At 66.2% G+C, this 230,686-nt stretch carries 206 protein-coding genes, 3 tRNA genes, 1 pseudogene and 3 riboswitches (2 of these 213 only partly in view); of the genes and pseudogenes, 100 read left to right on the top strand and 110 right to left on the bottom strand.

Translation table 11 applies throughout. The annotated features are described in order from the left end of the window. The 5 genes from gcvPB to SOM18_RS05630 form a co-directional block, all read right to left on the bottom strand. Positions 1-625, bottom strand: the beginning of a protein-coding gene (gene gcvPB, locus SOM18_RS05650; RefSeq protein WP_192008437.1) for an aminomethyl-transferring glycine dehydrogenase subunit GcvPB. It extends 956 nt beyond the left edge of the window; 625 of the gene's 1,581 nt are visible here — the first part of the coding sequence; the start codon lies at positions 623-625; the stop codon falls past the left edge of the window. Further along, a complete protein-coding gene (gcvPA, locus tag SOM18_RS05645; RefSeq protein WP_320481439.1) occupies positions 622-1,980 on the bottom strand; it encodes an aminomethyl-transferring glycine dehydrogenase subunit GcvPA in 1,359 nt (452 codons plus the stop codon). The genes gcvPB and gcvPA overlap by 4 nt, the downstream gene beginning before the upstream one ends. A 121-nt stretch (positions 1,981-2,101) precedes the next feature. Continuing rightward, positions 2,102-2,473 (bottom strand): glycine cleavage system protein GcvH, encoded by a 372-nt coding sequence (gcvH, locus tag SOM18_RS05640; RefSeq protein ID WP_031441599.1) that lies wholly within the window; start codon positions 2,471-2,473, stop codon positions 2,102-2,104. A 1-nt stretch (position 2,474) separates the two neighbouring features. Next, the gene (gene gcvT / locus SOM18_RS05635) at positions 2,475-3,722 is read right to left on the bottom strand and encodes a glycine cleavage system aminomethyltransferase GcvT (RefSeq protein WP_082446741.1); all 1,248 of its coding nucleotides are present in this window, start codon (positions 3,720-3,722) and stop codon (positions 2,475-2,477) included. 46 nt (positions 3,723-3,768) lie between these two features. Continuing rightward, a riboswitch (glycine riboswitch) is annotated at positions 3,769-3,872 on the bottom strand. Between the two features lies 1 nt (position 3,873). After that, a riboswitch (glycine riboswitch) is annotated at positions 3,874-3,992 on the bottom strand. Between the two features lie 205 nt (positions 3,993-4,197). Further along, on the bottom strand, positions 4,198-4,836 hold the full coding sequence (locus tag SOM18_RS05630) for a hypothetical protein (RefSeq protein WP_235188438.1): 639 nt from the start codon (positions 4,834-4,836) through the stop codon (positions 4,198-4,200). A gap of 176 nt (positions 4,837-5,012) precedes the next feature. Here SOM18_RS05630 and ispH point away from each other — a divergent pair, with 176 nt between their 5' ends. The 3 genes from ispH to rnhA are packed head-to-tail and all read left to right on the top strand — an operon-like array spanning position 5,013 to position 7,391. Beyond that, the gene (ispH, locus tag SOM18_RS05625; RefSeq protein ID WP_031441596.1) at positions 5,013-5,966 is read left to right on the top strand and encodes a 4-hydroxy-3-methylbut-2-enyl diphosphate reductase; all 954 of its coding nucleotides are present in this window, start codon (positions 5,013-5,015) and stop codon (positions 5,964-5,966) included. A 1-nt stretch (position 5,967) separates the two neighbouring features. Further along, positions 5,968-6,918, top strand: a complete 951-nt coding sequence (gene thrB / locus SOM18_RS05620; RefSeq protein ID WP_031441595.1) for a homoserine kinase — start codon at positions 5,968-5,970, stop codon at positions 6,916-6,918. After that, on the top strand, positions 6,915-7,391 hold the full coding sequence (rnhA, locus tag SOM18_RS05615; RefSeq protein ID WP_042467595.1) for a ribonuclease HI: 477 nt from the start codon (positions 6,915-6,917) through the stop codon (positions 7,389-7,391). Before thrB ends, rnhA begins: the two co-directional genes overlap by 4 nt. A gap of 17 nt (positions 7,392-7,408) precedes the next feature. On the opposite strand, the gene SOM18_RS05610 is transcribed toward rnhA, so the two are convergent. Together SOM18_RS05610 and SOM18_RS05605 are read right to left on the bottom strand one after the other, a co-directional pair. Next, positions 7,409-8,491, bottom strand: coding sequence for an NAD(P)/FAD-dependent oxidoreductase (locus tag SOM18_RS05610; RefSeq protein WP_031441594.1), 1,083 nt, complete (start codon positions 8,489-8,491; stop codon positions 7,409-7,411). Beyond that, complete coding sequence (locus tag SOM18_RS05605) at positions 8,488-9,504, bottom strand: alpha/beta fold hydrolase (protein WP_081874391.1); 1,017 nt, start codon at positions 9,502-9,504, stop codon at positions 8,488-8,490. Before SOM18_RS05605 ends, SOM18_RS05610 begins: the two co-directional genes overlap by 4 nt. Before the next feature lie 48 nt (positions 9,505-9,552). Here SOM18_RS05605 and SOM18_RS05600 point away from each other — a divergent pair, with 48 nt between their 5' ends. The 8 genes from SOM18_RS05600 to SOM18_RS05565 are packed head-to-tail and all read left to right on the top strand — an operon-like array spanning position 9,553 to position 17,175. Next, complete coding sequence (locus SOM18_RS05600) at positions 9,553-10,047, top strand: A24 family peptidase (protein WP_031395063.1); 495 nt, start codon at positions 9,553-9,555, stop codon at positions 10,045-10,047. Between the two features lie 49 nt (positions 10,048-10,096). Continuing rightward, on the top strand, positions 10,097-11,152 hold the full coding sequence (cpaB, locus tag SOM18_RS05595; RefSeq protein WP_031441592.1) for a Flp pilus assembly protein CpaB: 1,056 nt from the start codon (positions 10,097-10,099) through the stop codon (positions 11,150-11,152). A gap of 1 nt (position 11,153) precedes the next feature. After that, positions 11,154-12,728, top strand: coding sequence for a type II and III secretion system protein family protein (locus tag SOM18_RS05590; RefSeq protein ID WP_031441591.1), 1,575 nt, complete (start codon positions 11,154-11,156; stop codon positions 12,726-12,728). Between the two features lie 35 nt (positions 12,729-12,763). Then, positions 12,764-13,399, top strand: a complete 636-nt coding sequence (locus SOM18_RS05585; protein ID WP_031441590.1) for a CpaD family pilus assembly protein — start codon at positions 12,764-12,766, stop codon at positions 13,397-13,399. Further along, positions 13,399-14,691 carry an AAA family ATPase gene (locus SOM18_RS05580; RefSeq protein ID WP_031441589.1) on the top strand — a complete coding sequence of 431 codons (1,293 nt, stop codon included), beginning with the start codon at positions 13,399-13,401 and terminating at the stop codon, positions 14,689-14,691. The genes SOM18_RS05585 and SOM18_RS05580 overlap by 1 nt, the downstream gene beginning before the upstream one ends. Before the next feature lie 53 nt (positions 14,692-14,744). Further along, entirely contained in the window at positions 14,745-15,716 is a 972-nt protein-coding gene (locus SOM18_RS05575) for a type II secretion system F family protein (protein WP_031441588.1), read from the top strand. A gap of 7 nt (positions 15,717-15,723) precedes the next feature. Beyond that, on the top strand, positions 15,724-16,719 hold the full coding sequence (locus tag SOM18_RS05570) for a type II secretion system F family protein (RefSeq protein ID WP_192070668.1): 996 nt from the start codon (positions 15,724-15,726) through the stop codon (positions 16,717-16,719). Positions 16,720-16,773: 54 nt separating this feature from the next. Then, positions 16,774-17,175: a hypothetical protein gene (locus SOM18_RS05565; RefSeq protein ID WP_042467591.1), complete on the top strand. Its 402-nt coding sequence runs from the start codon at positions 16,774-16,776 to the stop codon at positions 17,173-17,175. Positions 17,176-17,396: 221 nt separating this feature from the next. On the opposite strand, the gene ppdK is transcribed toward SOM18_RS05565, so the two are convergent. From ppdK to SOM18_RS05550, 3 genes are all read right to left on the bottom strand, one after another. Then, positions 17,397-20,060: a pyruvate, phosphate dikinase gene (ppdK, locus tag SOM18_RS05560; RefSeq protein WP_031441587.1), complete on the bottom strand. Its 2,664-nt coding sequence runs from the start codon at positions 20,058-20,060 to the stop codon at positions 17,397-17,399. 63 nt (positions 20,061-20,123) lie between these two features. Beyond that, positions 20,124-22,340 carry a glycine--tRNA ligase subunit beta gene (gene glyS / locus SOM18_RS05555; protein ID WP_031441586.1) on the bottom strand — a complete coding sequence of 739 codons (2,217 nt, stop codon included), beginning with the start codon at positions 22,338-22,340 and terminating at the stop codon, positions 20,124-20,126. Positions 22,341-22,464: 124 nt separating this feature from the next. Continuing rightward, positions 22,465-23,304, bottom strand: coding sequence for a glycine--tRNA ligase subunit alpha (locus tag SOM18_RS05550; RefSeq protein WP_031441585.1), 840 nt, complete (start codon positions 23,302-23,304; stop codon positions 22,465-22,467). Between the two features lie 203 nt (positions 23,305-23,507). Here SOM18_RS05550 and SOM18_RS05545 point away from each other — a divergent pair, with 203 nt between their 5' ends. The 4 genes from SOM18_RS05545 to SOM18_RS05530 all read left to right on the top strand — a co-directional run bounded on the left by SOM18_RS05545 (position 23,508) and on the right by SOM18_RS05530 (position 26,724). Then, entirely contained in the window at positions 23,508-24,374 is an 867-nt protein-coding gene (locus SOM18_RS05545) for a TraB/GumN family protein (protein ID WP_042467609.1), read from the top strand. Between the two features lie 253 nt (positions 24,375-24,627). Further along, positions 24,628-25,326, top strand: a complete 699-nt coding sequence (locus SOM18_RS05540) for a 50S ribosomal protein L25/general stress protein Ctc (protein ID WP_037529604.1) — start codon at positions 24,628-24,630, stop codon at positions 25,324-25,326. Between the two features lie 226 nt (positions 25,327-25,552). Continuing rightward, a complete protein-coding gene (pth, locus tag SOM18_RS05535) occupies positions 25,553-26,122 on the top strand; it encodes an aminoacyl-tRNA hydrolase (protein ID WP_031441582.1) in 570 nt (189 codons plus the stop codon). Then, positions 26,119-26,724 carry a TIGR02466 family protein gene (locus SOM18_RS05530; protein WP_031441581.1) on the top strand — a complete coding sequence of 202 codons (606 nt, stop codon included), beginning with the start codon at positions 26,119-26,121 and terminating at the stop codon, positions 26,722-26,724. The genes pth and SOM18_RS05530 overlap by 4 nt, the downstream gene beginning before the upstream one ends. A 239-nt stretch (positions 26,725-26,963) precedes the next feature. Here the strand turns inward: SOM18_RS05530 and SOM18_RS05525 are convergent, their stop codons facing one another. Then, positions 26,964-28,028, bottom strand: coding sequence for an NAD(P)-dependent alcohol dehydrogenase (locus tag SOM18_RS05525; protein ID WP_031441580.1), 1,065 nt, complete (start codon positions 28,026-28,028; stop codon positions 26,964-26,966). A gap of 317 nt (positions 28,029-28,345) precedes the next feature. Between SOM18_RS05525 and ychF the strand changes: the two genes are divergently transcribed. The 3 genes from ychF to SOM18_RS05510 all read left to right on the top strand — a co-directional run bounded on the left by ychF (position 28,346) and on the right by SOM18_RS05510 (position 31,302). Beyond that, positions 28,346-29,443 carry a redox-regulated ATPase YchF gene (gene ychF, locus SOM18_RS05520; protein ID WP_031441579.1) on the top strand — a complete coding sequence of 366 codons (1,098 nt, stop codon included), beginning with the start codon at positions 28,346-28,348 and terminating at the stop codon, positions 29,441-29,443. Positions 29,444-29,515: 72 nt separating this feature from the next. Next, a complete protein-coding gene (locus tag SOM18_RS05515) occupies positions 29,516-30,826 on the top strand; it encodes an ectonucleotide pyrophosphatase/phosphodiesterase (RefSeq protein WP_031441578.1) in 1,311 nt (436 codons plus the stop codon). A 14-nt stretch (positions 30,827-30,840) separates the two neighbouring features. Beyond that, the gene (locus SOM18_RS05510; RefSeq protein WP_031441577.1) at positions 30,841-31,302 is read left to right on the top strand and encodes a MaoC family dehydratase; all 462 of its coding nucleotides are present in this window, start codon (positions 30,841-30,843) and stop codon (positions 31,300-31,302) included. A 4-nt stretch (positions 31,303-31,306) separates the two neighbouring features. On the opposite strand, the gene SOM18_RS05505 is transcribed toward SOM18_RS05510, so the two are convergent. From SOM18_RS05505 to petA, 4 genes are all read right to left on the bottom strand, one after another. Continuing rightward, positions 31,307-31,951 (bottom strand): hypothetical protein, encoded by a 645-nt coding sequence (locus SOM18_RS05505; protein WP_052380991.1) that lies wholly within the window; start codon positions 31,949-31,951, stop codon positions 31,307-31,309. A gap of 250 nt (positions 31,952-32,201) precedes the next feature. Then, on the bottom strand, positions 32,202-33,044 hold the full coding sequence (locus SOM18_RS05500) for a cytochrome c1 (protein WP_031441575.1): 843 nt from the start codon (positions 33,042-33,044) through the stop codon (positions 32,202-32,204). A gap of 21 nt (positions 33,045-33,065) precedes the next feature. Continuing rightward, positions 33,066-34,364, bottom strand: a complete 1,299-nt coding sequence (locus tag SOM18_RS05495; RefSeq protein WP_031393565.1) for a cytochrome b — start codon at positions 34,362-34,364, stop codon at positions 33,066-33,068. A 10-nt stretch (positions 34,365-34,374) separates the two neighbouring features. Beyond that, positions 34,375-34,941, bottom strand: coding sequence for a ubiquinol-cytochrome c reductase iron-sulfur subunit (petA, locus tag SOM18_RS05490; protein WP_320481519.1), 567 nt, complete (start codon positions 34,939-34,941; stop codon positions 34,375-34,377). A gap of 195 nt (positions 34,942-35,136) precedes the next feature. Here petA and SOM18_RS05485 point away from each other — a divergent pair, with 195 nt between their 5' ends. The 3 genes from SOM18_RS05485 (at position 35,137) to SOM18_RS05475 (ending at position 37,101) form a co-directional block, all read left to right on the top strand. Next, a complete protein-coding gene (locus SOM18_RS05485; RefSeq protein WP_166746152.1) occupies positions 35,137-35,586 on the top strand; it encodes a tRNA (cytidine(34)-2'-O)-methyltransferase in 450 nt (149 codons plus the stop codon). A gap of 68 nt (positions 35,587-35,654) precedes the next feature. Then, positions 35,655-36,497, top strand: a complete 843-nt coding sequence (gene hemF, locus SOM18_RS05480; protein ID WP_031441572.1) for an oxygen-dependent coproporphyrinogen oxidase — start codon at positions 35,655-35,657, stop codon at positions 36,495-36,497. A gap of 10 nt (positions 36,498-36,507) precedes the next feature. After that, positions 36,508-37,101, top strand: coding sequence for a GNAT family N-acetyltransferase (locus tag SOM18_RS05475; protein ID WP_037529613.1), 594 nt, complete (start codon positions 36,508-36,510; stop codon positions 37,099-37,101). A gap of 33 nt (positions 37,102-37,134) precedes the next feature. Here SOM18_RS05475 and SOM18_RS05470 read toward each other — a convergent pair whose 3' ends face one another. Beyond that, complete coding sequence (locus tag SOM18_RS05470) at positions 37,135-37,875, bottom strand: hypothetical protein (protein WP_037529614.1); 741 nt, start codon at positions 37,873-37,875, stop codon at positions 37,135-37,137. Further along, positions 37,872-38,705, bottom strand: a complete 834-nt coding sequence (locus SOM18_RS05465) for a hypothetical protein (protein ID WP_037529616.1) — start codon at positions 38,703-38,705, stop codon at positions 37,872-37,874. The genes SOM18_RS05470 and SOM18_RS05465 overlap by 4 nt, the downstream gene beginning before the upstream one ends. 208 nt (positions 38,706-38,913) lie before the next feature. Here SOM18_RS05465 and lipB point away from each other — a divergent pair, with 208 nt between their 5' ends. The 3 genes from lipB (at position 38,914) to SOM18_RS05450 (ending at position 40,912) form a co-directional block, all read left to right on the top strand. After that, the gene (gene lipB / locus SOM18_RS05460; protein WP_320481518.1) at positions 38,914-39,585 is read left to right on the top strand and encodes a lipoyl(octanoyl) transferase LipB; all 672 of its coding nucleotides are present in this window, start codon (positions 38,914-38,916) and stop codon (positions 39,583-39,585) included. Positions 39,586-39,676: 91 nt separating this feature from the next. Next, a complete protein-coding gene (locus SOM18_RS05455) occupies positions 39,677-39,925 on the top strand; it encodes a hypothetical protein (RefSeq protein ID WP_031396007.1) in 249 nt (82 codons plus the stop codon). A gap of 279 nt (positions 39,926-40,204) precedes the next feature. After that, positions 40,205-40,912 carry a hypothetical protein gene (locus SOM18_RS05450; RefSeq protein WP_320481437.1) on the top strand — a complete coding sequence of 236 codons (708 nt, stop codon included), beginning with the start codon at positions 40,205-40,207 and terminating at the stop codon, positions 40,910-40,912. A gap of 55 nt (positions 40,913-40,967) precedes the next feature. On the opposite strand, the gene queE is transcribed toward SOM18_RS05450, so the two are convergent. From queE to SOM18_RS05425, 5 genes are all read right to left on the bottom strand, one after another. Beyond that, positions 40,968-41,600, bottom strand: coding sequence for a 7-carboxy-7-deazaguanine synthase (gene queE / locus SOM18_RS05445; protein WP_320481436.1), 633 nt, complete (start codon positions 41,598-41,600; stop codon positions 40,968-40,970). A 1-nt stretch (position 41,601) separates the two neighbouring features. Then, a complete protein-coding gene (gene queC, locus SOM18_RS05440; protein WP_056406059.1) occupies positions 41,602-42,306 on the bottom strand; it encodes a 7-cyano-7-deazaguanine synthase QueC in 705 nt (234 codons plus the stop codon). Between the two features lie 196 nt (positions 42,307-42,502). Further along, complete coding sequence (locus SOM18_RS05435; protein WP_320481435.1) at positions 42,503-43,408, bottom strand: Hsp33 family molecular chaperone HslO; 906 nt, start codon at positions 43,406-43,408, stop codon at positions 42,503-42,505. A 164-nt stretch (positions 43,409-43,572) separates the two neighbouring features. Then, a complete protein-coding gene (gene argF / locus SOM18_RS05430) occupies positions 43,573-44,496 on the bottom strand; it encodes an ornithine carbamoyltransferase (RefSeq protein WP_031441562.1) in 924 nt (307 codons plus the stop codon). Positions 44,497-44,664: 168 nt separating this feature from the next. After that, positions 44,665-45,855 (bottom strand): aspartate aminotransferase family protein, encoded by a 1,191-nt coding sequence (locus SOM18_RS05425; protein WP_031441561.1) that lies wholly within the window; start codon positions 45,853-45,855, stop codon positions 44,665-44,667. A gap of 247 nt (positions 45,856-46,102) precedes the next feature. Here SOM18_RS05425 and SOM18_RS05420 point away from each other — a divergent pair, with 247 nt between their 5' ends. Then, positions 46,103-46,900: a hypothetical protein gene (locus tag SOM18_RS05420; protein ID WP_056406055.1), complete on the top strand. Its 798-nt coding sequence runs from the start codon at positions 46,103-46,105 to the stop codon at positions 46,898-46,900. A gap of 52 nt (positions 46,901-46,952) precedes the next feature. Here the strand turns inward: SOM18_RS05420 and parE are convergent, their stop codons facing one another. Then, positions 46,953-48,956, bottom strand: coding sequence for a DNA topoisomerase IV subunit B (gene parE / locus SOM18_RS05415; RefSeq protein ID WP_042467583.1), 2,004 nt, complete (start codon positions 48,954-48,956; stop codon positions 46,953-46,955). Between the two features lie 151 nt (positions 48,957-49,107). On the opposite strand from parE, the gene SOM18_RS05410 reads away from it, so the two are divergent. Then, positions 49,108-49,959, top strand: a complete 852-nt coding sequence (locus SOM18_RS05410; RefSeq protein WP_320481434.1) for an outer membrane protein — start codon at positions 49,108-49,110, stop codon at positions 49,957-49,959. Between the two features lie 556 nt (positions 49,960-50,515). Here the strand turns inward: SOM18_RS05410 and SOM18_RS05405 are convergent. Next, entirely contained in the window at positions 50,516-51,298 is a 783-nt protein-coding gene (locus SOM18_RS05405) for a GcrA family cell cycle regulator (RefSeq protein ID WP_320481433.1), read from the bottom strand. An 86-nt stretch (positions 51,299-51,384) separates the two neighbouring features. Here SOM18_RS05405 and SOM18_RS05400 point away from each other — a divergent pair, with 86 nt between their 5' ends. Continuing rightward, positions 51,385-52,239 (top strand): ABC transporter permease, encoded by an 855-nt coding sequence (locus SOM18_RS05400; RefSeq protein ID WP_031441650.1) that lies wholly within the window; start codon positions 51,385-51,387, stop codon positions 52,237-52,239. 4 nt (positions 52,240-52,243) lie between these two features. Further along, the gene (locus tag SOM18_RS05395) at positions 52,244-53,923 is read left to right on the top strand and encodes a formate--tetrahydrofolate ligase (protein WP_031441649.1); all 1,680 of its coding nucleotides are present in this window, start codon (positions 52,244-52,246) and stop codon (positions 53,921-53,923) included. Positions 53,924-53,954: 31 nt separating this feature from the next. Here SOM18_RS05395 and SOM18_RS05390 read toward each other — a convergent pair whose 3' ends face one another. Then, positions 53,955-55,349, bottom strand: a complete 1,395-nt coding sequence (locus SOM18_RS05390) for a phospholipase D-like domain-containing protein (protein WP_159512761.1) — start codon at positions 55,347-55,349, stop codon at positions 53,955-53,957. A 147-nt stretch (positions 55,350-55,496) separates the two neighbouring features. On the opposite strand from SOM18_RS05390, the gene dinB reads away from it, so the two are divergent. Then, on the top strand, positions 55,497-56,585 hold the full coding sequence (gene dinB, locus SOM18_RS05385) for a DNA polymerase IV (protein WP_031441648.1): 1,089 nt from the start codon (positions 55,497-55,499) through the stop codon (positions 56,583-56,585). A 27-nt stretch (positions 56,586-56,612) separates the two neighbouring features. Here dinB and SOM18_RS05380 read toward each other — a convergent pair whose 3' ends face one another. Both SOM18_RS05380 and SOM18_RS05375 read right to left on the bottom strand, forming a co-directional pair. Continuing rightward, positions 56,613-58,448, bottom strand: coding sequence for a putative bifunctional diguanylate cyclase/phosphodiesterase (locus SOM18_RS05380; RefSeq protein WP_320481432.1), 1,836 nt, complete (start codon positions 58,446-58,448; stop codon positions 56,613-56,615). A gap of 88 nt (positions 58,449-58,536) precedes the next feature. Next, on the bottom strand, positions 58,537-59,463 hold the full coding sequence (locus SOM18_RS05375; RefSeq protein ID WP_320481431.1) for an ROK family protein: 927 nt from the start codon (positions 59,461-59,463) through the stop codon (positions 58,537-58,539). Positions 59,464-59,610: 147 nt separating this feature from the next. Between SOM18_RS05375 and SOM18_RS05370 the strand changes: the two genes are divergently transcribed. Further along, entirely contained in the window at positions 59,611-61,404 is a 1,794-nt protein-coding gene (locus tag SOM18_RS05370) for a putative bifunctional diguanylate cyclase/phosphodiesterase (RefSeq protein ID WP_042467625.1), read from the top strand. 12 nt (positions 61,405-61,416) lie between these two features. On the opposite strand, the gene glmS is transcribed toward SOM18_RS05370, so the two are convergent. Both glmS and glmU read right to left on the bottom strand, forming a co-directional pair. Then, complete coding sequence (gene glmS / locus SOM18_RS05365) at positions 61,417-63,240, bottom strand: glutamine--fructose-6-phosphate transaminase (isomerizing) (protein ID WP_031441645.1); 1,824 nt, start codon at positions 63,238-63,240, stop codon at positions 61,417-61,419. 96 nt (positions 63,241-63,336) lie between these two features. Further along, positions 63,337-64,707, bottom strand: a complete 1,371-nt coding sequence (gene glmU, locus SOM18_RS05360; protein WP_031441644.1) for a bifunctional UDP-N-acetylglucosamine diphosphorylase/glucosamine-1-phosphate N-acetyltransferase GlmU — start codon at positions 64,705-64,707, stop codon at positions 63,337-63,339. Between the two features lie 62 nt (positions 64,708-64,769). Here glmU and SOM18_RS05355 point away from each other — a divergent pair, with 62 nt between their 5' ends. Next, positions 64,770-65,489 (top strand): HAD hydrolase-like protein, encoded by a 720-nt coding sequence (locus SOM18_RS05355; protein ID WP_031441643.1) that lies wholly within the window; start codon positions 64,770-64,772, stop codon positions 65,487-65,489. Next, entirely contained in the window at positions 65,486-65,869 is a 384-nt protein-coding gene (locus SOM18_RS05350; protein ID WP_042467624.1) for a hypothetical protein, read from the top strand. The genes SOM18_RS05355 and SOM18_RS05350 overlap by 4 nt, the downstream gene beginning before the upstream one ends. 16 nt (positions 65,870-65,885) lie before the next feature. On the opposite strand, the gene SOM18_RS05345 is transcribed toward SOM18_RS05350, so the two are convergent. From SOM18_RS05345 to SOM18_RS05330, 4 genes are all read right to left on the bottom strand, one after another. After that, the gene (locus tag SOM18_RS05345) at positions 65,886-66,812 is read right to left on the bottom strand and encodes a nucleotidyltransferase family protein (protein WP_320481517.1); all 927 of its coding nucleotides are present in this window, start codon (positions 66,810-66,812) and stop codon (positions 65,886-65,888) included. Between the two features lie 71 nt (positions 66,813-66,883). Continuing rightward, positions 66,884-67,744: an HprK-related kinase A gene (locus SOM18_RS05340; RefSeq protein ID WP_192008473.1), complete on the bottom strand. Its 861-nt coding sequence runs from the start codon at positions 67,742-67,744 to the stop codon at positions 66,884-66,886. Continuing rightward, positions 67,741-68,028: an HPr-rel-A system PqqD family peptide chaperone gene (locus tag SOM18_RS05335; RefSeq protein WP_031441640.1), complete on the bottom strand. Its 288-nt coding sequence runs from the start codon at positions 68,026-68,028 to the stop codon at positions 67,741-67,743. The genes SOM18_RS05340 and SOM18_RS05335 overlap by 4 nt, the downstream gene beginning before the upstream one ends. A 4-nt stretch (positions 68,029-68,032) precedes the next feature. Next, positions 68,033-68,443, bottom strand: coding sequence for a hypothetical protein (locus SOM18_RS05330; protein ID WP_031441639.1), 411 nt, complete (start codon positions 68,441-68,443; stop codon positions 68,033-68,035). A 142-nt stretch (positions 68,444-68,585) separates the two neighbouring features. On the opposite strand from SOM18_RS05330, the gene SOM18_RS05325 reads away from it, so the two are divergent. The 9 genes from SOM18_RS05325 to SOM18_RS05285 all read left to right on the top strand — a co-directional run bounded on the left by SOM18_RS05325 (position 68,586) and on the right by SOM18_RS05285 (position 77,375). Beyond that, positions 68,586-69,818, top strand: a complete 1,233-nt coding sequence (locus tag SOM18_RS05325; protein ID WP_056406039.1) for an ATP-binding protein — start codon at positions 68,586-68,588, stop codon at positions 69,816-69,818. Between the two features lie 61 nt (positions 69,819-69,879). Beyond that, positions 69,880-70,947, top strand: a complete 1,068-nt coding sequence (locus tag SOM18_RS05320; RefSeq protein WP_031441637.1) for a substrate-binding domain-containing protein — start codon at positions 69,880-69,882, stop codon at positions 70,945-70,947. Positions 70,948-70,996: 49 nt separating this feature from the next. Further along, positions 70,997-72,373 carry a phosphate ABC transporter permease subunit PstC gene (gene pstC, locus SOM18_RS05315; protein ID WP_031441636.1) on the top strand — a complete coding sequence of 459 codons (1,377 nt, stop codon included), beginning with the start codon at positions 70,997-70,999 and terminating at the stop codon, positions 72,371-72,373. Between the two features lie 88 nt (positions 72,374-72,461). Then, the gene (gene pstA / locus SOM18_RS05310) at positions 72,462-73,676 is read left to right on the top strand and encodes a phosphate ABC transporter permease PstA (RefSeq protein ID WP_031395856.1); all 1,215 of its coding nucleotides are present in this window, start codon (positions 72,462-72,464) and stop codon (positions 73,674-73,676) included. Continuing rightward, the gene (gene pstB, locus SOM18_RS05305) at positions 73,676-74,437 is read left to right on the top strand and encodes a phosphate ABC transporter ATP-binding protein PstB (protein WP_031395855.1); all 762 of its coding nucleotides are present in this window, start codon (positions 73,676-73,678) and stop codon (positions 74,435-74,437) included. Before pstA ends, pstB begins: the two co-directional genes overlap by 1 nt. Positions 74,438-74,451: 14 nt before the next feature. Beyond that, positions 74,452-75,135 (top strand): phosphate signaling complex protein PhoU, encoded by a 684-nt coding sequence (phoU, locus tag SOM18_RS05300; RefSeq protein ID WP_031395854.1) that lies wholly within the window; start codon positions 74,452-74,454, stop codon positions 75,133-75,135. 5 nt (positions 75,136-75,140) lie between these two features. Then, positions 75,141-75,833, top strand: coding sequence for a phosphate regulon transcriptional regulator PhoB (gene phoB, locus SOM18_RS05295; RefSeq protein ID WP_031395853.1), 693 nt, complete (start codon positions 75,141-75,143; stop codon positions 75,831-75,833). A 156-nt stretch (positions 75,834-75,989) separates the two neighbouring features. Continuing rightward, complete coding sequence (locus SOM18_RS05290; protein ID WP_031395852.1) at positions 75,990-76,358, top strand: hypothetical protein; 369 nt, start codon at positions 75,990-75,992, stop codon at positions 76,356-76,358. Positions 76,359-76,460: 102 nt separating this feature from the next. Further along, the gene (locus SOM18_RS05285) at positions 76,461-77,375 is read left to right on the top strand and encodes an SDR family NAD(P)-dependent oxidoreductase (protein WP_056406035.1); all 915 of its coding nucleotides are present in this window, start codon (positions 76,461-76,463) and stop codon (positions 77,373-77,375) included. Between the two features lie 17 nt (positions 77,376-77,392). Here the strand turns inward: SOM18_RS05285 and SOM18_RS05280 are convergent, their stop codons facing one another. Beyond that, the gene (locus SOM18_RS05280) at positions 77,393-77,737 is read right to left on the bottom strand and encodes a DUF2794 domain-containing protein (protein ID WP_031395850.1); all 345 of its coding nucleotides are present in this window, start codon (positions 77,735-77,737) and stop codon (positions 77,393-77,395) included. A gap of 9 nt (positions 77,738-77,746) precedes the next feature. Continuing rightward, a complete protein-coding gene (gene epsC, locus SOM18_RS05275) occupies positions 77,747-78,478 on the bottom strand; it encodes a serine O-acetyltransferase EpsC (RefSeq protein ID WP_320481430.1) in 732 nt (243 codons plus the stop codon). Between the two features lie 151 nt (positions 78,479-78,629). On the opposite strand from epsC, the gene SOM18_RS05270 reads away from it, so the two are divergent. The 3 genes from SOM18_RS05270 to SOM18_RS05260 all read left to right on the top strand — a co-directional run bounded on the left by SOM18_RS05270 (position 78,630) and on the right by SOM18_RS05260 (position 81,096). Next, on the top strand, positions 78,630-79,547 hold the full coding sequence (locus SOM18_RS05270; RefSeq protein WP_031395848.1) for a LysR substrate-binding domain-containing protein: 918 nt from the start codon (positions 78,630-78,632) through the stop codon (positions 79,545-79,547). Positions 79,548-79,633: 86 nt separating this feature from the next. Further along, positions 79,634-80,281: a fasciclin domain-containing protein gene (locus SOM18_RS05265; RefSeq protein ID WP_320481429.1), complete on the top strand. Its 648-nt coding sequence runs from the start codon at positions 79,634-79,636 to the stop codon at positions 80,279-80,281. A gap of 146 nt (positions 80,282-80,427) precedes the next feature. Next, the gene (locus tag SOM18_RS05260) at positions 80,428-81,096 is read left to right on the top strand and encodes a fasciclin domain-containing protein (protein WP_320481428.1); all 669 of its coding nucleotides are present in this window, start codon (positions 80,428-80,430) and stop codon (positions 81,094-81,096) included. A gap of 6 nt (positions 81,097-81,102) precedes the next feature. On the opposite strand, the gene SOM18_RS05255 is transcribed toward SOM18_RS05260, so the two are convergent. From SOM18_RS05255 to pgsA, 3 genes are read right to left on the bottom strand one after another with little or no spacing between them, the layout of a single operon-like run. Next, positions 81,103-81,552 (bottom strand): molybdenum cofactor biosynthesis protein MoaE, encoded by a 450-nt coding sequence (locus tag SOM18_RS05255; RefSeq protein WP_320481427.1) that lies wholly within the window; start codon positions 81,550-81,552, stop codon positions 81,103-81,105. Further along, on the bottom strand, positions 81,549-81,806 hold the full coding sequence (moaD, locus tag SOM18_RS05250) for a molybdopterin converting factor subunit 1 (protein WP_031395844.1): 258 nt from the start codon (positions 81,804-81,806) through the stop codon (positions 81,549-81,551). The genes SOM18_RS05255 and moaD overlap by 4 nt, the downstream gene beginning before the upstream one ends. 4 nt (positions 81,807-81,810) lie before the next feature. Next, on the bottom strand, positions 81,811-82,362 hold the full coding sequence (gene pgsA / locus SOM18_RS05245) for a CDP-diacylglycerol--glycerol-3-phosphate 3-phosphatidyltransferase (protein WP_031395843.1): 552 nt from the start codon (positions 82,360-82,362) through the stop codon (positions 81,811-81,813). A 223-nt stretch (positions 82,363-82,585) separates the two neighbouring features. Here pgsA and SOM18_RS05240 point away from each other — a divergent pair, with 223 nt between their 5' ends. Beyond that, the gene (locus tag SOM18_RS05240) at positions 82,586-83,917 is read left to right on the top strand and encodes an MFS transporter (RefSeq protein ID WP_042467616.1); all 1,332 of its coding nucleotides are present in this window, start codon (positions 82,586-82,588) and stop codon (positions 83,915-83,917) included. Here SOM18_RS05240 and SOM18_RS05235 read toward each other — a convergent pair. After that, a complete protein-coding gene (locus SOM18_RS05235; protein WP_168427553.1) occupies positions 83,907-84,074 on the bottom strand; it encodes a hypothetical protein in 168 nt (55 codons plus the stop codon). The genes SOM18_RS05240 and SOM18_RS05235 overlap by 11 nt on opposite strands. A 96-nt stretch (positions 84,075-84,170) precedes the next feature. On the opposite strand from SOM18_RS05235, the gene SOM18_RS05230 reads away from it, so the two are divergent. Both SOM18_RS05230 and SOM18_RS05225 read left to right on the top strand, forming a co-directional pair. After that, positions 84,171-84,842, top strand: a complete 672-nt coding sequence (locus SOM18_RS05230) for a peptidylprolyl isomerase (protein ID WP_320481426.1) — start codon at positions 84,171-84,173, stop codon at positions 84,840-84,842. Positions 84,843-84,982: 140 nt separating this feature from the next. Next, positions 84,983-86,197 (top strand): methyl-accepting chemotaxis protein, encoded by a 1,215-nt coding sequence (locus SOM18_RS05225; protein WP_052380993.1) that lies wholly within the window; start codon positions 84,983-84,985, stop codon positions 86,195-86,197. Between the two features lie 88 nt (positions 86,198-86,285). Here the strand turns inward: SOM18_RS05225 and SOM18_RS05220 are convergent. Next, positions 86,286-86,361: transfer RNA gene (locus SOM18_RS05220), tRNA-Ala, on the bottom strand. Positions 86,362-86,443: 82 nt separating this feature from the next. Next, positions 86,444-86,770, bottom strand: a complete 327-nt coding sequence (locus tag SOM18_RS05215) for a TIGR02300 family protein (protein ID WP_031395784.1) — start codon at positions 86,768-86,770, stop codon at positions 86,444-86,446. A gap of 98 nt (positions 86,771-86,868) precedes the next feature. On the opposite strand from SOM18_RS05215, the gene aroA reads away from it, so the two are divergent. Together aroA and cmk are read left to right on the top strand one after the other, a co-directional pair. Next, complete coding sequence (gene aroA / locus SOM18_RS05210; protein ID WP_031441627.1) at positions 86,869-88,215, top strand: 3-phosphoshikimate 1-carboxyvinyltransferase; 1,347 nt, start codon at positions 86,869-86,871, stop codon at positions 88,213-88,215. Position 88,216: 1 nt separating this feature from the next. Further along, on the top strand, positions 88,217-88,849 hold the full coding sequence (gene cmk / locus SOM18_RS05205) for a (d)CMP kinase (protein WP_031441626.1): 633 nt from the start codon (positions 88,217-88,219) through the stop codon (positions 88,847-88,849). A gap of 239 nt (positions 88,850-89,088) precedes the next feature. Here the strand turns inward: cmk and SOM18_RS05200 are convergent, their stop codons facing one another. Continuing rightward, positions 89,089-89,346, bottom strand: a complete 258-nt coding sequence (locus SOM18_RS05200; RefSeq protein WP_031441625.1) for a SemiSWEET family transporter — start codon at positions 89,344-89,346, stop codon at positions 89,089-89,091. Positions 89,347-89,621: 275 nt separating this feature from the next. Between SOM18_RS05200 and rpsA the strand changes: the two genes are divergently transcribed. The 5 genes from rpsA (at position 89,622) to SOM18_RS05175 (ending at position 93,783) form a co-directional block, all read left to right on the top strand. Then, positions 89,622-91,340 (top strand): 30S ribosomal protein S1, encoded by a 1,719-nt coding sequence (gene rpsA, locus SOM18_RS05195; protein WP_031393081.1) that lies wholly within the window; start codon positions 89,622-89,624, stop codon positions 91,338-91,340. 128 nt (positions 91,341-91,468) lie between these two features. Next, entirely contained in the window at positions 91,469-91,750 is a 282-nt protein-coding gene (locus tag SOM18_RS05190; protein ID WP_031393082.1) for an integration host factor subunit beta, read from the top strand. A gap of 64 nt (positions 91,751-91,814) precedes the next feature. Beyond that, a tRNA-Leu gene (locus SOM18_RS05185) sits at positions 91,815-91,898 on the top strand. Positions 91,899-91,993: 95 nt separating this feature from the next. Continuing rightward, entirely contained in the window at positions 91,994-93,352 is a 1,359-nt protein-coding gene (locus SOM18_RS05180) for an ABC transporter substrate-binding protein (RefSeq protein WP_320481425.1), read from the top strand. Between the two features lie 5 nt (positions 93,353-93,357). Then, the gene (locus SOM18_RS05175; protein WP_031395950.1) at positions 93,358-93,783 is read left to right on the top strand and encodes a DUF4112 domain-containing protein; all 426 of its coding nucleotides are present in this window, start codon (positions 93,358-93,360) and stop codon (positions 93,781-93,783) included. Positions 93,784-93,790: 7 nt separating this feature from the next. On the opposite strand, the gene SOM18_RS05170 is transcribed toward SOM18_RS05175, so the two are convergent. The 11 genes from SOM18_RS05170 to SOM18_RS05120 form a co-directional block, all read right to left on the bottom strand. Continuing rightward, a complete protein-coding gene (locus SOM18_RS05170) occupies positions 93,791-94,510 on the bottom strand; it encodes a ribonuclease T2 family protein (protein ID WP_031441623.1) in 720 nt (239 codons plus the stop codon). A gap of 5 nt (positions 94,511-94,515) precedes the next feature. Further along, complete coding sequence (locus SOM18_RS05165) at positions 94,516-94,938, bottom strand: hypothetical protein (protein ID WP_152555538.1); 423 nt, start codon at positions 94,936-94,938, stop codon at positions 94,516-94,518. Positions 94,939-95,018: 80 nt separating this feature from the next. After that, the gene (nadC, locus tag SOM18_RS05160) at positions 95,019-95,864 is read right to left on the bottom strand and encodes a carboxylating nicotinate-nucleotide diphosphorylase (RefSeq protein ID WP_031441621.1); all 846 of its coding nucleotides are present in this window, start codon (positions 95,862-95,864) and stop codon (positions 95,019-95,021) included. After that, a complete protein-coding gene (gene nadA, locus SOM18_RS05155) occupies positions 95,861-96,865 on the bottom strand; it encodes a quinolinate synthase NadA (RefSeq protein WP_031441620.1) in 1,005 nt (334 codons plus the stop codon). Before nadA ends, nadC begins: the two co-directional genes overlap by 4 nt. 14 nt (positions 96,866-96,879) lie before the next feature. Further along, positions 96,880-97,620 (bottom strand): DUF4230 domain-containing protein, encoded by a 741-nt coding sequence (locus tag SOM18_RS05150; protein WP_320481424.1) that lies wholly within the window; start codon positions 97,618-97,620, stop codon positions 96,880-96,882. After that, positions 97,605-98,456, bottom strand: a complete 852-nt coding sequence (locus SOM18_RS05145; protein ID WP_031441618.1) for an MBL fold metallo-hydrolase — start codon at positions 98,454-98,456, stop codon at positions 97,605-97,607. Before SOM18_RS05145 ends, SOM18_RS05150 begins: the two co-directional genes overlap by 16 nt. A 148-nt stretch (positions 98,457-98,604) precedes the next feature. Then, positions 98,605-100,236: a M56 family metallopeptidase gene (locus SOM18_RS05140; protein ID WP_320481423.1), complete on the bottom strand. Its 1,632-nt coding sequence runs from the start codon at positions 100,234-100,236 to the stop codon at positions 98,605-98,607. Continuing rightward, the gene (locus SOM18_RS05135; protein ID WP_031441616.1) at positions 100,233-100,601 is read right to left on the bottom strand and encodes a BlaI/MecI/CopY family transcriptional regulator; all 369 of its coding nucleotides are present in this window, start codon (positions 100,599-100,601) and stop codon (positions 100,233-100,235) included. Before SOM18_RS05135 ends, SOM18_RS05140 begins: the two co-directional genes overlap by 4 nt. Positions 100,602-100,952: 351 nt before the next feature. Further along, positions 100,953-101,279: a Grx4 family monothiol glutaredoxin gene (grxD, locus tag SOM18_RS05130; RefSeq protein ID WP_031395260.1), complete on the bottom strand. Its 327-nt coding sequence runs from the start codon at positions 101,277-101,279 to the stop codon at positions 100,953-100,955. A 10-nt stretch (positions 101,280-101,289) separates the two neighbouring features. Beyond that, positions 101,290-101,520 (bottom strand): BolA family protein, encoded by a 231-nt coding sequence (locus tag SOM18_RS05125; RefSeq protein ID WP_031395261.1) that lies wholly within the window; start codon positions 101,518-101,520, stop codon positions 101,290-101,292. A gap of 4 nt (positions 101,521-101,524) precedes the next feature. After that, complete coding sequence (locus tag SOM18_RS05120) at positions 101,525-101,848, bottom strand: DUF1476 domain-containing protein (RefSeq protein ID WP_031395262.1); 324 nt, start codon at positions 101,846-101,848, stop codon at positions 101,525-101,527. A gap of 150 nt (positions 101,849-101,998) precedes the next feature. On the opposite strand from SOM18_RS05120, the gene SOM18_RS05115 reads away from it, so the two are divergent. Continuing rightward, complete coding sequence (locus SOM18_RS05115; RefSeq protein WP_031395263.1) at positions 101,999-102,196, top strand: hypothetical protein; 198 nt, start codon at positions 101,999-102,001, stop codon at positions 102,194-102,196. Positions 102,197-102,220: 24 nt separating this feature from the next. Here the strand turns inward: SOM18_RS05115 and SOM18_RS05110 are convergent, their stop codons facing one another. The 9 genes from SOM18_RS05110 to SOM18_RS05070 all read right to left on the bottom strand — a co-directional run bounded on the left by SOM18_RS05110 (position 102,221) and on the right by SOM18_RS05070 (position 111,626). Further along, positions 102,221-103,219, bottom strand: coding sequence for an NADPH:quinone oxidoreductase family protein (locus tag SOM18_RS05110; protein WP_031441615.1), 999 nt, complete (start codon positions 103,217-103,219; stop codon positions 102,221-102,223). Continuing rightward, a complete protein-coding gene (leuD, locus tag SOM18_RS05105) occupies positions 103,182-103,811 on the bottom strand; it encodes a 3-isopropylmalate dehydratase small subunit (protein ID WP_320481422.1) in 630 nt (209 codons plus the stop codon). The genes SOM18_RS05110 and leuD overlap by 38 nt, the downstream gene beginning before the upstream one ends. Next, complete coding sequence (locus SOM18_RS05100) at positions 103,808-103,933, bottom strand: hypothetical protein (protein WP_261362615.1); 126 nt, start codon at positions 103,931-103,933, stop codon at positions 103,808-103,810. The genes leuD and SOM18_RS05100 overlap by 4 nt, the downstream gene beginning before the upstream one ends. Next, on the bottom strand, positions 103,930-105,369 hold the full coding sequence (gene leuC / locus SOM18_RS05095) for a 3-isopropylmalate dehydratase large subunit (protein ID WP_031441613.1): 1,440 nt from the start codon (positions 105,367-105,369) through the stop codon (positions 103,930-103,932). The genes SOM18_RS05100 and leuC overlap by 4 nt, the downstream gene beginning before the upstream one ends. A 125-nt stretch (positions 105,370-105,494) precedes the next feature. After that, positions 105,495-106,427 carry an NAD(P)/FAD-dependent oxidoreductase gene (locus tag SOM18_RS05090; protein WP_031441612.1) on the bottom strand — a complete coding sequence of 311 codons (933 nt, stop codon included), beginning with the start codon at positions 106,425-106,427 and terminating at the stop codon, positions 105,495-105,497. Positions 106,428-106,525: 98 nt separating this feature from the next. After that, positions 106,526-108,838, bottom strand: a complete 2,313-nt coding sequence (locus tag SOM18_RS05085) for a glycoside hydrolase family 127 protein (protein ID WP_031441611.1) — start codon at positions 108,836-108,838, stop codon at positions 106,526-106,528. A 141-nt stretch (positions 108,839-108,979) separates the two neighbouring features. After that, entirely contained in the window at positions 108,980-109,189 is a 210-nt protein-coding gene (locus SOM18_RS05080; protein WP_166746187.1) for a hypothetical protein, read from the bottom strand. 93 nt (positions 109,190-109,282) lie between these two features. Continuing rightward, positions 109,283-109,855 (bottom strand): ankyrin repeat domain-containing protein, encoded by a 573-nt coding sequence (locus SOM18_RS05075; protein WP_081874398.1) that lies wholly within the window; start codon positions 109,853-109,855, stop codon positions 109,283-109,285. A 70-nt stretch (positions 109,856-109,925) separates the two neighbouring features. After that, positions 109,926-111,626 carry a catalase gene (locus SOM18_RS05070; RefSeq protein WP_320481421.1) on the bottom strand — a complete coding sequence of 567 codons (1,701 nt, stop codon included), beginning with the start codon at positions 111,624-111,626 and terminating at the stop codon, positions 109,926-109,928. 220 nt (positions 111,627-111,846) lie between these two features. Next, a riboswitch (cobalamin riboswitch) is annotated at positions 111,847-112,085 on the top strand. 168 nt (positions 112,086-112,253) lie between these two features. Here SOM18_RS05070 and SOM18_RS05065 point away from each other — a divergent pair. Together SOM18_RS05065 and SOM18_RS05060 are read left to right on the top strand one after the other, a co-directional pair. Then, on the top strand, positions 112,254-114,425 hold the full coding sequence (locus tag SOM18_RS05065; protein WP_320481420.1) for a TonB-dependent receptor: 2,172 nt from the start codon (positions 112,254-112,256) through the stop codon (positions 114,423-114,425). A gap of 127 nt (positions 114,426-114,552) precedes the next feature. Continuing rightward, positions 114,553-115,686, top strand: a complete 1,134-nt coding sequence (locus tag SOM18_RS05060) for a hypothetical protein (RefSeq protein ID WP_037527408.1) — start codon at positions 114,553-114,555, stop codon at positions 115,684-115,686. 113 nt (positions 115,687-115,799) lie between these two features. Here SOM18_RS05060 and SOM18_RS05055 read toward each other — a convergent pair whose 3' ends face one another. Continuing rightward, positions 115,800-116,084, bottom strand: coding sequence for a hypothetical protein (locus tag SOM18_RS05055; protein ID WP_037527406.1), 285 nt, complete (start codon positions 116,082-116,084; stop codon positions 115,800-115,802). A gap of 230 nt (positions 116,085-116,314) precedes the next feature. Between SOM18_RS05055 and SOM18_RS05050 the strand changes: the two genes are divergently transcribed. The 5 genes from SOM18_RS05050 (at position 116,315) to SOM18_RS05030 (ending at position 121,599) form a co-directional block, all read left to right on the top strand. Continuing rightward, on the top strand, positions 116,315-117,868 hold the full coding sequence (locus SOM18_RS05050; protein ID WP_128082007.1) for an ATP-binding protein: 1,554 nt from the start codon (positions 116,315-116,317) through the stop codon (positions 117,866-117,868). Then, on the top strand, positions 117,865-118,461 hold the full coding sequence (locus SOM18_RS05045; protein ID WP_031393582.1) for a response regulator transcription factor: 597 nt from the start codon (positions 117,865-117,867) through the stop codon (positions 118,459-118,461). The genes SOM18_RS05050 and SOM18_RS05045 overlap by 4 nt, the downstream gene beginning before the upstream one ends. Positions 118,462-118,484: 23 nt before the next feature. After that, positions 118,485-118,856 (top strand): hypothetical protein, encoded by a 372-nt coding sequence (locus tag SOM18_RS05040; protein WP_320481419.1) that lies wholly within the window; start codon positions 118,485-118,487, stop codon positions 118,854-118,856. A gap of 58 nt (positions 118,857-118,914) precedes the next feature. Beyond that, a complete protein-coding gene (locus SOM18_RS05035; RefSeq protein WP_320481418.1) occupies positions 118,915-120,321 on the top strand; it encodes a DUF2779 domain-containing protein in 1,407 nt (468 codons plus the stop codon). A 135-nt stretch (positions 120,322-120,456) separates the two neighbouring features. Next, positions 120,457-121,599, top strand: coding sequence for an endo-1,4-beta-xylanase (locus tag SOM18_RS05030; RefSeq protein WP_031439867.1), 1,143 nt, complete (start codon positions 120,457-120,459; stop codon positions 121,597-121,599). Positions 121,600-121,701: 102 nt separating this feature from the next. On the opposite strand, the gene SOM18_RS05025 is transcribed toward SOM18_RS05030, so the two are convergent. After that, entirely contained in the window at positions 121,702-125,091 is a 3,390-nt protein-coding gene (locus SOM18_RS05025) for a TonB-dependent receptor (protein WP_052380858.1), read from the bottom strand. 157 nt (positions 125,092-125,248) lie between these two features. On the opposite strand from SOM18_RS05025, the gene SOM18_RS05020 reads away from it, so the two are divergent. The 5 genes from SOM18_RS05020 to SOM18_RS05000 are packed head-to-tail and all read left to right on the top strand — an operon-like array spanning position 125,249 to position 132,930. Further along, entirely contained in the window at positions 125,249-126,775 is a 1,527-nt protein-coding gene (locus tag SOM18_RS05020) for a tryptophan halogenase family protein (RefSeq protein WP_414712101.1), read from the top strand. Then, positions 126,772-128,175: a tryptophan 7-halogenase gene (locus SOM18_RS05015; RefSeq protein WP_081874180.1), complete on the top strand. Its 1,404-nt coding sequence runs from the start codon at positions 126,772-126,774 to the stop codon at positions 128,173-128,175. The genes SOM18_RS05020 and SOM18_RS05015 overlap by 4 nt, the downstream gene beginning before the upstream one ends. Further along, positions 128,172-129,689, top strand: coding sequence for a tryptophan halogenase family protein (locus SOM18_RS05010; RefSeq protein ID WP_031439863.1), 1,518 nt, complete (start codon positions 128,172-128,174; stop codon positions 129,687-129,689). The genes SOM18_RS05015 and SOM18_RS05010 overlap by 4 nt, the downstream gene beginning before the upstream one ends. Then, positions 129,686-131,188: a tryptophan halogenase family protein gene (locus SOM18_RS05005; RefSeq protein ID WP_320481416.1), complete on the top strand. Its 1,503-nt coding sequence runs from the start codon at positions 129,686-129,688 to the stop codon at positions 131,186-131,188. The genes SOM18_RS05010 and SOM18_RS05005 overlap by 4 nt, the downstream gene beginning before the upstream one ends. Beyond that, positions 131,188-132,930 carry a glycoside hydrolase family 9 protein gene (locus SOM18_RS05000; protein WP_031440367.1) on the top strand — a complete coding sequence of 581 codons (1,743 nt, stop codon included), beginning with the start codon at positions 131,188-131,190 and terminating at the stop codon, positions 132,928-132,930. Before SOM18_RS05005 ends, SOM18_RS05000 begins: the two co-directional genes overlap by 1 nt. A 3-nt stretch (positions 132,931-132,933) precedes the next feature. On the opposite strand, the gene SOM18_RS04995 is transcribed toward SOM18_RS05000, so the two are convergent. Continuing rightward, the gene (locus SOM18_RS04995; protein ID WP_031440366.1) at positions 132,934-133,974 is read right to left on the bottom strand and encodes a cupin-like domain-containing protein; all 1,041 of its coding nucleotides are present in this window, start codon (positions 133,972-133,974) and stop codon (positions 132,934-132,936) included. A 72-nt stretch (positions 133,975-134,046) separates the two neighbouring features. Beyond that, a complete protein-coding gene (locus SOM18_RS04990) occupies positions 134,047-135,138 on the bottom strand; it encodes an SGNH/GDSL hydrolase family protein (RefSeq protein WP_320481415.1) in 1,092 nt (363 codons plus the stop codon). 253 nt (positions 135,139-135,391) lie between these two features. On the opposite strand from SOM18_RS04990, the gene SOM18_RS04985 reads away from it, so the two are divergent. After that, positions 135,392-136,366: a glutathione S-transferase family protein gene (locus SOM18_RS04985; protein WP_320481414.1), complete on the top strand. Its 975-nt coding sequence runs from the start codon at positions 135,392-135,394 to the stop codon at positions 136,364-136,366. A gap of 60 nt (positions 136,367-136,426) precedes the next feature. Here the strand turns inward: SOM18_RS04985 and SOM18_RS04980 are convergent. After that, positions 136,427-136,573 (bottom strand): annotated as a pseudogene (locus tag SOM18_RS04980) (formate/nitrite transporter family protein); the annotation flags it as partial. A gap of 673 nt (positions 136,574-137,246) precedes the next feature. Here SOM18_RS04980 and SOM18_RS04975 point away from each other — a divergent pair. Beyond that, a complete protein-coding gene (locus SOM18_RS04975; protein WP_037533196.1) occupies positions 137,247-140,135 on the top strand; it encodes a PAS domain S-box protein in 2,889 nt (962 codons plus the stop codon). 198 nt (positions 140,136-140,333) lie between these two features. Here SOM18_RS04975 and SOM18_RS04970 read toward each other — a convergent pair whose 3' ends face one another. The 4 genes from SOM18_RS04970 to SOM18_RS04955 all read right to left on the bottom strand — a co-directional run bounded on the left by SOM18_RS04970 (position 140,334) and on the right by SOM18_RS04955 (position 145,828). Then, on the bottom strand, positions 140,334-142,943 hold the full coding sequence (locus tag SOM18_RS04970; protein ID WP_037533218.1) for an HWE histidine kinase domain-containing protein: 2,610 nt from the start codon (positions 142,941-142,943) through the stop codon (positions 140,334-140,336). Beyond that, positions 142,940-143,398, bottom strand: a complete 459-nt coding sequence (locus SOM18_RS04965) for a hypothetical protein (RefSeq protein WP_128082370.1) — start codon at positions 143,396-143,398, stop codon at positions 142,940-142,942. Before SOM18_RS04965 ends, SOM18_RS04970 begins: the two co-directional genes overlap by 4 nt. A gap of 576 nt (positions 143,399-143,974) precedes the next feature. Further along, positions 143,975-144,709, bottom strand: coding sequence for a metallophosphoesterase family protein (locus tag SOM18_RS04960; protein ID WP_031438928.1), 735 nt, complete (start codon positions 144,707-144,709; stop codon positions 143,975-143,977). Positions 144,710-144,997: 288 nt separating this feature from the next. After that, positions 144,998-145,828: a 23S rRNA (adenine(2030)-N(6))-methyltransferase RlmJ gene (locus SOM18_RS04955; protein WP_031438927.1), complete on the bottom strand. Its 831-nt coding sequence runs from the start codon at positions 145,826-145,828 to the stop codon at positions 144,998-145,000. Positions 145,829-146,111: 283 nt separating this feature from the next. On the opposite strand from SOM18_RS04955, the gene SOM18_RS04950 reads away from it, so the two are divergent. Both SOM18_RS04950 and SOM18_RS04945 read left to right on the top strand, forming a co-directional pair. Continuing rightward, the gene (locus SOM18_RS04950) at positions 146,112-146,294 is read left to right on the top strand and encodes a hypothetical protein (RefSeq protein WP_152555332.1); all 183 of its coding nucleotides are present in this window, start codon (positions 146,112-146,114) and stop codon (positions 146,292-146,294) included. Positions 146,295-146,366: 72 nt separating this feature from the next. Continuing rightward, complete coding sequence (locus SOM18_RS04945) at positions 146,367-146,918, top strand: hypothetical protein (RefSeq protein WP_031438925.1); 552 nt, start codon at positions 146,367-146,369, stop codon at positions 146,916-146,918. A 166-nt stretch (positions 146,919-147,084) separates the two neighbouring features. Here the strand turns inward: SOM18_RS04945 and SOM18_RS04940 are convergent, their stop codons facing one another. Then, positions 147,085-148,182, bottom strand: a complete 1,098-nt coding sequence (locus SOM18_RS04940; RefSeq protein WP_081874037.1) for an alkaline phosphatase — start codon at positions 148,180-148,182, stop codon at positions 147,085-147,087. A gap of 550 nt (positions 148,183-148,732) precedes the next feature. On the opposite strand from SOM18_RS04940, the gene katG reads away from it, so the two are divergent. The 3 genes from katG to SOM18_RS04925 all read left to right on the top strand — a co-directional run bounded on the left by katG (position 148,733) and on the right by SOM18_RS04925 (position 152,457). Continuing rightward, positions 148,733-150,958, top strand: coding sequence for a catalase/peroxidase HPI (gene katG / locus SOM18_RS04935; RefSeq protein WP_031438923.1), 2,226 nt, complete (start codon positions 148,733-148,735; stop codon positions 150,956-150,958). 393 nt (positions 150,959-151,351) lie between these two features. Further along, the gene (locus SOM18_RS04930) at positions 151,352-152,005 is read left to right on the top strand and encodes a TetR/AcrR family transcriptional regulator (protein ID WP_414712105.1); all 654 of its coding nucleotides are present in this window, start codon (positions 151,352-151,354) and stop codon (positions 152,003-152,005) included. After that, a complete protein-coding gene (locus SOM18_RS04925) occupies positions 152,002-152,457 on the top strand; it encodes an SRPBCC domain-containing protein (protein ID WP_031438921.1) in 456 nt (151 codons plus the stop codon). The genes SOM18_RS04930 and SOM18_RS04925 overlap by 4 nt, the downstream gene beginning before the upstream one ends. A gap of 91 nt (positions 152,458-152,548) precedes the next feature. Here SOM18_RS04925 and SOM18_RS04920 read toward each other — a convergent pair whose 3' ends face one another. Continuing rightward, on the bottom strand, positions 152,549-153,220 hold the full coding sequence (locus tag SOM18_RS04920) for a hypothetical protein (protein ID WP_031438920.1): 672 nt from the start codon (positions 153,218-153,220) through the stop codon (positions 152,549-152,551). 311 nt (positions 153,221-153,531) lie between these two features. Here SOM18_RS04920 and SOM18_RS04915 point away from each other — a divergent pair, with 311 nt between their 5' ends. The 3 genes from SOM18_RS04915 (at position 153,532) to SOM18_RS04905 (ending at position 157,078) form a co-directional block, all read left to right on the top strand. Next, the gene (locus SOM18_RS04915) at positions 153,532-154,368 is read left to right on the top strand and encodes a hypothetical protein (RefSeq protein ID WP_042466244.1); all 837 of its coding nucleotides are present in this window, start codon (positions 153,532-153,534) and stop codon (positions 154,366-154,368) included. Positions 154,369-154,529: 161 nt separating this feature from the next. Continuing rightward, the gene (locus tag SOM18_RS04910) at positions 154,530-155,645 is read left to right on the top strand and encodes a sialidase family protein (RefSeq protein WP_235188226.1); all 1,116 of its coding nucleotides are present in this window, start codon (positions 154,530-154,532) and stop codon (positions 155,643-155,645) included. A 188-nt stretch (positions 155,646-155,833) separates the two neighbouring features. Further along, positions 155,834-157,078 (top strand): DUF2254 domain-containing protein, encoded by a 1,245-nt coding sequence (locus SOM18_RS04905; RefSeq protein ID WP_320481412.1) that lies wholly within the window; start codon positions 155,834-155,836, stop codon positions 157,076-157,078. 66 nt (positions 157,079-157,144) lie between these two features. Here SOM18_RS04905 and SOM18_RS04900 read toward each other — a convergent pair whose 3' ends face one another. From SOM18_RS04900 to SOM18_RS04835, 14 genes are all read right to left on the bottom strand, one after another. Then, entirely contained in the window at positions 157,145-158,017 is an 873-nt protein-coding gene (locus SOM18_RS04900; RefSeq protein ID WP_320481411.1) for a Brp/Blh family beta-carotene 15,15'-dioxygenase, read from the bottom strand. After that, complete coding sequence (locus SOM18_RS04895) at positions 158,014-158,781, bottom strand: bacteriorhodopsin (RefSeq protein ID WP_249403432.1); 768 nt, start codon at positions 158,779-158,781, stop codon at positions 158,014-158,016. The genes SOM18_RS04900 and SOM18_RS04895 overlap by 4 nt, the downstream gene beginning before the upstream one ends. 63 nt (positions 158,782-158,844) lie before the next feature. Further along, positions 158,845-160,206: a sensor histidine kinase gene (locus tag SOM18_RS04890; protein ID WP_042466239.1), complete on the bottom strand. Its 1,362-nt coding sequence runs from the start codon at positions 160,204-160,206 to the stop codon at positions 158,845-158,847. Between the two features lie 2 nt (positions 160,207-160,208). Further along, positions 160,209-160,886, bottom strand: coding sequence for a response regulator transcription factor (locus SOM18_RS04885; protein ID WP_031438913.1), 678 nt, complete (start codon positions 160,884-160,886; stop codon positions 160,209-160,211). A 66-nt stretch (positions 160,887-160,952) separates the two neighbouring features. Then, complete coding sequence (locus SOM18_RS04880) at positions 160,953-162,134, bottom strand: trypsin-like peptidase domain-containing protein (protein ID WP_052380786.1); 1,182 nt, start codon at positions 162,132-162,134, stop codon at positions 160,953-160,955. 162 nt (positions 162,135-162,296) lie between these two features. Continuing rightward, positions 162,297-163,760 carry a DUF389 domain-containing protein gene (locus SOM18_RS04875; protein ID WP_052380785.1) on the bottom strand — a complete coding sequence of 488 codons (1,464 nt, stop codon included), beginning with the start codon at positions 163,758-163,760 and terminating at the stop codon, positions 162,297-162,299. A gap of 35 nt (positions 163,761-163,795) precedes the next feature. Then, positions 163,796-165,130, bottom strand: a complete 1,335-nt coding sequence (locus SOM18_RS04870; RefSeq protein ID WP_031438910.1) for a chloride channel protein — start codon at positions 165,128-165,130, stop codon at positions 163,796-163,798. A 781-nt stretch (positions 165,131-165,911) separates the two neighbouring features. Beyond that, positions 165,912-166,685 carry a PP2C family protein-serine/threonine phosphatase gene (locus tag SOM18_RS04865; protein ID WP_320481410.1) on the bottom strand — a complete coding sequence of 258 codons (774 nt, stop codon included), beginning with the start codon at positions 166,683-166,685 and terminating at the stop codon, positions 165,912-165,914. Further along, positions 166,682-167,686, bottom strand: coding sequence for a type VI secretion system-associated FHA domain protein (locus SOM18_RS04860; protein WP_249403426.1), 1,005 nt, complete (start codon positions 167,684-167,686; stop codon positions 166,682-166,684). Before SOM18_RS04860 ends, SOM18_RS04865 begins: the two co-directional genes overlap by 4 nt. A gap of 17 nt (positions 167,687-167,703) precedes the next feature. Continuing rightward, the gene (locus SOM18_RS04855; RefSeq protein WP_320481409.1) at positions 167,704-169,380 is read right to left on the bottom strand and encodes a serine/threonine-protein kinase; all 1,677 of its coding nucleotides are present in this window, start codon (positions 169,378-169,380) and stop codon (positions 167,704-167,706) included. Beyond that, a complete protein-coding gene (locus tag SOM18_RS04850; protein ID WP_192191395.1) occupies positions 169,380-170,120 on the bottom strand; it encodes a LysM peptidoglycan-binding domain-containing protein in 741 nt (246 codons plus the stop codon). The genes SOM18_RS04855 and SOM18_RS04850 overlap by 1 nt, the downstream gene beginning before the upstream one ends. Beyond that, complete coding sequence (locus SOM18_RS04845; protein WP_235188272.1) at positions 170,117-171,382, bottom strand: putative bifunctional diguanylate cyclase/phosphodiesterase; 1,266 nt, start codon at positions 171,380-171,382, stop codon at positions 170,117-170,119. Before SOM18_RS04845 ends, SOM18_RS04850 begins: the two co-directional genes overlap by 4 nt. A gap of 703 nt (positions 171,383-172,085) precedes the next feature. Next, complete coding sequence (locus SOM18_RS04840) at positions 172,086-173,357, bottom strand: spinster family MFS transporter (protein WP_192191394.1); 1,272 nt, start codon at positions 173,355-173,357, stop codon at positions 172,086-172,088. A gap of 51 nt (positions 173,358-173,408) precedes the next feature. Continuing rightward, a complete protein-coding gene (locus tag SOM18_RS04835; RefSeq protein ID WP_320481408.1) occupies positions 173,409-175,757 on the bottom strand; it encodes a TonB-dependent receptor in 2,349 nt (782 codons plus the stop codon). 144 nt (positions 175,758-175,901) lie between these two features. Here SOM18_RS04835 and SOM18_RS04830 point away from each other — a divergent pair, with 144 nt between their 5' ends. Together SOM18_RS04830 and SOM18_RS04825 are read left to right on the top strand one after the other, a co-directional pair. Further along, a complete protein-coding gene (locus tag SOM18_RS04830; protein WP_031439370.1) occupies positions 175,902-176,570 on the top strand; it encodes a TetR/AcrR family transcriptional regulator in 669 nt (222 codons plus the stop codon). Between the two features lie 291 nt (positions 176,571-176,861). Beyond that, the gene (locus tag SOM18_RS04825; protein WP_320481407.1) at positions 176,862-177,260 is read left to right on the top strand and encodes a VOC family protein; all 399 of its coding nucleotides are present in this window, start codon (positions 176,862-176,864) and stop codon (positions 177,258-177,260) included. 288 nt (positions 177,261-177,548) lie between these two features. Here the strand turns inward: SOM18_RS04825 and SOM18_RS04820 are convergent, their stop codons facing one another. Beyond that, positions 177,549-179,846 (bottom strand): sensor histidine kinase, encoded by a 2,298-nt coding sequence (locus SOM18_RS04820; RefSeq protein ID WP_031439371.1) that lies wholly within the window; start codon positions 179,844-179,846, stop codon positions 177,549-177,551. Beyond that, a complete protein-coding gene (locus tag SOM18_RS04815) occupies positions 179,846-180,217 on the bottom strand; it encodes a response regulator (RefSeq protein WP_051916249.1) in 372 nt (123 codons plus the stop codon). The genes SOM18_RS04820 and SOM18_RS04815 overlap by 1 nt, the downstream gene beginning before the upstream one ends. 684 nt (positions 180,218-180,901) lie before the next feature. On the opposite strand from SOM18_RS04815, the gene SOM18_RS04810 reads away from it, so the two are divergent. The 7 genes from SOM18_RS04810 (at position 180,902) to SOM18_RS04780 (ending at position 190,034) form a co-directional block, all read left to right on the top strand. Next, positions 180,902-183,493, top strand: a complete 2,592-nt coding sequence (locus SOM18_RS04810) for an ATP-binding protein (RefSeq protein WP_320481406.1) — start codon at positions 180,902-180,904, stop codon at positions 183,491-183,493. After that, a complete protein-coding gene (locus SOM18_RS04805) occupies positions 183,490-183,879 on the top strand; it encodes a hypothetical protein (RefSeq protein ID WP_320481405.1) in 390 nt (129 codons plus the stop codon). The genes SOM18_RS04810 and SOM18_RS04805 overlap by 4 nt, the downstream gene beginning before the upstream one ends. 377 nt (positions 183,880-184,256) lie before the next feature. Beyond that, positions 184,257-185,378: a GGDEF domain-containing protein gene (locus SOM18_RS04800; protein ID WP_320481404.1), complete on the top strand. Its 1,122-nt coding sequence runs from the start codon at positions 184,257-184,259 to the stop codon at positions 185,376-185,378. A 656-nt stretch (positions 185,379-186,034) separates the two neighbouring features. Beyond that, complete coding sequence (locus tag SOM18_RS04795; protein ID WP_052380819.1) at positions 186,035-186,481, top strand: Csu type fimbrial protein; 447 nt, start codon at positions 186,035-186,037, stop codon at positions 186,479-186,481. 47 nt (positions 186,482-186,528) lie between these two features. Further along, entirely contained in the window at positions 186,529-187,221 is a 693-nt protein-coding gene (locus SOM18_RS04790) for a fimbrial biogenesis chaperone (RefSeq protein WP_052380820.1), read from the top strand. 18 nt (positions 187,222-187,239) lie between these two features. Further along, the gene (locus tag SOM18_RS04785) at positions 187,240-189,582 is read left to right on the top strand and encodes a fimbria/pilus outer membrane usher protein (protein WP_081874101.1); all 2,343 of its coding nucleotides are present in this window, start codon (positions 187,240-187,242) and stop codon (positions 189,580-189,582) included. Continuing rightward, positions 189,579-190,034, top strand: coding sequence for a Csu type fimbrial protein (locus tag SOM18_RS04780; protein ID WP_052380822.1), 456 nt, complete (start codon positions 189,579-189,581; stop codon positions 190,032-190,034). The genes SOM18_RS04785 and SOM18_RS04780 overlap by 4 nt, the downstream gene beginning before the upstream one ends. A gap of 326 nt (positions 190,035-190,360) precedes the next feature. Here the strand turns inward: SOM18_RS04780 and SOM18_RS04775 are convergent. Then, positions 190,361-190,451 (bottom strand) — tRNA-Ser (locus SOM18_RS04775). An 88-nt stretch (positions 190,452-190,539) separates the two neighbouring features. Here SOM18_RS04775 and SOM18_RS04770 point away from each other — a divergent pair. After that, entirely contained in the window at positions 190,540-191,400 is an 861-nt protein-coding gene (locus tag SOM18_RS04770) for a peptidylprolyl isomerase (RefSeq protein WP_320481403.1), read from the top strand. Here SOM18_RS04770 and mmsB read toward each other — a convergent pair. The 4 genes from mmsB to SOM18_RS04750 form a co-directional block, all read right to left on the bottom strand. Next, positions 191,397-192,278 (bottom strand): 3-hydroxyisobutyrate dehydrogenase, encoded by an 882-nt coding sequence (gene mmsB, locus SOM18_RS04765; protein ID WP_320481402.1) that lies wholly within the window; start codon positions 192,276-192,278, stop codon positions 191,397-191,399. The genes SOM18_RS04770 and mmsB overlap by 4 nt on opposite strands. Positions 192,279-192,473: 195 nt before the next feature. Then, positions 192,474-193,250 carry an enoyl-CoA hydratase gene (locus SOM18_RS04760; RefSeq protein ID WP_031439861.1) on the bottom strand — a complete coding sequence of 259 codons (777 nt, stop codon included), beginning with the start codon at positions 193,248-193,250 and terminating at the stop codon, positions 192,474-192,476. 104 nt (positions 193,251-193,354) lie between these two features. Continuing rightward, entirely contained in the window at positions 193,355-194,395 is a 1,041-nt protein-coding gene (locus tag SOM18_RS04755) for an enoyl-CoA hydratase/isomerase family protein (protein WP_031439860.1), read from the bottom strand. 141 nt (positions 194,396-194,536) lie between these two features. Further along, positions 194,537-195,682 carry an acyl-CoA dehydrogenase family protein gene (locus SOM18_RS04750; RefSeq protein WP_031439859.1) on the bottom strand — a complete coding sequence of 382 codons (1,146 nt, stop codon included), beginning with the start codon at positions 195,680-195,682 and terminating at the stop codon, positions 194,537-194,539. A 113-nt stretch (positions 195,683-195,795) separates the two neighbouring features. On the opposite strand from SOM18_RS04750, the gene SOM18_RS04745 reads away from it, so the two are divergent. Further along, on the top strand, positions 195,796-196,113 hold the full coding sequence (locus SOM18_RS04745; RefSeq protein ID WP_031439858.1) for a GIY-YIG nuclease family protein: 318 nt from the start codon (positions 195,796-195,798) through the stop codon (positions 196,111-196,113). Between the two features lie 94 nt (positions 196,114-196,207). On the opposite strand, the gene SOM18_RS04740 is transcribed toward SOM18_RS04745, so the two are convergent. Beyond that, a complete protein-coding gene (locus SOM18_RS04740) occupies positions 196,208-197,725 on the bottom strand; it encodes a CoA-acylating methylmalonate-semialdehyde dehydrogenase (RefSeq protein ID WP_031439857.1) in 1,518 nt (505 codons plus the stop codon). A 94-nt stretch (positions 197,726-197,819) separates the two neighbouring features. On the opposite strand from SOM18_RS04740, the gene SOM18_RS04735 reads away from it, so the two are divergent. Then, positions 197,820-198,704 (top strand): LysR family transcriptional regulator, encoded by an 885-nt coding sequence (locus tag SOM18_RS04735; RefSeq protein ID WP_031394236.1) that lies wholly within the window; start codon positions 197,820-197,822, stop codon positions 198,702-198,704. On the opposite strand, the gene SOM18_RS04730 is transcribed toward SOM18_RS04735, so the two are convergent. Continuing rightward, positions 198,701-199,087, bottom strand: coding sequence for a potassium channel family protein (locus tag SOM18_RS04730; RefSeq protein ID WP_042466673.1), 387 nt, complete (start codon positions 199,085-199,087; stop codon positions 198,701-198,703). The genes SOM18_RS04735 and SOM18_RS04730 overlap by 4 nt on opposite strands. Before the next feature lie 143 nt (positions 199,088-199,230). Between SOM18_RS04730 and SOM18_RS04725 the strand changes: the two genes are divergently transcribed. Then, a complete protein-coding gene (locus tag SOM18_RS04725; RefSeq protein WP_031439855.1) occupies positions 199,231-201,174 on the top strand; it encodes a CocE/NonD family hydrolase in 1,944 nt (647 codons plus the stop codon). A gap of 122 nt (positions 201,175-201,296) precedes the next feature. Here SOM18_RS04725 and SOM18_RS04720 read toward each other — a convergent pair whose 3' ends face one another. The 10 genes from SOM18_RS04720 to SOM18_RS04675 form a co-directional block, all read right to left on the bottom strand. Then, entirely contained in the window at positions 201,297-202,151 is an 855-nt protein-coding gene (locus tag SOM18_RS04720; protein ID WP_320481401.1) for a pirin family protein, read from the bottom strand. Position 202,152: 1 nt separating this feature from the next. Continuing rightward, entirely contained in the window at positions 202,153-202,719 is a 567-nt protein-coding gene (locus SOM18_RS04715; RefSeq protein WP_031441534.1) for an NADPH-dependent FMN reductase, read from the bottom strand. Positions 202,720-202,852: 133 nt separating this feature from the next. Then, on the bottom strand, positions 202,853-203,890 hold the full coding sequence (locus SOM18_RS04710) for a spore photoproduct lyase family protein (RefSeq protein ID WP_320481400.1): 1,038 nt from the start codon (positions 203,888-203,890) through the stop codon (positions 202,853-202,855). A 66-nt stretch (positions 203,891-203,956) separates the two neighbouring features. Beyond that, positions 203,957-204,505 carry a response regulator transcription factor gene (locus SOM18_RS04705; RefSeq protein WP_197975339.1) on the bottom strand — a complete coding sequence of 183 codons (549 nt, stop codon included), beginning with the start codon at positions 204,503-204,505 and terminating at the stop codon, positions 203,957-203,959. Next, positions 204,502-205,812: an ATP-binding protein gene (locus SOM18_RS04700; protein WP_042467562.1), complete on the bottom strand. Its 1,311-nt coding sequence runs from the start codon at positions 205,810-205,812 to the stop codon at positions 204,502-204,504. The genes SOM18_RS04705 and SOM18_RS04700 overlap by 4 nt, the downstream gene beginning before the upstream one ends. Positions 205,813-205,887: 75 nt before the next feature. Further along, the gene (locus SOM18_RS04695) at positions 205,888-206,604 is read right to left on the bottom strand and encodes an SURF1 family protein (protein WP_031441531.1); all 717 of its coding nucleotides are present in this window, start codon (positions 206,602-206,604) and stop codon (positions 205,888-205,890) included. Beyond that, positions 206,604-207,005: a cytochrome o ubiquinol oxidase subunit IV gene (gene cyoD / locus SOM18_RS04690; protein ID WP_031395868.1), complete on the bottom strand. Its 402-nt coding sequence runs from the start codon at positions 207,003-207,005 to the stop codon at positions 206,604-206,606. Before cyoD ends, SOM18_RS04695 begins: the two co-directional genes overlap by 1 nt. Continuing rightward, the gene (cyoC, locus tag SOM18_RS04685) at positions 207,002-207,646 is read right to left on the bottom strand and encodes a cytochrome o ubiquinol oxidase subunit III (protein WP_042467557.1); all 645 of its coding nucleotides are present in this window, start codon (positions 207,644-207,646) and stop codon (positions 207,002-207,004) included. The genes cyoD and cyoC overlap by 4 nt, the downstream gene beginning before the upstream one ends. A 4-nt stretch (positions 207,647-207,650) precedes the next feature. After that, positions 207,651-209,651 (bottom strand): cytochrome o ubiquinol oxidase subunit I, encoded by a 2,001-nt coding sequence (cyoB, locus tag SOM18_RS04680; protein WP_031395866.1) that lies wholly within the window; start codon positions 209,649-209,651, stop codon positions 207,651-207,653. A 10-nt stretch (positions 209,652-209,661) separates the two neighbouring features. Then, positions 209,662-210,873, bottom strand: a complete 1,212-nt coding sequence (locus SOM18_RS04675; protein WP_042467556.1) for a ubiquinol oxidase subunit II — start codon at positions 210,871-210,873, stop codon at positions 209,662-209,664. Between the two features lie 220 nt (positions 210,874-211,093). Here SOM18_RS04675 and SOM18_RS04670 point away from each other — a divergent pair, with 220 nt between their 5' ends. Together SOM18_RS04670 and SOM18_RS04665 are read left to right on the top strand one after the other, a co-directional pair. After that, positions 211,094-212,422, top strand: a complete 1,329-nt coding sequence (locus SOM18_RS04670) for an MFS transporter (RefSeq protein ID WP_031395864.1) — start codon at positions 211,094-211,096, stop codon at positions 212,420-212,422. Positions 212,423-212,739: 317 nt separating this feature from the next. After that, positions 212,740-213,120 carry a hypothetical protein gene (locus SOM18_RS04665; protein ID WP_031395863.1) on the top strand — a complete coding sequence of 127 codons (381 nt, stop codon included), beginning with the start codon at positions 212,740-212,742 and terminating at the stop codon, positions 213,118-213,120. A gap of 17 nt (positions 213,121-213,137) precedes the next feature. Here SOM18_RS04665 and glpK read toward each other — a convergent pair whose 3' ends face one another. Beyond that, the gene (gene glpK, locus SOM18_RS04660) at positions 213,138-214,631 is read right to left on the bottom strand and encodes a glycerol kinase GlpK (protein ID WP_031441528.1); all 1,494 of its coding nucleotides are present in this window, start codon (positions 214,629-214,631) and stop codon (positions 213,138-213,140) included. 92 nt (positions 214,632-214,723) lie between these two features. On the opposite strand from glpK, the gene SOM18_RS04655 reads away from it, so the two are divergent. Then, positions 214,724-216,304 (top strand): glycerol-3-phosphate dehydrogenase, encoded by a 1,581-nt coding sequence (locus SOM18_RS04655; protein WP_320481399.1) that lies wholly within the window; start codon positions 214,724-214,726, stop codon positions 216,302-216,304. On the opposite strand, the gene SOM18_RS04650 is transcribed toward SOM18_RS04655, so the two are convergent. Then, entirely contained in the window at positions 216,280-217,104 is an 825-nt protein-coding gene (locus tag SOM18_RS04650; RefSeq protein ID WP_031441526.1) for a phosphoheptose isomerase, read from the bottom strand. The two genes, SOM18_RS04655 and SOM18_RS04650, sit on opposite strands and share 25 nt — an antisense overlap. Positions 217,105-217,340: 236 nt before the next feature. On the opposite strand from SOM18_RS04650, the gene SOM18_RS04645 reads away from it, so the two are divergent. From SOM18_RS04645 to SOM18_RS04615, 7 genes are all read left to right on the top strand, one after another. Continuing rightward, positions 217,341-218,309: an outer membrane protein assembly factor BamD gene (locus tag SOM18_RS04645; protein WP_107045237.1), complete on the top strand. Its 969-nt coding sequence runs from the start codon at positions 217,341-217,343 to the stop codon at positions 218,307-218,309. A gap of 216 nt (positions 218,310-218,525) precedes the next feature. Continuing rightward, positions 218,526-220,190, top strand: a complete 1,665-nt coding sequence (gene recN, locus SOM18_RS04640; protein ID WP_192191375.1) for a DNA repair protein RecN — start codon at positions 218,526-218,528, stop codon at positions 220,188-220,190. Positions 220,191-220,231: 41 nt separating this feature from the next. After that, positions 220,232-222,376: an NAD-dependent DNA ligase LigA gene (gene ligA / locus SOM18_RS04635; protein WP_320481398.1), complete on the top strand. Its 2,145-nt coding sequence runs from the start codon at positions 220,232-220,234 to the stop codon at positions 222,374-222,376. 216 nt (positions 222,377-222,592) lie between these two features. After that, positions 222,593-225,946 carry a TonB-dependent receptor gene (locus SOM18_RS04630; RefSeq protein ID WP_031440650.1) on the top strand — a complete coding sequence of 1,118 codons (3,354 nt, stop codon included), beginning with the start codon at positions 222,593-222,595 and terminating at the stop codon, positions 225,944-225,946. A 161-nt stretch (positions 225,947-226,107) separates the two neighbouring features. Beyond that, the gene (locus SOM18_RS04625) at positions 226,108-227,250 is read left to right on the top strand and encodes a sensor histidine kinase (RefSeq protein ID WP_042467064.1); all 1,143 of its coding nucleotides are present in this window, start codon (positions 226,108-226,110) and stop codon (positions 227,248-227,250) included. Next, positions 227,247-228,044: a LytR/AlgR family response regulator transcription factor gene (locus SOM18_RS04620; RefSeq protein ID WP_031393111.1), complete on the top strand. Its 798-nt coding sequence runs from the start codon at positions 227,247-227,249 to the stop codon at positions 228,042-228,044. Before SOM18_RS04625 ends, SOM18_RS04620 begins: the two co-directional genes overlap by 4 nt. Before the next feature lie 171 nt (positions 228,045-228,215). Next, positions 228,216-230,084 carry an ABC-F family ATP-binding cassette domain-containing protein gene (locus SOM18_RS04615; RefSeq protein ID WP_031440648.1) on the top strand — a complete coding sequence of 623 codons (1,869 nt, stop codon included), beginning with the start codon at positions 228,216-228,218 and terminating at the stop codon, positions 230,082-230,084. A 122-nt stretch (positions 230,085-230,206) separates the two neighbouring features. Here the strand turns inward: SOM18_RS04615 and SOM18_RS04610 are convergent, their stop codons facing one another. Next, complete coding sequence (locus SOM18_RS04610) at positions 230,207-230,485, bottom strand: DUF3297 family protein (RefSeq protein WP_031393113.1); 279 nt, start codon at positions 230,483-230,485, stop codon at positions 230,207-230,209. An 89-nt stretch (positions 230,486-230,574) separates the two neighbouring features. Continuing rightward, positions 230,575-230,686, bottom strand: the 3' end of a protein-coding gene (locus SOM18_RS04605; protein WP_031393114.1) for a hypothetical protein. 263 nt of this gene lie beyond the right edge of the window; the window shows 112 of its 375 coding nt (coding positions 264-375); its start codon lies beyond the right edge, outside the window — the gene reads right to left on this strand; its stop codon occupies positions 230,575-230,577.

Here is a 230,686-nt window from a genome sequence, read left to right as displayed (position 1 = left end):
CGGCGAATGCCGCGGTGGCGGGATTGGTACCGTGCGCGCTCTCGGGGACGAGGATGACCTTGCGGTGCCCCTCACCCTTGGCTTCGAGCGCGGCACGGATCGCGAGGATCCCGCAGAGTTCGCCGTGCGCGCCGGCCTTCGGACTCATCGCGACGCTGGTCATGCCGGTGAGCGTAACGAGCCAGTGCGCGAGCTGGTGGATGACCTCGAGCGCGCCCTGCACGGTGTCGACCGGCTGGAGCGGGTGGACGTCGGAGAATCCGGGCAACCGCGCCATCTTCTCGTTGAGGCGCGGGTTGTGCTTCATCGTGCAACTGCCGAGCGGGAAGAAGCCGAGATCAATGCCGTAATTCTGGCGCGACAGGCGCGTGTAATGGCGGACGGTCTCAGGTTCCGAAAGACCGGGGAGGCCGATCGGGGCCTTGCGTGCCAGCGGGCCGAGCTTGCTGGTCGTCGCACGTGCGGGCGCGGTCGCGAAGTCGACGCCGGTAGTGTGGCTGTCGCCGATCTCGAAGATCAGCGCTTCCTCGAGCATCAGCGCCTTGTTGCCGGTGACGCTGGCGGGGACGTTGCCCTTGCCCTGCTCGGGCGCGGTCGGGCGCCAGCCGCTCTGGTTGATGCTCATGCCAGTATCTCCTGGAGTGCGGACGCAAGCGTTTCGACGTCCTCCGCGGTGATCGTTTCGGTCACGGCGACGACGAGGCCGTTCGCAAGATCGTCCTTGCCGGGATAGAGCCGCCCGAGCGAGACACCCGCGAGGATGCCGCGATCGGCGAGCGTGCGGACGACGGGACGCGCCTCGACCGGCAGCTTCAGCGTGAATTCGTTGAAGAAGCTGTCGTTGATCAGTTCGACGCCGGGGATCTGCGACAGTCGCTCGGCCGCGGCCACAGCACCTGCATGGTTCACCTCGGCAAGCTGGCGCAGGCCCGCTTCGCCGAGCAGCGTCATGTGGATCGAGAAAGCCAGCGCGCACAGCCCCGAGTTGGTGCAGATGTTCGACGTCGCCTTTTCACGGCGAATATGCTGCTCGCGCGTCGACAGAGTCAGCACGAAGCCGCGGCGGCCATCGGCGTCGACGGTTTCGCCGCAAAGCCGGCCGGGCATCTGGCGGACATATTTGTCCTTGCACCCGAACAGGCCGACATAGGGCCCGCCGAACTGGAGGCCGACGCCGAGCGACTGCCCCTCGCCGACGACGATGTCCGCGTCCATCTCGCCGGGCGAGGTGATCGCGCCGAGCGCGACGGGCTCCGTGACGACCGCGATCAACAACGCCTTCTTGGCATGGCAAGCATCCGCGAGCGGACGCAGATCGGCGATGCGGCCGAGGATGTCGGGATACTGGACGACCACGCACGACGTGTCGTCGTCGATCTTCGCGATCAGCCGGTCGAGGTCCATCTCGGGCACCAGCCGCGGGTCGGTCGTATCGAGCACGTCGCCGGTGAACCTGGCCATCGTGTTCGACACCGACACGTAATGCGGGTGCAGCCCCGCCGACAGGATCGCCTTGCCGCGCTTGGTGATGCGACGCGCCATCACGATCGCTTCCCAGCACGCGGTCGAGCCGTCGTACATCGACGCGTTGGCGACGTCGGTGCCTAGCAGCCGCGCGACCTGCGTCTGGAACTCGAACAGCATCTGCAACGTGCCCTGCGCGATCTCGGGCTGATACGGCGTGTAGGCTGTCAGGAACTCGCCGCGCTGGATCAGGTGATCGACGCTGGCGGGAACATGATGCTTGTACGCGCCGCAGCCGAGGAAGAACGGGGCTTCCCCCGCAGTAAGGTTCTTCTTGGCGAGCGCCGACATGTGGCGTTCGACCGCCATTTCGGAGGCATGCATCGGCAGGTCGCGGACGGGGCCGTCGAGGCGGGCGGCTTCGGGCACGTCGACGAACAGGTCGTCGATCGTCGCGGCACCGATGACGGCGAGCATCGCCTCGCGGTCGGGCTGGGTCAGGGGAAGGTAGCGCATGGAACTCTCCTTGCCCCTCCCCTTCAGGGGAGGGGTTGGGGGTGGGGCGTTTCCACAGGCGGCGCGTCTGTCGCACTGCCCCACCCCAACCCCTCCCCTGAAGGGGAGGGGCTTTGACGAATTAAAGCCCTTCGACGAACGCCGCGTAGGCAGCTTCGTCCATCAGGCTGTCGAGTTCGGCGGGATCGCTGAGCGTCAGCTTGAAGAACCAGCCGGCGGCTTCGGCGTCCGAATTCACCAGGCTCGAATCGTCGGCGAGCGCGGCGTTGCCCTCGATGACGGTGCCCGACACCGGCGAATAGACGTCCGACGCGGCCTTAACCGATTCGACGACTGCGGCATCGGCGCCCTTGGTCAGCTGCTTGCCGGCCTCGGGAACCTCGACGAACACGACGTCGCCGAGCTGGCTCTGCGCATATTCGCTGATGCCGACCGTGCCGACGTCACCGTCGACATCGACCCACTCATGATCCTGCGTAAAATAACGGCTCATATCACTTGGCTCCTGCGCGGACGTAGCGGTGGGGAATGAAGGGCATCGCGGTGACGGTCGCGCTATGGACCTTGCCGCGCTGTGCGATCTCGATGCGGGTGCCCGGCGTCGCCAGCGCGAGCGGCACATAGGCCATCGCGATCGGCTTCCCGAGCGTCGGCGCGAAGCCCCCGCTGGTGAGGCGGCCGATCGTCGCGCCGGTGTCGTCGATCACCTCGGACCCCTCGCGTGCGGGCTGGCGGCCCTCGACGATCAGGCCGACTCGCTTGGTGGCGGGGCCATTCTCGCGCTGCGAGAGGATACGTTGGGCGCCGGGGAAGTCGGCAGCCTCACGGCGGCGCTTCGACAGCGCGAAACCAAGGTCCGCCATGACCGGCGTGGTCTCGGGATCGAGATCGTGGCCGTAGAGCGGCAAACCGGCTTCGAGGCGCAGCGAATCGCGTGCGCCAAGGCCGATCGGCTTGATCTCGGGCAGTGCGAGCAGCGCGTCGGCGAACGCGACGGCATGCTCGGCGGGGATCGAGATCTCGACGCCGTCCTCACCGGTATAGCCCGATCGGCTGATCCAGAGCGGTACGTCGTTCCAGTGGAACGCGCCCGCGGTCATGAACACGAGGCTGTCGATGCCGGGGACGATCCGCGCGACCGCGTCAACCGCCTTGGGGCCCTGTACCGCGAGCAGCGCCTGGTCCTCGAGGATGTTGATCGTGACGTCGTCGGGCAGATGCTCGATCAGATAGCTGACATCATCGTACTTGGTCGCGCCGTTGACGACGACGTAGAAGCTGCCGCTCGCGGTCGGCGACGGGTGCAGCGGGTCGTACGCCTCGGGCTCGACGTCCTGCGCCGAGAAGGGCGAGGGCTGATCGTCGGGCAGGCGCGTCGCCATCAGGTCGTCGAGGATGCCGCCATCCTGCGCGAGCAGCAGCGAATAGCGCATCTTGCCCTCGCCAAGCCCGGCGATGTCGCCCGGCAGCACGGTTTCGAGCGCGCTCGCGACGCCTTCGCCCGAAAAGACGAGCTGCCCCATGTGGCTGACGTCGAACAGGCCGGCCGATTCGCGCGTCCAGGCGTGTTCGGCCATGATGCCGTCATACTGGATCGGCATCTGATAGCCGGCGAATTCGACCATCCGTGCGCCGTTCGCGCGGTGCCACGCGTCGAGCGGCAACGGCAGCACCTCGGGCTCGACGTAATCGTCGGCCTCGTCGATGATGCTGGCATAGTCTCGAATGTCGGCGTCGCTCATGTCGGTCTCCGTCGAAGGGGCGCGCGGCACCCTGTGGTGCTGCGATCCGACCCCCTCTGTCACGGAACCTGAGAGCTTTCACCGCCTGATTGGCGGCTTACCCCTTCGGTGGCCCTCGGCACGGAGCCAGGACGCTTTCCAGAGTGTCGATCAGCCCCGCGCGGTCTCTGGTGCCTGAGAGATTCCGGGGTGGTTGCTCCTTCGGCGGCCCCCTGCCCCTTTCAGGGCCGATCCTCAAAGGACCAGGAAACGCTCTCCCGCGCGGTGCCATGCCGGTTGCCCGGCATCGACGCGTCAAGCTGTGCCGCGCCGCACAATCTTAGTCAATCGGCGGTTTGGCGTGATCGTTCTTTTGCTGCGATCGCGGCGGCCTCATGCCCCGTCATCCTGACGAAAGTCAGGATCCAGGATCACGCACGGGCCGCAGCTTGGCTCTGGATCCTGACTTTCGTCAGGATGACGGGATGGTGGTGACTCAGCGGGTGGCGTTGTACTTCAGCTGGTCGGCGGTCAGCTGGAACCCGACCAGCGTCTCGAAGCTGGCGCGCAGCACCGCCTGCCGCACCTCGGGCGTGCTCAGCGGATCGACCGCCGCATCCTCGTCACCGGCCTTGCGCTTGCGCGTCAGCTTCTCGCGGACGTCCGCCGACAGCGTTGCCGCCGCGCGCGTGATCGTCGCGGTGCCCTGGGCATTCGCCTCCGCCCGCAGCTGGCCTGCATCGAAGTGCAGCGTCACACGGCCGACGCGCTTGGCAACGACCGCGCTGCCGCCGCGCACGACGGTCACGAAATAGGGCAGCACGACGTCGCGCGCCGCGTCGGCCCGCGCACGCCGCGCCTGGACAGTGAACGTCACGTTCGTCAGGATCGGGTCGTTAGCGTCGACGCAGGTCGAACGGACATTGGTCATCAGCGCGGTGACGTCGATCGCCGACTGGTCACGGCTGGTGACGGGGTCGAACACGGTGATGTCGCCGGTCGCGGCCGGCACCGCGACGGTCGGGCACGCGGTGCGGATCGCGGAGATGCCGCCGGTCGCGTCGATCTCTCCCTTGGAAGCGCAACCGCTTAGGGCGAGCGCGAGGATCGAAACGGCAAGGATGGGGGCTTTCACGGGGACGCGTACCTTCTCGAACGAGCGAAAGGGCCTGCGCAACCGCACCGGCCCCTGTCACCGCGCACCATAGGAACCGGCTTTCGTCCAGGCAAGCAATCGCGTAGAGCCCGACGACTATGAGCATCCCCCCAGAGCCCATCGCAACCCCCGCAACCTCGGCCGCTGAGCCGGCCGTGCGCGGCGACAAACCCGCGCTCGAACTACTGATCGCCGCGCCGCGCGGCTTCTGCGCCGGGGTCGACCGCGCGATCCGCATCGTCGAGCTGGCGATCGAGAAGCACGGCGCGCCGGTCTATGTCCGTCACGAGATCGTCCACAACAAGTTCGTCGTCGACACGCTGAAGGCGCAGGGCGCGGTGTTCGTCGAGGATCTGAGCGAGGTCCCCGACGATGCGCCGGTGGTGTTCTCCGCGCACGGCGTCCCCAAATCGGTGCCGCTCGACGCGCAGGCGCGCGGGCTTGAATATCTCGATGCGACCTGCCCGCTGGTCTCGAAGGTCCATCGCCAGGCCGAGCGGCTGGTCGCGCAGGGGCGGCACATCGTGTTCATCGGCCATGCCGGCCATCCCGAAGTGATCGGCACCTTCGGCCAGGTGCCCGAGGGCGCGATGTCGCTGATCGAAACCGTCGAGGATGCGGAAGTCTTCGCGCCGGTCGACCCCGCCAATCTCGCCTTCCTGACGCAGACCACGCTGTCGGTCGACGACACCGCGGCGGTCGTCGCGACGCTGCAGCGACGCTTCCCCGAGATGCTGCCGCCGCGCGGCGAGGACATCTGCTACGCGACCTCGAACCGCCAGGCCGCGGTCAAGGCGATCGCGCATGGGTGTGACGCGATGCTGGTGATCGGCGCGCCCAATTCGTCCAATTCGGTGCGGCTGGTCGAGGTCGCGCAGCGCGAGGGCACGCCCGCGATGCTGATCCAGCGCGCCAGCGAACTCGACTGGGATTTCCTCGCTGGAGTCGGCACGCTCGGCATCACCGCAGGCGCGTCCGCGCCCGAGCTGCTCGTCCGCGAACTCGTCACGCGCCTTGCCGAGCGGTTCGAGGTGTCCGAGCGCGAGGTCGAGACGACGCGCGAGACGATCGCCTTCAAGCTGCCCCGCGGGCTCGAAGCCGCCGCCTAGCATGGCGGTCTATACGCAGGTTTCGGCCGAGGCGCTCGGAACATTCCTCGCGCGGTACGACCAGGGTGCGCTGGTCTCCGCCAAGGGGATCGCCGAGGGGGTGCAGAACAGCAACTACCTGGTCGAGACCACTGCGGACCGGTTCATCCTGACGCTGTACGAGGAATGGACGTCGACCGACGACCTGCCCTTCTTCCTTGCGATGCTCGATCATCTGGCCGCGGCGGGCAATCCGGTGCCGCGCGCGCTGCCCGATCGCGACGGTCTCGCGATCCAGCAGCTCGCCGGGCGCTCGGCCTGTCTGATCGAGTTCCTGACCGGCGTGTCGGTGTCGCACGCGACCCCCGCACAGGCACGGGCGGCCGGCGCGGCGATGGGCCAGTTGCATGCCGGGCTGGCGGACTTCGCACCGACCCGCGCCAACCCGCTGGGCGCCGACACCTGGCGCCCGCTGCTCGAGCGGTGCGGTGCGGGGATCGACACGATCGCGCCCGGGCTGTTTGCACGGATCGAGGCAGCGCTGGCGCGGGTGCTGGCACAGTGGCCGCGCGACCTGCCGGTGGCGGCGATCCATACGGACTTGTTCCCCGACAATGTCCTGATGCTCGGCGACCGCGTGACCGGGGTAATCGACTTCTATTTCGCCTGCACGGACATCCGCGCCTATGACCTGGCGGTGATGCACAGCGCCTGGGCGTTCGACGCGACTGGCGAGCGTTACGATCCCGCGATCGGCGCGGCGCTGATCGCGGGCTATGAAAGCCGGTTCGCGCTGTCCGAGGCGGAGCGTGCCGCGCTGCCGATCCTCGCGCAGGGCGCCTGCCTGCGCTTCCTGCTGACGCGCGCCTGGGACTGGGTCAACACGCCGGCCGATGCGCTGGTGACGCGCAAGGATCCGCTCGCCTATTGGCGGCGGCTCGAAGCCTATCTCAAGGACGACCTGTTCGCATGACCGACGACGCTACCGCGACAACGATGACCAAGGTCGAGATCTACACCGACGGCGCGTGCAAGGGGAATCCGGGCCCGGGCGGATGGGGCGCGGTGATCCGGATGGGCGCGCACGAGAAGGAATTGTCGGGCGGCGAGCCGCAGACGACGAACAACCGGATGGAGATGACCGCGGCGATCGAGGCGCTCAACATCCTCACCCGGCCCTGCGCGGTGACGCTGTATACCGACAGCAAATATGTGATGGATGGCCTGACCAAATGGGTGAAGGGCTGGCAGCGCAACGGCTGGAGGACCGCAGACAAGAAGCCGGTGAAGAATGCCGAGCTGTGGCACGCGCTGCTCGCCGCGGTTGCGCGGCACAAGATCGAGTGGCAATGGGTCAAGGGCCATGCCGGCCACCCCGAGAACGAACGCGCCGATACGCTCGCCAGCAACGCCGCGATCGCCGCTATGGCACCGGGCCGCCGCTAGGCTGACACGAAACGGCGTTAGAAACGACGGGGCGAATAGCGGTGCGGATCGATCCGCGCCACCGCAGGATCAGGCGACGTCCCAAGCAGCAACGCGGCCGCAAGACGCGCCGCCGCCGGTGCAGTCTGGATGCCAAAGCCGCCCTGCCCCGCGCACCAGAAGAAGCCGGGTTCGCTCGGGTCGAAACCATAGACCGGCAGCCGGTCGGGCGCGAAGGTCCGCAGGCCCGCCCAGCGGCGTTCTACCTGCGTGACCTGCCAATCGACCGCCTGTTCGAGCCGGTCGATCGCGATCGCGACGTCGATCTCCTCTGGCGCGGCATCGCAGGGGTCGGTCGGCGTCTCGTCATGCGGGCTCAGCCAGAGCCGGCCGCCGGGCTCGGGCTTGAAATAAAAGCCACCTGAAATGTCGGCAATATGCGGCATGCCCGCCGCGGCTGCGGGATCAGTCCGCAGCTGGACCATCGTCCGCCGGTAGGGCTGAAGTCCGATTGGTACCACGCCCGCGCATCGTGCGACGGTATCGGCCCAGGCCCCCGCCGCATTGACCAGCACGGCGGCGCGAAACGTCCCCGCGGGCGTCTCGATGATCCACTGCCCCGAGTCGCGCCGGGCGGTCTGCAGTGCGGCCCCGGTGACGAGATCGGCGCCGCCCCGCCGCGCGGTCGCCAGGTCGTGCGCATGCAGCCCGGCGACATCGATATAGGCGCAGCTCGGCTCGTGCACGCCGAGCGTCCAGTCGGGGCGCAGCCCCGGAAGGAACGCCGCCGGATCGACCCGGTCGAGCTGCACGTCGCTATCGCTGAATTCGGCGAGGAACCGGTCGATCGCGGGCGCGTCCTGCGCACGGCCGATATGCAGCGATCCCAGCGGCTGGAGATGCCCCCCGGCCCTGAGCACCGGCCCCGAGGCGGTCGTCAGCGGCTGGATGTCGGGGCCACCATAGGTTTCCGACCAGAAGGCCGCGGACCGGCCCGTCGCGTGGTAGCCGGGCATGTCCTCCGCCTCGAGCAGCAGCACGCGCGCATGCGGCGCGAGCATCGCGGCGAGGCTGACCCCGGCCATACCCGCACCGACGATCGCGACGTCGTAGACGCTCATCGGCGCGGCACCGTGTCGTCGAGGAACGCGTCGAGTGCGGCCAGCGCACGGTCACGTACGGCATCCGATTCGCGCAGGATCTCATGCGCCGATTCAGGACCGAACCGCACCAGCCGCGCGTCGCGCAGCCGCTCGACGATCCGGACCGCGGCATGCGGATCGACCAGCTTGTCGGCATCCGCGAGCAGCATCAGCACCGGCGTCGCGATCGTCTCGACGCGCGGATCGCAGGCGAGCGCGGCGGACCCGGCAAACGCTTCGGACAACCAGGTCCAGCTCGGCGGACCGAGCTGCAGGTCGGGCTGCGCCTCGTGCCACCAGCGTTCGTCGTGATAGCGGTCGGCGTCGTGGGTGAGCAGACGCTGGCGCGAGGCTACGGGGCCGGGCCGCTCGTTCTGGCGCCAAGCCGCGCGGATCGGCGCACGCCGCGCCATGTAGCGCGCGATCCGGCCGCTCAGCCGAGCGCCGAGTGGAGAGCGCAGTCCCAGCATCGGTGCGACGAGGATCGCCGCCGCGGGGTCGATCGTCCCCGCCGTCAGCGCGCGCATCACCATCAGCCCACCCATCGAATGGCCAAGGATCGCCGTCGGGATGCCGCCATCGCCTTCGCCGCGCCACTGCCGCCAGAAGCCGGCGAGATCGGCGTCGTAGGTCGCGAAATCGTCGACATGGCCGACATAGGGGTCGGGGGACAGCCGCCCCGACCCGCCCTGCCCGCGCCAGTCGAGCGAGGTCACCGACCAGCCGACGCTGCGCAGATGCGCTATCGTCTCGAGATATTTCTCGAAACTGTCGCCGCGACCGGCTTGGAAAAGAAACCGTCCGCGCGGGTTCGGTGCCGGCCAGTCGAACCGCCTCAGGCTCCAGCCATCGGCAGCGATCCAGCGACTGACGCGAGCATCGTCGGGAATCGCGCGCCGACTCGCGGCTGGCACGATCGGTGCGACGGTGGTGCGGGCATGCGGACGGGCCGGACCGGAGGCGGGCCCGGAGGTCGGATCAGAATCGAACATCGGCGACACAGTTACTTTTTCGAAAGCCATACCCGCTAAATGTAGTGCATGGGGTCGACGTTTACTCTTCCAATTCTACTTTTTCTGCTCGCCGGGCTGCTTGTCCTCGCTGCGATCGAGGACGCACGGACGCGGGAGATCGCCAATGCGAAGACCGCCGCGATCGTGCTGCTCGCGCCATTATGGTGGTGGGCCAACGGCCTGTCGCCCTGGCCCGACATGGCGATCCAGATCGGCATCGCCGCGGCGGTCTTCGCGCTGTTCTGCATCGCCTTTCATTTCGGGCTGATGGGCGGCGGCGACGTCAAGCTGATCGTCGCGCTGTCGCTGTGGCTGCCGTTCGGCGCGTTCATGGCGATGCTGATGGTGATGTCGATCGCGGGCGGCGTGCTGACCGCGGGGATGCTGATCGCAAGGAAGCTGGCCATGCGGCGCGCCGATTCGGGCGTCGAAAACGCCGCGATCGAGGTGCCCTACGGCATCGCGATCGCCTTTGCAGGGCTCGTCGCGGTCCACGAACCACTCCTTAACTCCCTGCGGTAGATACTTAATGTTCGATCAATCACACGGCGCCCGAAAGGCACGATGAGTCATGGATAGTCGCAAGCTCATATTGCTGGTCGGTGCGTTGATCGTGGCGGCGGTCACGGCCTTCTTCGCCCGCACGCTGATCGCGGGCAGCGCAGCCCCGCAGGCGACCGCGGTGGCGATGCAGCCTGCCGTGATCGACGGCCCGGAAGTGCTGGTCGCGACTCGCGCGCTGCCGGTCGGCACGATCCTCGATGCGACCGCATTGAAGTTCCAGCCCTGGCCCAAGGAACTCGTCGACAACGCCTATTACCTGAAGGACAAGACCGACCTGAAGGCGCTGCAGGGCACCGTGGTGCGCAACATGATCACTGCGGGCCAGCCGGTGACGCAGGGCGCGCTGGTCAAGCCCGGCGACCGCGGCTTCCTGGCGGCCGCGCTCGGGCCCGGCATGCGCGCGGTGACGGTCCCCGTCTCGGAACAGGCGTCGGTCGCGGGCTTCGTGTTTCCGGGCGATCGGATCGATCTGGTCCTGACCCAGGCGGTTGCGGGCGGCGGCGACGGCGATCCGCTGAAGGTGTCGGAGACGATCATGCGCAACGTGCGCGTGCTCGCGACAGACCAGCGTACCGACAACAAGGTCGGCGACGACGGCAAGACCGTCGTCAGCACCTTCTCGACGGTCACGGTCGAGACGACGCCCAAGATGGCCGAGGAGATCGCAGTCGCGCAGACGGTGGGCACGCTGTCGCTGTCGCTCCGCTCGATCGCGGACAATGCGGGCGAACTCGAGGACGCGATCGCGTCGGGCAGCGTGAGCGTGCCCGCGGGGTCGGATCCCAAGGCGGAGCGCGCGATGCTGCTGCGTCTCGCGAGCCAGCCCTCGTCGGGAGCGAGCAGCTACGTCACCGGCGCGGACGTGTCGCGCTACCAGCGCAGCACCGTGCCGGGCAAGGCGGTCGCGTCCGGCGGTCCGGGCGGCTCGGCACAGATGATGATGCCGGCTGGCGTACCCGGCGGCGCGCCGGCGGGAGCCCCTTCGGGCGCGATCGCGTCGGGCCCGGTCGTCCGGGTCGCCCGCGGCAACAGCATGACCATCGTTCCGGTGGGGGGGAAGTAAGATGCGTACGAGCATGACAGGGATGCGGGCGTCGCTCGGCTGGTCGTTCGCCGCGGTGCTCGCCGCGGCAGGCACCGCGCCCTCCGCGCCGGCCATCGCCCAGGCGCAGGTCTCGGCCGCTCCCGCCGGGCTGGTTCAGGTCAATACCGGGCGTGGCCGGCTGGTGACGCTGTCGCGGCCGATGAGCGACCTGTTCGTCGCCGACGACACGATCGCCGACGTCCAGGTCCGCTCGCCGACCCAGCTCTACATCTTCGGCAAGAAGACCGGCGAGACGACGATCTCGGCGACGGCCAAGGGCGGCGCGATCGTCTACAGCTCGACCGTCCGGGTCGGCAACAATCTCGATTCGATCCAGCAGATGCTCGGGCTGGCGATGCCCGAGGCGCAGGTTGTCGCGACGCCGATGAACGGGTTGGTCCTGCTCACCGGCACGGTCGCCGCGCCCGAGGATGCAGCGGAGGCCGAACGGCTGGTGCAGGCGTTCGTCGGCGATGCAACCAAGGTCCTGTCGCGTCTCAAGACCGCGACGCCGCTGCAGGTCAATCTGCAAGTCCGCGTCGCCGAGGTTTCGCGCAACTTCGTCAAGACGATCGGCGTCAATATTGCGTCAGTCGATCGGACGGGCGGATTTCAGTTCGGCGTGGCGCAGGGCCGCGCCGGGACGTTCAACCCAGGAGGCCCGCTGGGGGTGGGCTTCAACATAGCTCCTTCCAATGGCAGCCTGCTGGAGAAAGCCACCAGCGGCAGCACCTTGGGGTTTGCCGGCAAACTTCTTGGTCTGGATCTTCTCGGTGCGCTCGATGTCGGTGAGACGACAGGACAGGTCTCCACGCTCGCCAACCCGAACCTCACCGCGCTGTCGGGCGAGACCGGGACGTTCCTCGCGGGCGGTGAAGTGCCGATCCCGATCGCGCAGGCGCTGGGCACGGTGTCGGTCGAGTACAAGCAATATGGCGTCAGCCTCGCCTACACCCCGACCGTGCTCTCGGACGGCCGCATCTCGCTTCGCGTCCGCCCCGAAGTGTCGCAGCTCGATTACTCCAATGCGGTCACGCTGAACGGCACGCGGGTGCCAGGGCTGACGACGCGGCGGACCGAGACGACGGTCGAGCTCGGCTCGGGCCAGAGCATGATGATCAGCGGGCTGCTGTCGAACAACCACAACAACACCTACGACAAGACGCCGGGGCTCGCGAGCCTGCCGATCATCGGCGCGCTGTTCCGGTCGAACAGCTTCCAGCGCAACGAGACCGAACTGGTGGTGATCATCACCCCCTATCTGGTCAAGCCGGTCAACAACCCGGCCGACATCGCGCTGCCCACCGACGGCTACAAGGCACCGACCGATGCCGGCCGGGTCCTGCTCGGCGATCTCGGCGGCGGAACGACGGGCGGGCGCCGGCCGGTGCCGAGCGTCGCGCCGATGGGCTATGCCAACCCCGCGATCGGCGCTGCCGCCCCGGTCGGCCCCGTCCCGACCCGCGACCCACAGCAGCCGGCCATCAAGACGGGCACCAAGCCGAACACGAAGACGAGCAAGGGCGCCGCACCGATGCCCGGCTTCTCCAACTGATCCCGCGCCGCGCCATGTTTCAAGGACTTCGCACGATGACGAAACACCCGATCCTGCTGCTATCGCTCGGATCCGCGCTGCTGCTCGGCGGCTGTATGGGAACCGAGAATCGGGGCCTCGAGTCGGTCCACCAGCCGGTCGTGAGCCGCGCCAATTATGCGCTCGACCTCGGCACCGCCGGCGGCACGCTGGCGCAGGGCGAGGCGCGGCGGCTGGCGGGATGGATGACGACGATGCGGGTCGGCTATGGCGACCGCGTCGCGATCGACGATCCTGCGGGCGAAGCACCGATGGCGCGCGCCGAGATCGCCGACGTCGTCGCGGGCTATGGCCTGTTGCTGTCCCCCGACACCCCGGTCACGCAGGCGCCGGTCAGCCCCGGCGCGATCCGGATCGTCGTCACGCGGATGCGCGCCGACGTCCCCGGCTGCCCCGACTGGTCGCGCGACGCGAGCATCGACATCGCCAGCCATACGTCGTCCAACTATGGGTGCGCGATGAACCGCAACCTCGCGGCGATGGTCGCGCGGCCCGAGGATCTCGTCCGCGGCTCCGGCGACGCCGAGACCTATGACCCGGCCTCCTCGTTCAAGGCGATTGATGTGTATCGCCGCGCGGTGCCGACCGGCGCGAACAACGCGCTGCGGTCCGAAACCGCAGGGGGCAAGTGATGAACGCACCCTGGAAGCCCGCTGGCATCGCGCACCGCGAACCCTTCGCCGCCTATGTCTGCGACGAGGCGACCGCCGAGGCACTGCGCCCGATCGCGGCCGAACTCGGCTGGTCGGTCGACAAGGTCAGCAAAGGCGGTCTGCGCAACGCGATCCAGTCGTTGTCGGTGTCCGCCAGCCCGCAGATCCTGTTCGTCGATCTCGCCGAATCGGGCGATCCGCTCAACGACATCAACGCGCTGGCCGAAGTGTGTGAGCCCGGCACGGTGGTGATCGCGGCGGGTCAGGTGAACGATGTCCGGCTCTACCGCGATCTCGTCGCCAGCGGGATCCAGGACTATCTGCTCAAGCCGCTGCACCCCGACATGCTGCGCGAGGCGTTCGGCCATGCGCAGGCGATGCTGAGCGCGCCCAAGCATGTCGAACATGCCCCCGCGCGACCGCAATGCTCGATCGCGATCATCGGCACGCGCGGCGGCGTCGGCGCATCGACGATCGCGACGTCAGTCGCCTGGCTGATCGCGGAGAAGGAACAGCGCGCGACCGCGCTGCTCGATCTCGACGTGCATTTCGGCACCGGCGCGCTGTCGCTCGATCTCGAGCCGGGCCGCGGGCTGACCGATGCGATCGAGAATCCGAGCCGGATCGACGGGCTGTTCATCGAGCGCGCGATGGTCAAGGCGTCGGAAAAGCTGTCGGTGCTGAGCGCGGAGGCGCCGATCAACGCGCCGCTGATGACTGACGGCGCCGCCTTCTACCAGCTGCAGGAGGAGATGTGCGCGGCGTTCGACTGCACCATCGTCGACCTGCCGCGCGGTATGCTGGTCCAGCATCCGCATCTGATCAGCGAGGTCCACCTCGCGGTGCTCGTCACCGACCTGACGCTGGCGGCGGCGCGCGACACGATCCGCCTGCTGTCGTGGATGAAGTCCAACGCGCCCAAGACCCGGGTGCTCGTGCTCGCCAACCGGATGCATGCCGGCGGCCAGCTCGAGATCAGCCGCAAGGATTTCGAGGGCTCGATCGAGCGCCGGATCGATCATGTCGTGGTGTTCGACCAGAAACTCGCGGCGCAGGCCGCCAAGCTCGGCAAGCCGATCGTCGAGGCCGGCAAGACGTCGAAGACGATCGCGCCGATCGTCGCGCTCGTCACCGAACTGATGGTCGCGGTCGATGCCACCGGTACGGAGGCTGCGAGCGCCAAGACGCCCCGCCGGTCGGGCGGCGTCTCGCTGCTCGGCAAGTTCAGCGACCTGAAGGGGCTGATGGCCAAGCGGGCGACCAAGTCGTGACGCCGCGCGGGTCGCGGATGCGCGCCGATCGGGCGCAGAGGGCCTAGGCGGCGATGGACATGCTTCCCGTCATCATGGTCGCGCTGGGCGGCTGCACCGTGCTCGGCCTGCTGGTGTTCGCCTTTGCCGGTCCCTCCACCGGGCGCGCCCAGACACGCCGGGTCGCGTCGCTGCGTCTGCGCCACGGCGATGGCGTTGCCATGCCCGAGGCGCAGATGCGGCGGATCGCGATGGCGGGCGACACGCGGATGGATCTGGCGGTCGGGCGGTTCCTGCCCAACCGTGCCGAGCTTGCCAAGCGGCTGGCGATGACCGGCAAGGACTGGACCGTCGGACAATATGGCATGGCGACCGCGGGGCTGACGCTGGTCGTCGCGTTCCTGATGCTGGTGCGTGGCATGCCGATCTTCCTCGCGCTGTTCGTCGGCCTGTTCGTCGGCATCGGCATCCCGCATCTGGTGGTCGGCAAGGTCCTCAAGCGCCGGGTGGCCAAGTTTACGCAGAAGTTTCCCGACGCGATCGAGTTGCTGGTACGCGGCTTGCGCTCCGGTCTGCCGATCAGCGAGACGATCGGCGTCGTCGGCGCCGAGGTCGATGGTCCGGTCGGCGAGGAATTCCGATCGGTCAGCGACAAGATGAAGATTGGCCGGACGATGGACGTCGCGCTGCAGGAGACCGCGGACCGGCTCGGCACGCCCGAATTCCAGTTCTTCGTCATCACCATCGCGATCCAGCGCGAGACCGGCGGCAATCTGGCCGAGACGCTCGCCAATCTCGCCCACGTATTGCGGATGCGCGCGCAGATGAAGCTGAAGATCAAGGCGATGTCGTCCGAATCCAAGGCGTCGGCCTATATCATCGGCGCGCTGCCGTTCATCGTGTTCGGGCTGATCTGGTTCATCAACGGTACGTACATGCAGAAGTTCTTCATCGACGAACGGCTGATGGTGATCGGCATGGGCGGGCTGTGCTGGATGGCGATCGGGTCGTTCATCATGTCCAAGATGATCAGCTTCGAGATTTAGGAGCAGGATGATGGGTGAGACCGCCGGACCTATGCTGCTCGGATTCGACGTCCTTTGGGTCGCGACGATCCTGTCGGGAATCGCCGCCTTCGCGGTGATGGTGGCGATCTATGCCGCCACCACGGTCAGCGATCCGATGGCCAAGCGGGTCAAGGCGCTCAACGATCGTCGTGAACAGTTGAAAGCGGGCATCACCGCCTCGACCAAGCGCCGTGCCAAGCTCGTGCAGCGCCACGATGCCGCCGACCGTATGCGCGGCTGGCTGTCGTCGATGAAGGTCCTGCAGGACAGCCAGGTCAAGGCGGTCCAGGTCAAGCTGGCGCAGGCGGGGATCCGCTCGAAGGAATGGGCGCCCGCGGTGATCTTCGGCCGGCTCGTCCTGCCGATCGTGATCGGCGGCGCGATGGTCATCTGGGTCTATGGCACGGACGGCTTCGCGACGTGGAGCCCGCTCAAGAAATACGGTCTCGTCGCGGTCAGCTTCATCCTCAGCTACAAGGCCCCCGACCTGTATCTCGACAACAAGATCACCAAGCGCACCGATGCGATCCGCAAGGGCTTGCCCGACGCGCTCGACCTGCTGGTGATCTGCGCGGAGGCGGGGCTGACGATCGATGCGGCGTTCCACCGCGTGGCGCGCGAACTCGGCCGCGCCTATCCCGAACTGGGCGAGGAATTCACGCTGACCGCGATCGAACTGGGCTTCCTGACCGACCGGCGCAGCGCGTTCGAGAATCTCGCCGGCCGTGTGAAGCTCGACGCGGTGAAGGGCGTCGTCACGACGATGGTCCAGACCGAGAAATACGGCACCCCTCTCGCCTCGGCACTCCGCGTGCTGTCGAACGAGTTTCGCAACGAACGGATGATGCGCGCCGAGGAAAAGGCCGCGCGGCTGCCGGCGATCATGACCGTGCCGCTGATCCTGTTCATCCTGCCCGTGCTGTTCGTCGTCATCCTCGGGCCGGCGGCCTGTTCGATCTCGGATGCGTTGCTCAAGAGCTGAGGCAACCCCAGCCGCAGCGGTTCGTTGAGCCCCCGTAACAGGAGGGTTTTCACGATGCCGTTGTTTTCCACACCGACGCAGTTCGCCGCACTGGGGCTGGTCCTGATCGCGGGCTGGCTGCTGGGCCTCGCCAGCCATCCCGGCGGCAAGAAGTGGAAGGCGCGCTATCTTGCCGAGCGCGATGCGCATGGCGCGACCCGCAAGGAGACTGACCTGCGCGCGAGTGCCGCCGAACAGCGTGCGGTCGAGGCCGAGCATGAGAATGCGCGGCTGGTGAAGGCGGCAGCGGCAGCGCCGGTGGCGGCCCCCGTGGCAGCGCCGGTCGCGCGGACGGCGGCGGCGCCCGTCTCGCGGGACCGGGACGTGGCCTATTCGGACGGCTATGCAACGGGCCGGCCGGGCTATGCGACCGACGGCACCAAGCGCGGCTGGTTCGACTTCAACCAGCGTCGGTGAGGATTCGGGGGGCGTTGTTCCCCCACTCCTCGTACTCCCGCGAAGGCAGGAACCCAGTCTGGATCCCCGCCTTTGCGGGGAGGCAGTCTCTTTTTCACTACCCCGGCGGAGGCCGGGGCCCAGATGGGAATGCTAGGTAACTATGGACGGTCCCTAGTTACTCTGGACATTCCACCTGGGCCCCGGCCTTCGCCGGGGTGGTGTGACGTTTCGGGTCGGCGTTACTTCTTTTCGAGCGCCGCCTGCGCCGCCGCAAGCCGCGCGATCGGCACGCGGTACGGGCTGGCCGAGACGTAATCGAGCCCGACCTTCTCGCAGAACGCGATGCTTGCCGGGTCACCGCCATGCTCGCCGCAGATGCCGAGCTTGATGCCCGATCGCGTCTTGCGGCCACGCTCTGCGGCGATCTCGATCAGTTCACCGACACCCTCGACGTCGATGCTGACGAACGGGTCCTTCGCATAGATGCCCTGCTCGACATAGGCGCCCAGGAACCGCGCCGCGTCGTCGCGGCTGACACCCAGCGTCGTCTGCGTCAGGTCGTTGGTGCCGAACGAGAAGAATTCGCCGACTTCCGCGATCTCGCCAGCCCGCAATGCGGCGCGGGGCAGCTCGATCATCGTGCCGACCAGATATTCGATCGTCCGGCCCTTGTCGGCGAACACTGCCTGGGCCGCCTTGTCGACGACCGCCTTCATCAGCTCCAGCTCGCGGCGGGTCGCCACCAGCGGGATCATGACCTCGGGGATCGGGGCCGCGCCGGACTTCTCCGCGACGTCGACCGCCGCCTCGAAGATCGCACGCGCCTGCATCTCGTAGATTTCGGGATAGGTCACGCCGAGACGGCAACCGCGATGGCCGAGCATCGGGTTGAACTCGTGCAGCTCGGCCGCGCGACGCTTGAGCGTGTCGACGTCGATCCCCGCCGCGGTCGCGACTTCGGCGAATTCGGACTCCTCGTGCGGCAGGAATTCGTGGAGCGGCGGATCGAGCAGACGGATCGTCACCGGCAGCCCGGCCATCACCTCGAGGATCTCGGTGAAGTCCTTGCGCTGTTCGGGGAGCAGCTTCTCGAGCGCGGCGCGGCGGCCCTTCTCGTCGCTCGCCAGGATCATCTGGCGGACGTTGGTGATGCGGCTGCTCTCGAAGAACATGTGCTCGGTGCGGCACAGCCCGACGCCTTCCGCGCCGAACTCGCGCGCGACCCGGCAGTCCTCGGGCGTCTCGGCGTTGGCGCGGACCTTGAGGCGACGAACCTCGTCCGCCCAGGTCATCAGCGTGCCGAAATCACCCGACAGCTCGGGCTGCACGGTCGCGACCGCGCCGATCATCACCTCGCCGGTGCTGCCGTCGATCGTGAGCAGGTCGCCCTCCTTCACCTCACGGCCGCCGCAGCGCATGATCTTCGCCTTGGTGTCGATCGACAGCGTCCCCGCGCCCGAGACGCACGGGCGCCCCATGCCGCGTGCGACGACCGCCGCATGGCTGGTCATCCCGCCGCGTGCGGTCAGGATGCCGCGCGCGGCGTGCATCCCATGAATGTCGTCGGGCGAGGTTTCGGTCCGGACGAGGATCACCGCGACGCCGTCGGCGGCCTTCTTCTCCGCCGCATCCGCATCGAACACCACCGCGCCCGAGGCCGCGCCCGGCGAGGCGGGAAGCCCTTTGGTCAGCACGTCGCGCTTGGCATTGGGATCGAGCGTCGGGTGAAGGAGCTGGTCGAGCGCCATCGGCTCGACGCGCAGGATCGCTTCCTCGCGCGTGATCAGGCCCTCATTCGCCATGTCGACCGCGATCTTGAGCGCGGCCTTGGCGGTGCGCTTGCCCGCGCGCGTCTGGAGCATCCAGAGCTTGGTCTTCTCGACCGTGAACTCGATGTCCTGCATGTCGCGGTAATGGTTTTCGAGCGTGTCGAACACGCCCGCGAGCTGGCCGTACACCTCGGGCATCGCCTCTTCCATCGAGGCGGCCTTGGCGCCGGCGTCCTCGCGCGCGACCTTGGTCAGATATTGCGGGGTGCGGATGCCCGCGACGACGTCCTCGCCCTGCGCATTGATCAGGAACTCGCCGTAATAGGCGCGGTCGCCCTTCGACGGATCGCGCGTGAACGCGACGCCGGTCGCCGACGTGTCGCCCATGTTGCCGAACACCATCGCCTGGATGTTGACCGCGGTGCCCCAGCTGGCGGGAATGTCGTTGAGCCGGCGATAGACCTTCGCCCGCTCCGACTGCCACGAACCGAACACCGCGCCGACCGCGCCCCAGAGCTGGTCGTGGACGTCCTGCGGGAAGGGCTTGCCCCAGAGCTTTTCAACAAGGCCCTTATACTCGGTCACCAGCGCGCGCAGGTCGTCCGCGCTCAGCTCGGTGTCGAGCGTGAAGCCCTGGTCTTCCTTGGCGATCTCGAGCGCTTCCTCGAACGCGCCGTGATCGAGCTCGAGGACGACGTCGGCATACATCTGGATGAAGCGGCGATAGCTGTCCCACGCGAAGCGCGCGTCCTCGGCCTTGGCGGCAAGGCCCTCGACCGTCTCGTCGTTGAGCCCGAGGTTGAGGACGGTGTCCATCATCCCCGGCATCGAGGCGCGGGCACCCGAGCGGACCGAAACGAGCAGCGGGTCGGCGGCGTCGCCGAACACCTTGCCGGTCACGCCCTCGATATGCGCGAGGCCGGTCGCGACCTCGTCGCGCAGGCCCTGCGGGAACTGGCCGCCCTCGTCATAATAGACCGCGCAGAAATCGGTCGAGATCGTGAAGCCCGGGGGCACCGGCAGGCCGATCGACGCCATCTCGGCGAGGTTCGCGCCCTTGCCGCCGAGCAGGTTCTTGTCGCCCTTGCCGCCGTCCGAAACACCGCCGCCGAAACGGTACACATATTGGGTCATCGCAGGTCCTCTAGGTGTTGTTGCGCGCAAGGCGGCAGAGATTGTCTTTGCAGGCGGGGCGGGTCAGCCCTCGATCTTCGAAAAGTCCGCGACGTTGTGCACTGCGGCGCGAATACGCTCAAGTAGCGCGAGACGGGCGGAGCGCTTGGCGGGATCGGGGTCGTTGACGATAACGCTATCAAAGAACGCATCGATCGGCGCCCGCAGCGATGCGAGCGCGGCCATCGCCGCGGCGAAATCTTCGCCCGCGATTGCTGCAGTTGCGCGGGGTTCGGCGGCGTCGAGCGCGGACTGGAGCGCGGCCTCTGCGGGTTCGGGCGCATACTGCTCCCTCTCACCTGCGCGGAGAGGGGGAGCAGAAGGGGCTTCCTTCTTCAGGATATTGGCGGCGCGCTTGTAACCGGCGAGCAGGTTCTTCCCGTCCTCGGTCGATATAAAATTCGCAAGCGCTTTGGCCCGCGCTTCGACCCGATCAATGCGGTCGTCGCTTCCAGTGCCCCAACCGGTGGAAGCTTGGACGTAATCATAGCGGATGCCGGCTTCGCGCAGCTGAACGCCGAGGCGATCATGCAGAAAGTCGGAGAGTACTATACCGAGCGCAGCATTCTCTTCCCCAGACCAGGCGCGAGCTGCCGCGTCGATCTTGAATTTGAGATTGGCCGTTTGAATCGTCCGCAAGACACCCAGAGCGGCCCTTCGCAAAGCGAACGGGTCTTTCGAGCCAGTTGGAAATAGCTTCACGGCAAAGAACGAGAATAGCGTATCCAGCTTGTCCGCCAGGCTGACCGCGACCGTCACCGGGTCAGTCGGGACATCATCGCCCTGCCCGACCGGCTTGTAATGGTCGCGGATCGCGGCGGCGACGGCGGGGTGCTCGCCCTGGGCTGCGGCGTAGTAGCCGCCCATCAGGCCCTGCAATTCGGGAAACTCGCCGACCATGCCGGTGACGAGATCCGCCTTGGCGAGACGCGCGGCGCGCTCGGCGAGGGTGGCGAGTTCCGCCCGGACCTCGGGCGCTTCTTCTGTTCCCCGGCGGAGGCCGGGGTCCAGGTGGGAAGGCTGTTGTGACGACGCGACGGCCTCAGCCAAGGCGCCGTTCCCAACTGGGCCCCGGCCTTCGCCGGGGAACGAAGAGGTAGCGGAGGACGAACTCGTACCCCCGACGATACCCTCTTCGACCAACCAGCGTGCGAGCTTGGCGACGCGGTCGACCTTGTCCGCCACCGTACCGAGCTTCTCGTGAAAGACGATCTTCTCGAGCTTATCCGCCTGCTCTTCGAGCGGCATCTTCAGGTCGGTGTCGTAGAAGAACTTCGCATCCGACAGACGCGCGGCGAGGACCTTGCGGTTGCCCTCGACGATCTTCGCGCCACCGTCGTGCGCAGCGATGTTAGCGGTACAGACGAACGCGTTCGCTAGGGTCCCGTCGACGCTGCGGCAGACGAAATATTTCTGGTTCACGCGCGCGGTGAGCTGGATCACCTCGGGCGGCACGTCGAGAAACGCGGGATCGAACCGGCCGAGCAGCGGGATCGGCCATTCGGTGAGCCCGGCATTCTCGGCGACGAGGCCCTCGTCCTCGATCAGTTCGAGCCCGGCCTGCATCGCCGCCTCGCGCGCGTGATCGCGGATCAGCGTCGCGCGCTCGTCCTGGTCGACGATGACGTGGCAGGCGCGCAGCTTCTCGACATAGTCGTGCGCGCCGCCAATCGTGATCTGGTACGGATGGTGGAAGCGGTGGCCGAGCGTGGCAGCGCCGCTTGCGATGCCGGCGATCTCGAACGGCACGATCGTCTCGCCGAGCAGCGCGACGATGCCCTGCAGCGGGCGGACCCAGCGCAGCGATTCGGTGCTGGCGGAGGCATCGCCCCAGCGCATCGACTTGGGCCAGGGAAACGCGCGGACGATCGCGGGGATCGCCTCGGCAAGCACGTCCGCGGTGGCGCGGCCGGGCTTTTCGGTGACCGCGAAGAACGTGCCGCCGCGATCGACCAGCTGCTCGCGCGTGAGGCCGGTCTTGCGCAGGAACCCTTCGAGCGCCTGCGGGGGTGCCGACGTCTTGGGGCCCTTCACCTCTTCGGAGACGGCGGCGGTCTCGATCGGCAGGTCGCGTGCGATCAGCGCCAGGCGGCGCGGCGTCGCGTAAGTGACGATATCGCTGGTGGCGATCCCGGCCTTGGCGAGCTCGGCGCTGAACAGCCTGGCAAGGTCTTCACGCGCCTTCGCCTGCATGCGGGCGGGAATTTCTTCGGAGCGGAGCTCCAGGAGGAAGTCGGTCATTCGGGCTCACCGGTCGGAGCAAAAACACTCTGCGCTCTCTGCGCCTCTGCGCGAGATTCTGTTCGCGCAGAGGCGCAGAGGACGCGGAGAGAAGAAGAGATACAGCCTGCGGCACGAGGACGGGTCATGCCGCCCATCCGTGCTTGTCCATCCACGCAGCGCAGGAGCCTTTGGCGAGGTCGCGGACGCGGCCCATATAGGCCTGGCGTTCGGCGACCGAGATCACACCGCGCGCCTGCAGCAGGTTGAAGATGTGGCTGGCCTTGATCGCCTGCTCATAGGCCGGGATCGGCAGCTTGGCGGCGAGCGAGTTCTCGCATTCGGCGACATGCTTGCGGAACTGGTCGAACAGCGAGTCCGTGTCGGCGACCTCGAAGTTCCACTTCGACATCTCCTGCTCGTTCTCCAGGAACACCTCGCCATAGGTGACCCCGGCGTCGTTGAACGCGAGGTCGTAGACGCTGTCCTTGTCCTGGATATACATCGCGAGCCGCTCGAGCCCGTAGGTCAGCTCGCCCGCGACGGGTTTCATGTCGAAGCCGCCCATCTGCTGGAAATAGGTGAACTGGGTCACCTCCATGCCGTCGCACCAGACCTCCCAGCCGAGCCCCCACGCACCAAGCGTCGGGCTTTCCCAGTCATCCTCGACGAAGCGGATGTCGTGCTTCAACATGTCGATGCCGATCGCAGCGAACGAGCCCAGATACAGCTCCTGAAGGTTCGCCGGCGACGGCTTCAGGATCACCTGATACTGGTAATAATGCTGGAGCCGGTTCGGATTCTCGCCATAGCGGCCATCCGTGGGACGGCGACAGGGCTGGACGAACGCGGCGTTCCACGGTTTCGGACCGAGCGCGCGCAGCGTCGTCGCGGTGTGGAACGTGCCCGCACCCATTTCCATGTCATAGGGCTGCAGGATCAGGCACCCGTGATCACTCCAATAGTCATGGAGCGTGAGGATCATGCGCTGGAAGCTAAGAGGCTTTTTCAGGGGCTGGGTCACGCGCGGGCTTTGGCGGATGGGGGTGCGCGAGGCAAGTGGTGCGTTGCGATCGCGCATCCTACATGGGGCCGACCAACGATGAGGATGCCCTCCCCTTGAAGCTGTTTTCCCGACTCGCGTCGCTTCGCTCCGCCCCGCTGCGCTCGACGCTGTCCGCCATTGCGATGGCGTTCGCGCTGCCCGCCTGCGCGCAGGTCGCGCCGAAACCGGCGCAGGCCGCCAACGATGCCGATCCCGCCCTGTGGGTGGTGAAGGACAAGGACACGACGATCTACCTGTTCGGGACGATCCACGTGCTCAAACCCGGCATGACCTGGTTCGACGAGGCGGTGAAGACCGCGTTCGACCGCTCGCAGCAGGTCGTGCTCGAGCTGGTGATGCCCGATCCCGCCAAGATGCAGACCCTGGTCATGGCGACCGGCGTGACGAAGGACGGGCCGACGCTGACCGAACAGCTGCCCGCGGAGAAGCGCGCGGCCTATGCCAAGGCGGTGACCGATCTGGGGCTGCCGGCAAACGCGTTCGACCGATTCCGGCCCTGGCTTGCGGCGACCAACCTGTCGATCGCGCCGCTGTCGAAGCTTGGCTATGACGCCGCGAACGGGCCCGAGCAGGTGATCACTGCCGCGGCCAAGGCGGCGGGCAAGCCGGTGACCGGCCTGGAGACCGCGGAGCAGCAGCTGGGCTATTTCGGCGGGCTATCGCAACAGGCACAGCTGCAGTTCCTCGGCAGCACGATCGACGAACTGCCCAAGCTCGAGACGACGATGGCGACGATGGTCGACGAATGGGCGAAGGGCGATCCGGAGGCGCTCGCGCGCGAAATGAATGAGAGCCTGAAAGATTCGCCCGAGGTGGCAAAGGCCCTGCTGGTCGATCGCAATGCCCGATGGGCGGAGTGGGTCGCGAACCGGATGAAGTCGCCGGGGACGGTGTTCGTCGCGGTCGGCGCCGGGCATCTTGCGGGCGCCGATAGCGTTCAGGCACAACTGGCGAAGCTCGGCGTGAAGGCGGAGCGGGTACAGTATTGAGCGACTTACCCTCTCCCCTCGGGGGAGAGGGAGGGAGGAGCCGTAGGCGACGGAAGGGTGAGGCACGCGTTTGTGGCACACCGTGCCCTCACCCTCCCACGTGCAAATGCACGCGGGCCCCTCCCTCTCCCCCGAGGGGAGAGGGTGTAGTTGATTAAAACGTGCACTTCCGCTATGCGCCCGCGCTTCCGGTCCATGGTCATCCCTGGAGGCGTGGGCGGGAAGAACAACAAACGAGTTTCGGAGAATATTGATGAGCGACCAGTTGACGCTCGCAGCCGAGACGCGTGACCGGGTTGGCAAGGGAGCCTCCCGGGCGCTGCGTCGTGATGGCCGCGTGCCTGCCGTGATCTACGGCCTGAACAAGGAACCCACCTCGGTTCACCTCGAGGAAAAGGCGCTGATGAAGGCGCTGATGACCGGCCACTTCATGAATTCGGTCGTGATGGTCAACGGCGTGCGCACGCTGCCCAAGGACGTTGCGTTCCACCCGGTCACGGATCGCCCGATCCATGTCGATTTCCTGCGCATCGGCGAGCATTCGACCGTCACCGTCGCGGTGCCGATCGTGTTCACGGACGAAGACGATGCCCCCGGCATCAAGAAGGGCAAGGGCGTCCTCAACATCACGCGTCATGAGATCGAGCTGGTCGTCGACGCATCGGACATCCCGAGCGAGATCTCGATTTCGCTCGCCGGCATGGAAATCGGTGATTCGATCCACATCAGCGACGTGACGCTGCCCAAGGGCGCGACGCCCGCGATCGACGACCGCGACTTCGCGATCGCCACGATCGTGCCGCCGACCGTCCCGACCGTCGAGGACGAAGAGCTCGAGGCTGAAGTCGCCGAGGCGCAGGCTGCCGAGGCTGCTTCGGACGAAGAGCCCGTGGTCGAGCCTAACGACGATCACAATGACGACGACAAGATCACGCCGCAGAAGAAGGACTAATCTCCTTCGTCTTCGGATGATCTGGCGGGCGGGAAAGCTAGGGCTTTCCCGCCCGTTTCGTTTTGCAAGCCATTCCGCCCACCCAAAAAACCGTCATCCCCGCGCAGGCGGGGATCCAGACCCTCGGACCTTCCTATGGAATCGAGAGGTTTGCCACTATGGGTTCCCGCCTCCGCGGGAATGACGGTTTGGGGCGCGGGCAACGATCGTTTTTGGAGAATCACACGTGCAGATCTGGGCGGGACTCGGCAATCCGGGGGCGCAATATGCGATGCACCGGCACAATGTCGGGTTCATGGTCGCCGACGCGATCGCCGCGGTGCACGGCTTCGGCGCGGTCAAGAAGCAGTTTCAGGGCTGGACCCAAGAAGGCCGGATCGGATCGGAAAAGATCCTGCTGCTGAAGCCCGCGACCTTCATGAACGAGAGCGGCCGCGCGATCGGCGAGGCGTTGCGCTTCTACAAGCTGGACGTCGATGCGCTGACGGTATTCCACGACGAGCTCGACATCGCCCCCTTCCGCGTCAAGGTGAAGACCGGCGGCGGGACTGCGGGGCATAACGGGCTGCGCTCGACCGACCAGCATCTCGGCCCCGATTTCCGCCGCGTACGGCTCGGCATCGGCCATCCGGGGCACAAGGACCGGGTCACCGGCTATGTGCTCGGCAATTACGCCAAGACCGAGATCGAGCCGCTGTCCGACATGCTCGGCGCGATCGCCGCGGAGGCGGCGTGGCTGGCGGCGGGCGACGACGTCCGCTTCATGAATGATGTCGCTGTGAGGATGCAACCATGACCACCCGTTCGCTGTTCGCCACGCGGTTTTACGAGGCCGATCTCGGCGACGACGATCTGGTCGAGGAGCTGGAGGACGCGGCGCTCGAACTGTCCAAGGCGGATCGCGCGGGCGTCGCTTGGTCGAAGGCACATGGCTATCGCGGGTATACGTCCTACGCCTCGCTGAACGACCTGCCGCTGCGCGACCCGCGCTTCGCCGATCTGGTGCGGCTGCTCAACAAGCATGTCGCCGCGTTCGCCAAGGACTGCGCGTTCGATCTGGGCGGGCGCAAACTCAAGCTCGACAGCCTGTGGGTGAACGTCCTGAAGCCCGGCGGCGCGCATTCGGGGCATATCCATCCGCACAGCGTCGTGTCGGGGACGATGTACGTGACGATTCCGGAGGGCGCCGGCGCGCTGAAGCTCGAGGATCCGCGGCTGCCGATGATGATGGCGGCGCCAACTCGGCTCGACGACGCGCCGGAGGATCTGCGGACGTTCGTTTATGCGGTGCCGAAGCCTGGGAGCGTGTTTCTTTGGGAGAGCTGGCTCAGGCATGAGGTCGTGCCGAATGCTGCGAAGGGCGAGCGGATCAGCATCAGTTTCAATTATCGGTGGTGAGGTAGGTAGGCCTCACCCCTCCCGTCATCCTGACGAAAGTCAGGATCCAGAGCCAAGCAGCGTAAGAGCCTGTAACTCAAGGTCCTGACTTTCGTCAGGATGACGGAGGTGGCGGCGGCACCCACCACTCGTTGTCATTCCCGCAGAGGCGGGAACCCAGACTGGCTGGCCTTGGCGATACTCGCTCGGGGTTGCCAGTCTGGATCCCCGCCTGCGCGGGGATGACGGAGATAGAGTGGTTACGCAGTCTTCATCGACGCCATGTCGATGACGAAGCGGTACTTCACGTCGCTCTTGACCATGCGGTCATAGGCCGGCTCGATCTCGTCCATGCGGATCATCTCGATGTCCGACACCAAACCGTGCTCGTTGCAGAAATTGAGCATTTCTTGCGTCTCCGCGATCCCGCCGATCAGCGAGCCTGCCAGCTGGCGACGGCGGAAGATCAGGTTGCCGACCGAGGGCGACGGATGCGGCTCGGCAGGCACACCGACCAGTGTCATCGTACCGTCGCGCTTGAGCAGCTCGAGGAACGGGTCGAGATTATGTGGTGCGGCAACGGTGTTGAGGATGAAGTCGAAGCTGTTCGCATGCTCCGCCATCGCATCGGCATCCTTCGACACGATCAGGTCCTTCGCGCCGAGACGCTTGGCATCCTCGCGCTTGTTCGGCGAGGTCGAGAAGACATAGACCTCAGCACCCATCGCGTTCGCGATCTTGACGCCCATGTGACCGAGACCGCCCAGACCGACGATGCCGACCTTCTGGCCGGGGCCGACCTTCCAGTGCTTCAGCGGTGAGTAGGTGGTGATCCCGGCGCAGAGCAGCGGCGCGACCGCGGCGAGATCGGCCTCGGGATGCGTGACCTTCAGCACGAAGCCCTCGTCGACGACGATATGGTCCGAATAGCCGCCGAAGGTGTGGCCGCCGAGCACGGGATCGGGGCCGTTATATGTCCCGACGAACCCGGTCGTCTCGCAATATTGCTCCTCGCCATCGGTGCACGACGGGCACTGGCCGCAGCTGTCGACCATGCAGCCGACGCCGGCGATGTCGCCGACCTTGAACTTGGTGACGTCGTCACCGACCGCGGTGACGCGGCCCACGATCTCATGGCCCGGAACGCACGGATACAGCGTGCCTTCCCACTCGCCCTTGGCGGTGTGGAGATCCGAATGGCAGACGCCGCAGAACGCGATGTCGATCGCGACGTCGGTCTTGCCCGGCGCGCGGCGTTCGAAGCTGAACGGTGCGAGCGGCGTCTCGGGCGACTGGGCGGCGTAGCCCTTGGCGGTGGTGGTCATGCTATTCCTAAATCTGACTGGCAGAGCGCGATATACGCACGGGACTCGTAATATCTACCGAGCGGTACGATAATTTTGCTGCATTGCGGCAATCGCTTGGGTCGATCAGTCGGGCGTGCCCGGCAATCTTTCCGTCATCCTGACGAAAGTCAGGATCCAGAGTAACGAGTGGCGCCCTTTGCGACCCTGGATCCTGACTTTCGTCAGGATGACGGGAGAGTTGGTCCGAGGGACCGGCCGAATGCTGGCGTTCCTTCTCGCCCTGCCCTAAAGCGCCCGCACATTCTTATACCCCAATCTCAAACTGAAGGCATATCATGGGTTTTCGCTGCGGCATCGTGGGGCTGCCGAACGTCGGCAAGTCCACCCTCTTCAACGCGCTGACCGAGACGGCCGCGGCGCAGGCGGCGAACTATCCGTTCTGCACGATCGAGCCGAACGTCGGCAATGTCGGCGTGCCCGACAAGCGGCTCGACGCGCTGGCGAAGATCGCCGGCTCGCAGAAGATCATCGAGACCCAGCTCGGCTTCGTCGACATCGCCGGCCTCGTGCGCGGCGCGTCGAAGGGCGAAGGGCTCGGCAACCAGTTCCTCGGCAACATCCGTGAGGTCGACGCGATCGTCCATGTGCTGCGCTGTTTCGAGAATGGCGACGTGACTCATGTCGACAACAAGGTCGATCCGATCGCCGATGCCGAGACCGTCGAGACCGAGCTGATGCTGAGCGATCTCGAAAGCCTCGAGAAGCGCGTCCCCAACCTCGCCAAAAAGGGCATGCAGGGCGACAAGGAGGCCAAGATCGGCGCCGCCGTGCTCGGCCAGGCGCTCGAGCTGCTCCGCGAGGGCAAGCCCGCACGGCTGACGGTGCCCAAGGACGAGGACGAGGCGCGCGTGTTCGCACAGGCGCAGCTGCTGACCGCCAAGCCCGTCCTGTACGTCTGCAATGTCGACGAGGGCGATGCCGCGAAAGGGAATGCGCTGTCGGCGCGCGTGTTCGAGAAGGCTGCGGCCGAGGGCGCCGAGGCGGTCGTCGTGTCGGCGGCGATCGAGGCCGAGATCGCGACGATGCCCGTCGAGGATCGTGGCGAATTCCTGGGCGAGCTGGGGCTGGAAGAGACCGGCCTCGCTCGCGTCATCACCGCAGGCTACAAGCTGCTCCACCTGCTGACCTTCTTCACGGTCGGCCCGAAGGAGGCACGCGCCTGGACCGTCCATGCGGGCGCCACCGCCCCGCAGGCGGCAGGCGAGATCCACGGCGATTTCGAGAAGGGCTTCATCCGCGCCGAGACGATCGCGTTCGACGACTTCATCGCGCTGGGCGGGGAATCGAAGGCGCGCGAGGCGGGCAAGCTGCGCGCCGAGGGCAAGGCCTATGTCGTCCATGACGGCGACGTGATGCACTTCCTGCACAGCTGATCCCAACAATGTCGCGGCCCCTGCGTGCGTAGTCACGCGCCAGGGGCGGGCGTAGCGAGCAGAACAGACGGCATGAGACACGCGACGTTTTCAGCTCTGGCACTCGCGCTCGGGGGTTGTGCCTATCCGGCCACGCCCCCTGCCCTGGCGCCGGTGACCCAGGCTGCCCCCGCGACCGCCACCGCCGCTCCTCAGGGCGCGCAGCCGCTGGCGGTACGGGCACCGGTGACGATCCTCGTGTCGATCGATGGCTTCCGCCCCGACTATCTCGACCGGGGCGTCACGCCAAACCTGAACAGGTTGCGCGCCGGCGGCGTCTTTGCGGCGATGCGCCCCTCCTTCCCGAGCGTCACCTTCCCCAATCACTGGACCCTGGTGACCGGGCTCAGACCCGATCGCAGCGGCATCGTCGGCAACACGATGGAGGATCCGACGCGGCCCGGTGAGAAATTCACCATGGCGAGCGACGATCCCTTCTGGTGGAGCCAAAGCTCGCCGATCTGGGTCGACGCCGAAAAGGCGGGAATCCGGAGCGCGACGATGTTCTGGCCGGGCGCCAATGTCGCGGTCGGCGGCACGCCGAAGCCCAACAGCCACGGCGCGATCGACGGCGGCACCCGGCCGCAGGACTGGCAGCAGTTCAACCAGCAGATCAGCGCCACGCAACGCGTCAACGCCGTCCTCGACTGGATGCGGCGACCCGCCGCGATCCGACCGAAGCTGGTGACACTGTATTTCGATACCGTCGACATGGCCGCGCACGACAATGGCCCCGACTCCCCCCTGACCACGCAGGCAGCCGCCGAGGTGGATGGCAGCATCGGCAGCCTCGTCGAAGGGCTTGCGACGCTCGGCCAGCCGGCCAATCTGGTCATCGTGTCGGATCACGGCATGGCGGCGACCAGCAGCACGCGCGTCGTCGCGATGGACCGGATCGCGGCGCCGGCCGATTATCGCCTCGTCGAGACGGGCGCCTATGCGACGCTGTTCGCGGTGCCCGGCCATGAGGCCGCGCTCGAGGCGAGACTGCTGCGCAAGCACGACCACCTGCAATGCTGGCGCAAGGCGGAGATTCCGGCACGCTTCCATTATGGCCGCAATCCGCGCGTCCCGAGCTATCTGTGCCTCGCCGATGTCGGATGGCGCATCGATCGGACGACGCCCACCAAGGTCTCGGCCGGCGGCTCGCACGGCTATGACAATGCCGCCTCGGAGATGCGCGCGCTGTTCATCGCGAACGGTCCTGCGTTCATCGGTGGCAAGACCATCGCGAGCTTCGACAATGTCGCGGTCGAGCCGCTGCTCCGCGACCTGATCGGGCTGCCCGCGGAACCGGGGCTGGACGGCAACGACGCGCCCTTCCAAAAGGTGCTGCGACGATAGGAGGAGCAGCGGGCGTGCAGTATTTCGAAGATATCGCAGTCGGGGCGACCGCGGCGTTCGGCCACTATCCGGTGACGCGCGACGAGGTGATCGCCTTTGCCGAAAAATACGACCCGCAGCCCTTTCATCTGTCCGACGAGGCCGCGGCAAAGACGCATTTCGGTCGGCTGTCGGCAAGCGGCTGGCATAGCTGCGCGATGACGATGGCGATGCTGGTGGAGCACATCCGTGAGCACCGTCAGGCGAGTCTCGGATCGCCCGGGATCGATGAACTCAAATGGCTGAAGCCCGTCTATCCGGGGGACACGCTGCGCTGCGTGACCGAGGTGCTCGGCAAACGGGTTTCCGCCAGCCGCCCCGAAATGGGGATCGTGAAAAGCCGGATGCAGGTGTTCAATCAGGACGATGTCATGGTGATGACGTTCGTGTCGAACGCGCTGATGCAGACGCGCCCGACCGGCGCGCCTGCATCCTGATCCGTCACTTCGGGACGGGGACGTTCATATAGGCGCCGCCCCGGCCGCCGCCGCCGCCACGACCGCGGAACCCGCCGCCATTGCCGCGCTCCTGACGATATTCACGCCGGTCCTGACGTGCCTCGCCGCGATAGCTCTGCCGCGCTTCACGCCGTTCGCCGCGATATTGCTCGCGCGTGATCTGACCGTCGCGCAGCTGGTTGCGGTCCTCGCGCCGACCCTGACGGAAGTCGCGGTTCGCGCCACGCCGGTCCTGGCGATAGTCGCGCGCGGCGGGGCTGTTGCCGCGGGCGAAATTGCCCCAGTTGCCGGCACCGCGATAATTGCCGCGACGCCCCTGCCAGTAGCGCTGCTGCGCACCGTTCCAGCGGTGCGGACGACGGTTGCGATCATAGACGTATCCGCCGGTACCCGGATAATAATAGTCGCCATACCAGCCATAATAGGAGCCGAGCCCGACGCCGGCATAACCGGCCCCGTATCCGCCGCCGTAACCATCATAATAGCCGTTGCCGTAGCCGCCGCCATAATAGGGATCGCTCGCATAGCCGATCCCGCCGCCGCCATAGCCATACCCATCGGTGCAACCGGCCACGCCGAGGCCGACACCAATGGCGAGACTGACCAGTCCTAGTCGCTTGAAAAACATCGAAAATCTCCCGTACCTGGAGAGCGGACCCATCGCGCCGCCATTGGTCGCACAACAATACCGACCTACCGCAGGTTCCATGAACGACGGCTGACGCGCGCCGGGACCACAGGTGGGCCATGGGGGCGTGGCGCCGGGACACAGGCACGGACACGGGCAGCCAGCGGGTCGCCAAACGCGAAACGGCGGACCGGGTTGCCCCGATCCGCCGTCCTTCACGCCCTGATACCGCGATAGCCGCGGCGTGGGATCAATGCTTCACGTCACGCCAGACGTTTTGATAGGCGCCCCAGGCAAGGCCGCAGAAGACGAGGATGAAGAGGATCGACGCGACGCCGACGGCGTGCCGCGACTCCAAGTTCGGCTCTGCCGTCCAGGTCAGGAAGGCCGAGACGTCTGCCGACATCTGTTCCTTCGTCGCCTTGGTCCCGTCCGCATAGGCCACCTGATCGTCCGCGGTGATCGGCGGTGGCATCGCGATGTTGAGGTTCGCGAAATACGGGTTGTAGTAGAGACCCTCGGGCGTCTTGATGTCCGGGAACTGCTTGAGCAACGCCGCGGGCTGATCGGTGTAGCCCGTCAGCAGCGAGTGGACATAGGCGGTGCCCTCCTCGCGCGCCTTGGTGATCAGCGAGAGATCGGGTGGCAGCGCGTTGTTGTTGGCGGCGCGGGCAGCGACCTCGTTGGCGAACGGCGACGGGAAGCGATCCGACGGGATGTTCTTGCGGGTCGCGGCCTCGCCGGTTTCGGGGTTGATCGTCGGCTGTTCGATCACCCACTGGTTGGCGATCGCCTTAACCTCGGGCTCCGAATAGCCGATCTTCTGGAGATCGCGGAACGACACCAGCCGCAGCGAGTGGCAGGCTGAGCAGACTTCCTTGTAGACCTGGAACCCGCGCTGGAGTTGACGGCGGTCGAACTTGCCGAAGACGCCGTTCGAGGCGAGCTCGAGCTCCTTGGGATGCTTGTGCGCGACGCTCTCGGCAGACGGCGCGACGGGGTCGGTGATGACGCCCGACACGCTGCCGAAGAGCGCGATGCCGAGCACCAGCACAAAGGCGGCGCCGACCAGGGATGCGATGAGACGAACCATATATGTATCCTCTAGTCCGTATCAGTGCGCGGGCTTGGGGGAGAGCGCGGTGTGCGCCGGGCTCGTCCCGCCACGCTTGGCCAGCACCGCCTCGGTGATCGAATTGGGCAGCGGCCGGGGCCGTTCGGACCGCGAGATCAGCGGCAGGATGATCAGGAAATGCGCGAAATAATAGGCAGCGCAGATCTGGCTGAGGATCACATAGGTCGCCGTCGCCGGTGCACCGCCGCAATAGCCCAGGATCAGGATGTCGGCGACCAGCACCCAGAACGCGATCCGCGCCTTGGGGCGGTAGTTCATCGAGCGGACCGGCGAATTGTCGAGCCACGGCAGGAAGAACAGCAGCAGGATCGAGCCGAACATCGCCAGCACGCCCCACAGCTTTGCCGGCAGGATGAAGTCCGCGGTAAAGGCGCGCAGGATCGCGTAGAACGGCCAGAAATACCATTCGGGGACGATGTGCGCGGGCGTCGAAAGCGGGTTTGCCGGGATATAATTGTCCGGATGGCCGAGATAGTTCGGGAAGAAGAACAGCAGGCCGGCGAACACCAGCAGGAAGATGCCGAGCCCGAAGCCGTCCTTCGCAGTGTAATAGGGGTGGAACGGCACCGTATCCTGTTTGCCCTTCACGTCGACGCCGGTCGGGTTGTTCGACCCCGGGATGTGCAGCGCCCAGATGTGCAGGATGATGACGCCCGCGATCACGAACGGCAGCAGATAGTGCAGCGAGAAGAAGCGGTTGAGCGCGGCGTTGTCCGGCGCGAATCCGCCGAGCAGCCAGATGCGGATGGTGTCGCCGACCAGCGGAATCGCCGAGAAGAACCCGGTGATGACCTGCGCGCCCCAGAAGCTCATCTGCCCCCAGGGAAGGACATAGCCCATGAATGCGGTCGCCATCATCAGCAGGAAGATCGTCACGCCGAGCAGCCAGACCATCTCGCGCGGCGCCTTGTACGAGCCGTAATAGAGTCCGCGGAAGATGTGCGTGTAGACGACGATGAAGAACATCGACGCGCCGTTGGCGTGCGCATAGCGCAGGAACCAGCCCGCATTGACGTCGCGCATGATGTGTTCGACCGAGTCGAACGCGACCGCGCCGTTGGCGGCGTAATGCATCGCCAGCGTGATGCCGGTGATGATCTGGATCGCCAGCGCGGCGCCGGCAAGGACGCCGAAGTTCCAGAAATAATTGAGATTGCGCGGGACCGGGTAACCGGCGCCGACCGCGTTGTAGACGAGCCGGGGAACGGGAAGCCGTTCATCCAGCCACCGCGTCAGCGGCAGCTTCGGTTCGTATTGCTTGGCCCAGGGAAAGCTCATGGTTGTTTCCTCAGCCTACCGTGACGACGGTGTCGGAGTTGAAGGCATAGTCCGGCACCTGAAGGTTGGTCGGTGCGGGGCCCTTGCGGATGCGCGCGGCGGTATCGTAGGCCGAGCCGTGGCACGGGCAGAAATAGCCGCCAAACGGGCCCTTGTTCTCACCCTCGCCAGCGCCGAGCGGGACGCAACCGAGATGCGTGCAGACGCCCAGCGTGATCAGCCAGTTCTTGTTGCCCGCCTTGGTCCGCTCCGCGAGCGTCTGCGGGTCGCGCAGCGTCGATACGTCGACCGCGTCGGCCTCGCTGATTTCCTTCGGCGTCAGGTTGCGCACGAACAGCGGCTGCTTGCGGAAGCTCGTCTTGATCGCCTGGCCCGGCAGGATCTTCGACAGGTCGATCTCGGTGGTCGACTGCGCCAGCACGTCGGCCGACGGGTTCATCTGGTTGATCAGCGGCAGGACGATCGCGACGGCGCCGACCCCGGCGAAGGATACGGCGGCGATATTGATGAAATCGCGGCGGCGCGGATCGTGCGCCTCTTCGTGAAACGGTTCAGGCGACTCGCCGGGTGGAACCATGTCGTCGACTATCGCCATTCATCTCGCCCTTGCAGTTTATCTTTATTCTCGTGGCCCGATGCGCATGCCGGTTCGCCGCACCGCACGCCCATCCTGCCCGACCGTCCCCACGGAGGCCTATAGGTGATAGACGGCGCAAGCCCGCTTTGCCAACAGCATTTTGACTGCAGCGCGTTCCGGATTAGAGGCAACGGTATGCGTATCGCCCTCTACCAACCTGATATCGCCGGCAATGTCGGCGCCATTTTGCGGACCGCCGCCTGTCTCGGACTCGCGGTCGATCTGATCGAGCCGATGGGGTTCACCTGGAACGAAAAGGCGGTCGCGCGCTCCGGGATGGACTATGTCGGCGCGGTCGAGATCGTCCGGCATGTCGACTGGGCGGCGTTTCGCGACCAGGTCCGCGGGCGCATCGTCCTGCTGACGACGAAGGGCGCGGTGCGACTTGACACAGCGACGTTCCAGACCGACGACGTGCTGCTGATGGGCAGCGAGGGCGCGGGCGTGCCCGACGACGTCCATGCCCGCGCCGACCTGCGCGTGCTGATCCCGATGCGTCCCGGCCTGCGGTCGATGAACATCTCGGTCGCGACCGCGATCGTCGCGGCAGAGGCGTTGCGGCAAACAGACGGCTGGCCCGCCTGACCTACCGGGGGGAGTGTCGGGCGAACGCGCCCCTTCCCCGCCCCGACCAGGATTTGTAGGACGGTACCATGACCGAGCTCGACCCCCAGCAAGCCGCCGCCCGCATTTGGTTCGAATCGCTGCGCGACCGGATCTGCGCGGAGTTCGAGACGATCGAGCGCGAGGCCGGGTCGGATGCCGTGTTCGACTATACCCCCTGGGACCGGATCGATCCGTCGGGTGAACCCGGCGGTGGCGGCGTGCGCGGCGTCATGAAGGGCAAGGTGTTTGAAAAGGTCGGCGTCAACGTCTCGACCGTCGGCGGCATTTTCGAGGGCGAGTTCGCCAAGTCGATCCACGGCGCGGGCGAGGATCCACGGTTCTTCGCGACAGGGATCAGCCTGGTCGCGCACATGGCCAACCCGCACGTCCCCGCGGTGCACATGAACTGCCGCTTCCTCAACACGACCAAGCGCTGGTTCGGCGGCGGCGGCGATCTCAACCCGCCGCTGCCGATCGCCGAGGACACCGCCGATTTCCATGCGACGATGAAGGCCGCCTGCGACGCGCACGACCCGGCCTACTACCCGCGCTTCCGGGACTGGGCGGAGACCTATTTCCAGATCCCCCACCGCAAGGTGAACCGCGGCGTCGGCGGGATCTTCTTCGATCATCTTGACGGCAATTTCGATGCCAATTTCGCGTTCACGCGCGACGTTGGCGAGGCGTTTCTCGACGCCTATCCGCGGATCGTCCGGCGGCGGATGGACACGCCGTTCACACCGCAGGACGAGGCCGCGATGCTCGAATGGCGCGGTCGTTATGCCGAGTTCAACCTCGTCTATGACCGCGGCACGCTGTTCGGGCTGAAGACCGGGGGCAATATCGAGGCGATCCTGATGAGCCTGCCGCCCCGCGCCACATGGTCGTGAGCGGGGGCCGGTGGCGCTGATCCCCGTCGCGGACGACGTGCTCGCCACGATCGTGACCACGCTCGAAATGCCGCGCAAGCCGCCGCTCAGGCCGATGCCGACGTCGCGACTGCGGCTGCTGCGCTGGGAGCGGCCGACGCTGGAGGGTTATCGCGCGCTGTTCGCCCGGGTCGGATCGCGCTGGCTGTGGTTCTCGCGGCTGGCGATGGACGATGCCGCGCTCGCCGCGATCCTTCGCGATCCGGGCATTGCCGTGCATGCGGTGATCGATCCGGCGGGGATCGAGGTGGGGATGCTCGAACTCGACCTGCGCCGGACGGGCGCTTGCGAGATTTCCTATTTCGGGCTGATCCCCGAACTCGCCGGCCAGGGACATGGCCGGTGGCTGATGGCGGAGACGCTTGCGCGGGCCTGGACCAGGGGTGTCGAGCGGGTCTGGCTGCACACCTGTACGCTCGACCATCCAAACGCGCTCGGCTTCTACCGCGCGCAGGGATTCGTCGCGACGCGGCGGACGATCGAGACCTTTCCCGATCCGCGCGCCACCGGGATGCTGCCCGCCGATGTCGCGCCGCAGATCCCGTTTCTGGGCGGACGCCGCTAGACCCGCGGGCGGATCACGCCGGTCCGCGACCGCCTAGCGCGCCAGCCGCCGATAGACCGACACCGCGATCAGCGCCATCGCAACCCCCGAGGCGGTGGCAGCCGCCGCCGCGCCGGCATCGACGAGCGCGATCGCCACCGGATTACCCTGTCCACCATCGCGCATCGCGCCATCGAGCGCCATGAAGGGCATGCCGAGCAGCCAGCCGCTCATATAGCCGAACGCGGCGAGCGACATGAGCGGCAGGCCGGCGCCGCGCGTCAGCGACAGGCTGCGCCGGATCGCGGCGAACGCGCCGATCGGGCCCTCGGCGACAAGCACCGGCCCGGTCATCATCGTCCGGCCAAGAATGTAGAGGCCGGGAATCGCATAGAGAAGCAGCCCCGCCCCCGCTGGCAGCGACACCAGGATCATCGCGAGCAGATAGCGCGGCAGGAGCGTGGCAGAACGCCTGAGCGCTGTGCCGATATCGACCCGGTCACGGTCGAGATACAGCGTATAGACCGCCGCCATGCCGAAGAAGCTGAGCGCATAGGCCAGGCAGTACCAGCCGCCATTCGCCCCCGCCCAGTCGGTCACCGCCTGCGCCCAGACCAGCGCCTGCGCCTCGTCGCCGCGCGTCGCCGCATCGGGCAGCGGCGGGTCGGGCACGACGAGCGCGAGCGCGAAGGCAGGCAGGAACAGGAAGGGCCCGGCGATCCGGAGCAGCAGATCGCGGTCGCGCTTGAACAGGGCCCAGGCGTCTTTCAACACGCCCGTAAAGTCGATTTTCATTCGGTGATCGGTTTCTCTCGGGTGGCGACATAGAGCTGTGCCGTGAAGACATAGGCGAGCGCCATCAGCGCCGCACTGGCAAGCGCGCCGGCGATCCCGGCAAGGAACATCGCGGTCGGGATCTGGTCCCCGCCGAGGATCAGGCGAAAGACGAGCCCGACAACGGCCTGAGCGGCGAAGGTGGCGATCGCGAACACGATCCCGAACAGCAGAAGCACGCCGATCAGCTTCCAGGTGAGCCCGCGGGTCAGCGCGATCGAGCGGCGGATCGCGCCGAGCCCGAGCCGTTCGTTGAGCACGACCGCGGTCAGCAGCATCAGCCGCGCACTGGCCCAGATGGCGAGCAGGATCAGTGCAAGGCTGTAGAGCACGACGAACATCGCCGTCGCACGCGGCAGCTGCGGCATTCGCGCGGGCGCGCTGGCGGCAGCGGACGCGGCGGCAAAGTCGAAATGCGACGCGATCAGCGCGATGAACACCGGCGCCATCAGGACGAGCGCAATCAGCCCGACGACGAGCGACACGCCGAGCGCGGGCAGCAGCCGCGCCCGCGCCTGACGATAGGCCTCGGTGCGGTCGGTAGAGGGTTGCGTCGCCAGCGCGAGGATCGCGAGCGACCCCAGGATCGCGAGCAACGCGGACGCCACGGCGACGATGCCGGCGACGAGCTGCACCGCCGGCTGCGGCGGAACGAGCAGGACGAGCGCATTGTTGACGACCGGCGGGAGGACCAGGGTCGGCAACGCCACCGCCGCGATCTGGCCGCTACGCCCGGACAGTACCTCGGTGGTACGATCCCAGACCGTGCCGATTTTTACGCCTCTTCCCATCCGCCTGTTCCCCGTTCGCCGCCTGGCACGCATGCCCGATACCGCCGCGACGTAGCCCAAGCCCCAGGCCTTGACCACTCCCGCGACGGTTGGACCAGCCGGCGTGACAAGCCCCCGCCCGCTTGCATCACCGGCGGCGAGTGCGCAGATGGGTCGCGTGACCGCTTCCCCCTTCCCGACCTCCGGCCGCCTCGCGCCCGCCGATCCACTGTCGCGAACCGACGGGCTCGAATGGCGGACCGATACCGGCCTGACCCCCTATGCCGCCGCGCTCGCCGAGATGGAGGCGCGCGCCGCCGCGGTGACCACCGGCGATGCGCGCGAGCTGATCTGGCTGCTCGAGCACCCGCCGGTCTACACCGCGGGGACGAGCGCGGATCCGGTTGACCTCGTCGATCCGCGCTTTCCCGTGTTCGATACCGGACGGGGCGGCAAATACACCTATCACGGGCCGGGGCAGCGGATCGGCTATCTGGTGCTCGACCTCGGACAGCGCGGGCGCGACGTCCGGCGGTTCGTCCACGCGGTCGAGGACTGGGTGATCGCGGCGCTCGGCGAGGTTGGCGTCGCCGCGTTTTCGGTCGAGGGCCGTGTCGGCATCTGGACGCGCGATCCCAATCTCGGCGGCCGCGAGGCGAAGATCGGTGCGATCGGCGTGCGCGTGAAGCGCTGGGTGACGCTGCACGGCTTTGCGGTCAACATCGATCCGGACCTGACGCATTTCGGCGGAATCGTGCCGTGCGGGCTTGCGGAATACCCCGTTACCAGTCTGAAATCGCTCGGTACGAATGTCGACATGGCAACTTTTGACGCTGCCCTGACGTTGACGAGCGGCGTGTTCCTTGAAACACTTTCTTTGGCTCAAGAAAACGAGGCTTGAGGGCCAGGCCTTTACAGATTAATGTCCACTACGATTTGGGTATATACCTGGCCTCCAGGCCTACCAAATCCTCTATCTAGGGAGCTTCCAAATGCGTTCACTCATCTCCAAGGTTCTGACCGGTTCGCTGATCGCCAGCGCAGCGCTTGCCGTTTCGGCATGCGGTCCGAAGACCGAGACCACGACCGACAACACGATGGTCACCGACATGAATGCCACCGAAGGCATGGACACGATGACCGACAACATGACCGCCGTTGACGGCGCGATGAACGACGGCATGATGGCGAACGACACGATGATGTCGAACGACACCATGATGACCAACAACATGATGTAATTTTCCGGTTTCGGAAAATTACATGATGCGGGGGGCCGTCCGGGAAACCGGGCGGCCCCTTGTCGTTGGGGCCAAGTCGACCGCGCGGCGGCGGGATGCGCGATGCCATCCCGAACCCGGTCGACCACCCGCGATGTGCGATCTCGTTTCGGCTGCGACGGAAATCTGCAGCCCGCACCATGCCCGGAGCCACGATCGGCCGCAGGGCCCCTCAAAACAGTTGGGAGTTGGCAAGAAACGCTTTAGAAATCTCGGGATGGAATGCCCGGGGAGTTGGGAATGAAGATGGTGCGTAATGCGCTGGCGCTCTGCGCGGCGAGCGGCTCGATGGCGTTGGCTCAGCCCGCCTCGGCCCAGTTTTTTCTGCAATCGCGCGATTTCTCCGCGCCGGCGGTGACCGGGGACGAGGCCGATCTCGGCCAGGCGATGCCCGACGCCACTAGCGCGGAGAAGCGCGCGGCGATGGTCTGGCACATGCGCGCGGCGCTGAACGTCGCGGCCCTCCAGTGCCAGTTCGAACCGACGCTGCTGACGGTGTCGAACTACAATGCGATCCTCGCCGATCACGGCACCGAACTGCAGGGCGCCTTCGACACGCTCGGCAAATACTTCCTGCGCGTCAACAAGGCCAAGGGCGTCAAGGCCGGTCAGGCTGCGCTCGACCAGTTCGGCACGCGCACCTATTCGAACTTCGCGACCGTCGCGGCGCAATATGGCTTTTGCCAGACGACCGCGTCGATCGGCCGCGACGCGCTGTTCACGCCGCGCGGCCAGTTCGGCGATCTGACGCTGCAGCGCACGCGCGAGCTGCGCAACAGCCTGATCCCCTGGGGCGAACAGCGTTTCCCGCGCTATATCGGCCGCGACCGGGTGAAGATGCCGCGGCTCGACCCGATCTGCTGGAACAAGAAGGCCGAATGGGTCGCCAAGAAGTGCGGCGCGCTCGACTGGCCCCCCGCGGCGGGCGTGGGCATCGCCAACCGCTGACGATCACCCCCGGCCCTTGAGCCGGGGGCTTTCCCTGCCGGAGCGGGAAGGCGGCCTAGCGCAGCCCCAGCATCTTGTGCGTCTGCAGCGACAGACGCCATTGCGGACGCTCCATCACCAGCGCGACACAGGCATCGCGATTGGCATCCGCCTGCGGGTCGTCGAGCGGCTGGAGCAGCAGGTTGGCGAAGTCCCATGTCTCGATATCCGCGATGTCGGTACCGGGCTGCGGCCAGACCAGCTTCAGCTCGTCGCCATGACGCTGGACGACGACGCTGCCCGCCTTGGGGCTGATGCACACCCAGTCGATGCCGGGATGGACCGGCAGGGTGCCGTTGCTCTCGATCGCGATCCGGAAGCCCGCCGCGTGAAGCGAATCGACGATCGCATCGTCGATCTGGAGCATCGGTTCGCCCCCGGTGAGCACGACGAACCGGTCCTGCGTGCCCGTGCCCCAGAACCCCGCAACCGCGTCCGCCAGTGCGCGCGCATCGGCGAACTTGCCGCCGCCCAGCCCGTCGGTGCCGACGAAATCGGTGTCGCAGAACCGGCAGACCGCGGTGGCGCGATCCTGTTCGCGTCCCGACCAAAGATTACACCCGGCGAAGCGCACGAACACCGCCCGGCGGCCGGCATTCACGCCCTCCCCCTGCAGCGTCAGGAACATTTCCTTGACCGCGTAACTCATGTCAGACCGGCTTGACCGCATAGACGGTGGGATCGGCGATCCCAGCCTCGTCGAAGCCGCGCGACCGGAGCCGGCAGCTGTCACACTCGCCGCAATGCTTGCCGTCGGGCGTCGGGTCGTAGCACGACCAGCTGAGCCCGAGGTCGAGCCCGAGCCGCGTCCCCTCGCGGACGATGTCCGCCTTGGTCATGTGCTGAAGCGGCGCCTGGATGCGGAACGGATCGCCCTCGACCCCCGCCTTGGTCGCGAGTTCGGCCAGCCCCTCGAATGCGGCGATGAATTCGGGACGGCAATCGGGATAGCCCGAATAATCGAGCGCATTGACGCCGATATAGATGTCGCGCGCGCCCGCCGCCTCGGCCCAGCCGAGCGCGAGGCTGAGGAAGATCGTGTTCCGCGCGGGGACATAGGTGACGGGGATGCCACCCGCATCGTCGGTGCCGACGCCGTCCTTGGGCACGTCGATATCGGCGGTGAGCGCCGAACCGCCGAACGCGGACAGGTCCATCGGCAGGACGATGTGGCGTTCGGCGCCGAGCGCGGTGGCGACGCGGCGCGCGGCGTCGAGCTCGACGCGGTGGCGCTGGTTATAATCGAACGACAGCGCGAGCAGGCGCCGGCCGGATTCCCGCAGCATGGCGGCGGAAACCATCGAGTCGAGGCCGCCCGAGACGAGGGCGACCGCTAAGGGAGCTGATGATGTCATGATGCGCGACGCGCTAGGCCAGACCGCGGCAAAAAGAAAGGGCCGCCCGAAGGCGGCCCTGAAAGGTTGGCGCTTAAAGCAGCCTCAAGGGAGAAACGTGCTGAAATCTCTAAAGCACGAGGGAGGTATAGCCCGGCGCGGTAAACAGCGCATTAACGCCGCGCAATTTCCCGCCGTCGCGCGCCTGAGAAACGCGTCATTCCTCGACCGGAACCGGAAATTTCTTTGCACAGAATGCGCAGTCGACCTGGATGAAGCCGCTCTCGTCCGCCATGTCGCGGCGTTCGTCGATCGGGAATTTCGCGATCACGCCCCGGATATAGTCGGGATCGCACCGGCAGCCGCGCGTGATGGGAATATCGGCGAGGATGCGGACGTCGCTGTCCTCGTTGAACAGCCGCCACACCAGCGTCTCGAGCGGCAGCATCGCATCGGTCAGCTCGTCCGCGCCCATCGTGTTACCGAGCGTCGCGACATGCTCCCATTCGGGATGGTCGAGCTTGGTATGCAGCCGCTCGCGGCCGTCCTCGCCCTCAGGCAGATGCTGGAGGAACAGGCCGCCCGCGACGCAGCGCCCGTCGGGGCCCTTCGCCATGCCGGTGCGGACCATCGTCGGGATCTGCTCGGACTGGGTGAAATAGCTCTGCGCGGCCTCAGACAGCGTATCGCCGTCGAGCGGGACGATGCCCTGATAGCGCTCGTTGCTGCTCGCCATATCGAAGGTGATCGCGAGATAGCCTTGGCCGAACAAGGCGAACAGGGTCGGCTCGACGGGCGCCTGGGCAAGCTTGTCCGCATCGTATTCGATATAGCCGCGCACCTCGCCGCCGCGATAATCACAGACCAGCAACTGGACGACGCCATTGTCGGTCCGGGTCTGCATCGTCAGCTGGCCGCTCGCGTCCTTCAGCGTCGAGCCGATGAGCGCGGCGAGCGTCAGCGCCTCGGCGAGCAGCTTCTCGATCGCAGGCGGATAGGCGTGCGCGGCGAGCACCTCGTCGAGCGCGGTGCCGAGCCGGACGATTCGGCCACGAGCGCTGCGCGCGGGGATCGCTAACGCCAGCGCGCGGTCGAGATCGGTCATGTTGGGGTCGTTCACCATCGTTCCTTCGGCATCCCCCGTCGCGGCGTCATCCCCGCGCAGGCGGGGATGCAGAGCGACATACGCTGGTGGTCTGATCACCAGCTCGGAGTTTATGGATTCCCGCCTCCGCGGGAATGACGGAAATGGGGGCTGACCTGCGCCCGATCAACCAACCGGGCGCTTCAGCCGATCTGCCCGAAGCACCAGCGCAGCACCGATTTCTGCGCGTGGAGGCGGTTTTCGGCCTCCTGCCAGATCAGCGACTGCGGGCCGTCGATCACCTCGGGCGTGACCTCCTCGCCGCGATGCGCGGGGAGGCAGTGGAGGAACTTCGCATCGGGCCGCGCGAGCGCCATCAGCGCGGCGTCGACCTGATAGGGGGCAAGGGCCTTCAGCTTGCTCTCGGCATTGGCCTGCCCCATCGAGATCCAGGTGTCGGTGACGATGATGTCCGCACCTTCGACCGCCTCGCGCGGGTCAGCGACGACGCGCGCGTGCCCCGAGGCGCGGACGATCGCCTCCTCCTCGGGCTGAAACCCCTGTGGGCAGGCGGCGACGACGTCGAATTGCATCAGCCCGGCGGCCTCGACGATCGAGGCGAGCACGTTGTTGCCATCGCCCAGCCACGCGACCTTGAGCCCGGGCAGCGCCTTGCCGCTCTCGATGATCGTCAGCAGGTCGGCCATGATCTGGCACGGATGCGATGCGTCGGTCAGCCCGTTGATGACGGGGACGCTGGCATGATGCGCCATCTCCTCGACCTTGGCATGATCGTCGGTGCGAATCATGATCGCGTCGACATAGCCCGACAGCACGCGCGCGGTATCGGCAATCGATTCGCCGCGCCCGAGCTGCATGCTGCCGGCATCGGCGACGATCGACGTCCCGCCGAGCTGGCGGATCGCCATGTCGAAGCTGAACCGCGTGCGCGTCGAGTTTTTTTCGAACACCATCGCCAGCGTGTGGCCGGCGAGCGGCGCATCGGCGTCGGCGCGGCCCTTGGTGAAGCCGGCGCGCGCCGCCTTGCGATCGAGCGCGTCGGCAAGCATCGCGGCGACGCCGTCGGGGCCGGCGTCGGTGAGATTCAGGAAATGGCGGTTGTTCATGGTAACGACCCCGTAAGAAGTTCCGTTCGTCCTGAGTAGGGGCTGAGCGAAGCCGAAGACCCATATCGAAGGACAGTGCCCCAAGCGGGCCAGTCCTTCGATACGCCACTTCGACTTCGCTCAGTGGCTACTCAGGACGAACGGGGTTTAGTGACCGCGCAAAGGCGCTCAATCGTCGGCGGCGGGCACATAAACGCGCGCGGCGGTCGACAGCTTGTCGATGCATTCGGCGATATGGCTCTCGTCGATCACCAGCGGCGGCAGGATGCGGATGACGTTCTCGCCCGCGGCCACCAGCAGCAGATTGTGATGATCGCGTGCGAACGCGACGAACGCACGGCTGTCGCTTTTCAGCTTCAACCCGAGCATCAGCCCGGTGCCGCGCACGCTGTCGAACAGGTGATCGTGATTGGGGATCATCTGCTCGAGCCCCTGCCGCAACCGATCGCCCATCGTGGCGACATGTTCGAGGAACCCGTCCTCGAGGATCACGTCGAGCACCGCCTCGCCCGCCGCCATCCCGAGCGGGTTGCCGCCATAGGTCGAGCCGTGCGTGCCCGCGACCATGCCCTTGGCCGCCTCCTCGGTCGCAAGGCACGCCCCGAGCGGGAAGCCGCCGCCGATCCCCTTGGCGACCGACATGATGTCGGGGGTGATGCCGTAAAGCTCGTGCGCGAACAGCTTGCCCGTCCGGCCATAGCCGCACTGGACCTCGTCGAGCACCAGCAGCAGGCCATGCTCGTCGCACGCCTTGCGCAGGCCCTGGAGGAATTCGGGGCTCGCCTGGCGGATACCACCCTCGCCCTGGATCGGCTCGACCAGGAAGCCTGCGGTGTGGTCGTCGATCAGCGCGAGCGCACCCTCGAGATCGTTGAACTTGGCATAGGCGAATCCGGGCAACAGCGGCTCGAACCCGTCGCGCATCTTGGCCTGATTGGTCGCCGAGATCGTCCCGAGCGTGCGGCCGTGGAACGCGGTGTCGAACGTGATCAGCGTATGACGCTCGGGATTGCCGTTCACAAAATGATAGCGGCGCGCGGTCTTGATCGCGCACTCGACCGCTTCCGCACCCGAATTGGTGAAGAACACGGTGTCGGCGAACGTGTTGTCGACGAGCCGCTGCGCGAGATGCTCGCCCTGCGGTGAGCCGTACAGGTTCGACACGTGCATCAACGTCGCCGCCTGGTCGGCGATCGCCTTGGTCAGGTGCGGGTGGCCATGGCCGAGCGCGTTGACCGCGATACCACTGGCGAAGTCGAGATATTGCTGGCCGTCCTCACCGAACAGATAGGCGCCCTCGCCTCGGACCGGACGCACGCCACACCGCGGGTAGACGGGCATGAGCGGGGTGATGGTCACAGGCGCTTCCTCTTCGAAACGAGAAGGGCGGCCCGTGATGGACCGCCCCGGAGGCGCCTAATACCGGTGACGGGGGATGGGCGTCAACACCGCGGACGTCCGACGCAGCCCTGTCTGATCCGTACCAAGGCGCGGACTCCGCTTGCGGCGCCCCGGCAGCACGCGCAATCTTCCCCTCGGCTCCATCCGACGTCGCAAACGCGCCGGCGCAAGCCCAGTCGCGTCCCCATCGAGAGGAGGTTGACGTATGAAACGCTATGCGACCGGCCTGGCAGTGATGCTGGCCATGGCTCTTGCCACCACCCCCGCGCTTGCCAAGGGCGTGTTCGACGGCACCTGGAAGGGAGATGTGAAGGCGAGCCAACCCGCGGAGAATCCCTCGATCATCCTCCTGCAGGCGGGCACCTTCAGCTGCACGACGTGCAAGCCCGCGCTGAAATTCCCCGCCGATGGCGCGTTTCACCCGATCGTCGGCAATCCCTATTATGACGAGGCATCGGTCGCGGTGGTGGATGCGACGACGGTCAAGCGCGCGTTCCGGAAGAGCGGAAAGACAGTCGCCGAGGCGACGGTGACGCTGGCCGCGGACGGGCAGAGTTCGTCCTCCGCCTTTGTCGACCGGACCGCACCGAGCGGCGTGGAGGTGACGGGAACGACGGTCAATGCGCGCGTCGCACCCGCCCCGGCGGGTGCCCATGCCTTATCGGGTGCGTGGCGCGAAACTACGGATACGCAGGTATCCGACACGGGCCTCGTCTTCACCTTCGCACAGGACGGTAAGACCATGGCCTTCTCGACGCCGACCGGCATATCCTATGCCGCGACGATCGACGGTCCGCCGGCAACGGTGACCGGAGATCCGGGCTGGACGAAGGTCGCTTTGAAACAAACCGGACCGACGACTCTGTTCGAAACCGATTACGAGGGCGACACGCCGATCGGTACGTATAGCATGTCGCTCTCGCCCGACGGCACGACGATGACCACCGCGGTCAACGACCTGAAACACGGGAAGACCTCGACGATGGTCGCGCACAGGCAGTGATTCCGGAGGCAAGCGGGGGCGTCTATCGAACGGCCCCCGCTTGCCCCAATGGTCACGCGTCGATCGCTTCCTCGTCGAGCCGGCCGGCATTTTCCTGAATGAAGGCAAAGCGGTGCGCGGGGTTGTTGCCCATCAGGCGGTCGACCAGGTCCTTCACCCCTGCCCGCTCCTCATATTCCTGCGGCAGGGTGATGCGCAGCATGCCGCGGGTGGCGGGGTCCATCGTGGTCTCGCGGAGCTGGCCGGGGTTCATCTCGCCAAGGCCCTTGAAGCGGCCGACATCGACCTTCTTGCCCTTGAACACCGTGCGTTCGAGTTCGGCGCGGTGTGCGTCGTCGCGCGCATAGAGCGACTTGGTGCCCGAGGTCAGGCGGTAGAGCGGCGGCTGCGCGAGATAGAGATGCCCGCGGCGAACGATGTCGGGCATCTCTTGGAAGAAGAACGTCATCAGCAGCGTCGCGATATGCGCGCCGTCGACGTCGGCATCGGTCATGATGACGACCCGTTCGTAGCGCAGATTGTCCGCCACGCAGTCCTTCCGCGTGCCGCAGCCGAGCGCCAGCGTCAGGTCGGCGATTTCCTGGTTCGCGAAGATCTTCGCACTGGTCGCGGACGCGACGTTCAGGATCTTGCCGCGGATCGGCAGGATCGCCTGCGTCTTGCGATCGCGCGCCTGCTTGGCCGAGCCGCCAGCCGAATCGCCCTCGACGATGAACAGCTCGGTGCCCTCGGGCGAGTTGGCGGAACAGTCGGTCAGCTTGCCGGGCAGCCGCAATTTGCGGGCGGACGTCGCAGTCTTGCGCTTGACGTCGCGTTCCTGCTTGCGGCGCAGGCGTTCGTCCATCCGCTCGAGCACATAGTTCAGCAGCGCCTTGCCGCGATCCATATTGTGGCTGAGGAAATGGTCGAAATGGTCGCGCACCGCCTTCTCGACGAGGCCCGCGGCCTCGGGGCTGGTCAGGCGATCCTTGGTCTGGCTCTGGAATTGCGGTTCGCGGATGAACACCGACAGCATCAGCTCGCTGCCGATCATCACATCGTCCGCGCTGATATCCTTGGTCTTCTTGTTGCCGACCAGATCGCCGAACGCGCGCAGGCCGCGCACCAGCGCCTGCCGCAGGCCCTGTTCGTGCGTGCCGCCATCGGGGGTCGGGATGGTGTTGCAATACCAACTGTACGAGCCGTCGCTCCACAGCGGCCAGGCGATCGCCCATTCGACGCGCCCCTGCGTCTCGCCGTGCGCGCTCGGGAAATCCTGCGAGCCCGAGAAGAAGTCGGCGGTCGCGCATTCGCGGCCCGCGACCTGATCGCGCAAATGGTCGGCGAGCCCGCCGGGAAACTGGAACACCGCCTGCGCGGGCGTATCGTCGCTGATCAGTTCGGGCGCGCAGTGCCAGCGAATCTCGACGCCCGCGAACAGATAGGCCTTGGACCGGACGAGCTTGTGCAGCCGCTGCGGCTTGAAATGCAGCTCGTTGCCGAAGATCTCGGTATCGGGGGTGAAGGCGACGCTGGTGCCGCGGCGGTTGGGGGTGGTGCCGAGCCGCTCGATCGGGCCGAGCGTCTGCCCCTTGGCGAAGCGCTGGCGGTATAGCTGGCGGTCGCGCGCGACCTCGACGACAGTGTCGGACGACAGCGCGTTGACGACGCTGATGCCGACGCCGTGCAGACCGCCCGAGGTCGCATAGGCCTTGCCCGCGAACTTGCCGCCCGAATGCAGCGTCGAGAGGATCACCTCGAGCGCGGACTTGTCCGGAAATTTGGGATGCGGATCGACCGGGATCCCGCGGCCATTGTCGACGATGGTCAGCCGGTTGCCCGGCTCGAGCGTGACCTCGATCCGCGTCGCATGACCCGCGACCGCCTCGTCCATCGCATTGTCGAGCACTTCGGCGGCAAGATGGTGCAACGCGCGCTCGTCGGTGCCGCCGACATACATGCCCGGGCGGCGGCGGACGGGTTCGAGCCCCTCGAGCACCTCGATCGAGGAGGCATCATAGGTCGGGGCGGTCTTGGACGGGGTCGTGAACAGGCCTTCGGGCAGGTCTTCTGGCATGACGTGGTATATGGCTTAGCCAGCGATCCGTGCAAGCGCGCAACCGCTGTTGCGGAAAAGCCACAACATGAACTTTCTGTCATGTTCGCGGATATATTGGCGGGACGCCCCGTTTCTTGGCTGTCTTAGATCAATCATATCCGGAGCTTACATGCGCACATCCCTCTATGCCGGCCTCGCTGGCGCGGTCATTCTCGGTCTCACGGCATCGCCGGCATTCGCGCAGGAGACCACCGAGGACGCACCGTTCAACGGTCTCTATGTCGGCGCAGCGGGTGGTTATGACGTGCAGCGAAACGATGCAGGATCGTCGATCCTGTTCGACCGCAATCTCGACGGGCGGTTCGGGGATGCGGTGACGACGGCAGCCGGCGCCAACGCGTTCAGCAGCGGGTTCTGCAACGGTGCGACGACCGCCACGACGCTGACCGGTGGCCGCGGCTGCCGCAAGGACAAGGACGGCGCCGCTTATTATGGCCGCGTCGGCATGGACACGCAGCGCGGCAACATCGTCGTCGGCGTGGTCGGCGAATTCGGCAAGAGCGAGATCACCGACAGCGTCACCGCCTTCTCGACGACGCCTGCCAGCTACGTGATGACGCGCAGCGTCGACTGGGAAGCCTCGATCCGCGGCCGTGCAGGCTATGCGGTTAACACCACACTGTTCTACGGCACGTTCGGTGCGGGCTATGCCAAGATCGACCGGGATTTCTACAGCACCAACACCGGCAACGCCTATCAGCAGAGCGGCAAGCGCCAGCAGTTCGGTATCCTCGGCGGCGGCGGCATCGAGCAGAAGGTCACGCCGAACATCTCGGTCGGCATGGAATATATGTTCCACCAGTATCAGGACGACGACTTCCGCGTACGCGTGACGCAGGGCACGCAGCCGGCGACGAACCCGTTCGTGCTGGCCCCGAACACGACCGGCACGGACTTTCGTCGCAGCGACGACAAGTTCCGCTGGCACAGCCTACGCGCGACGGCGGCATTCCGGTTCTAAGCGCAGGGTAAGGTGACGCCAGAAGGCGTCACCTCACCCGAGCTCGGCCGGCGTCGCACCAGCGACGTCCGACGACGCGGCTTCGCCGCGGCGCGGGTAGGGACAGAGGGTCGCTTCCCACACGGGAGGCGGCCCTTTTTCGTGAATATGGTCTCCGCAAAACACCACCCCGGCGAAGGCCGGGGCCCAGTTGGGGGACCGAGGCAATTACGCGTTGCCAGCCGTTACTACGGCCTTCCCAACTGGGCCCCGGCCTTCGCCGGGGTGGTGCTGGGGTGTTCGGCGGCGGGACCCGCAGATCTTGAGTTTAGAGCCTGGCAAATCCAAGAAAAAGGCCGCCTCCCAGCGAGAAGCGGCCCAACGTTCTGGTCAGCGATACCCCAAAATCCACCCCGGCGAAGGCCGGGGCCCAGTTGGGGACCGAGGTAACTACGTGTTGCCCGCCTTTTCTACAGCCTTCCCAACTGGGCCCCGGCCTCCGCCGGGGTGGTGCTGGGGATTGGCTCCGCTACAGGCATACATCCGAAGCACGGAGAGCGAGACCGCCCCCCCCATCTTAGCGTGCGCGCGGGCCGCCGAAGGGGAGTGGCGGCGTCGGGCGGCGGTCGCGGCGGGGCAGCTGGGCCTGATAGGCGTGACCGCAATGCGCGACGCAGTAGGGGAAGCCCGGGTTCACCTTGTCACCGCAAAAGTGGAAATCGGGCTCGCCCGGATGGCCGAGCGGCCATTTGCAGATGCGGTCGTTGAGCTCGAGCAGGCTCGTCTTGCCCGCCATTTCGGGCGAAGGCTTGGCGGGGACGAGACGCCGCGGCGGGGCGGGCGTGCTCGGCGGCTGCTGCTCGCCGGGCGCCTGGCGGAGAAAGCCGCCGGGTCCGATCGAGCGGAGGATCGGCTGCGGTGCGCGGACCGGTGCGGCGGCGGGTTCGACCGCGTCGTCGTCCTCATCCTCGTCCTCGTCGGCGTCCTCATCCGCATCGGCGGCGACGGGTGCCGTTCGCGGCGCCGGCTCGGGTGCGGCGGCAACGGGAGCGGGTTCAGGCGCCGGAGCCGGCGCTGCGGCGACAGGTTCGGCGGCGACCGCGGGCGGCGTGTCGACGACGGGCGACTCGGCCGGCCTGGCCTCGGCCGCCTTCGCCTCCGCGACCTTCGCTTCTGCGTTCTTCGCGTCGGGATCGTTGGGCTTCACCGGCGACGGGCGCGCCTGAAGCTCAAGGCGGTGCGCCTTGCCGATCACGGCGTTGCGGCTGACGCCACCCAGCGCTTCGGCGATCTGGCTGGCGGTCTGGCCGGCTTCCCACATCGTCTTGAGCGTCTCGATACGCTCGTCGGTCCAGGACATGTTCGTTCCTCAGTCTTCGGGTCGGCCGGTATAGTCTTCGTCAACCGGGTTGCGGGCGACAGCGGCAGCGATTACCCGCAACCCCCATGAGCAGCCAGCCCCCAATCGGTGAAATCCAGTCGGCGGTGCAATCCGCCCCCGGCGTTCCCGTCATTCGCAACGTGAACTGGGAGGGACTTCGTACCCTCTATATCAAGGAGGTGCGCCGGTTCTTCAAGGTCCAGCTGCAGACGGTGTGGGCGCCGGCAATGACGACATTGCTGTTCCTGATCGTTTTCACCATCGCGACGGGCGCCAAACGCCCCGTGCTGGTCGGCGGCGAGACCGTGATGTTCGCCGATTTCATCGCCCCCGGGCTGATCATCAGCCAGGGCATGATGGGCCCGGCCTTCGCCAATGCGAGCTTCTCGCTGCTGGTCGGCAAGATGCAGGGCACGATCGTCGACTACCTTCAGCCGCCGCTGTCGACCGCCGAGCTGCTCGCCGCGCTGGTCGGCGGTGCGGTGACCCGTGCGGTGCTGGTCGGGTGCGTCGTCTGGGCGGCGATGGCGCTGTATCCGGGCGTGCACGTCACGCCGCATGCGCCGCTCGCAATCCTGTGGTTCGGCCTGCTCGGCGCGACCTTCCTCGCGCTGCTCGGCGTGCTGACGTCGATCTGGGCGGACAAGTTCGACCATGCCGCCGCGGTCACCAACTTCGTCGTCGCGCCGCTCTCGCTGCTGTCGGGCACCTTCTATTCGGTTGACACGCTGGCGCCCGCGTTCCGCGCGTTCAGCCACGTCAATCCGTTCTTCTACATCATCTCGGGCTTTCGCTACGGCTTTCTGGGCGTCGCCGATTCGCCGGTGCTCGTCGGCGGCCTCGTCATCCTGGCGATCGACGTCGCGCTCGCCACCCTGTGCTACATGCTGCTGAAGAGCGGCTGGAAACTGAAGAACTAGGCTCATGACAACCGACATTGCCATCGCCCGCAGCGTCGCGCTGCGCCCCATCGCGCGGGTTGCCGACGCGCTCGGCATCCCCGACGACGCGGTCGAGCCCTACGGCCGGTTCAAGGCCAAGATCGCACTCGACTGGCTCGAGGCGCATGGCCGCCGCGAGGGCGCGCGGCGTGGCCGGCTGGTGCTCGTCACCGCGATCAACCCGACGCCCGCGGGCGAGGGCAAGACGACGACCTCGGTCGGGCTGGCCGACGCGCTGAACCTGACGGGGCGCAAGACCGTGCTGGCGCTGCGCGAACCGTCGCTGGGGCCGTGCTTCGGCACCAAGGGCGGGGCGACCGGCGGCGGGCGGGCGCAGGTCGCGCCGATGGAGGACATCAACCTCCATTTCACCGGCGATTTTCACGCGATCACCGCGGCGCACAACCTGCTCGCGGCGATGATCGACAATCATATCCATTGGGGCAACGCGCTGCAGATCGATGTGCGCCGCGTGGTGTGGCGCCGCGTGCTCGACATGAACGACCGCGCGCTGCGCGACATCGTCCAGTCGATCGGCGGAGTTGCCAACGGCTATCCGCGCGAATCGGGGTTCGACATCACCGTCGCCTCCGAGGTCATGGCGATCCTGTGCCTCAGCGAAAATCTCGCGGACATGGAGCGGCGGCTGGGTGACATCGTCGTCGCCTACACGCGCGATCGCAGCCCCATCACCGCGCGCGACCTGAAGGCGGACGGCGCGATGGCGGTCCTGCTGGCCGAGGCGATCAAGCCGAACCTCGTCCAGACGCTCGAGGGCAACCCTGCCTTCCTTCACGGCGGGCCGTTCGCCAATATCGCGCATGGCTGCAACTCGCTGATCGCGACGCGCGCGGCGCTGGCGCTGGGCGACTATGTCGTGACCGAGGCGGGCTTCGGCGCGGATCTGGGCGCGGAGAAGTTCTTCGACATCAAATGCCGCCAGGCGGGGCTGTCCCCCGATGCGGTGGTGATCGTCGCGACGGTCCGCGCGCTCAAGATGAACGGCGGGGTCGCCAAGGCCGATCTGGGCGCGGAGGACGTCGAGGCGGTCCGCCGCGGCGCGGTCAATCTCGTCCGCCATATCGAGAATATCCGCCAGTTCGGCGTCCCCGCGGTCGTCGCGATCAACCATTTCCACACCGACAGCGAGGCCGAGATCGCGGTCGTGCACGAGGCGGCGAGCGCGCACGGCGCCCGCGCGATCCTGTGCCGCCACTGGGCCGAGGGCGGCGCGGGGGCAACCAAGCTCGCCGACGCGGTGGCCGAGCTGTGCGACACGCATGCCGCGAATTTCGCGCCGCTTTATGGCGACGAGCTGTCGCTGTTCGACAAGATCGATACGGTTGCCCGGCGCATCTACCGCGCCGAGCATGCGGTCGCGGAGCCCAGCGTGCTCGCGCAGCTCAAGCGCTGGGAGGATGCCGGCTATGGCCACCTGCCCGTCTGCCTTGCCAAGACGCAGTACAGCTTCTCGAGCGACCCTGCGCTGCTCGGCGCGCCGACCGGGCATATCGTGCCGGTGCGCGAGGTTCGGCTGGCCGCAGGCGCGGGCTTCGTCGTCGCGATCTGCGGCGAGATCATGACGATGCCCGGCCTCCCGCGCGTTCCCGCAGCCGAAGCGATCCGGCTCGATGCGGATGGGCTGATCGAAGGGCTGTTCTAATCTGATCCTCCCCCTGGCGGGGGAGGATCGCTCACTTCTTCTTCGGGCGGCGGTGGCGGAGGCGGCGGAACAGGCCGCGCTTCGCGAAGCTCTCGAACATCTCCTCGGGCCCCTCGGGATCGAGTACCTCATTGTCCGCCAGCCATTCCTCGACCGCGGTCAGGTCGGGCGCCTCATAGGCGCGCAGCGACTTGCCCTGCCCGCGCAGCCGCTCGATCGTCTCGATCAGCGACCCGGTCTCGGCGATCATCGTGGTCACTACCTCGACATCGACCGCGAGATGTTCGGCGATCAGGTCGTTGCGGATCGCGGTGATCCCCGTGCTCGTCGCCTCGTCATGCGCGCGGATCGCGAGGTCGCATTCGGTGTCGAGCCGCAGCGAACGGTTGTTCATGTTCGACGACCCGAGCCGGAAGATCTGGTCGTCCGCGATCAGGATCTTGGCATGGCAATAGATCGCCTCCCCGCCGCTGGTGTAGGGATGATACATGCGCAGCCGCTTGTGGACGTCGCGGTGCGCCAGCGCGGTCATGAGGCGCGCGCGCGCGGTGTCCATCGCGATCGGCTCGAGCCACCCCTGCGCAGTCACCGGGTTGATGATCACGATTTCGGGCCCGTCCGCCTCGTCGAGACGGCGCGCGACCGCCTCGGCGATCTTGCGCGACGCGAAATACTGGCTCTCGATATAGAGATGCCGCTTGGCCCCGGCGATCTGCGCGAGGAACAGCGCCTCGCTCTCGTGCACCGGGACCTGATCATCCATCTCGGGTTCGGTCCGCGCGATCGCGACGTCGACATCGCGGAAATGCACGCCGAGCTCGTCGGGCCAGCAGGCCGCGCCAGGGTTCGCCTCGGCGATCGGCACGCCGCCTGCCAGCACCCAGCGGTCGCGGAACAGCTGCCCCAATGCGGTCGCGACGGGGCCTGCGACCGCGCTGATCGCGTCGTGCCACGGCTTGTAGGGACGGCCCGAGGGACGCCGCCGCCGCGCATCGTCATGGCGATGCTCGCGCGTGTCCCAGCGGTCGCCGGTCATGTCGATCCCGCCGCAAAAGGCGAGGCAATCGTCGATGATGACGATCTTCTGGTGATGCGACCCCGCGGTCGGATGATGCCCGTCGAGCTTGGTATGGATGCGCGGATGCCGCATCCACTTCATCATCGTGAACAGGGTCGAGCCGCGGAACAGCGACTTGATCGCACCGGTATCCCAGCGGAGCAGGAAGATCTCGAGCTCGGGCTCGCGTTCGACCAGCCACAGGATGAAGGCGCCGAGCGTCGGCGGTTCGCCGGGGCGGTCGACCCCGGGTTCGAGCTGGATCCGCGCATCGAAATCCCAGCCGATCAGCATGATCCGCCGCTTGGCGTTGAGCATGGCGACGCGCGCCTGGCGGAAATATTCCTCCGCATCGACGATCACGGACATCTGGTCCGCGCGTTCGATACGCCAGCATTCGATTCCGATCCGCACGTCCAGGTCCCCTTGTCGTCGCCGCTTGCGCCCGGCCGAATTCGTTCAACGCCGTAACGACGCTCTGTTTCCGCGCATCGTCAGAACCTATCTGCGGTGCAGATGGCCGCTTCTCCTACCCCGCCGCCGGTGCAGCGCAAGATCATCCATGTCGACATGGACGCCTTCTATGCCTCGGTCGAACAGCGCGACGACCCGACATTGAAGGGACGGCCGGTCGCGGTGGGTGGTTCGCGCGCGCGCGGGGTGGTCGCTGCCGCGAGCTACGAGGCGCGGACCTTCGGGGTGCACAGCGCGATGCCATCGGTCACCGCGCTCAGGCGCTGCCCCGACCTCGTCTTCGTGCCGCCGCGCTTCGACGTGTACCGTGCGGTGTCCGACCACATCCGCGCGATCTTCGCGTACTTCACCCCGCTCGTCGAACCGCTGTCGCTCGACGAGGCGTATCTCGACGTTACCGCCGATATCCGCGGGGTCGGATCGGCGCAGGCGATCGCCGAGGAGATCCGTGCGCGGATCAAGGCCGATACCGGGCTGACCGCCTCCGCCGGGGTCAGCTACAACAAGTTCATCGCCAAGCTGGCGTCGGACCAGAACAAGCCCGACGGGATCTGCGTCATCACGCCGAAACGCGGGGCTGCGTTCGTCGCGTCATTGCCGGTCAAGCGGTTCCACGGCGTCGGCCCGGTCACCGCCAAGCGCATGGAACAGCTCGGCATCCTGACCGGCGCGGATCTGCTCGAACGCCCGCTGGCGTTCCTTCAGGCGCATTTCGGCAGCTATGCGGACTATCTTTACGGGGCAGCACGCGGGATCGATCACCGCCCGGTGCGCGTCAACCGTGCCGCCAAGTCGGTCGGGGCGGAGCGGACGTTCGAGACCAACCTGAGCGACCCGGCGGCGCTGCGCGAGGCGTTGCACCGCGTCGCCGATGCGGCGTGGGTGCGGATCGAGCGGCACGACACGCGCGGGCGGACGGTCACGCTCAAACTGCGTCATGCCGATTTCCGGACGATCACGCGTGCCCGCTCGTCGAGCGCCGCGGTGGTCGACAAGGCTGCGTTCGTCACCGCCGGACTGGACCTGCTGATGGCACAGCTTCCGGTCCCGCAGGGCGTCCGGCTGCTCGGCCTGACGCTGTCGGGGCTGGTCGGTGACGAGCCGGACGACGCACAGCCCGTCCTGCTCTGACCCACCGCTCGCTTCGCGGGTGTGGGATCAGACGCCCGGCGACGGTGCCATGACGCGGGGCGCAGCGGCGGGATCCCCGCCGAGACCGCGTGCTTCCGCCATGGTCCGGGCGATCGCAGCAGGCACCGGGTGCGAGAAGAAGAAGCCCTGGAGATGGCTGGCCCCCGCCAGGCGCAAGGCCTGGACCTGCGCCTCGGTCTCGACGCCCTCGGCGATGACCCCGATGCCGAGTGCGCGGCCCAGACTGATGATCGAATGGACGATCGCCGCGCTTTCGCGCTCGCGGCCCATCCCCTCGATGAAGCTGCGGTCGATCTTCAGGCAGTCGAGCGCGAAGGTGCGGATGTTGTGCAGGCTCGAATAGCCCGTCCCGAAATCGTCGAGCGCGATGCGGAACCCCATGCGGCGCAACGCGCCCAGCGTCTCTGCCGCACGCTCGGCATCGTCGAAGATCGCGGTCTCGGTGATCTCGATCTGCAACCGGCTGGGATCGACCCCGGCACGGCGGACGCTCTCGCTGACATAGTCAACGAAATGGTGGCGCCGGAACTGTCGCGGGCTGAAATTGACCGAGACATACTGACCCGGCCACTGCGTCAGGACCGCGAGCGCATTGCGCAGCACCCAGTCGCCCAGGTCGTGAATGAGGTTCGATTCCTCCGCGATCGGCATGAACAGGCCCGGGCTGATCGGGCCGTAAGCCATCGTGTTCCAGCGCAGCAGCGCCTCGAACCCGACCACCTCGATCGATTCGCGCGACACGATCGGCTGGAACACCAGGCTGAGCTCGTTGTTCGCGATCGCTTCGCCAAGCCCGCTTTCGACCCGCCGGCGAAAGCGGATATCCTCGTCCATGCTCTCGTCGAACACGCGCGCCATGCGTCGACCGCTTCTTTTGGCATCGTTCAGCGCAAGGTCGGCCCGCCGCATGACGTCGACCGGGTCGCTGCCCTGCCCGCCATGCGTCACGACCAGCCCGGCCGAGGCGCCGCCCTGGACGGAACTGCCAAAGACCTGGAGGCTGACCGAACAGGCCGCGATCATCCGTTCGCAGGCGAGCAGGGCGCTGGTCTCGTCCGCAGTGCTGAACAACACGCCGAATTCGTCGCCGCCGAGCCGCGCGACCAGCGCGCCGTCGGGCGAGGACCGGCCGAGGATCGCGCAGATCTCGCGGATCAGCGCGTCGCCGGCAAGATGCCCCAGCGTGTCGTTGACCAGCTTGAACCGGTCGAGATCGATCATCACCGTCGCGAACCACCCGTCCGCGCGGGTGCGTTCGGCAAGCGCGCGGAGGAACGCCAGCCGATTGGGCGCGTCGGTCAGCGAATCATGCGTCGCCAGATGGATCGCACGGCTTTCATTGGCCGCCAGCTCAGCAGCCCGGACCTCGAGCTGCGCCACCTGCCGCACGAGCGCTGCACGCACCGCGTTGCAGTCATGGTCGAACTGCCAGCGCTGCGTCAGTGCCAGCGCGGTCTGGCGCAACTCGGCGCCGACGAACGGCTTGGCGATATGGAAGACCTTGTCGACCGGCCCGGCCACTTTGGCGATCCCGGCGAGCGAGGCACCGTCGAGCGCGGTGACGATCACGAAATTGATGTCGGGGTCCAGTTCACGGATCCGGCGCGCCGTCTCGCAGACGTCGAGCCCCGACGCCATCTGCAGATCGAGGAAGGCGACCGCGAACGGCGCGGGCTCGGCGATGGCGGATTCGACCGCGGCGATCGCGTCGATGCCGGTCCCGACGGAGGTTATCGAAAATGCGTCGGCCTGCGGGTCAGCCGCCGCTGGTTCCGTCCCGAGAATCGCACGGGCGTAGTCGTCATGAACTCCGGGTTCGTCGTCGACAATCAGAATACGCATCGGACACCGTTCCTCGCGATACCTGACCCCGCCCGTATAAGCGGTTTTCCAGGCCCTATCGCGCGGCCCGGTGGGTAGGCATCTGTAATTAATATGACATGAAGGCCGAGCTTCCCGACCCTCCGACCGAGTCACCAAGCGCTTGGCCACCAAGGATAATCGCGCCGAGCGGGCCGGCATTGCCACCGAGTGCCGGCGGTACGACGAACGTATCGACCAGCGTCGGCTCGGGCAATGCGATATACCCCCCGAGACTGCGCGTCAGCGCGGCACGGACCCGCGGAAACAGGTGACCGGCGCCCATCACGCCGCCACCGATGACGATCCTGCGCGGAATCCCGGTGAGCACGAGCGTGTGGCACAACTGGCCAAGCGCCTCCGCGACGCCTGTCCAGACCGGATGATCGGCGGGGGCCTCATCGGCGGGATGGCCGAGCCGCGCGGCAATCGCCGGCCCCGACACGAGCCCCTCGAGGCAGGCGCCGTGAAACGGGCAACTGCCGATCCAGTCGTCGCCCGGCGTTCGGACCGGCCGGATATGCCCGAGTTCCGAATGCATCAGGCCGTCGACCGGTCGATGCCCCGCGATCAACCCTGCGCCGACCCCGGTGCCGACCGTCACATAGGCGATGTCCGCCAGGCCCTGCGCCGCACCCCAGCGCGCCTCGGCCAGCGCCGCGCCGACGACGTCGGTATGGAAGCCGGTCGGCACCGCATATCGACGCTGCAGGCGCCCGGCGACGTCGGTCCCCGCCCAACCGGGCTTGGGCGTCGAGGTGATATGGCCGTAATCACCGCCGCGCCGGTCAATCCCGACCGGGCCGAAGCTTGCGATCCCGATTGCGACGAAACCGGTCCAGCGGTCGAGCACGGCTTCGATCGCGGCAAGCGTCTCATCGGGGCGAGTTGTCGGAATTCGTACGATTTCCTCGATCGCATCGGGCCCTCGCGCCAGGATACAGATGCACTTGGTCCCGCCAAGTTCGATCCCGGCCACCAATGGTATTTCGCTCATCCCTGTCCCCAAACCAATGCTTTGGCTGCAGCAATTCGTCCGGCGGGGCAGATCCGTCAAGTTGCTGTAATTTACTCCATGTTAACAACATAAGTCTATCGCGCAAGTCGACTCGTTGCGCATAATGCTGGCGACTGGAGCATAGAAATGCGGGCGTATGAAGAGGCGGCACGGCTTGATGCATTGCGCCAATTGCGCCTGCTCGACACCAGCGCCAGCGAAAGCTTCGATCGCATCACCCGGATGGCGGGCCAGATCTTCGGGCTGCCGATCGCCGCAATCTCGCTGACCGATAGCGACCGGCAATGGTTCAAGTCACGCGTCGGGATCACGCACGACCACATCGCGCGGGCCAAGGCCCCGTGCGCGGAGGTCGCCGAGACAACGCAGGGTCTGGTGATACCCGATCTGGCCGCCGACGGCTTCTATGCCAACAGCCCGCTCGCGCAGTCCGGCATCCGTTTCTATGCGGGTGCGCCGCTGATCACGCGGGAGGGCCATGGGCTCGGGTCGCTCTGCGTGCTGGGCGCCGAACCCCGAACCGCCTCGCCCGAGGAGCTTGCCGCGCTGACCGACCTTGCGGCGATGGTCATGGCGCAGATCGACCTCCAGCATGCGGTCGGGCGGGTCGATCCGGTCAGCGCGCTACCCAACCGCTTCCGGTTTCTGGAAGATCTCGACGATCTCGCGCGTGACACGCCCGGCGAGCAGCGCTTCGTCGTGCTGCTCGACCTCGCGCGCGCCGACCAGCTGAATGCGCTGATCCGGGTGATGGGCGCCGGCTATATCGAAACGCTGGTCAAGGAATCAGCGCGTACCTTGCGCGAGCAACTGGGGCCTGCGCGCACGCTCTATCACGTTGCCGCGACCCAGTTTGCGTTCCTGTCGTTACCCGGCGCAACGATGCCCGGCTATCTCGACGTGGTGAGCGCCGGGCTCGCGGTCAGTGCCGCGGGCTCGATCGCGCGGTTCGTGACGACGATGGCGGCCGGGATCGTCCCCGTGACGCTGGGAGCGATCCGGTCGCAGGAAATCCTGCGCGCCGCGCACAGCGCCGCACAGGATGCGCAGGCCAAGGACAGCCTGATCAGCGTCTATGCGACGTCGAACGATTCCGAATACCGGCGCAATATCGTGCTGCTCAGCGCGTTCGGCACAGCGCTGGAGGACGGCGCGTCGCTCCGCCTGGTCTATCAGCCGCGGATCGACCTCGGATCACGTCGCTGCGTCGGGGCGGAAGCGTTGCTGCGCTGGAACGACCCGACGCTGGGCGACGTATCGCCCGCGGAGTTCATCCCGATCGTCGAACGGACCACGCTGGCCAAGCCGACCACCGCATTCGTCCTCGACACCGCCCTGCGTCAGCTGGCGGCGTGGCAGGCGTGTGGCGTCTCGCTGCCTCTGTCGATCAACATCTCGGCGACCAATCTCGACGAGGACGGACTCGTCGCGGCAATCGCCGCGGCGCTCGACGCGCACAATGTCGCGCCCGACATGCTCGAGGTCGAGGTGACCGAAAGCGCGATGATGGAGAATTCGGCGCAGTCGCTCGCCAGGCTCGAGGCGCTGGCGGCGACCGGGGTCCGCGTTGCGATCGACGATTTCGGGACCGGCCACAGCAGCCTGGCCTATCTCCAGACGCTGCCCGCGAGCGTGGTCAAGATCGACAAGTCGTTCGTCGACCCGCTCGACACCGACGACGCCCGCAGCCGGACGGTGATCGCGACGATGATCTCGCTGTCGAAGAAGCTCGGTTTCCGCGTGGTGGCCGAGGGCGTGGAGACCGTCGGCGCCGTCGACACGCTGACGCGGATGGCGTGCGACGAGGCACAGGGCTATGTCTTCGCCCGCCCGCTCGAAGCGCAGGACGTCCTGCCCTGGATCGCGCGGTTCAACGGCGACGACCAGATGCCGCCATTGCCCCACCGCGAGGCGGCCTGAGCCCCGGCGCCCTTATTCGACGGTGACCGACTTCGCCAGGTTGCGCGGCTGATCGACGTCGGTCCCCTTGAGCACCGCGACGTGATAGGCGAGCAGCTGGACCGGCACCGCATAGACCAGAGGCGCGATCAGCGGGTGGACCTTGGGCATGGTGATCGTTGCCATGCAGCCCTCGCCCGCCGCCTGGATGCCGTCATAGTCGCTGATCAGCACGACCTTGCCGCCGCGCGCCATCACCTCCTGCATGTTGCTGACGGTCTTGTCGAACAACGGCCCCGACGGTGCGATGACGATGACAGGGACATGCTCGTCGATCAGCGCGATCGGCCCGTGCTTCATCTCGCCCGCGGCATAGCCCTCGGCATGGATATAGCTGATTTCCTTCAGCTTCAGCGCGCCCTCCAGCGCGAGCGGATAATCCGTGCCCCTGCCGAGATACAGCACGTCGCGCGCGCCGGCGACGGTGTGCGCCATCGCCTCGATCGCCTCATCATACGCCAGCGCGCCGTTAAGCGCGGCGGGCGCCTCGGCGAGGTGGCGGACGATCTCGCGCTCCTGCTCGCGGGTCAGCAGGCCCTTCGCGCGCGCCAGATTGGCCGCGAGCGCGGCGAGCACCGCAAGCTGGCAGGTAAACGCCTTGGTCGAGGCGACGCCGATCTCGGGGCCGGCATGCGTCGGCAGCAACAGGTCCGCCTCGCGCGCCATGCTGCTGGTCGGCACGTTGACGACGACCGCGATCTTCTGCCCTTCGGCCTTGGCATGGCGGAGCGCGGCCAGCGTGTCCGCGGTCTCGCCCGACTGCGAGATGAACAGCGCGAGGCCGCCCTCCTCCATCACCGGCGCGCGGTAGCGGAACTCGGACGCGACATCGAGGTCGACGGGGACGCGCGCGAACTGCTCGAACCAGTATTTGGCGACCATGCCCGCATAGAAGCTCGTTCCGCACGCGACGATCGTGACGCGCTTGATGGTCGACAGGTCGAATTCGGGGATCGGCAGCGAGACCTCGCCCTCCATCCGCTTCAGATACGAACGCAGCGTCTGCGCGACGACGATCGGCTGCTCGTAGATCTCCTTGAGCATGTAATGCTTGTGATTGCCCTTCGAGATCACCTCGCCGGTGATCCCCGACAGTGTGATCGCGCGCTCGACGGGCGCGTTGTCGCGGTCATAGACCTGCGCACCGTCGCGCGTCAGCACGACCCAGTCGCCCTCGTCGAGATAGGCGATACGCTGAGTCAACGGCGCGAGCGCGAGAGCATCCGAGCCGAGGAACATCTCGCCCTCGCCGTGGCCGACGACCAGCGGCGAGCCGAGCCGCGCGCCGATCAGCAGGTCGGGATGCTGGCGGAAGAGGATCGCTAATGCGAACGCGCCGTGCAGCCGCGGCAGGATCTCGCGCACCGCCGAGATCGGATCACTGCCGGCCTCGATCTTCTCGCTGATCAGGTGCGCGACGACTTCGGTGTCGGTCTCGCTGGTGAAGGTCCGGCCGCGCGCGATCAGTTCGTCGCGCAGCGGTTTGAAATTCTCGATGATGCCGTTGTGGACGACCGCGACCTCGCCGGTGGCGTGCGGATGCGCGTTGTTGGTGGTCGGTCCGCCATGCGTCGCCCAGCGCGTGTGCGCGATCCCGGTCCTGCCCGGCAGCGGATGCGCGGCGAGCTCGTTCGCCAGGTTGACCAGCTTGCCCGATGCGCGCCGGCGCTCGATCGCGCCGTCATGATCGGTCGCGATGCCAGCCGAGTCATAGCCGCGATATTCGAGCCGCTTGAGACCGTCGAGCAACCGCTCGGCGACCGCATCATTGCTCAGGATTCCCACGATGCCACACATGCTATCTATCCATTCGTCTTGTCGGGCGAGGCGTGCGACACGCTCCGCATGATCCTGGTCAGGTCGGGAACCGCGTGCGATCGGTCGCGCGGAGCGTCACCGACGAGCGGCTTTGCGGGCCACCATCATTTCGCGGAATCGCGCTGCCCAGCCGGGCTTGTCGACCTGGGGCGGACGGACGAGCGCGAGTGCGTCGGCGTCGACGTCGCGCGTGAGCACCGACCCCGCCGCGACGATCGCGCCGCTGCCGACGCTCACCGGCGCAACCAGCGCGGAATTCGAGCCGATGAACGCGTCCTCGCCGACGACGGTACGATATTTGAAATAGCCGTCGTAATTGCAGGTGATCGTGCCCGCGCCGATGTTCGCGCGCGCGCCGATTTCGGCATCGCCGATATAGCTCAGATGATTGACCTTCGCGCCGACGCCAATCGTCGCCTTCTTTACTTCGACGAAATTGCCGACGCGTGATCCGGCGCCGAGATCCGCGCCGGGCCGCAGGCGCGCGAACGGGCCGACATCCGCCTTTTCGCCGATCACCGCACCCTCGACATGGCTGAAGGCACGGATGACCGCACCATCCGCGACGCGAACGCCCGGGCCGAACACGACATTGGGCTCGATCGTCACGTCACGCCCGAGCAGCGTATCGTGCGCGAACCAGACCGTATCGGGCGCGATCAGCGTCGCGCCGTCCGCCATGGCGGCGGCACGGCGCGTCGCCTGCCAGGCCGCCTCAACCGCGGCGAGCTCGCCGCGGCTGTTGACGCCCGCCACCTCGCCTTCGCCCGTCTCGATCACCGCCGAGGCCCGGCCGTCGGCGGCGGCGAGCATGACGATGTCGGGCAGATAATATTCGCCCGCCGCATTGTCGTTGCCGACGCGCGCGAGCAACGCGAACAGGTCGCGCGAATGGACCGCCATCAGCCCCGAATTGCACAATGTCTCGGCACGCTCGGCGTCGGAGGCGTCCTTATATTCGACCATCCGGTCGATCCGGCCGGCGGCATCGGCGATGACGCGACCATAGGCACCGGGATCGGCGGGGCGGAAGCCGAGCACGACCGCCGCGGGCGCATCGTCGCCATGCAACCGGTCGATCATCCGCTGCATCGTCGCGGCGGTGACGAGTGGCACGTCGCCATAGAGGATCAGCACATCGCCCTCGAACCCGGCCAGCGCGTCGCGCGCCTGCGCCACGGCGTGGCCGGTGCCGAGCTGTTCGGCCTGCAGCGCGGTGGCGATCCCCAGCGGGGCGACCGCACGCTCGACCTGCTCGCGCCCGGCACCCGTCACCACGACGGTGCGCGCCGGGTGCAGCGTCGCCGCGCTCGCGACCAGATGGTGCAGCATCGGCCGCCCCGCGATCGGGTGCAGCACCTTGTGCAGGTCGGACTTCATCCGGGTGCCCTTGCCGGCCGCCAGGATGATCACCGCGATGGACTGGTCGTGCATATGCGTCGTCATGGAAGGACCGCTGCCACGAAAGCCTTGCCAATTCCATAGCCGCGCTGGCAGGCATCACGGCGATGACGTATTTTTCATTCGATATCGTCGGGTTCGACCTTGACGGCACCCTGCTCGACACCAGCGGCGACCTGACCGCGGCGGTCAATCATGCACTCGCGCTTGCGAACCGGCCGGCGCTGAGCGTCGAACAGGTCAAGCCGATGATCGGCGGCGGCGCGCGGCACATGCTGAAACAAGGGCTGACCGCGACCGGCGGCTATGACGAGGCGATGCTCGACCGGCTGCACGCCGCGCTGCTCGCCTATTACGAGGCGCATATCTGTGTGCTGACGCGGCCCTATCCCGGGGTGATCGAGGCGCTCGACGCGCTGGCGGCACGCGGTGTCACGATCGGGATCGTCACCAACAAGATCGAACGATTCGCGCGCACCGTGCTCGACGAACTCGGCCTGACCGACCGGTTCGCCTGCATCCTCGGCGGCGACACCATGGCGGAGGGCAAGCCGTCGCCGATGCCGATCCACGAAATGGTGCGCCAGTGCGCCGTGGTGGCGGACGCGAAGCGCGCCGGGGCGCAAGGTGCCGCCCCCCGCGCGGCGTTCGTCGGCGATTCGATCTTCGATATCCAGGCGGGACAGGCGGCAGGGTTGCCGACGATCGCGTGCAGCTTCGGCTTTCTGATGCAGCCGGTCGACGAGCTTGGGGCAGAGGCGGTGATCGACGGATTCGATGCGCTGATCCCCGCGCTCGACGACCTCGCCCGGCGCACCGCAGCGTGAACGGCCGCGACCGCGACCTGACCGGGTTCTTCAAGATCGCGCTGGCGCTGGCGATCCTCTTCGCCGTGACGATGGCACTCCTCCCCAAGCCGCCGCACCTGCCGATCGACCAGTTCGGCGACACGTTTAAGCACATGCTGGCCTTCGCGACGCTCGCCGCGCTGGCGTCGTTCGCCTATCCCGCTGCGCGCGGACGCAAGGTGCTCGAACGCCTGTCCTTCCTCGGCGCGATGGTCGAGGTGGCGCAGTCGATCCCGTCGCTGCACCGCGACTGCGACATTCGCGACTGGATCGCCGACACGATCGCGATCGCCGTCGTCGTCGCCATCATCGCGATGGTGCGGCGGACACGGCCGCCGCGGCTGCGCACGCTGCACTGATCCCCCGCGCGGGCGCTCAGGCCTTGCGCCACTTCGTCCACAGATGGCGCGTGAGCATCGCCGGTGGCATCCGCAGCGCGTGCGACCGGACGTAGAAGGCCAGCCGCGTGACCGGGCGGGTCGGCCGCCCCCAGCCGTCGCGCGCGGTCAGCCGCCGCACATAGAGGCGGTCGCTGCCCGCCAGCCGGCCCCCGGCGAAAACGCTGTCGACGAGGCGCAGCGCGCGCGAGACGGGACGGCGCAGACCATGCCGCGCCGCCTCCTCTGCAAGCCCCTCGGTGCCGAATTCCTCGACCAGACAGCGAATGTCCCACAAATTGCGCAGGCCGCCCGCCAGGTCGCCGTCCGCGAACAGATGCGCGGCGGCATGGACGATCATGCCATTGGGCGACAGCGTGCGCAGGCCGTTGCCGAGCGGCACGCTGTCCGCGATCAGGCGCGCAGGATCGGGCGTGACCCGCGCGGTGAGCGGCAGGATCGTGTGATGGACGTCGATCATTCGGTCGCGCTCGCGGTGAATCAGCGGCGGCAGCTCGTGCATCCAGCGCCGGTAATAGGCGTCGTCATACGGATCGGGCTTCACCCATTCCCACCCCGCGCCGAGCACCGCCGCCTCGACCCGGTCGAGCGCCGCCCGCGGCACGATGATGTCGAGATCGCCGATCGACCGGCCCTGCCCCGCCATCAGTCCCGCTGCGGCATAGGCCGTCCCCTTGAGGAGCACGACCGGGCAGCCGAGCGGTGCGAGTGCGCGCCGCGCCATCTCCGCCTCCCACAGTGCCGCGCGGCGACCCTGTTCCGCGGCGGCGCGTGCATCGCCGAGGATCGCTTCGACCGCGCGCGGCAGCGGCAGGCCATCGAGACGCAGCGCCAGCGTCCCGATCAGCTGTTCGGCCCGGGCGATCGTCAGAAGGCTGGTCCAGCCTTCCGCGTCGAGCGCCATGACGCGTCCCGGATCGGCGAGCGCACCGGCGAGCAGGCTTGCGTCCGCCACCACGGTATGCGGGAGGTCTGTCACAGCGCCGCGCATAACGCCTCGACCTGCGCGACCCCGCTGGCACCGTCGGGATAGTCGATCGCGACCGCGGGGATCTGCGCGATCAGGCGGGTCATCGCGGTGAACCCCGCCTCGCCAAGCGCGACATAGTTGGTCGAGGCCTGCGTCATCCGCACGAACGCCTCGGCGGGCGGCACCGGCCGGACCGCCGCCGCATCGCCGTAGCGGGGAAACAGCAGCAAGGCGGGGGTCGCCGGCTGGTCCATCGCGGCGATCGCGCGTGCGTCGGGGACCATGTGGCGGATATCGCCCTTCGGAGTCGCCGCCATCAGCGGCCCCATCCGCGCGTCTGGCCAGGCCGCCTCGGCCGCCGGGATCGCCGCATTCTTCAGGCTGATCAGTCGCGGAAAGGCGTGAAGCAGCCCGGTCGCGGGGTCGAGCAACGCGAACTCATCGCCCATGAACCGCCAGCCCCGCGCCGCAAGCAGCGTCGCCAGAGTCGATTTGCCCGCACCCGACACCCCGGTCATCAGCACCGCCCGGCCATCGCGTTCGACCGCAGAGGCATGGAGCAACAGGTGGCGGCGTGCGCCGAGCGCCATCTGGAGGTTCATCGCCATTTCGGCGGCCAGCAGCCCGTGCCGCAGCGGCAGCGGCGCGGCCTCGGGCAGCATGTAATCGCCGCCGATCTCGACCGACGGGCGAAGCCACCGCCGCCAGGGTCGACGTGCAAAGAGACGGACGGTGTAATCCGCCACCCCGTCCTGCGGCGCGGGATAATCGCGGTAGAGACTGCGCAGCTGGTCGATCGGCGCGCGCCAGTCCGATCCGATCCGGAATCCGATCGGACCGATGCGCAGCGCGAAGGCGTGTCTCACGACGTTGCGACAAGCCCGGCGGCGACCAGCTCGTCGAGCCGCGCCGCCAGCGCCGAAGCTGTGGCGTCGGCGAGATCATAGTCACCCGCCAGCCGGTCGAGCAGCGCCTCCAGCAACAGCCCGGCCTCGCCGAGGATCGCCAGGATCTGCGGCGCGGGTTCGGTCAGCAGGTGAGTCATGCCCGATCGCCGGTGATAGACCGCGGTGAACGCGTCGAGCGGGGCGAGGACCAGCCCGCCGGGCGGGTCGGCGCGGTAGATCGGCCCCGGTGCGGCGTCGTCCACGGCCTCAGCCGCGCGGCATCTGCAACGAGGCGAAGCAGGTGAAGCCGCCCTGGCCGCGCTGCAACCGGCGGATGTAATTTACATAGGCACGGCTGCGTTCGGAATCGGTGCCGGGCAGCTGGCCGCCGCTGTTGAGCACGCGCCGGACCTCCTCGCCCTTGAACGGCCGGCTGGCGCCCGCGAAAGCGCCCTTGGTCCCCGATGGCACGATTTTGCCCTGCGCATCGATGAAGCTGCCCGCGCGGCCCGCATCGGGCACCGGAATGTCGCAATTGAGCACCGATCCCGCGGTCTGCGCCAGCGCCGGACGGATCGACACGACCGCAGCGGCACCGACCGCGCCGAGCGTCAGGACGCGGCGGCGCGACGGCGTCGTCTCGATCGGATCGGTGTCGGGGCGCGTGTCGTCGCTCATCGGGTCTCCGCTAGCATCATGCCCTTTCACAATCATGAACCTCGCGCAAGCAACCGGGCTTTGCAGGGGGCGATGGGGCCGGCGCTGTGCCGCTACGGGACGGGCTGGCGCGCGGGGCAGCGAATGGCCTAGACACGCGCGCATGTTGACCGGATTTGGACTGCGCACCTTTTGGGCGATCATTGTGGCCGGCGGTGCCGCAATCGCGGTATTCGCGATCGGCACGTCGATCCAGGCGGGGCTGGTCGCGCTGGTCGGCGGGATCGCCGCCGCACTGGTCGCCGCCGGGACCGGGGACGAGCCGCCCGCCGCTGCCGATCCCGCGCCGGTCAATCCGGCGATCCTCGACGAGACGCTCGACCTGATCGTTGAGCCCGTGCTGCTGGTCCGCGACGGCCGCGTTGTGCTCGCCAACCGCGCCGCGCGTGCGCTGCTCGGCGAACACATCATCGGCGACGATGCGCGCGTGGCGATCCGCCACCCCGCCGCGGCCGAAGCGCTGTCGTCCCCCGCCGCGCTGGGCGAGACTCCGCCGATCGAGCTGGTCGGCCTTGGCACCCGCGACCAGCGCTGGGAAATGCGCGTCGGCGAATTGTCCGACGGCCAGCGCATCGTCCATCTGATTGACCAGACCGGCAATTATGCCGCCGAACGGATGCGCGTTGATTTCGTCGCCAATGCGAGCCACGAACTGCGCACGCCGCTCGCCTCGATCCTCGGCTTCATCGAGACGCTGAGCGAGGAAGCGGGCGAGGATCCGGCGATCCGCGCGCGCTTCCTCAAGGTGATGGACGACGAGGCCAAGCGGATGCTGCGGCTGATCGAGGATCTAATCTCGCTCAGCCGGATCGAGGCGGAGAAATACCGCGTCCCCGACACGCCGATCGACCTGGCCATTCTGGTCGGCGACGTGCGGGCCGAACTGGCCGACGGCGCGGGCAACCGGGGCCTTGATCTGGTCGCGACGATCGAGCCCGCCGTCCCCCCGGTGTCGGGCGACCGCGTGCAGCTGTCGCAGATGCTCCACAATTTGGTGGGCAACGCGATGAAATATGGCCGCGCCGGGACGCCGGTGACGATCACCCTGGCGCGCGACGTGACCGGCATGGTCAGGCTGGCGGTACGCGACGAGGGCGACGGCATCGCCGCTGTGCACATCCCGCGGCTGACCGAGCGATTCTACCGCGCCGATGCCGGGCGCAGCCGTTCGCTCGGCGGCACCGGACTGGGGCTGGCGATCGTCAAGCATATCGTCGAGCGGCATCGCGGTCGCCTCGACATCGCGAGCCAGGTCGGGGTCGGCACGACGGTCGCGGTGATCCTGCCGCCGGCTGGTGCCGGCCCCGCCAATTCGTCGCGTGTCATCAAACGGTAACGCGACTGTCACACAGGATCCGGTCTAGCCGCGCTATCGGGCAGGCATGACGGGAATTGACGTGCAGCGTTTCGGGGCGATTTCAGGACTGGCGGTCACGGCACTGGCGGGCGCGACGCTGATCGGCGGATGCGTCGATCAGGCGAATGGCGGCGGCGCGGGTTCGCGCGATCAGATCACCGCGGTCGGATCGTCGACGGTCTACCCCTTCACGACGATGATCGCCGAACAGCTCGTCGCCAACGATCCCGATGCCAAGGCACCGGTGATCGAATCGACCGGCACCGGCGCGGGGATGAAGCTGTTCTGCGCAGGCATCGGCGCCGGCCATCCCGATATCGAGGATGCGTCGCGGCGGATGAAGGCGAGCGAGTATAAGGACTGCGCGGCCAACGGCGCCGGCCAGATCCTGGAAATCCAGGTCGGGATCGACGGCATCGCCTTTGCCGAGGCGAAGAACGGCCCGAAGATGCAGCTCACCCCGACCGACCTGTACAAGGCACTCGCCGCCAGCCCCGGCGGCCGGCCCAACACCGCGCGCGTGTGGCGCGACGTGAACCCCGCGCTGCCGCCGGTGCCGATCCAGGTCTATGGCCCGCCCGCGACCAGCGGCACGCGCGACGCGCTCGCCGAGCTGATCCTGACCAAGGGCTGCGAAGCGAGCGACCCCGCCGCCAAGCCGCTCGCCAAGTCCGATCCCGATGCGCACAAGGCGCTGTGCACCCGCGTCCGCGAGGACGGGATGTATGTCGATGCGGGTGAGAACGACAATCTGATCGTCCAAAAGCTCCAGTCCAACCCCAATGCGATCGGCGTGTTCGGCTACAGCTATCTCGAAGAGAACAAGAACGACGTGAACGGCGTCGCGATCTCCGGTGTCGAGCCGACCTATGCGACGATCGCGGACACGCGGTATCCGGGGTCACGCCCGCTCTACATCTATGTGAAGAAGGCGCATCTGAGTGCTATTCCGGGACTGCGGACGTTCCTGAAACTCTATGCCGCCAACTGGAGCGCGACCGGGCCGCTGGTGAAGCGCGGCCTGATCGCCGCGCCACCCGCGGTCCAGGCCCGGTCGGCAGCGATCATCGCCAACGAGACGATTCTCGACCCGGCGGTGCTGTCGTGATGCACTACTGGAACACGACCGCCGCCCCGAAACCGGTGGAGACGGCCTGATGTCGGCACTCGCCCTCTTCTTCCTCGTTCTCGGACTCGGCCTGATCGCGTGGCTGAGCGCACGGATGCGTGCCGCACGGTTCCGGGTCGGCAACACCGCGCGGTTCAGCTCGCTGCCCGCGCATCACGGCTGGTATGTCGCGCTGTGGACCGCGATCCCGCCGCTGCTGTTTCTGGTTGGCTGGTCGATGGTCGTACCCGCGCTCGTCACCGATACCGTGCTGGCCAGCCCCGCCGCGGTGCAGCTGCCCCCGCCCGGCTTCGACCGTGCCTCGATCCTGTCCGAGGCGCGCAGCCTGGCGGAGGGACGAAGCTTCGGCGCGTTCCACGAGCTCGCGCGCGTCCTGTCACCGGTCTATGCCGCCGCGCAATCGCGCTACGACTGGATCGCGACCGCGCTCGCGCTGCTGCTCACCTTTGCCGGCGGCGCGTTCGCGTTCCTGCGCGTGCGGCCGGGCTTCGGCGCGCGGACGCGGGTCGAGCGGATTGTCATGATCCTGCTGCTCGGCGCGTCGCTGATCGCGATCCTGACCACGGTCGGCATCGTCGCCTCGCTGCTCTACGAATCCGCGCGCTTCTTCTCGATCGTGCCGATCACCGACTTCCTGTTCGGCACGCACTGGAGCCCGCAGGTCGTCGACGCGCGCGATCCGGGGGCGTCGCTCGGCGCGGTGCCGCTGTTCTGGGGGACGTTCTTCATCGGCGCGGTGATCGCGATGATCGTCGCGATCCCGTTCGGGCTGATGAGTGCGATCTACCTCACGCAATATGCCGCCCCGACCACGCGCAAATGGATGAAGCCGATCCTCGAGGTGCTCGCGGGCGTGCCGACCGTCGTCTATGGCTATTTCGCCGCGCTGACGGTGGCGCCAGCGGTGCGCGATTTCGCGGTGTGGATCGGGATCAGCTGGGCCTCGTCGGAGAGCGCGCTCGCCGCCGGGCTCGTGATGGGGATCATGATCATCCCGTTCGTGTCGTCGATGGCCGATGATTCGATCGCCGCGGTCCCCTCGTCGATGCGCGACGGCAGCCTTGCGATGGGTGCAACCTCGTCCGAGACGATCCGCCGCGTCCTGCTCCCCGCCGCACTGCCGGGCGTGGTCGGCGGCGTCCTCCTCGCGGTCAGCCGCGCGATCGGCGAGACGATGATCGTGGTGATGGCCGCCAGCGGCGTCGCGACGCTGACGCTCAACCCGTTCGCCAGCACGACGACCGTGACCAAGCAGATCGTCGATCTGCTGACCGGCGAGGCCGAGTTCGACAGCGCCAAGACGCTCGCCGCCTTCGCGCTGGGGCTGACGCTGTTCGTCGTCACCCTGCTCCTCAACATCGTCGCGCTGACGGTCGTGAAACGGTACCGCGAAGCCTATGAATAGCGTGACCCCCTTCATCGGTACGCCAGACGCTACGGCCTCGGCGAAGCCCGCCACGGCGCGCGTGCCGACCGACTGGACCACCACGGCGATGCAGAGCCGCATCCGCCGCCGCTATGCCGCAGAACGCCGGTTCCGCCTCGCCGGGCTGGCCGCGGTCTGGCTGTCCGCGGGCTTCCTCGCCTTCCTGCTGTCGTCGATGCTGTGGCAGGGCGCGAGCGGGTTCGTCGAGACGCGCGTCGCGCTGCCGATCGATTTCGCCGCCGCCGCACTGCCGATCGAACCCGCGCGGCTGACAAGCCGCGGCGCCGATCTCGCGCTCGCCAGCGCCGGTCTCGAGGGTGCGGTCGACAGCGCCGCGACGCGCGCGTTCGGCAAGGACGGCGAAGGCCTGTTGTCGGACGGCGCCTGGGTGACCGTGCGCGATGCGCTCAAGGCGGATCCCGGGCTGCTTTCACGCAAGACGGTGATCGCGGTGCCCGTCGCCAGCCCGGTCGACATGGCCGCCAAGGGCGATGGCCCGCCCGAGGCGGAGGCGGTCGTCGCCCGGCTCAAGGCGCGCGGCGTGCTGACGCGCGGGCTGAGCATGACGTTCCTGACCACCGCCGATTCGACCGATGCGACGCGGGTCGGCATCTGGGGGGCGTTCAAGGGTTCGCTGCTGACGATGATCGTCACGCTGCTGCTCGCCTTCCCGATCGGTGTCCTGTCCGCGTTGTATCTCGAGGAATATGCCCCGAAGAACCGCTGGACCGACCTGATCGAGGTGTCGATCAACAACCTCGCCGCGGTCCCTTCGATCATTTTCGGGCTGCTCGGGCTCGCGGTGTTCTTGGGTACCTTCGGGATGCCGCGATCGGCGCCGCTGGTCGGCGGGCTGACGCTCGCGCTGATGACGATGCCGGTGATCGTGATCGCCGGGCGCAACGCGATCAAGGCGGTGCCGCCCTCGATCCGCGACGCAGCGCTTGGCATCGGCGCGTCGCCGGTGCAGGTCGTGTTCCACCACGTCCTGCCGCTCGCGCTGCCCGGCATCCTGACCGGCACGATCATCGGCATGGCACGTGCGCTCGGCGAGACCGCACCGCTGCTGATGATCGGCATGCGCGCGTTCATCGCCGCGCCGCCATCGGGGCTGCGCGATCCCGCGACCGTGCTGCCTGTTCAGATCTTCCTGTGGTCCGACCAGGTCAGCCGCGGCTTCATCGAGAAGACCTCGGCCGCGATCATCGTCCTGCTCGTCTTCCTGCTCGCGATGAACGGCGTCGCGATCTACCTCCGCAACAAATTCGAGACCCGCTGGTGATGACCAACCACAAGATGACCGCGCGCGACGTCAGCGTCTATTACGGGCAGAAACGCGCGATCGACAATGTGTCGATCGACGTCGACATGGACAATGTCACCGCGTTCATCGGCCCGTCGGGCTGCGGCAAGTCGACCTTCCTGCGCACGCTCAACCGCATGAACGACACCGTCGCCAGCGCGCGGGTCGAGGGGAAGATCGAGCTCGACGGCCACGACATCTATTCCCCCGACATGGACGTGGTCCAGCTGCGCGCACGCGTCGGCATGGTGTTCCAGAAGCCGAACCCCTTCCCCAAGTCGATCTATGAGAACGTCGCCTACGGCCCGCGCATCCACGGGCTCGCGGGTGCCAAGAGTGACCTCGACCAGATCGTCGAGAAGTCGCTGCGGCGTGCGGGTCTCTGGGACGAGGTGAAGGATCGCCTGACCGACAGCGGTACCGCCTTGTCGGGCGGGCAGCAGCAGCGGCTGTGCATCGCGCGCGCGATCGCGGTCGATCCCGAGGTGATCCTGATGGACGAGCCGTGCAGCGCGCTCGACCCGATCGCGACCGCCAAGATCGAGGAGCTGATCCACGAGCTGCGCGGCCGCTATGCGATCGTGATCGTCACGCACAACATGCAGCAGGCGGCGCGCGTCAGCCAGCGCACCGCCTTCTTCCACCTCGGCACGCTGGTCGAATATGGCGACACCTCCGCCATCTTCACCAACCCGCGCGAGGAACGCACCAAGGATTACATCACCGGCCGCTACGGCTGATGGGGACGGGATCGATGAACACGCACACCGTAAAGGTCTTCGACGACGAGATCGGCCGCCTGCGCGGCCTCATCTCGCAGATGGGCGGCCTCGCCGAGGACGCGATCGCCAATGCGATGAAGGCGCTCCAGCGTAACGACGTCGCGCTCGCACGTGAGGTGCGCGCGGCGGACAAGCAGATCGACGCGATCGAGGCGGAGGTCGAGCGGCTGGCGGTGCAGATCATCGCACTGCGCGCACCGATGGCGATCGACCTGCGCGAGGTCGTCGCCGCGCTGAAGATCGCGGGCGTCGTCGAGCGGATCGGCGATTATGCCAAGAACATCGCCAAGCGCGTGCCGATGATCGAAAGCGAGCACCGGATCGATCCGATCTCGATCCTGCCCGCGATGGGCCGGATGGCGAGCGAGATGGTGCATGACGTGCTCGACGCCTTTGCCGCGCGTGATTTCGAGGCGGCGATGCTCGTCGTCGAAAGCGACGCCGCGCTCGACGATTTCTACGACAGCATCTTTCGCACGCTGGTGACCTACATGGTCGAAAATCCAAAGACGATCAGCCAGGTCGCGCACCTGCTGTTCGTCGCGAAGAATCTCGAACGGATCGGCGACCACGCGACCAACGTCGCCGAGATGGTCTATTTTGCCGCGACCGGCACCCAGATGGCCGACCGCGACCGCGGCGGCATACAGGAGTAATCGACATGGCCCGTGCAAGGATGCTGCTGGTCGAGGACGACGCGGCGCTCGCCGAACTGCTGGTCTGGCATTTCAAGCGCGAGGATTTCGAGATCGCGCACACCCCCGATGGCGAGGAGGCGCTGCTGCTCGCGCGTGAGAAGGTGCCCGATATCGTCCTGCTCGACTGGATGGTCGAAGGCCTGTCGGGGATCGAGGTGTGTCGCCGCCTGCGTCGCGCGCCCGAGACGCAGAACGTGCCGATCATCATGCTGACCGCGCGTGGGGAAGAGGAAGACCGTGTCCGCGGGCTCGAGACCGGCGCTGATGATTACGTCACCAAGCCCTTCTCGCCGCGCGAGCTGGTCGCGCGCGTCGGCGCGGTGCTGCGCCGCGTCCGCCCCGCGCTTGCCGGCGAAGCGCTGAGCTATGCCGACATCGAGATGGACACCGTCGGCCACAAGGTCCGCCGCTCGGGCGAGGTCGTCGCACTCGGGCCAACCGAGTTCCGGCTGCTCAAGCATTTCCTCGAACATCCCGGCTGGGTCTTCTCGCGCGAACGGCTGCTCGATGCGGTGTGGGGCCATGATTCGGACATCGAATCGCGCACCGTCGACGTGCATATCCGGCGGCTGCGGAAAGCGATCAACACCGGCGAACGTCCCGACATCATCCGCACGGTGCGCTCGGCTGGCTATTCGCTTGATACTGGCGGGTGAAAGTCGGGGTGCTGCAAGCGGTCGCCGACCGCGTCATTAGTGCAGGACCAAGACAAGCCGGTTAGAATCGGACGCGAAACGAAGGACCCAAGCTGGTTTTAGTGCGTTCAACCGTGGCGCTAACGAATTTGCGCTCCAAGTATTCAGGAGATTCGCATGAAGTCCATTCTTCTCGCCGCTGCAGCGTTGCTCGCCTCGCCCGTGCTCGCGCAGACCGCGCCGCAGACGATGCCGCCAGCAGACCCGGCCGCCCAGACCGCGCCCGCTGATCCGGCAATGGCACCGCCAGCCGCAGATCCTGCCGCTCCCGCCGATCCGGCGATGGCAGCCGATCCTGCAGCCCCTGCCGATCCGGCAATGGCACCGCCGCCGCCCGCAGCGCCCCAGGCTCCGATGGCTGCACCCGGTGGTGCGAACATCGTCTTCGGTCAGCCGACGGTGACGCCGCCGACCCCGGCGCCTGCCGAGTATCCAACCTGCTCGCGCACCGTCAAGGACGGCTGCAAGAACCGCGGCGGTAAGTAAGCGGTTCGCATCGGTGCGGGCCGTGGCTAACGCCGCGGCTTGCGCCGACTGCTTTACGTTCTAGGAAAGGCGCTCCACGATAAGAGAGGGGCGCCTTTTTCCATGTCCGACAGCTTTGGATCCTTCGGTTTTGCTGGCCGCGTCGCGATCGTCACCGGCGCAGGCGGCGGGCTCGGCCGCGAATATGCGCTCGAGCTGGCCCGGCGCGGTGCGAAGGTCGTCGTCAATGATCTGGGCGCCTCGCGCGACGGTACGGGACAGTCTGACGCAGCGCTGAAGGTCGTCGAGGAGATCGAGGCCGCGGGCGGCGAGGCGATCGCCAATGGCGGCAGCGTCACCGACTATGACCAGATGGTCGAGATGGTGGCGCGTGCGTCCGAAAAATGGGGCGGCGTCCATATCCTCATCAACAATGCCGGCGTGCTGCGCGACAAGAGCTTCGCCAAGATGGAGCCCGCCGATTTCAACTTCGTCGTCGACGTCCATCTGAACGGCTCGGCCAACGCGACCAAGGCGGTCTGGGACGGGATGCGCGCGCAGAATTACGGCCGCATCCTGATGACCGCGTCGTCGACCGGGCTGTACGGCAATTTCGGCCAGGCCAATTACGGCGCCGCCAAGCTCGGCCTTGCCGGTCTGACGAAGACGCTCGCGATCGAGGGGGCGAAGAACAACATCCGCGTCAACACGATCGCCCCGACCGCGGGCACGCGGATGACGCAGGACATCTTTCCCGAAGAGGCGTTCAAGGCCTTCTCCCCCGACAAGGTCGCGCCGGGCGCGGTCTTCCTGGTGTCGGAGGATGCCCCGACCAACATGATCCTCGGCGCCGGCGCGGGCGTGTTCCAGGCCGCCTATGTCACGCTGACGCCGGGCGCATTGCTGTCGGGCGAGAACCTGTCGGTCGAAGGGGTGGCGGCCCACTGGGCGGCGATTACCGACCGCAACGGCGAGATCGTCCCGCAATCGGGCGCCGACCAGGCGATGACCATATTGGCAAAGCTCCAGCGCGGCTGATCGCCGCGCTGGCGGACTCAGCTTTCGACGAGCTTCATCAGCCGTCGTTCGACCGGGGCGAGGATCGGGCCGAGGTCATGGCCCCGCTTGATCACCGCCCCGCCTTCGCCGACCAGGGCCCACATGCCCTGGCGGTTGCGAAGCGCGGGGCGTTTCTCGATCCGGAATTCGGGGCGCTCGGCCGCGCGGCGGAAACAGGCGAACACCGCTGCCTCGCGGCCGAGATCGATTGCATAGTCCCGCCAATGCCCCGCCGCGACCATGCGTCCGTAGAGGTCGAGGATCCGCATCAGTTCGAGCCGATCGAAGCCGATCTGGGTGGGGGCGGTATTGCGGGTCGGGAAGGGCGTGACGTTGTTCATCAGGACGGATCAGGCCCGATCGCGCAGATCCTGTTCGACCGGGCCGCGGCGGAGCCCGTCGCGATCGGTCGACAGGTCCTGATCGGCGAGCAGAGAATCCAGACGCTTGCGCATCATCTCCAGCTCACAGCGCATGATCTCCATCTTCTGCGTGGCCGGGTCGAAGGCCTCGGTGCACGGCGTGCCATAGGGCACGAAGCGCGGGGCCTCGGGTGCGGCGCCGCCCTCTACCGTCGTCGCGCGCGCCGGGATGCCGACGACGGTCGTGCCCTCGGGGACGTCGCGCGTCACGACCGCATTCGCGCCGACTCGCGAGCGGCGGCCGAGCGTGATCGGCCCGAGCACCTGCGCGCCCGATCCGATGATCGCGCCGTCCGAAATGGTCGGGTGGCGCTTGCCCGCAACGCCATTGTCGGGGCTCGTCCCGCCCAGCGTCACGCATTGATAGATCGTCACGTCGTCGCCGATCAGCGAGGTTTCGCCGATCACGACGAAGCCGTGGTCGATGAAGAAGTTGCGACCGATCTTCGCGCCGGGATGGATGTCGATCGCGGTCAGGAACCGCGACAAATGATTGACGCACCGCGCGAGGAAGAAATTCTGACCGCTATACAGCCGGTGTGCGATGCGGTGCATCCCCAGCGCCCAGACGCCGGGGTAGAGCATGATCTCCGCGCGAGAATGCGGCGCCGGGTCACGCGCCCGGATCGAGTCGAGATAAGCCCCTAACCGGCTGAACATGCGCATTCCCCTTGGCGGTCCGCTCATTTAGGCGTTCACAGGGGCGATTTCCAGCGGGCGGGGGCAACGCCGCGGCGGACGCCCTGCGCTGACGGCCTCATTATCGACCCGGCATGGACAAAAGGGGGTGCACGATCGATATGGGCGATCAATGGCTGCAACCTATCTCCCCACGCTCAAGCAACTGCAATATCTCGTCGCGCTGAAGGACCATGGCCATTTCGGTCGTGCCGCCGAGGCGTGTTTCGTGACCCAGTCGACGCTGTCGGCAGGCCTGCGCGAACTCGAGACGCTGATCGGGGTGGTACTCGTCGAGCGCACCCGCCGCGTCGTCCGCTTCACTCCGTTGGGGGATCGGATCGCGGACAAGGCGCGCCGCGTGCTGCGCGAGGCGGAGGAACTTGGCGATATGGCGCGCGCTGCCGGCCGGCCGCTGTCGGGCGACATGCGGATGAGCGTGATCCCGACGATCGCGCCGTTCATGCTCCCGCGCATCCTGCCGCGGCTGCGACGCGACTACCCGGACCTCAAGCTGTTCCTGCGCGAGGAGCCGAGCGGCGCGGCGTGCGAGGGGCTGCACAACGGCCGCACCGACTGTGTGCTGCTCGCCCTGCCCTATGCCTGCGGCGAAGTCGCGTTCGAGCCCCTGTTCGACGACCGGCTGTTCGTCGCCTTCCCGACCGAGGATGTGCCCGCGGACCGGACCTCGATCCCCGCCTCCGCCATTCCCGCCTCGGCGATCGACGAGACCCGGCTGTTGCTGCTCGAGGACGGGCATTGCCTGAAGGATCATGCGCTCGCCGCGTGCAACCGGCCGGAGATCCGTGCCGAGGCGACGATGATGGGCACGTCGCTCCACACGATCGTGCAGATGGTCGACAACGGCCTGGGCATCACGATGCTGCCTGAGATGGCGCTGAACGCCGGGATCCTCGAAAATACCGGGATCACCGCGCTGCCGCTCGATGCCGAGAACGCGTTTCGCCGGATCGCGCTGGTGTGGCGCAAGGCCTCGCCGCGCGAGAAGGATTTCCAGCTGCTCGCCAAGGCGCTTGCCGAGGCCCGCTGACCGGCCGCGCTGGCCTGCACTGCAACAATTTCCGGGCTCAACCGTAGTTGCGGTTCGCAAGCGCCCGTTTGAGGAGATAGATTTCGATGTCGAACATGCGCCCCCTGTATATTGGCCTGGGCACCACCGGTCTCGTCGCGCTCGCGCTCGCCGCGTGCAGCAGCGGCAACAGCGACCTTGGCACACCGACCGCGCCGCCCCCCGCCAACCCCGCACTGGCGACGCCCAACGGGCCGATCGCCGTCGCCAACCCGACCGTCGGCGGCGTGCCGATGATCGCGACGCGGACGATCGTCGACAATGCCTCCGCTGCGCCCAATCTCGCAACGCTGGTCACCGCGCTAAAGGCTGCGGACCTGACCGCGACGCTGTCCGGGACCGGGCCGTTCACCGTTTTCGCACCGACCGACGCCGCGTTCGGCCGGCTCGCGCCCGACATGGTCCAGACGTTGCTCAAGCCCGAGAACAAGGCATCGCTGGCGAAAGTGCTCACCTATCACGTCGTGCCAGGCGACATCACCGCTGCGGATCTGAAGGCGCGTGTCGCGGCGGGTGGCGGCACCGCCGCACTGACGACTGTCGAAGGTGATGCAATCACGGTGACCCTCGTCGGAGATATCATCGCACTCACCGACGTCAACGGTAACAAAAGTTATATTGAGACCGCCGATGTGCGTCAGTCGAACGGCATTGTTCATGTCGTCAACGGGGTAATCGTACCCCGCTTGTCTTGAGCGAGGTGTGGCAGCGTGCCAACACTTCGTCGCGTCAACGGCGCACTTGGTCCTGTTGGCGCGTCCGTAACTTGGCAAACCGCCGCGTGACTCCATACGTTCTATCGCAGAATTTATTTCACGATTGTTTCAGCTAGGAGAAATCCATGATCACCAAGACCCCTCTCGTCCTTGCCGCAACGCTTTTCGCGGCCGCACCGGCAATCGCGCAGGTCGCGCCGAGCGGCACGACGCCCGCACAGACCGCGCCAACTGGCACGGCGCCCGCGCAGACCCCGATGCAGACCCCTGCACAGGCTGGTACCGCCGCACCGATGGCCGGCGCTCCAGCGGCACCCACCGCGGCACAGCCTGCAGCGACCGCGACGATCGCGGCAGCGCTGCCGACGCTTCCAAACCGCGCGACGCTCGCCAAGCTGGTGACTGCAGCCGGCCTCGGCACGACGCTTGCGGGCCCCGGCCCTTTCACCGTTTTCGCACCGAGCGATGAGGCATTCACGCGGCTTCCCGCCGGCGCGCTCGACACGCTGATGAAGCCGGAGGCGAAGCCCACGCTGGCGACGATCCTGAAGTATCACGTCGTCGCAGGCGCCGTGACGTCGGATCAGCTGAAGGCGCAGATCACGTCGGGTGGCGGCAAGGCCGTCCTCACGACGCTGGCCGGCCAGCCGCTGACGGCATCGGTGGGTCCGAACGGCAATATCGAACTTACGGACGTTGCCGGCAGCAAGGCCTATGTCGACACGGCAGATGTCAAGGCTACCAACGGTGTCGTCCATCTTACCAACGGCATGAGCGTTCCCAAGATCGGCTAACGCCGTCTAGGAGGTCCAGCGCGCGGCGGCGTCCTTGTCGGCGTCGCGCGCTTCGACCCAGCTGGCCTGTGTGCCGCGGGTCTCGCGTTTCCAGAACGGCGCATCGGTCTTCAACCGATCGATCAGATAGGAACAGGCCTCGAGCGACGCCGCACGGTGTGCAGACGCCGCCGCCACGAAGACGATCCGTTCACCCGGATGCATCGGCCCGACCCGGTGGACGATCGTCACCGCACTCAGCCCCCAACGCTCGATGGCACCCGTCGCCACCTTGGTGAGCGCAGCCTCGGTCGCACCGGGATAATGTTCCAGTTCGAGCGTCTCGACGCCGTCATCTGCGCGCACGAGACCAGTGAACGTCGCCACCGCGCCCGCGCCGCGTTCGCCGGCAGTTTCGGCCTGAGTGATCTCCGCCAGCACATCGATCGGCGCGGTCTGGACGATGATCCGGATCATCCGCCCGTCACCGGAGGGAAGAGTGCGATCTCGCGCGCGCCGGCGATCGGGGTATCGATCGGCACGAACGCCTGATCAAGGGCGGCGCGCAGCCGGGCGGGATCGGCAAAGGCGGCGGCATGGCCCGGGCTGGACAGCGCGAGCCAGTCGACCAGTTCGGCGATCGTGGTCACCGATGCGGGCGGATCGACGCGTTCCTCGCCCGTCCCGATCCGTTCGCGGACCCACGCAAAATACACCATCGTCACCGTCATGCGCTCAATCCATATGCTTCAGGCCGACGCGCAGGTAATCCCAGCCCGTCACCAGCGTCAGGACCGCAGCCCCCCAGAGCGCGGCGAGCCCGACGCCGTGCACCCACGGCATATCGGGCAGCGCGCCGGCGAGAATCAGTCCGCCCAGCGCGACCAGCTGCAACGTCGTCTTCCATTTCGCGAGCTGCGAGACGGGCACGGACACCTGCACCTGCGCCAGGAATTCGCGCAGGCCCGACACCGCGATCTCGCGGAGCAGGATGACGAGCGCGGCGATCACATGGACGCCCGCAATATCGCGCGTGCCGACCAGGATCAGGATGACCGCGGCGACCATGATCTTGTCCGCGATCGGATCGAGGAAGATCCCGAGGCGCGAGACCGCACCGTTCGACCGCGCAAGATAGCCGTCAAAATAATCGGTGATGCCCATCAGGCAGTAGAGCGCGAAGGCAATGCCGTAGCCGGCCGCCCAGCCGGGCCACCACAGAAAGCCGACGAGAAGGGGTACCGCGACAATGCGCGACAGCGTCAGAAGGTTGGGCAGGGTCCACACCCCGTCTTCCCTACTCCGGTCATGCCCTTGGCGAAACCGGGTTTTACCGATCGCGGCCGACTAATGTGCGGCCAGGCCGAACGCCGGACCGTGCCGCGGGCCCTCGTCCGGATCCCGTACGCGGACACCCGGCCGACGCGGGCGGCGCTAAACCATTGGCCTACTGCCCCCGCTGGGCTAAGGCCGCGGCAGTCTTATTGCCACGATCAGGGCCTTTTCTCGCATGCGCAACGCACTCGGGTTGCTGAAGCAACGACGCTTCCTGCCCCTGTTCACGACACAGTTTCTGGGCGCCTTCAACGACAATCTGTTCAAGACGTCGATGGTGTTGTTCGCGACCTATGCGATCTTCAACGATCCGCGGATGGAGGCGAATTTCAACGCACTCGCCACCGGAATTGCGATCATTCCCTTCTTCCTGCTCTCGGCACTCGCCGGGCAACTCGCGGACAGCCATGACAAGGCGCGGATCATCCGGCTCGTGAAAAGCGCGGAGATCGGCATCATGGCGCTGGGCGCGGCGGGGCTGATGGTGGCGCGCAGCGGCCATTCGACGATCGGCCTCGGGCTGATGCTCGGGGCGGTGCTGTGCCTGGGGGTGCATTCGACGTTCTTCGGGCCGATCAAATACGCGATCCTGCCGCAGCATCTGCCGCCATGCGACGTGCTCGGCGGCACCGGGCTGGTCGAGGCCGGTACCTATCTGGCGATCCTGATGGGGACGATCACCGCCGGGTTCATGACCGATCATATCGAGCGCGCGGCGATCGCGGTGCTGGCGATCGCGGTGATCGGCTGGTTCGCGGGTCGCCAGGTGCCGCCGGCGCCGCGCGAAGGGCCGCCGCTGGTGCTCAACTACAACCCGTTCACCGCGTCGTGGCGGCTGATCAGCGCGACGATGCATATCCCGCGGCTGTTCCTGGCGATCTGCGCGATCAGCTTCTTCTGGACGATCGGCGCGGTGCTGATCGTGATCTTCCCGCCGCTGGTCAAGAACGTGCTGACCGCCGACGAGCGGGTCGCCAGCTTCGTGATCGCGGTGTTTTCGATCGGCGTCGCGATCGGTTCGGTGGTGATCAACACGATGCTCAAGGGCCGGATCTCGGCGCGCTACGCACCCGCCTCGGTGATCGCGATGGGCGGATTCGTCGTCATCTTCTCGGTCCTGGTGCGGACCTGGACCCCGGCGGCGCCGGGCCAGTTCTACGATTGGGCCGGGTTCCTGGCACAGCCGCGCGCCTGGCCGGTGCTCGGCACCCTGATGATGATCGCGATCACCGGCGGGATGTTCGTCGTCCCGCTCTACGCCTTCCTGACGACGACGGTCGAAAAGGATCAGACCGCGCGGACGGTGGCGGCGAACAACGTCGTCAATTCGGGCGCGATGACGATCGGGTCGATCGCGGTCATCGGCATCACGATGGCGGGCGTGACACCCGAGGACCTGCTGTTCCTGGTCGCCGGCATGTGCCTGGTATCCGCCTGGATCGCCCAGAAACTGCACCGCGCCTGCGACGACGATGCCGAAACCTGCCTGCCCGTGATCAGAAAATGAAGCTGTAGAAGCAGGTGAAGAAGGCCGCGAAGCTCAGCACGAACAGCTTGACGTCCTGATCGTCGCGCCCGCCCGGCGCAGCGATCACGGGCGGGGGCAGCGTCCGTCGAAACGGGTGGCGCGCGGCTTCGTTGGTCAGGACTAGGCGTCGGGTCATGGCGACCGGTTAACGCGGTGTTTACCTTTTCGACCAGCGACAAAATCGTCCCGTTTTAACCCGTCCGCGAATGGGACAGAATTCAGGAGTTTCGACATGCTGCGATACGCCGTCCTTGCCACCCTGTTGGGCAGCACCCCGCTTGCCGCGCAAGAGGTTCCACCGGTGCCAGCGCCTGTCACCGGGCCCGCAGATGCGTCGTCATCGGTGCCCGCTGCGACGCCGCGCCCCGCGACTATTGGCGTGACGCTGACCACCAGCCTCGGCCCGATCGTGCTCGAACTCGAGAAAGAACGCGCACCGATCACCACCGCGAATTTCCTGCGCTATGTCGACGCGCGCAAGCTCGACGGCACGACCTTCTATCGCGCGCTGCGGCTGGGGCCTGATACGGGACTGATCCAGGGCGGGATCGAGGGCAATCCCAAGCGGGCCTTCCCGCCGATCGCGCACGAGCCGACCAGCAAGACCGGCGTGCTCCACACCGACGGCACGATTTCGCTCGCACGGCTGGCGCCGGGGACCGGGCGCGCCGACGTCTTCATCACCGTCGGCGCGATCCCCTTCCTCGACGCACATCCCGAGAAGCCGGGCGACAATACCGGCTTTGCCGCGTTCGGGCACGTCGTCCAGGGCATGGACATCGTCCGCGGCATCCTTGCCGCGCCTACCTCGCCGACCAAGGGCGAAGGCGTGATGAAGGGCCAGATGATCGCCGCGCCGATCCGCATCCTGACCGCCCGGCGGACGTCGCCCGCGACACGGTGACGCCCGTCGTAAAGGGTAACGGATCGGGGTTAAGTAACGGACTTAAAACCATTTTGGGCTAGTCCGCGGTGATGCAGACGCGACATGCCGTAATCCCCCGCCCCTTGCCAGCGGTGGAAGCCGCGCCAGGCACCGGATCGATGCCCCCCAACGTCTTGCTGGCGATCGCGATGACCGCGGTCGCCGACGGCGTCGTGGTCTTCGACGCGGCGGAGCGGATCGCGCTGGTCAATCCGCGCGTGGCGGCGCTGTTCCGCTTCGACCCGGACCGCGTCATGATCGGCATGGACATGGCGAGCTTTCTCGGGGTCGTCGGCACCGCCGTCGGCTGGTCCGCGGCACGGATCGCGACCGTGGTCGACAATCATCGTCGCTGGCAGGCCCGGCAGGAAAGCGTCGATATCGATCATCATTTCGACGACGGGACGATCCTGCATATCAATTTCGCCCCGCTGCCCGGGCACTGCGCGGTGATCACCTACCGCGACGTCACGGTCGAGCGACGGCTAACCGACGTCGTCGCGGCGCAAGCCGCGCAGGCGGAACGGTTCCGCGAGGAGATCGCCACCGTCGTCACCGAAGCCGATGCCGCGGCGGCGGAGAGCCAGGCGATGGGCCGCGCGGGCGAAGCCGAACTCGAACTGATCGTCCGCGATTTGGGCGACGTCGTCGTCGCCGCGCAGCAATCCACCGCCGCGATGCAGGATGCCGCACAGACCTCGGCGATGATGGCCGGCATGATCGACACGGTCGTCGACCAGGTCCGCCACACCAGCAGCGCCGCCGGCGGCGCGATGGCGCATGCGCACGAGACGGTCGCGCTGTCTCAGGGGTTGTCGGACCATGCCGGATCGATCGGCTCGATCCTCGACATCATCCGCGCGGTCGCCCGGCAGACCGGTCTGGTCGCGCTCAACGCCGCGATCGAGGCGGCGCGCAGCGGAGAGGCCGGGCGCGGCTTCGCGGTGGTCGCAGCCGAGGTGAAGACGCTTGCCACGCAGACGTCCGATGCGGTCGCGCGAATCGAACCGCAGATCTCGGCGATGCAGATCGCGACGCGCGACGTCGTCGCCGCGAATCGCGCGATCGTGCACGACATCGCCGATATCCAGACCCGCGCGGTCATCGTGACCGACACCGCACATAGTCAGAGCGAGCGCATCCTCGCGATCACCGCCGCGATCGACGAAACCGCGCTCACCGCGCGCGCGATGACCGACAGCGTCGAGCATCTCGAAGTCCGAAACCAGCGCTTCATCAGCCTGGCCCGGCGGATCGGCCAGCAGCTCGAATCCGTACACGCACTGACCCATGGTCTCAGCGTCGCCACCGAGACCTTCCAGGCGACCTATTGACGCCCGTCACCGCACAACGGCAGTACGACCCGCTGCGGGGTATCCATCATAAATAAGGGACCGCGACCGCGTCGCGTATCAACGAGAATGGTGGAGCCGAGGGGGATCGAACCCCTGACCTTTCGCATGCCATGCGAACGCTCTCCCAGCTGAGCTACGGCCCCATTCCCGTTGGGAGGCGGCTCACTAACCGGAGCCGCCCGGGTTGGCAAGCGGCGTAAACGCCGCCTGCCAGATTTCTTTATCTCAACGCTCGTGCTCGTCCTGCGGCGTCTCGACGCCAAGGTCGTCGTCGCCGCCCAGATCGACTTCGTCGTCCGCGGACGGCTCTTCGTCCTCGCCGGTGATCGAGGCGATATCCTCTTCCTCGTCACCCTCGAGATCCGCATCGGGCTTCTTGGTGTCGGGCTTGGCGACCTCGAACGGCAGCGGCTGCTTCGACTTCAGGATCGGCTCGGGCTCCCACGCATACCCGCATTCGATGCAGGTGACGGGGTCGGCCTTTTCGAGGTCGTAGAAACGCGTCGCGCATTTCGGACACGAACGCTTCGTGCCCCATTCCGGCTTGATCATGCCGATAGAACCTTTCGAATGGATAGATTGTGGGGGATGCCCCCGCAAAGTGGGCGCGCCTTGCCATAGCGCAAGGCCACTGTCAAAAGCCCGGCCCCATGACACACCCCCTCCCCCAACCGCTGGACGTCGTCGCGCGCGGTCCGTTGACCGGTTCGATCGCGGTCCCCGGCGACAAGTCGATCAGCCACCGCGCGCTGATGTTCGCGAGCCTCGCGGTCGGGACCAGCCGGATCACCGGCCTGCTGGAGGGCGAGGACGTGCTCGCCACCGCGGCGGCGATGCGCGCGATGGGCGCGACGATCGAGCGGCAGGACGACGGCATCTGGGTCGTCGACGGCGTCGGTGTCGGCGGGCTGCTCCAGCCCGAGACCGCGCTGGAGATGGGCAATTCGGGCACCTCGACGCGGCTGCTGATGGGGCTGGTGTCGAGCCACCCGATCACCTGCACCTTCACCGGTGACGCCTCGCTGTCGGGACGACCGATGGGCCGCGTGATCGAGCCGCTGTCGCAGATGGGCGCGGACATCACCGCGTCGCCCGGCGGCAAGCTGCCGCTGATGGTGCGCGGGATCTGCCCCGCGGTGCCGATCACCTACACGTTGCCGGTCGCGTCGGCGCAGGTGAAGTCGGCGATCCTGCTGGCGGGGCTCAACACGCCCGGCATCACCACGGTGATCGAGCCGGTCGCGACGCGCGATCACAGCGAGCGGATGCTGACCGGGTTCGGCGCGCAGCTGACCGTCGAGGAAACGGACCAAGGCCGCGTGATCTCGATCACCGGCGAGGCGGAGCTGACCCCGCAGGATATCGTCGTGCCGGGCGATCCGTCGTCCTCAGCCTTCTGGCTGGTCGCGGCGTCGATCGTGCCGGGGTCGGACATCGTCGTGCGCAATGTCGGGCTGAACCCGACACGGATCGGCATCGTCACGGCGCTGCGCATGATGGGCGCGGACATCACCGAGCTCGATCCGCGGACCGTCGGCGGCGAGCCCGTCGCCGACCTGCGCGTCCGCCATGCCGCGCTGACCGCGATCGAGGTGCCGGCCGATCTCGCGCCGAGCATGATCGACGAATATCCGGTGCTGTTCGTCGCCGCGGCGTTTGCGTCCGGCACGACCGTCGCCAGGGGCGCGCACGAGCTGCGGGTGAAGGAATCGGACCGGATCACGACGATGCGGATCGCGCTCGAGGCGTGCGGCGTGACGTGCGAGGAATTCGAAGACGGCATGGCGATCACGGGTTCGGGCGGGGCGGCGATTCGCGGTGGCGCTCGGGTCGCCTCGAAACTCGATCATCGCATCGCAATGAGCATGGTGGTGGCTGGACTTGGCAGCGCCGAGCCCATCACGATCGACGACATATCGCCGGTGGCGACGAGCTATCCCGTGTTCTTCCGGTCGCTCGACGAATTAACGGGTCGGGCGACCGGCCAGGGGAATTAAGATGATCATCGCAGTCGACGGTCCGGCGGCATCGGGCAAGGGCACGATCGCGCGCGCCCTGGCGAAGCATTACGGCCTCCCCTATCTCGATACCGGCTTGCTCTACCGCGCGGTCGCGCTGAACGTGGCGCGGATGGGGCTGGACCCCGAACAGGAAGCCGATGCGGTTGCCGCATGCGACTTCGACGATGCGGTGATGACGGACCCGGCGCTGCGCGACGACGATGTCGGGGCGATGGCCTCGATCGTGTCCGCACATCCGCTGGTCCGCGCGGCGCTGATGCAGCGGCAGAAGCGGTTTGCCGCGCAGGCGGGTGGCGCGATCCTCGACGGGCGCGATATCGGCACGGTCATCGCGCCCGATGCGGATGCCAAGCTGTTCGTGAAGGCGACCCCGAACATCCGCGCGCAGCGGCGCCATGCGGAACTGCAAGCACGTGGCGGCACGGCGAGCAAGGACCGCGTGCTGGCGGACATCCGGGCGCGGGATGCGCGCGACAGCGGCCGCTCGATCGCACCGCTGGTGATGGCGGCGGACGCGGCGTTGCTCGATACGAGCTTCCTGTCGATCGAAGCGTCGGTGCAGCGCGCGGTGGCGCTGGTCGAGGCGCAGCGGGCGAAGAAGGCGGGTTAGACCTCTCGCTCACCAAGAGGGGAAAACCACCCCGGCGAAGGCCGGGGCCCAGTCGGAAAGGTCGCAGTAACGGAGCGCTGCCCTTGGTTAGCGACGTCCCCCAACTGGGCCCAGGCCTTCGCCGGGGTGGCTTTTGGTTGGGCTAGTGTACCGTAAAACAACGCTGTTTCCCCGCGAAGGCGGGGACCCAGACTAGGCTCCCGCCTTTGCGGGAGAACAAGGAGGCGCTCAGACGCCCGTTACAAAGCCGTCGCCAGCGTAATCGCCCCCAGCACCACCCCCGGGAAGTTCGCCACCGCGATCGGCCAGTCGCGCTTCGGCTTCAGCACGCCATACGCCACCCACAGCCCGCAATTGACCATCGTTGCGAACGGCTGGACCACCGATCCCTTCTGACCGGCCAGGTTCAGCATGATCTGGTCGATATACGACAGGTACATCACGATCGCCGTCGCCGTGGCGATCCAGCCCAGCACGAGAATGCCGCGTTCGCTCAAATCTTCGCTCCTGTTGTGAGCCGCCCCTAACGCTGCAGCGGCGAACTTGCTCCGAGACGGGGTTTCCGCTACACAGGAGCGTCCGGCGAGCGATGCTCGTGGAGGAAGGCGCGGAGACCTTTGAGTCTCACGCGCCGTTTTCGCATTCAGCGTCTACATCCTCTGCGCCTCGTGCCGTCCGGATGCCGTGCCGGCGTTCGGTCGTCGCGGCAACGAAGGCCAAGACCAGCGGATCCAACCGCTTGGCCGGAAACAGACTAGGATTACTGAATTCTATGGCAACCCAGGTAATGCCGTCGCGCGACGATTTCGCCGCGATGCTGAACGAGACGCTCGGCGACGCCGACAGCTTCGAGGGCCGCGTGGTGCATGGCACCGTGACCGGCATCGAGAACGACATGGCCGTCATCGACGTCGGTCTGAAGTCGGAAGGCCGCGTGCCGCTTCGCGAATTCGCAGCGCCGGGCCAGAAGGCTGACCTGAAGGTCGGCGACGAAGTCGAAGTCTATGTCGACCGCGTCGAGAACGTCCATGGCGAAGCGATGCTCAGCCGCGATCGTGCGCGCCGCGAAGCCGCATGGGACAAGCTGGAAACCGAATTCTCGAAGACGACCCGCGTCGAGGGCGTGATCTTCGGCCGCGTGAAGGGTGGCTTCACCGTCGACCTGAACGGCGCCGTCGCGTTCCTGCCGGGCTCGCAGGTCGACATCCGCCCCGTGCGCGACGTCACCCCGCTGATGGACATCCCCCAGCCCTTCCAGATCCTGAAGATGGACCGCAAGCGCGGCAACATCGTCGTGTCGCGTCGCGCGGTTCTCGAAGAGACGCGTGCAGAGCAGCGTTCGGGCCTGATCCTCAGCCTCGCCGAGGGCCAGATCATCGACGGCGTCGTCAAGAACATCACCGATTATGGTGCGTTCGTTGACCTCGGCGGCATCGACGGCCTGCTGCACGTCACCGATCTCAGCTACAAGCGCGTCGGTCACCCGAGCGAAGTCCTGAACATCGGCGACACCGTCAAGGTGCAGATCATCCGCATCAACAAGGACACCCAGCGCATCAGCCTCGGCATGAAGCAGCTGGAGAGCGATCCCTGGGATGGCGCGATGGTCAAGTATCCGGTCGGCGCGAAGCTCACCGGCCGCGTCACGAACATCACCGAATATGGTGCGTTCGTCGAGCTGGAAGCGGGCATCGAAGGCCTGGTCCACGTGTCGGAAATGTCCTGGACGAAGAAGAACGTCCATCCGGGCAAGATCGTCAGCACTTCGCAGGAAGTCGACGTCATGGTCCTCGAAGTCGATTCCGAGAAGCGTCGCATCTCGCTCGGCCTCAAGCAGGCTCAGGCCAATCCTTGGGAGGCCTTCGCTGCCGCGCATCCGATCGGCTCGACCGTTGAGGGCGAAGTCAAGAACGCGACCGAATTCGGTCTGTTCATCGGCCTCGACAACGACGTCGACGGCATGGTCCACATGTCCGACATCGCCTGGGGCGTTTCGGGCGAGGACGCGCTCAACCTGCATCGCAAGGGTGAGACCGTCGAGGCCGTCGTGCTCGACATCGACGCCGAGAAGGAGCGTATCTCGCTCGGCATGAAGCAGCTCGAGCGCGGCGGGCCTTCGGCCGGCGGCATCGCAGCAGCAGGCGACAAGCTGAACAAGAACGCGATCGTCACGGTCACCGTTCTCGAAGTCCGCGACGCGGGCCTCGAAGTTCAGCAGGGCGACGATGGCGCGACCGGCTTCATCAAGCGCACGGATCTGGGTCGCGATCGCGACGAGCAGCGTCCGGAGCGTTTCCAGGTCGGCCAGAAGTTCGACGCGATGGTGACGGGCTTCGATCGTTCGAAGAAGCCGACCTTCTCGATCAAGGCGATGCAGATCTCCGAAGAGAAGCAGGCCGTCGCTCAGTATGGTTCGTCGGACTCCGGCGCGACCCTCGGCAACATCCTGGGCGAGGCTCTCAAGGCCCGCACGGAAGCCGAAAAGAAGTAAGCGAATTGGGACCGGGATGCTCGATGCATTTCGGTCCCTTTTGCTTTTGGCTTGAAACTCATTTGGTGCTATCGCCCCAATTACTGACCTAAATCAGTATTATCACATATGGGCGGGGGCTCGTTACCATGATCAGATCTGAGCTTGTTCAAAAACTGACGGATGCGCATCCGGACCTGGAGCCGCGCGAGGTCGAATTGATCGTCTCGTGTTTCTTCGACGAGATCTCGAAGCGGCTGGCCGCCGACGGCCGGGTCGAACTGCGCGGCTTCGGCGCATTTTCCACGCGCGCGCGCGATGCGAGGACCGGACGCAATCCCCGGACCGGCGAAGTCGTCGCCGTCGACGCCAAACGCGTCCCCTATTTCAAGCCCGGCAAGGAAATGCGCTCGCGTCTTAACGTCGATTGAGCGGCACCTGCGGGTCCAACATGGGTTGACCCTGCGCTCGACCTCGTCTTTCTGACTCCCGTGTGCGGACGTGGCGAAACCGGTAGACGCAGGAGACTTAAAATCTCCCTCCCCTGGAGTGCGGGTTCGAGTCCCGCCGTCCGCACCATCACGCTTGCCTGTGCCGCCGCGCTGCTCTTCGCACCGGCGGCCTGCAACCGGCGCCGCGACTCGGGGGCTGTCGTCGTCAGCGCGATCGGTGGGGTGCCTGCTGCCGCGGATGCCCGCCGGGGCCCGATCGACCTCCCCTCGCGCCTGTTGATCGATTCGACGGCGCAGGGGCTGGTCCGGTTCGATGCCGCCGGCCAGATCGAGCCTGGCCTCGCCGAACGCTGGATCGTCATCGATGATGGCATGAGCTATATCTTCCGCCTGCGCGAAGCCACGTGGAGCGACGGTAGCCGCATCACCGCGGATCAGATCGTCGCGATGCTCAAACGCCAGATCGTGCCGGCATCGCGCAATCCGCTCGCCCCCTTTCTCAGCGCGGTCGACGAGATCGTCGTGATGACGCCGCAGGTGATCGAGGTCCGGTTGTCGCGACCGCGTCCCGACCTGCTCAAGCTGTTCGCACAGCCCGAACTCGCGTTGCTACGTCTGCGGCCGACCGGCGGCAGCGGCCCGTTCCGCATCGCCCAGCCCGGCGCCGCGCCGCTGCTGCGCCCGGTCTATGACCTCAACCGCGCCGACCCCGAAGACCAGCTCGAGATGCAGCCGGAACGTGACGTCCGCCTGATCGGCGAGCGTGCGGCACGGGCGATCGCGCGGTTTGCGCATCGCGACTCGGATCTGGTGAGCGGCGGCAGCTTCGCCGACTGGCCGCTTCTCGCGACGGCCGATATCGCCCCCGCCGCGATCCGGGTCGACCCTGCGGTCGGGTTGTTCGGGCTCGCGATCGTCTCGCGGACGGGCTTCCTTGCCGAGGCAGCGAACCGCGCGGCAATCTCGCAGGCGATCGATCGCAGCGCGCTGACCGCCGCGATCGCCCCCAATTGGGAGGCGGCCGACCGCATCCTCGCCGAACCGCTCGACTCCGCCGGGCTCCCGCAGGTGCCGTCATGGACGCTGCTGAACCAGGACGAGCGCCGCGCAGGTGCCCGGTTACGGGTCGCGACGTGGCGCGAGCAGGCGCAGAGCGGGCCGATCGCGATGCGGATCGCGCTGCCCGCCGGATCCGGCGCGACGATCCTCTACGCGCATGTCGCAGCCGCCCTGCTCCGGATCGGCATCCTGCCCGAGCGCGTCGCGATCGACGCCCCCGCCGATCTGCGGCTGATCGATCTGGTGGCGCCCTATGACAGCGCGCGCTGGTATCTGGCGAACGCGTGCATCGTCTGCAGCGCCCCCGCGCAGGCGGCGCTCGACGCCGCGCGTGCCGCGCCGACGCTCGCCGAACGCAGCCAGCGGATTGCGGCGGCCGATGCCGCGCTGAACGAGGACGTGCCCTTCATTCCGCTCGCACGGCCGCTCCGCTGGTCGCTGGTCGCGACGCGGCTGCAGCAGTGGCAGCCGAACAGCCGCGCGTGGCACCCGTTGAACAGGCTTCGTCCCGACACCAAGTGAGTCGCATGACCAACAATGCCACTCGCATCGATCCCGCCACGCTGGCCAGCAGCTTCGCGATCGGTCAGGACCCGGCCTCGGTCCGCGCCCGGGTCGAGGCGCTGGAGCGCATTCTGGAACGCGCGTTCATGGTCCCCGGGATCAACCGCCCGATCGGGCTCGACGCGATCGTCGGGCTCATCCCCGTCGTCGGCGACCTGATCGGTGCACTGATGGGGAGCTGGCTCGTCTGGGAGGCGCGCAACCTCGGCATGTCGAAGTTCCAGCTTGCCCGGATGATGGGCAATGTCGGGTTCGACGCAGCGCTCGGGCTGGTGCCGTTCGTCGGCGACGCCGCGGATTTCATGTTCCGATCGAACACGCGCAACCTGCGGATCATCAAGCGTCACCTCGACAAGCACCACCCCTCGACCGTCACGCTGGCCGGCTGAGTGCGGGTCAGGTCTCGCCGCGCCAGATCCTGATCGGCGTGCCCTGCGTGACCCCGCCTGCGTGCGCGGGGCAGCGCTTGTAACGGAAGGCCGTGTCGAGACAGATCCATAGCTCGTCGAGCCAGCCCTGCTTGGTCGTCGTAACCCGCATCATTGCCGCGTTAAGACCGGGATTGACCTTCGCCATCGCCGTGGCGAACTGCCCGGCGGTCAGCGGGCTTCGCGACAGAGTGTCCATGTCGGGATAGCGCAGCTTGGCGTAGAGGCTGCTCGACTGGCGGAAATAGCGTGCGGGCTGATAGCCCGGCATGCAGGTCCCGTGCTTGGCCCATTCATGCTGGATCAGCTGCGCCGACGGCGTCGTGCAGAGCTGACGCTTGATCACCGCCTGCGGGACGATGGCGGTCGCGCGGCAATATTGCGGCCAGGTCTTGCCCGCGCCGTCGGGCCACAGGCCGTGGAGCGTGAAGCCGAACCGGTTGCCCGCCCCGCACTGGAACCGGGCGCTCGGCTGGTCGCCTTTCTCGCGGCAATATTGCGGGGCCCAGGTGATGGCGAGCGTATAGCTCGCGATCGGCAGGATCCGCGCAGGTTCGCGCGTGGACGGCAGGTCGGGGCGGACGCGGTCGATGCCGCCGATGGGCGCCGAACAGCTATAGGCCTGCGCCGCGGCAATGCCCGGCACCGACAGCCCAGCGACGATGATCATGCCCGCGAGCCGGTTCATCCGCGTCATGCCTCGATCTCCTCCTCGGCATCGTCATCGATGCCGCGGTCCGCGACCTCGTCGAACCAGGCGCGCGCTCGGGGCCGGAACAGCAGGACGATCGGCAGGATCGTCAGCACGAGCTGCGCGATCGTCAGCATCCCGATCAGCCCTGTCGCAAGCACCCCCGTCGCGACCTGCAGCATCACCCCAGCGGCGCCGAGTACCGTCAGCGCGACGAGCAGCCACAGGGCAACCCGGCTACCCCTGCGCGTCGTAAGGATCAGCAGCAGCAGCGACAGTCCGACGCCGAACGCCGTCACCCCTGCCGCCAGTGCAAAGCCGCCCTGCGCAACCGCGGCATCCCAGGTCAGCACGCTGACCGCGATCAGCAGACCGATCGAGGCGAGATACAGCCATTCGGCCAATATAACGGATTTGGGACGCATCTTCACCCTGTTCATTTCGCGATCATGTCGTGGCGGCACGATACCGCGTCTCTACCCACGCGCCAGTCCCCGCGCGCCAATCAAAGCGTCGCGAAATCGAGCCCGATATCGGCGGCGGGCGCGGACTGGGTCAGCCGTCCGACCGAGACATAGGTGACCCCGCTCTCGGCGATCGCGCGGATCGTGTCGAGCGACACGCCGCCCGATGCTTCGGTCGGCACGCGGCCATCGACCAGCGCGACCGCACCGCGGAGAATCTCGGGTGGCATGTTGTCGAGCAGCAGATGCGTTGCCCCCGCCGCCAGCGCGGGCTCGATCTGGTCGACACGGTCGACCTCGACGATGATCTGCGCGATGCCCGCATCCCTCGCCCGACGCACCGCCTCGCCGACGTCGCCGGCGACCGCGACGTGATTGTCCTTGATCATCGCCGCATCCCACAGCCCCATGCGGTGGTTCTGCGCACCGCCCATGCGGGTCGCGTATTTTTCGAGCACGCGCAGCCCGGGGATGGTCTTGCGCGTGTCGAGCAGGATGGCGCCGGTGCCCTGCATCCGATCGACATAGGCCTGCGTCATCGTCGCCACACCCGACAGGTGCTGGACGGTGTTCAGCGCGGACCGCTCGGCGGTCAGCATCGCGCGCGCGCGGCCCTCGATCCGCATCAGCTCGGTACCCGCAGCGACCGCCTGCCCGTCCTCCACGAGATGCTCGATCCGGACCTCGGGATCGAGCGCGCGGAAGAACGCATCGGCGAGGGCGAGGCCTGCGACGGTGATCGCGTCGCGGCTGTCCATCACCCCGGCAAAGCGCGCCTCGGCGGGGATCACCGCCGCAGAGGTGATGTCGCCGATCGTGCCCAGATCCTCGGCCAGCGTCGCAGCGACGAACCTATCGATGTCGAAGCCCGCCAGCGCTGCGCTCACGAACGCGTCCCGCTGGTCTGCGCCGGGCCGAGATCGCCCATCCCGACCGTGCCCGAGGCCATCGCCAGCATCGTATCGAGGCTCTTCTTCGCCTGGAGCCGCAGCCCCTCCTCGATCTCGATCCGCGGCGACAGATCGCGCAGCGCAACGTACAGCTTCTCCATCGTGTTGAGCGCCATGTACGGGCAGATATTGCAGTTACAGTTACCGTCGGCGCCGGGCGCACCGATGAAGCGCTTGTTCGGCAACGCCTTTTCCATCTGGTGGATGATATGCGGCTCGGTCGCGACGATCAGCGTGTCGCCGGGCATCGCGATCGCATAGTCGAGGATGCCGCGCGTCGACCCGATATAATCGGCATGGTCGAGGATGATCGGCGGGCATTCGGGATGTGCGACGATCGGCGCGCCCGGATTGGCGGCCTTGAGCTTGAGCAGCTCGCTTTCGCTGAACGCCTCGTGGACGATGCACACGCCCGGCCACAACAGCATCTCGCGCCCGGTCTTGCGGACCAGATAGCCGCCGAGATTGCGGTCTGGGCCGAAGATGATCTTCTGGTCCGCGGGCAGCTGCGACAGGATCTTCTCGGCCGACGAGGACGTCACGATGATGTCGGACAGCGCCTTCACCTCGGTCGAGCAGTTGATGTACGTCAGCGCGATGTGATCGGGATGCTTGGCGCGGAACGCCGCGAACTGTTCGGGGGGACAGCTGTCCTCGAGGCTGCAGCCGGCATCCATGTCGGGCAGCACGACGATCTTGTCGGGCGACAGGATCTTGGCGGTCTCCGCCATGAACCGCACGCCGCAGAACGCGATGACATCCGCCTCTGTCGCCGCCGCCTTGCGCGACAGGTCGAGGCTGTCGCCGACGAAATCGGCAATGTCCTGCAATTCGGGCTTCTGGTAATAATGCGCGAGGATGATCGCGTTCTTCTCCTTGCGGAGCCGCTCGATCTCGCCGCGAATGTCGATGCCCGCAAAATTCTGGTGGAGTTCCATTGTCGTATCCCGGTTTAGTTGCGGTTCCCTAGCACGTCCTGCAGCGAACGCGACGTGTCCCATCGCTCGGTCGACGCCTGCGCCTCGTCGGCGAAGCGCACGCTGACGGTCGCATCCACTCCCGCCGCGCGCAGCGGCATCGCGAAGCTACGCTCGACCGCACGCCGCGTCGCGTCGCGCGCCAGCCGGATCATCGCGGGCTCGCGCGCCTGGCGGACCAGCTCGATCTGGCCCGCGCGCCGGTTGGCGGTGTCGAGCCGCTTCTCCGCATCGGTCAGCGTCGCCAGCACACCGCCCGAACCATATTCGCGCAGCGCATTGAGGTCGATTTGCGGCCCCTCCACCTCGACCGGCGGCAATCGCACCGCGAGCGTCCGCGTCGCGGCATCCCAGGCGACATCGCGCTGCGACAGCTTGTCGAGGTCGACCTCATAGCGGACCATTCCCGGCATGATCAGCGTCTTCTCGGTGGTGAAACCCAGTTGCGACTGGCGCGACGTCACCACCGCGACGAACCGCGCGGCAAAGGTCGACAGCCGGTTCTGTTCGCGCAGCCCCTCCAAGCTCGCACTCGCGATCGTCGTCGGGTCGGGCGTCAGCCGGCTCTGCACGTACCGCTGCACGCCCCACAGCGCGATCAGCGCGGCCAGCGCGAGCAGCACCAGCACCCCCGCCGCCTTGGCCAGGAACGACCCGACCCCGCCACGCCGCGCAGACTCCGTGCCGCGGCTGTCCTCGTTCACGCCATCCGCCATGCACCATCCCCTTCCGTCTCGCCGACCAGCCCGCGACCGCGCAGATCATACAGATGCGCCAGCACCGATCCCTCGGCGCCCGGCACCAGCCGCGGATCGAGCCCGACATACATGCGCTCGACCAGCGCCGCGACACCCCGCGGCGCCTCGCGCAGCAGACGGAGGATCTGCCCCTCGCGCTGCTTGCGGTGGCCGAGCATCCCGCGCACCAGCCGCTGCGGCCGCTCGATCGCCTCGCCATGCCCTGGATAATAGACACGGTCGTCGCGTCCCAGCAGCCGCTCGAGGCTCGCCATATAGTCGGTCATGTCGCCATCGGGCGGCACGACGACGCTGGTCGACCAGCCCATGACGTGATCGCCCGAGAACAGCGCCCCGCTCTCGCGCAGGGCGAAGGCGAGATGGTTCGACGTGTGGCCCGGCGTTGCGATCGCCTCGAGCGTCCAGCCCGCCGCGCCGACCGTCTCGCCGTCCGCCAGGACGCGATCGGGTGCATAGAGCGCGTCGAACGAACTATTGGCCGCGACACCGGGCGCGAACGCGGCGGCGCCGACGATCGGCGCGCCGGTCGCGGCCTGCAACGGGCGCGTTGCCGGACTATGGTCGCGGTGATGATGCGTGACAACGATCGCGGCAAGAGGGCGGCCATCGATCACGCGCAGCAAGGCATCGAGATGCGCGGGATCGTCGGGCCCGGGATCGATCACCGCCAGCGCGGTCGTCCCGACGATATGCGTCTGCGTGCCGGTGAAGGTATAGGGCGACGCGTTCGGCGCGAGCACGCGGACGACGAGCGGCTCGAGCTGGATCGGGATGCCGGTCGGATGCTCAGCCATGCCCCCGAAATGGCGGCTGGCGGCGCGCATGGCAAGACCCGAACCCAAGACCCCGCCGCCCGACCCTGTGATACCACCCCGATCCCGTCATCCGGACGAAAGTCAGAGTCCAGGGCCGCAGGCACCGCCCCCTACCCCAGAATGCCGGTCAATCCCGCTTGGCGATGTCCGCCTGGACCTCGGCCAGACCCTCGTCGATGCCGGCAAGCGCCTCGCGGCGTTGCGCAGCGGTCATGTCGGTGTTCTTCTCGATCGAGGCCCGCGCGATCTTCAGACTGGCGAGTGCGGAGGCGTAGGCGCTCGCCTCGATCTCGCGGCTATTGATCGCCGCGGTGGCGGCGTCGGCGGCGGCCTGTTCGATGCGATTGGTGCAGATGACCATCTTGCGCACGCCGCCTTCGGTCCGGTCGATCACATAGTGCTTGCCCGGCCCGTCCTTGCCATCGACGCAGGCGCGTTCGGTCACCTCGGGTACCATCCCCGACGCGACGATCGTGCTGCCCGGCTTCGCACGGATGACCCGCGTGCTGACGGTCTTGCCGTCGCGCGTGACGATCGTCGTGACCTGACGCGCGTCGGCGGGGCGTGCGGTAAGCGGCGCAGCGGGCGCGACAGGCGCCACGGGTGCGACCGGGGTCAAGACTGGCATAGATGGCAGAGGTGGCAGAGGTGGCAGGGGCGCCGCCGGGACGACCGGCGCCACGCGGTCCTCGACACCGGCACGGATCGCCGTGGCGGCCTTGGTGCCCGAAGCGGTCAGCGCGAGCCCCGTCGCGACCAGCAGGCCGACCGAGGCCGCCCCCGTCGCGATCCGGCCGCGTGAAATCCGAGAAGTCGTCAACATGCGCAATCTCCCTTTCAGATCGGTGATGGTGTGGAGGTGACACGCGGCCGACACCGCGCCGCCATGCGCCGCCTTGACGATCGCGCAGGCATAGATGTGGCGGTCGACCGCGGACCGGCCGGCGAGCACGCGTGCGTCGTTGGCAAGCTCCTGGTCCGCGCGGAACCGGCGAAACGCATGCCAGGCGACCGGGTTGAACCAGTGGAGCGCGAGCACGATCAACGCCACCCAGTTGGCGAACAGGTCGCCGCGCTGGTGATGGCCAATCTCGTGTGCCAGCGCCAATTCGCACTCGTCCGCGTCATAGCGATCCGCGAAATCACGCGGAAACGCGACGTAGCGGCGGACGAGACCGAAGGCGAGCGGACCCGGCGCCGCCGCGGTGGCGATCACGCGCACCCCGTCGCGGTCGTCGAGCCGGTCCGCGCTGTCGAGCATCCGCCGGCAGAACCGTCGATGCTGAAGCAGATGCCAGACGAGCAGCCCAAGCGCCCCGACCGCCCATGCGGCCCCCAGCGCGCTGCCGAGCCCGCCCCCGAACACTCCCGCAACAACAGCGCCGAACGACGGTTCCACCACATCCGGTGTCGCCGCAGCCATCATTGCCCCCGTCGTCGCGGCCGTTGCAGCGGGCGCGATCATGTAGACGCTGATCGTCTCACCAGCGCGGGTAATGGGCGTCGCCGCCGCGTGCCACGTCTCGGGCATCGACGGCAGCACGAGCCGCAACACGGGCAGCGCCCAGAGCGCATAGGCGACCTGCGCCCCGAAGGCGCGGCGCACCGGCGCGCGGACCAGCAGCACGACGAGCATCAGCAGCGTCGATGCGATCAGCGCGTCGCTCGCCCAGCCCGCGAGCGCGGCCGTATCGATCGACTGGAGGGCGGCGGCGGGGCCGTCTCCGATCCCCCCGGACAGGATTGGCCCCGCGCTCATGCCTTGAGATCCTTCAGCAACGCCTCGATCTCGGCAATGTCCTGCGCGGTCAGTTCGTCGCGTTCGGCGAGATGCGCGACCAGCGGCGTCAGCCTGCCGCCGAACAGCCGGTCCATCAGCCGCCGCGATTCGCCCGCGACATAATCACCGCGCGCGACGGTCGGACGATAGAGATAGCGCCGGCCATCCTCCTCATGCGTGATCGCCGATTTCGCGATCAGCCGCCCGAGCAACGTCTTGACCGTGTTGGCACTCCAGCCGCGCGCCGGGTCGACGCGTTCGGCGACATCCTGCGCGCTGAGCGGGGATTCGTCCCACAGCACCTCCATGACGCTGTGTTCGGCATCACTGATCCGTTCGGCCACGACTCACTCCTTACTGACTACGCTTGTAATCAGCTCGTTTACGGTCGTAGTCAATGTCAGTTTCTTACGGTTTCGCGATCGACGCCGATGACCGTCTGTGTCGGGTTTCTTTACGATCAGCGGTCGGCGCTGCGGCCGATTAACCACCGAGACCGGCGAAAGTCCGCAACTCGGGCTAACTGGCACATCGCCTGCACCGTCTCATGCGTTACCGCGCGTTCAGCGCTTATGCAGGGTGGACGGGTCGCTGTCATTCAGGTCTCGCACCGGTCCACCCTCACCCGGTACCCTGCAAGCCCCGACCGCGCGGCGGCCAGATACCCCCGCGCGATCCAGAGCCTCGTCTAATACTCAGCCTGCCGCCTTCTGCGCGTCCAGGACCTGCTTCAGTTCGCCGCTTTCGTACATCTCCATCATGATGTCCGATCCGCCGAGGAATTCGCCATCGACATAGAGCTGCGGGATCGTCGGCCAGTCCGAATAGGCCTTGATGCCCTGGCGGATGCCCTGGTCCTGCAGCACGTCGACGCTCTCGAACTCGACCTCGAGATGGTTGAGGATCGCGATCGCGCGGCTCGAAAACCCGCATTGCGGGAACAGCGGGCTGCCCTTCATGAAGAGTACCACGGGGTTGGCCTTCACCAGCGCATCAATGCGCGCGTGCGTGTCGTCAGTCATGTCGTCGTCCTTATGCAATCACGGTGGTCAGTTGCAGCGCATGAAGGACGCCGCCCATGCGGCCCCCCAGCGCGTCGTAAACGCTCTTGTGCTGCTTCACCCGGCTCAGCCCGGCAAAACTCGCGCTGGTCACGCGCGCAGCATAGTGATCGCCGTCCCCGGCCAGGTCGGTGATCTCGACCTCGGCATCAGGAATGGCGTCGCGAATCATCGTGCGGATATCGTCGGCGGTCATCGGCATTGGATTACTGGGCCTCCATCAATTGGCGACGCGCCTCGATCATCTGCGTCGCCAGCGCACGGCGCACCGTCGCCTCGTCATGGTCAAGACCCGCGGCAGTCATGTCGCCGACCAGCTTGCGGACGACATCGTCGTCGCCCCCGCCTTCGAGATCGGCATGCACCAGCGCGGTGGCATAGGCGTCGCCCTCCTCGCGGGTCAGCCGCATCTCGGCCGCGGCCCATTGCCCCAGCAACCGATTGCGCCGCGCCGTGACACGGAATGCGAGTTCATCGTCGCGGGCAAATTTTGCCTCGAAAGATCGCTCGCGATCGTCAAAAGTCGTCATGGCGCACGTGTTCCCTCCGGCGTGTCGAGCTTAGCAGATAGGTAGCGGTCCACGGCTCCGCAATAATTTGGTGCGGCTCTGGAACAATGCCGGCACATCCATCATCTATAAGACAGTCACGTGACACAGGGCACGGGCATGGAGAGTAGAATGACTGGCCACCATCCAAGGAGCATTTCGCCGCCGTCCGACACCGCCGTATCGCGTCACCCCGCAGCGCCGCCGATCGGTGCCAGTGGTCATGGTCGCGGTCGATTCCCTTCGATCGCGCATGGCATGGCACTCGGTGCGGCCGCATCCGCGATCCTGTGGATGGCGATCGTTATGACGATCTCGCGCCTGCTCTGAACCGGCACGGCGCGAGAGACATCATCAGCCGAGTTCGACGACCAGCTTCCCGATCGCGGCGCGTGCGGCCATCTTCGCGATCGCCTTGCCACCGTCCTCCAGCGCGAACCGCTCGGTCACCCGCGGCGCGATCTTGCCGTCGCGCCACAGCTCGAAGAGCGTTTCGATATGCGCCTGGTTGGCCTTCGGGTCACGGGCAGCGAACGCACCCCAGAATACGCCGCACACGTCGCAGCTCTTGAGCAAAGTCAGGTTGAGCGGCAGCCGCGGGATACCGGCGGGGAAGCCGACGACCAGATACCGCCCCTCCCAGGCGATCGAGCGCAGCGCGGGCTCGGCATAGTCGCCACCGACCGGATCATAGATCACATCGGCACCCGCCTTGCCGACGGCTGCCTTGAACTGCTCGGCCAGCGCCTTGGACTGGTCCTTGTCGAACGGCGCGCGTGCATAGACGATCGTCTCGTCGGCACCCGCCGCACGCGCGGCGGCCGCCTTCTCCTCGGACGAGACAGCAGCGACGACCCGCGCACCGAACGCCTTGCCAAGCTCGATCGCCGCCAGCCCGACGCCGCCCGCCGCGCCCAGCACGAGCAACGTCTGCCCCGCTTTCAAATGCCCACGGTCGAGCAAGGCATGGATCGTCGTGCCATAGGTGAGGATCAGCGAAGCGCCCTCCGCAAAGTCGCGCCCCTCGGGCAGGCGGTAGAGCTTGGCCGGGTCGGCAACGACCTTTTCGGACAGTCCGCCATGACCGAGCATCGCGATCGCCCGGTCGCCGACCGCCCAGCCCTCGACCCCGTCACCGACCTCGGCGACGATACCCGCGATTTCGCCGCCGGGTGCAAAGGGGCGTTCGGGCTTGAACTGATATTTGTCCTCGATGATCAGCACGTCGGGAAAGTTGATCGCGCAGGCCTTGACGGCGATCACGACCTGGCCCGGCGCGGCGACCGGATCAGGCAGTTCCGACAATATCAGAGTTTCAGGTCCGCCCGACGCCTTCGACAGCAATGCCCGCATAACCGCTTTCCCTCTCCAGAAAGGGGCGATGTTCGGCCACCGCCTCCTCGAATTTTGAAATCGCGATATCTCTTGCCAGTGTCAGCCCGACCTCGTCCAGCCCCTCGATCAGGCATTGCCGGCGAAACGCGTCGAGATCGAAGACGAAGCGGTCCTGGAACGGCGTGGTGACGGTCATCGATTCGAGGTCGATCGTCACGCTGTCGGTCCGTGCAACCTCGATCAGCCGGTCGATCGCATCCTGCGGCAGGACGACGGCGATGATGCCGTTCTTGAACGCGTTGCCCGAGAAGATGTCCGAGAAGCTCGGCGCGATCACCGCGGCGATGCCCATGTCGGCGAGCGCCCAGGCGGCATGCTCGCGGCTCGACCCACAGCCGAAATTGTCGCCCGCGATCAGGATCGGCGCGCCGGAATAGCGGGGATCGTCAAACACATTGTCCGGCTGCGCACGGACCGTCTCGAACGCGCCGCGCCCGAGCCCCGTCCGCGTGATCGTCTTCAGCCAATGCGCGGGGATGATCACGTCGGTATCGACGTTCTTCGCCCCCCAGGGATAGGCGCGCCCCGAAACCGTCGAGACGGGCTTCATCGCGGGCCGGTTTCGGCCGGGGCGACACGTCCGGTGCCCGGCAGCGTCCGCGCCGCCGCCATATAGGCTGCAACGCCACTCATCACCGCGCCGGCCATCAACAGCATCATCACACGCTTCATAACTCATGTCCCATCAGGTCGCGCACGTCGCTCAGCCGGCCCGTGACCGCGGCCGCGGCCGCCATCGCGGGCGAGACGAGATGCGTGCGCGCACCCGGCCCCTGCCGTCCGACGAAATTGCGGTTGCTCGTCGAGGCGCAACGCTCGCCCGGCGGCACCTTGTCGGGATTCATCGCCAGACACATCGAGCAGCCAGGCTCGCGCCATTCGAAGCCCGCGCCGGTGAAGATCCGGTCTAGCCCCTCGGCCTCGGCCTGACGCTTCACGAGGCCCGATCCGGGGACCACCAGCGCGCGGACACCATCGGCGACCCGCCGACCGTTCGCGATCGCCGCAGCCGCGCGCAGATCCTCGATCCGGCTGTTCGTGCAGCTGCCGATGAAGACATGCTGGATCGCGACGTCCTGCATCGCGGTACCCGGCGTCAGCCCCATATACTCGAGCGACTTGCGCGCCGCCGCCTGCTTGGCGGGGTCGGCAAAGCTCATCGGGTCAGGGACATGGCCGGTGATCGGCACGACGTCCTCGGGACTGGTGCCCCAGGTCAGGCCCGGCGCGATATCGCTCGCCTGCAACACGACCGTCTTGTCATAGGACGCCGCCGCATCACTCGGCAGCGTCCGCCACCAGGCCAGCGCGCGCTCCCACGCCTCGCCACTCGGCGCCATCGGCCGGCCCTTGATATAGGCGAAGGTCGTCTCGTCCGGCGCGACGAGGCCGGCCCGCGCCCCCGCCTCGATCGACATGTTCGCGACCGTCAGCCGCCCCTCGATCGACATCGCGCGTATCACGTCGCCGGTATATTCGATCACGTGACCGGTCCCGCCCGCAGCACCGAGCCGCCCGACGATCGCCAGAATCACGTCCTTTGGGCTGACGCCGAAGCCCAGCGTGCCGTCGACGCGGACCTCCATCGTCTTCGACTGGCTCAGCAACAAAGTCTGCGTGGCGAGAACATGCTCGACCTCGCTGGTGCCGATCCCGAAGGCGAGCGCGCCGAGTGCACCATGCGCCGAGGTGTGGCTGTCGCCGCAGACCAGCGTCGATCCGGGCAGCGTGAAGCCGAGTTCGGGCCCGACGACATGCACGATCCCCTGCTGCACCGCGGTCGCGTCGATATAGTCGATCCCGAACTCGGTCGTGTTGCGACGCAGCGCGTCGAGCTGCTGCGCGCTTTCGGGATCGGCGATCGGCAGCGGCACACCCGCGGCGTCGACGCGTGCGGTCGTCGGCAGATTATGGTCGGGCACCGCCAGCGTCAGATCGGGCCGCCGCACCCGCCGTCCGGCGACGCGCAGGCCTTCGAACGCCTGTGGGCTGGTCACCTCGTGAACGAGGTGGCGATCGATATAGATCAAGCAGGTGCCATCGTCGCGCCGTTCGACGACGTGCGATGCCCAGATCTTTTCGTAGAGGGTCTGCGGACGGGTGGCCATGCGGCCCCGTTAACCGATAATGCCTGCCGCGCAAAGGTTCGCGGCAATTTTCATGCGCCGGACCATGACCGGATCGCGTCGATGCGTGGTCCGCGTGACGAACCGCGCGGCGCTGGGATCCGTCGTTACGCGTCTGCCAGCATCTGCTCGGCAAGGCGTCGGCCGGATAGCCAGCCGCTCTCGATCCGCGGCGCCAGCAGCCAGTCGCCCGCCGCCCCGATCCCCTCGCCCGCATTCCAAAGGCAGCCGGACTCGCCCGCCACGGCGCGGGCATAGCGCCAACGATGACCGACACGGACGATCGGCACGGGCAGCGCGTCGGCACACTGCGCCGCGAGCGCCGCCTGCAGCTGATCGACCACCGTCTCCGCCGCGTCTTCCAGATGATCGCGGGACCAGTCTGGCGTCGCCTGGACGATCCAGGCCTCCGGACCATCGCGTCCCGGTTTCGCGCTGTTGCGCGCGGCCCAGCCGATGATGCCGCGATCCTTCAGCACGTCGTCGGAAATAGCGAGCGGCGTCTCGAATGCGAACATCGCTGTCCAGCACGGTGCCGACCGGCTGTCCGCTGCGACGCGCGCCATCGCCGCGTCATGCGGTGCGAGGAGAGCCGCCGCCTGTTCAGCAGGGATCGCGACGACGACGCTGTCGAACAGCGCCGCGTCGCCCGGATCGAGCTGCCACCCCGTCGCCGTCTTGCGGAGCGCGGTAACGTGGGTGTTCCAGCGGACGTCCGTCTGCGCCGCAAGATGCCCGACGATCGCGTTCATCCCCGGCGTCCCGACCCAGGCATCGGGCCCCGCCGCGGGCCAGCGCGCGACGACGCCCGCCGCCGCCCAGCCCTGCATCGCCGCCACGAAATCCGGGTCGCGCATCGTCAGATATTGCGCGCCATGGTCGAACGCGATCGTGCGGCCGGGCGTCTCGATCCGCCGCGTCGCCATCCGACCACCCGCACCGCGTCCCTTGTCGAACAGTGTCACCACGCAGCCGTCCTGCTGGAGTCGCAGCGCACAGCTGAGGCCGGTGATTCCTGCACCAATGATCGCAACCTTCATGACGTCTCCGATCGACGATCCGCGGGGTGGCCCGATACCGCCCCCGGACCTAACCGACCAGCCGGAAATCCCCCGGGGCCTATCGACCGTAGTACCGGTCAGATCGTCTCGGATCGCATCGTCCGCACCGTATAGACCTCGACCCCCTGCCATGTGTCGGACTCGAAGCGGACGCGGATTCTCGATTTGCCGCGCGTGGTTTCGGGCGGCAGCGTATAGGTCCGGACGTTGCGGGCGGCGGTGACGTCACCCGTGAGCCGCTCGCGCGCCAACGGCGTACCATCGACCGAGATCCGGAAATCCTTGTTGCGCTGCCCGCCGCCATATTCGACCTGCAGCGTCAGCGGCCCCGGCGCAACGGTCAGGTCGAATTCGAAATACCCGATGTTCACGTTGCGGCTGCGGTCGGCGACATGCGACACCGCCGCCGAGTTGCCGCTGTCGGCGAACGCGTGATCGACCTCGGGCTGCTGCTCGCCCAGCCGGATCACATCGACCGTCCGCGCGGCCAGCGCCGCCCGCTCCTGCGACGCACGCGCCCAGGCGAGCTGCGCGGTCGGCCACTCGGCGGTACCGAACCGGCGAAAATAGACGGCGGTGCGGTTGTCATGCTGCGCAAAAAACGGTCGCAGCGTCAGGTCGCCCGGCTTGCCCTGCCCGCCCAGTCTATACCGGTGCAATCCGGTCGCCTTCACCAGCTCCGGTTCCGTCCGGTCGGTGACGAGCGCGGGGTCCGGCCCGTCGGACCGACGGTCCCCCGCGCCCATATCGGCCGCAAGGACCAGCGGGCCGCTGAGGAACGCGACCAGCCTTGGATCGTCCGGCATCGCTTCGACGCGCACCGGCATGGGCAGCGACAAGGCAATCCGGTCGCCCGCCTTGAGCCCGGTCAGCAGCAGATACGCGCCGTCGCGCACGCCGGCCGTTCTGCCGTTCACCTGCAACAGCGGGGCGGTGCACCAGCCGGGCACGCGGAGCGCCAGCGTCCGTGGCGCCGTCCTGACCGCGATCCGCACCGTGTCGCCGAGCGGGAATTGCGTATCGATGTCGAGCTTCGCCTTGGGGGCATCCAGCGTGGAGGCATAATAGAGGTTGATCGCAACCGCATCGCCGCGCTTCCAGTAGATGCTCTCGCCATGCTTCGAATGGCTTTCCATGCCCGACCCGACGCAGCACCAGAAATCCTCGGTCGGGCTCGAATGCACGCGCCCCATGCCCGGCGCCAGCGCGGTGAAATAAGTGAACATCCCCGTATCGGGGTGCTGCTGGCTCATGATGTGGTTGAGATGCGCGCGTTCGTAAAAGTCGAAATAGCGCGCATCACCGGTCCAGCCATAGAGATGCCGGGTCAGGCGCAGCATGTTGTAGCTGTTGCACGCCTCGCACGTCTGCTGGTCGAGCCGCTGGGCAAGCTTGCGCGGCTCGCCGAAATGCTCATGGTCCGAATTGCCGCCGATGACATAGCTGTGGTCGCGCGTCACGATCGTCCAGAATGACCGCGCGACCCTGGCATGATCGGTATCGCCGGTCAGCTCATGCAGCCGCGCCTCCCCCACGATCTTCGGGATCTGGGTGTTGGCATGATGCCCCGCGAGGTCGTCGCGCGCGTCCCTGAGCGGGTCGACGATCGCGTGATGCCGCAGCCGTTCGGCCAGCGTCAGCCAGCGGCGATTGCCGGTTCGCGTGTACAGCTCGGCATAGGATTCGGTCAGCCCGCCATGTTCGGTCCGCAGGATGTCCTGCACCTGGACGTCGCTCAGTCCCTCCAGGATCGTGCCGAGATAGGTCCCGAGCCCGATCGCCACGGCCAGACCCTCTGCAAGTCCGGCATGCCGGTGCGCGTCGAGCACGCCCGCCATCACCTTGTGATAGGTGTACAGCGGCACCCACCCTTCGTTCAGGCTGAACCCGGTCGACCGGATCTCCCGCTTGCGCAGCTCCTCGTACACCACCTTGCCATCGACGGTCTTGCCGCCGCGCTCGACGGTTGTCCCGCCGGCATAGCCATCCCCCTGCTTCCGCTGGATCGCCTTGAGTTCGGCGACGATATAGGCCGCGCGGTCACGGAACGGCTGGTCCCCCGTCTGCGCGTAGACCAGCGACAGCGCGCTAAGATAATGGCCGAGCGAATGCCCGGCGATCCCGCGCGACTCCCATCCGCCATAGACTTCGCCCTTGGTCGGCAACCCTGCCCCGGCATGGAAATTGTGCAGCAGACGGTTCGCATCGAGTGACAGCAGATAGCGCTGGTTCGCCTGCACCGACGTCAGGAAGATCGACGGCCGCAACCGCACCTGCGACAGCGGAAAGGGGGTCGCTGCCGAGGGTGCGCCCGCCGCCGCCAAGGCGAATGGCGGCACCGCCCCCAGTGCGATCCCCGCGCCTAGCGCGCCGCGACGCGTCCAACCCATGTCACTCTCCCAGCCACGTCTTTAGACACAGGCTATCGGCTTCACTTGTCGGAGTAAATCCCGGGACTGACATGAGCTGACGGTGTGATTGTGATCATCAGTGCGCCGTGATCCAGACCCGGCCGAACCTACGCAAACGTCTCAGTCGCGCGGCGCACGAGCGATCACCGCCTGCGCGGCCCGGAGGCGGGCCTTCCAGATCTTGACCGACGGATGCCCGGCCGCGAGGCCGGCGAGCCGCCCCTCGATCTGGACGGCCTCGCGCTTGGCTGCGTCGAGCTCGGCGGCTGTCGGCGCAGGCTGGATATTGGCGCGCGCGTGTGCGCCGGTGCGTCCCTTGCTCTTGGTCATGGCCAACGCGATGGCCCCGGATGCCGCGCCGCGTCAATGCGGAACGGTAGCGACACGGCCCGCCGTGGCGCGCGGGACGCCCGAAGACTTGCTTTAGCGCTTCACGCGTTCCGCCATGGCAGCGTTGCCCTGCCCGGCCGCGACCGAACCTGCCGATCGTCCCGCCGCATCCTGGATCGTCCGGTCCGCACCCGCCGCCAGCAACAGGTCGACCTGTGCCCGGCGATTGAACAGCGATGCCATCATCAACGCGGTCTGCCCGGCATGATTGCGCGCGTTCACGTCGCACCCTGCCTTCAGCAGCCGTGCCGCGATCGCATCCTCGCCCTTGAACGCGACACCCATCTGCGCGCTATTGCCTTGGTCGCGATCCGGACGGCAGGCGTCGGCGCCCTTGCCGATCAGCGCGTCGACTGTAGCAAGCTGTCCGTTATACGCCGCCAGGATCAGGGGCGTGAAACCGCGCTCGTCATAGGCATTGATGTCGGCGCCGGCCTTGAGCAGCGGATCGATCATGTCCGTGCGGCCGAGCCGGGCCGCCTCGAACAGCAGCTGCTGGCGACGCTCGGGTGTTGGCAAGGTCGCGACCGAAGGAGGCGCCTGTCGCTCGGTCGCAGCGGCCTCTGGGCCAGCCGCGGCGAGCAGCGCGGCAAGATAAGTCAGCATCGTCGGTCTCGTTTCCTTGAAGTCTGCCACGGCAGGAGGCGCGCGCCATGCCGCGCCTCCTGCCCCGGGATCAGCGGGCGCCCTGGCCCGGGTTGGCGGCGCGATAGTCCGCCACCGCGCGCGACACGTTGGCGATCGGCACGTTCACCGCGGTTGCCAGGCGCGTGCCGAAGTCCTTGTCCGCCTGGTAGAAGTAGCTGACCATGATCGTCTTCGTCCGCGCCGACGTCACGACATTGAGATCACCCGCCAGGTTGGTGACCAGATCCGCCTTGTCCTGCGGCTTCAGCGCCCGGTAGAATTCGCCCGCCTGCGCGAAGTTGTTGGTCTTGGCGACTGGCTTCGCATCGACGGTCGCGTCGATGCCATAGGGCGCGGCACGGAAGCGGGCATCGGTCGACTTTGCCGCGGTCGCCGCCGGGAAATAATTCACGTCGGACGCGCGGTTGGCGTGGTCGAGCTGGCCGTCCTGGTAATTGTTGACGACGCTCGCGAGCGGACGATTGACCGGCAACTGCATCGCATTGGCGCCGATGCGATAGCGCTGCGTGTCCGAATAGGAGAACAGCCGCCCCTGCAGCATCCGGTCCGGCGACGCCTCGATCCCCGGCACGAGGTTGGCAGGCGCGAACGCCGACTGCTCGGTATAGTCGAAGAAGTTGGTCGGCACCTTGTTGAGCGTCATCTCGCCGATCTTGCGGAACGGCACGCCCAGCCATTCCTTGGTGTCGTCGAACGGATTATAGTCGAGCTTGGCAAACGCCGATGCCGACATCGTCTGCACCATCAGGTCCCAGACGGGGAAATTGCCCTTGCCGATCTCGCCATAGAGATCGTCGGTCAGGTAGTTCCAGGTCGCGGTCGCCACCTGCGCGCCGTTCAGGTTGCGCACGCCCTGGCGGCTGATCCAGCGGAACTTGGCGAACATTGTTTCGCCCTTGGCATTGACCAGCTTGAAGGCATGGACGCCGTTGCCGTCCATCGTCCGGTAGGATGCCGGCGTACCGAGGTTCGAATAGACATGCGCGAGCATATTGGTCGCCTCGGGCGTCGCCGAGAAGAAGTCGAAGAAGCGATTGGGGTCCTGCTTGTTCGTCACAGGCGAGGGCTTGAGCGCGTGGATCATGTCCGGAAACTGGATCGCGTCACGGATGAAGAAGATCGGCAGGTTGTTGCCGACCAGATCCCAATTGCCCTGATCGGTATAGAATTTGGTCGCAAAGCCGCGCGGATCCCGCATGCCCTCTGGGCTGCCCGAGGGGTGGATCACGGTCGAGAAGCGGACGAACACCGGCGTCTGCTTGCCGGGCATGAACAGCGATGCGTCGGTGATGCTCGAAATGTCCGCGGTCGCGGTGAAGACGCCGTGGGCACCGGTTCCGCGGGCATGGACGACGCGCTCGGGCACGCGCTCCCGGTCGAAGCGTGCGAGCTTCTCGATCAGCGTCGTGTCCTCGAGCAGGACGGGGCCAAGGTCACCCGCCGCCTTCGAATGGCGGTTCTCGCCGATCGGCGCACCATTGTCGCGGGTCATCTGCGGTGCGGCGACACTGGCCGAATCACCCTTGGCTTCGACCGTGCCGGCCACACCGGCCTGCGCCAGCGCGGGCTTGCCGGCGCTGGACGGTGCCGCAGCGGTCGTCATGCGGGTTTCCGCCTGCGTCTCGGCCGGCGCCACCGTCTGCGCGGCAACCGGCTGAATCATGGCACCAGCCGATGTCGCAGCCAGCAGCATCGCCGTCACGGCCTGACGGCTCTTCACGTTCTTCATCTCGATCCCTTAATCCTGCATGCCATCAGCGTGGCATCCCCGCACAGAGCGTGCGGCACCGCCGCCTCCTGATCGAGGACGCGCATCGCGCCAAACGGAGCTTCTGGATCACAGCAATCGAGCAGGACGATCGAGCCGCCATCGTGCCGCTCGCCGGACGATTGCCGAACGATCCTGACCGGGATAGACCGGCGCCGCTGACCTGTTCGATCCGAGCAGGACGGCATGATCGCGTCGGTGCCCCGGAAGGGGCTTAATAGGGAACGCGGTGAGGGTGGTTCGCCACCTGAAGCCGAGGCTGTCCCTGCAACTGTAAGCGGCGAGCGCGATGCATTTCGCTTCTTCCTGCAAAGGAAGGGGCAGCCACTGGGCCAGACGTTGCGTCATGAGGGCCTGGGAAGGCCGTGCATCGTGTGGTGACCCGTGAGCCAGGAGACCTGCCGGCGTCTGGTCGCTCTTGCCTGGCCCAGGGGGTGGCCGCGGCACGGTACTCCGTCGAGCGACGACGTGTGCGGTGGGGACCGCACGGGCATGCGTGCCGGTCGCAATCGCGTCCGGCTGGCGCGGATGTCGGCCGTTCGCGGGAGGTCCCTGCCGGGTTCGCCAGACGCCCGGGGGATTACCGTAATGCCGTTCCTATTGTCTCGCCTCGCGCTCGCGGGGGCTATTCTGTCGCCTGTCTTCGCAGCACAAATCCACGCCCAGTCCGTGCCGGATCCCGATACCAAGGACATCCTGATCGTCGGACAGCATGCCCAGGACACGCTCACCACGCCGAATGCGACCGGCAGCCGCCTGGGCCTCACGCCGCTCGAGACCCCCGCGACGCTCTCGGTCATCGATGGCGCCACGATCCGCGCGCGTGGCGACCTGTCCGTGATCGACGCGACGAGCCGCGCACCGGGCATCAGCAACGCGGGCAATCCCGGTAATGGCGGCACCGCACTCGCCGCGCGGGGGTTCAGCGGTCAGGGCTCCGTGCTCCAGCTCATCGACGGCATCAGGCTGTTCCCGGCGGCCGGCACGATCACCTTTCCGACCGATCCGTGGATGGTCGAGCGGATCGACATCCTGAGCGGCCCGGCCTCCGTGCTCTACGGCCAGGGCGCACTGGGCGGCGCGGTGAATGTCCTGATGCGCAAACCCGATACGCAGCGGACGCACGTGGAGGGCGAGATCGGCTATGGCTCGCAGGACAGCTTCCATGTCGCGGCGGGCGCAGGGGGGCCGATCACCGAGCGCCTCTCCTACCGCATCGACGGCAGCTATCGCCGGTCCGACGGCTATGTCGATCGTGGCCAGTCGCGCAGCCATGCCGTCTCGGGCACGCTTCGCTGGGCACCGACCGACACGCTCGTCGTCACCGCGCGGGACGATTATGGCGACCAGAAGCCGATGCGCTATTTCGGCACGCCGCTGATCGAAGGACGGCTCGACGACCGCATCCGGGAGCGCAACTACAACACACGTGACGGCGTCATCCGCTACCGGGACAACCGTACCAGCCTGCAGCTCGACTGGACGCCGAGCGATGCGGTCACCGTCAGCAACCAGGCCTATCGCCTCACCTCCAAACGCTCCTGGCGCAATCTCGAAACCTATTGCTGGATCGCCGCGGACGGCGTCTGCGCCAACGGCAGCGGCAACACCGGCACTCCCGGCAGCATCCTGCGCACCGACATGACCGGCATCGTCCACGACCAGACGCAGTGGGGCGATCAGGGGAGCGTGACGTTCAGGACGGACGTCGCCGATGGCGTCGGCAACGACCTTGTCATGGGCTTCGACGTCAACCTCATCAAGCTGACCTACTCCCATAATTTCGGGTCTGATCCCCAGGTTTCGGAGGTCGATCCCTTCGCGTTCGATCCCGGTCTGATCGTCGACACGCAAGGCATCGCACCGCGCTACCGCACGCGCACGACCGAATATGCGGTCTTTGCCGAGGATCGGCTTAAGCTCGGCACGCACGTCTCGATCGTTGGCGGCGTGCGCTACGAGCGCGACACGATTCGCCGCTGGTCGATCGACTATCCGGGCGGCGCCGGTACCGAGACGTTCGTGCTCGACAAGCGGCTGCACAATCTGACCTGGCGGATCGGGAGCGTCTATCAGCCGATCCCGATGGTGTCGCTCTATGCGCAATATGCCACCGGCGTGGACCCGCTGGGGACGCTGACGACCTATTCGACCGGGCAGGTGCAGTTCAGCAACGCGGTCGGCGACCAGGTCGAGGTCGGCGCCAAGGCAGTGTTCCTCGACGGTCGCGGCAACGCCACCCTCGCCGCCTACCGCATCGTCAAGAAACGCCTGCTGGCGCAGCTGACCCCGACGAGCCCGGTCGAGCAGGTAGGCCAGCGATCGGCCAGGGGTATCGAGGCCGCGGTATCGCTCGATCTGCCTTACGGTGTCGGGATCGATGCGAACGGCAGCATACTCGACGCGACGTTCGACGACTTCGTCTCCGGCGACACGCGCTTTGACGGCAATACCCCGCCGGACGTGCCCGAGACGCTCGCCAATCTCTGGCTGCGCTGGAACGCAACGCGTGCGCTCCAGGCGCGCGCCGGGCTGCGCTACGTCGGGCGCCGCTATTCGGACAACGCCAACAGCTTTCGCGTCCCCAGCTACACCATGGTCGATGCAACGCTCTCCTATGCAGTGACGCCACGGCTCGCGGTCGACATCCACGGCTACAATTTATTCGACCGAAACTATGCGATCAGCACGTACAACAACCAGCAATGGGTGCTCGGCCGTCCCCGCGCGGTCGACGTCTCGCTTCGCGTCGGCTTCTAGCGCGCCCCGCGGCCGGCAGCCCTTGGGACGGGCCGCCGGCGATGTCGCCCCCCGGGAAAACCCCGGATAGCCGGTCGCGCGCGCGCCCGCCTAAGCCGCATGGCCACCCCATGAGGAGACATTGCGCATGCCGTTTTACCGGGCTTCCGAGCTGTTTACCCTCCGTCCCGTGCCGCCCACGCTCGGCAAGCCGGCATGGATGAACCTGCGCGCCGTGCCGCGGGCACCCTGGGCGGGGGAGCCGGAGGCACTGCGCGGGCCCGGCATCTACGGCATGTTCCATGACGACCGGCTCGTCTATGTCGGCCTATATGCCGGCAAGGCCGAGCGGCCCTTTGGCGGATCGGTCCTCGAGCGCTGGGAGAAGCACGTCACCTATCAGACGCTGCGCTCGCCCTATGTCACCTTCGCCCGTCGGCATCTCAAGCATCTGCATGCGCTCGCCGCCGCAGAGCCCAACGGACCGATCGAGACGATCGTTGCGATGCTGGCACTGAACGGCGATGAAAGCCCGCTTCTCCAGCGCAAGGGCGGCAGCTGCACCTTCGCCAAGGCGCAGCTCGCAGCCGCACACTGGGATGTGTTCGGGCCGGGGAACGAGGCCACGATGCTCGATCACCTCGGCTTCACCTATCTCCAATTGCCGCGCGACCTGGCCGCGACCATGCTCCCCGAGCCCGGGCAGCGGCCGAGCGCATGGGTGAAGAAGCACTGGCTTGCGCCGATCGAGCGGGACCTCATTGCCGCGTTCATGCCGCCCTGCAACGACGGCACCGAACCCGGCGACGCGCCAGCGGTCGATCCGGTCGCGTTCGAGGAGCGGCTCGCCCGGCTGCTCGCCGACCGCCCCGCACCCGCCGTCGAGGATCTGGCCGGAGAGAGCGAGGCCGATGATGAAACCGATGGTGACGAGGAAGCGCTGCGCACCGAACCGACCGCCGCGCCGAACGAGCGCGAGGCGCTGCTCGACGATCTCGCCCGGCTCTGCCCCGGCGCGCTGGAGATCTATTATACTGACGTTCCCGATCTGCGCATCCGGCCGCGCTCGCACGCACGCCGGGTGCTGCTGAACGTCTTTGCACATGGCGGCGGGCTCGCCTGCAGGACCAAGGCGAGCGTGGCGGCCTGCCGCGCGCTCGGCTTCGATGCGAACGACGCGCCGGCGGGCGTGTCGATGAGCGCGGCGTTTCCGATCGACCTGTCCCGCCACTCCGCGGCGGATCTGTTCGCAGTCGCCGGTGCCGCCCTCCCCGGCGACTGACCAGCCGGTCGGGGGGGCCGGCCATTGCATGATGTGCCCTGGCGAGCCACAAGCCCGTCAGGGCGCCCGCCCTGCTGCGCAGACCTTCCGATTCCGCGTCTAAACGCGGTTGCCTATGGATCGCTCCAGCGCCTGGCCCCCCACAGGATCAGATCACGGCCGACGAACACGACGCACACGTCGCCAATGGCAAACGCCAGGCCCAGCCATGTCCATCCATGAGATAGCAGCAATGCGGGCCACGCGACGGCGAGCACGATCAGCAGCACGCCGATCGGCCGCGTCAGGCGGTTCCACCACCGCCGCGGCACGACCTGATGGCTGTAGACGATGACGCTGCCATCCTCCTGGTACCAGAGCTCGCGCACCTCGTGAATCGGATCAGGTCCTTCCGTCATCGTACGGCTGCGCCCGTTACGCGGTGACGATTCCGCGATCGCGAGACACTATGGGCTGGCATCGATACATTCCCGGGGCTGGCTCGCGATCATCATGGCCATCGCCGCCGCGCCGAAAACCCGGGAATTTCCCCGATGGCCTATCGGCGCCGGATGCGGCTAGGCAGCCCTCAATGCCGCTGCCTCCCTCTCCGCCCCGCCTCTCGATCGGTGCCGTAGCCGGCAAAACAGTGCCACGACTGGCCGACCTTCCCTGGCTCATCGGCTATGCAGCGGCGTTCGCGGCCGCGCACCAGGCCGCGGCAGGCTGGGGCGGTCAGGGCTTCTACTCGCTGCTCTATCCCGCCGCGGGCGTCAGGCTGGCGCTGCTGTGGAGCCGTGGCCCGCGGCTGACGCTGGCGGTGATGGCGACGGAACTGATCGTGCAGACGATCGCCGGCATCATCGTTCCGGGTCAGGCCGGCTGGCTGACCGCGGCAAACGGCGTCGCCCGGCCCGCGCTGACCTATGGCATCGTCGTCTGGCTGGTCCGCCACGTCGCGGCGCGGTCGCAATCGAGCCTCGGCGTCGCGCCGATGCCGCTCGGCCTCGCCGCAGTCACCGCGCCGGTCGCGGCGACCATGGCGGCGCTGCCCTGGACCTTGTTCAGTCCCGAATTAACGGGCGTCTCGGGCCTTCGTCAGACGGTGGCATCGCTGACAGGCTTTGTCGTCGGCGACCTGCTCGGCGTGTTGCTGATCGCCCCGCCCTTGCTCTGGGTGGTCCATGCGGGGCAGGACCGGCCCCGGGCACTGCACCGCCCGACGCTCCGCCAGCTTGCCGGACTGGCCGAAGCGGCCCTCGTCCTCGGCGCAGCGATCGCCGCGAGCACGCTGCTGGCAGAGATCGGGCTGGGCGTGCCCGCCGCCCCAGCGCTGCTCGCGGTCGCCTGGATCGGCTTGCGCTTCGGCCGCACCGCAGGCTGGTGCGCGATCGTGATCGTCGCGGCGATCGTCCTCCCCTTTACCGCGACCGAACTGCCCGTCGCCGAACGGCTCGCCTTGCACATGAGCCTCGCATCGATCGTCGTCGTCGGCTACCTCGCCGGCAGCTTCGCCGATGCGCAGGCGCGGGCCCAAAGCGACCTGTCGCGGCGCGACCGCATGCTGTTCCAGGCGGAACGGCTGAAGACGCTGCGCGCCATGTCGGTGGCGGTGATCCACGAGATCAGCCAGCCGCTTTCGACGCTGGCGATCGAGGCCAAGCACCTGCACGAGATCACCGTCGCCGCCGATCCGGACATCGCCCAGACCGCCGCGCTGATCGACCGCAAGGCGGCGGCGCTGTCCACTCTGGTCCGCCGGCTGCGCCGTTTCGGCGGTCGATCGGTCGACGAACCGAGCGCCCTGCCCCTGTCCGCGCTGGTCGAGACCGTCACGGCATTGACCCGTGCCGAGGCCAGGGCGGCGCGGGTCGTGGTGGAGGTGTCGCCCATCGATCCCGACTTGGTCGTCTTCGGCCAGGAGATTGAGCTCGCGCAGGCGGTGGTCAATCTGGTCCGCAATGCGGTGCAGGCGTGCGACGGTCGTGTCGCGCTCTCCGCCCATCAGAACGAGGACCGGGTCATGGTCATGGTCGCGAACCGCTGCCCCGATCGGCGGGAAGCACGCCCCGGCATGGGCGTCGGGGCGCTCGTGGCGCGGGCGATCGTCGAAGCCCATGGCGGCACGGTGGAGCGTGTCACGCACGCCGACGGCACCATCTGCGCGACGCTATCCCTCCCGCGCCCCGGAGCCGAGTCATGACACTCCCCGCCAATCAGCCGGATCGTGCCGCCGTCTATGTCGTCGATGACGACCATGACCTCGGCGCGGCCGTCGCACGACTGCTCTGCCGTCACGGTCATGCCGCCGAACCCTTTCTCGACCCGGTCATGCTGCTGTCGGTCTACGCAGAAGCACCGGCGCTGTGCATCGTCACCGACATCATGATGGGCGACCTCGACGGCTTCGGCTTTGCCGACCGCGTGCGGATGATCGACCCCGCGGTTGCGATCGTCTTCATGACCGCGTGGCCGACGACCGCGAATGCCGTGGATTCGGTGCGGCGCTATGGCGGCCTCGATTATCTGGAAAAGCCGCTCGACGAGACACGCCTCCTCAGCGCGGTCGACGAGGGGGTCGCGTGGTCCCGGCGCCAACGCAGCATCCGCGCACGAACCGCAGCCCTGTCGGCGCGCGAACGTCAGGTGTTCGACCTGCTCGTGCAGGGACATAGCAACAAGGCCGTTGCCGACATCCTCGGGCTCAGCCCCAAGACGGTCGAAGATCACCGCGCGGCCATCGTCGCCAAGACCGGTACCAACGGTCTTGCCCAGTTGATCGCGCTCGCGCGGTGACCGCATCCTTTGACGGAGGTTTCATGCCGACCACCACGGCGATCGACGAGACGATGATCGAACGGGCCATTCTCGACCTGCTCAAGACCCGCCGCGAGATCTATCCGTCGCATATCGTCGGCGAATTGCGGCGCAGCCATGCCGGACTGCCGTTGGACCGCACGCGCGACGTGCTCGAGCGCCTTTTCATCGAACGACGCGTCGCGCGCTTATGGCATCGCTACATGCTCCCGGCGGACGTCGAGGCGGTCCGCGCCAAGTGGCTCCGCCTGATCGAACGCCAGGCCGAACGGATCGACGCGGTCGCGGTCGATCCCGCAACGTCGCGCGACGCGCGGGATCTCGTGATGCGCTGGGACGGATGGTCGATGGAGGGGTGTGATTTTGCCGCCTGAGACGCTCTCGCCATCGCGCCTCGCCGCGTTCGAGCGGTGCCCGCGGCAATCGTGGCTGATGACGTTTCGGCCCGACAGCGCAGGCCCGACGAACGATGCCGCCGATCGTCGGGCGACCGCGCATGCGATTGCTGCCGAGGCGCGGCGGCAAATGCCTGACATGGTCATGATCGACCCCGCCTCCGGTCGATCGGCAGCGTCAGCAGCGACCGGCGCAGCGATTGCGACCCGCCAGACCATCGCGGGCGCGCAGTTCTTCCACGACGGCGTGCAGGCGATCGTCGATATCCTCGAACCGGATGGCGACGGCTGGCGCATCATTGCCGTTCGCGGTTCGACCAAGGCAAAGCCGGACCATCTCGCCGCACTCGCGACTCAGGCCTGGGTCGCCGCCGCCAACGGCCTCCGCATCACATCGGTTCACGTCCGCCACCTCGATCGCGACTTCACGCTGGACCGCTCGGGGGACCGCGGCGGGCTGTTCGTCGATACCGACGTGACCGCGCTGGTTGCGCCGATCGTGGCGACACAAGGCGCGCGCATCGGTGCGGCCAAGGCCTTGCTGACACAAAGCGAACCTGCGGCGATCGTCGGCGATCACTGTCACGCGCCGTACACCTGTGTCTTCACCGACTATTGCCACGCAGGTTTGCCGGCGGGTCCGTACTGGCCCGTGACGATCCTGCCGCGCGGCGCAGGCAAAGCGTTCCTGCGCCGCGGCATCGACGACCTGACGCTCGTCCCAGTCGAGGATCTGCGCTCCGACACCGACCGCCGCGTCCACCGCGCCACGATGACCGGGCAGGTCGAGCATGACCCCGCGGGCGCTGCGCAGGTGATGGCCGGCTGGTCGTATCCGCGTACCTGGCTGGACTTCGAAACCGTCAGCGACGCGGTGCCGGTCTGGCCCGGCTGCGCGCCCTATGAGCAGGTGCCGTTTCAATTCGTCGCGGATGTCGAAGCCGCTGACCACGGCATCGTACGGCGCGAGTTCCTCGATCTGAGCGGCAAAGATCCGCGCCGCGCCTGTGCCCAGGCGCTTGCCGCACTGCCACGGACCGGCGCGGTCATCGCCTGGCACGCCCGTTTCGAACGCAACGTCGTGCTGCGCCTCGCGCGTGCCTATCCCGATCTCGCCGCCGTGCTCGACGATCTCGCCGCGCGCATCGTCGACCTGCTGCCCGTCACCCGCGACCATTGGTACCACCGGGACCAGCGCGGAAGCTGGTCGATCAAGGCGGTCCTGCCGACGATCGCACCGCATCTCGATTATGCTACGCTGGCCGTACGGGACGGCGGCGACGCGGTCGCGGCGTATCGCGAAGCGGTCGACGTCGCATCTACGCCAGAGCGCCGCGCCGAACTCGATGCCGCCCTGCGCCTCTATTGCGGCCGGGATGTCGAGGCGATGCGGGTCGTTGCAGAACGGCTGATTGAACCGGGCCCACCTTCCCCCGTTGCATAGACACGTCCAAGGCCCTCTTGCCACCGAACCGTTGCGTCTTCGGCCATCCAGTTTGCGTATCAAATCAGAGACTTCGGGATTGACCTGTTGCGGAGAAACCGTCAGCGTTAGCGCTATCATAAGAGAGGATGTGCTGTGGAAATTACGCGACGCACCGGGCTGGCGATGCTGACGGGTCTTGCCGTATCGGCCGGCGCCCGTGGAACGGCCGCACCTGCGCCGACCGGCCTGCACGGCATCGCCGCGGCCAAGGGGATGCGGCTGGGGTCGAGTTTCGCATGGGGTGCCCCAGGTGCCGATCGCGGCTCGTTCGCGAACCCGGCCTACGCCAACCTGCTCAAGCGCGACTGCGGTCTGCTCGTGGCCGAAAACGAGATGAAGTGGCAGGCGTTGCGGCCGAGCGCGACCGCCTTCGACTTTACCCGCTTCGATGCGATGATGGCCTGGGCGGACGCCAACGCACTGCCGGTGCGCGGGCATAATCTGCTGTGGCATCAGCCCAAATGGATGCCGCGCTGGGAAGAAGCGCATGATTTCGGCGCGCGCCCCGCGCGCGCCGCAGAACATCTGCTGGTCGATCATATCACCACGGTATGCCGCCGCTATGGCACGAGGATCCGCAGCTATGACGTCGTCAACGAGGCGGTCGATCCCAAGGATGCGAGCCTGTACCAGACCGCTTTGTCGCGCGCGCTCGGCAGCCCCGAGGCAACGCTGGACCTGGCCTTCCACACCGCGCGCCGCGTCGCGCCGCACGCGCAGCTGGTCTATAACGACTATATGAGCTGGGAGCCCGGCAACGCCACGCACCGCGCCGGCGTGCTCAAGCTGCTCGAAGGGTTCAAGGCGCGCGGCGTGCCGGTGGATGCGCTGGGGGTGCAATCTCACCTCGTCACCCAGGGAATCGACGCGCGTGCGACGATCGCAGGGCTCGAGGGCGAGTGGCGCCGCTTCCTCGATGCGGTCACCGCGATGGGCTATGGGCTGGTGATCACCGAGCTCGACGTCCGCGACAACGCACTCCCCGCCGATTTCACGGTCCGCGACCAGGCGGTGGCCGATTTCACGCGCGGCTATCTCGACGTGATGCTCGCCTATCCGCAGCTTCGCGACGTGCTGCTGTGGGGGATGACCGACCGATATAGCTGGATCGAGGGGTTCGAGCCGCGCAAGGACAAGGCCCGCCGCCGCCCCTGCCCCTATGACGCCGCGTTCAAGCCCAAACCGATGTACACGGCGATCGCCGCCGCGCTTGCTGCCGCCCCGCCCCGCACCTGACGCCCGAACAAAAAAAGGGCACCGCGGTTGTCGCGCGGCGCCCAGGGGGGAGAACGGGAAAAGGATCGAAAGGGTCGGCCGCCCCGGCCGACCCTTTCGCGCTTATCTGAACGACGCGCGGATCGAGAAGGTGAAGCGGCGATCCGCGATGAACCAGTTGCGCGGCCGCGTCAGCAGATCATCGTTGATCACATATGACGTGCGCGTGATCGAGTTGGTCAGGTTGACGCCCTGGAACCCCATCTTGATCGCTGGCGTCACCGCGTAGAAGATCGAGGCGTCGAGCTGCCCGTATTTCTCCGCGTAGACCGGCGAATTCGGCACGATCACGTCGCGGATCGTCAGCAGGTTCTTGGACCGCCAGTTATACGCGGCGCGTACCTCCAGCCCGTTACGCTGATAGAAGGGCGCGAAGTTGAACTGGTATTTCGACAGCCCCTGCAACGGCAGCCCGCTGGTGTCGACGTTGGAGATGATCCCGGCGGTGACGTTGGGATCGTCGGAGTCGAGATTCTGCTGCGACACGCCCGACGACTTCACGTAGGTGAAATTGGCCGCGAGACCGAACCCGCTCAGGAACCCGGGCAGGAAATCATAAGTCTGCTGATAGCCGACCTCGAACCCCTTCACGCGCCCCGTCTCGGTCGAGTTCAGCGGGGTCGTGATGATCCCGTCGAATGTCGCGCCGTTGTTGGTGAAGCTCTGACGCTGCAGGCTGTTGGTCTGCACGCCGTACAGGTCCTTCTTGAACAGCGACAGCGTGAGCTGGCCGACGTTCGAGAAATACCATTCCGCGGTGACATCGTAATTGTCCGCACGAACCGGCTTCAGAAACGGGTTGCCGACCTGGAAGGTCGCGACCGGCGCGCCGTTGAACAGGATCGTCTGGTCGCTCGTGTTCAGATTGATGTTGTAATAGGACCGGGTCAGCCCGAAATCCGGCGGAGCGACGCTCTTGGTGAACGCCGCGCGGAACTGAAGACCACCGCCCATCGCCAGCTTCACGTTAAAGCTTGGGAGGAAATAGTCGTAGCTCAGCTTGGCGTCGTTGGGCGTCGTGCTGCCGTTCTGGAACGCCGCCGCCGCGTCGCGTACGGCTTGCGGCAACGCGCAGAACCGCGAGACCGGCTGCCCGTTGGTCGGCGCGACGCAGCTGAACGACTGTTGCGGGAAGGCGAAGAAGCCCGACGAGACCCGATCCGTCTTGGTGTACCGCACACCGATATTGCCGCTCAGGTTCCAGCCGTTCGACAGGTCGTTGCCAAATCGCGCCATCGCATAGACCGCGTTGTTGCGCTCGCTGACCGGGTTGATCTCACCGGGCAGGAACGGCGTTCCGGCGACGACGCCGGCACGGCCCGCCAGCGGCACCCAGCCATTGGCACCCGACAGGTTGCTCGTGAAGTTGCGCCATTCCTGCGCGATCTGGCTGATCGCCTGCGTTGCCGCACCATAATCCTGGAGGAACGACCCCGGCACGAACACGCGCCCGCCGTTCGACGAGTCGTTCGCCTTGCCGCGGAAGAAGTTGTCGTAGAGGAAGGCCTGCTGCGGTCCGAGATTGCCCGTATTACGCGTGACGGGATTGCCGTCGATCGGGCGATCGAACCAGACCGGACCACCCGGGCCGGTCGGCGCCGCTGCATTGTCCTGGTTGTTGCCGCCGCCCCAGATCTCGCTGAGCACGCCCCAGTTATAGCCGGTTGAGCGGGCTTCATTCTGGCGATCGGCGAAGCGATAGCCGACGCGGACCGAGGTCAGCCAGCTATCCTCGGGGAAGGAATAATCGAGGTCGATGCGCGCAGCGTCCTCGTTGCCCTCGCTGTCCTCGATATGGTCCATCGCCGAACGGTAGAAGTTGTTATACGCATCGAGATAGCTCGGGTGCGCGGCGTTCTGGTAATTGTTCGGCGTGTTCGTCACCGGGATGAAGTTCACATAGGCCGGGTTGGTCCCGTCGAGCCGGATGTCGGCATTCTGGAAGGTCGTGCCCCAGACGGTCAGGTCGGTGACCTTCACCTGCGACCAGACATGCTGGTAGTCGAGGTTGATGCCGAGCCGGTTCGTCGCCTGCCACTTAAGGTTGAAGCTGGCGTCGTTGGTGCGGAAGCGTGACTGGTTGCCGCGCGAGATGTTGTTGCTCTGCAGGCCGTTGCTCGGCGTGCGCTGATCGCCGCCGTTCGCCGGATCCTGATCGGCACGATAGCCGTTCGGGCCGGTGATGATCCCGCTGGTGAAGACATTATCGTCGTCATAGGCAAAGCTGGTGCCGGGGAAGGGCTGCGTGTCGCCTGCCGCCAGCACGTTGTCGGTCGCGACCTCGATCGAATTCTCGGTCCACGCCTCGCGCGAGTCGGTCCGCAGGAACTGCGCGGTCGCGGTCATCGACTTGTCGGGACTGCGCCACTGGCCGGCGGCCGAATAGCCGTAGCGCGTGCGGTTGAACTCCTGGCTGCGGATCGCCGCGCCACGGGGCACGTAGACGGTGCGGCCGGTGTTGACCACGCCGGTGGTCGCGTCGACCGGCTGCAGCAGCGATCCGTCGGCGCCGATCACGCGCTCGCCCCAGTTCGAGATCTGCACGCTGTCGGCGCGGCTGCGGACCTGCGAGCGCACGAAGCTGGCAAGGATGCCGAAGTCGCCGATGCCGGTTTCCCAGCGATTACTGCCGAGCACCGAGACCGTCGGTGCCGACTTCTTGACGAAATCGCCGTAGTTGTTTTCGAGCGTCCCGCCCAGCACCAGTCCGGTGGAATCGAACGGCAGGCGCGTGCGCAGATTGACCGACCCGCCGATGCCGCCTTCGATCATGTCGGCGGACGGGCTCTTGAACACGTCGACGCCGCCAAGCAGTTCGGCGGGCACGTCGGCGAAGGACAGGCCGCGGCCGTTGTTCGCGCTGAACGAATCCCGGCCGTTGATCTCGGAGCGCGTGTAGCTGAGGCCGCGGACGGTGACGCCCGACCCTTCGGTCGCGAAGTGATCGGGATCGGCACCGGCCGAGAAGCGGCTGATCGACACGCCAGGCACGCGCTGCAGCGCTTCGGTGACCGAACGGTCGGGCAGCGCGCCGATGTCTTCGGACGAGATCGAATCGCCCACGACTTCGGAGTTGCGCTTGATCGCCTGAGCACTCTTCAGGCTCTGGCGGATGCCGGTGACGACGATGTCCTGATCGGCGGCTTCGTCCTGCGGCGTCGCGGTCGACTGCTCGGCCTGCGTCACCTCGGCACCGCCCGAGGGCACCTGCCCGTTGGCGGAGGGCTGTGCCGCGCCCGCCTGGGGCGCCCCGGCCACCGTCGCCGCAGTGCGATCAGAAGATGCGGTACGCCCGGCCGCGTTCGGCGTCAGCGTGGTCTGGCCGGCGGCGGCATCGGCTTGCTGAGCCAGAGCGCCGTTTGGCGCGGCGGCCAGGCACAGCGCAAGCAAGGAGGCACCACCTTTGAGGAGGTTCCCGCGACGCGCGGCGCGTGTGATCTCGAACTTGGCCATGACTCCCGGCATCCCCTCATTGTGTTAGCGCTATCATTTGTAAGCGCTTTTTTCTTACAATGTTTGGTAGCGAGAGGGATGAGTTCGGCCTAGACTGAATCGGACGGTTTTTAAGTGAATTGCTAGGCTTGTTGCATGATTGCAACATAGCCGGGGGGTGGAATTGGACGAACGTGCTCGGCTACGCATCGTTATCGTTGGTGGCGGTACCGCAGGCTGGATGACCGCGGCGACGCTCGGCCTAACGACCGGTACGCCGTCCGCGGCACGGCTGGCCGACATCACGCTGGTCGAGTCCGAGGAGATCGGCACCGTCGGTGTCGGTGAGGCCACGGTGCCACACATCCGTTTCTTCAATCAAAGACTGGGTATCGACGAAGCCGATTTCGTCCGGCGTACCAAGGCGACGTTCAAGCTGGGTATCGAGTTCTGCGATTGGGGTCGGATCGGCGACAGCTACATCCATCCGTTCGGCGATTTCGGGCATGACATCGACGGACTGCCATTCCATCAGCATTGGCTCCACGCGACCCGGGGCAGGCCGGATGAGACGCCCGCGCTCGCCGCCTGCTCGCTCCCGATCGTCGCCGCGCGTGCCGGGCGTTTCACGCCGCCGCTCGACGATCCGCGATCGGTCGGGTCGACCTATTCCTATGCGTATCAGTTCGATGCCGGGCTCTATGCCGCGTATCTGCGCGACTATGCTGAAGCCCGCGGCGTGACGCGGATCGAGGGTCGCGTCGAGCACGTCGAACGGGGCCCGAGCGGTATCGCGGCCCTTCGCCTGGCGGACGGGCAGCGGATCGAGGGTGATCTGTTCGTCGACTGTTCAGGGTTCCGCGCCTTGCTGATCGAAGGCGCCCTGAAGGCGGGACACGAGGATTGGGCGCACTGGCTGCCCTGCGACGCGGCCTGGGCGGTCCCGACGGCGAACACCGGTCCCCCCGTCCCCTATACCCGCGCCACCGCGCGCGACGCCGGCTGGCAATGGCGGATCCCGCTGCAGCATCGCACCGGGAACGGTCATGTCTTCTCGACGCGCTTCACCGATCCGGACCGCGCGCGCGCGGTGCTGCTCGACAATCTCGAGGGCGAGCCCCTGGCCGAGCCGCGGATGCTGCGATTCCGCACCGGGCGTCGGCAGCGCCAGTGGATCGACAATTGCGTGGCGATCGGCCTTTCCGCCGGGTTTCTCGAGCCGCTCGAGTCGACCAGCATCCACCTGATCCAGCTGGCCATCGGCAAGCTGATCGAGCTGTTCCCGAACGACGCCGTGCTCGACCCTGCGGATGCCGCGGAATTCAACCGCGCGATGGCGCTGGAATATGACCGCGTCCGCGACTTTCTGGTTCTGCATTATTGCGCGACCGAGCGTGACGACACGCCGTTCTGGCGCCACATGCGGACGATGGACCTGCCCCCCTCGCTGGCCGGGAAGATCGCTGCCTTTCGCGATCGCGGCATCGTCGAACAATATCGCGAGGGCATGTTCCTGCCCGCGAGCTGGCTCGCGGTCTATTATGGCCAGCGAATCATGCCCGAACGCATCCACCCCCTCGTCGCCGCACTGCCCGTCGCGGACGCGCGCGCGCGTGTCGCGGCGGTCGCCGACGCCTGCCGCCGCACCGCCGCGGGGATGCCATCGCATGCGGACTATCTTGCGCGGATCGGGGCTGCCGCGTGACAGCCACGGTCGCTGTGCTGGGCGCGAACCTGTGTGGCTGGATCGCCGCGGCAGCGCTGGCGCGGCGCTTGCCACGCGAGTCCTACCGCGTAGTGGTGATCGACGACGGCACCGGCGGCGATGGCCTGGGCGATTTCGCACCGGTGATCGCGGTGCCGCCAGCGCTCGCGGGCTTCCATGCCGATCTCGGTCTCGATGCGGCGGCACTCGTTCGGATGACGGGCGGCGGCCATGCGCTGGGCGTCGCGTTCGGCGGCTGGCGGGCCGACGGCGCGGCGACGTTCCTGTCTTATGGTGAGACCGGTGCGCCGCTCGAGGGCATCGCGTTCCACCAGCTCGCCGGACGGCTGCGCGCGGCGGGGCACCCGGTCCGGCTGGCCGATCACGCGCTGTCTGCGGTCGCCGCGCAGGCGGGCCGGTTCGCGCCCGGGGCGCCGATCGCGCATGCGCTGCATCTGCCCGTCGCGCCCTATGAAGCGCTGTTGCGCGGGGCGGCGCTGCGAGCGGGGGCCGAACGCGCGTCCGCGGACTTCGTCGATGCCGAGATCGCAGCGAACGGCATCGTCGAGAGGCTGACCCTTGCGGACGGTACCGGGATCGAACCCTGGATCGTCCTCGACTGTTCGGGAACCGACGCGCGCATCGCCAGCCGTACCAGCCCCGCGTCCGAAGACTGGTCCGGCTGGTTGCCCTGCAACCGCACGCATACCGAGACGGTGTCCGCGCAGGGCGCCCCCCCGCCCTATACGCAGGTCGATGCGCAGGACGCGGGCTGGACGGCGACCTGGCCGCTCGACGGCGCGGATGTGCGACTGACGTGCAGCGTTGGCGGCACCGGCAAGCCGTTCCACGCGGCGCGCCGCGTTCAGGCATGGCGGGGCAATTGCATCGCACTAGGCGCCGCCGCGGGTCTGCTCGAACCGCTGCACCCGACCGCACTGACGCTGCTGCTGCGGTCGCTCGCGCAGTTGATCCAGCTCTGGCCCGCTGGACCGCAGGCACCCGTCGAAGCCGCCGCCTTTAACCGCACCGCGGCCGGGGCGCTGCAGGGCGCGCGCGACTTCCTGATCGCGCACTATGCCGTGGCCGGTCGCGCCGGCGCGCTGTGGGACGACCGCCGCGCGGCATCGCTACCCGGACCAGTCGCCGCCAAACACGCTCTGTTCGCGGCGCGCGGGCGGTTGCCGATGTATGACGACGAACCGTTCGAGGAAGAGGATTGGGCGGTGATGTTCGACGCGATGGGCCTCATGCCGCGCCGTTACGATGCGCGCGCGGACATAGTGCCGCTGGCGGCGATCGAACGGCATCTGGCCGAGCAGCGCGCGCGGGTCATCGCGCAGGTCCGCGCGCTTCCCCCTTATGCGCAGGCGATGGCCGCGTTGCGGGCGCGCGCATGACGATCGGCGCCCCCGTCCGCCGCATCGTCATCGTCGGCGGCGGCACGGCCGGCTGGATGGCGGCGGCCGCGCTCGCACGGCTGATCCCGACCGGGGCAAGCATCACCCTGATCGAGTCCGACGCGATCGGCACCGTCGGCGTCGGCGAAGCGACGATCCCGCCGATCCGCGGCTTCAACGCGATGCTGGGAATCGAAGAAGCCGAATTCCTCGCCGCGACCGCGGGGAGCTTCAAGCTCGGGATCGAGTTCGTCAACTGGGGTGCGGTTGGCGAGCGCTATCTGCATCCCTTTGGCGGGTTCGGTTTCGATATCGAGGGTGTGCGCTTCCACCAATATTGGCGTCGCCGCCGCGCCGCCGGGATCGTCGAGGATATCGAGGCCTATTCGCTGTGCGCGGTCGCCGCGCGCGCGGGACGGTTCATACCCCCCTCGCCCGACCCGGCGTCGGTGCTGTCGCAGATGGCGCACGCCTATCATTTCGACGCGGGCCTTTATGCACGCTTCCTGCGCGGCCGCGCCGAGCGCGACGGTGTCGTGCGCGTCGAAGGCGATGTCGTCGATGTCGCGCTCGACGGCGAGACCGGCCATGTCCGCCACGTCACGCTGGCCGGCGACCGCGTCATCGAAGGGGACCTGTTCCTCGACTGTTCGGGGTTCCGCGGCCTGCTGATCGAGCAGACGCTGGGCGCGGGCTATGAGGACTGGACGCACTGGCTGCCCTGCGACCGGGCCGTCGCGATGCCGACCGCGAACGCCGGCGCGGCGATCACCCCCTATACCCGTTCGACCGCGCGCGCGGCCGGCTGGCAATGGCGCATCCCGCTGCAGCACCGCACCGGCAACGGCTATGTCTATAGCAGCGCGCATTGTTCGGACGACAAGGCCGCGGCGACGCTGCGCGCCGGGGTCGACGGCACCCCGCTCGCCGAACCACGCCTGCTGCGCTTCACCGCGGGACGGCGGCGCAAGCAGTGGATCGGCAACGTCGTCGCGTTGGGCCTTGCCTCCGGTTTTACCGAACCGCTCGAATCGACCAGCATCCACATGGTCCAGACCGGCATCTCGAAGCTGCTCGCCTTGTTTCCCGACCAGGGCTTCTCGCCGGTCGAGATCGACACCTATAACCGGCTGGCGGCGACGCAGTTCGACCAGGTCCGCGACTTCCTCATCCTCCATTACCATGCGACGCGCCGCGAGGATTCGCCATTCTGGCGCGAGACGCGTGCGCGGGCGATCCCCGACAGCTTGAGCGAGAAGCTCGCCTTGTGGCGTCGCCGCGGACGCCTGTTCCGGTGGGAGGACGATCTGTTCGCGGAGGCGAGCTGGGTCGCGGTGCTGCTGGGCCAGGGCATCGTTCCCGACGGCTGGGACCGGCTGGCCGATGCGGTCGACGCGCGGGAGGTCGATGCACGGTTCGACCGGCTGCGCGCGATGTTCGCCGATGCCGCATCGCGAATGCCCCGGCACGAGGACTATCTGGCCCGCATTTGCCCGACGCGGGTGCGCGCATGACCGGCACGCTCGGATCGGTCGTGATCGTCGGCGGTGGTACCGCGGGCTGGATGGCCGCGGTCGCGTTCGGCCGACTGCTGGGCCCGGCTGGGACGCGCGTGACGCTCGTGGAATCGGACGACATCGCCACGATCGGCGTCGGCGAGGCAACGATCCCTCCGATCCGCACCTTTCACGCGATGCTCGGGATCGACGAGGACGCATTCCTCCGCGCGACCGGCGGCAGCTACAAGCTCGGCATCCGCTTCGAGGGCTGGACGCGCCCGGGCGAATCCTACGTCCATCCGTTCGGCCAGATCGGGACCGACATCGCCGGCGTGCCATTCGCCGCGCAGTGGCTGCGCGCCCGCCAGGCGGGGGCCGCCGAAGCGCTCGGCGCCTATTCGCTCGAAGCCCGCGCCGCCCAAGCCGGCCGTTTCTCGCGCCCGATCGCGAACGGTGATTCACCGCTGTCGCGGATCGGCTACGCCTATCATTTCGACGCAGGCCGCTACGCCGTGTTCCTGCGCGCGCAGGCCGAGGCGCACGGCGTCATCCGCCGCGAGGGCCGGGTCGACCGCGTCGAGCGTGGCCCCGCCGGAATTGCCGCGGTCCATCTCGCCGATGGCAGCCGTGTCGAGGGCGACCTGTTCCTCGACTGCACGGGGTTTCGCGCGCTGCTGATAGAAGGCGCGCTGCAGGCGGGCTGGACCGACTGGTCACAATGGCTGCCGTGCGATCGTGCGGTCGCGGTCCCGTCGGCCGCCGACGCCGCGCCGCTCGCGCTCACGCGGGCGATCGCGGAACCCGCCGGCTGGCGCTGGCGTATCCCGCTGCAGCATCGCACCGGCAACGGGCATGTCTTTTCCAGCCGCCACTGCAGCGAGGACGAAGCGACCGCGACGCTGCTCGCAGGGCTGGAGGGTGAGACACTGGCCGACCCGCGCGTGATCCGCTTCGCCACCGGGCACCGCACCCGGTTCTGGAGCGGCAACTGCATCGCGCTCGGCCTCGCGGCGGGGTTCATGGAGCCACTGGAATCAACCAGCATTCATCTGGTGCAGAGCGGGCTTCAGCATCTGTTGCGAATGCTTCCGGCGGGCGGTCCCCCTGCCCCGGCGATCGTCGACCGATATAATCGCACGATGACCGGCGAGTTCGTCCGGATCCGCGATTTCCTCGTCGCGCATTATCGCCTCAATGCCCGTACCGAACCCTTCTGGCGCGAGCGCGCGGCGGCGCCGATCCCGGATGGCCTCGCCGAAAAGCTCGCGCTGTTCCGCGCCGGCGGACGCATTTTCCGCGAAGCGGACGAGCTGTTCAACGAGGTCAGCCGGCTTGCTCTGCTGACCGGACAGGACGCACCCGTGACCGGCCATGACCCAATCTGCGACGCGCTGCCGATCGCCATCGCGGCAAAGCGGCTCGCTCAGATCGAACGCGTCGTCGCCACCTCGCTGACGCACATGCCCCCCCATGCCGACGCGCTGGCACGGTTGGGCCAGGACAGGACAATCTGATGCCCATCGCCCTCTTCCTTGCCGCGGCCGTCATCAACCTCAACCAGCTCGGCTTCCGTCCCGAAGACCCCAAGCTTGCGATCGTCGCCGATCACGCGACGCGGCCGCTCGACTGGGTCGTGGTCGACGACGCCGGCAAGACCGTGCTGGCGGGACGCACCAGCGTCGGCGGTGACGACGCGGCGTCGGGCGATCATGTCCATGTCGCGCGCTTCACCGCGCTCACCCGCCCGGGCAACTACCAGCTGCGCGTCGACGGGACCGAAAGCGGCCGTTTCCGCGTCGGCCGCGACGTCTACGCCCCACTCGCGCTGGACGCGCTCAACTTCTTCTACCAGCAGCGCGCCGGCACGCCGATCAACGCGCGCTGGGCCGGTGCCCGCTGGGCGCGCGCGGCCGGACACCCGCGCGAGGTCGCCGCCTGTTTTTCGGGCGCGGACGAGAAGGGCAATGTCTGGTCCGGCTGCCCCTATACGCTCGACGTCACCGGCGGCTGGTACGACGCAGGCGACCATGGCAAATATGTCGTCAACGGCGGCATCGCGGTGTGGACGCTGCAGAATCTCTACGAAACCGGGCTTGCGCGTCGCGTGTTCGCCGATGGTCAGGCGCGGCTGCCGGAAGCCGGCAACCGCCGCGACGACCTGCTCGACGAAGCGCGGTGGGAGGTCGAGTGGATGCTGCGGATGCAGGTCCCCACAGGCACCCGCGTCGCACTCCCCGTCGGGCCGCATGATCGCTCGGGCCGGCTTGCACTTACGCCGGTCGACGCGGGCGGCATGGCGCATCACAAGGTTGCCGACGCGCGCTGGACGACATTGCCGACCGCGCCCGCCGACGACAAGGAACCGCGGCTCCTCTACCCGCCCTCGACCGCGGCAACGCTGAATCTTGCCGCGGTTGCAGCGCAGGCCGCGCGGCTGTGGCAGCCGATCGATCCCGCCTTTGCCGCGCGGTGCCTTGCCGCCGCGCGCGCCGCCTGGACCGCCGCGCAGCGCAACCCCGCGATCTTCGCGGCGCAGGGCTTCACCGGCAGCGGCGGCTATGGCGACGAGACGCTCGACGACGAACGCGCCTGGGCTGCAGCCGAGCTGTTCGCGACGACCGGCGATACCGCCTACCGCGCAGCGCTGCCGACCGGCGCGACCGGCGAACCCGGCTGGGCCAGCGTCGCACCACTCGGCATGATCACGCTCGCGACCGCAAGCGGCGTTCCCGCGACGATCCGCGATAGCGCACGTGCGGCGATCGTCGCGGCCGCCGACGGCTTCCTCGCCGAAACCACGCACACCGGCTACCGCATCCCCTACGCGTCGCAGACCTATAATTGGGGCTCGAATTCCAGCATCCTCAACCGCGCGATGCTGCTTGGCCTCGCACAGCGTTTCACCGGCGATGCGCGCTACCGCGCCGGCGTCGTCGATGCGGCCGATTATATCCTCGGTCGCAATCCGCTGGGCCAATCCTATGTCTCGGGGACCGGGTGGAAGCCGCTGACCAACCCGCATCACCGGTTCTGGGCGCATCAGCTGTCGGCATCTTCGCCACCGCCGCCGCCGGGGGTGGTGTCGGGCGGCCCCAACAACAGCGCGATGGTCGATCCGGTCGCCGTGAAACTGAAAGGCCGGTGCGCGCCGCAACGCTGCTGGACGGACGACATCAACGCCTATGCGCTGAACGAGGTGGCGATCAACTGGAACGCGCCGCTCGTCTGGGTCGCCGCCTATCTCGACAGCGACTGACGCTCAGCGGCGCTGGAGCGATTTGAGCAGATAGCCGCGCATCCGCTCGGTCCGGTCCTGGCTGGCCGGCCCGAGCACGCCGCGCGCGGGCGCGGGCAGATGATCGCCCGCCGCCGCCGCCTCGTCGGCGAACACATAATGCTCGAACCACGCGCGCCAGCCCGCCTTCTCCGCCGCGGGCAGGTCGCGCACCGCCATCATCGCGTGCACCACCGCATGGAACGCCGACACGCTCGAATCATAGGCGCGCCAATAGTTGCACAGCACGTTGAGCGTCCCGAACGCCTGGACGTGATGCCACCAGATCGCCGGGATGAAGATCGCATCGCCCGGCCCCAGATCGGCCACCACCGCGTGGCCGAGCGCCTCGGCATAGCGCGGATACTGCTTCAGATCGGGCGCGAGCGGATCGACCATGCTCGAAGGCGGCCCCGCCAGCGTCCGGTCGAGCGGCCCCAGATAGAGATTGCCGACCTGATCGGGGGGAAACAGCGTGAACCGCCGCTCGCCAGCGACCACGCAGGCGAGATTGGTCGACCCGTCATAATGCGTCGCGGTCTGTGATCCGTTGCCGATCCACAACCGCGGCGTCGCCCCGCCCATCGGCAGATCGAGCGGGTTCGCCGCCGCCCACCCCGGCAGATGCTCGGGCGCGGTCGCTGCGTTCGCATAGAGGATGTGCCGTTCGGCTTCGGGGACGTCCGACAGGCGCAGCAATTCGCTCAGCAACACGTTGAGCGGCGCCTTTTCGCGGTGAAAGTTGAACCCTTCCAGATTATCGCCGCGATAGAAGAATTTGCCACCGAACGCCGGGCCGCCGATCAGCACCTCCATCGGCTTGCCGCCATCGCCGAGCCCAGTCAGATACGCCGCCGTCGCGCGATCGCCACCCGCCGCAGCCCGGACGCTGGCCCAGTGCGCGACCTGGCCGCGCAACACGATCGGCGCGTCGCGCAAAGCGATCTCGGCGGCAAAGGTCGCGGCGTCGACTGCGGCGCGTTCCTCGACACGGGCATCGGTGGGGGCAGGATGCGATATCGTCATCCTCCTGCGATAGCAGGATAATGCGCCGCGCCCTATTGCGTTTGCCGGCCCGACGAACCGGCTGGCCATCGATCAGGGTCGCCGCGCCCATCCCGCGACGCGCGCGTCGATCACCGCCGCGATCCGGTCGGCAATCACGGTCTGATCCGCGAGCGAGGGGTGCGAGTGGCACCCGGTGAAGGAAAGGCCGTTGACCGGAACATAGGTGAGCCACGGCGCGCCGGATCTGCGCAAGGTCGCGGCAACCTTGGCCACCTCCGCCTGGATCTCGCCATTGGCCATGTCCGTGGCCCACAGCACGATCTGTGCGCGTGGATCGCGCGCGTGGAGCGCTTGCACGAAGCGCACATAGCGTCGTTCGTAATCGTCGTGGAGCGCGTCGCGGCTCGCCCATGTTTCGCCGGCGTGAAGCGGTGTGGTGAAATCGTTGGTGCCGAGCGAGACGATAACCACCTGCGGATGCCAGCCGGGCGCGTTGGCGCGGGATCGATGATCGAACAGGGTAAAGGGATAGGCTTCGGGCAGCGTGTCGGCCGCGAACCCGCCATAGTTGCGCACAACCCCGCGCCCGGAGATCGCATTGACCGCGTAATCCGCGCCGTAGCGGCGTGCGAGCAACGCGCCAAAGCCGCGCGACGTATCTGTCGTCGCCCAGACCTCGTCCTGGGTACATTCGCGTTTGGACGACGTCACACCATAGCCGACGCTATGCGAGTCGCCGACGAACTCGATCTGCCGCGCGCGCTGCTCCAACCTCGCTCCGACAGTCCCCCGCTCGGCAAAGAACGGCCCGATGCCGGTCGGACCGGACTGACTTTCTGAAGCGACCTCGATGCGCAACACGTGGCGGCCGGCGGGCATCCCGGCGACGCGGTACAGGCCGAGGACTGGCTTGACGAGCGTCGTGATCCTGCGCCCATCGACGAATACGTGAAGTGCCACCTCGCCTGGCCCCACGTCGAACGATACCGCCGAGCCCCGAAACGCCGTCTCGGCATAACTGCCCGGCCACTGGCGAACAAAGCCGGCGCCTTTCCGCTCGAAACGGCCGTGCATTGTGGCCGGCAACAGCGTCAGCGCGACAGGCCTCTCTGTCAGGCGCTCGACGCGAGGCTGTGCGGCAGCCTCGACCGCCGCCGCAAGGATCATCAACCCAGCCGCCATTCCTGCCATCCGACCATGCGTTGCCATTCAAGAACCTCCTACCGCTCCTGCACCTCCTATCCCTTTCGCGACGACCCGGCGACCGGCGTGGTGGACGCGACCGTCGACCTGCGGCCGCTGTTGCCTGAGCCGGGGCGACCAGTCCCGAACCCGCCGCCAGAGGCATCGCATGGGACAAAAAGAGCCTTTGGTCGTTCGTGAGGGGAAACGGTGGCGGATCTTGCTTGAGGTCCGATTTCGACGGAGGGATGACATGGGTAGAATGATCGACGGCGCGTGGCACGCGGGCAAGGTGACGGAAGACAGCAAGGGCGGCGCGTTCGAACGGCAGGATGCGGGCTTTCGCGACTGGCTGACCCCGGTGGGGAGCCCCGGCCAAGACGGACAGCCCGGCCATCCGGCGACGCCCGGTCGGTATCACCTCTATGTCAGCTATGCCTGCCCCTGGGCACACCGGACGCTGATCGTGCGCGCGCTGCACGGACTGGAGGATGCGATCGGCGTCTCGGTGGTCGATCCTGTCATGCTGGACAATGGCTGGACCTTCGGCACGAGCCGCGGCGGCAGTGGCGATCCGCTGCACGACGCCGAGTTCCTGTGGCAGTTGTACGCCCGCGCCAGGCCGGACTATTCCGGCAAGGTCACCGTACCCGTCCTGTGGGATCGCGAGACCGACACGATCGTGTCGAACGAATCGGCGGACATCATCCGGATGCTCGCGGCGTTCGCCGGATCCGGACCGGACCTCTATCCTCATGCCCAGCGCCGGCAGATCGATGAGGTAAACGACCGTGTCTACGACACGGTGAACAACGGCGTGTACAAGGCCGGCTTCGCCACGACGCAGGACGCGTACGAGGCGGCGGTGCGCCCGCTGTTCGAATCGCTCGACTGGCTGGAAGAGAGGCTGTCCGGCAGCGACTGGCTGGTGGGCGAGGCGATGACGGAGGCCGATATCCGGCTCTTCACCACACTGGTGCGCTTCGATGCGGTCTATCACTTCCATTTCAAGTGCAACGTGCGCCGCATCTCCGACTATCCGGCGTTGGACGCTTACGTCGCACGGATGCTGGCAGATCCGCGCATCGCCGCGACGGTGCATCTCGATCACATCAAGACGCATTACTACGCCAGCCACCGCGACCTCAACCCTTGCGGAATCGTGCCCGTCGGTCCTGCCCTCCCTTGGGCTCACCTCACCGCGGGAGGCGATCAGACGCTCACCTGACCAGCCGATTGGCAGCAGTGACATGTTGGCGATGAAATGCTCGACGCCCGCGGCGACGAAGATGGCGACGGGGCTTATGATCACGGCGACCTTGCCCGACAGCGTTCTGGCGGACATCGCCATCCATACGGTCAGACAGACCAGCATGTTCGCCAGGACACCCGATGTCAGCGTCGCGAGCGCAGGCTCGTCGAGCTTCGAATCCATCGTCGCGGCTGCAGCGTCGCCGATCGTTCATGCCGCGTCGGATCGACACCTATTCCGATGCGATGGGCTAGACAGCATTCTCTACCTGATCTCGTGTTACGATCGCGTGTCCTCGGAAGGGGAACCTGGGCAAACACCGGCATCCCGTTCGGGCGGGCTCTCGGTCGCCGCATGATCAGCGCTCTCTGCGCGAGCGTCCGAGAGGGAATACCGTCAAACCTCTTCGGCCCGCATCACCGGTCGTGTGCTGCGCGAAGACGATGCCCGCCAAGAACGACCGCTTTTCCATGGGCCAGGGCCAGTTCGATATGAACATTCTTGCTGCGGTCATCGATTGCTTCGCTCGCGCGCCTTCGTTCTTGCTCAGCCCGGTCGCGATGATAGGCAACTCTTCCAGTCTCAGTCATCGACCCCTCGTCCCAATCCCACAATATATTCGTTAACCAACATACGTGAGAGGCATGCCGAGGTTCCCTGTCATCGGATCTTTCCGTGATCACAGCGGTCGCGATGCAGGATTTTCAAATCATGGAGCCATCGTCGAGGAACGGGAAAGAGCATAAGTCGCTGCGGGTGCCACAACCGGTCGGTTTCGACAGTTTAAGAACGACCAACGTTGAGCTTGGCGGTGACGATGCTACAGCACAGTGATCCGCTAAACCTTTGGAGTCCGATGACCGAGCTGCCCGCGCACGAGAAGCAGAGACTGGCTGCCCTCGCAGAATATGACCTGCTGGACACTCCGCGCGAGGCGGCGTTCGACGAGATCGCCGAACTGGTGGCGGCGATCTGCGACGCGCCAATCGCGATCGTGAATCTGATCGGGGACGGCCGCCAGTTCTTCAAGGCGGAAGTCGGGCTTGGCGTTCGTGAGACGCCGTTGGAGACGTCTTTCTGCGGGCGTGCGATCCTCGAGGATGAATTCCTGCTCGTCCCCGATGCGACAGACGACCCACGGTTCGACTGCAATCCCCTGGTCACGGGTGAGCCGCACCTGCGCTTCTATGCTGGCGCCCTGTTGAAGTCGTCTGATGGCTTTCCGATCGGCACGCTCTGCGTTCTGGACTATCGCCCCCGCGACCTGACCGAGGTTCAGAAGCAGACGATCCGCGTCATGGCGCGACAGGTCATGGTGCAGTTTGAGCAGCGTGTTGCAACGGGACGCCTGATTGCCGCCGAAGCGCGCCAGCGGGCGATTGTCGATAGCGCACAGGACTTCGCCATCGTAGCCTGCGATCTCGAAGGCCGTATCATCGAATGGAGCTATGGCGCGGAACGGGTGCTGGGCTGGTCGGAAGACGAGGTGATCGGTCGAAGCGTCTTCCTGTTCTTCACGGATGAAGACCGCGCGGCCGGGGTGCCGGTACAGGAGATGGCCTGCGCCCGTGAGACGGGGCGGGCCACTGATGAGCGGTGGCACGTGCGCAAGGGGGACGAGCCTTTTTGGGCCAGCGGTGAGTTATCCCTGCTCCGGGATTCGGCCGGCCGCCATACCGGTTACGTCAAGGTTCTTCGTGATCGTACCGAAGAGCATCTTGCCGGCGAAGCGCTCCGGAAAGCGCAGCAGCGCTTCCAGACAATCTTCGACACGGTCGATGCGGCTTTCGCCATCGTCGAGGTCAAGTTCGACGAGGATGACAAAGCCGTCGATTACCGGTTTGTCGAAGCCAACCCCGCTTTTGAACGCCAGTCCGGCGTCAACTTGCGCGGCAAGTGGGTCACGGAATTCGCACCTGACCTCGAGCAGTTCTGGTTCGAGACATACGGGCATGTTGCCAAGACCGGTGAAGCAACCAATTTCGAGAATTATGCCGAGGCATTCCAGCGCTGGTTCGACGTACGCGCAGTAAGGGTTGGCGATCCCGCAGATCGACAGATCGCAATTATTTTCAACGACGTGACCGCCCGCCGAGAAGCGGAGGAACGCCTGCGTGTCAGTGAAGCCGTCGCACGTCAGAACGTCGAGCGGGTGAAACTCGCGCTGGAAGCCGGCGCCATCATCGGCACCTGGCACTGGGACCTGCCAAGCGATCAATTCACCGTAGACGAGGCATTCGCGCGTGCCTTCGGCCTTGATCCGGCGCTCGGCCGATCCGGCATTCCGCTCGCGCAGATTACAGCAACGGTACATCCCGACGATCAGGCAGGGCTGACTGAGGCCATCACCGCGGTGATCGCCCGCAGTGGGTCCTATGCGCATCAATACCGGGTCCGCCGTGCTGACGGCCGATATTACTGGATCGAGGCGAACGGTCGGGTTGACCATGCACCCGACGGAACGCCGCTGAGCTTTCCCGGCGTCCTGATCGACGTCGAGGAACGGCGGAGCATCGCAGCGGAGCGCGACCGTGCTGTCGCCGATCTGCGCGCGCTCGCCGAAACGCTGGAGCAGCGCGTCGCCGAGCGAACCGCCGACCTCGGCCAGGCCGAGGATGCGTTGCGCCAATCGCAGAAGGTGGAGGCGATCGGGCAACTCACCGGTGGGGTGGCGCACGACTTCAACAATCTGCTGACGGTCATCCGGGGTTCTATCGACCTATTGCGCCGGCCCGGTCTCTCCGACGAACGCCGGCAGCGCTATATCGACGCGATCTCCGACACCGCCGAACGCGCGACCAAACTGACCAACCAGTTGCTCGCATTCGCGCGCCGCCAGTCGCTCAAACCCGAAGTCTTCGATGTCTCGGAAAGCGTGCGGACGGTCAGCGACATGGTGCGGACGCTGACGGGCGCACGCATCAAGGTATCGCATCGGCTGCCGACGGAGCCTTGCTACATCGACGCGGACCGCAGCCAGTTCGACACCGCGATCGTCAACATGGCGGTCAATGCACGCGATGCCATGAACGGCGCGGGCGAGCTGGCCATCGTGGTGGCGGCAGCCTCCGGCATGCCCGCCATACGGTCCCATCCGGCCACGCCGGGCGAGTTCGTGACGGTCTCCTTGACCGACAGCGGTCCCGGTATTCCAGCCGACAACATTGAACGGATCTTCGAACCGTTCTTCACCACCAAGGGGGTAGGCGAAGGGACAGGCCTTGGCCTCAGCCAGGTCTTCGGTTTCACAAAGCAGTCCGGCGGGGGCGTCGTCGTCACAAGCGACGAAGGCGAAGGCGCAACATTCACCATGTTCCTGCCCCGGGTCGACGGGCTGGACGGCGGAGCGGCCGAAGAAGGCGACAACTCCCTGCCGCTCGGCGAAGGCGCCTGCGTGCTGGTCGTCGAGGACAATGCCGAGGTTGGCATGTTCGCGACCGAGGCGTTGGGAGAGTTGGGCTATCATACGGTCTTGGCGATGGACGCCTCCAAGGCACTCGCCGAACTGGCGACAGATGCAGGCAGGTTCGACATCGTCTTCTCCGACGTGATGATGCCGGGCATGTCCGGTATCGAGCTGGGTCAGGAGATCGGCCGGCTGTATCCTAAGCTGCCGGTCGTGTTGACCAGCGGGTACAGCGAGGTTCTGGCGCAGAGCGGTACGCACGGGTTCGAACTGGTGCATAAGCCCTATTCGATCGACACATTGTCGCGAGCCCTCAAAAAGGTGTCACGCCGTCGATGAAGCGTAAGCGGTCGCGCAACCGGACGGTTGTGACATTGCGCTTGCTGCAAAGAGAGCAATCGCAGGAACCGCAGTCGATCATCGTTGGATGCCAGCCATTTTTCAACGGTGTCGCCAAGCATGAACGAACGTCCGCAACCGGTCGCGGCCAGGCATGGTCGATCAATCTACGCTGCCCGGCATTCCCCTGCGGCACGCTCAGTGCCGGCTCAACAAGGTTTGCAACGTGCGTCCAACGTCTTCGGCCGAGAACGGCTTGTTGAGCACGGGATGGCCGGCGAACCGCTCCGGCAGGACGGTGGCGCTGTCGTAGCCGGTGGTGAAGACGAACGGGATCTTGCGATCTTGCAGGATGGCAGCAGCGTCCCACGACATTTCGCCATCGAGATTGACGTCGACGAGCGCGGCATCGATCGCTGCCTCGCAAGCAAGCTTTAAGGCTTCCGGCAGCCGCATCGCGGGACCGACAATGTCCCAGCCCAAATCGATGACCACATCCTCGATGAGCATCAGCACCATAGCTGAATCTTCAACGATCAGGATCCGCGGCGGATTGTCGGTAGGAATGTCTGTGACTTTCGCAGGGGCATCATGGGCGATAGAGGCGTGGGAGGCGGTGCCGCCAGACTGCGCCACCGACGCGGGCATGACGATCGCGCACGCCACCCCGCCCGGGTCGAACGTTAGAGTCGAAGATCCGCTCGTTTCCAGCGCCAAGGCCCGCTCGATCAAGGTCGATCCGAAACCGCGCCGTGTGGGCTTGCTGACCGGAGGACCGCCGCTTTCCTGCCATCGCAGCTCCAGTCCAGCCTGCGGGTCAAACTGCCAACGAATGTCGACATGACCGCCGGCGGCCGACAAGGCCCCGTATTTGCCGGCGTTGGTGGCAAGCTCGTGGATCGCCAACGACAGCGCCAGTGCCGCTTTCGGGAGAAGCATCACATCCGGACCGGTGATCGTGACGTTCGCATGCTCCGCCCGATACGCATCTAGCTCCTGTTGGATCAGCACGATGAGCGACACGCCTTCCCATCGACTTTGCGTGAGCAGACTGTGTGCGCGCGACATCGACCGAATCCGCCGGTCGAGCCCATGGGTGAAAGCAGCAAGCGACGACGCACTTCGGCTCGTCTGCGCCACCATCGCCTGAATGCTGGCCAAGGTGTTCTTCACCCGGTGGTCGAGTTCGGCCATCAGCAATTGTTCCTGCTGCCAGGCGCGCAGCCGTTCGCGTGCGGCAGCATCGATCCGCCGCAGGACGACCTCCAGCAGCGACACCCGCAGGTCGAACGCAGCATCGTTGTCGGACGGCGACCAGGGGGTCGACCGACCGCGCACGGTCTCGGTCCACGCCTCGAAGGATTTGCGCGGCGTCAGCCGGATGCCGTTCGGACCGACTTCCATGGGCTTGTTCGGATCGCCGCCCCATTGCACGGTCTCGACCACCTCGGGTCTGAACCACAGCACGAAGTCGCGCGGTTCGCGCGAGACGGACATGGCAAGCAACCCGGAGGCGATCTCCGCATAGGCCTTGGCCGGCGGATAGTCTTCGCCCAGCCGATCCGTGGCATACACCCCTTCGAACGTGCCCATGCGCAGGGTCAGCCAGTCTGTCAGGGCGCCAATCTGGTCGTCATCGGGCGTATTGCCCAACGCGGTGATGCCGCTGTTGACGCGGATGGCGACACCGCCACGGGTCTGCCCAACCCGCAGCGCAAGACCACCCGCGGATATGTAATCGAGCAGCTGCTGCTGCTGCGCGACCAGTCCGGCCCCGTAATCATCCTCGCTCGCCAGCGCGTGCATGATCCCGGACAGCGCCTTGCGGGACAGCAACCGGGCCTCGAGCTGCTCGGCGCGCAGCCGCACTTCCAGTTGCAGCGAGAACATCGATCCGAACAGCTCGCAGACACCGCGGAGATGACGCGGCAGGCGGCGCGGCGTATGATGGTGACAGGCGATCAGCCCCCAAAGCCTGCCTTCGAAGATGATCGAGATCGACATCGAGGCGTCGACGCCCATGTTGCGCAGATATTCCCGGTGGATCGGCGAAACGTCACGCAGGGTCGCGTGGCTCATGTCGAGCGGCAGGCCGCTGCGCGGATTGATCGACGGCAGCAGCGGCGCGGGCGTGTAATCGACTTCGGTGATCAGACGCAGCCAGCTGGTCAGATACAGCGTGCGGGCCTGTTTCGGGATATCCGACGCGGGATAGTGCAGATCGAGGAATGGCGTGATGTCGGCGTTCCGGGCTTCGGCGAACACCCAGCCGGAATCGTCGGGCATGAAGCGATAGACCATCACCCGGTCGTAGCCCGCGACCGCCCGCACCCGCTCGGCCGCCAGTTGGCAATAGGCCTGGAGATCGGGAGCGTCGCCAAGTCCGTCGAACATTTCCTGGACGCAGGCGAGCGGATCGACGGCATGACGGTCGCTCAGGTCGGCATCCTCGACCTCGATCACCAGCGCGCCATCGCTCAGATGGACGCTGGCATCGATCGCGCGGTCGGGGACGACCCGCAGCAACGGATCCAGCAGGTGACGCGGGCGCGCGAGGCTGGAGCTTTGCAGCAAATCGCGAAGCCGCTGAAGCTGCTCGGCATTCAGCAAGTCCGCCAAGTCCTGCCCGGTCAGCGACGCCGCATCCCTGCCGAACAGGCCGAGGGTGTCGCCTGCGACCTGCTCGACCAGCATCGTTGCAGGATCGACCACGAGCATCGCACCATGGGGGAGGATCGAGCCGGGAATATGGATCGGCTCGCGATCGCAGTTGGTCAGATCGACGGCACCGTCCATTTGCTGCGTCATGCCGGCATCCATTCCTCATACGCCGCAAACATCGACACCGCCGCTGCCGTTGCAGCAGGTCGGTCCTGCACGGCAGCGTCGGGTAGGTTGGTGTCCAGCCCGACGGCACACCGGCTCCAGTCACCGGCACTCAGTCCTGGTTCGGGCAGGCCCCAGACAAGGCAGCCGATCAGTCCACCGCCGACACCGAGCATGGGGTCGACGACGGTATTGAAACCGTATGTGTGGCCGAGAAGCAGACGATATTCGTCCCGGTCGGCCGAGCTTGCCGCCCGACGCGAAAGCACGGGATGATGATGCCGGCGTTCGTGAATGTCGCCCGTGGCGGTTCGCAACCCGGAGCGGCCCCTCGGTGTCGGCACGCTGCCTTGGCGAGCAGGCATCGGGGCTTTCGGATGCTTGCCGCGCAGGGTGGTTCCGACCGCAGCGGACGCCTGTAACACTGACGCGCGCATTGGATTCCTCGATCAAGACGTACGGTCGATGATTGCCGTGGCATTCCTCGACGTTGCCGTATCCACACCATATTTTCGAAATCTTGCCTAGCGAATGTTGCTTATCGGTTTGCCGCCGCAACAATCATCGCAATTATTCCCGTAGCGCCGTGCTCATGCCCTCGAACGAATATGTCATAATTTTTGACATGTTTACGTACAAAATTCTCAGCCAAGTCAGCGCATTGACGGCCAGATACGTCGATGGCGTCAACGAATGCTAGTAAGTTCCCACAAGACAGCAAAGGGAAAAACCATGGACCCAACACGCATCCCCGGCAACGAAACCGACCCTGCGATATGTCTACGGTACCAGGCTTCAAGACGCGACCGATAACCCAGCGGCGCATACGCTGCCTGACGATGATGCCGGTGACGTGGATGGCGTCGAGCTCACACGTGACGCTTGGTCGGCGACTGCAGAAAATTGGCTTTGGGGAGGCTCGGCGCTGATGCCGTTCCCTGAAGGACCGGATTTCGAGAAGCGACACGGCTTCCCGAAACGCACTTCGCATCGAGAAATACGATACCCTCGTGCTAGACCCGACCGGTTCGCAAAGGTCTGGACCAGTCGGTCCGGGCATTCGCCTCGGCATCACGGGCCGCTTGTTCCCAATCATAATCGACGGACAGAAACTCTACCACCCAGCCATCACCCTCATTGGACAATACCGCATAGCGCGCATGCGGCGATCCGCTTTCCACCAGGTGAGCGTAGGGTCGGTCATCGTCATATGCCGGAAGACCGACGCTTCCCGGATTTATGATCATGCGCCCGTCGTCGAGCGTCATCACCCGCTGGAGATGCGTATGGCCGCAGAGGATCACGGCCGCATCGACAGTTCCCGCACGGTGTCGAACTTCCTCGCGAGTGGCCTGACGAAGCCCCGCCTCCGTCACCGTCTCTAGAAAATAGGTCAGGTCGCTGTCCGGCGTGCCATGAACAAGCAGCACATCTTTGGACAGGCGCATGGTCGTGGGCAATGCTGTCAGCCACGCACGCTGTTCAGCGCTCAGCTGGTCGAAGGCGTGGCGATCGGACAATCCCATGCGCTCGCGAGGCTGATCCGATATCTGACGTTCGTGATTGCCGCGTATAGTGGGCAATCCCAGAGGCATCAATCGATCGGCTGTTTCCCGCGGGAACAGGCCCCCTGAGCAGATGTCCCCGAGGTTCACGATCTGGTCCACGTGCCGGGTGGCGATGTCGCCGAGAACTGCGTCGAGGGCAGCGACATTCCCGTGAATGTCGGAAATTGCAGCGATCTTCATTACGGACCTATAACGATCTCGCCGTACGATCGTAACCCCCGCGCTTCGGCAACGACAAACCTGAGGCCGGCTTCGGAACCGTCAGCAGCTTGGCGCCCCCCGGCGGCACGGATTACTGGTCCCAATAGATCGTCTCGAAATCGCCGACCGGAGCTGGAGAATCGGGAATGATCGTACTCAACGGACGGCCGCTCTCGACGATGCGAATTGCCTGCCAGAGCGTCGGTCTTTTGACGTTGGCAGCCCGGCCGTTTGCAGCCGGCCAGAGCGGGGCGATGCGGGTTTACGCTAATCGCCCAGCCACACGGCGGTGATCTCGCCGCTATGCCCCTCCGGCGCCAGCACCGCGCGCAGCGCTTCAAGCATAGGCGGCAGCGCCTGCGTGAAGGCGTAGGGCGGGTTGACGATATACAGGCCCGCGCCGTTGTAGATGCCGGACTGATCGGCATCGTACAGCCAATGCTCCACCCCCAGCACTTTGGGGATACCGAGCCTGCGCAACTGCCCCGTCCACCGCGTATGCGTGGCGCGGTCCTTCAGCGGATACCAGATCACCGTCACGCCATGCGCCCATTTGCGGTGCGCGGCGGCGAGGGTCGCTGTGATACGGTCGCGGTCATCGGGCTGTTCGTACGGCGGGTCGACCACCACCACGCCGCGCGCGGTGCGGGGCGGCAGCATCGCGAGCCAAAGCTCATAGGCGTCGCGCTCGTGCACCGCGGCGGGCGTGCCGCGCATCACCCCGCGCAGGGTATAGGCGTCCTCGGGGTGCTTCTCGTTCAGGATCAGCAAATCCTGCGGGCGCAGAAGCTGCGCGAGGATCCGCGGCGAGCCGGGGTAGAATTGCGGCTCGGTCCCGGAATTCACCGCCTGCACGGCGGCGCGGTAGTCGTCCAGCAACGGGTTCGGCTCGGCAAAGGCCCGCAGCACGCCCTGTAGGGACTCGCCGGTGCGTTGCGCATCCTCGCCGTCAAGGTCGTACAGCCCGCAGCCGGCATGCGTATCGATCAGCGTCAGCGCGCCCGGTTTCTGCTGCAGGGCCCGCACGAGCGCGATCAGCAGGCTGTGCTTCACGACATCGGCACTGTTGCCCGCATGGAAGGAATGGCGATAATTCATTGTGACGTAAGACCCTGACGCTCTGCCTGCATGCGGGCTGCCGGGCACGATTGCCGGGCGCGAGGTGACCGAAGTAACCGGTCCGGTGCCATTATAAAGTCGCGCGGAAACCTTCAACGCCGTTCTGATCTTGGCACGGGCCACATGCCCTGGCCTTGTGACGGACGATGATGATCCCGTCGCGATAATCGGTTATCGACCGTCGACGATGATGGATGGCATTGCAGATATGGCGCTCCGGCATGGCGATCGCCGCGCCCGGGCTTATGAACGGAATGAACCGGTGATCCGGTGCATCCAGGATGCGATCACCACCTATCGCCGCGACGGCGGCGATCGTGACGGTCGCCCGACGATTGGCGCGCTGATCGCCGCATGCACTGCTAGTGGCCTCACGGCGGCACGCGGCGGTCCGGTGACGCGCTATACGGTCTGTCAGGCGCTAAAGCTGACAGGCCTGTCCTGATGCGAGTCGACACGGGCAAAATGCACGAAGCGGCCGCGCAACGTACCGGCCGCCTCGTCTGTTCTCGCCGTTATGCCAATCGATCCTGACCAGACCGCCACGATCATCACCAGCCGGGCCATTCGTGCCGGCCACGAGCAGGATTTCGAACGCTGGGTGGAGGAACTGAACCGGCACGCCCGTGCGGCGCCGGGGTATCGGGCTGCGATCCGGCTCGGTCAGACGGCGGGTTTTCAGCACCTGCTCTTTCGCTTCGACGATCGCGCCGCAGCCGATACATGGCATGACGACCCCAAGATGCGCGCGCACGTCGCTGTCGCGGACCGCTTCTCCACCGCGCTCCGCCAGCTCGAAACTGGCGACGGCGTCACCTTCGAGCTGCCGAGCGATGCGAGTGCCAGCAAGTGGAAGCGGTTCGTGACGACATGGCTGACGGTGTTCCCGGTCCTACTCCTCATCAGCATGATGGTTCGCCCGGTGTTGAAGGACGCACCACTGCCGCTGCAACTCCTGCCCTCGTCCCTGCTGCTCACCGCGACCCTGCAGTGGATCATTCTCCCGCGCCTGCAACGTTATACCCGTTTCTGGCTGTTGCAGGACAGTTCGGGACGGCTGCAGCGGTGAGGATAAGGCATGACGGCGCGTTGCCGGACATCACGCGCGCCCTCACCCCACTTCCCAGCTTCGTATATTCATTCATCGTTGGGCTGACCGCTTTCGGCCTCTAATCCTTCGTCATACGCGTCGCGATCCGGGAACGAAAAAAGCCGTCAGGCAGGCTGAGGGCGGATCATTTGTCCTTCTTCCAGCCGAATGCCGACAGCATGATGTCGAAGAGCCGCGTGTTGGGCATGAAACCCCGGACCTTGTCCGCACCGGGGCCGCTCGCGGCGACGACGACCTCTTCGCCGGTATGGCCGGGTTCGACGCTGATCACCGACTTCGCATCGGGATCATATTGCGTCGCGAGCGGCGTCGTGCGCTTGCCGCCGGTCATCCGCAGGCCGAAGCTGTGGTCCGCGGTGAACAGGATCAGCGTGTCCTTGCCGGCAACCGCGCTGATCCGGCGGATCATGTCGTCCATCTCGACGACATGCCGCAGGCCTGCCTTGGGATCGTCGGTGTGCATGTCCCATTCGACCATCAGGAAATAGCCCTTCGGGTTGCGGGCGAGCTGCGCGACGGTCGCCTCCACGGCGGGAAGCGGCGCGAAGTCGGCATCGTGCAGCACCGCGGTCCGGGGCGCCTGGCCGACCAGCGCGGGATCCTCGCCGAAGCGGTAGCCGGCAGTCCTGAACGCCTGTTCGGCGCTCGTCCCCGGGCCGGCGAATGTCGCGACGGCGTCGGCACGGCCCTTGCCGATCAGGATATCGACGCCGTCGCCGAAGCGGGGCTTGAGCATCTGGCGGAATATCTCGCCCTTGTCCGCGCGCGCGGCGACATGCGCAAAGGTCGCGGCCGGGGTCGCGTCCCAGATGTTCATGTTGGTGACGACACCCGTCGACAGCCCGCGCTGCTCGGCATATTCGAGAAGGGTCTTGACCGGCATCGCGCGGCCGCCCGGTCCAGTGGGCGTCGTCGACACCATCGCGTTGTTCGTCTTGTGCCCCGTCATGATCGCGGTCATCCCGGCCGCGGAATCGGTCACCCATCGGTCGAGCGCGGACGTATCCGACAGCGCGACGTTGGGCATCGACTGGATGAACAGCGATTGCGGCCGGTCGTGCGCCAGGATGCCAGCAGCACCGAGCGTCGACAGGCCACCCGCGTCGCCGAGGAAGAGGATGACATTGCGCGCCTCCTGCGCTGCAGCGGGCGTGCTGCAGACCGTGAGCATCGCGCCAGCAAACGCCGTGCCGCCCAGGAATTTGTAAATCGCGGTTTTCATTGCAGAGGTCCTTGCATCGGGGCCGGTGCCGAGAGCGTTGCCGGGTCGTATTGCGGATTGATCGGGTCGTGCGGACGGGGATCGCCAGCGCCCGGTCTTGCGCTCTCGGTCCACGCCGGAACGAGCAGGTCACCTTGCAGCGATGCACCCGCCGCGCTGCGGCGATACACGAAGTCCCGTCCCTCACGGCTGGCCGGGTCTGCGAACACGCCGCGCGTTTCGAGGCCGACGAACCAACGATCTATCGGGCGGACTTGGGGCGCGGTCACGACGAAAAACTCTGAACCAGACTAAAGACGCCCATCCTCTAACCGCAGTAAATGTAAGTTTGGCGACACCTTGATCAGATCAGTTGCCGCGAGGTCTGTCGGCCTGACGATGATGATGACCCGGATCATCGCGAATGTACGCGCCGTCAGACGACACGCTCACAGCCCTCTGTGATCGAGTGCGATGATAGCTGTCGCCCGTATAATCGATTGGACAAATGTACCCGAGATCCGGCATTTTACCAACACGGTGGTAAAACTCATTAGGAGAGGACGCCAAGATGGCCGATTACGAACAGCCTAAGGCAAGCGGTTGCCCAATGGGCCCCCAGGGTGGCGGCGAGGTTAAGGCCCGCTCGCTCCTCGGTCGCACGAACAAGGATTGGTGGCCCGACGCGCTGCCGATCGACATGCTGCATCAGCACGGCGTCTCTCCCGACCCTATGGGCGAAGAGTTCGACTATGCCGAGTCGTTCAAGCAGCTCGACTATGCAGCGCTCAAGGCGGACCTGACGGCGCTGATGACCGACAGCAAGGCCTGGTGGCCTGCCGACTATGGTCACTACGGCCCGTTCATGATCCGCATGGCATGGCACGCCGCCGGCACCTACCGGGTGACCGACGGCCGCGGCGGATCGTCGTCGGGTCAGCAGCGCTTCGAACCGCTGAATTCCTGGCCGGACAACGGCAACCTCGACAAGGCACGTCGCCTGTTGTGGCCGCTCAAGCAGAAATACGGCAAGAACATCAGCTGGGCCGACCTGTTCATCCTCGCCGGCAATGTCGCGATCGAGAGCATGGGCGGTCCCGTGTTCGGTTTCGCCGGCGGCCGCAAGGACGTCTTCGCCTCCGAGGGCGATACCTTCTGGGGCGCCGAGGAGATCTGGGTCAACGAGGGTGCGCAGACGCGTATCAGCGAGGATATGCCCGAGCTCGAAGGGCCTCTCGCCGCGATCCAGATGGGGCTGATCTACGTCAATCCCGAGGGCCCGGGCGGTGAGCCCGACGCGCTCATGTCCGCACGCGACATGAAGGCGACGTTCCAGCGGATGGCGATGAATTCCGAGGAAACCGTGGCGCTGACCGCCGGCGGTCATGCCTTCGGCAAGGCGCACGGTGCCAAGGCCGCACCGCATTTCAAGGCCCCGTCTTCGGAATCGGTCCACATGCAGGGCCTCGGCTGGCTGACCGACAGCGAGGAAATCGGCCAGGGCCATATCACGACCTCGGGCATCGAGGGCGCGTGGTCGAACAACCCGACCAAGTGGACAGGCGACTATCTGCGCCTGCTGTTCAAGTACGATTATGAGCTGACCGAGAGCCCCGCTGGCGCAAAGCAGTGGCAGCCAGTCAACCCGGAACCGGAGGACATGGCCCCCGACGCGCGCGACCCAAACAAGCGTGTGCCGACGATGATGACCACCGCGGACATGGCGTTGAAGGTGGACCCCGAGTTCCGCGAGATCGCGCTGCGCTTCCGCGACGACCAGGCGGCGCTCGACGACGCGTTCGCACGCGCGTGGTTCAAGCTGACGCACCGCGACATGGGGCCACGGGTCCGGTACCTTGGCCCCGAGGTTCCCGAAGAGACGCTGATCTGGCAGGATCCGGTCCCCGAAGGCACCGCGCCGTCGGACGCTGACGTCGCGGCGTTCAAGGACGCCGTGCTGTCGAGCGGGCTGACGATCGGCCAGCTGGTCAAGACCGCCTGGGCGTCGGCTTCCAGCTATCGCCGGTCGGACCACCGCGGTGGGGCGAACGGCGCGCGCATCGCGCTCGCGCCGCAGAAGGACTGGCCGGTCAACGAGCCCGAGCAGCTCAGCCAGGTTCTGGCAAAGCTGAACGACTTGCGGGGCAGCATGTCGCTGGCCGACGCGATCGTGCTGGCGGGTTCGGCAGCGGTCGAGAAAGCGGCACGCGACGCCGGGCACGACGAGGCGGTACCGTTCCTTGGCGGCCGCGGCGATGCGACGCAGGAGTGGACGGATGTCGAAAGCTTCGTCTGGATGGAGCCGCAGGCCGACGGGTTCCGCAACTACCTGAAGACGCGTCACCCGGTGAAGACCGAGGAGCTGCTGCTCGACAAGGCTTCGCTGCTCGGCCTGTCCGCGCCGGAAATGACCGTGCTGGTCGGTGGCCTGCGCGTGCTCGGCGCGAACTTCGGCGATGCGCCCGACGGCGTGTTGACCAAGCGTCCGGGGCAGCTGACGAACGACTTCTTCGTCAACCTGCTCGACAATGACACGTTCTGGGATCTGGTCGACACGTCGAGCGACGAGAAGTTCATCGGCTATGATCGTGGCGGTCGTGAGAAGAAGTGGCAGGCGACCCGCACCGATCTGGTCTTCGGCTCGAACTCGCAGTTGCGCGCGACGGCCGAGGTTTATGCCGAGAACGGTCACGAGGACAAGTTCGTGCGCGACTTCATCCGTGCCTGGGTGAAGGTCATGAACGCCGACCGCTTTGACGTCACCGCCAAGCCGGTATCGTCGAACCAGGCGACGTAAGCGACGTCGGTGGCCGGATAGGCCGTGTCGATCGGGGAAGTTTCCGAACGTACACGGCTTATCCGTCACTGGCCTGAGTTATGAGATATAGATTCTGATCTTTACCGTGCCCTTTAGCCATGGGCTTCCAGGTCGCACTGCAGCCGCCGTTATCGTACTTATAAGGGTGGCGGCTTGTGCCCTTGGCCCCGACGGCAGAGCGACCCGCGCTGAATAGCGTTTGAGGCAATCCCGGTCGAAATCGTACGACCTGTGTACTGGTCCCGACAGCTGGGTGCATGGACCGGGGCCCGGACATTCGCGACGCGTTCGCCCCCTCAGCTCCTACCATTCGATAGGGGCACCGACTTTCAATCCCGGCCTTTGCGACGATCGCTTCCGAGCACCATCTTGATGATCCTTGCCGGCATACCGACCGGTTGGTATGCCGGCACTATGACGAGTCGAGGATCTTCCAATAGCGCTCGCGACAAGCTGTTGGACGCAGCCGTGACGCTCATCCGCCGCAACGGCTTTGCGGCCACCAGCGTCGACCAGCTTTGTGGGGCTGCCGGGGTCACCAAGGGCGCCTTCTTCCACCATTTCGTTTCCAAGGAGGCGCTGGGGGTGGCCGCCGCCGGCCACTGGCTGGCGATCACCACGCCGCTGTTCGCCGATGCGGACTATCATCGCGCACCCGCGGCACTGGCGCGCGTGTTGGGCTATCTTGACCTGCGAGAGGCGCTGATCGACGGCGGCACTGACGCCTTTACCTGTCTGGCTGGCACGCTCGCGCAGGAGGTGCATCAATCACACCCCGCGATTGCGCGCGCTGCTGAGGCGGCAATCGTCGGCCATACGCGCACGCTCGAAGGCGACGTCGCCGAAGCGCTGGCTGATCATGGCGTTGCCGACGTCGATGCAGCGAGCCTCGCGCTCCACTTTCAAGTGGTGCTTCAAGGCGGTTTCGTCGTCGCCAAGGCAACTGGTGATCCGCAAGCGGCGCGCGAGAGCGTGCGGCACCTGAAGCGCTACGTGACCCTATTGTGCCGAGGAGAGAAACGATGAGCAATATCCGTGAACTCAGCGTCGAGCGCCGTATCGCTGCCCCCGTAGAGGATGTCTGGCGGACATTGATCGATCGCTTCGAGGAGTGGTTCTGTCCGCGACCGTGGCGCGCCGAAGCACGCGAGATCGAATGGCGCCCCGGAGGCCGTAGCCTGGTGGTCATGCATGGCCCCGACGGTGAGGAGATCCTTAACGAGGGCGTAGTCCTCGACTATGAGCCTAACCGCCGCTTCGTATTCACCGATGCTTTTACAGCGGGTTGGCAGCCCAGTGGGCCGTTCATGGTCGGCCTGTTCGAGATCGCGCAAGACGGGGACGGCACCCGTTTTACCGCCGCGGCACGCCATTGGACCGATGAAGCGTGGGAGCGCCACCGGTCGATGGGCTTCGAAGCCGGCTGGGGCGCGATGGCCGATCAGCTCCAGACGTTGGCCGAGGGAGGTGCGCTCTAACCGCCATTGCTGTGTTCATGCTTTCGCAGGTGTTAGAGGACCGCCTGGCAAGCGTGGGGCGGGCGGTTCTCCCGTGATCGCAAAGTTCGCGCTAGCGGGTGAACAAAAAGCCCACCGCGATCAGAAATGTTGCGCCTTCCAGCAGCCCGACAAGGACGTTCCAGGTCGCGCGCACCAGGCTGATCCCCAACACCTGCGCGAACCAGCGCGTCTCGACGATCCAGAAGTTCACGATGCTCGATCCGACGAGCCAATGTCCAATGATGCGCGTCGTTTGATGATGGTCCATCCCGAAACTACTGCCGACGCTCAGACCCAGCGCAAAGACGGCCGCCGGATAACATTGCGCGTAAAATGGCTGCTGCAGGGAATTGCGATCGAGCTTGATCCTGCGTTGGCGCACCATGCGGGCTGCGAGGAATAGTGGGAAACCCGCGAAAACGACGACGCGGAGGACCAGGGCGCTGGCATTGTCGTTGACCAGGTCGGCCAGACCATGATGATTGGCGATGATTTCGTCGGTCTGGCCCAACGCCGTAGCGACGCTGTGCCCCAGCAACAGCGTGAGAGCCAGAAAAAGGGGCGGACTGAGTATCGACGCGTAGCGTTCATCGTCGGGCAGCGCGGCTTCGCGCTCGATCTCCTCCATCGTACGGATCGGTCGAAAGAGCGCCTGCCAAAGCGTAAGGGGAAAGAAGACCACCCAGCTCATCACTTCGTACAGAAGTTCGTCGAGCGAATTGAGCCACTTCATGAAGTCCATGCTGCATCATGTTCGATCCGGGCGTCTATCGCAACGGCTTGCCTTGTGCTAGACTCCGCCCCCTAGTGCTTGCCGAAGACGCACTCTTGCGGGTCCTGCCGTATGTGATGAAGACCGGCACCGACCAAACGGCTCTTCGGCCGAAGCGAGCATGCTCGCCGTCCAATTCCCATGGGCAGTCGGTGGCCGAACGCCGTTGACAGCGATGGACGCCGTCGCTCCCTTTTTATACAATCACTCAATTGATGATGAGGTGATTTCGAACGAACGGGAGAATCGCGATGCGTTGTCCGTCTGGCCTGTCCACGACCATGACCGCCCTTGTCATGGGCTCGGCATTTCCCACAATTGCCCACGCGCAATCCACGGGGCTCGAGGACATGGTAGGCGCCCGTGCAGGTCAGGCCGAGATGGAGTTGCAACGACGCGGCTACGTCAACATCCGGGGTGAGCAAGGCGACGATCGCGTCTATACCTATTGGTGGAACGCCGATCGCCGCCAGTGCGTGAGCATTGCGACGATGGAAGGCCGCTACAATTCCATCCAGCCGACCACCTCCCCCGATTGCAGGAAGCCCGCGAACCTCCGGCCCAACTCCGGCTATGGTGGTCAGGCTGCGCCACGACCGCGTCCCGACTATGACCCCGATCTGGCCTATGGACGCGCGCCAGCGGGCCCCGGCGGCGGTCAGGATCGCTATCCTTCGGGAGGACCTGTTGTTGACGGCAGAAACGTGGAACTCGGGCTCGTGTGTTTTGGGGACGGATCGAAAACGGGCTTTGCGAACGGGACGACCTGGAACTGGAACCGTGATCGTGACCGCTATGAGTCCGGCACGTATACCGAAACCAGGAAGGAGGTCTTCGATGCCTCGCTCATGGTACAGACCTGGGCCGGTGGCGGACGTATCCGGCTACCCAAGTCGCTGATCCCGCCGATCAATTCCCGTGGCAATCAGGGATGGTGGGATTTGTACGACGTGACTGTCAGCCCAGATACGGTCCGCGCGAGTTACCGCCTGAACGGCTTGAACAAGCCACGGCTCGTGATCGATCGGCGCAGCGGCCGCATCACGGTCACGGGCATGAGTGACTATGGCTTTCGGGGCACGTGCGACCTGATCGGACACGAACCACGCCGCTTCTAGACTATGCCGCGGGCGCTGCGCTCCCAAAACGAATGGTGAGGCAGACCACGAATACGAACCATCGCGCACATCAGTCGCCATTGGCTCGGTTGGAAACCCCATGCTATCCGGCTCGCGCAATACGGGTCTACGCGTACCCGCAACGTTGTTGGGGTACAGCGATGAAATTCAGGGCATTTCTGGCGCACATGGTGAAGGTCGCGGCAATCGCACTTGCGGTCAGCGCCGCGGCGCAAGCCCGGATCGGCCATGCCCCGTCGGCCACTGCGGCCCCGCTTCGGTCGCCGATCATATCGTCGGAATTCATATATGCCGATGCGCCTTACCCGCAGGCGCATGCCTCGACGATCGTCGAACTGCCTGACCGGACGCTGGCCGCAGCCTGGTTCGGCGGTTCCGGCGAAAGCCAGCCTGACGTCCGTATCTGGTTCGCACGACGCGGCGCGACGCGATGGGAGACGCCGGTCGCGGTCGCCGATGGTGTGTCCGCGGACGGTCAGCGATTTCCGACCTGGAACCCGGTGCTGTTTCAGCCTGCGGACGGTGCCCTGCATCTCTTCTACAAAGTCGGGCCGAATCCGCGGGCGTGGTGGGGCATGGTCATCCACTCGACCGATGGCGGACGACATTGGAGTCGGCCGCAGCGCCTGCCGGATGGCGTGTTGGGACCGATCAAGAACAAGCCCGTCATTGCGCCCGACGGCAGCTGGGTGTCGCCGTCGAGCCGCGAGGAAGGCAGCGCAGAGGCCAATATCTGGTCGATCCGGATCGAGCGGAGCACCGATCGCGGGAGAAGCTGGCAGGTCGGCGACGCGGTGGCCTCACCGATGCACATCGAGGCGATCCAGCCGAGCATCCTGTTTCACCGCGATGGTCGACTGGAGCTGGTGGCGCGGACGCGGCAGGGTGCGCTTGCGATGAGCTGGTCACGCGACGCCGGGCGCAACTGGTCACCAATCGCGGCGATCGACCTCCCCAATCCCAATGCGGGTACCGATGCGGTGACGCTGCGCGATGGGCGCCAGTTAATCGTCTACAATCACAGCGCGCATCTACCCGAGCGGCCGGGCGATGGCGCACGCTGGCCGCTCAACATCGGTTTGTCCGACGACGGCGTGCGGTGGCACAACGCTTTGACACTCGAGAGCAAGCCGCTACCCGACGGCTATGCCTATCCGGCGGTGATCCAGACGCGCGATGGACTGGTCCACGTCACCTACACGCATAACCGTACCAAAATCCGTCACGTCGTGATCGATCCGACACAGCTGCGCTGAGTAGGAGGTCACGCTCCGGCGCCCCGTCACGAGGTAAGATCTTCCCGGCGCCAGTCGCTGAATGTGATCGAGGCGGGGCTTGTTTTGCTTCGCACAGATGATCTGCGGACAGTTCGAGCGGAGCCGCCGGATCACCGCGCTGTTGTCGTCGTGGCTATTCGGCTACCAGCCAGCTGAAGGAGCGCTAAATGACGCAATGGACATGGATTTTGAGCCGGATCGTCCGGCAGGTCTGGTTCCGGGCAGCGATCATCAGCCTGCTGAGCGTCGCGCTGGCGATCCTCGCCGCTTTCGTCACGCCGTATCTGCCGTACACGTTCGATGCCGATATCGGGCAGCAATCTGTCGGCACGATCCTTCAGATCATGGCCTCGAGCATGCTGGCGGTCACGACCTTTTCGTTAACCGCAATGGTCAGTGCCTACTCCTCCGCAACGCAACTCGCGACGCCGCGTGCGACCCAGCTGATGGTCAGCGATCCGACGTCGCAGAACGCGTTGTCGACCTTCCTCGGCGCCTTCGTCTTCTCGATGGTCGGGATCGTTGGCCTGAACACCAGCGCCTATGGCCATGACGGCCGGATCATCCTGTTCGCAGCGACCGTGCTGATCATCCTGCTGGTGGTCGGCACGCTGCTGCGCTGGATCGGGCATATCACGGCGTTTGGACGGATGGCCGATGTGATCGACCGCGTAGAGGAGGCCGCGACCCAGGCAATGCAGGATTTTGCTGCACACCCTCATCTTGGCGGCCGTGCGGCTGTCGCCATCCCCGCCGATGCCGTCACAGTCACCGCGGTGCAGACCGGATATGTCACGCATATCGACATCACCGCACTTGACACGATCGCTGACCGCAATGACCTGACGGTGTATGTCGATGTCCTGCCTGGCGCGATGATGCATCCCGCTCGTACGCTTGTGCAGGTCTCGGGAAAGATCGACGACGGCATCCAGAGCGAACTGATCAAGACGTTCACCATCGAACGGCATCGGTCCTTCGACCAGGATCCTCGACTGGGGCTGATCGCGCTGTCCGAAATTGCCAGCCGGGCGCTCGCACCGGCGACCAATGATCCAGGCACGGGGATCGAGGTTCTCAATGCCCTGCTTCGCGTATTCCTGACGCTGAGCCCCGGCGCGGCGCGTGTCGATAAGGAGCCGGACTCCCCACGGGTTCACATCGGCCAGCCAACCATGGAGGATATGCTCGGCGATGCATTCGGCCCGATCCTGCGCGAAGGGATTGCAGAGGTCGAGGTGTCGTTGCGACTGACGGCTACGCTTGCAGCGATGCACGCAAGCCTGCCGGCTGCGCGTCGGGAAATCGAGCACTGGGCCAACCGCCACGCGAAGCGGGTGGCGACGACCATGGAAGATCCCGACGACCTGACGGCATTCAACGAAGCCTATCGCAGGCACTGGCCCGCTTGAGGCACGATCAGGCGGCATGCTGCCATCTGGTTCGACGACATCGCGGCCTCTGCCGACAACCTGAAGTCATTCAAGGACATGAGCACGCACCACGTCCCTGTGGTCACGAGGCAGCCCCATCGACCCGGATCGCCGCGTAACCCTGTCGAAATACGGCGTCACCAGCAGATGCGGCATCGCCAGTGCCGCGACGCCGGCAAAGAGCGACCGCACGCCCGAGGGGTCCCACCGCAGCAGCACTCCGCCCATGATTCCGACCAGCAGCACAGCCAGGCCGAGGATTGGTCCCGTGGCGCGGAGATACGCAATGGTCGTCACGCACCGTAACCGATCTCGACGCTCTTTCGTCTGCGGCACGGCGTGCAGCACCAGAAATCCGACCGAGAACCCGACGAGCGGGGGCAGAATGAGAAGCGCGGTCGTTCCGACCAGAAGACGTCGATCATGGCGCGCCGCGCCGATGATCACCAGGCAGGCGGCTGCTGCGTCACCCGCAACTGCCAAAATGCTGACCATGGCCGGCGCACCGGACTCTCGAACTCCAGCAAGATCGAGAATGCGGGCGAGGCTTGTCGCGTGCAGCGTCGCAGGCGTTGCGACCAGGCTTATGCCGCGGGCAATCCTTTCGAACGGCCTGCTCGCGGGGGCATCCTCAAGACCAAAATGGACTGCCGACGCCAGCAGGAATGCAGGGAGTGCGATCGCAGGATCGACGATCCACCACATAAGACAGACAAACAGTGCAGATACGTACAGCATCAGGAATGCCGGGCGCCGCCGATGCTCGACGATAGCGAGATCACTGGCACCGTGCGCCATGCCGACGACCCCGACAGCAAGGGCCGCGAACGCGAGCTGTACGGTGAGCACGCAAAACGAGGCGACCAAAGCCCCCGCCAGAAGGGAGCCCCAGCCAAGGGCCGGGGCGCGCCGTGTCATGCCCGGTGGCCGCGTTCGCCGTCATCCTGCGCCAACGCCTTGTCGAGGGTGGCTGCCGCGTAGAATGCGTAGACGACCTTGGCGATCACATCCATGATCAGGAACGCCCAGACCGATGCAGGATCGGTGATCAGCTTCAAACCTTCCGGTCCGATCAGGAAGACGATCGGATAGAGGAACCAGATGACGGTCAGGAAGGTGAGGTTCTTGCCATAGGCCATTCCCAAGGCAGCACCACGGCTGAGCGCCAGTGATCGCAATGGACCCCATAGAAGATACAGGACGCCCAGAAACGCGACGCAGGACCATCCGTACCAGATCCATTTCGCCATCGATGGTGCGGCAAGCGACGATATCAGCCCCGTGACGATCATCAGCACATCGAGCACGATGACCGAGGTCAGATACCCACCAACCTCACCCGTCTTCCCATGCTCGTGAAAAGCCAGCAGCACGAGACCCGACAACAGGATCGGCGTCGTCACCGACCAATCCACGTAGCGTGCCAGATATGTCAGCGAACCGTCGCTGTTGATAAGCGTGCCGATGCCAAAGGCCATTGCGAGATACGCGGTCGCCGCGATGAACGGCACGCTGGCGTGCAGGAGCGTATGATGGCCCGACGGCTGCGTCTTCTTACCCGTCGCATATATGGCCAGCGACGCGACCGACATCACGCTGAAGCCGATCAGGAAAGCGGTTTGATCCACCAGGGAGCCCCCTATCATGAGGACGACCCGGCGCCGACCTTGAGCCACCAACATCACTCAGATGTTTTGGGTCCTGGCTCGCGATAAGTTCATGAAGCTGTCATGTTTGACGGCGTCTCAACTGACGATTTCCTGTGTCCTCGGGAAGTGTACCGCCGCACGAAGACCCGGCGCGTTGTCGGTTAATGTCAGCGATGCACCATGAACGCGGGCCGCGACCTGTGCGATGCTGAGACCAAGGCCAGAACCTTGGGAATGCCGGCTCGTGTCGAGCCGAACGAAGCGCGTCACGACATGCTCGCGCTGGTCAACCGGTATACCCGGTCCCGTATCTGCCACGACGAGCGTGAACCCATCGATCTCATGCCCAAGCGTCACGCGGATCGACCCGCCGGGCGGCGTATATTTGATCGCGTTGTCGAGCAGATTGGCAACGATCTGCCCCAACAGCGAACGAACGCCCCTTATGGTCACCGGCGTCGTTTCGACCGTCAGATCCAATCCACGATCATCTGCCACGGGCTCGAAAAGCTCCACGGCCTCGATGACGATTGCGGCCAGATCGACAGGACCGAACTCGCTGGCCATCGTCGTCTCGGCACGGGCCAGTCTTAGCGTATCGTCGATCGTGCGAAGCAGGGCGTCGAGATCGCTGCGCATATCCGATGTCGCGTCACCATGCCCCCCGCCCAGTGCCGCAAGCTCGAGCCGAGACCGGATCCGCGTCAGCGGCGTCTTCAGGTCATGAGCAAGCGCATCCGTCGCGGTTCGCAGCGAATCCACCAAACGTTCGATCTCCGCAAAGCCATGGTTCAGCGTCGCTGCAAGCCGGTCATATTCGTCGCCGCGCCCCGTCACGGGCAAGCGCTCGTCAAGATGTCCCACCCGGAAACGATCGCCGGCAGTGCTGGCGGCATCGAGAAAGGCAAGCCCGCGCCGGCTGTACCAGAACCCGAAAAGCAGGCCGATCACTCCGGTGGCGGTCAGTGACCAGGCCAGTGCCGACACATAGCGGTCGTGCAGCAGGCGGCGATCGTCCGAGAGGCTGCCGACCAGTAGTCGATAGTCGTTGCCGAGAAGCACCGTGCGCGCGGCGACCTGTCGTTCGAACACCCTGCCGCGTGTCGTCGCGACCTGGGTCTCGAAGGTGCGATACCCGGTGTGGTCGATCTCGTCAGGCCATTTGGCGAGATTGCCCGCAACCGGCTGTCCCGAAGCGTCCGTCATCAGATAGATGAAGTCGGTGACGCGCGGGCGCCCGACCGCACGCGACACCGACTGCGCGACGGCAAATGGCCCCTCACTCTGATAGCGCTCGATAAGGCCTGCCGTCTCGTCGTCGACTGCCGCCTGGGCACGCGCGTCGAGCAGGCGTATCGTCTGGACATATTGAACGCTCAGGGCGATCCCCGTTGCGATGAGTGCGATCAGCGTGATCCAGAGCGCGCCGCGCAATGCGGCCGTTGAGGGCAAGCGCATCGTCAGACAGCATCCAGTCGATAGCCGGAGCCGCGCACCGTTCTGATCATCGGGACATCCTCCGGACCGTCGATCTTGGCACGCAGACGACTGACATGGACATCGACGACATTCGTCCCCGGATCGAAGTTATAATCCCAGATCGCCTCGATCAGCATCGTACGCGTCACCACCTGCCCGGCATGGCGGGTCAGATAGTCGAGCAGCTGATACTCCTTGTTGAGCAGTTCGATACGTCTGCCGTTGCGCATGGCCGTGCGGCCGAGCAGGTCGAGCGTCAACGAGCCCGTCTGCCGGGTACCTTGCGTGGCGTGCGTATCGCTGCGCCGCCGCACGATCGCCTCCAGACGGGCAACGAGTTCGCCGAACGAAAAAGGCTTGGCGAGGTAATCGTCGCTGCCGGCCTGAAGCCCTGCGATCCTGTCGTCCACCTGCCCCAGCGCAGACAGAAGCAGCACCGGCGTCTGGTCACCCTTTGCGCGCAGCGACTTCAGCACCGAAAGTCCGTCGAGCCCGGGCAGGTTCCGGTCCAGAATGATCGCATCGTATTTGCCGACGATAGCCGCAGTGAGACCGTCGATACCGGTGGCGGCATGATCCGACGCGTGTCCGAGTTCCACCAGCCCGCGGCGGACATACTCAGCGGTTTGTGCATCGTCTTCGATCAGGAGCAGCTTCAAGCGCGCGATAATCCTTTTCAGGTGTTCAGGGAGCGGACGCGTGTACCGCCCCCCGGTTCCACACGCTCAGGACTGGCCCGACGTTTCGCTGGCGATGCGCAGGTTCAGGGAGACCTGACGGCCGTTACGCACCACCTGCGTCGGGACGATCGAACCGATCCGAGCCTCTGCTACGGCTCGGGCAAGGTCGCGCCCGTTATCTACCGGCCTGGATCCGAAGCGTCGAACGACGTCGCCGCGCTGCAGGCCGGATCGGGCAGCGGCCCCGCCATCTTCGACTTCGGCGATAAGCGCGCCCTTGGTGACGTCCGAGCCCATCGCACGCGCGATGTCCGGTGACATGTCCTGCAAGGAAACGCCGATCCGCCCCCGCGACACGTGGCCGTTTTGCGCAATCTGAAGCGCGACCTTGCGCGCTATTGCGGCAGGTATCGCAAAGCCGATGCCCACGTTACCGCCCGTCGGCGAGAATATGGCGGTGTTCACGCCGACCACCCGGCCTGCACCATCGAACAAGGGCCCGCCCGAGTTGCCGCTGTTGATCGCAGCGTCGACCTGGAGGAAATCGTCATACGGCCCGGCCCCGATCTCACGGCCGCGGGCGGACACGATGCCGGACGTCACGGTATTGCCGAGGCCGAACGGGCTGCCGACCGCAAACACGCTATCGCCTACCCGGATATGATCGCTGTCACCCCATTTGACCGGGGTGAACCTGCCCTTCCCGTCGATCTTCACCACGGCGACATCGATCTTGGGATCGCGGCCCAGGACGCGACCGGAAAACTCCCGTCCGTCCGACATCTGGACGGTGACGCGGTCCGCGCCGTTGACGACATGGTTGTTCGTGATGACGATCCCGGAGGCATCGACGATGAACCCCGAGCCGAGCGATCCGCGCTGCGGGCCTTGCTGCTGCGGCGCTTCGAATTGCCCGTGACGATCCTGCATGCCAAAGCCGAACAGCTGCCCCAGACGATCGGCCAGTTCGCTATCGTCTGACCCGAACTGGGTCGGCTCGAATGGCAACGCCTGAAGAGCCGCGGGCTTGACCTGGATCTGAACGACGCTCGGTCCTACGGCCTCGACCATATCCGACAAAGAGGCGTGCACACCCGTCGACGCGACGGCAGCAGGACCGGATGCAATGAACCGGTCGGCGATATTCACGCGACCGTCGTCCGCAGCGATCGCGCCGCCCGCGACGCCGGCGAGTGCGGTTGTGCCAAGCGCGACGGCAGCGATCATTGGACGTACAGTCAGGCGACGCTTGAATATCACGATCCATGTCCTTGTTCAGTTAGAAGCAGATGCTACTTTCTGGACCCGGATGATGGGCGCAGCCTGTTTTGAACATTACATCCGTGCAATCTTGTCAGGATGTCACGCGCGAAATGGCAGCCGCAGCGGCTATGCGCCGCGCTCGCTTGTTTCCGCCGGAGATGAGTCCGTGTCGACCGACCATATCAGGCGCAGGCGACCGCCCGCACGCCCGGAGGCTGCCCTGCCCCCTCGCGCGACGATACCCTGTGCTATCGCTGTGCGCTGACGCAGGGTCCCGCCCAGCACGTCGACCGCCCGCGCGAACCGGGCGGATACCCAGGCTGCGTCGCCGAGCGTCTGATCGTCGATGACGCCGGATTTGATACCGACGTCCGGCAAGGCCACGTCGTTCGGGGGATTGAGACTGACATGCCAATCGGCGACCACCGCGTCCGCACGACGTTCCAGATCGCGATAGCCCGCGATGCCGAGACCCGTGAGGGGCGCTGCCGTCGCGCGGATCGTTCGCGCCGCCGAATCCAGCTGCACCGATGAAACGGGAATGCCCGCGATCAGCGCAACGTCCGCGATCGCCCTATCGCGCTCGCGTGCAACGCGCAGCGCATCGCCATTGCCCGCCCGCGCGATCTGCGCCGCCTCGACCGCGCCTGTCTCGGGCGAGATGCGGACCTGGTCGACATGGACATCGACCGGCCGCGACAAGCGTTGGCGAAGGTCCGCAGCGAGCTTGCGATCCGCCCCCGGTTCGATCCGCGGCGTCAGCATGACCGCACGAACGCGGACCGGGTTCGCGCCATGGTCGATCTCGACCTGGCTCAGCCGCGCGCCCGGGGGAAAATCCTCGCCCAGTGCATCGCGTACCTGCCGCTGGGCGACCGCCTCGAACGCAATGCGACGCAGACCGGCACCGAGGGGAATGGACAGGACTCCGATCGCGACCGCGAACAGCACGAGCTGCCACCCGGTGTGGTGCGGCGACAGATGGCTGCCGAACCCGTAACAGCGCGCGACGAGTGCGGCGGTCAGCGCGATGGTGATGGCATTGGTAAGGAACAGCAACAGCGCGCCCGAAAAGACCACCCAGTTCCACGTCGCGATGCCGAATCCGACCACCACCAGGGGCGGCATCAGGGCGATGGCGATCGCCACGCCGACGACCGTACCCCCGCGCCCGCGGATCAGCGCATAGCCCCCCGCGATTGCCGACAGCAGCGCGACGAGCAGGTCGAACAGCGTCGGCTGCGTCCGCCCGGCGATCTCGCTCGTGATCGTCTGGACCGGGGAGAGCAGGATCAGCACGACCGACAGCGCCACCGCGATGGCCGCGCCCAGCATCAACGCGGTCGCCGCGCGGCGTATCTCGTGGAAGTCGAGCGTCGCGATGCCGAAGCCCAGGCCGATGATCGGCATCATCAGCGGCGACAGCAGCATGGCGCCGATCAGCACCGCGACCGAGGGCATCAGCAGCCCGAGCAACGAGATCGCGGCCGAAATGACGATCAGGAAGGCGTAGCGTCCCGACCACCCCGCTTCCTCGGCAATCTGTCGCAGGATGCCGTCATGGTCGACGCTTTCGGTGGCCTTGGCCATCCACGCCCGGGGGAGCGTTGCGAATTTTGCAGGGTTCAGGTGGATCGGGTCGTCTCCGTCATGGCGAAGGTCTTCGATAGACCATGGTACAGCTTCTCGCGGCATACCCACTGGCTGGCCGCATCGGCGATGAACGCGGTCGCGAACATCGGCAGCATCAGGCCGCGGCTCGCGGTCGTCTCCGACAGGATGATGACCGCGGTGAGCGGCGCGCGGACGACGCCCGCGAAATAGGCGACCATGCCCAGGATCACGATCGCGCTGGCGGGCTCGCCGGGGAAGATCTCGCGCAGCAGATTGCCGACGCCAGCGCCGACGGCGAGCGACGGCGCGAAGATCCCGCCCGGCAGGCCCGCGATCGCCGTCGCGGCGGTGGCGACCAGCTTGGCCGGCCCGAACCAGAGCGGCGCATCCACGCCGACGATCATCGCGCGCGCCGGGGCATAGCCGGTTCCCCATGTCAGCCCGGTCACGACGCCGAGCACCGCGACTATGCCCCCGCAGATCCCGGCGAACGCGACGGGATGCGCGCGCGTCCACCCCGTCACGCGATTGCGGCTGACCGCCATCGCCAGGAGAATGCGCGAGAACAGCCCGCCGGTCATGCCACCCGCGATCCCTGCGACCGGCGCGACGATCAGCGCGGACAGCAGCGGCATATGCGCACCGATCGCGCCGAAATAGATATAGTCGCCCTGCACCGACTGCGCGACCATCCCGGCGATCACGATCGCGGCAAGGACGAGCAGCGTCACCCTCTGCTCATAGGCGGACGCGAGTTCCTCGATCGCGAACAGCAGCCCGGCGAGCGGCGTGTTGAACGCCGCCGCGACGCCTGCGGCACCACCGGCGATGAGGACCCCGCCCCGCAACGGCACGCGGACGAGACGGTGCGTAAATCCCATGACGGCCGCCGCCAGCTGGACGGTCGGGCCTTCCCGGCCGACCGAGGCGCCACCCAGCACAGCGCCGATCGTCAGCACCGCCTTGGCCGCCACCGTCCGGATCGAGATCAACGTGCCGGTCGCATCATTCGGATTGGATTGCGCCGCGATGACCTGGGGGATCCCGGATCCCCGCGCGAACGGCGCATAGCGACGGGTCAGCCAGACCAGCCCCATGAACGTCAGCGGCGTCGTGACCAGCGGCAACCAATGCCAGGTCTTTGCAAAGTCGCTGAAAACCTCGCCCGCCCAATCGGCCGCCTCCGCAAACAGCGTCGCGACGATCCCGATCAGGATCGCCCCCGCAAGAATCGCACCCCGCGTCCGGAACTGCGTCGATCGCGGCCCGCGCGCGCGCAGCAACGCCCGATACCGCGACGGCGTCCAGCGTTTGGACGGTAAGAGACGATTGAACAGGCCAGCCATCGGGCTCTTTTAGGTCGCGGCGCCAGTTAGGCCACCCCTGACACCAAGCCGTTGAACCAGGACGTGGTGTATGGCGTCGACCCCATCTGTCAGCTGAGCGCCCTCAGAACGCGTCATGCCACGCCGCAGCAGATCAAGCCGATGGTCGGCGTCGGAATGGAGGCTAAGGCAATATAGCTCGATAAACGAACGCCTGCTTCCGCTGATCGGCTCCCAAAAGCGGACTGGCTGCATTCCAGCACTAAATAGTGCTTTAAGAACTGAGGCTGCCTTCATATTATAGAATACATTACTTAGTTCATTATATACTTTTATATCGACAATTTTGAAAGTATCAACACTGGCATTATATCGCCGGTTATAAAGCTATATTCAAAAATATTTTAGTATAAACTATCCTACAGACCACGAACGCGGCCTAACCTGCCAAGAATCGCGCTTGCAGCGGCCGGGATCAATGCGGCGGCGATTTGGCATCTCTGCCGTTTGCGAGCACGTGATGCCCCCCTAAATGGCACCAGCGCTTGGCAATGATCCAGCACGGAACGCCGCCAGCCCCGCTAACCGCCATTCCGGTCATTCCCGATGCGAAAAACCAAATGGCTTGCATCCCGTTGAATTCCCACCATCGACAGCGATTGAGTTATCGGCCGACATCTATGCGTGCCGGCCGTTCGACGGCAGCGCGATATGGAACGTTAGTATTCTTATCCTAGGCTAGCAGATGGTACACGGTTCTGCATGACGCTGCATAACAACAGAGCAGCGGTCGTGCGTTCCGCTACGGGTGAACGCACAGGTCTAGCCCCGATAGCGCTGCGATCACGACGAGCGTTGCATTGTCACTGCCATCACGTTGCAGTGCGTTTTCAAGAATGCGGTCCGCCATGTCACCGATCGCCGCGGGCATCGTCGCGTAGTCGCGCGGATCAAGCGATCGCGAAACGCCGTCCGAGCACAGCAGAAATCGATCGTTCGGCTGGACTAGTGTGGTGACGCTATCCAGCGCTACGGCCGGCGCAACGCCGAGCGCGCGCGTGACGACATTGGCTTGCGGATGACGGTCCGCCGCGGCTTCCGTCAGGACACCCGCGTCGATCATCTCCTGCACGACGCTGTGATCGTGGGTCAGCCGCTCCGCCCCGCCGCCGCGCATCAGATAGGCCCGACTGTCCCCCGCCCAGAAGATCGTCGCCTCACTGCCCTCGATCAACGCGATCACGATCGTCGCGCCGCTGGTCGCATGCACGTCGTAGATAGCGCGATTGGCATGCGACACCGCGGCGCGCACCGCTGCCGCGTTGATCGGCGCCGGATCATCCGCCAATGCCTGCAAGACATCGACCACCGTTTCCGCGGCGGCGGCGCCGCCGCTATGGCCGCCCATGCCGTCGACGACCGCCCAGAGCCCACGGTCTGCCCGATCGAGAAGCCGATCCTCGTTGACGCTGCGCACCCGCCCGACATGGGATCGGTTTTGCGACACATAGACGGTTTCCTCAGCGAGCGACGGACCGCCGCGAGGTTTGCGTCGCAACAGGCTGGCGAGCTTCATGCGGGATCGCGGGCCATGGCCGTATCCGCGGCGTCATAGGCGAGGGCGAAGGCGCGATCGAGCGAGCCGGGTGCGGATGCCACGATCTGCCGTGTCAGGTCGGCATGACGGTCAGCGACTTCTGCCATCTGCAGGCTCGCACGACTTTTCAGCAGCGTCGCGCGGTCCGCGATCGCCGCATCGACAGATGCCGGCTCGAACGTGCCGATCGCCGCACGCAGGCTCCCCTGCAGGCCTGCGAACGTGGCGACCAGATGCCGCTTCACGTCACGAAACGACGCCTTCAGCGCCGCCGGGCCCGACAGGAACCCGGTGGAGCCCGCAAGCAGCAGGTCGATCGCCAGCCGCTGTGTCGGCGCCCATTTGAACGGATTATTGTCCGCGCCGCTGATGGTCGTGCGCGTCAATTGATAGCGTCCGCGCGCATGGTCGCGCTCGGCCATCAGGTCGCCGATCCCCAGCACCATCTGCCGATACACCGCACCCGCCCGCCGCATGATCTCGGTCGGCTCCTCTTCGGAGAGCAGCGAACAGTCCAGCCCGGCGCCCTCGCAAAATGCCTCCAGCAACGACCCATCGCCCAGCGGTCGCGCCTCACCGGCATCGGCCCAGTCGCTCGGCACCTCCACCGACGATCCCAGCGGCGGCGTCAGCACCATGGTCAGCGCGCCATCGACTTCCAGGTCGCCATGCGGGGCCTGCGTCGCGACCATCTTGAACCGGCCGAGCCTCAGCGCGCTCGGCACCGGCAGCACCACGTCGACCGCATCGGGAAACCGTTGCCCGGTATCGGCATCGAATACGCCATTCGCGCCGAGCGCGCGCAGTGTCAGCCCATCGCCGTCGACGCGCAGTTCACAATGCGCCCGCGACAGCGCGCAATCGGGGTCGGCGATCGGCCAGTCCGCCTCGGTATCGCGACCGATGCGGAGCAGACCCTCGCGGATCAGCCGCGCATCGAGCGGCTGGACCATGTCGTCTCGGTCGAAAAGCTGGAGCATGTACATCAAACGGATCCTCAGGCGGCCAGACGAGCGGACGGCACGACGCGGGTAGCGCGCATCGCGATGTCGGCCTGCGCGCCGGTACCCGCCAGATGCGGCTCGACTGCGGCGGCGGCGCGATTGAATGCGTCGAACGCGGCGCCGAATTCGTCGCGGCGGCGATGCGATATGCGCAGGGCGAAATCGGACTTCGCCGCCTCGTCCAGCGCCTTGCGCAGTCGGGCGAGCGGCCGGGCAACCATAGCGCCGCTCAGATAGCCGATCACCAGCACCACACCCATGATCACCAGCGACAGCACCGTCAGCAGCATCCGCGCATTGGCGATCGCGGCGTCCAGCGCGGTCCGGCGCAGCACCAGGTCGACCGTGCCGAACTCGGCCCCGGCATAGCGGATCGGCCGGACGAACCGCAGTCCTGCGCCCTTGCCCCGGTCGGGTGCCGCGGTCACGCCGGCGCCGCTGCCGATCGCCGCTTCGCCAACGGTGCGGCGATAGCGCGTGCCGATCAGCTTCGCGTCGTCTGCCGCGCGGACGATCCCGCCGGTATCGGCGACCACCATGTCGCGAATCTCCTGATCGCGCGAGGCCGAAGCGACGAAGGCCTGCAACGCGGTCCAATCCTGCTGCTCGGGCGCGAGCCCCGCATTGTCGGCAGCCAGCACCGCGGTGTTGCCGGTGACGAACGCCGCGATCGAGCGACCCGACACGATCGCCATATGCTCAAGCGTGCGTTGCTGCCGCTCCAGGATCGACGAGACGCTCGCGACCAGCGCGATCGCGGTTACTGTGACGAGCGCCAGCGGGAGCTTGATCTTCAGCGGCAGACCACGGCGGCCGGGTGCTGCCTCGGCGGTCGCCGCGATCTCGCGGGTCAGCGCCTCGTACACCGCATGGCCGTCGGCGAACCGCTGCTCGGGCTTCTTCCCCAGCAGCTTGTCGATCACAAAACGCAGGCCCGGCGGGCAGTCCGCGGCGGAACGCGCGATCGGCTCGACACGCTCCTGCGCGATCTGGATGGCCAGCGTCGCCAGCCCCATGCCGGGAAATGCGACCTTGCCGGTCACCATCTCGTACAGCACCACGCCCAGCGAGAAGAGGTCCGACCGCTGGTCGACGGGGATGCCGAGCGCCTGTTCCGGGCTCATATAGCGCGGCGTCCCGATCATCTGGCCGACCTGCGTGCGCGCAAGGCGTCCTTCGGTGCCGGACACGTCGATATCGCCGATCCGCGCGACGCCGAAATCGAGCAGCTTGGCGGTGCGACCGTCCGCCGACAGCAGGATGTTCGATGGCTTCACGTCGCGGTGCACGACGCCCGCCCTGTGTGCATAGTCGAGCGCCGAGGCGAGTTGCTGACCCAACGCCAGGACGCGTTCATACGGCAGTCGCCCTTGCGCCAGCAGCAGCGTGTCGAGCGGCTGCCCCTCGATCAGCTCCATCGCGATATAGGCGACACCGTCCGCCTCGCCCACATCGTAGACCGTCGCGATATTGGGATGGTTCAGCGCGCCCGCGGCGCGCGCCTCGCGCAGGAAGCGCTCACCCAGTTCGGGGTCGCGACCATATTCCGATTTGAGCACCTTGATCGCCACGGTGCGCCCAATTCCTGGATCGAACGCGCGGAACACGTCCGCCATCGCGCCCTCGCCCAGCCGACCGTCGATCCGGTAGCGTCCCAGCGTCTCGGCCATCACTTGCGCGCCTTCACGGTGGCGGCAATGCGCTCGGCACGCGTCAGGTCGCGCGCGATGACCGGGTTGCCGGGATCGAGCGCAGCGGCGCGGCGCAACAGGCCGACCGCGCGCACGACATTCCCCGAATTGAGCGCCGCCAGCCCCGTCGCGCGCGCCTGACGCGCGGCAACCCGATTGGCCGTGGGTGCGGTCGGCTTCGTCACCGGCGCCGGCCTGGGCGCGGCTGGCTTCACGCGGGTGGGAGCGGCCGGCACGGGTCGCGGCTCGGATCGCCGGGGCGCCTCGATGCGCGGGGGCTCGCCTGGAATACGGAGCGTCCGGCCAGCCACCAGATCAGCAGGCTTGGCGATGTCGTTATAGCGTGCGAGCTGATACGCCTTCAGACGATTGCCCAGGAACCGCTGCGCCAGTCCCGACATCGTGTCGCCGTCCCGCGTGGTATAGGTGAAATTCGTCGGCCCCAGCAGATCCTTCGGATCGCGGTCGATCGAATCGCGCAGCACCTGGACCGAAGGATTCATCGGATCGCGCTTCAACGCGGCGTTGATCCGCTTCTTCGCTGCACCACTATCGCCCTGATCCAGCAATAGCAGGATTGCGTCGATCTCGCTCGCCGGCGTCGTCTGCGGCGCAGGCGCCGGTTGCGGTCCCGCCTTGGGCCCATGCGAACAGGCGGTAATCGCAAGCGCGAGCGCCAGCGCGCCGGCCTGCGCGACCTGTCGAGGAGAGAAACTCATGCGGTAAGCCTTTCGGTGATCCGGTCCCGCATCGCGTACGGGTCGATGGCCAGCAACTTCGCGAGCCCGGCGGAATCGCGTGCGAACGCGACGAACTCCGCGCCCTTCAGCGGTGGCGAGAAATAATAGCCCTGGAAATGCGTGCAGCCGTGACGCAACAGCCACTCATATTCCGCGCGTCGCTCGACCCCTTCGGCGAGCACGCGGATGCCGAGCCCGCGCCCCAGCGCGACGATGCTCTGGCAGATCGCTTGGCTGTCGCGCAGCGTATCGACGTTCGTCACGAATTCCCGGTCGATCTTGATCTTGTCGAACGCCAGCGTGCGCAGCGTGCTGAAGCTGGAATAGCCGGTGCCGAAATCGTCGATCGCGATCCGCACGCCAGCCGCCCGCAACGCGTCGAACAGCTGGGTGGCGCGCGTACCGTCGCTCATCGCGACACTCTCGGTCAATTCGATCTCCAGCGCAGCCGCCCCCAGCGAATGCCGCGCAAGCGTGCGTGCGACCAGTGCCGCCATGTCGTCGCGGTCGAGCTGATGCCCCGACACGTTCACCGCGACGCGCAGCGCGTCCAGGCCCTGTGCCTGCCATGATCGCGCCTCCCGCGCAGCGGCGTTGAGGGTCCACATCCCGATTTCGTGCGCCAGCCCCATCGCCTCCATCACCGGCACGAATCGCGACGGCGAGACCTGCCCGAGGGTGGGATGAAACCAGCGGATCAGCGACTCCGCGCCCGACACCCGACCTTCCCCGGCATCGATCAGCGGCTGGTATCGCATTTCCAGTTCGCCGCGCGCGATCGCCTGGCGAAGGTCCTGTTCCAAGGCATACCGCTCGCTGGCCAGGGCTGCGAGATCGAGGACAGGGCTGGCGACCGCGACCACGGCACCGGGCTGTACTGTCAGTGACGCCAACGTGCGGGACAACATCGCCTGCGCGTTCACGCCGTCGGCCGGCATCCTAGCCTGCCGCACGCGAATTTCGGGCAGGATTTCCCGGTCGCCGTCGATCACCACGTCGCCCAGCGCGTATCGCAGCACATCCAGTTCGGTCTGCGCAGCATCCTCGACGACATCCGGGCCGAACCAGATCGCGACGCTGGCGCGATCGACATGCGCAATCAGTCGTTCTTCGGGCAACATCCGCGTCAGCCGGTCGACGATCGTCAGCAGCAGGCGTTCGCCCAGCGCCGGGTCAAACGCGCACAGCCGATCGAAGTCCATGAATCCGATGACACCGAGTACGCCGCGCCCGTCCGCCATCACTCGCTCGATCAACGGCTCGCGGGTAGGCAAGCCGGTAATCGCGTGGCGATGACTGGTGCGATGCTCGACAGCCTTCAGTCGATCCGCGATGGTCGCTACGCTCTGTGCCAGCCTCTCACCACGCGAGGCCGTCGGAGACGTCCCGGCGAGAATTTGCAAATGCCGGATCAGTCGCGACACCCGGCAATGCTGGGCAATCGAATACGCCATTGCTGCGAAAACGAGACAGACTGCAACGGACGCTATGGCGGCGACACTGCGATCGACGAACCGCCACGTGACGATAGCCGCCGCAATTGGTAGTAGCCCGATGCACCAACGCTGCGCAGGCGGAATCGCCGTTGAAAACCCCATAACGACCTGAATAGCGGCCATTATCATACGGATGTGTTAATATAGCCCCGCCTGTGCGTCAGACCTGATTCCCGGATGCTACGCCATTGGTGAATCAGCTCGTCGGACGGAGCGGAGCGATGCGGCAAGGCCGATTCATCGAGGATCACATCATCGGGGCGCGGCGTGAGCATAAATCTGACGTGAAAGCGGCGGAGCTCGTGGCAGGCTTCGAGCGGTACCGCCGTTCTCGTGCCTGTTCCAAGCGACTGGACGCGATCAAAGCTTCACAATCCGCTATCCGCATTCCGCGAGCACACGCCCAAACAGTCCCGGCTGGAGCCATCCGGCTGTCGGTGTTGGCGTCTTAAATCGGTTGATCGACCCAGTCCTGACGGAGCGGTGTCGACGCCAGCCACATGAGCAACGCGGCCACCAGATACAGGACGAGCCCCATGAGCATCGCATAGCGCAACGCTTCGTCGCCATAATGCGCGGCGAGACCGTCCGACAGTGCGCCAAGCGCAAAACTGCCGCCGCCAAGACCGATGAGGTTGTTGATCAGCAGGAACGTCGCCGATGCGGTGGCGCGCATATGCCCGGGTACCAGATGCTGGATCGCCGTGATGACGGGCGCGAGCCAGACATAGGCGAGCGCCTGGGGCACGAGAAAGAAGACGAACGCCGCCGTCACCGAGGACGACAGGATTCCTGCGGCAAACAGGGGCACCGCGATGACGAACGCGATCGCGGGGACGCGCGCGTACATCCGCCGATCGCGCGCACCCAGCCGGTCGCCGAGAATGCCGCCGAGCAGAACGCCGGCAACACCCCCCAGCAACAGCACGCCGCCGTAGAATTGCGCGGTCTCGATCAGGTCGAGCCCGAAGCTCCGCTGCATCAGCGACGGCAGCCAGAAGGCCAGGCCATAGCCAAGCATCGAGCTCGCCGAGGCGCCGAACGCGAGCAGCCAGAAGCTCGGCTTGCGCACGAGAATGCCGAACACGCGGCGGACGGGCTCGCGGTCGCACGCATCGGACCCACGAACCGGCTCGCGCACGCACAGCCGGAACACCGGTGCGAGCACCAGCCCCGCGACACCGACCACGATGAACGCGGTCCGCCAGTCGATCGACGTCGCGATATAGCCGCCGAGCATCACGCCGGCTGCCGACCCGAGCGGGATGCCGAGCGAGTATACTGCGAGCGCGCGCGCACGGCGATGGGGCGGGAACGTGTCTGCGATCACGGCATAGGACGGCGCGACGCCCCCCGCCTCGCCAACCCCCACGCCGATCCGGAACGCGAAAAGCTGCGCAAAATTGCTGGCCACACCGCACAGGGCAGTGAACGCGCTCCACACAGCGAGCGAGAGCGTGATAACCCAGGTGCGGCTCGTCCGGTCGGCCAGCCACGCCAGCGGGATCGCAAGCGTCGAATAGAGCAACGCAAACGCCAGCCCGCCAAGCAGGCCCAATTGCGTGTCGGTCAATGCCAGGTCCGCCTTGATCGTCGGCGCGAGGATGCCAAGGATCTGCCGATCGACGAAGTTGAACGTGTAGACCAGCAACAGCATGACGAGCGCCGTCACGCGGTAGCGGCGGCCCTCGCGCGGGGTCGCCGGGATATCACTTGCCATACTCTACTCCAGCAAACGGAGGGCGATCACCCGCCCCCCGGCTGCGCTCCATCAGAATTTCGCGGTGAGGGTCGCGAAGACCTGACGCGGATTGCCGTAATAGGCCGTCAGCACGCCGTCGCTGCCGAGCGATGGCCGCAAGGCGCCCGCCGCCGTTCGCAGATAGTCGCCGGTATCGGGGTTCTGCAGCAGGAAGTTGTAGCCGGACACGACATAGCGCTTGTTCGTCAGGTTCTTGCCATGCACCCCGATCGAGAAGCGCGCGTCGATCGTATAGACCAGGTTCGCGTCGAGCAGCGCATAGGCCGGCTGGTCGAGCAGCGGCGTGCGCAGTTCGAACTGCTGTGAATCGCTGCGAAAGGACAGCGTCGTACTCGCGTCGATCGCGCCCGCGGATCCGACCGGGACATGATAGGCGAGCGTCCCGCTCGCGGTCAGGTCGGGCGTGTTCTGGAACTTGCGATTGGCGGCGACATTGATCCCGCGGGAATCGATGAAGCGCGTGTATTTGGCATCGAGATAGCCGATCGTTCCCGACAGGTTGATGCGGTCGCCGGCGCCCGCAATGCCCTCCGCGACCGTCAGATTGGCCTCGCCTTCGACACCGTTGATCCGGGCGCGGCCCGCATTGGTCGTGATGCCGATAAAGGTCTGGATGCCGCCGACGGTGGCACCGACCGATCCGGGCACCTGGACGTCGGTATATTTCGAATGGAACCCCGCAATCGCCAGCGTCAGCCGGCGGTCGAACAGTGACGCCTTGTATCCCGCCTCGAAGCTTTCGACGCTCTCGGGCCCGAACGACAGGAAGTTGTAGATATCCTGCCGGTCGCCGCCGGCACCGGTGATGCCGTTGCCGTTGAGGTCGGGCGCCGCGGTACCGACCCCGCGCGGGTCGAACCCGCCGCCCTTGAACCCCTTCGACCAGCTCGCATACAGCGTGTTGTTGGCATCGGGCTTGAAGCTGACGGACGCGCGCGGCGTGAACTTGGCAAAACTTGCGGTCCCGCGGAAGTCGGTTTGTCGCGCGATCGGCGCGCTCGTGCCGCCGAAGAAGGGGGAAGCGCCCAGATATACGTTGCGCTGGATCTGCGACATGCGATCGTCCCAGGTATAGCGTCCGCCGACCGACACGCTGAGCATCGGCGTCACGTCGAGCGTGGCATCACCGAAGACCGCCACCGTATTGGTCCGCACATTCCCGAAGGTCAGCGCAGTGACTGTCCCCGGCAACCGTACGTCGAACACGGTGCGCGCCTTGGCATCGAGATAATAGAGCCCCGCCAGCATGTTGAACGGCCCGGCATCGACCAGCAGCTGCACCTCCTGGCTGAACTGCTCGTTATTGTAGAAAGCGGGGACGTCGACATCGACGGCGGGCAGCGCGTCGAAATCGATCGGCGTCGCGCTGTCGTCCTTGCGATAGCCGGTGATGCTGCGCAGCGTCAGATATGCGGCGGGCTTGAGTTCAGCGAAGAGCGACCCGCCATAGGCCTCGACCGACTGTTTCGGTGCGACCAGCCCGCCGCGGCTGTCGAACACGTCGGACAGCACCGGCGTGCGCGACACCAGCCCCGGGATCAGCCGATGCCCGCCGCGCGGATTGCTGTCGTCCTTCGTATAGTCCCCCGACAGGCGGAAGAACGCGCTGTCGCCCGCCTCATATTGCAGCGTGCCGCGCGCACCCCAGAAATCCTTGTTGTAATTGTCTTGGCCCGTGGTGAGGTTCGTGCCGAACCCGCCCCGGCTCAGTCGCGCGACCGCGCCGCCGATCCTGAACCCCGTATCGCCGATCGGCGTGCTCGCGCTGATGACACCGTCCGCCTGGTCATAGCTGCCATAGGTTGCGCGGATGCTCAGAGTCGGGTCCGAGCCGATCCGGCGGGTCACGTATTTCACCGCGCCGCCGATCGTGTTGCGGCCATAGAGCGTGCCTTGCGGCCCGCGCAGCACCTCGATCCGCTCGACGTCGTAAATGTCGAGGACCGCAGCCTGCGGCCGGTTGAGATAGACGTCGTCGAGATAGATGCCGACGCCCGCCTCGAACCCGGCGACGGGATCCTGCTGGCCGACGCCGCGGATGAAGGCGGTGAGCGTCGAATTGGTGCCGCGCGACGTTTCCAGCGTGACGTTCGGCGTGACAGCGGCGAGATCGGTGACGTCGAGCGCCCCCGACGCCTCGAGCTGCGCGCCCGTAAACGCGGTGATCGCGATCGGCACGTCGAGCAGCCGTTCCTCGCGGCGGCGTGCGGTGACGACGATATCGCCGTCGATCCCGGCCTCCTCGATGACGGGCCCGGCCTGAGCCGCGTCTGCTGCCGGCGCGACGGGTTGCGTCTGCGCGGACGCGGATCCCGCCAGCAACGCGCCGAGTGCAACACTGGCGTTCAACAAGATCATGACGGATTTCGGCTGTGCCACGGTGTCATCCCCTCCTGCGGCGCCCGCGTGATGCGCCCGGTATGATCCGGGTTGTGCGCCTTGGCTCCAGTCTATACTGAAACCTGAACCAGTATTCAACTTGTGTATCAGGGGCAGACGAGAATGGCGAAGGCGCAGGAGACGACGCCGTCAGACCCGGCGGTCATCGGCGACAGCAAGGCACCGCGGACCGAGCGTGGCCGCCGGACGATGCGCGCGATCCTCGACGCCGCCGCGATCGAGTTCGGCGACAACGGGTTCCACCAGGCCTCGATCAGCGACATCACGCGCCGCGCCGGAGTCGCGCTCGGCAGCTTCTACACCTATTTCGACTCAAAGGACGCGGTGTTCCGCGCGCTCGTCCGCGACATGTCGGACCAGGTTCGCGATCATGTCGCCCCGGCGATCCTGTCCGCACCCGATCAGATCGCGGCCGAGCAGGCGGGGCTTCGCGAATTCATCAGCTTCGTCCGTGACCACAAGGAAATCTACCGGATCATCGACGAGTCCGAATTCGTCGATCCAGAGAGCTTTCGCCTCCATTATGCGACCACGGCGGACCGGATCACGCGTCGCCTGCGAAAGGCGGCGGACCGCGGCGAGGTCAAGGGCGACGTCAGCGAGGTCCATGGCTGGGCGATCATGGGAATGAACGTGTTCCTGGGGCTTCGCTACGGCGTCTGGAGCGAAGACGAGACACCAGATGAGATCGCGAAGGTCGTCGCAAACATGCTGAAAGATGGCATCTTACGCAGCCCGGATGACCGAGCCATGTCCGAGGTCAAGACTTGAGTGGCCGATTGGGTACACGACCCATATTCGGTCATTCGCGCGGACTTCCCCGCTCCCCAACTTCAATCATTCGTTCATCTCCGCGCTGGCCGCTTTCGTTGTCCGGTGTTCGACCATGAACGTCATGATGGGAAGGATTGCTGGCGGTCCGCTTTCGGGAAGGCGGACCGCAATAACCGATATTGCGAGACTGCCCCTTTCTGCAAAGAGAATGGTCGATCGGGAATAGAATTCCCAGGCGATCCGCACGCCGATAACATCGTGCCAGCAACGATGGGGGGAGCTAATGCTGTGCCGACTATCCGCAGGCTACTATCAGTCGTTGCCGTCTTGGCTGCGTTGACGCCCATGACTATCTCCGCAGAGCCGATCGGTCGAATTACCGGTATCGGTGGCGTTTTCTTTAACAGCAAAGCGCCGACAGCCCTCATGGCGTGGTGTCGTGATGTTCTCGGCATCAAAGTTGAGGCGTGGGGCGGATTCGCTCTGCGCTATGACGCGCCAGAGCACCCGCCAGTACTCACTCTGAATGTTTTTCAGGAGGGATCCAACTATATGGAACCCTCAAAGCGCGAGTTCATGCTTAATTTCGCGGTAGATGACTTGGACGCGTTCGTTGATCGTCTGAAAGTAAAGGGCGTTGCGATACTCAAAAGGGATGACACCGACGCAAGCGGGAAATTTGCGTAGATCGTTGATCCGGATGGGACCAAGATAGAGTTGTGGGAGCCGAAGGCCGAGTCTTCATCAAAGTAGGCCCGTCTCAAAAGAAATGGGCAGTTTCGGACGCTCGCCGAGAATTGCGGTGGCGCGCGACCCGGCTCCGCGAACGCGAAATCGCTTTCTGCTGTGCGATTCTACCGCAACTAACAGCCGCGGAACGTACGCTATGAGAGAAGAACGGCCATTTGTTCAGGCTCAACGTCAGCAGCGCGGCGGTCAGGTTCGATCCACCGTCTCCAATGGAAGCCTGATAGGCTAAATAGCCACGAAATCGGGAAAATCGATGGTCAGGATCGCACCTCGCTCCGGAGCTTCGCGCGATCTGATGCTGATCTTTCCGCCGATTTCCATGACGATCTGCCGGGAGATATAAAGGCCAAGACCTGTCCCGCGATCCGTCTCCTTGGTGGTCATGAAGGCATCGAATGCCCGGTCCGGATGACTCAAAGACAGCCCGGCGCCATTGTCCACAATACTGATTCGAACGCCGCTCTCTGAGACAGTTACCTCCAGTTCGACGGCACCGGTCAGACTGGCGTCCTCGGCTTCGCGTCGCGTTGCGATGGAGTCGACCGCGTTCTGAATGGCGTTGACGAGCACCTGCTCGAGGCCGACGCGCGGAGCGAGGAGCAGAACCGGTGGCCCGTCTGGCAACGTCATTTTCACGCCGGCATCGTGCTGGATCAGCAACGGCCGCATGAAGGACAAGGTTGTGCTGACGACGTCGCCCAGATCAAGCGGTTCGGGGCTGTCATTCTCGATCCGAGCGTAGCGCGAAATGCGCGCAATGATATCGCGTGCGCGGTTTACCTGTTCGCTGATCCGATCAAACTTGTCGCGAGCACGCGCCGCGCCATCGGGGCTCGCCTGATCGAGCAACAAACGGCCATTCTCGGCAGAAAGCGAGATGGTGAAGAGAGGTTGTTTGAGTTCATGACTCAGGGCTGAGGCCATGCCCCCGAGCTCGACGAGACGCGCCTGCTGAAGCATCCGATTCTGCGCCAGCTTCGACTGCCGGAGGCGCACCAACCACCCCGAACGCCAATGGCCGGGAGCCAGGAGGTCGCGACCGACGAATAGATACCAATCACTCGATTCCTGGTCTGCGAGCCGAAACTCGACAAACGCCTCGGCATCATCGCAGATGTCCGCAAAAGCTAGACAATCATTGGTATGGATTGCTTCGGACCGCTCCTGTGCAACCCGTTCGATGTTCATGTCCAGAAAAGCGAGGGTGCCCTTGGCAGCGTCGAAGCGGATGTCCGCCGCAAGGCTCAGGTCCATTTCCTTTTTGAGTTCGATGAATGCCCGGGCAATTCGCAAGCGCTCTTGCACCAACTCGGCAAAGCTGTTGTTCGCGGTGACGATAGCTGCGATCGGGCGGTCGAACTCGTTGAACGTGAGCTTTTGAGGCAGCGAAAGGCCAGGCTGGCCGAACCCTTCCGCGACTTGCTTCCAGGCCTGCAGCGAACGACGCAGGGCGCGCGTGATGAGCAGCTGCAGCAAGATTGACACGACGAGAATGACGCCCAGGCCGAGCATCTCTAGAAGCACGACGCGATAGGCACTCTCGGCAGCGGGTCGGGTTGAGTAGAGATAGAAATATTTGCGGTCAGGAAACGTGTAACGGCCGAGCTGACACGCGGTAACCCAGTAGGCAAACGTATTGCGGTCGTTCGGCCCCGTCACTTTCGATCCATCATCGATCCGTGTGCAGCCGAAAAGCTGCATTGCTTGTGCGGAGCGCAGACTGCTTTCTTTGTCTGAGATAAGCAGTTTTTGGGGATGCCTTCCTGTATTGCGCGTTTTTGCCACGCCCAAGAACCCATTTCCGGTCACAAGCCCGCGACCGATCCGCACCTCAGCCAGACGCGCGGTTTCGGCCATGAAGGATTTGAATTCTTCCGGAAAGCGCCGGACACTGCTGACAAACATGACGAGCGCGCACGCGAGCACGATGAGTGTTATGGATGCCGGCAGGAGCTGGGCGAGGCTGATTGTTCGGCGGAGCGAGACCCGACCGGCTGGAAGGTTCACGACGAAGAGTGACAGCGCTAGATCGACCAAAGCTGCCATCAACACATCGTTGAGAAGCTTGCGGATCATCGTCAGCGCGAAAATCGTCAGCGACGCATCGTAGTTGATGCGCAGGAATAGAAACCCCGCCGCCGTCCCGATGGTAAGCAAAAAGACGGCGGTGGCGATGGCAAGTGAAGAGCCAGCGAAGCGGGTCCAATTGATGAAAACTACATGCCCCAGCGCCAGCGCGATGGTAAAGATATGGCCCCACCAGAACCAGGATGACGCCATCGTTAGCAGCACCATGGGAATGGCTAGCCGCAGACCACCCAACCTGTATGCGAGAAGGTAGAAAAGGGGGCCTAGATACATTTCGAACCCGGGCGCAAGAATAATGCGGAAGGAACTCGCGCCGATGGCCACGGCCAAAAGGACGATCGTCAGAGCCCATCCCTGGACGGTCATTTGCCGTAGCGGCTCTGCGGCTAGCTGAAACTCGCCGCCGTGCCGTAAACGGTTGACGATGTCATTCATCAACCCCGCCCGTCTTGTGTAAGCAGTGACAGGAGCAATTCTAAGTCGACTGGCTTGAAAAGGACATGAAGATCCTTCTTCTTGGTTTCATGCTCTATTTGTTCGGTCAGATCGGTGTGGCCTGTCATCAGGATTATGGTGTTCACCTTTGCCCGCAGGTCAGGGTCGGCTCGGATTGCGCGGACCAGGTCAAGGCCACTGCCGTCTCGCAAGCGGAGGTCCGTCAATAGGGTTACGTGGCTGGAACCTTGCTTTAAGCTCTCCAGCGCAAGGGCCACACACGCTGCGCCGCTAACCGCGAACGAGCGCAATTCTAACATTTCAACCAACTCCTCCCGGACGTCGGTCTCGTCCTCGACGACCAAGATCATTGTTGGGCACTTTCAATGGTGACGCAAGCTCAAGATAAGAACGCGAAGTTTTCAACGTGTAAATGGCGACGTGAATAAACGTCGACGTTGATGAGCCTGCGCCTTAATCGCGACGTCCCCGCTCGTACGGCGCTGCCGCAACACTTCTCTCGCAAGCAGATGCGCTGCCGACTACGAATGGCCGCGTCTCTCTCGCGGTCTACGTCACAGAGGCAGGCCTCTCTCCGCCACAGCGAGTGCGAAGGCCTGACGAAACGGTAGCTAAACCAATACAAAAAGCCGTTTTTCTGCTGGGCTTAAGATCGTCACCCGGGATTCGTGCTTCTCTCAGGGGTCGGCACGAAGCCGACATAAACAGATGTCCGGTACCGGCGCGCGCGAAACCGCGGCTGAGCGTCCGGGACTGGGAGCAGGATCGACAGTCTCAGCCGTGCATTCAGGTGTTAGCCGAGGCCCGCCCTATTCCAGCAGCGATAGCGCCGAGTGCCATTTCGATAGGCTGGCAATCTCATGCGACGCTTTGTGCGCTGAGACGCGCGCGGCCCGTCGGGCTGGATCTAGCTGGCCGAGTGCGACTCCCAAAATACAACAGATTTTAGCAAGAACCACAACCGATATGGTGCCATCCTCGAAATAGGGTTAATGTTTCGCATCCGGATCGATCCCGCTGGCAGGGAGCCCTTTATGGAAGACGCAAACGAGGACGGTCACAGCATCGAGCCTCTCGCCAAGGGGCGCCGCGCCGACTTTCTCAAGGCGGTTCCACATGGACGCGCCGCGCTGATCCAGATGGCGGAATACACCGGCGACCTGATCAGCCTTTGCGATGCCGGCGGTCGACTCGCCTATCTCAATCCGGCCGGCCGACGCCTCATCGGAGTCGAGGCGGCCGACATTTTCCCGATGCGGCTGACCGATTACGTTGTCCCAGAACAACGCCACCTCGTCGACGAGGTCGTCGTGCCGACGGCAAGGCGGGACGGCGTGTGGGAGGGCGAGATGCAGCTCGTCAATCTGAAGACCGACGATATCATCGACGTCCAGCGCTCGACATTCGCGACGCGCGATGAGCGGGGCGAAATCACCGGCTTCGTATCGGTCATGCGCGACATCACGCATGACAAGGCCCAGAAAGGCCGGCTTCGCCGCCAGATCGAGACGTTCGAAGCGCTGATCGCGAACAACCCCTTCGGGGTCTGCCTGGTCGATGCGGATTTCAGGCTGCGCGTGGTCAGCCGCGGCGCCCGGATGGTATTCGAGAACGTCCATCCGCTGATCGGCCGCGATTTCGCCGACGTTCTTCGCGCTCTCTTGCCCGAGCCCTTTGTTAACGAAGCGATAGCCCGCTTCCGACAGACGCTCGACACCGGCATGGCGTATGACGCGGCAACGACGCCGGAACAGCGCGCGGATATCGAGGCACGCGAGGCATATGGCTGGCGGATCGAACGTGTGACACTACCGGACGAATGCTACGGCATCGTCTGCTATTTCCATGATCTCATCGCCAAGGAGTACGGGACGCGGGCCTTGGGTCGCCGCGAGGCCGAATTGCGGGACCTGAATATTGACCTCGAGCGTCGTGTCCGTGCTCGCACTGCGGCACTGAACCAGGCCAATGAACGCCTCACGGCCGAGATTGAGCGGCGCGAAGCGGTACAGGCTGCGCAACTGCAAAGCCAAAAGCTCGAAGCGGTTGGTCAGCTCGTGTCGGGCATCGCGCCCGACTTCAATAACATTCTCGGCGCGGTGATCGGCGGGCTTACAATTATCCAGAACCGCAATGACGACCCGCGCATCGAGCAGATTGCGACGATGGGTCAGCGCGCGGCCGAGCGGGGTGCTGCGCTTGTACGACAGCTGCTCGCCTTTGCGCGCCAGGAGGATGTGGTTGCGCAGCGTGTCGACCTAGCCGGCGCGATTGGCGAGATGTCCGACCTCGTCCGGCACGGCATGCGCGGCAACGTCGCGCTCGCGATCGACTGCGATGACGATCTCTGGCCTGTGCTGGCAGACCCGACACAATTGCAGTCGGCGCTGCTCAACCTTGCCAACAATGCCAGCGATGCGATGAATGGCGGCGGCCACCTGCATATCGCCGTCAGCAATTGCGCCCGGACTTCAGCGGATCTTCCGCTGGAACTGGACGGCCAGGACGCGATCAGGATCGTCGTGGCCGACGACGGTCCCGGCATGGACAGCGATACCTTGCAGCGGATTACCGAGCCGTTCTTCACGACCAAGGCGCGCGGCAAGGGGACCGGGCTGGGCCTCGCGATGGTGCAGCGCTTCGTGGAGCAGTCGGGCGGTGCCCTGCGTATCGAAAGCCGCCCCGGCCACGGAACCACATTCTCGATCTTCCTGCCGCGTGCCGTTGATCCTGGCGGTTCCGATTCTGCACCCGGCAGCGACGAGACCGGTGTCAACGCGATCGGGCGCGCTTTCGAAACGGTCCTGCTGGTCGATGATGACGCCGAATTGTGCGCCATGATCGCCGAAGGATTGTCTGACCACGGCTTCGAAGTCATCGTCGCGCCGGACGCACAGGCGGCGCTGCTCGAGTTACGGACGCGGGCGATCGACGCGCTCGTGACCGACGTCCACATGCCGGACATGTCCGGTAACGACCTGGTCGCGCAGGTGCGCGCGTCGGGATCGGACATTCCCTGCCTGTTCATGACGGGGATCGCCAACGAAGCCGCTCTCGATGGCGAGACGGTCGTGCAGAAGCCCTTCAACCCCGCCGTATTGCACTATGCGCTGCGCCGCATCCTGATTGCACGGGACCAGCGTGCGTCCGATGCCGAGCGGCTCGATCGGCTGACGCTGCGCCTGAAGTCCGATTGCACCCGGTCATTGCTCGACCACTGGCGCGCCATCCGCGCAGGCCAAGTCATCCCGTTGTTCGAGACGTTCACGATCAATGCATGCAGCGAGCCGCACCGGATCGTGGTTGCGCAGATCGACTTGGGGAAGGTGCCGATCCATTTCACCTTCACGCTGGTCGGCGACACCTTGCGCAACGCTGTACCGCACAGCATCGCCGCCACCGAGATGCCGGTCAGTGGCAACGATAGCCTCGCGGCCCGCGAGGCGGCCTATCGCCGCTGCGCGCTGACCGGCAAGCCATCGCATGAATATGCCCGTATCAACCTTGGTGACGGGTATAGGGAAACATTCGAGCGGCTGTTGCTGCCCTTCTCGTCGGACGGGATCGTCGTCGATCATATCGTCGGTGCGGTTGTCATCGAACGTGAAGCGGTGGGGGAACGATGATGGTTGACGCCCGTGAGCTACCCGATTTCAACGAGCCCCAGCTGGCGATGGCGATAGAGGCGCTACCAAGCGAAACGGTCGACGCCTTGCCCTATGGCGCAATCCGGATCGGCGACGATGGCAAGGTCAAATATTATAGTGCGGCAGAGCGGCGCCTGTCGGGTTCCGGCAATCATGACCGCCTCGGCCTCGACTTCTTCAGCAGGATCGCCCCCTGTATGGACAATCCCGACTTTCGCGGTCGCGTCGAGCGTGCCCGGGTATCGGGCGTGCTCGATTTGGAGTTCAGCCACGTCGGCGACTTCGAGGACCGCGACCGGGAACTGACGGTGCGTATCCAGTCTGCCAGTACGGGCGGCTACTGGATATTCATGCGCCGCGATTGACCGCTTTTGGCGTCAGATTTTTTGTAAGTGTCGGGAATGGAGAGGAAGCGAACTTTCCACTTTTAGGGCTGCACCCCGGAAAACCAGCCACTGCATGGGCGTCCCAGATGCATCAGCCTTTTGCATCGGCGGAAGCCTAGATTTCATGCCGTTCTTGGATCAATGCAAAAACCGGTGATTTCTGCAGCTTGGATGGCAAGGTCCGATCAGTGAACTTTTCGGTGTCGTTATCTCGATCGATTCACGCTGTCCTATAATGCGCGCATGCATGTCGGCGCTTTTCCCTACCATCACGATCGGCGGCACAGGACTACGCACTGCCCCTGCGACCGAATTCGTCCAATCCTGGCTGTGCTGGCATCAGGGAACACGTGATCATGCCCCGCGATCTGATATCGCGTGGTTGGCTGGAACGGCTGGGAGACCATCGGCTCGATGGGGCGGCGCTGGACGGCCTGAAAACGCTGTTGCCGCGATTGGTGATCGCCGCTCTGGCGAGTTTGCTGTTGCTCACCCATCTGGGCTCTCGCGCTGCGATACAATGGATCAGCTTTGTCGGATTTGCGGAGCTGTGGTGCAGGCAATGCAGTATCCTGCTGGCGCGACCGGATGGCGTGCGCCTGCCGCTGCGGCTCAACTATATTGCCTCCGCACTCATGACGACGATCGCGTGGACGAGCTTGCCGGTTTTGCTGTGGTGGAGCAGGGTACCTGATATAGGTTCAGCGGTTATCGTCATGCTGATCTCGCAGCTGATCCACGCCCAGGCCTTTGCCTTCCGCGCTCCGTCGATAGTGGCGTTCAAGGTTGGTGTTCCCGCCAGCGCGATGCTCGCGCTGCCTTGGCTGGTCGAACCAGCAAGCTATTTTACCACTCTCACGTCGACAATCGCGTCGGGTCTTTGCATCAGTTATATCTTCGCAAGCGTGCGGGCAAACTGGCGGAGCGATGCGGCGCTACGCAAAGCTCATGACGAGCTCGAATATCTGGCATATTTCGACGGACTTACCTCCCTCGCCAATCGTCGACAGTTCACACGACACATGCGCAATCTCATCGCACTGTCCGATCGTCAAAAGTCCCGGTTCGCCTTGCTCCTGATCGATCTTGACCATTTCAAGGTCGTCAACGACACGTATGGCCACGATGCTGGCGATGCGCTCCTCGTCGCGGCAGGAGAGCGCCTGCGTGCTGCCTTCGGCGAGTTGACCCATGTCGCGCGGCTCGGCGGTGACGAGTTTGCCATACTCTTACCCGACGTCGGCAGCACCGCCGATATCGATGCGGCATGCGGTCGCATCGTCGATGGCGTCCAGCCTGCTGTCGACTTCAACGGAGAACAGATGAGCCTAAGTTTCAGCATCGGCATCGCGCTTTATCCCGGCGACGGCGACAGCATACAAACAATCCTGAAATCCGCTGACGTTGCGCTTTACGACGCGAAGCGGAGGGGGCGAGGCACGTGGTGCTTCAGTGACGGGTTCGGCAAGGTCGCGTAAGTCAAGTTTGAGACCTGCGGACGGTGCGCGTCTGATTCATTGCTTGCACTACACTGACATACTCGAACCAAATCCGGCCATCTCTGCCACCTTCCCCGCTCCCCGACTTCAAGCATTTCCCTGTTCGCGCTGACGGCTTTTGGCGGCTGATATTTCCTCATGGCCGCCGTGATCGAGAAGAAAGCGGCGCGTCCGATTTAGGGCAGTCGGTGGGAGGCCGCCGTTGGTTAAAACGGCTGCGAGAATGATAATCGGCGCCTTTCGGGTTGATCGCGGCGCGCACGTATTTGGACAAATGCTAAATACATCTCAGCCACTCTTTTTAAGCGACAAAGCGCTTCAGTACGACGAGTTGAAGAATTACCGTCCAGACTCCTCAGTCCAAGTGGACTCTGAAGAACTTCCTAATTCGCAACAATCTGCAGTTGGTTAGGGCCACCGGTGATGGATCCCCGCATATAAATGGTGACGTTTTTCCTGAGGCTGACGCCCTTCCTTTGGCGGGCATTCTATAATTGCTTGAGAAAGGTCGCCGTCTTATGATTACGCAGAACTTGGCCCGGCATATTGCGTCACTGCGCATAGGTCGGCCGTCGCTTCACACCACTACAGCCTTTTTTAAAACGCAGGCTCGCGTTCTGAGCATTCCCCTATGCATGGTTGTGGCGAATGGCTCGGCAGGCGCATCGACGGCGAACACGACGTTCAATGTGACGGCCAACGTCGTGTCGAGTTGCCAGATTTCGGCGACCGCGCTGACGTTCGGAACCTATACCGGGGCCCAAACCGACGCGACTTCGACGATCACCGCGACCTGCACGGATACCACCGCCTACACCATCGGCGTCAGCGCAGGCTTGGGCACGGGGGCGACCGTAACGAACCGGTACATGAACGGCCCCAGCGTCGATGTGCTCGCCTATGCCGTCTATCGCGACAGTGCGCGTACCAATAGCTGGGGCACGACGATCGGTACGGACACGGTCTCGGGCACCGGCAACGGCGGCGCTCAGGCCATTACCGTCTATGGGCGCCTTGCGGCGGGTCAATTGCCCGTTCCCGGAGCCTATTCGGATACTCTGACCGCAACGATCACCTACTGATGGCCCGGGGAAGTTTTTTTCGCTTCGAGAGGCTTCGTCGCTGGTCGATGGCGGGCGGATACGGGATCGTCCTGGCAACGGGCATCGCCCCGCTTCACGCACAATCCCTGTCGGTGAGCCCGGTCACGTTCAATCTTGCCGCCTCGCAACAGGCGACGAGCCTGACGGTTCGCAACGATGGCGCTGAGGAAACGGTGGTCCAGATCCGGCCCTTCGCCTGGACGCAACAGCCCGAGGATGTCCTTGTACCGGCCGACGATGTGGTCGTCAGCCCCCGCATCGTGACGATCCTACCCCATTCGAACCAGGTCTTCCGGGTGCTCGTGCGGCATAAGGCGACGTCCAAGGAACTGACGTACCGGTTGATCCTCGATCAGATCCCGCGCGCGTCCGAACCCGGTGCCGTACGTATGGTCCTGCGCATTTCCATGCCGATCTTCGTCGAGCCCGTCGCTCCGGCGAACCCCGGCGTTCGATTTCGGCTGGCGCACCGGGACGGTGACGCAGTGCTCGTGCTCGAAAATCCGGGAGCGCGCCATGAGACGCTGCGCAACGTTGTCCTGCGCGACACGAACGGCGCGCCGATCGCCGTCAAGAACGGTGGTTCACCCTATCTGCTGGCTGGCGCTACGCGGGAACTTCCGGTCCAGGACATGCCCATCCAAGCCGCCGCGGATGGCCGCTATCGACTGACGATGGACGGCGGAAAGGGCCCCATCACCGTTGCCCTCGCGCGGTAGCGGGGACGGGACCGTGCGATGCGCGCCAAAGCCCTCCGATCGACCTGTCGATTTCTCCTGATGATCTGCCTCGCTGACCATGCCGGGGCCGCTCCCGCACCGACGCTGCTGGAGGTCTGGATCAATGGGCGCCCGACCGGGAAAATCGGCGAGTTTGTCCTGCGGGGCGACGGACTGGCGGCATCGCCCAGGGAACTCGCCGAACTCGGTCTTTCGCCGCGCACGACGCCCAGCGAAGAGCTCTCGGACATCGTCGCCGACCGCGATTTCCAATGGCGCGTCGATCAGGCTACAGGCCGACTCTACGTGACCGCCTCCGAGGCGCGTTTGGTGAGAACGACGATCTCGGCCGCTGCCGATCCTGCCATGGCCGGAGCGGTGGAGAGCGGGACCGGTTCCACGCTGAACTACGACACGACAGTGACCGGCGATGCTCGTCGCCAGGCCCTTTCCGCGTACCTCGATGCCCGCGTCTTTTCAGGTCATGGGATTGTGGCTGCCCAGGCCTTGATGACCGCATTCCGTTCGGGGACGACGACGACCTATCGCGCGACGAGGCTTGATTTCAACTACACCGTTTCGCTGCCCGACCGCCTGCTGCGGCTCAGGCTGGGCGACTTCATAACGTCGGGAGCGGACTCGCAACGGGCGATCCGGCTCGGCGGCATCCAATTCGGTTCGGACTTCGCGCTGCGACCCGACCTGATCACGATGCCGCTGCCCGATTTTCGTGGCAACGCGGTCGTTCCCACCATCGCCGACATCCTTGTGAACGACACATCCGCGATATCCCTGCCTATCGACGCTGGTCCCTTCGAGATCCGCAACGTGCCGGTGCAGACGGGCAGCGGCAAAGTCTCGCTGAACCTCCAGAATTCCCTGGGACAATCCGTCAGGACGACGGTGGCCTATTATGCGAGCAATGCTCTGCTCGCACCCGGGTTGCACACGTTCGCTGTCCAGGCTGGCATGATCCGGCATCAATTCGGGAGCCAGAGCAACGCCTACGGACAGTTCGCGGCAAGCGGCAGCTACCGCTGGGGCGTATCGCCTCGGCTGACGGCGGCGCTCTATGCCGAAGCAACCCGCAGCGCGGCGCTCATCGGGTCGGGCGTGTCGGTAAACCTGGCCAACCTGGCAATCGCCACGGGTGATTGCGCGGCCAGCAGCGGGCGGGACGGGAACGGCGTGCGCTGTGTCGCGCAAATCGAACACCGCGACTCACTGGTGTCACTCAGGCTGTCCCACGGATTTGCGACGAAGGACTTTCGCGACAACGCGGCAAGCGATGGCTATCCTGCCATTCGCAGGCAGACCAATGCCAGCATTGCGCTTGCAATGGGTCCGGCCGGTACGATGTCCCTCGGCTATACCGCACTCGATCAGGCAGGCGACGTCGCCTGGGAAAGGCTGAAGGGCGCGCCGGCGATGTTTGGCCGCGGCTCCGCGGTCCGTCTGGCGTCCGTCACCTACAGCGTGCAGCGGGGACCGGTATCGATCTACGCGAACGGCTCGCACGACACCAGCGCACGCGGCGGCCGCAGCATCATGTTCGGCCTGTCGCTTCCCTTCGGACGGCGGAGTCAGGCGAGTGTTGATCAGCAGATGCAAGGCGGCCGCTGGCAAAGCCAGCTGCAGGCGGCGCGCGGCACGAGCGAGGCCGATCCATGGGGCTATCAGGCGGCGATCGGGCGCGGCGCGATCGACAGCCAGTTTGTCGAAGTCCAACATCGGTCCCGCATCGGATGGCTGGCCGCCGGGATCGATCGGACCAACGGTGCAACGACGATCCGTGCCCAGGCGCGCGGGTCCGTGTCCGCAATCGATGGCTCGGTATTCCTGTCGAATACGATCAACGACAGTTTCGCGATTGTCGACACGCAGGGTTTGGCAGGTGTTCGGGTGCTGCACGAAAACAGGGTCGCCGGCCGAACCGGCCGGTCGGGCAAGCTGATGGTGACCGACCTGCGGGCGTTCCAGGTGAATCACCTCGCCATCGAGCCGACCGATCTGCCGCCCGATGCCGTGATCGCAACCGGGGAACGCGATGTCCGGCCACAGGATCGGGCAGGCGTCGTCCTCAGGTTTCCGATCAAACGACCAAATGGCGCAGTGCTGGTCCTGGTCGACGCAAGCGGTAGACCACTTCCACCGGGAAGCACCGTCACGCTGGAAGCGTCCGGGGCGACGTTTCCCCTGGGCTTTGACGGGGAGACCTTCGTCGAGGGGCTCGACCAGCACACCGTCCTGAACGTCGCGCGCCCCGACGGCACGCGCTGCCGTGTCGGACTGTCCGTCGCTGCGCAGGACCGGGGTCTCGCGCGGCTTGGCCCGTTTTCCTGTGTCGAGACAGCCCCGTGATCGCCCGCGTGCTGTTCGCGCTCTTCTGCCTCGCGATACCGGCTGTCGCGGATGCGGGATGCTCGGTATCGGCGAGCGGGATCGCGTTCGGGAACTATGACGGGTCTGCCACGTCGCCGGACGACGCGACGGGCACGATCACAATCAACTGCTCCATACTCTCCGGTCTCGGCGGGTACACGATCGCGCTCAGCCCGGGACGAGATGGCAGCTATACGGCGCGACGCATGATCTCTGGAACGGCGACCTTACCCTATCAGCTTTATGCGGATCCGGCGCGAACGCAGATCTGGGGCGACGGGTCGGGCGGGAGCTCCACCGTGCGGTCCTTCGATATCATCCCGTTGCTTGGCGGGAGTTCGACCTACCAAATTTACGGAAGAATCCCCGCCAATCTCTCGCCCCGCCCCGGAGCCTATAATGATACGATCATAATTACAGTAAGCTATTGAGTGATCACGTATTTACTACCTTGGAAAAGACGTCCGATCTCGGATGGATCAGGCGACTAAACCCGTAACCCATCGTCTGAACGAACAGCTGTTCACGGCAATCGCCGCCCGAAAGCGGAGGGGCGTCTTTCCACCGTTTTACCGTTCAGCTCTGAGCATAGGCCGTACGCAATATAGGGGCGCGGCCTAACGCCACATAAACCACGGCCAGCGATATCCGCGGAAATCGTGCGGTGACGTTCGGCTTCAAGCACGCGCGCTCTCGGGGAACGGTTATGGGAACCCGGCGACTTAATCGCAACTTTGGGCTTAGATCCAAAGGGTGGTGGCGGAGCGGGAGGGATTCGAACCCTCGATACGCTTTTGACGTATACTCACTTTCCAGGCGAGCGCCTTCGACCACTCGGCCACCGCTCCGCATTGCTCTGGAACGCGCCTGCTAGAGCGGGTTTGGCTGCGGCGCAAGCGATTGCGTGCGGGGCGGCACTCGGGCAGTCTCACAGCGATGATCACCGCCCTTCTCGCCGCCGCCCTCGCCCAAGCCACGCCGGTGCCGACACCGCTGCCGTCCGATCCGGTCGCGTCGGACTGGGTGGCGGTGCCCGATGACGAGATCCTCGTCTTCACGCTGGCGAACGGGCATGGCTTTACGCTCCGACTCGCACCTGCCTATGCCCCCGCGCATGTCGCCAATATCCGCGCGCTCGCCCGCGCGCGCTGGTGGGACAGCGCGACGAGCGTGTACCGCGTGCAGGACAATTATGTCGCGCAATGGGGCGATGCGACCGAGAAGAAGCCGCTCGTCCCCGGCGTCGCGGACGGGATCGCCGCCGAATATGACCTGGCCGGGCCGGCCGCGGTCGCGCGGCTGGCCAAGCGCGATCCTTATGCCGAATGGGCGGGCTACAGCGCGGATGGCTGGCCGCTCGCCGGCTCGGGCGCACGGCAATGGCTGCCGCATTGCTACGGGATGGTCGGCGTCGCGCGTGATCTGGCGCCGAGCGTCGGCAGCGGCGCCGAGCTCTACACCGTCATCGGCCATGCGCCGCGCGCGCTCGACCGCAACATCGCGGTCGTCGGGCGGGTGGTCGACGGGATCGAGTGGCTGTCGTCGCTGCCGCGCGGGACGGGCGAGCTCGGCTTCTACGCCACCCCCGCCGAGCGCAGCCCGATCGTCTCGGCGCGGCTGGCGAGCGACCTTCCCGCCGCCACCCGCCCGCACTTCCAGTACCGCGCGACGCGCAACCCGCGCTTCACCGCCTGGATCGCGGGGCGCGAGAACCGTACGCCGCCGTTCTTCACGGTGCCGGCGGGCGGTGCGGACATCTGCAACGCGCTCCCGCCGGTCCGCCGCACGCCGAGTTAGGCGTTGCCCTGCAGCGTGCGGATGATCGCGGAGAAGTCGAGCCCGCCCTGCCCGGCCTCGGCGAACGCCTCGTAGCGCTCCGCCGCCTTCGCGCCCATCGGCGTGTCGGCGCCGACATCCTGCGCCGCCGCCATCGCAAGCCGCAGGTCCTTCAGCATCAGGGCCGCCGCGAACCCGCCCTGATAGTCGTGGTCGGCGGGGGTGTCGGGGCCGATCCCCGGCAGCGGCGCATAGCTCGTCATCGACCAGCTCTGCCCCGACGACACGCTGGCGATGTCGTAAAAGGCCTGCGCGTCGAGCCCGAGCTTGTCGGCCAGCACGAACGCCTCGCAGGTCGCGATCATCGTCGCGCCGAGAATCATGTTGTTGCAAATCTTCGCCGCCTGCCCCGCGCCGTTCGCGCCGGCGTGGATCACCGCCTTGCCCATCGCCGCGAGAATCGGCTCGGCGCGCTCGAACGCCGCCGCCGAACCGCCGACCATGAAGGTGAGCGTGCCCGCATTGGCAGCGCCGATCCCGCCGGAGACCGGCGCGTCGACCGCCGCGAGCCCCTTGGCCTGCGCGGCGTCGGCCACCTGCTTCGCGGTCGCGACGTCGATCGTCGAACAGTCGATCAGGATCGCGGTTGGGCCCGCGACGCCGAACAGCGCGTCATACACCTCGGCGACGTGCTTGCCCGCGGGCAGCATCGTCACGATCGCCTCCGCCCCGTCCGCGGCCTCGGCGGCGGATGCGACGGGCAGGCAGCCCGCGGCCTTCGCCTTGGCCAGCGCGTCGGCGCTCAGGTCGAATGCGTGAACGTCATGGCCGTTCTTCGCGAGGTTGGCGGCCATCCCGCCGCCCATGTTGCCGAGCCCGATGAATCCGATCCGTGCCATGTTCTCTCTCCTAAATCTGCCGCGGCGACTGTGCCGCTCGCGATCCAACAGCGTCATCCGCGACTAGGTCCCGCACGCCCCCAACCCCGTCATCCTGACGAAAGTCAGGATCCAGAGCCAGGAACGACACCGCCAGTAACCCTGGATCCTGACTTTCGTCAGGATGACGGGCAGCGACGATGACGGGTGGCCGCGCTACTTGCCCGTCCAAGCCCCCGCGCGCTTCTCGACGAACGCTGCCATGCCTTCGCTCTGATCCGCGGTGCCGAACAGGCCGTGGAACAGACGCCGCTCGAACTGGACGCCCATCGCGAGCCCCGTCTCGAACGCCGCGTTGACCATTTCCTTGTTCGCCAGCACCGCCAGTGGCGCCATTGCGGCGATGGCGGCTGCGGTCTTTACCGCCTCCTCGACCAGCTCGTCGGCAGGCACGATCCGCGACACCAGCCCGGCGCGCTCGGCCTCGACCGCATCCATCATCCGCCCGGTCAGCACCATCTCCATCGCCTTGGCCTTGCCGACCGCATGCGTGAGGCGCTGCGACCCGCCCATGCCGGGGGAGACGGCGAGCTTGATCTCGGGCTGGCCGAACTTGGCGGTGTCGGCGGCGAGGATGAAGTCGCACATCATCGCGACCTCGCAGCCGCCGCCCAGCGCATAGCCCGCGACCGCGGCGATGATCGGCTTGCGCGTCCGCGTCACCTGCTCCCAGCCGGCGAAGAAGTTGCTCGCATACATGTCGGCAAAGCCCTGGCTCTGCATCTCCTTGATGTCCGCGCCCGCCGCGAACGCCTTGGCCGAACCGGTCAGCACCGCACAGCCCTGCGACGGATCCGCATCGAACGCGGCGAACGCGGCGATCAGGTCGGCGAGCACCTGCGAGTTGAGCGCGTTGAGCGCCTGCGGCCGGTTTAGCGTGACGAGCGTCACCGCACCGCGCTGCTCGACGAGGATCGTTTCGTAATCGGCCATCTCAGTCTCCAATAAGCATCGTCATCCTGGACTTGATCCAGGATCCAGAGCCACGAGCGTTATCGTACCTGGCTCTGGATCCCGACTTTCGTCCCGATGACGGATTAGCCCGGCGTCCACGCCTCGGCCTCGGGCAACGGCGCGAAGATCTGGTCGATCACGTGATCGCTCACCGCCTCGGGCGTCGCCGGATCCCAGCGCGGCGCATTGTCCTTGTCGACGATCACCGCGCGCACGCCCTCGATGAAGTCATGCCGCTGCACGACATGCGCGCCGACCGCATATTCCTGTTTCATCTCGTCCGCGAAACTCGCCATCGCCGCGCCTTCGCGGAGCAGCCGGAGCGACACCTTCATCGTCTGCGGCGACTTGGTCTTGAGCGTCGCAAGCGTCTTCGCGGCCCACTCACCACCATCGGCGTCGAGCGCGGCATAGATCTCCTCGAGCACATCGGACGCGAACAACCGGTCGATATCGTCCTTGCGCGCAAGTATCGCCGCTTCGGGTGCCTCGGTCGACAGCGCGTTCAGAACGCCAGCAATATCCTGCGGCGTCTCCGCGATCCGCGCCTTGGCGGTGTCGAGCGTGTCGCCCGGCAGATAATGCGTCGCCAACCCCAGCGCGACACACTCCGCGCCATCGAGCCGGTGCCCGGTCAGCGCGAGATACTGCCCGATCCGCCCGGGCAGCCGCGACAGATACCAGCCGCCGCCCACATCGGGGAACAGCCCGATCCCCGTCTCGGGCATCGCGAACTTCGTATTCTCGGTCGCCACCCGGTACGCGCACGGCAAAGCGAGCCCGACGCCGCCGCCCATCGTGATCCCGTCCATGAACACGACGATCGGCTTGGCATAGACGAACAGCCGGTGGTTCATCCGATACTCGGCATGGAAGAACGCGCGCGCCGCGACGCCGTCGCCGGCGCCCGACGCGGCCAGCATCCGGATATCGCCCCCGGCGCAGAACCCACGACCCTCGGCGTGATCCACCACGATCGCCTCAACCGACGCATCCCCGCGCCACGCCTCAAGCGCCTCCAGCACGCCTTCGCACATCGCAAGGTTCAGCGCGTGCAACGCCTTGGGCCGATTCAGCCGAAGCCGGCCGACAGGCCCTTCGACGGTCGTGATCAGGTCATTCATAAATCACCTCCCCGGCGAAGGCCGGGGTCCAGTTGGAAAGGTCGATGTAACAGAGGATGTCACCAAGCCGATTCGCGTCCCCCACCTGGACCCCGGCCTCCGCCGGGGTGGATGCTGTTCGGCAGTCGGTGACCATATCCATCATTGCCGGGTCAGCTCGCGGCCGACGATCATGCGCATGACCTGGTTGGTACCCTCGAGGATCGAATGCACACGCAGGTCGCGCCAGAAGCGTTCGATCGGGTAATCCTGCAGATACCCGTAGCCGCCGTGCAGCTGCAACGCGCGGTCGACCACCGACGAGCCGGTGTCCGTCGCCAGCCGCTTCGCCATCGCCGCGAACTTGGTCTTGTCGGGCGCGTTCGCCGTGACCTTGGCCGCCGCGATATAGAGCAGCGCGCGCGCCGCCTCCAATTCGGTCGCCATGTCGGCCAGCATGAACTGCGTGTTCTGGAAGTCCGCGATGGGCTTGCCGAACTGCTTGCGGTCGCGCGTATAGGCGATCGCCTCGTCGAGACACCGCTGCGCCCCGCCAAGCGAGCAGGCGCCGATGTTAAGCCGCCCGCCGTCGAGCCCCATCATCGCGATCCGAAACCCCTCGCCCTCGCCGCCGACCATGTTGGCCGCCGGCACGCGGACGCCGTCGAAGATCACCTGCCGAGTCGGCTGCGAATGCCAGCCGAGCTTCTTCTCGTTCGCACCGAACGACACGCCGGGCATGTCCTTCTCGATCACGAGGCAGGAAATACCCTTGGGCCCGTCCTCCCCGGTGCGGACCATGGTGACGTACACCTCATTCTCGCCCGCGCCCGAGATGAACTGCTTCGATCCTGTCACGATCCAGTCGTCGCCGTCGCGCACCGCGCGCGTCTTGAGCGCGGCGGCGTCGGAGCCCGAGCCCGGCTCGGTCAGGCAATAGCTCGCCAGCCGGTCCATCGTCACCAGATCGGGGAGATACTTGTCCTTCACCGCGGCCGAGCCGAACCGGTCGATCATCCACGCCGCCATGTTGTGGATGCTGATGAACGCGCTGGTCGACGGACACCCATACGACATCGCCTCCATGATCAACGCGGCTTCGAGACGCCCGAGCGCGATGCCGCCGCTCTCCTCGCTGACATAGATCGCCGCGAAACCGAGCTCGGCCGCCGCCTTGATCGTGTCGCGCGGGAAGATGTGCTTCTCGTCCCACTCGGCCGCATGCGGCGTGATCCGGTCGGCGGTAAAGCGGCGCGCGAGCTCCTGGATCTCGCGCTGGTCGTCGGTGAGGTCGAACTGGTTGGTCATCGGGCTTTCCTGTGTCGTCATACTGGGCTTGACCCAGTATCCAGAGCGGCGAATGCTGGCGCCTGTGGCTCTGGATCCTGACTTTCGTCACGATGACGGGGTGGGGGAAGGATATGGCTAGGCAACCCGCGGTCTATATCATGGCGAGCGGGCGCAACGGAACGCTCTACATCGGCGTCACGTCCGACCTGATGGCGCGGATCGTTCAGCACCGCGACGGCATGTTCGACGGGTTCTCAAAGCGATACGGCGTGAACCGGCTTGTCTGGTTTGCGATGGCAGACACGATGGACGCGGCGATCACGCGCGAGAAACAGCTCAAGGTCTGGAAACGGTCGTGGAAGACCACGCTGATCGAGACGGACAACCCGACCTGGCGCGATCTGGCCGAAGACTGGGGCTTCGACCCCCTCCCCACCCCGTCATCCTGACGAAAGTCAGGATCCAGAGCCACGGGCGTTGCGCTCGATGGCTCTGGATCCTGGATCAAGTCCAGGATGACGGAAGAAGGAAAGATCAATCCGATTACCCCATCGTCGGAATGACGAACGCGTTGGCGGCATCACCCACCCCGCCATCGGGCCAGCGTTGCGTGATCGTCTTGACCTTGGTCCAGAACTTCACGCCCTCCATGCCGTGCTGGTTGGTGTCGCCGAACGCGCTGCGCTTCCAGCCGCCGAACGTGTGATACGCGACCGGCACCGGGATCGGCACGTTGATTCCCACCATCCCGACATTCACCCGCGCCGCGAACTCGCGCGCGGCGTGGCCGTTGCGTGTGAAGATCGCGACGCCGTTGCCGTACTGATGCTCGCTCGGCAACCGCACCGCTTCCTCGAAATCCCTGGCGCGGACGATCTGCAACACCGGCCCGAAGATCTCCTCCTTATACGCCGACATCTCCGTGGTGACGTGATCGAACAGCGACGGCCCGATGAAGAACCCCTTCTCATGCCCCTGCAGCTCGAACCCGCGCCCGTCGACGACCAGTTCCGCACCCTCGTCGACACCCGTCTGGATCCAGTTCTCGATGCGGCTGCGATGCGCCGCGTTCACCACCGGGCCGTAATGCGCGTCATTGTCGGTCGAAACACCCACGCGCAGCGCGGCGATCGCCGGGATCAGCTTCTCACGCAAAGCAATCGCCGTCTTCTCGCCGACCGGCACCACCACCGGCAATGCCATGCACCGCTCGCCAGCGCTCCCGAACGCTGCGCCCGACAGGTCGGCGACGACCTGGTCTAGGTCCGCGTCGGGCATGACGATGCCATGGTTCTTCGCTCCGCCCATCGCCTGGACGCGCTTGCCCGCCTCGACGCCGCGGCGGTACACGTAATGCGCGATGTCGGACGAGCCGACGAAGCTGACCGCCGAGATCGCCGGATGATCGAGGATCGCATCGACCATTTCCTTGTCGCCGTGCACCACCTGGAAGATGCCCTCGGGCAGCCCCGCCTCGAGGAACAGCTCGCCCAGCCGCACCGGCACTGACGGATCGCGCTCGCTCGGCTTCAGGATGAACGCGTTGCCCGTCGCGATCGCGACCCCGCTCATCCACAGCGGGATCATCGCCGGGAAGTTGAACGGCGTGATCCCGGCACCGATGCCGAGCGGCTGGCGCATCGAATAGACGTCGATCCCCGTCCCCGCGCCCTGCGTATACTCGCCCTTGAGAATGTGCGGGATGCCGCAGCAGAACTCGATCACCTCGAGCCCGCGCTGGATATCGCCCTTCGAGTCCGCGATCACCTTGCCGTGCTCGGACGACAGCAGCCGCGCGAGCTCATCCATGTTCGCCTCGACCAGCCGCTTGAACTCGAACATCACGCGCGCGCGGCGCTGCGGGTTGGTCGCTGCCCAGCCCGGCTGCGCCTTCTGCGCGGCGGCGACTGCCCGGTCGAGGTCGGCCTGCGTGCCCAGCGTCACGCGCGCCTGGATCTCGCCGCTATTGGGATCGAACACGTCGCCGCTGCGGCCGCCGCCGGAGGACGGTCCACCCGCGGTGCCGCCTGCGATCAGATGCTCGATGGTGCGAACGGTCATGGCGCCTCTCCTTGTTTTGCGGCCTCTACACCACCGCATCCCGCACGACACAAGCGATAGACTTGCAGGCGCGAGCTGCATATTTGCAGCCGGCATGGACTGGAGCGACCTGCCGATCTTCCTTGAAGTCGCCCGCGCGCAGCAGCTTGGCCGTGCCGCGGCGAGCCTTGGCGTCGATGCGACGACGGTTGGCCGCCGCCTCCGCCGGCTCGAGACCGCGGTTGGCCAGCGGCTGTTCGAACAGGGTCCCGACGGCCAGATCCTGACCAGCGCGGGCGAGGACCTGCTCGCGCGCGCGACCGCGATGGCGGCGATCGCGTCGGACATCCGTACCCCGCCTGCGGGCCGGACCGAGGTCGACGGCACGATCCGCGTCAGCGTCGCCGAAGGGTTCGGCACCTGGTTCGTCAGCCGACATCTCGGCACGCTCGCACAGGCGCATCCCAAGCTCGCGGTCGATCTCGTCGCGACCAGCGGCTTCCTCAACCCGACCCGGCGCGAGACCGACGTCGCGGTCCTGCTCGCCCGCCCGCGCCGCGGTCCGCTGCGGACGCGCAAGCTCACCGACTATACGCTGCGGCTCTACGCATCGGCGGAGCATCTCGCGGCGCACGGTCCGGTCCACGGCATCGCCGACCTGCGCGACCGGCGGATGATCGGCTATGTCCCCGATATCGTCTATGCGCCCGAGCTGCGCTATCTCGACGAGATCCCGGGCGTCCGCGACCCCGTGCTGCGTTCGTCGAGCATCAACGCGCAGGCGCACATGATTGCGGCCGGCGCAGGCATCGGCGTGCTCCCCTGCTTCATCGGCGAGGCCTATCCCGGGCTTGTCGCGATCCTCCCCGACATCCGCATCAGCCGCGCCTTCTGGCTGGTGACGCACCAGGACACCGGCCGTTTCGACGCGATCCGCGCTTTTACCGACTGGCTCGTTGCACTCGTCGGCCGTGAGCGCGCGGTGCTGGTCGCCGACTAGGGCTGACGCGGCTCGCGCGAAAGGATCGCCTCGATCCGCGCGAGCGCCAACTTGATCTCCTCCTGCTCGGCATGCGTGAAGGCGTCGCTGTCGACGATCATCTTGGCCGCCATCTTCGCGGTCAGCAGCGGTACGAGGAACAGCGGTACCGCATGCATCAGCGCGACCGCGACGATCTTGCCCCCCATCGTCACCGGAAACACGTCGCCATAGCCGATCGTCATCGCGGTCACGAACGACCACCAGATGCCGACATCGACCGGCTTGCCCTCGAACGTCGCAAACAGCGCCGCGCAGATCAGGATGGTCGAGACATAGCCGACGATCAGGATCGGCAAGGCCTGGATGAACGGCCGCCACGATCCCTTTGCCCTGCGCGCCATGATACCCCCCGGTTGTTTCGGCGCATCATCCAGCAAGCGGCCGACATTTCAAGCGGTACGCACGCGGCTGATCGATCACGAACCCGATTGCCCCCGCGCGACAATTGCGCCTAGCTTGGCCGCATCCTCTTCCGGAGCGTTTCATGACCCTCAAGCTCGTCCTTCTTGCCTCGATCGCGCTCGCCACCGTTTCGTCGGCGCAGGTGCCCCAGACTGTTTCTGACAAGACTGCCCCCGCCGGCGGCGATGTCCCCGCCAAGTTCGTCCCCGCCACCGCCAACCGCGACTACGTCAAGCGCGAGGTGATGGTCCCGATGCGCGACGGGACGAAGCTCTACACCGTCATCGTCTATCCCAAGGGGCTGGCCAACGCGCCGATCGTGCTGACGCGCACGCCGTATGACGCGAAGTCGCGCGCGACGCGGATGGACAGCCCAAGCATCCTCTCGACGCTGCCGCTTGCCGACGAGATGTTCGTCAAGGGCGGGTATATTCGCGTCTATCAGGACGTCCGCGGCAAATATGGCTCGGAGGGCGAGTATGTCGTCACGCGCCCGGTGATCGGCCCGCTCAACCCGACCAAGGTCGATCACGTCACCGACGCCTATGACACGATCGACTGGCTGGTGAACAAGGCGAACCTGCCCGAATCGAACGGCCGCGTTGGCATGATCGGGTCGTCCTATGAGGGCTTCACCGTCGTCATGGCGTTGCTCAACCCGCACCCCGCGCTCAAGGCCGCGGTGCCAGAAAGCCCGATGATCGACGGCTGGATGGGCGACGACTGGTTCCATTACGGCGCGTTCCGCCTCGCCAACATCGCCTGGCTCGGCGGCCAGACCGGCTACAAGGGCGCGGGCAAGGCGCCGCCGACCGGCGGCTATGACGATTACGAGAATTTCCGTCGCATCGGCTCGGCGGGCGACTGGGCCAAGGCGTCGGGATACGACCAGCTTCCCTATTGGCAGCGCATGGTCGCACATCCCGCCTATGACGGATTCTGGCAGGGCCAGGCGCTCGACAAGTTGCTCGCCGCCAACCCTTCGAACGTGCCGACGCTCTGGGAACAGGGGCTGTGGGATCAGGAGGACATGTACGGCGCGATCACCGCGTGGGAGGCGCTGAAGGCGAAGGGCAAGATGGGCAACAACCATCTCGTCATGGGTCCGTGGCGGCACAGCCAGGTCAATCGCGACGGCCGCAGCCTCGGCCCGTTCCAGTGGGACGGCGACACCGCGCAGCAGTTCCGCGAACAGATGGTGCTGCCGATGTTCGACCAGTATCTGAAGGACGGCCCCGCGGTCACGCTGCCCGCCGCCGCGATCTACAACACCGGCGAGAATCACTGGGACAGGCTGTCGACCTGGCCACTCGCCTGCGAGAGCGGCTGTGCCGCGCCTCTCAAGCCGATCTACCTCGGTGCCGAGGGCGGGCTGGGCTTCACCAAGGCCGCGAGCGGCGGCGACAGCTATGTCTCCGACCCCGCCAAGCCCGTCCCGCATCTGCCGCGCCCGGTCAATTTCGGCGACGGCCGCTGGGGCGACTGGCTGGTCAGCGACCAGCGCGGGGTGGATGGCCGCACCGACGTGATGACCTATACGACCGACGTACTGACGACCCCGGTCCGCGTGTCGGGCGCGCCGATCGCGGACATCTATGCCAAGACGACGGGGACCGATGCCGACTTCGTCGTCAAGGTGATCGACGTCTATCCCGACGAGGTCGCGAGCGATCCGAAGATGGGCGGCTATGAACTGCCGATCAGCCTCGACATCTTCCGCGGCCGCTACCGCGACAGCTTCGCCAAGCCGAGTGCGATTCCTGTCGGCAAGACGCAGCGCTACAAGTTCCGCCTGCCGACGGTGAACCACGTGTTCCAGCCGGGGCACCGGATCATGGTGCAGGTCCAGTCGAGCCTGTTCCCGCTCTACGACCGCAACCCGCAGACCTTCGTCCCCAACATCTTCCTTGCGAAGAAGGCGGACTACAAGAAGGCGACGGTAACGATCGAACGCGGCGGCGCGACGGCGAGCGCGGTGTGGCTGCCGGTGGTCGCGGTCGACCAGTCGGCCGTGCTGGCGAAGTAAGCCCCCCGCCCCACCACCGTCATTCCCGCGGAGGCGGGAACCCAGACTGGCTGGCCTCACGGCATTGTTAGCAAGGCCAGCCAGTCTGGATCCCCGCCTTCGCGGGGATGACGGGAAAGGACCTATGCGATAGCCGGCGCAGGCCCGAACAGCCCCGCCTGGTAATCGCGGATCGCCTCGCCGATCTCCTCGCGCGTCGTCATCACGAACGGCCCGTGCGCAACGACCGGCTCGTCGATCGTATCGGCATGGCCGAACACCAGCCGCACCGGGCCTGACGCCGCGACCTCGATCATGTCGCCATCCTGGTCGAACGTGACGAGGTGCCACGGCTCGACGACCGTCCCGCTGACCTCGGGCCGCCCCTCGATCACATAGAAGAATACGCTGCGACCGCGCGGTGCAGGCAGTGTCACCTTGCCCCCGGCCGCCAACTCGACCGTCATCATCGCGACTCCCGTCAGCGACTCAACCGGCCCCGCCTGCCCTTCAAACGTCCCCGCGATGACATTCACGACACCGCCGTCGACCGCGACCGCCGGAATATCCTCGCGCTGAAGCCCGGTATAGGCGGGCTTGGTCATCTTCAGCCGCCCCGGCAGGTTGACCCACAGCTGCAGGATCTCGAGCCGCCCGCCGTCGCGCTTGAACGACGCTGGCGAGATTTCCGCATGGATCAGCCCCGACCCCGCGGTCATCCACTGCACGCCGCCCGCCTGCATCACGCTTTCGTGCCCGCCGCTGTCGAGATGCGCCATTTCGCCGGTCAGGATGAAGCTGACCGTCTCGAACCCGCGATGCGGATGCGGCCCGAACGGCAGGCCGTTGTTACCGGGCGCATAGGTCTGCGGGCCATGATGGTTGAGGAACAGGAACGGATCGACCTGCGGCAACTGCGGCCCCGGCAGCGGGCGCCGCGTGACGAGATCGGCGATGTCGTCACGCTGGGCGGGATAGGTCCGCAGCACGCGCCGCATCTCAGTTCGCCTCGCGCACAGCCGAGGCCGGACGCGCGATCTCCGCCAGCAGGGCGTCGATACCGCTCAACAGAAACTCGAGCGTCGACTTGTCGCTCAGCCGCCCGTCGGCGATCTTCTCGTGCACCGCCCCGATCACCGACTGCGGCCGCAGCAGCGTGCGCGCGCCGATCGACGCCAGCGTCTCGTTCAGCTGCGCCTGCGCGCGCGCGCCGCCGACCGCACCGGGCGACGAGGTCAGTGTGAACACCGGCTTCCCCGTCAGCGTCGCCTTGCCGTAAGGCCGCGAAGCCCAGTCGAGCGCGTTTTTCAGCACGCCGGGCATGCCGTGATTATATTCGGGCGACGCGATCACGATCCCGTCCGCCTCGCCAATCGCGGCCCGCAGCGCGGCGACCGCCTCGGGTGGCGTGTCGGTATCGGCATCCTGATCGTACATCGGGATCGCGTTGAGCGGGAAGATCCGCAGTGTCGCCTTGTCCCCCAGCGCGTCGGCGAGCGAATTGAGGATCGCGGCGTTGAACGACTGGCGGCGCAGGCTGCCGGAAATACCGAGAAGGACGGGCATGCAGAAATCTCCTGTTGTCACGCGCGAGCGCCGGGCGACGGCGGCGCGCAAGATCTTGGTATCCAGATAGGCGACGGCACCGGCGCCCACCAGCGCAGGGTCGGCAACGCTGTGTTGCCCGGTTGGACGGCGATCAGGTCCAGTAGAGGATCCGCGCCTCGGGCAGGCGCGCCGCGATCTCGTCGGCAAAGAAGGCGCGCAACGCCCGCATCGTGTCCGCGTCATAGACATATTTGACCGAGCCGAACTTGGTGCGCTTCTCGGTGCGGTTCGCCATGCCGAGATCGAGCGAGGAGCCGGGATACCAAGTCTGGAGCACCGCCTTGGACCCGGGTGTGTAGCGATGCGTGATCAGCTCCATCGTGAGGTCCGGGATATCGCCGAGCACCTGTCCCGCCTGCGCAATCAGCTCGGCATAGGCGTCGCGCCATCCTTCGGCGGCAATGATCGGTGCGATCGTCAGCCCGACCTTGTACCCCGCATCCGCCATCCGGCGCAGCGCGACCAGCCGGGCCGCGACCGGACTCGTGCCGCCCTCGAACCGCGCATAGCCCGCCGGGTTGATCGAGGCGCGCATCCGCGTCCGCCCCGCGTGATCGAGCGCGAGCAGCGGCTCGACCGCGTCGAACTTCGTCGTGAAGCGCAGCTGCACGTCCGCCTCCCACGCGCCGAAATGCGCGATCAGCGCGGACAGCGACCCCGTGACGTGATCGATCGCGAGCGGATCGGTGTAACAGGACGCCTCGAACGTCGTGCCCTCGTGCGCGCGCGTGGCGGAGCGCGACGTGACCGTCCCCTGGCCGAGATGCGCGGGAAGCTCGGCAAGGATTTCCGGCAGGTTCGCATAGACCCGCGTGATCGGCGGCCCCTTCAGAGACCCCGCGAGATAGCAATAGCCGCAATGCGCAGGGCACCCTTCGGCCAGATCGATTCGCCAGTCGGCGCTCGGCGCGATCGGCTGCAACCGGCGTTTCGACGGCGGGGCGACGACGAGCGCCAGCGTCGCCTTCGCCTGTGCATATTGCTGCCGGGGATCGTCTGGCAGGTCGAGGCGAAGACGATCGCTGGGCAGGGTCGTCACCGCCACGTCCAGCGCCCGTGCGCGCGCGACGATCTGTTCACCATGGTCCCAGAGGAGCGACGACGGCGTCGCGAGGAGGCGCCGCGGCACCCAGAGGCGGGAGGAAGAGGGCGACACCATCGCACCATAACGCCCGCCCGACGACAAGCGTTGCGGCTATTTGACCGGCCGCTTCTCGAGTTTGCGCGCGAGCGTCCGCCGGTGCATCCCGAGCTGCCGCGCAGTCTCCGAGATGTTGAACCCGGTTTCCGCGAGCGTCGCGTGGATCCGCTCCCATTCGAGCGTCTTGATCGTCGCGCGGCGTTCGGTCACCGCGGTGTCGACCTTGCCCTCGGTCCGGTCGAACGCCGCCTCGATGTCGTCGGTGTTCGACGGCTTGACCAGATAATGCGAGGCGCCGAGCTTGATCGCCTCGACCGCGGTCGCGATGCTCGCAAAGCCGGTCAGAACGACGACGAGGATATCGGGGTCATGCGCGTGTAGCGTCTGGACACAGACCAGCCCCGACGCGCCGCCGAGCTTCAAGTCGACCACCGCATATTGCGGCACGTCGTCGGCGAGCAGCACGACCAGATCCTCATGGCTCGCCGCAAGCCGGACCGCATAGCCGCGCCGCTCGAACGAGCGTTTCAGTGTGCGCGCAAACGTCTCGTCGTCCTCGACTATCACGAGGCGCTTGACCGGGGGGATATCGGGCTCGCTCATTCGTCACGCTCCAGGGCGATCGCCGCCAGCGGCAGCATCAACGTCACTTCCGCACCACCCGTCTCGCGATTGGCGACCGCCACGCTGCCCCCCAGCTTGCGCATTGCATTGACCGCGAGGAACAGGCCGAGGCCATGGCCGGGATCGCGCTTGCTCGACTGATAGGGCTTGCCGAAGCTCGCCAGCTTGTCGCGCGTGAACCCCGGTCCGTGATCGCGGACGATCAACGCCAGATGATCGCCCGACCGCTCGCCCGAAAACCCGACCCAGGCGGGCGATGCTTCGGCGGCATTGTCGAGCACGTTGGCGATCACCTGCTTGAGCGCGGGATCCGAGACGATCAGCGGATCGTCGCCGAGCCGGCTGGTATAGTCGAACTCGACACCGGCGTGCAGCGCGCGCCAGTCCTCGACGATCGCGTCGAGGAAGACGTGGAGCGGCACGACCTCGGGCGCCTCGCCGCGCGCCTCGCCCGCCGCGAGCAGGATGTTGGTGACGATCGTCTTGCACCGCTGGACCTCGGCCTGCATCTCGCCGATCTCCTCGAGCATCCCGGCATCGGTGGCGAGCGCGGGCATCCGCTTCCAATCGTTGAGGATGACCGCTAGCGACGCGAGCGGCGTGCCGAGTTCGTGCGCGGCACCCGACGCGAGCAGGCCCATGCGGACGATATGATCCTCCTCCGCCGCCTGCTGGCGCAGATCCGCCAGATGCTCGTCACGGGCGCGCAGATTGCCCGTGATCCGCGTCATGAACAGTACCAGCAGCGTCGCGACGAGCAGGAAATTGAGCAGCGACCCGACCGTGTAGAGCGCGAAATACTCGCCCGCATAATCGGTCGGCAGGGCGAGCGGGCGATACCGGATCGTCAGCAGCGCGAAACACCCGCCCGTCACCCCGACGATCGCCCAGCTCGACCAGCGATCGAGCAGCACCGCGCCCAGCACGACCTGCAACAGGTACAGCGCGATGAACGGGTTGGTCGCGCCGCCACTGAGGTAGAGCTGGACGGTCAGCAATCCGACGTCGAGCAGCATCGCGAGCAGCAGCTGCGCATTCGCCCCGCGCTGCCAGCCATAGAGCCGCATGCTCGCGAGGTTGAGCGCGACCGACGCCGCCATCGCCATCAACATCGGCACCAGCGGCAGGTCGATCCCCAACAGGAAGCGGACCGTCAGCACGGTGACCAGCTGTCCCGCCACCGCGATCCAGCGCAGCGTGACCAGCTGCCGCATGTTCGCGTTGCCCGCGGCATCGGTATCCGCGCGCGCACGGCTGACCCAGGCCTGCCACCGCGAGGAATCCATCGCCAATCTCATCGTGTCGTGCGCCGTCACGCGGTCCATCTCTCCTGCGACGCGCTCAACGCGCGACGTCGCCGGTCAGCGCTTATCACGACGACGATCGTGGCGCACGAACACGACGAAGCCGATCACCGTCATCGCGGCGAGGCCGAACCATGTCAGCATGTAGACAAGATGATTGTTCGGAAACGCGATGACGGTCTGGCCGCCGACCGGTGCGCCGTCCCCGACCTTGTCCGCGTCGATGAAATAGGGCGCCGTGCGGCCAAGGCCGTGCGCACTGGCGATCGCAGCGACGTCACGCGAATACCAGTTGTCGGTCGCGGGATCATTCTTGCGCAGGAAGCCGCCACCAGGTTCGGTAATCCGTAGATAGCCCGTCACGGTGACCGTCCCGATCGGCCGCGCATAGGCGCCGCGCTGTTCGGGCGAGACATAGCCGCGGTTGACGAGAACATCGAAGCCCTGCGCGGTCCGCAGCGGCGTCATCACCCAGTATCCGCTGCCGAGCGCCGTGGCGGCGCGGACCAGCGTCGTGCGGTCATGCGCGAAGACGCCGCTCACCCGAATCCGGCGATACGCATCGCTGCTCGCCGTGATCGCTGGCCAGTATGCCGGGCCGGGTGGCGCGACCGGTGCGGCCTGCGACCGCGCGGCCACCTGCCGGATCAGGTCGAGCTTCCAGACACGCCGCTCGACCTGCCACACACCCAGCGCGCAGAACCCGGCGAACAGCAGCAGCGCGATGAAGCCCGCCACCCAGATCGCCGGCCGCGGCCGGGCATGCCCTGTCATCACATATCTACCGCGGCCTGCATCGGCATCATGTTGGTGTTCAGATGATACATGACCCAGATCGACCCGCTGAGCGTGATCACGACGAGGATGATCGTGAAGATCAGCGCCATCATCGTCCAGCCATTCTCGGACTTTCCGTTCATGTGCAGGAAGTAGATCATGTGGACGACGATCTGGATCACCGCGAACAGCATGATCACCAGTGCGGCGGTCGACGGATCCTTGAACGCGCCGGTCATCACGGCCCAGAACGGGATCGCGGTCAGGATGACCGAGAGGAAGAACCCCTTGAGGTAGCTCTTGCGCGTCCCGTGCGACGCGTGGTCGTCGCCATGCCCATGATCGTCATGGGCGTGGTCGGCATGCGCGTCGTGCGCGGTGGCGGGGCGGTCGGTCATCGCAGCGAACCCATCAGATAGACGAAGGTGAAGACGCCGATCCAGATGACGTCGAGGAAATGCCAGAACATGCTGAGGCACATCAAGCGGCGCTTGTTCGCGGCGATCAGGCCGTGCTTCTGCACCTGCACCATCAGCGTGACGAGCCAGATGAAGCCCATCGTCACGTGCAGGCCGTGCGTGCCGACCAGCGTGAAGAAGGACGACAGGAACGCGCTGCGCGTCGGACCCGCGCCCTCATGGATGAGGGTGGCGAACTCGTACATTTCGATCGACAGGAAGGCGAGGCCGAACAGCCCGGTAAAGGCCAGCCACATCTGCATGATGCGCTGACGCCCTTCCTCCATCGACAGCATCGCGAAACCATAGGTGATCGACGAGAACAGCAGCATCGCAGTGTTCACCGCGACGAGCGGCAGCTCGAAGATCTCCTTGGGCGTCGGTCCGCCGGCATAGCTGGTGCCGAGCACGCCGTAAGCCGCGAACAGCACCGCGAAGATGAGGCAATCGCTCATCAGGTACATCCAGAAGCCCAGCATCGTGCTGCTGCCCTCGGGATGGTGATGCTCTTCGAGCTGGTAGAACGAGAGGGGCTCACCCTTCTCGTCCAGACCGTCCTTCTTCAATGATACCGAAGACATCGCGTCAGGCTCCCTGGGTCGCGAGCATGCGGGTGCGCGCGTCCTCGCTGGCGATCACGTCCTCGACCGGGATGTAGAAGTCGCGCTTGTAGTTGAAGGTGTGGAAGATCGTCGTGGCGAAGATCCCGACCAGCGTCAGACCCGCGAGCCACCACATGTACCAGATCATCGCGAAGCCGAAGGCGATGCTGAGCACGCCCAGCACGACGCCGGTACCCGTGTTGCTCGGCATGTGGATCGCGCGGAAGCCGCTGACCGGCCGCTGATGCTTGCGGTCCTTCATGTCGTACCAGGCGTCCAGGTCATGGACGACGGGCGTGAACGCGAAGTTATAGTCAGGCGGCGGTGACGAGGTTGCCCATTCGAGCGTCCGGCCACCCCAGGGATCGCCGGTGTGATCGGCGAGCGCCTCGCGGTTGCGGATGCTGACGAAGATCTGGATCAGGAAGGCAGCGATGCCGACCGCGACCAGTGCTGCACCAAAGGCGGCGATGACGAACCAGATCTGCAGGTTCGGATCGTCGAAATAGCGCATGCGGCGAGTCACGCCCATCAGGCCAAGCACATAGAGCGGCATGAAGGCGAAGTAGAAGCCCGACACCCAGCACCAGAACGAGACCTTGCCCCACTTCTCGTCCAGCTTGAAGCCGAACGCCTTCGGGAACCAGTAGTTGATCCCTGCGAACATGCCGAACAGCGTGCCACCGATGATCACGTTATGGAAATGCGCGACCAGGAACAGCGAGTTGTGCAGGACGAAGTCGGCCGGCGGCACCGCGAGCAGGACGCCGGTCATACCGCCGATCGTGAAGGTCACCATGAAGGCGATCGTCCACATCATCGGCAATTCGAACCGGATCCGCCCCTTGTACATGGTGAACAGCCAGTTGAAGATCTTGGCCCCGGTCGGGATCGAGATGATCATCGTGGTGATGCCGAAGAACGAGTTGACGCTCGCCCCCGACCCCATGGTGAAGAAGTGGTGCAGCCAGACGAGATACGACAGGATCGTGATGACGAGCGTCGCATAGACCATCGAGCTGTAGCCGAAGAGGCGCTTGCCCGAGAAGGTCGAGGTGACTTCCGAGAAGATGCCGAATGCCGGCAGGACCAGGATGTAGACCTCGGGGTGACCCCAGATCCAGATCAGGTTGACGTACATCATCGGGTTGCCGCCCGCGTCGTTCGTGAAGAACGCGGTACCGATGTAACGGTCGAGCGACAGCATCGCGAGCACCGCGGTCAGCACCGGGAAGGCGGCGACGATCAGGATGTTGGTGCACAGCGCGGTCCAGGTGAAGATCGGCATCTTCATCATGCCCATGCCGGGCGCACGCATCTTGACGATGGTCGCGACCAGATTGACGCCGGACAGCAACGTTCCGATGCCCGCGATCTGGAGCGCCCAGATATAATAATCGACCCCGACATCAGGCGAATAGGCGATCCCCGACAGCGGCGGCATCGCGAGCCAGCCGGTCCGAGCGAACTCGCCGATGAACAGCGACATCATGACGATCACGGCACCCGCCGCGGTCATCCAGAAGCTGAAATTGTTCAGGAACGGGAAGGACACGTCGCGCGCACCGATCTGGAGCGGGACGACATAGTTCATCAGCCCCGTGACCATCGGCATTGCCACGAAGAAGATCATGATCACGCCGTGCGCGGTGAAGACCTGGTCATAGTGATGCGCGTTGAGATAGCCTTCGCTACCCCCGAACGCCATCGCCTGCTGCAGGCGCATCATGATCGCGTCAGAGAAGCCGCGCAGCAGCATGACGATCGCGAGGATCATGTACATGATCCCGATCTTCTTGTGGTCGACGCTGGTGAACCACTGGTTCCACAGATAGCCCCACACCTTGAAATAGGTGAGCGCGGCCAGCAGCGCGGCGCCGCCGATCGCCACCATGCCGAACGTCGCGACGACGATCGGTTCATGCAGCGGCAGCGATTCCAGCGTCAGTCGGCCGAAGATCGTCTTCAATATGGAGTCTGACATGAGCTTTTCTCTAGCCGTTCGCGACGGGGCGCGAGCCCGGCATGGTTGAGGGGGTCAGCATGGTGTGATTGCGGTTGGCAGGCGAGCCGGGCGCGGCGTTGGCGCCGTCGCGTTTTATGTCGGCTGGCGCAGACCAGTGTTTCCCGCTCCCCTTTTCGTCGCCGTCCTTCATCAAGCCGCCCTCGGGTCGGGGGCCGGCGTCCTGCGGCCCGCTGCCGCCATTGACGCCGGGCATCGCCATGCCGTCATGCGGGTTCTTGCCCATCATGTCCGACATGCACGGCTTGCCGGGCTTCACGCACTGCTCGACGATCGCCTTGAACAGCGAGCTCTCGACACCGCCGAAATAGCGGACCGGCACCTTCTCGCTCGGCTTTTCGAGCTGCATGTAGTTGGCACGGTTCAGACCGCCGCCGCCGTTGCGGACCTTCGCGACCCAGGCATCGAAGCCCGCGTCGGACACGCCGTGGAAGCGGAAGCGCATTCCCGAAAAGCCCGCGCCGCTATAGTTGGACGAGAAGCCCTCGTAATTGCCGGGCTTGTTGATCACCGCGTGCAGCGTCGTCTCCATCCCGGGCATGGTGTAGATCATGCCGGCGAGCGCGGGGATGTAGAAGGCGTTCATCACCGAGGACGAGGTCATCTTGAACCGCAGCGGACGATCGACCGGCGCGGCCAGTTCGTTGACCGTGGCGATGCCGTATTCGGGATAGATGAACAGCCATTTCCAGTCGAGCGCGACGACCTGGACGTCGAGCGGCTTGCCGCCCGTGATCGTCTGCTGGTTGCCCGCGAGCTGCCCCACCGGCGTGTTCTCGCCGATATCGCCGCTCTGCGCGGAGATGCGGCCGAGCGGACGATAGGGATCGAGCAGATGCGTGCTGGTCCAGGTCAATGCGCCGAGCGCGATGATGATCAGCAGCGGCACGCCCCAGATCAGCAGCTCGAGCCCGACCGAGTGATCCCAGGTCGGCTCGTACTTCGCGCTCTTGTTCGCCTGCCGGTAATGATAAGCGAAAAACAGCGTCAGCGCGATCACCGGGACGATGATGATGAGCATCAGCCCGGTGGAGATGAGGACCAGGTCACGCTGCTGCACCGCAATATCGCCAGATGGCGACATCACGACCCAGTTGCATCCACTGATCAACAGCGCGGGCAGCAGGGCTGCTGCGCGTAAGAGCCAGGATCGGGGCCTGGAATTCGATAGCTCGGCGGTCATGTACTCGCCCCTACGCCGCTGTTAGATCATTCCATAGTGGACAATTTGTCCAATGGGCGCCGCACTGCAGCAAAGGCATGGCGCTCATGATGCGACAGAGATAGGTCTCTCGGTGTGACTCCGAAAGGCCCTGCCCGCAGTCGACGAAAAGGCGTATGATCGGTGCGCCGTCCGAAAAGGCCATTGGGCGGCGAGCCGCCTCACGGAAGCGAGTTTGAGAATGAGTGCACACGCCGCATCGACGTCTTTCGAAGACGATGCCCGCGATCTTCACGATCACGGGAAAAAGGTGTCGCCGGGCGAGATCGCGATCGGCGTCGTCATCGGACGCACGTCCGAATTTTTCGACTTTTTCGTCTATGCGATCGCCTCGGTCATCGTCTTCCCGACGCTGGTCTTCCCCTATGTCGACCGGCTGCAGGGGACGATCTACTCGTTCGCGGTCTTCGCGCTCGCCTTCATCGCGCGCCCGCTCGGGTCGGTGATCTTCATTGCGGTCGATCGGCTCTATGGCCGCAGCGCCAAGCTGACGATCGCGCTGTTCCTGCTCGGCACGGCGACCGTGGCAATGGGCTTCCTCCCCGGCTATGCGCAGGTCGGCAACTGGTCGGTCGTGCTGCTGTCGATCCTGCGTATCGCGCAGGGCATCGCGCTCGCGGGCGCCTGGGATGGTCTCGCCTCGCTGCTCTCGCTCAACGCGCCCGAGGGTCGCCGCGGCTGGTACGCGATGCTGCCACAGCTCGGCGCGCCGTTCGGCCTGCTGGTGGCCAGCGGCCTGTTCGCCTTCTTCGTCGCGACGCTGCCTGCCGCCGACTTCATCGACTGGGGCTGGCGCTATCCGTTCTTCGTGGCCTTCGCGATCAACGTCGTCGCACTGTTCGCCCGCCTCCGCCTCGTCGTCACGCCCGAGTTCACCACCCTGTTCGAATCGCGTGCGCTACAGCCGGCGCCCGTGCTCGATACGATTCGCGCCGAAGGCCGCACCATCGTGCTCGGCGCCTTCGCCCCGCTCGCCAGCTTCGCGCTGTTCCATATGGTGACGGTGTTCCCACTGTCGTGGATCGTGCTGTTCACGCGCGAGACGCCAGGCCGGTTCCTGACGATCGAGGTGATCGGCGCGGCGATCGGCCTGTGCGCGACGCTCGTTTCCGGGCTGCTCGCCGATCGCATCGGTCGCCGCACGCTGCTCGGCAGCACCGCGGTGCTGATCGCGCTGTTCGCGATCGGTGCGCCGATGCTGCTCGACGGCGGCGCGACCGGTGAGTGGGTGTTCATGATCGTCGGCTTCGCGCTGTTCGGCCTGTCCTTCGGCCAGTCGTCGGGCTCGCTCGCGACCAGCCTCGGCAAGACGCACCGCTATACCGGGTCGGCGCTGACGACCGATCTGGCCTGGCTGTTCGGTGCGGGCTTCGCCCCGCTCGCCGCATTGCTGCTGTCGAGCAAGCTCGGCCTCGCGGCCAGCGGCGCCTATCTGTTCTCGGGTGCGGTCTGCACGCTGATCGCGCTTGGCGTGAACAAGGAACTGGCGAAGCGCGCCAACGAGGGCTGAGCTGACCGGCGGGCCGGCTTACAGCTGCCCGCCTATCCAGACTACACGACTGACGTCACCCGCCGCACCCGCGGCGGGTGACGTTACGGTTTTCAGGCCCGGTCGAAACCCTACCCGTCGGTACAAAAGGCGATTGACGCCCGCCTGCGCTTACTATACCGAGCGGTATCGAAGACGATCGGGGTCCAGGGATCCTGCTCCGGTCTTCACCTAACGATGATTTTGCTGCCGCCCCGAAGCGCTGCACCACAATTCGACCTGTTTCCCACGCGGCACCTTCGCCGCGTGCCCCTTTGTCCATCCGAAGAGACCCGACCATGGCCTATCTCGACCTCGACAACCTGTTCGCCGCCCCCGTCGCCAGCCGGCCGACGATCAGCGCCGCGCAGACCGAAGGCCGGGCCGGGTTCACGCAGCTCGAATGGCATGTCATCATGCTTGCGAAGCAAGACGGCCTGCGCAGCCTGGCGGTGCCGGGACGGCTGGACCGCGCGCTGCGGACGATCTTCGGCCTGTCCGAGCGCTCGCCGCTGGCCGACCCGCGGCTCGAGGCGCTGCGTCGGCTCTCGGTCCATGCGTGGCGCCACGGCTTCGCGCTGCCGGTCGCCGAGATCGAGCGGTTCCTCGCCGCCGGGTTCCATCGCGGCCAGATCGAAGTCCTGGTCCAGCGCGTGACGGGTCTGCGCGTCGCATCCTGAGGCGGCCCGGCCGATCGTCAGTCCGTACTGAGCGCCTTGCGTAACGCGGCGTGCCAGCCGGCGATCAGCGCGGCGCGGTCGTTCGTCGCCATGCGCGGCTCGAAACACGCCCCCCGCCGCCACGTCTGCGACAACGCATCGAGATCGGGCCAGACGCCGGTCGCCAGCCCCGCATGGAACGCTGCGCCAAGCGCGGTCGTCTCGAGATGCGTCGGCCGCTCGACCGGTGTCTCGAGCATGTCCGCGAGAAACTGACACAGCCAGTCGTTCGCCGCCATGCCGCCGTCGATCCTGAGCGTCGCGGGCGCCGCGCCGCCGTCCGCGACCATCGCCTGCGCCAGATCGAGCGTTTGATAGCCGACCGCCTCAAGCGCGGCGCGTGCGAGATGCGCGCCCGTCGCGCCCAGCGTCAGCCCGGTGATGAGCCCGCGCGCGTCGGGATCCCAGTGCGGCGCGCCCAGCCCGACAAAGGCGGGGACCATGTAGACGCCGTGGCTGTCGGGAACCTCGGTCGCCATGTCGTGCGTCTGGTGCGCGCTGGTGATCACGCCGAGCCCGTCGCGCAGCCACTTGACCGCCGCGCCGGCGACGAAGATCGATCCCTCCAGCGCATAGGTCATCTGCCCGTTCAGCCGATAGGCGGGCGTGGTCAGCAACCGGTGGTCGGACGCGATCGCCGTGTCACCGGTGTTGAGCAGCATGAAACATCCTGTTCCATAGGTCGACTTGACCATGCCGCGCGCGAAGCAGGCTTGGCCGAACAACGCCGCCTGCTGATCCCCCGCCATTCCCGCGATCGGAATCGGGACGTCGAACAACCCCGGTGCGGTCGTGCCGAACACATGGCTGTTGTCGTGCACCTCGGGCAGCACCGCCTGTGGCACGCGCAGCAATCTGCACAGCACATCGTCCCAGTCCTGCCGGCGAATGTCGTAGAGGAGCGTGCGCCCGGCATTGGTCACGTCGGTCGCATGCACCGCGCCGCCGGTGAGCCGCCACAGCAGAAAACAGTCGATCGTGCCAAAGGCGAGCTGCCCCTTGTCCGCGCGCGCACGCGCACCCGGCACGGTGTCGAGGATCCACGCGATCTTGGTCGCGGAGAAATAGGGATCGAGCAGCAAGCCGGTCTTGTCGCGGACCATCTGTTCCGCGCCCTCGGCCTTCAGGCTCTGACACACATCCGCGGTGCGGCGGTCCTGCCAGACGATCGCGGGGTAGATCGGCGTGCCCGTCGCGCGATCCCAGACGACGACGGTTTCGCGCTGGTTGGTGATGCCGATCGCCGCGATGTCGCGCGCGGGCACGCCGCCGCGCGCGATCGCCTCGCGCGCGGTCGCCAGCGTGTCGCGCCATATGTCCTCGGGGTCATGCTCGACCCAGCCGAGTCGCGGATAATGCTGCGCGAATTCGCGCTGCGCCGTCGCGACCGGTCTGGCCGTCGCATCGAACAGGATGCTGCGCGTCGATGTCGTACCCTGATCGATCGCGAGGACGTGCGTGGCTTGGCCCATGCGGCTCTCCTTTGCGACCGCTCTAGGCCGCCCCACCACCCCGCGTCGAGGCTAGCCACCGGTCGGCCCGCGGTGGTAAACGGGAGACGATGATGAAAACGCCCGCGAAATTCGACGTCGACCTGTTGATCGTCGGTGGCGGCATCAACGGCACCGGGATCGCGCGCGATGCCGCCGGGCGCGGACTGTCGGTCCTGCTGGTCGAGCAGGACGATCTGGCCAGCCATACCTCGTCGGCCAGCACCAAGCTGATCCATGGCGGGCTGCGCTATCTCGAATATGGCGAACTCCGGCTGGTGCGCGAGGCGCTGATCGAACGCGAGCGGCTGCTGGCGATCGCGCCGCACATCATCTGGCCGCTGCAGTTCGTCCTGCCGCAGACGCATTCGCCGCGTCCCGCCTGGATGGTCCGGCTCGGGCTGTTCCTCTACGACCATCTGGGCGGCCGCAAGATCCTGCCCGCGACGCGGACCGTGCGTCTCGACCGCGATCCGCTGGGCGACGGGCTGAAACCCGGCGCGACGCGCGCCTTCGTCTATTCGGATTGCTGGGTGGAGGACAGCCGGCTGGTCGTGCTCAACGCGCGCGATGCGGCCGAGCGCGGCGCGACGATCCTGACGCGCACCCGGCTGGTCGCGGCGACCCGACGGGACGGCGGCTGGTCCGCGACGATCGCCGATGCGCAGGGCGAGCGGACCGTCACCGCCCGCGTGCTCGTCAACGCGGCGGGACCCTGGGTCGCCGATGTCCTGGGCAAGATCCCCGATTCGCACCGCGACCGCGGGGTCCGGCTGATCAAGGGCAGCCACATCGTCGTCCCGCGCCTCTATGCGGGCGATCACGCCCTGCTGTTGCAGAACCCGGACAAGCGCGTCGTCTTCGCGATTCCCTATGAAGGTCGCTTCACGCTGATCGGCACCACCGACGAGGCCTGGCAGGGCGCCCCCGGCCCCGCGACGATCGACACCGCCGAGACCGCCTATCTGTGCGACACCATCGACCGGTATTTCCAGCGTGGCATCACCCCCGCCGACATCGTCTGGAGCTATTCGGGGATCCGCCCGCTCTACGACGATCACGCGGCCAGTGCGTCGGCGGTGACACGCGACTATGTGCTAGATCTCGACGCCGCGGAGGATCGCGCCGCGATGGTGAGCATCTTCGGCGGCAAGATCACGACCTATCGCAAGCTCGCCGAGCACGCGATGATCCAGCTTGCCCCCTTCTTCCCCGATCGAAACACGGACCTGACAAAAAGCTGGACCGCGACGGTTGCGCTGCCCGGTGGCGATCTGCCCGAGAGCGATTTCGACCGGTATCTCGAAGCGCTGATCCGGGCGTACCCCGACCAGCCGACTGAACTGCTGCGCCGACTCGGCCGCGCCTACGGGACGCGGGTGGACCGGATCCTCGGTGCAGCGCGGACGACCACCGAGCTTGGCGAGGATTTCGGCGCGGGGCTTCATGCCGCCGAGATCGACTATCTCGTCGATCGGGAATGGGCGCGGTCGGCGGCCGATATCCTCTATCGCCGCAGCAAGCTCGGGCTGCACGTACCCGCCGACGCCGCCGCACGAATCGACGCGTATCTGGCCGGTCGCATCGATGGGGCGGCGGGAGGCGCATCGCCCCCCGCCGCAGCGCCCGATCAGATCCGCGTGTCGCCCGCATAGGCGAACAGCAGGTCGGCGTCGGCGCTGGCCTCGATCCGCTCGGACCCGGTCACGGTCACGCATTCGCCCGCCTTGAACGCGACACCCGCGACGCTGCCTGATCCGGTGATCGGGATCAGCCAGGCGGTCCGCCCCTCGGGCAGGGTCACCGCATGCTCGCCACCGGTCCAGCGCTCGAGCACGAATTTGGGGCCTTCGACCTGGATCGTCCGACCTTCGGAGACGACGCCCGGCGACGTGATCGGCTGATAGGGCACCGGATCCGAGACCGCGATGCCGTCGTCGAGGTGCAGTTCGCGGTCGCTGCCATAATCGTAGAGTCGATAGGTGGTCTCCGAGTTCTGCTGCACCTCGATCACCGTCAGGCCGCCGCCGATCGCGTGGATCGTGTCGGAGGCGCAGTACATGAAATCGCCCGCCTTGACCGGCTTCCAGTAAAGCTTGTCCTCGATGGTGCCGTCGATCGCGGCCGCGCGCAGGTCGTCGCGCGACATCGGCGCCTTGGTACCGACGGCGATCGTCGAATCGGGTTCGGCGGCCAGCACCGTCCAGCATTCGTCCTTGCCCCGCGGCAGACCGCGCGCATGCGCCTGGTCGTCGTCGGGATGGACCTGCACCGACAACTTCTCGCTGGTGAACAGATATTTGATCAGCAGATCGGGGGTCGTGTCGCCGGGTTCCTGGAACCAGACCTCGCCGATCGCCGGCGCATCCGGGGCGGGATCGTCAAAGCCGGGCCACAGCGTGTGGCGTCCCCAGGGCTTCTCGACACGATGGGTGTGAAGCAGGGTGGCGGGCATCAAACGTTCCTTCTCAAGGCTGGCGGACTGGCGCGACATAGCGCCCCGGGGCCCAACTGGCGAGACGCCGGGAATGTCCCGTCGTCGACGCGGCATCGCGCCAGGCGTATCGCGCCCGTCGACCGGTGAATTGTGGCTGAATAGACCGCCCCGAAGGCCGCCGCTTCAGACGTCTCCAAACCCCCTCGCTAGGGGGGATTGTTCGCGTGCCCCCGGTTACGCTAAGGACGACGTCCATGCGTATCCCCCAGTCTCGCGCGCTCTCGATCGCGCTCCTCGCCGCCATAGCGCTCCCCATGGCCGGGTGCGCGAGTTCGCGCACCTCCACCGACATCCCGTATGTCGCGCGCGACGTGGGCACGCTCTACTCGCTGGCGAAGAAGCGGCTCGACCAGGGGCGCTACAAGGAGTCGGCGCAGCTGTTCGACGAGGTCGAGCGCCAGCATCCCTATTCGATCTGGGCCCGCCGCGCGCAGATCATGAGCGCGTTCAGCTATTATCTCGACACCGACTATACCAAGTCGATCCAGTCGGCGCAGCGGTTCATCGCGGTCCACCCGGGCAACCGCGACGCGCCCTATGCCTATTACCTGATCGCGCTCGGCTATTACGAGCAGATCACCGACGTCACGCGCGACCAGAAGATCACGCGCCAGGCGCTCGACGCACTGGGTGAACTGACGCGGCGGTATCCGAACACGCGCTATGCGTCGGATGCGCGGCTGAAGATCGATCTCGTCAACGATCACCTTGGCGGCAAGGAGATGGAGATCGGTCGCTTCTACGAGACGCGCGGCCAGTGGCTCGCGGCGAACGGGCGGTTCCGCACCGTGATCGACCAGTATCAGCAGACCACGCATACCCCCGAGGCGCTGATGCGTCTGACCGAGACCTATCTCGCGCTTGGCGTCCCGGTCGAGGCCGAGAAGGCCGCGGCGGTGCTGGGTCGCAACTATCCGGGCACGCCCTGGTATCAGCGTGCGTACAAGCTCATGCAGGAGCATCCGGTCAAGCCGCTGGCGCCGATCGCGACGGGCGCGCAGATCGTCCCCGCCGGCACCCCCGGCGCGCTCCCCGCCGCTGGCCTCGGCGAGACCCCGGCAATCCCCGGCTCGCCCGGCAATGGCGGCTCTGGTTCCGCTGCGGCAGGCGGGTCGGGCCCGGTCGGCCCCGCCGGCACGACGCGCACCACGCCCGGCAACTGAGGACATAGGGGCTCGGCCCCGTCCCCGAGCAACGTCATCCTGACGAAAGTCAGGACCCAGAGCCATTAACGGCCCGCTCGTTACCCTGGTCCTGACGTTCGTGAGGATGACGATTGGCGTCGCGCGCTTGGAAAGAACGGACGGCCCCTAGCCCCGCTGACGAACCAGAACATTGGGGGATCATTTTCGCATCCGGATCGTCTAAGGGACGAACCGATGCTGACAGAACTCTCCATCCGCGACGTGGTATTGATCGAGGCGCTCGACCTCGGCTTCGGCCCGGGGCTCGGCGTGCTGACCGGCGAGACCGGGGCGGGCAAGTCGATCCTGCTCGATGCGCTCGGGCTCGCGCTCGGCGGCCGTGGCGACAGCGGACTGGTCCGGCATGGCGCGGCGCAGGCGGTCGTCACCGCGACCTTCGATCCGCCCGCCCCCGGCACGCCGCTGATGGCGCTGCTCGACGAGAACGGGCTGACGATCGAGGCGGGCGAACCGCTCATCATCCGCCGCATCGTCAAGGCCGATGGCGGCAGCCGCGGCTTCGTCAACGACCAGCCGGCCTCCGCCGGGCTGCTGCGCGAGATGGCGCCGACGCTGGTCGAGATCCACGGCCAGCATGACGAGCGCGGCCTGCTCAACCCGCGCGGCCACCGCGCGCTGCTCGACATTTTCGGCCGTACCGAACCCGCCGCGACGACGCGCGCGTGGACCGCATTGCGCGAGGCCGAGGACGCGCTGGCCACTGCCCGCGCGGATATCGAGAGCGCCGCGCGTGATCGCGACTGGCTCGAACACACCGTCGCCGAACTGACCGCGCTGGGGGCCGAACCCGGTGAGGAGGAGACGCTCGCCGATACCCGCCGCTCGATGCAGCGCGCGGAGAAGATCGCGGACGACCTGTCGGCGATCGACGACTATCTCGAAGGCTCGGACGGCGGGCTCGCCAAGCTGCGCCAGGCGGCGCGCGTGCTGGAGCGGATCTCGGGCGATCATGTCGCGCTCGCCGACGCGCTCGCCGCGGTCGACCGCGCGGTGATCGAGGGATCGGTCGCCGAGGAACGGATGCGCGATGCGCGGATCGACCTCGCCTATGACCCGCGCAGCCTCGAGGACGACGAGGCGCGGCTGTTCGAACTTCGCGCGATGGCACGCAAACACCGCGTCCAGCCCGACGACCTCGCCGCGCTGACCGATGAGATGCGTGCCCGGCTCGAACGACTCGACGCGGGCGAAGGCGGGATCGCGGTGCTCGAGGCGACGCTCGCCAAGGCGCGTGCCGCCTACGACAAGGCTGCGGACGCGCTCTCGGCCCGCCGTGCCAAGGCTGCGCTGCGACTCGACACCGCGGTCGCGGGCGAACTCGCGCCGCTGAAACTCGACGCCGCCCGCTTCCGCACCGTCTGCGCCCCGCTCGGCGAGGAGGGCTGGTCGGGCGCGGGCAAGGACCGTGTCGAGTTCGAAATCTCGACCAACCCCGGCGCGCCGTTCGCCGGCCTCACCAAGATCGCCAGCGGCGGCGAATTGTCGCGCTTCATCCTCGCCTTGAAGGTCGCGCTCGCGGAAGAAGGCGGCGCGACGACGATGGTATTTGACGAGATCGACCGCGGCGTCGGTGGCGCGGTCGCCAGCGCGATCGGCGAGCGACTCGCACGGCTCGCGCAGAGCACGCAGCTGCTCGTCGTCACGCACAGCCCGCAGGTCGCGGCGCGCGGCGCCAAGCATTTGCTGATCGCGAAAAGCAACGATGGCACCGTCACCCGCACCGGCGTCCGCGCGCTCGACGAGGCCGAACGCCGTGAGGAGATCGCCCGCATGCTCTCGGGCGCGACGATCACCGACGAGGCGCGCGCGCAGGCCGAACGGTTGCTCGAAACCGCCTGACGCTCTTGCCGCGCGCGGGGCAGCTGCCTAACCCCGCGATCATGACCGCGCTGCCCACGTCCGCCCTTCCCGCCACCGAAGCGGAGGCCGCCGCCGAGCTGGCGACGCTCGCCGAGCGCATCGCCTATCACAATGCGCGCTATCACACCGACGACGCGCCCGAGATCAGCGACGCGGAGTATGACGCGCTGGTCCGCCGCAACACCGCGATCGAGGCCGCCTTCCCCGCCAGCGTCCGCGCCGATTCGCCGAGCCGCAGCGTCGGTGCCGCACCCGCCGGGCATCTGTCGAAGGTCGCGCACGCCAAGCCGATGATGAGCCTCGACAACGCGTTTTCGGACGAGGAGGTCGAGGAGTTCGTCGGGCGTGTCCGCCGCTTCCTCAAGCTCGCCGACGACGCCCCCGTTGCGCTCACCGCCGAGCCCAAGATCGACGGCCTGTCCTGCTCGCTGCGCTACGAAGACGGCCGGCTGGTCCAGGCGCTGACCCGCGGCGACGGCCAGGTCGGCGAGGACGTCACCGCCAATGTCCGCACGATCGCCGACATCCCGCAGCAACTGGCCGGCGAGCCCCCCTACCCTGCGGTCTTCGAGATCCGCGGCGAGGTCTATATGGCGAAGGCCGACTTTGCCGCGCTCAACGCCCGCCTGCTCGCGGACGCCGAGCAGACCGGCAAGGAGGCGCGCCAGTTCGCCAACCCGCGCAACGCCGCCGCCGGCTCGCTCCGCCAGAAGGACGCCGGGATCACCGCCGAACGCACGCTGCGCTTCCTCGCGCATGGCTGGGGCGAGGCGAGCACCGTCCCCGCGGAGACACAGTCCGCGATCGTCGACCAGTTCCGCGCCTGGGGCTTCGCCGTCGCCGATGCCTTCGCGCGCGTCGAGGACGAACGCGGCGCACTTGGCATTTACCGTGCGATCGAGGCGGGCCGGGCCGAGCTCCCCTTCGACATCGACGGCGTCGTGTACAAGGTCGACCGGCTCGACTGGCAGGCGCGACTCGGCCAGGTCGCGCGCGCGCCGCGCTGGGCGATCGCGCACAAATTCCCCGCGGAGCGCGCGCAGACCACGCTCAACGCGATCGACATCCAGGTCGGCCGCACCGGCGCGCTGACCCCGGTCGCGCGACTCGACCCCGTCACCGTCGGCGGCGTCGTCGTCACCAACGCGACGCTCCACAATTTCGACGAGATCGAGCGGCTCGGCGTCCGCGTCGGCGACCGCGTCCTCGTCCAGCGCGCGGGCGACGTCATCCCGCAGATCGTCGAGAGCCTGACCGCCGCCGAGGATCGCCCCGCCTATGTCTTCGACCGGCTCTGTCCCGAGTGCGGGTCGGCCGCCGAGCGCGAGGAGGGCGAGGTCGTCTATCGCTGCACCGGCGGGCTGATCTGCCCCGCACAGCGCGTCGAGCGGCTCATCCATTTTACCTCGCGCCACGCCTTCGACATTGGCGGGCTCGGCCAGACCCTGGTCGAGGCGTTCTTTCGCGATGGCCTGATCGAGTCGCCCGCCGACATCTTCCGCCTCACCGAGGAACAGCTGGTCGCGCGCAAGAAGGATGGCCGCGTCTGGGCGGCCAAGCTGATCGCCGCGATCGATGCGCGCCGCCAGATCGCGCTCGACCGGTTCCTCTTCTCGCTCGGCATCCGCCATGTCGGCGAGATCACCGCGCGCGACCTCGCCCGCCGCTATCGCTCGGCCAAGGCGCTCGGTAGCATGCTGCGCCGCGCGGTGTTCCTGTACCACAGCATCGCGCCGGTGATCGGCGAGCCCGAGCGCAAATATGTCCTGCGCCGCGACAAGCTGCTGGTCGGTGTGATCGAGACGGCGGGGGTCGGCCCCGAGGTCGCCAACGCGCTCATCGGCTTCTGCGCCGAACCGCACAACCGCGCGGTCGTGTTCGATCTGCTGCGCGAGGTGACCCCGCTCGACGTCGTACACGAGACGCGCGATTCGGACGTCACCGGCCAGACCCTGGTCTTCACCGGCAGCCTCGAAACACTCAGCCGCGATGAGGCCAAGGCGCAGGCCGAGCTGCTCGGCGCGCGCGTCGCGGCGTCGGTTTCGGCCAAGACCGACCTCGTCATCGCCGGCCCCGGCGCGGGGTCGAAGCTGAAGAAAGCGACCGACCTGGGGATTCGCGTGATCACCGAGGCGGAATGGGCGGCGATCGTCGCGGCGAGCTGAACGCGCAACGCCTCACGCACTTGATCGAGATTGGTTCCGTCGTGGACCAATCGATGCCGGGCCGTGGCTTTTTTGCAACGCAATATGACGGAGTGCGTCCGGCGCAACACGCGACTCGCCAATGTCATGGAACCGAAATATTTGGAGCGCAGGGGCGCGGCTGACCGAACGATCAAGTCGCGGATCTCGAGCATAAGCTCAAAGGGGACATTTCAAATGCGTAACAACCTTTTCCTGGGTGCGGCGGCGATTGCGCTGATCGCGCCGATGGCCGCGTCCGCGCAGGAGACGACCTCCTCGATCCGCGGCACTGTTACAGCCAATGGCGCGCCCGTAGCCGGCGCGACGGTGGTGATCCTGAACGTGCCGTCGGGTTCGCGCTCGACGCAGACGACCGACGCCTCGGGCAGCTTCAATGCCGGCGGCCTGCGCGTGGGTGGTCCGTTCACCGTCACGGTCACCGCGGCGGGCTATCCCGAAACGTCGATTACCGACATCCAGACCACCGTCGCGCAGACCTATGAACTGCCGATCGAGCTGGCCGCCGCCGAATCTGGTGGTGCGGACATCGTCATCACCGCGTCGTCGCTGCCCCGCGCGCGCAACGTCAGCCAGGGCCCGGCAACGGTCCTGAACGCCGAGCAGATCGGCTCGGTCGCATCCGTGAACCGCGACGTCCGCGACCTGATGCGCCGCGATCCGTTCGCGCGTCTCGACGACACCCCCTCGGGCGGTCGTGCCGTTTCGTTCGCCGGCCAGAATGCGCGCTTCAACCGCTTCTCGGTCGACGGCGTGCCGGTCACCGACAATTTCGGCCTCAACCCCGACGGCCTGCCGACCCGCCGCGCGCCTATCCCGTTCGATTCGATCGGCCAGTTCCAGACCAAGGTCGCGCCCTATGACGTCCGCGAAGGCAACTTCCAGGGCGGCGCGATCAACGCAATCCTGAAGTCGGGCACCAACGAATTCCACGGCACGGGCTTCTATGCCTATTCGGACGACAGCCTGACCGGCAACCGCACGAAGGCAGGCCCCGGCGTTCCCACCGGCCGCGTCAACATTCCCGACTTCAAGTACGAGAATTTCGGCGCGGAGCTGTCCGGGCCGATCATCAAGGACAAGCTGTTCTTCATGATCGCGGGCGAGCGCATCCGTGCGAACACCCCGATCGTCGAGGGTACCGCCGGCACCAACGCCGGTACGGTCGTCCCCAACATCACCGACGCACAGGTCGGCCTGATCCAACAGATCGCGGACTCGCGCTACGGCTATGACACCGGCGGCGTGCTGCAGGATTCGAACGATCGCGACGATCGCCTCGTCGCCCGTATCGACGCCAACCTGTCGGATACGCAGCGCGCGTCGCTGACCTATCTCTACACGAAGGATTCGATCCAGCTCGGTCAGAACACCTTCGTCACGGGCACGCCCGGGCTTGGCCTCGAGTCGAACGGCTATATCTCGTCGAACCGCCTCCACACCGGCGTCGCGCAGCTGAACAGCGACTGGAGCGAGGAATTCTCGACCGAAATCCGCGGTTTCTACAAGGACTATAAGCGCGGTCAGGACCCGATTCTCGGCCGTGGCTTCGCCCAGATGCAGGTCTGCACCGCGCCGACCTCGGATCGCAGCACCGGCACCGCCACCAACAACGACCTGTCCAACACCTGCCAGTCGGGCTTTGGCAACGTCTCGTTCGGACCGGACATCTCGCGCCAGTCGAACGAACTGACCAGCCGCAGCTTCGGTGGCCTGGTGCAGGGGCGCCTGACGCGGGACAATCATGACGTCCGCGTGTTCGGTGAGTTCACCGATTCGAAGATCAACAACCTGTTCGTCCAGCGGACGGCGGGCGATTACTACTTCGACTCGATCGCCGATTTCCAGGCCGGCAATGCGCAGCGTTTCCGCTATGGCAATGCCGTTCCGTCGCTCGACCCGGTCAACGGTGCTGCGCGCTTCCGCTACCAGTCCTACAGCTTCGGTGTTCAGGACACGTGGCGCGTGAGCGACCTGTTCACGCTGTCCTACGGCGCACGCTACGACACGTTCGGCGGCCATAGCCGTCCCGAGCTGAACTCGGCATTCCTGTCGCGCTACAACTTCCCGAACACCGCCTATATCTCGGGCCGCGGCGTGTTCCAGCCACGCATCGGGTTCGACTTCAAGCCGGTGTCGGCGGTGTCGCTGCGCGGCGGTATCGGCATCTTCTCGGGCGGCGCGCCCGACGTCTATGTCTCGAACAGCTTCTCGAACACGGGCTTCCTGACCAACGCGATCGACGTCCGCCAGAACAACAACAACAGCTACACGATCGCCGGGCTGTCCGCGGCGGACGCGCAGACCAACGGCGGCGCGATCCTGACCAACGTGAACGGCACGGCGGTCCCGGCGGCGGCCAATGGCGTGCTCACCAACGCGACGGTCAACACGCTTTCGCCGACCAACGCGCTCGATCCGAACTTCAAGGTGCCGTCGCAGTGGCGTGGCACGCTGTCGGCCGACTATGATCCCAACTGGGGTGGCACGTTCGGCGATGGCTGGCACTTCGGCGCCGACTTCCTGTGGTCCGACGTCCGCAACCAGGTGTTCTTCACCGATCTGCGCGTCGCGCCGACGGCATTGCGGACGCCAGATGGCCGCGTACGCTATGCCTCGCGGACCACGTTCGCCGACACCAATTCGGACCTGTATCTGACGAACACCACGCGTGGCCGCAGCTACATCGGCGTCGCGCGCGTCAGCAAGGACTTCGATTTCGGCCTCAACCTGGGCGTCAGCTACACCTATCAGGACATCAAGGATCAGGCGCCGGCAACGTCGTCGACCGCGTCGTCCAACTACGGCAACGGCGCGTTCCTCGATGCCAACGGCGCCGCCTATGGCATCTCGAACGACCAGGTGAAGCACAACATCAAGTATAACGTCAGCTTCAACCACGCGTTCTTCGGCGACTACAAGACCAACTTCACGCTGTTCGGCGAGACGCGTATCGGTCGCCCGTACAGCTACACGATGCAGGATCTGTCCTCGAACCGGTCGCCGGTGTTCGGCACGATCGGCAGCGCATCGCGCTACCTCCTCTACGTGCCGACCTCGACCACCGATGCGCTGGTGTCGTATGACAGCGTGGCAACGCGGGACACGTTCGAGGCGCTGATCAACTCGACTGACCTGAAGAAGTATCGTGGCAAGATCACGCCGCGCAACGGCTTCAACTCGAAATGGTTCACGCGTTTCGACCTTCATCTGTCGCAGGAAATCCCGACCTTCGTCGGCGCCAGCCGCGTCCAGCTGTTCGCGGATATCGAGAACGTCACCAACTTCCTGAACAAGAACTGGGGCCAGATCCGCGAATACCAGTTCCCGTACACGATCCCGGCGGTTCGCGTTCAGTGCCTCCAGACGGCGGTCGCGACCGGCACGGCGCCGGGCGCAGCGGTCACGGCGAATTCGAGCCAGGCCTGCGCACAATATCGGTACAGCGCGCCCGCATCGGCGCCGAGCGACACGATCTATTCGCGTCAGTCGCTCTACTCGATCCGCGTCGGCGCACGGTTCAGCTTCTGAGCCCTATCGCCTCGACGTGACGACCGGGCCGCCGTTTCCAGATGGGAAACGGCGGCCCTTTCGCGTCTGGTCACCGGCCCTTCGCCGCTGGCACGAAAATCTCCTGAAGCCGCAACCACTTTTGCGCCCGCCGCCGCCCGCGTGTAAGACCGCAGCCAACCATGGCCAGCTCTCCCGCCCCGTCTTCCACCCAGCCCCCCGGCACGCCCCCCCACCTGCCCTTTTCCGCGCGGCCGTTCTTCGAGAACAAGGCGCGCGCGTTCTGGACGCTGCAGGCGGTGGGCTGGAGCGGCTATCTGATGCTGCGCGGCGTGTCGTCGGTGTCGAACGGCCTCACGCTCACCTCGATCATCCCGGTCATCATCGAGGCGATCGTCGGCTATTGCATCACGCTGCTGCTCTCGACGCTCTATGGCTATTACCGCCGGATCCCGCGCGTGATCGGGCTGTTCCTGACGATCGCGACGCTGGCGGCGGCGACGTTTCTCTATGCGGTGCTCGACGCCTTTTCCTTCTCGTTCATCCAGACCGCGACGCCGGGAATCACGATCACCCGCATGCTCGGCTTCGTGTTCCTCAACTTCGTCACGCTGGCAGGCTGGTCGGCGCTGTATTTCGGGATCAACTTCTACCTGATCGTCGAGGAGCAGATCGATCAGATGCAGCATCTGGAGAATCAGGCCTCCTCGGCGCAGCTCGCGATGCTGCGCTATCAGCTGAACCCGCATTTCCTGTTCAACACGCTGAACTCGATCTCGACGCTCGTGCTGCTCAAACAGACCGAGCGCGCGAACGCGATGCTGTCGCGGTTGTCGTCGTTCCTGCGCTACACGCTGGCCAATGAGCCGACCGCGCACGTCACCGTCGCGCAGGAGATGGAGACGCTGAAGCTGTATCTCGAGATCGAGAAGATGCGGTTCGAGGACCGGATGCGGCCCAAATTCGACATCGACCCCCGCGCCGAACGCGCCCGCCTGCCCTCGCTTCTGCTGCAACCGCTGGTCGAGAATGCGATCAAATATGCGGTCACGCCGCAGGAGGAAGGTGCCGAAATCTGCGTCACGGTGCGGCTGGCCGGGGAACGGGTGCAGATCGCCGTATCCGATACCGGACCGGGCTTGATCGATGGCCGGATCAGTCCAAGCCTTTCAACAGGCGTCGGGCTCGCTAATATTAGAGACAGGTTGGCGCAGGCATATGGCCCCGACCATCGTTTTGAAACCCGCTCCACGCCCGCTGGCGGCTTCTCGGTCGAGATCGAGATTCCCTACCAGCTTGAAGACGTGAACAGAGAGGCCGCATGACCATCCGTACCATTCTCGTCGACGACGAGCCGCTGGCGATCCAGGGGCTCGAACTCCGCCTCCAGGCGCATGAAGACGTCGAGATCATCGAAAAATGCTCGAACGGCCGCGAGGCGATTCGCGCGATCAAGACGCACAAGCCCGATCTCGTCTTCCTCGATATCCAGATGCCCGGCTTTGACGGCTTCTCCGTCGTCCAGGGGCTGATGGAGGTCGAACCACCGCTGTTCGTCTTCGTCACCGCCTATTCGGACCACGCGCTGCGCGCGTTCGAGGCGCAGGCGGTCGATTACCTGATGAAGCCGGTCGAGGAGTCGCGGCTCGCCGATACGATCGAACGCGTCCGCCAGCGCCTGTCGGAAAAGCGCGGCGTCGAGGAGGTCGACCGTCTGCGCGAAGTGCTCGCCGACGTCGCCCCCGATGCCGCCGCCGACATGCCCGATGGCGATGCCGTGTCCGCCAACCGCTTCGAAAAGCTCATCAACATCAAGGATCGCGGCCAGATCTTCCGCGTCGACGTCGACACAATCGAGCGGATCGACGCGGCCGGCGACTATATGTGCATCTACACCGGCGACAACACGCTGATCCTGCGCGAGACGATGAAGGATCTGGAGAAGCGCCTCGACCCGCGCAGGTTCCAGCGCGTGCATCGCTCGACGATCGTCAATCTCGACCTCGTCAAGCAGGTGAAGCCGCATACCAATGGCGAATGCTTCCTGGTGCTCAATTCGGGTGCCAGCGTGAAGGTGTCGCGCTCCTATCGCGACGTCGTGGCGCGCTTCGTTCACTAGTACGCGGCGGGTCGTCTCCCGCCGTTCCATACTCCCCGCCGTCATCCTGACGAAAGTCAGGATGACGGGAGGTGGAGGCGCCGTGCCGCAATCGACGACGCGCCGCGATCGGCGCTGCCCCCTCGCCCGCCCCCTCGCAAAACCATGCTGCATCTGCTAACGCCCGCGGCCATGCTGAACCTGAACAATATCACGGTGCGCCTCGGCGGACGCGTTATCCTCGACGGCGCCAGTGCGGCGCTGCCGCCGGGCAGCCGCGTCGGGCTGATCGGCCGCAACGGTGCGGGCAAGTCGACGATGGTGCGCGTGATCGCAGGGCAGCTGGAGCCCGATGACGGCTCCGCGGACATGCCAAAGGGCGCTCGCATCGGCTATCTCGCGCAGGAAGCCCCGCACGGGGTGAAGACCCCGTTCGAGACCGTGCTCGAGGCCGATCTCGAACGCGCCGCGCTGATGATCGAGAGCGAGACGAGCGAGGATCCCGACCGGCTCGGTGACGTATACGAGCGGCTGATCGCGATCGACGCCTATACCGCGCCCGCGCGTGCGGCGCAGATCCTGCTCGGCCTCGGCTTTGACGAGGAGATGCAGGCCCGCACGCTCGACAGCTTCTCGGGCGGCTGGAAGATGCGCGTCGCACTCGCCGCGCTGCTGTTCTCGCAGCCCGACCTGCTGCTGCTCGACGAGCCGTCGAACCATCTCGATCTCGAAGCGGTGATGTGGCTCGAGGACTTCCTCAAAAGCTACAAGGCGACGATCGTCGTCGTCAGCCACGAACGCGATTTCCTCAACAACGTCGTCGATCACATCCTGCATCTGCAGGGTGGCAAGATCACGCTCTATCCCGGTGGCTATGACGCGTTCGAGCGTCAGCGCGCCGAGCGGCTTGCACAGATCGAGGCGGCGCGCGCCAACCAGGCGGTGCAGCGCGAGAAGCTGCAGGAGTATATCGCGAAGAACAGCGCGCGCGCCTCGACCGCCAAGCAGGCCCAGTCGCGCCAGAAGATGCTGGCAAAGATGCAGCCGATCGCCGAGAGCTACAATGATCCGACGCTCTCGTTCGGCTTCCCCAACCCCACCGAGCTCCGCCCGCCGCTGATCACGCTCGACATGGCGACCGTGGGTTATGCGGACGTGCCGATCCTGAAGCGGCTCAACATGCGGCTCGATCCCGACGACCGGGTCGCGCTGCTCGGGCGCAACGGCAACGGCAAGACCACGCTCGCGCGGCTGCTCGCGGCGCAGCTGACGCCGATGGACGGCGACATGGCGTCGTCGAACAAGATGAAGGTCGGCTATTTCACCCAGTATCAGGTCGAGGAACTCGATCCGCACGATACGCCGATCGAGCATATGGCGCATCTGATGAAGGGCGCGACGCCCGCCGCGGTGCGCGGCCAGCTCGGCCGGTTCGGTTTCTCCGGCGACAAGGCGACGACCAAGGTCGGCAAGCTGTCGGGTGGCGAACGCGCCCGGCTCGCGCTCGCGCTCATCACGCGCGACGCGCCGCATTTGCTCATCCTCGACGAGCCGACCAACCATCTCGACGTCGACGCGCGCGAGGCGCTGGTGCAGGCGCTCAACGCCTATACCGGCGCCGTCGTGCTGGTCAGCCATGACCGTCACATGCTCGAGCTGACCGCCGACCGGCTCGTGCTGGTCGATGGCGGCACGGCGAAGGAATTCGACGGCAGCCTCGACGATTACATCGCGTTCGTCCTGAAGGGCGATGCGGGCAAGGGCGATGCTGCGTCGAAGGCCGACAAGAAGGCGGGCAAGAAAGCCGCGGCGGAGGCCAAGAGCAACGACGCGGCGCTGCGCAAGACGCTGCGCGAGGTCGAGGAGCAGACCGCGAAGTTCACCAAGGAACGCAACGCGATCGACCGCGCGATGGTCGACCCGGCCAACGCCGAGCCGCGCTTCTCGCGCATGTCGATGGGTGATCTCAGCAAGCGCCGCGCAGAGGTGAATGCGAAGCTCGAGGCGAGCGAAGCCAAGTGGCTCGAGGCGAGCGAGGCTCTGGAGGGCGTGGCGGCTTAAGCCACGCCCCTTCCCCGTCATCCTGACGAAAGTCACGATCCAGAGTCACGCAGGGTGGCGCCTGTGACTCTGGATCCTGGGTCAAGCCCAGGATGACGGGGTAGGTTTCGTGAACGAGAGGCTCAGCCCTCGTCGGCGTCGTCCGTAGCCCCGTCCGAAGCCGCAGGCCGCTCGAACCACGCCTCGACTGGCCCCGACAGTTTCAGCGTCAGCGGGTTGCCGTTGCGATCGACCTTCTTGCCGAGCGCGACGCGGATCCAGCCTTCGGAGATGCAATATTCCTCGACGTCGTGGCGCACGCCATCCTTGAAGCGGATGCCGATCCCGCGCTCCAGCAGCTCCTGCTGGAAGAACGGGCTGCGATGGTTGGTCGAAAGGCGATCTGGGGGGGTGTCGGTCATCGCGCGCGCTTAGCCGCAAGCGGGCGGGTGGCGCCACAAAAAAACGGCGCCGGGATTGCTCCCGACGCCGCGTTTTCCGTCAGACCAGATCAGCTGCAGACCTGCACCTGGACCTGATCGCCATAATAGGGATCGACCCGCCACTCGCTCCAGCACCGCGGGCGATAATCCTGGCGGTAATAGGTTCGTACCGGCGGACCA

This window comes from Sphingomonas sp. CFBP9019, from assembly GCF_034045155.1.
In the GTDB taxonomy this organism is placed as follows: domain Bacteria; phylum Pseudomonadota; class Alphaproteobacteria; order Sphingomonadales; family Sphingomonadaceae; genus Sphingomonas; species Sphingomonas aerolata.
The sequence above is the reverse complement of the archived record's forward strand: the minus strand, read 5'-3'. Positions and strand labels throughout refer to the sequence as shown.

Bases quoted from the DNA above. Each gene is read 5' to 3' on its own strand.
- gcvPA (WP_320481439.1), bottom strand. From the start codon at position 1,980: ATGCGCTACCTTCCCCTGACCCAGCCCGACCGCGAGGCGATGCTCGCC.
- gcvH (WP_031441599.1), bottom strand. From the start codon at position 2,473: ATGAGCCGTTATTTTACGCAGGATCATGAGTGGGTCGATGTCGACGGT.
- gcvT (WP_082446741.1), bottom strand. From the start codon at position 3,722: ATGAGCGACGCCGACATTCGAGACTATGCCAGCATCATCGACGAGGCC.
- thrB (WP_031441595.1), top strand. From the start codon at position 5,968: ATGGCGGTCTATACGCAGGTTTCGGCCGAGGCGCTCGGAACATTCCTC.
- rnhA (WP_042467595.1), top strand. From the start codon at position 6,915: ATGACCGACGACGCTACCGCGACAACGATGACCAAGGTCGAGATCTAC.
- SOM18_RS05610 (WP_031441594.1), bottom strand. From the start codon at position 8,491: ATGAGCGTCTACGACGTCGCGATCGTCGGTGCGGGTATGGCCGGGGTC.
- SOM18_RS05605 (WP_081874391.1), bottom strand. From the start codon at position 9,504: ATGTTCGATTCTGATCCGACCTCCGGGCCCGCCTCCGGTCCGGCCCGT.
- SOM18_RS05600 (WP_031395063.1), top strand. From the start codon at position 9,553: ATGGGGTCGACGTTTACTCTTCCAATTCTACTTTTTCTGCTCGCCGGG.
- cpaB (WP_031441592.1), top strand. From the start codon at position 10,097: ATGGATAGTCGCAAGCTCATATTGCTGGTCGGTGCGTTGATCGTGGCG.
- SOM18_RS05590 (WP_031441591.1), top strand. From the start codon at position 11,154: ATGCGTACGAGCATGACAGGGATGCGGGCGTCGCTCGGCTGGTCGTTC.
- SOM18_RS05585 (WP_031441590.1), top strand. From the start codon at position 12,764: ATGACGAAACACCCGATCCTGCTGCTATCGCTCGGATCCGCGCTGCTG.
- SOM18_RS05580 (WP_031441589.1), top strand. From the start codon at position 13,399: ATGAACGCACCCTGGAAGCCCGCTGGCATCGCGCACCGCGAACCCTTC.
- SOM18_RS05575 (WP_031441588.1), top strand. From the start codon at position 14,745: ATGGACATGCTTCCCGTCATCATGGTCGCGCTGGGCGGCTGCACCGTG.
- SOM18_RS05570 (WP_192070668.1), top strand. From the start codon at position 15,724: ATGATGGGTGAGACCGCCGGACCTATGCTGCTCGGATTCGACGTCCTT.
- SOM18_RS05565 (WP_042467591.1), top strand. From the start codon at position 16,774: ATGCCGTTGTTTTCCACACCGACGCAGTTCGCCGCACTGGGGCTGGTC.
- ppdK (WP_031441587.1), bottom strand. From the start codon at position 20,060: ATGACCCAATATGTGTACCGTTTCGGCGGCGGTGTTTCGGACGGCGGC.
- glyS (WP_031441586.1), bottom strand. From the start codon at position 22,340: ATGACCGACTTCCTCCTGGAGCTCCGCTCCGAAGAAATTCCCGCCCGC.
- SOM18_RS05550 (WP_031441585.1), bottom strand. From the start codon at position 23,304: ATGATCCTCACGCTCCATGACTATTGGAGTGATCACGGGTGCCTGATC.
- SOM18_RS05545 (WP_042467609.1), top strand. From the start codon at position 23,508: ATGGCGTTCGCGCTGCCCGCCTGCGCGCAGGTCGCGCCGAAACCGGCG.
- SOM18_RS05540 (WP_037529604.1), top strand. From the start codon at position 24,628: ATGAGCGACCAGTTGACGCTCGCAGCCGAGACGCGTGACCGGGTTGGC.
- SOM18_RS05530 (WP_031441581.1), top strand. From the start codon at position 26,119: ATGACCACCCGTTCGCTGTTCGCCACGCGGTTTTACGAGGCCGATCTC.
- SOM18_RS05525 (WP_031441580.1), bottom strand. From the start codon at position 28,028: ATGACCACCACCGCCAAGGGCTACGCCGCCCAGTCGCCCGAGACGCCG.
- ychF (WP_031441579.1), top strand. From the start codon at position 28,346: ATGGGTTTTCGCTGCGGCATCGTGGGGCTGCCGAACGTCGGCAAGTCC.
- SOM18_RS05515 (WP_031441578.1), top strand. From the start codon at position 29,516: ATGAGACACGCGACGTTTTCAGCTCTGGCACTCGCGCTCGGGGGTTGT.
- SOM18_RS05505 (WP_052380991.1), bottom strand. From the start codon at position 31,951: ATGTTTTTCAAGCGACTAGGACTGGTCAGTCTCGCCATTGGTGTCGGC.
- SOM18_RS05500 (WP_031441575.1), bottom strand. From the start codon at position 33,044: ATGGTTCGTCTCATCGCATCCCTGGTCGGCGCCGCCTTTGTGCTGGTG.
- SOM18_RS05495 (WP_031393565.1), bottom strand. From the start codon at position 34,364: ATGAGCTTTCCCTGGGCCAAGCAATACGAACCGAAGCTGCCGCTGACG.
- petA (WP_320481519.1), bottom strand. From the start codon at position 34,941: ATGGTTCCACCCGGCGAGTCGCCTGAACCGTTTCACGAAGAGGCGCAC.
- SOM18_RS05485 (WP_166746152.1), top strand. From the start codon at position 35,137: ATGCGTATCGCCCTCTACCAACCTGATATCGCCGGCAATGTCGGCGCC.
- hemF (WP_031441572.1), top strand. From the start codon at position 35,655: ATGACCGAGCTCGACCCCCAGCAAGCCGCCGCCCGCATTTGGTTCGAA.
- SOM18_RS05470 (WP_037529614.1), bottom strand. From the start codon at position 37,875: ATGAAAATCGACTTTACGGGCGTGTTGAAAGACGCCTGGGCCCTGTTC.
- SOM18_RS05465 (WP_037529616.1), bottom strand. From the start codon at position 38,705: ATGGGAAGAGGCGTAAAAATCGGCACGGTCTGGGATCGTACCACCGAG.
- SOM18_RS05455 (WP_031396007.1), top strand. From the start codon at position 39,677: ATGCGTTCACTCATCTCCAAGGTTCTGACCGGTTCGCTGATCGCCAGC.
- SOM18_RS05450 (WP_320481437.1), top strand. From the start codon at position 40,205: ATGAAGATGGTGCGTAATGCGCTGGCGCTCTGCGCGGCGAGCGGCTCG.
- queE (WP_320481436.1), bottom strand. From the start codon at position 41,600: ATGAGTTACGCGGTCAAGGAAATGTTCCTGACGCTGCAGGGGGAGGGC.
- queC (WP_056406059.1), bottom strand. From the start codon at position 42,306: ATGACATCATCAGCTCCCTTAGCGGTCGCCCTCGTCTCGGGCGGCCTC.
- SOM18_RS05435 (WP_320481435.1), bottom strand. From the start codon at position 43,408: ATGGTGAACGACCCCAACATGACCGATCTCGACCGCGCGCTGGCGTTA.
- argF (WP_031441562.1), bottom strand. From the start codon at position 44,496: ATGAACAACCGCCATTTCCTGAATCTCACCGACGCCGGCCCCGACGGC.
- SOM18_RS05420 (WP_056406055.1), top strand. From the start codon at position 46,103: ATGAAACGCTATGCGACCGGCCTGGCAGTGATGCTGGCCATGGCTCTT.
- parE (WP_042467583.1), bottom strand. From the start codon at position 48,956: ATGCCAGAAGACCTGCCCGAAGGCCTGTTCACGACCCCGTCCAAGACC.
- SOM18_RS05410 (WP_320481434.1), top strand. From the start codon at position 49,108: ATGCGCACATCCCTCTATGCCGGCCTCGCTGGCGCGGTCATTCTCGGT.
- SOM18_RS05405 (WP_320481433.1), bottom strand. From the start codon at position 51,298: ATGTCCTGGACCGACGAGCGTATCGAGACGCTCAAGACGATGTGGGAA.
- SOM18_RS05400 (WP_031441650.1), top strand. From the start codon at position 51,385: ATGAGCAGCCAGCCCCCAATCGGTGAAATCCAGTCGGCGGTGCAATCC.
- SOM18_RS05395 (WP_031441649.1), top strand. From the start codon at position 52,244: ATGACAACCGACATTGCCATCGCCCGCAGCGTCGCGCTGCGCCCCATC.
- SOM18_RS05390 (WP_159512761.1), bottom strand. From the start codon at position 55,349: ATGTCCGTGATCGTCGATGCGGAGGAATATTTCCGCCAGGCGCGCGTC.
- dinB (WP_031441648.1), top strand. From the start codon at position 55,497: ATGGCCGCTTCTCCTACCCCGCCGCCGGTGCAGCGCAAGATCATCCAT.
- SOM18_RS05380 (WP_320481432.1), bottom strand. From the start codon at position 58,448: ATGCGTATTCTGATTGTCGACGACGAACCCGGAGTTCATGACGACTAC.
- SOM18_RS05375 (WP_320481431.1), bottom strand. From the start codon at position 59,463: ATGAGCGAAATACCATTGGTGGCCGGGATCGAACTTGGCGGGACCAAG.
- SOM18_RS05370 (WP_042467625.1), top strand. From the start codon at position 59,611: ATGCGGGCGTATGAAGAGGCGGCACGGCTTGATGCATTGCGCCAATTG.
- glmS (WP_031441645.1), bottom strand. From the start codon at position 63,240: ATGTGTGGCATCGTGGGAATCCTGAGCAATGATGCGGTCGCCGAGCGG.
- glmU (WP_031441644.1), bottom strand. From the start codon at position 64,707: ATGACGACGCATATGCACGACCAGTCCATCGCGGTGATCATCCTGGCG.
- SOM18_RS05355 (WP_031441643.1), top strand. From the start codon at position 64,770: ATGACGTATTTTTCATTCGATATCGTCGGGTTCGACCTTGACGGCACC.
- SOM18_RS05345 (WP_320481517.1), bottom strand. From the start codon at position 66,812: ATGGCGCTCGACGCGGAAGGCTGGACCAGCCTTCTGACGATCGCCCGG.
- SOM18_RS05330 (WP_031441639.1), bottom strand. From the start codon at position 68,443: ATGAGCGACGACACGCGCCCCGACACCGATCCGATCGAGACGACGCCG.
- SOM18_RS05325 (WP_056406039.1), top strand. From the start codon at position 68,586: ATGTTGACCGGATTTGGACTGCGCACCTTTTGGGCGATCATTGTGGCC.
- pstC (WP_031441636.1), top strand. From the start codon at position 70,997: ATGTCGGCACTCGCCCTCTTCTTCCTCGTTCTCGGACTCGGCCTGATC.
- pstA (WP_031395856.1), top strand. From the start codon at position 72,462: ATGCAGAGCCGCATCCGCCGCCGCTATGCCGCAGAACGCCGGTTCCGC.
- pstB (WP_031395855.1), top strand. From the start codon at position 73,676: ATGACCAACCACAAGATGACCGCGCGCGACGTCAGCGTCTATTACGGG.
- phoU (WP_031395854.1), top strand. From the start codon at position 74,452: ATGAACACGCACACCGTAAAGGTCTTCGACGACGAGATCGGCCGCCTG.
- phoB (WP_031395853.1), top strand. From the start codon at position 75,141: ATGGCCCGTGCAAGGATGCTGCTGGTCGAGGACGACGCGGCGCTCGCC.
- SOM18_RS05290 (WP_031395852.1), top strand. From the start codon at position 75,990: ATGAAGTCCATTCTTCTCGCCGCTGCAGCGTTGCTCGCCTCGCCCGTG.
- SOM18_RS05285 (WP_056406035.1), top strand. From the start codon at position 76,461: ATGTCCGACAGCTTTGGATCCTTCGGTTTTGCTGGCCGCGTCGCGATC.
- SOM18_RS05280 (WP_031395850.1), bottom strand. From the start codon at position 77,737: ATGAACAACGTCACGCCCTTCCCGACCCGCAATACCGCCCCCACCCAG.
- epsC (WP_320481430.1), bottom strand. From the start codon at position 78,478: ATGTTCAGCCGGTTAGGGGCTTATCTCGACTCGATCCGGGCGCGTGAC.
- SOM18_RS05270 (WP_031395848.1), top strand. From the start codon at position 78,630: ATGGCTGCAACCTATCTCCCCACGCTCAAGCAACTGCAATATCTCGTC.
- SOM18_RS05265 (WP_320481429.1), top strand. From the start codon at position 79,634: ATGTCGAACATGCGCCCCCTGTATATTGGCCTGGGCACCACCGGTCTC.
- SOM18_RS05260 (WP_320481428.1), top strand. From the start codon at position 80,428: ATGATCACCAAGACCCCTCTCGTCCTTGCCGCAACGCTTTTCGCGGCC.
- SOM18_RS05255 (WP_320481427.1), bottom strand. From the start codon at position 81,552: ATGATCCGGATCATCGTCCAGACCGCGCCGATCGATGTGCTGGCGGAG.
- moaD (WP_031395844.1), bottom strand. From the start codon at position 81,806: ATGACGGTGACGATGGTGTATTTTGCGTGGGTCCGCGAACGGATCGGG.
- SOM18_RS05240 (WP_042467616.1), top strand. From the start codon at position 82,586: ATGCGCAACGCACTCGGGTTGCTGAAGCAACGACGCTTCCTGCCCCTG.
- SOM18_RS05235 (WP_168427553.1), bottom strand. From the start codon at position 84,074: ATGACCCGACGCCTAGTCCTGACCAACGAAGCCGCGCGCCACCCGTTT.
- SOM18_RS05230 (WP_320481426.1), top strand. From the start codon at position 84,171: ATGCTGCGATACGCCGTCCTTGCCACCCTGTTGGGCAGCACCCCGCTT.
- SOM18_RS05225 (WP_052380993.1), top strand. From the start codon at position 84,983: ATGCCCCCCAACGTCTTGCTGGCGATCGCGATGACCGCGGTCGCCGAC.
- SOM18_RS05215 (WP_031395784.1), bottom strand. From the start codon at position 86,770: ATGATCAAGCCGGAATGGGGCACGAAGCGTTCGTGTCCGAAATGCGCG.
- aroA (WP_031441627.1), top strand. From the start codon at position 86,869: ATGACACACCCCCTCCCCCAACCGCTGGACGTCGTCGCGCGCGGTCCG.
- cmk (WP_031441626.1), top strand. From the start codon at position 88,217: ATGATCATCGCAGTCGACGGTCCGGCGGCATCGGGCAAGGGCACGATC.
- rpsA (WP_031393081.1), top strand. From the start codon at position 89,622: ATGGCAACCCAGGTAATGCCGTCGCGCGACGATTTCGCCGCGATGCTG.
- SOM18_RS05190 (WP_031393082.1), top strand. From the start codon at position 91,469: ATGATCAGATCTGAGCTTGTTCAAAAACTGACGGATGCGCATCCGGAC.
- SOM18_RS05175 (WP_031395950.1), top strand. From the start codon at position 93,358: ATGACCAACAATGCCACTCGCATCGATCCCGCCACGCTGGCCAGCAGC.
- SOM18_RS05170 (WP_031441623.1), bottom strand. From the start codon at position 94,510: ATGAACCGGCTCGCGGGCATGATCATCGTCGCTGGGCTGTCGGTGCCG.
- SOM18_RS05165 (WP_152555538.1), bottom strand. From the start codon at position 94,938: ATGCGTCCCAAATCCGTTATATTGGCCGAATGGCTGTATCTCGCCTCG.
- nadA (WP_031441620.1), bottom strand. From the start codon at position 96,865: ATGGAACTCCACCAGAATTTTGCGGGCATCGACATTCGCGGCGAGATC.
- SOM18_RS05150 (WP_320481424.1), bottom strand. From the start codon at position 97,620: ATGGCGGATGGCGTGAACGAGGACAGCCGCGGCACGGAGTCTGCGCGG.
- SOM18_RS05145 (WP_031441618.1), bottom strand. From the start codon at position 98,456: ATGGCTGAGCATCCGACCGGCATCCCGATCCAGCTCGAGCCGCTCGTC.
- SOM18_RS05140 (WP_320481423.1), bottom strand. From the start codon at position 100,236: ATGAGCGCGGGGCCAATCCTGTCCGGGGGGATCGGAGACGGCCCCGCC.
- grxD (WP_031395260.1), bottom strand. From the start codon at position 101,279: ATGACTGACGACACGCACGCGCGCATTGATGCGCTGGTGAAGGCCAAC.
- SOM18_RS05125 (WP_031395261.1), bottom strand. From the start codon at position 101,520: ATGCCGATGACCGCCGACGATATCCGCACGATGATTCGCGACGCCATT.
- SOM18_RS05120 (WP_031395262.1), bottom strand. From the start codon at position 101,848: ATGACGACTTTTGACGATCGCGAGCGATCTTTCGAGGCAAAATTTGCC.
- SOM18_RS05115 (WP_031395263.1), top strand. From the start codon at position 101,999: ATGACTGGCCACCATCCAAGGAGCATTTCGCCGCCGTCCGACACCGCC.
- SOM18_RS05110 (WP_031441615.1), bottom strand. From the start codon at position 103,219: ATGCGGGCATTGCTGTCGAAGGCGTCGGGCGGACCTGAAACTCTGATA.
- leuD (WP_320481422.1), bottom strand. From the start codon at position 103,811: ATGAAGCCCGTCTCGACGGTTTCGGGGCGCGCCTATCCCTGGGGGGCG.
- SOM18_RS05100 (WP_261362615.1), bottom strand. From the start codon at position 103,933: ATGAAGCGTGTGATGATGCTGTTGATGGCCGGCGCGGTGATGAGTGGC.
- leuC (WP_031441613.1), bottom strand. From the start codon at position 105,369: ATGGCCACCCGTCCGCAGACCCTCTACGAAAAGATCTGGGCATCGCAC.
- SOM18_RS05090 (WP_031441612.1), bottom strand. From the start codon at position 106,427: ATGAAGGTTGCGATCATTGGTGCAGGAATCACCGGCCTCAGCTGTGCG.
- SOM18_RS05085 (WP_031441611.1), bottom strand. From the start codon at position 108,838: ATGGGTTGGACGCGTCGCGGCGCGCTAGGCGCGGGGATCGCACTGGGG.
- SOM18_RS05080 (WP_166746187.1), bottom strand. From the start codon at position 109,189: ATGACCAAGAGCAAGGGACGCACCGGCGCACACGCGCGCGCCAATATC.
- SOM18_RS05075 (WP_081874398.1), bottom strand. From the start codon at position 109,855: ATGCTGACTTATCTTGCCGCGCTGCTCGCCGCGGCTGGCCCAGAGGCC.
- SOM18_RS05070 (WP_320481421.1), bottom strand. From the start codon at position 111,626: ATGAAGAACGTGAAGAGCCGTCAGGCCGTGACGGCGATGCTGCTGGCT.
- SOM18_RS05065 (WP_320481420.1), top strand. From the start codon at position 112,254: ATGCCGTTCCTATTGTCTCGCCTCGCGCTCGCGGGGGCTATTCTGTCG.
- SOM18_RS05060 (WP_037527408.1), top strand. From the start codon at position 114,553: ATGCCGTTTTACCGGGCTTCCGAGCTGTTTACCCTCCGTCCCGTGCCG.
- SOM18_RS05055 (WP_037527406.1), bottom strand. From the start codon at position 116,084: ATGACGGAAGGACCTGATCCGATTCACGAGGTGCGCGAGCTCTGGTAC.
- SOM18_RS05045 (WP_031393582.1), top strand. From the start codon at position 117,865: ATGACACTCCCCGCCAATCAGCCGGATCGTGCCGCCGTCTATGTCGTC.
- SOM18_RS05040 (WP_320481419.1), top strand. From the start codon at position 118,485: ATGCCGACCACCACGGCGATCGACGAGACGATGATCGAACGGGCCATT.
- SOM18_RS05035 (WP_320481418.1), top strand. From the start codon at position 118,915: ATGACGTTTCGGCCCGACAGCGCAGGCCCGACGAACGATGCCGCCGAT.
- SOM18_RS05025 (WP_052380858.1), bottom strand. From the start codon at position 125,091: ATGGCCAAGTTCGAGATCACACGCGCCGCGCGTCGCGGGAACCTCCTC.
- SOM18_RS05010 (WP_031439863.1), top strand. From the start codon at position 128,172: ATGACGATCGGCGCCCCCGTCCGCCGCATCGTCATCGTCGGCGGCGGC.
- SOM18_RS05005 (WP_320481416.1), top strand. From the start codon at position 129,686: ATGACCGGCACGCTCGGATCGGTCGTGATCGTCGGCGGTGGTACCGCG.
- SOM18_RS05000 (WP_031440367.1), top strand. From the start codon at position 131,188: ATGCCCATCGCCCTCTTCCTTGCCGCGGCCGTCATCAACCTCAACCAG.
- SOM18_RS04995 (WP_031440366.1), bottom strand. From the start codon at position 133,974: ATGACGATATCGCATCCTGCCCCCACCGATGCCCGTGTCGAGGAACGC.
- SOM18_RS04990 (WP_320481415.1), bottom strand. From the start codon at position 135,138: ATGGCGGCTGGGTTGATGATCCTTGCGGCGGCGGTCGAGGCTGCCGCA.
- SOM18_RS04985 (WP_320481414.1), top strand. From the start codon at position 135,392: ATGGGTAGAATGATCGACGGCGCGTGGCACGCGGGCAAGGTGACGGAA.
- SOM18_RS04975 (WP_037533196.1), top strand. From the start codon at position 137,247: ATGACCGAGCTGCCCGCGCACGAGAAGCAGAGACTGGCTGCCCTCGCA.
- SOM18_RS04970 (WP_037533218.1), bottom strand. From the start codon at position 142,943: ATGACGCAGCAAATGGACGGTGCCGTCGATCTGACCAACTGCGATCGC.
- SOM18_RS04965 (WP_128082370.1), bottom strand. From the start codon at position 143,398: ATGCGCGCGTCAGTGTTACAGGCGTCCGCTGCGGTCGGAACCACCCTG.
- SOM18_RS04960 (WP_031438928.1), bottom strand. From the start codon at position 144,709: ATGAAGATCGCTGCAATTTCCGACATTCACGGGAATGTCGCTGCCCTC.
- SOM18_RS04955 (WP_031438927.1), bottom strand. From the start codon at position 145,828: ATGAATTATCGCCATTCCTTCCATGCGGGCAACAGTGCCGATGTCGTG.
- SOM18_RS04945 (WP_031438925.1), top strand. From the start codon at position 146,367: ATGCCAATCGATCCTGACCAGACCGCCACGATCATCACCAGCCGGGCC.
- SOM18_RS04940 (WP_081874037.1), bottom strand. From the start codon at position 148,182: ATGAAAACCGCGATTTACAAATTCCTGGGCGGCACGGCGTTTGCTGGC.
- katG (WP_031438923.1), top strand. From the start codon at position 148,733: ATGGCCGATTACGAACAGCCTAAGGCAAGCGGTTGCCCAATGGGCCCC.
- SOM18_RS04930 (WP_414712105.1), top strand. From the start codon at position 151,352: ATGATCCTTGCCGGCATACCGACCGGTTGGTATGCCGGCACTATGACG.
- SOM18_RS04925 (WP_031438921.1), top strand. From the start codon at position 152,002: ATGAGCAATATCCGTGAACTCAGCGTCGAGCGCCGTATCGCTGCCCCC.
- SOM18_RS04920 (WP_031438920.1), bottom strand. From the start codon at position 153,220: ATGGACTTCATGAAGTGGCTCAATTCGCTCGACGAACTTCTGTACGAA.
- SOM18_RS04915 (WP_042466244.1), top strand. From the start codon at position 153,532: ATGACCGCCCTTGTCATGGGCTCGGCATTTCCCACAATTGCCCACGCG.
- SOM18_RS04910 (WP_235188226.1), top strand. From the start codon at position 154,530: ATGAAATTCAGGGCATTTCTGGCGCACATGGTGAAGGTCGCGGCAATC.
- SOM18_RS04905 (WP_320481412.1), top strand. From the start codon at position 155,834: ATGACGCAATGGACATGGATTTTGAGCCGGATCGTCCGGCAGGTCTGG.
- SOM18_RS04900 (WP_320481411.1), bottom strand. From the start codon at position 158,017: ATGACACGGCGCGCCCCGGCCCTTGGCTGGGGCTCCCTTCTGGCGGGG.
- SOM18_RS04895 (WP_249403432.1), bottom strand. From the start codon at position 158,781: ATGTTGGTGGCTCAAGGTCGGCGCCGGGTCGTCCTCATGATAGGGGGC.
- SOM18_RS04890 (WP_042466239.1), bottom strand. From the start codon at position 160,206: ATGCGCTTGCCCTCAACGGCCGCATTGCGCGGCGCGCTCTGGATCACG.
- SOM18_RS04880 (WP_052380786.1), bottom strand. From the start codon at position 162,134: ATGATCGCTGCCGTCGCGCTTGGCACAACCGCACTCGCCGGCGTCGCG.
- SOM18_RS04875 (WP_052380785.1), bottom strand. From the start codon at position 163,760: ATGGCCAAGGCCACCGAAAGCGTCGACCATGACGGCATCCTGCGACAG.
- SOM18_RS04870 (WP_031438910.1), bottom strand. From the start codon at position 165,130: ATGGCTGGCCTGTTCAATCGTCTCTTACCGTCCAAACGCTGGACGCCG.
- SOM18_RS04865 (WP_320481410.1), bottom strand. From the start codon at position 166,685: ATGAAGCTCGCCAGCCTGTTGCGACGCAAACCTCGCGGCGGTCCGTCG.
- SOM18_RS04860 (WP_249403426.1), bottom strand. From the start codon at position 167,686: ATGCTCCAGCTTTTCGACCGAGACGACATGGTCCAGCCGCTCGATGCG.
- SOM18_RS04855 (WP_320481409.1), bottom strand. From the start codon at position 169,380: ATGGCCGAGACGCTGGGACGCTACCGGATCGACGGTCGGCTGGGCGAG.
- SOM18_RS04850 (WP_192191395.1), bottom strand. From the start codon at position 170,120: ATGAGTTTCTCTCCTCGACAGGTCGCGCAGGCCGGCGCGCTGGCGCTC.
- SOM18_RS04845 (WP_235188272.1), bottom strand. From the start codon at position 171,382: ATGGCGGACGGGCGCGGCGTACTCGGTGTCATCGGATTCATGGACTTC.
- SOM18_RS04840 (WP_192191394.1), bottom strand. From the start codon at position 173,357: ATGGCAAGTGATATCCCGGCGACCCCGCGCGAGGGCCGCCGCTACCGC.
- SOM18_RS04835 (WP_320481408.1), bottom strand. From the start codon at position 175,757: ATGATCTTGTTGAACGCCAGTGTTGCACTCGGCGCGTTGCTGGCGGGA.
- SOM18_RS04830 (WP_031439370.1), top strand. From the start codon at position 175,902: ATGGCGAAGGCGCAGGAGACGACGCCGTCAGACCCGGCGGTCATCGGC.
- SOM18_RS04820 (WP_031439371.1), bottom strand. From the start codon at position 179,846: ATGAATGACATCGTCAACCGTTTACGGCACGGCGGCGAGTTTCAGCTA.
- SOM18_RS04815 (WP_051916249.1), bottom strand. From the start codon at position 180,217: ATGATCTTGGTCGTCGAGGACGAGACCGACGTCCGGGAGGAGTTGGTT.
- SOM18_RS04810 (WP_320481406.1), top strand. From the start codon at position 180,902: ATGGAAGACGCAAACGAGGACGGTCACAGCATCGAGCCTCTCGCCAAG.
- SOM18_RS04805 (WP_320481405.1), top strand. From the start codon at position 183,490: ATGATGGTTGACGCCCGTGAGCTACCCGATTTCAACGAGCCCCAGCTG.
- SOM18_RS04800 (WP_320481404.1), top strand. From the start codon at position 184,257: ATGCCCCGCGATCTGATATCGCGTGGTTGGCTGGAACGGCTGGGAGAC.
- SOM18_RS04795 (WP_052380819.1), top strand. From the start codon at position 186,035: ATGGTTGTGGCGAATGGCTCGGCAGGCGCATCGACGGCGAACACGACG.
- SOM18_RS04790 (WP_052380820.1), top strand. From the start codon at position 186,529: ATGGCGGGCGGATACGGGATCGTCCTGGCAACGGGCATCGCCCCGCTT.
- SOM18_RS04785 (WP_081874101.1), top strand. From the start codon at position 187,240: ATGCGCGCCAAAGCCCTCCGATCGACCTGTCGATTTCTCCTGATGATC.
- SOM18_RS04770 (WP_320481403.1), top strand. From the start codon at position 190,540: ATGATCACCGCCCTTCTCGCCGCCGCCCTCGCCCAAGCCACGCCGGTG.
- mmsB (WP_320481402.1), bottom strand. From the start codon at position 192,278: ATGGCACGGATCGGATTCATCGGGCTCGGCAACATGGGCGGCGGGATG.
- SOM18_RS04760 (WP_031439861.1), bottom strand. From the start codon at position 193,250: ATGGCCGATTACGAAACGATCCTCGTCGAGCAGCGCGGTGCGGTGACG.
- SOM18_RS04755 (WP_031439860.1), bottom strand. From the start codon at position 194,395: ATGAATGACCTGATCACGACCGTCGAAGGGCCTGTCGGCCGGCTTCGG.
- SOM18_RS04750 (WP_031439859.1), bottom strand. From the start codon at position 195,682: ATGACCAACCAGTTCGACCTCACCGACGACCAGCGCGAGATCCAGGAG.
- SOM18_RS04745 (WP_031439858.1), top strand. From the start codon at position 195,796: ATGGCTAGGCAACCCGCGGTCTATATCATGGCGAGCGGGCGCAACGGA.
- SOM18_RS04740 (WP_031439857.1), bottom strand. From the start codon at position 197,725: ATGACCGTTCGCACCATCGAGCATCTGATCGCAGGCGGCACCGCGGGT.
- SOM18_RS04735 (WP_031394236.1), top strand. From the start codon at position 197,820: ATGGACTGGAGCGACCTGCCGATCTTCCTTGAAGTCGCCCGCGCGCAG.
- SOM18_RS04730 (WP_042466673.1), bottom strand. From the start codon at position 199,087: ATGGCGCGCAGGGCAAAGGGATCGTGGCGGCCGTTCATCCAGGCCTTG.
- SOM18_RS04725 (WP_031439855.1), top strand. From the start codon at position 199,231: ATGACCCTCAAGCTCGTCCTTCTTGCCTCGATCGCGCTCGCCACCGTT.
- SOM18_RS04720 (WP_320481401.1), bottom strand. From the start codon at position 202,151: ATGCGGCGCGTGCTGCGGACCTATCCCGCCCAGCGTGACGACATCGCC.
- SOM18_RS04715 (WP_031441534.1), bottom strand. From the start codon at position 202,719: ATGCCCGTCCTTCTCGGTATTTCCGGCAGCCTGCGCCGCCAGTCGTTC.
- SOM18_RS04705 (WP_197975339.1), bottom strand. From the start codon at position 204,505: ATGAGCGAGCCCGATATCCCCCCGGTCAAGCGCCTCGTGATAGTCGAG.
- SOM18_RS04700 (WP_042467562.1), bottom strand. From the start codon at position 205,812: ATGGATTCCTCGCGGTGGCAGGCCTGGGTCAGCCGTGCGCGCGCGGAT.
- SOM18_RS04695 (WP_031441531.1), bottom strand. From the start codon at position 206,604: ATGACAGGGCATGCCCGGCCGCGGCCGGCGATCTGGGTGGCGGGCTTC.
- cyoD (WP_031395868.1), bottom strand. From the start codon at position 207,005: ATGACCGACCGCCCCGCCACCGCGCACGACGCGCATGCCGACCACGCC.
- cyoC (WP_042467557.1), bottom strand. From the start codon at position 207,646: ATGTCTTCGGTATCATTGAAGAAGGACGGTCTGGACGAGAAGGGTGAG.
- cyoB (WP_031395866.1), bottom strand. From the start codon at position 209,651: ATGTCAGACTCCATATTGAAGACGATCTTCGGCCGACTGACGCTGGAA.
- SOM18_RS04675 (WP_042467556.1), bottom strand. From the start codon at position 210,873: ATGACCGCCGAGCTATCGAATTCCAGGCCCCGATCCTGGCTCTTACGC.
- SOM18_RS04670 (WP_031395864.1), top strand. From the start codon at position 211,094: ATGAGTGCACACGCCGCATCGACGTCTTTCGAAGACGATGCCCGCGAT.
- SOM18_RS04665 (WP_031395863.1), top strand. From the start codon at position 212,740: ATGGCCTATCTCGACCTCGACAACCTGTTCGCCGCCCCCGTCGCCAGC.
- glpK (WP_031441528.1), bottom strand. From the start codon at position 214,631: ATGGGCCAAGCCACGCACGTCCTCGCGATCGATCAGGGTACGACATCG.
- SOM18_RS04655 (WP_320481399.1), top strand. From the start codon at position 214,724: ATGAAAACGCCCGCGAAATTCGACGTCGACCTGTTGATCGTCGGTGGC.
- SOM18_RS04650 (WP_031441526.1), bottom strand. From the start codon at position 217,104: ATGCCCGCCACCCTGCTTCACACCCATCGTGTCGAGAAGCCCTGGGGA.
- SOM18_RS04645 (WP_107045237.1), top strand. From the start codon at position 217,341: ATGCGTATCCCCCAGTCTCGCGCGCTCTCGATCGCGCTCCTCGCCGCC.
- recN (WP_192191375.1), top strand. From the start codon at position 218,526: ATGCTGACAGAACTCTCCATCCGCGACGTGGTATTGATCGAGGCGCTC.
- ligA (WP_320481398.1), top strand. From the start codon at position 220,232: ATGACCGCGCTGCCCACGTCCGCCCTTCCCGCCACCGAAGCGGAGGCC.
- SOM18_RS04630 (WP_031440650.1), top strand. From the start codon at position 222,593: ATGCGTAACAACCTTTTCCTGGGTGCGGCGGCGATTGCGCTGATCGCG.
- SOM18_RS04625 (WP_042467064.1), top strand. From the start codon at position 226,108: ATGGCCAGCTCTCCCGCCCCGTCTTCCACCCAGCCCCCCGGCACGCCC.
- SOM18_RS04620 (WP_031393111.1), top strand. From the start codon at position 227,247: ATGACCATCCGTACCATTCTCGTCGACGACGAGCCGCTGGCGATCCAG.
- SOM18_RS04615 (WP_031440648.1), top strand. From the start codon at position 228,216: ATGCTGAACCTGAACAATATCACGGTGCGCCTCGGCGGACGCGTTATC.
- SOM18_RS04610 (WP_031393113.1), bottom strand. From the start codon at position 230,485: ATGACCGACACCCCCCCAGATCGCCTTTCGACCAACCATCGCAGCCCG.